Origin of the sequence: Rhizobium sullae, from assembly GCF_025200715.1 — a bacterium.
GTDB lineage: Bacteria > Pseudomonadota > Alphaproteobacteria > Rhizobiales > Rhizobiaceae > Rhizobium > Rhizobium sullae.
In genome coordinates this window covers 1,074,058-1,296,619 of sequence record NZ_CP104143.1, presented here as the reverse complement: position 1 = coordinate 1,296,619, position 222,562 = coordinate 1,074,058, and the positions used below count along the sequence as shown (strand labels likewise).

The 222,562-nt window shown below is 60.3% G+C and carries 227 protein-coding genes, 2 tRNA genes, 1 other RNA gene and 11 pseudogenes (2 of these 241 running past the window's edge); 116 read left to right on the top strand and 125 right to left on the bottom strand.

What is annotated here, in order from left to right:
• The 4 genes from N2599_RS06525 to N2599_RS06510 form a co-directional block, all read right to left on the bottom strand.
• Positions 1-601, bottom strand: partial view of a mechanosensitive ion channel family protein gene (locus N2599_RS06525; RefSeq protein WP_027508949.1) — the beginning only. The gene continues 1,919 nt to the left of window position 1, outside the view; 601 of the gene's 2,520 nt are visible here — the first part of the coding sequence; its start codon is at positions 599-601; its stop codon lies off the left edge, out of view.
• An 88-nt stretch (positions 602-689) separates the two neighbouring features.
• Complete coding sequence (locus N2599_RS06520; RefSeq protein ID WP_027508948.1) at positions 690-1,241, bottom strand: DUF924 family protein; 552 nt, start codon at positions 1,239-1,241, stop codon at positions 690-692.
• Positions 1,242-1,261: 20 nt separating this feature from the next.
• Entirely contained in the window at positions 1,262-2,317 is a 1,056-nt protein-coding gene (locus N2599_RS06515; RefSeq protein WP_027508947.1) for a sensor histidine kinase, read from the bottom strand.
• A 273-nt stretch (positions 2,318-2,590) separates the two neighbouring features.
• Positions 2,591-4,036, bottom strand: coding sequence for an MFS transporter (locus tag N2599_RS06510; RefSeq protein ID WP_027508946.1), 1,446 nt, complete (start codon positions 4,034-4,036; stop codon positions 2,591-2,593).
• A 239-nt stretch (positions 4,037-4,275) separates the two neighbouring features.
• Between N2599_RS06510 and N2599_RS06505 the strand changes: the two genes are divergently transcribed.
• The 4 genes from N2599_RS06505 to N2599_RS06490 all read left to right on the top strand — a co-directional run bounded on the left by N2599_RS06505 (position 4,276) and on the right by N2599_RS06490 (position 6,297).
• Positions 4,276-4,536, top strand: a complete 261-nt coding sequence (locus N2599_RS06505; RefSeq protein WP_027508945.1) for a hypothetical protein — start codon at positions 4,276-4,278, stop codon at positions 4,534-4,536.
• A 109-nt stretch (positions 4,537-4,645) separates the two neighbouring features.
• The gene (locus N2599_RS06500; RefSeq protein WP_027508944.1) at positions 4,646-5,620 is read left to right on the top strand and encodes a DMT family transporter; all 975 of its coding nucleotides are present in this window, start codon (positions 4,646-4,648) and stop codon (positions 5,618-5,620) included.
• Between the two features lie 123 nt (positions 5,621-5,743).
• Positions 5,744-5,977 (top strand): hypothetical protein, encoded by a 234-nt coding sequence (locus tag N2599_RS06495; RefSeq protein WP_037141266.1) that lies wholly within the window; start codon positions 5,744-5,746, stop codon positions 5,975-5,977.
• An 83-nt stretch (positions 5,978-6,060) separates the two neighbouring features.
• Positions 6,061-6,297 carry a hypothetical protein gene (locus tag N2599_RS06490; RefSeq protein ID WP_027508943.1) on the top strand — a complete coding sequence of 79 codons (237 nt, stop codon included), beginning with the start codon at positions 6,061-6,063 and terminating at the stop codon, positions 6,295-6,297.
• Positions 6,298-6,303: 6 nt separating this feature from the next.
• On the opposite strand, the gene N2599_RS06485 is transcribed toward N2599_RS06490, so the two are convergent.
• Entirely contained in the window at positions 6,304-6,492 is a 189-nt protein-coding gene (locus N2599_RS06485) for a hypothetical protein (protein WP_027508942.1), read from the bottom strand.
• Between the two features lie 259 nt (positions 6,493-6,751).
• Here N2599_RS06485 and N2599_RS06480 point away from each other — a divergent pair, with 259 nt between their 5' ends.
• Complete coding sequence (locus N2599_RS06480) at positions 6,752-7,156, top strand: hypothetical protein (protein ID WP_027508941.1); 405 nt, start codon at positions 6,752-6,754, stop codon at positions 7,154-7,156.
• Between the two features lie 50 nt (positions 7,157-7,206).
• On the opposite strand, the gene N2599_RS06475 is transcribed toward N2599_RS06480, so the two are convergent.
• Positions 7,207-7,365: a hypothetical protein gene (locus tag N2599_RS06475; RefSeq protein WP_027508940.1), complete on the bottom strand. Its 159-nt coding sequence runs from the start codon at positions 7,363-7,365 to the stop codon at positions 7,207-7,209.
• Between the two features lie 338 nt (positions 7,366-7,703).
• Here N2599_RS06475 and N2599_RS06470 point away from each other — a divergent pair, with 338 nt between their 5' ends.
• Entirely contained in the window at positions 7,704-7,946 is a 243-nt protein-coding gene (locus tag N2599_RS06470; RefSeq protein ID WP_027508939.1) for a hypothetical protein, read from the top strand.
• 38 nt (positions 7,947-7,984) lie between these two features.
• Here the strand turns inward: N2599_RS06470 and N2599_RS06465 are convergent, their stop codons facing one another.
• Positions 7,985-8,128 carry a DUF1515 family protein gene (locus N2599_RS06465; RefSeq protein ID WP_244564549.1) on the bottom strand — a complete coding sequence of 48 codons (144 nt, stop codon included), beginning with the start codon at positions 8,126-8,128 and terminating at the stop codon, positions 7,985-7,987.
• 150 nt (positions 8,129-8,278) lie between these two features.
• On the opposite strand from N2599_RS06465, the gene N2599_RS06460 reads away from it, so the two are divergent.
• On the top strand, positions 8,279-8,809 hold the full coding sequence (locus N2599_RS06460; RefSeq protein ID WP_027508938.1) for a c-type cytochrome: 531 nt from the start codon (positions 8,279-8,281) through the stop codon (positions 8,807-8,809).
• Between the two features lie 894 nt (positions 8,810-9,703).
• Here N2599_RS06460 and N2599_RS06455 read toward each other — a convergent pair.
• Positions 9,704-9,865: a hypothetical protein gene (locus tag N2599_RS06455; RefSeq protein ID WP_156915230.1), complete on the bottom strand. Its 162-nt coding sequence runs from the start codon at positions 9,863-9,865 to the stop codon at positions 9,704-9,706.
• A 93-nt stretch (positions 9,866-9,958) separates the two neighbouring features.
• Between N2599_RS06455 and N2599_RS06450 the strand changes: the two genes are divergently transcribed.
• Together N2599_RS06450 and N2599_RS06445 are read left to right on the top strand one after the other, a co-directional pair.
• Positions 9,959-10,114 (top strand): hypothetical protein, encoded by a 156-nt coding sequence (locus tag N2599_RS06450; protein ID WP_156915229.1) that lies wholly within the window; start codon positions 9,959-9,961, stop codon positions 10,112-10,114.
• A 442-nt stretch (positions 10,115-10,556) separates the two neighbouring features.
• The gene (locus tag N2599_RS06445; protein ID WP_027508935.1) at positions 10,557-10,868 is read left to right on the top strand and encodes a hypothetical protein; all 312 of its coding nucleotides are present in this window, start codon (positions 10,557-10,559) and stop codon (positions 10,866-10,868) included.
• A gap of 877 nt (positions 10,869-11,745) precedes the next feature.
• On the opposite strand, the gene N2599_RS06440 is transcribed toward N2599_RS06445, so the two are convergent.
• The 9 genes from N2599_RS06440 to N2599_RS06400 all read right to left on the bottom strand — a co-directional run bounded on the left by N2599_RS06440 (position 11,746) and on the right by N2599_RS06400 (position 19,550).
• Entirely contained in the window at positions 11,746-11,883 is a 138-nt protein-coding gene (locus N2599_RS06440; protein ID WP_156915228.1) for a hypothetical protein, read from the bottom strand.
• On the bottom strand, positions 11,880-12,440 hold the full coding sequence (locus tag N2599_RS06435; protein WP_027508934.1) for a DUF1643 domain-containing protein: 561 nt from the start codon (positions 12,438-12,440) through the stop codon (positions 11,880-11,882). The genes N2599_RS06440 and N2599_RS06435 overlap by 4 nt, the downstream gene beginning before the upstream one ends.
• Positions 12,441-12,735: 295 nt before the next feature.
• Positions 12,736-12,811: transfer RNA gene (locus tag N2599_RS06430), tRNA-Lys, on the bottom strand.
• Between the two features lie 126 nt (positions 12,812-12,937).
• Entirely contained in the window at positions 12,938-13,852 is a 915-nt protein-coding gene (locus tag N2599_RS06425; RefSeq protein WP_027508933.1) for a PhzF family protein, read from the bottom strand.
• Positions 13,853-13,916: 64 nt separating this feature from the next.
• Complete coding sequence (locus N2599_RS06420) at positions 13,917-14,663, bottom strand: DNA mismatch repair protein MutT (protein ID WP_027508932.1); 747 nt, start codon at positions 14,661-14,663, stop codon at positions 13,917-13,919.
• A complete protein-coding gene (locus tag N2599_RS06415; RefSeq protein ID WP_027508931.1) occupies positions 14,660-15,772 on the bottom strand; it encodes an endonuclease/exonuclease/phosphatase family protein in 1,113 nt (370 codons plus the stop codon). The genes N2599_RS06420 and N2599_RS06415 overlap by 4 nt, the downstream gene beginning before the upstream one ends.
• Positions 15,773-15,844: 72 nt before the next feature.
• A complete protein-coding gene (locus tag N2599_RS06410) occupies positions 15,845-16,873 on the bottom strand; it encodes an ABC transporter ATP-binding protein (RefSeq protein ID WP_027508930.1) in 1,029 nt (342 codons plus the stop codon).
• Entirely contained in the window at positions 16,861-18,555 is a 1,695-nt protein-coding gene (locus N2599_RS06405; RefSeq protein ID WP_027508929.1) for an ABC transporter permease, read from the bottom strand. The genes N2599_RS06410 and N2599_RS06405 overlap by 13 nt, the downstream gene beginning before the upstream one ends.
• Before the next feature lie 17 nt (positions 18,556-18,572).
• Positions 18,573-19,550 (bottom strand): ABC transporter substrate-binding protein, encoded by a 978-nt coding sequence (locus N2599_RS06400; RefSeq protein WP_027508928.1) that lies wholly within the window; start codon positions 19,548-19,550, stop codon positions 18,573-18,575.
• A 175-nt stretch (positions 19,551-19,725) separates the two neighbouring features.
• Between N2599_RS06400 and N2599_RS06395 the strand changes: the two genes are divergently transcribed.
• Positions 19,726-20,784, top strand: coding sequence for an aldo/keto reductase (locus tag N2599_RS06395; RefSeq protein ID WP_027508927.1), 1,059 nt, complete (start codon positions 19,726-19,728; stop codon positions 20,782-20,784).
• Positions 20,785-20,806: 22 nt separating this feature from the next.
• On the opposite strand, the gene N2599_RS06390 is transcribed toward N2599_RS06395, so the two are convergent.
• On the bottom strand, positions 20,807-22,027 hold the full coding sequence (locus N2599_RS06390) for an aminotransferase-like domain-containing protein (protein WP_027508926.1): 1,221 nt from the start codon (positions 22,025-22,027) through the stop codon (positions 20,807-20,809).
• Positions 22,028-22,241: 214 nt separating this feature from the next.
• Here N2599_RS06390 and N2599_RS06385 point away from each other — a divergent pair, with 214 nt between their 5' ends.
• The 3 genes from N2599_RS06385 to N2599_RS06375 are packed head-to-tail and all read left to right on the top strand — an operon-like array spanning position 22,242 to position 23,400.
• On the top strand, positions 22,242-22,451 hold the full coding sequence (locus tag N2599_RS06385) for an AbrB/MazE/SpoVT family DNA-binding domain-containing protein (RefSeq protein ID WP_027508925.1): 210 nt from the start codon (positions 22,242-22,244) through the stop codon (positions 22,449-22,451).
• Positions 22,451-22,828, top strand: coding sequence for a type II toxin-antitoxin system VapC family toxin (locus N2599_RS06380; protein WP_027508924.1), 378 nt, complete (start codon positions 22,451-22,453; stop codon positions 22,826-22,828). Before N2599_RS06385 ends, N2599_RS06380 begins: the two co-directional genes overlap by 1 nt.
• Complete coding sequence (locus N2599_RS06375; protein ID WP_027508923.1) at positions 22,825-23,400, top strand: class I SAM-dependent methyltransferase; 576 nt, start codon at positions 22,825-22,827, stop codon at positions 23,398-23,400. Before N2599_RS06380 ends, N2599_RS06375 begins: the two co-directional genes overlap by 4 nt.
• A 113-nt stretch (positions 23,401-23,513) precedes the next feature.
• On the opposite strand, the gene N2599_RS06370 is transcribed toward N2599_RS06375, so the two are convergent.
• From N2599_RS06370 to N2599_RS06345, 6 genes are all read right to left on the bottom strand, one after another.
• Positions 23,514-23,825: a hypothetical protein gene (locus tag N2599_RS06370; protein WP_051336482.1), complete on the bottom strand. Its 312-nt coding sequence runs from the start codon at positions 23,823-23,825 to the stop codon at positions 23,514-23,516.
• Between the two features lie 89 nt (positions 23,826-23,914).
• Complete coding sequence (locus N2599_RS06365; protein ID WP_027508921.1) at positions 23,915-24,610, bottom strand: L,D-transpeptidase; 696 nt, start codon at positions 24,608-24,610, stop codon at positions 23,915-23,917.
• Positions 24,607-25,530 carry an ABC transporter substrate-binding protein gene (locus N2599_RS06360; protein ID WP_037141247.1) on the bottom strand — a complete coding sequence of 308 codons (924 nt, stop codon included), beginning with the start codon at positions 25,528-25,530 and terminating at the stop codon, positions 24,607-24,609. Before N2599_RS06360 ends, N2599_RS06365 begins: the two co-directional genes overlap by 4 nt.
• Before the next feature lie 368 nt (positions 25,531-25,898).
• Complete coding sequence (gene ilvC / locus N2599_RS06355) at positions 25,899-26,918, bottom strand: ketol-acid reductoisomerase (protein WP_027508918.1); 1,020 nt, start codon at positions 26,916-26,918, stop codon at positions 25,899-25,901.
• 49 nt (positions 26,919-26,967) lie between these two features.
• Positions 26,968-27,633, bottom strand: coding sequence for a TetR/AcrR family transcriptional regulator (locus tag N2599_RS06350; protein ID WP_027508917.1), 666 nt, complete (start codon positions 27,631-27,633; stop codon positions 26,968-26,970).
• 105 nt (positions 27,634-27,738) lie between these two features.
• The gene (locus N2599_RS06345; protein WP_027508916.1) at positions 27,739-28,647 is read right to left on the bottom strand and encodes an AraC family transcriptional regulator; all 909 of its coding nucleotides are present in this window, start codon (positions 28,645-28,647) and stop codon (positions 27,739-27,741) included.
• A gap of 110 nt (positions 28,648-28,757) precedes the next feature.
• Between N2599_RS06345 and N2599_RS06340 the strand changes: the two genes are divergently transcribed.
• On the top strand, positions 28,758-29,129 hold the full coding sequence (locus tag N2599_RS06340) for a VOC family protein (protein ID WP_027508915.1): 372 nt from the start codon (positions 28,758-28,760) through the stop codon (positions 29,127-29,129).
• Positions 29,130-29,379: 250 nt separating this feature from the next.
• Complete coding sequence (locus N2599_RS06335) at positions 29,380-30,426, top strand: NAD(P)-dependent alcohol dehydrogenase (protein ID WP_027508914.1); 1,047 nt, start codon at positions 29,380-29,382, stop codon at positions 30,424-30,426.
• Between the two features lie 31 nt (positions 30,427-30,457).
• Here N2599_RS06335 and N2599_RS06330 read toward each other — a convergent pair whose 3' ends face one another.
• Both N2599_RS06330 and N2599_RS06325 read right to left on the bottom strand, forming a co-directional pair.
• The gene (locus N2599_RS06330) at positions 30,458-31,723 is read right to left on the bottom strand and encodes an NAD(P)/FAD-dependent oxidoreductase (protein WP_027508913.1); all 1,266 of its coding nucleotides are present in this window, start codon (positions 31,721-31,723) and stop codon (positions 30,458-30,460) included.
• Between the two features lie 90 nt (positions 31,724-31,813).
• Positions 31,814-32,278, bottom strand: coding sequence for an Lrp/AsnC family transcriptional regulator (locus N2599_RS06325; RefSeq protein ID WP_027508912.1), 465 nt, complete (start codon positions 32,276-32,278; stop codon positions 31,814-31,816).
• 159 nt (positions 32,279-32,437) lie between these two features.
• Between N2599_RS06325 and N2599_RS06320 the strand changes: the two genes are divergently transcribed.
• The 4 genes from N2599_RS06320 to N2599_RS06305 all read left to right on the top strand — a co-directional run bounded on the left by N2599_RS06320 (position 32,438) and on the right by N2599_RS06305 (position 36,108).
• Positions 32,438-33,157, top strand: coding sequence for an aspartate/glutamate racemase family protein (locus N2599_RS06320; protein ID WP_027508911.1), 720 nt, complete (start codon positions 32,438-32,440; stop codon positions 33,155-33,157).
• Positions 33,158-33,222: 65 nt separating this feature from the next.
• Positions 33,223-34,140: a bifunctional helix-turn-helix transcriptional regulator/GNAT family N-acetyltransferase gene (locus N2599_RS06315; protein WP_027508910.1), complete on the top strand. Its 918-nt coding sequence runs from the start codon at positions 33,223-33,225 to the stop codon at positions 34,138-34,140.
• A 61-nt stretch (positions 34,141-34,201) separates the two neighbouring features.
• Entirely contained in the window at positions 34,202-34,819 is a 618-nt protein-coding gene (locus N2599_RS06310; RefSeq protein WP_027508909.1) for a TetR/AcrR family transcriptional regulator, read from the top strand.
• 80 nt (positions 34,820-34,899) lie between these two features.
• Positions 34,900-36,108, top strand: a complete 1,209-nt coding sequence (locus tag N2599_RS06305; protein ID WP_027508908.1) for an MFS transporter — start codon at positions 34,900-34,902, stop codon at positions 36,106-36,108.
• Positions 36,109-36,116: 8 nt separating this feature from the next.
• Here N2599_RS06305 and N2599_RS06300 read toward each other — a convergent pair whose 3' ends face one another.
• Positions 36,117-36,536 (bottom strand): winged helix-turn-helix transcriptional regulator, encoded by a 420-nt coding sequence (locus N2599_RS06300; RefSeq protein WP_027508907.1) that lies wholly within the window; start codon positions 36,534-36,536, stop codon positions 36,117-36,119.
• Positions 36,537-36,648: 112 nt separating this feature from the next.
• Between N2599_RS06300 and N2599_RS06295 the strand changes: the two genes are divergently transcribed.
• A complete protein-coding gene (locus tag N2599_RS06295) occupies positions 36,649-37,536 on the top strand; it encodes an SDR family oxidoreductase (protein WP_027508906.1) in 888 nt (295 codons plus the stop codon).
• Positions 37,537-37,781: 245 nt separating this feature from the next.
• Here the strand turns inward: N2599_RS06295 and N2599_RS06290 are convergent, their stop codons facing one another.
• Complete coding sequence (locus N2599_RS06290; RefSeq protein WP_027508905.1) at positions 37,782-38,534, bottom strand: pyridoxine 5'-phosphate synthase; 753 nt, start codon at positions 38,532-38,534, stop codon at positions 37,782-37,784.
• 386 nt (positions 38,535-38,920) lie between these two features.
• Between N2599_RS06290 and N2599_RS06285 the strand changes: the two genes are divergently transcribed.
• Positions 38,921-39,610, top strand: coding sequence for a MerR family transcriptional regulator (locus N2599_RS06285; RefSeq protein ID WP_027508904.1), 690 nt, complete (start codon positions 38,921-38,923; stop codon positions 39,608-39,610).
• Positions 39,611-39,644: 34 nt separating this feature from the next.
• Here the strand turns inward: N2599_RS06285 and N2599_RS06280 are convergent, their stop codons facing one another.
• Positions 39,645-40,772 carry an ATP-dependent DNA helicase gene (locus N2599_RS06280; RefSeq protein ID WP_027508903.1) on the bottom strand — a complete coding sequence of 376 codons (1,128 nt, stop codon included), beginning with the start codon at positions 40,770-40,772 and terminating at the stop codon, positions 39,645-39,647.
• Between the two features lie 170 nt (positions 40,773-40,942).
• Between N2599_RS06280 and N2599_RS06275 the strand changes: the two genes are divergently transcribed.
• Positions 40,943-41,512, top strand: coding sequence for a DUF922 domain-containing Zn-dependent protease (locus N2599_RS06275; RefSeq protein ID WP_037141237.1), 570 nt, complete (start codon positions 40,943-40,945; stop codon positions 41,510-41,512).
• Here the strand turns inward: N2599_RS06275 and N2599_RS06270 are convergent.
• Positions 41,490-43,088 carry an ABC-F family ATP-binding cassette domain-containing protein gene (locus tag N2599_RS06270; protein ID WP_027508901.1) on the bottom strand — a complete coding sequence of 533 codons (1,599 nt, stop codon included), beginning with the start codon at positions 43,086-43,088 and terminating at the stop codon, positions 41,490-41,492. The two genes, N2599_RS06275 and N2599_RS06270, sit on opposite strands and share 23 nt — an antisense overlap.
• On the opposite strand from N2599_RS06270, the gene N2599_RS06265 reads away from it, so the two are divergent.
• The 4 genes from N2599_RS06265 to N2599_RS06250 all read left to right on the top strand — a co-directional run bounded on the left by N2599_RS06265 (position 43,075) and on the right by N2599_RS06250 (position 45,032).
• Positions 43,075-43,281: a hypothetical protein gene (locus N2599_RS06265; protein ID WP_084606397.1), complete on the top strand. Its 207-nt coding sequence runs from the start codon at positions 43,075-43,077 to the stop codon at positions 43,279-43,281. The two genes, N2599_RS06270 and N2599_RS06265, sit on opposite strands and share 14 nt — an antisense overlap.
• Before the next feature lie 65 nt (positions 43,282-43,346).
• Positions 43,347-43,727, top strand: a complete 381-nt coding sequence (locus N2599_RS06260) for a COG4315 family predicted lipoprotein (RefSeq protein WP_027508900.1) — start codon at positions 43,347-43,349, stop codon at positions 43,725-43,727.
• A gap of 10 nt (positions 43,728-43,737) precedes the next feature.
• On the top strand, positions 43,738-44,253 hold the full coding sequence (locus N2599_RS06255; RefSeq protein ID WP_027508899.1) for an RNA polymerase sigma factor: 516 nt from the start codon (positions 43,738-43,740) through the stop codon (positions 44,251-44,253).
• Positions 44,250-45,032 carry an anti-sigma factor family protein gene (locus N2599_RS06250; RefSeq protein WP_027508898.1) on the top strand — a complete coding sequence of 261 codons (783 nt, stop codon included), beginning with the start codon at positions 44,250-44,252 and terminating at the stop codon, positions 45,030-45,032. Before N2599_RS06255 ends, N2599_RS06250 begins: the two co-directional genes overlap by 4 nt.
• A 3-nt stretch (positions 45,033-45,035) precedes the next feature.
• On the opposite strand, the gene N2599_RS06245 is transcribed toward N2599_RS06250, so the two are convergent.
• The 3 genes from N2599_RS06245 to nthA are packed head-to-tail and all read right to left on the bottom strand — an operon-like array spanning position 45,036 to position 46,682.
• Positions 45,036-45,407: a nitrile hydratase accessory protein gene (locus tag N2599_RS06245; RefSeq protein ID WP_027508897.1), complete on the bottom strand. Its 372-nt coding sequence runs from the start codon at positions 45,405-45,407 to the stop codon at positions 45,036-45,038.
• A complete protein-coding gene (gene nthB / locus N2599_RS06240) occupies positions 45,394-46,053 on the bottom strand; it encodes a nitrile hydratase subunit beta (protein ID WP_027508896.1) in 660 nt (219 codons plus the stop codon). Before nthB ends, N2599_RS06245 begins: the two co-directional genes overlap by 14 nt.
• Positions 46,050-46,682, bottom strand: a complete 633-nt coding sequence (gene nthA, locus N2599_RS06235) for a nitrile hydratase subunit alpha (protein WP_027508895.1) — start codon at positions 46,680-46,682, stop codon at positions 46,050-46,052. Before nthA ends, nthB begins: the two co-directional genes overlap by 4 nt.
• A gap of 98 nt (positions 46,683-46,780) precedes the next feature.
• On the opposite strand from nthA, the gene N2599_RS06230 reads away from it, so the two are divergent.
• The 5 genes and pseudogenes from N2599_RS06230 (at position 46,781) to N2599_RS06210 (ending at position 48,876) form a co-directional block, all read left to right on the top strand.
• Positions 46,781-46,951: an NAD-dependent epimerase/dehydratase family protein gene (locus N2599_RS06230; RefSeq protein ID WP_245209215.1), complete on the top strand. Its 171-nt coding sequence runs from the start codon at positions 46,781-46,783 to the stop codon at positions 46,949-46,951.
• Positions 46,908-47,849 (top strand): annotated as a pseudogene (locus tag N2599_RS37590) (DoxX-like family protein); the annotation flags it as partial. The gene N2599_RS06230 and the pseudogene N2599_RS37590, both read left to right, overlap by 44 nt.
• Positions 47,840-47,989, top strand: coding sequence for a DoxX-like family protein (locus N2599_RS06220; RefSeq protein WP_245209214.1), 150 nt, complete (start codon positions 47,840-47,842; stop codon positions 47,987-47,989). The pseudogene N2599_RS37590 and the gene N2599_RS06220, both read left to right, overlap by 10 nt.
• Positions 47,989-48,480: a DUF2269 family protein gene (locus N2599_RS06215; RefSeq protein WP_027508894.1), complete on the top strand. Its 492-nt coding sequence runs from the start codon at positions 47,989-47,991 to the stop codon at positions 48,478-48,480. The genes N2599_RS06220 and N2599_RS06215 overlap by 1 nt, the downstream gene beginning before the upstream one ends.
• A gap of 153 nt (positions 48,481-48,633) precedes the next feature.
• On the top strand, positions 48,634-48,876 hold the full coding sequence (locus tag N2599_RS06210; RefSeq protein WP_037141234.1) for a hypothetical protein: 243 nt from the start codon (positions 48,634-48,636) through the stop codon (positions 48,874-48,876).
• Positions 48,877-48,934: 58 nt separating this feature from the next.
• Here N2599_RS06210 and N2599_RS06205 read toward each other — a convergent pair whose 3' ends face one another.
• Positions 48,935-49,528, bottom strand: coding sequence for a LysE family translocator (locus tag N2599_RS06205; RefSeq protein WP_027508893.1), 594 nt, complete (start codon positions 49,526-49,528; stop codon positions 48,935-48,937).
• 160 nt (positions 49,529-49,688) lie between these two features.
• Here N2599_RS06205 and N2599_RS06200 point away from each other — a divergent pair, with 160 nt between their 5' ends.
• The gene (locus N2599_RS06200; RefSeq protein ID WP_027508892.1) at positions 49,689-50,537 is read left to right on the top strand and encodes an aldo/keto reductase; all 849 of its coding nucleotides are present in this window, start codon (positions 49,689-49,691) and stop codon (positions 50,535-50,537) included.
• Between the two features lie 27 nt (positions 50,538-50,564).
• Here N2599_RS06200 and ilvN read toward each other — a convergent pair whose 3' ends face one another.
• Both ilvN and N2599_RS06190 read right to left on the bottom strand, forming a co-directional pair.
• Positions 50,565-51,137, bottom strand: a complete 573-nt coding sequence (gene ilvN, locus N2599_RS06195) for an acetolactate synthase small subunit (protein ID WP_027508891.1) — start codon at positions 51,135-51,137, stop codon at positions 50,565-50,567.
• A gap of 25 nt (positions 51,138-51,162) precedes the next feature.
• The gene (locus N2599_RS06190; protein ID WP_027508890.1) at positions 51,163-52,956 is read right to left on the bottom strand and encodes an acetolactate synthase 3 large subunit; all 1,794 of its coding nucleotides are present in this window, start codon (positions 52,954-52,956) and stop codon (positions 51,163-51,165) included.
• A 346-nt stretch (positions 52,957-53,302) separates the two neighbouring features.
• Here N2599_RS06190 and N2599_RS06185 point away from each other — a divergent pair, with 346 nt between their 5' ends.
• Positions 53,303-55,339, top strand: a complete 2,037-nt coding sequence (locus N2599_RS06185) for an ATP-binding protein (protein ID WP_027508889.1) — start codon at positions 53,303-53,305, stop codon at positions 55,337-55,339.
• Between the two features lie 4 nt (positions 55,340-55,343).
• Here N2599_RS06185 and N2599_RS06180 read toward each other — a convergent pair whose 3' ends face one another.
• Positions 55,344-55,604, bottom strand: coding sequence for a hypothetical protein (locus tag N2599_RS06180; RefSeq protein WP_027508888.1), 261 nt, complete (start codon positions 55,602-55,604; stop codon positions 55,344-55,346).
• Positions 55,605-55,676: 72 nt separating this feature from the next.
• The gene (gene miaA / locus N2599_RS06175; protein WP_027508887.1) at positions 55,677-56,579 is read right to left on the bottom strand and encodes a tRNA (adenosine(37)-N6)-dimethylallyltransferase MiaA; all 903 of its coding nucleotides are present in this window, start codon (positions 56,577-56,579) and stop codon (positions 55,677-55,679) included.
• Between miaA and serB the strand changes: the two genes are divergently transcribed.
• Genes serB through N2599_RS06160 form a run of 3 tightly spaced genes read left to right on the top strand, consistent with a single transcriptional unit; the run spans position 56,580 to position 58,645 of the window.
• A complete protein-coding gene (gene serB / locus N2599_RS06170) occupies positions 56,580-57,470 on the top strand; it encodes a phosphoserine phosphatase SerB (protein WP_027508886.1) in 891 nt (296 codons plus the stop codon).
• Positions 57,467-58,033 carry a GNAT family N-acetyltransferase gene (locus N2599_RS06165; protein ID WP_027508885.1) on the top strand — a complete coding sequence of 189 codons (567 nt, stop codon included), beginning with the start codon at positions 57,467-57,469 and terminating at the stop codon, positions 58,031-58,033. Before serB ends, N2599_RS06165 begins: the two co-directional genes overlap by 4 nt.
• A 6-nt stretch (positions 58,034-58,039) precedes the next feature.
• Positions 58,040-58,645, top strand: a complete 606-nt coding sequence (locus tag N2599_RS06160) for a hypothetical protein (RefSeq protein ID WP_027508884.1) — start codon at positions 58,040-58,042, stop codon at positions 58,643-58,645.
• A gap of 232 nt (positions 58,646-58,877) precedes the next feature.
• Here N2599_RS06160 and N2599_RS06155 read toward each other — a convergent pair whose 3' ends face one another.
• The 12 genes and pseudogenes from N2599_RS06155 to N2599_RS06095 all read right to left on the bottom strand — a co-directional run bounded on the left by N2599_RS06155 (position 58,878) and on the right by N2599_RS06095 (position 71,580).
• Complete coding sequence (locus tag N2599_RS06155) at positions 58,878-59,885, bottom strand: ScyD/ScyE family protein (RefSeq protein WP_027508883.1); 1,008 nt, start codon at positions 59,883-59,885, stop codon at positions 58,878-58,880.
• Positions 59,864-60,599 (bottom strand): annotated as a pseudogene (locus N2599_RS06145) (formylglycine-generating enzyme family protein). The gene N2599_RS06155 and the pseudogene N2599_RS06145 overlap by 22 nt, the downstream one beginning before the upstream one ends.
• Positions 60,600-60,615: 16 nt before the next feature.
• Complete coding sequence (locus N2599_RS06140) at positions 60,616-61,677, bottom strand: ABC transporter ATP-binding protein (protein ID WP_027508882.1); 1,062 nt, start codon at positions 61,675-61,677, stop codon at positions 60,616-60,618.
• A 5-nt stretch (positions 61,678-61,682) separates the two neighbouring features.
• Positions 61,683-62,495: a carbohydrate ABC transporter permease gene (locus N2599_RS06135; RefSeq protein WP_244914913.1), complete on the bottom strand. Its 813-nt coding sequence runs from the start codon at positions 62,493-62,495 to the stop codon at positions 61,683-61,685.
• A gap of 57 nt (positions 62,496-62,552) precedes the next feature.
• Positions 62,553-63,476 carry a carbohydrate ABC transporter permease gene (locus tag N2599_RS06130; RefSeq protein ID WP_027508880.1) on the bottom strand — a complete coding sequence of 308 codons (924 nt, stop codon included), beginning with the start codon at positions 63,474-63,476 and terminating at the stop codon, positions 62,553-62,555.
• Between the two features lie 189 nt (positions 63,477-63,665).
• Positions 63,666-64,928: an ABC transporter substrate-binding protein gene (locus N2599_RS06125; RefSeq protein ID WP_027508879.1), complete on the bottom strand. Its 1,263-nt coding sequence runs from the start codon at positions 64,926-64,928 to the stop codon at positions 63,666-63,668.
• 561 nt (positions 64,929-65,489) lie between these two features.
• On the bottom strand, positions 65,490-66,161 hold the full coding sequence (locus tag N2599_RS06120; protein ID WP_027508878.1) for a flavin reductase family protein: 672 nt from the start codon (positions 66,159-66,161) through the stop codon (positions 65,490-65,492).
• Positions 66,162-67,586, bottom strand: a complete 1,425-nt coding sequence (locus N2599_RS06115) for a M24 family metallopeptidase (RefSeq protein ID WP_027508877.1) — start codon at positions 67,584-67,586, stop codon at positions 66,162-66,164.
• 47 nt (positions 67,587-67,633) lie between these two features.
• Positions 67,634-68,455 (bottom strand): ABC transporter permease, encoded by an 822-nt coding sequence (locus N2599_RS06110; protein WP_027508876.1) that lies wholly within the window; start codon positions 68,453-68,455, stop codon positions 67,634-67,636.
• The gene (locus N2599_RS06105; protein WP_198521592.1) at positions 68,448-69,278 is read right to left on the bottom strand and encodes an ABC transporter permease; all 831 of its coding nucleotides are present in this window, start codon (positions 69,276-69,278) and stop codon (positions 68,448-68,450) included. Before N2599_RS06105 ends, N2599_RS06110 begins: the two co-directional genes overlap by 8 nt.
• 8 nt (positions 69,279-69,286) lie before the next feature.
• Complete coding sequence (locus N2599_RS06100) at positions 69,287-70,327, bottom strand: extracellular solute-binding protein (protein ID WP_037141230.1); 1,041 nt, start codon at positions 70,325-70,327, stop codon at positions 69,287-69,289.
• Between the two features lie 57 nt (positions 70,328-70,384).
• Positions 70,385-71,580 (bottom strand): annotated as a pseudogene (locus N2599_RS06095) (ABC transporter ATP-binding protein).
• A 517-nt stretch (positions 71,581-72,097) separates the two neighbouring features.
• Between N2599_RS06095 and N2599_RS06090 the strand changes: the two are divergent.
• The 4 genes from N2599_RS06090 (at position 72,098) to N2599_RS06075 (ending at position 76,048) form a co-directional block, all read left to right on the top strand.
• The gene (locus N2599_RS06090; RefSeq protein ID WP_027508872.1) at positions 72,098-73,030 is read left to right on the top strand and encodes an ABC transporter substrate-binding protein; all 933 of its coding nucleotides are present in this window, start codon (positions 72,098-72,100) and stop codon (positions 73,028-73,030) included.
• Between the two features lie 4 nt (positions 73,031-73,034).
• The gene (locus N2599_RS06085; RefSeq protein ID WP_027508871.1) at positions 73,035-73,913 is read left to right on the top strand and encodes an amino acid ABC transporter permease; all 879 of its coding nucleotides are present in this window, start codon (positions 73,035-73,037) and stop codon (positions 73,911-73,913) included.
• An 85-nt stretch (positions 73,914-73,998) separates the two neighbouring features.
• Entirely contained in the window at positions 73,999-75,129 is a 1,131-nt protein-coding gene (locus N2599_RS06080) for a sugar phosphate isomerase/epimerase family protein (RefSeq protein ID WP_027508870.1), read from the top strand.
• 172 nt (positions 75,130-75,301) lie between these two features.
• Complete coding sequence (locus N2599_RS06075) at positions 75,302-76,048, top strand: GntR family transcriptional regulator (RefSeq protein ID WP_027508869.1); 747 nt, start codon at positions 75,302-75,304, stop codon at positions 76,046-76,048.
• 842 nt (positions 76,049-76,890) lie between these two features.
• Here the strand turns inward: N2599_RS06075 and N2599_RS06070 are convergent.
• Positions 76,891-77,817, bottom strand: a complete 927-nt coding sequence (locus N2599_RS06070) for an AraC family transcriptional regulator (protein WP_027508868.1) — start codon at positions 77,815-77,817, stop codon at positions 76,891-76,893.
• A 162-nt stretch (positions 77,818-77,979) separates the two neighbouring features.
• Here N2599_RS06070 and N2599_RS06065 point away from each other — a divergent pair, with 162 nt between their 5' ends.
• From N2599_RS06065 to N2599_RS06025, 9 genes are all read left to right on the top strand, one after another.
• Positions 77,980-79,293 carry an MFS transporter gene (locus tag N2599_RS06065; protein ID WP_027508867.1) on the top strand — a complete coding sequence of 438 codons (1,314 nt, stop codon included), beginning with the start codon at positions 77,980-77,982 and terminating at the stop codon, positions 79,291-79,293.
• 61 nt (positions 79,294-79,354) lie between these two features.
• Positions 79,355-80,200 carry an SDR family oxidoreductase gene (locus tag N2599_RS06060; RefSeq protein ID WP_027508866.1) on the top strand — a complete coding sequence of 282 codons (846 nt, stop codon included), beginning with the start codon at positions 79,355-79,357 and terminating at the stop codon, positions 80,198-80,200.
• 95 nt (positions 80,201-80,295) lie between these two features.
• A complete protein-coding gene (locus tag N2599_RS06055; RefSeq protein WP_027508865.1) occupies positions 80,296-81,345 on the top strand; it encodes an aldo/keto reductase in 1,050 nt (349 codons plus the stop codon).
• Between the two features lie 134 nt (positions 81,346-81,479).
• On the top strand, positions 81,480-82,463 hold the full coding sequence (locus N2599_RS06050; protein WP_051336481.1) for an oxidoreductase: 984 nt from the start codon (positions 81,480-81,482) through the stop codon (positions 82,461-82,463).
• A gap of 2 nt (positions 82,464-82,465) precedes the next feature.
• Positions 82,466-83,224: a DedA family protein gene (locus N2599_RS06045; RefSeq protein WP_245209213.1), complete on the top strand. Its 759-nt coding sequence runs from the start codon at positions 82,466-82,468 to the stop codon at positions 83,222-83,224.
• Between the two features lie 7 nt (positions 83,225-83,231).
• Positions 83,232-83,816, top strand: a complete 585-nt coding sequence (locus tag N2599_RS06040) for a class I SAM-dependent methyltransferase (protein WP_375714117.1) — start codon at positions 83,232-83,234, stop codon at positions 83,814-83,816.
• Positions 83,817-83,941: 125 nt separating this feature from the next.
• A complete protein-coding gene (locus N2599_RS06035; RefSeq protein ID WP_027508864.1) occupies positions 83,942-84,565 on the top strand; it encodes a (2Fe-2S)-binding protein in 624 nt (207 codons plus the stop codon).
• 3 nt (positions 84,566-84,568) lie between these two features.
• Complete coding sequence (locus N2599_RS06030) at positions 84,569-85,570, top strand: FAD binding domain-containing protein (protein WP_027508863.1); 1,002 nt, start codon at positions 84,569-84,571, stop codon at positions 85,568-85,570.
• The gene (locus tag N2599_RS06025) at positions 85,567-87,747 is read left to right on the top strand and encodes a xanthine dehydrogenase family protein molybdopterin-binding subunit (protein WP_027508862.1); all 2,181 of its coding nucleotides are present in this window, start codon (positions 85,567-85,569) and stop codon (positions 87,745-87,747) included. The genes N2599_RS06030 and N2599_RS06025 overlap by 4 nt, the downstream gene beginning before the upstream one ends.
• A 134-nt stretch (positions 87,748-87,881) precedes the next feature.
• Here N2599_RS06025 and N2599_RS06020 read toward each other — a convergent pair whose 3' ends face one another.
• A complete protein-coding gene (locus tag N2599_RS06020) occupies positions 87,882-88,247 on the bottom strand; it encodes a DUF1330 domain-containing protein (protein ID WP_027508861.1) in 366 nt (121 codons plus the stop codon).
• A 114-nt stretch (positions 88,248-88,361) separates the two neighbouring features.
• Here N2599_RS06020 and N2599_RS06015 point away from each other — a divergent pair, with 114 nt between their 5' ends.
• Positions 88,362-89,300 carry an AraC family transcriptional regulator gene (locus tag N2599_RS06015; protein WP_027508860.1) on the top strand — a complete coding sequence of 313 codons (939 nt, stop codon included), beginning with the start codon at positions 88,362-88,364 and terminating at the stop codon, positions 89,298-89,300.
• Between the two features lie 64 nt (positions 89,301-89,364).
• Here the strand turns inward: N2599_RS06015 and N2599_RS06010 are convergent, their stop codons facing one another.
• Positions 89,365-90,030, bottom strand: a complete 666-nt coding sequence (locus N2599_RS06010) for a TetR/AcrR family transcriptional regulator (RefSeq protein ID WP_027508859.1) — start codon at positions 90,028-90,030, stop codon at positions 89,365-89,367.
• An 82-nt stretch (positions 90,031-90,112) separates the two neighbouring features.
• Here N2599_RS06010 and N2599_RS06005 point away from each other — a divergent pair, with 82 nt between their 5' ends.
• Positions 90,113-90,850, top strand: coding sequence for an SDR family NAD(P)-dependent oxidoreductase (locus tag N2599_RS06005; protein WP_027508858.1), 738 nt, complete (start codon positions 90,113-90,115; stop codon positions 90,848-90,850).
• A gap of 96 nt (positions 90,851-90,946) precedes the next feature.
• Here the strand turns inward: N2599_RS06005 and N2599_RS06000 are convergent, their stop codons facing one another.
• From N2599_RS06000 to N2599_RS05990, 3 genes are read right to left on the bottom strand one after another with little or no spacing between them, the layout of a single operon-like run.
• Complete coding sequence (locus N2599_RS06000; protein ID WP_027508857.1) at positions 90,947-91,531, bottom strand: dioxygenase family protein; 585 nt, start codon at positions 91,529-91,531, stop codon at positions 90,947-90,949.
• 41 nt (positions 91,532-91,572) lie between these two features.
• On the bottom strand, positions 91,573-92,658 hold the full coding sequence (locus N2599_RS05995; RefSeq protein ID WP_027508856.1) for an aldo/keto reductase: 1,086 nt from the start codon (positions 92,656-92,658) through the stop codon (positions 91,573-91,575).
• Between the two features lie 25 nt (positions 92,659-92,683).
• The gene (locus tag N2599_RS05990) at positions 92,684-93,676 is read right to left on the bottom strand and encodes an MBL fold metallo-hydrolase (RefSeq protein WP_027508855.1); all 993 of its coding nucleotides are present in this window, start codon (positions 93,674-93,676) and stop codon (positions 92,684-92,686) included.
• Between the two features lie 169 nt (positions 93,677-93,845).
• On the opposite strand from N2599_RS05990, the gene N2599_RS05985 reads away from it, so the two are divergent.
• Positions 93,846-94,751, top strand: a complete 906-nt coding sequence (locus N2599_RS05985) for a LysR family transcriptional regulator (RefSeq protein WP_027508854.1) — start codon at positions 93,846-93,848, stop codon at positions 94,749-94,751.
• 17 nt (positions 94,752-94,768) lie between these two features.
• Here the strand turns inward: N2599_RS05985 and N2599_RS05980 are convergent, their stop codons facing one another.
• The 3 genes from N2599_RS05980 to N2599_RS05970 all read right to left on the bottom strand — a co-directional run bounded on the left by N2599_RS05980 (position 94,769) and on the right by N2599_RS05970 (position 97,232).
• Positions 94,769-95,749, bottom strand: a complete 981-nt coding sequence (locus N2599_RS05980) for an MBL fold metallo-hydrolase (RefSeq protein ID WP_027508853.1) — start codon at positions 95,747-95,749, stop codon at positions 94,769-94,771.
• A gap of 102 nt (positions 95,750-95,851) precedes the next feature.
• Complete coding sequence (locus N2599_RS05975; protein WP_027508852.1) at positions 95,852-96,346, bottom strand: lipocalin-like domain-containing protein; 495 nt, start codon at positions 96,344-96,346, stop codon at positions 95,852-95,854.
• A gap of 52 nt (positions 96,347-96,398) precedes the next feature.
• On the bottom strand, positions 96,399-97,232 hold the full coding sequence (locus N2599_RS05970; protein ID WP_027508851.1) for an SDR family oxidoreductase: 834 nt from the start codon (positions 97,230-97,232) through the stop codon (positions 96,399-96,401).
• 95 nt (positions 97,233-97,327) lie between these two features.
• Between N2599_RS05970 and N2599_RS05965 the strand changes: the two are divergent.
• Positions 97,328-98,226 (top strand): annotated as a pseudogene (locus tag N2599_RS05965) (LysR family transcriptional regulator).
• A gap of 104 nt (positions 98,227-98,330) precedes the next feature.
• Here N2599_RS05965 and N2599_RS05960 read toward each other — a convergent pair.
• The 3 genes from N2599_RS05960 to N2599_RS05950 form a co-directional block, all read right to left on the bottom strand.
• Entirely contained in the window at positions 98,331-98,657 is a 327-nt protein-coding gene (locus tag N2599_RS05960; RefSeq protein WP_027508850.1) for an Atu4866 domain-containing protein, read from the bottom strand.
• Positions 98,658-98,761: 104 nt separating this feature from the next.
• Positions 98,762-99,316, bottom strand: coding sequence for a nuclear transport factor 2 family protein (locus tag N2599_RS05955; protein WP_027508849.1), 555 nt, complete (start codon positions 99,314-99,316; stop codon positions 98,762-98,764).
• A 96-nt stretch (positions 99,317-99,412) separates the two neighbouring features.
• Positions 99,413-100,471, bottom strand: coding sequence for an aldo/keto reductase (locus N2599_RS05950; RefSeq protein WP_027508848.1), 1,059 nt, complete (start codon positions 100,469-100,471; stop codon positions 99,413-99,415).
• Between the two features lie 95 nt (positions 100,472-100,566).
• Here N2599_RS05950 and N2599_RS05945 point away from each other — a divergent pair, with 95 nt between their 5' ends.
• Both N2599_RS05945 and N2599_RS05940 read left to right on the top strand, forming a co-directional pair.
• A complete protein-coding gene (locus N2599_RS05945) occupies positions 100,567-101,457 on the top strand; it encodes a LysR family transcriptional regulator (RefSeq protein ID WP_027508847.1) in 891 nt (296 codons plus the stop codon).
• An 856-nt stretch (positions 101,458-102,313) separates the two neighbouring features.
• A pseudogene (locus tag N2599_RS05940) lies at positions 102,314-102,478 on the top strand (GNAT family N-acetyltransferase); the annotation flags it as partial.
• A 167-nt stretch (positions 102,479-102,645) separates the two neighbouring features.
• On the opposite strand, the gene N2599_RS05935 reads toward N2599_RS05940, so the two are convergent.
• The gene (locus tag N2599_RS05935; protein WP_027508846.1) at positions 102,646-103,482 is read right to left on the bottom strand and encodes an SDR family NAD(P)-dependent oxidoreductase; all 837 of its coding nucleotides are present in this window, start codon (positions 103,480-103,482) and stop codon (positions 102,646-102,648) included.
• 332 nt (positions 103,483-103,814) lie between these two features.
• On the opposite strand from N2599_RS05935, the gene N2599_RS05930 reads away from it, so the two are divergent.
• From N2599_RS05930 to N2599_RS05900, 7 genes are all read left to right on the top strand, one after another.
• Positions 103,815-104,855, top strand: coding sequence for a cysteine synthase A (locus N2599_RS05930; RefSeq protein ID WP_027508844.1), 1,041 nt, complete (start codon positions 103,815-103,817; stop codon positions 104,853-104,855).
• A 5-nt stretch (positions 104,856-104,860) separates the two neighbouring features.
• A complete protein-coding gene (locus N2599_RS05925) occupies positions 104,861-105,598 on the top strand; it encodes an alanyl-tRNA editing protein (protein ID WP_027508843.1) in 738 nt (245 codons plus the stop codon).
• Positions 105,599-105,620: 22 nt separating this feature from the next.
• Positions 105,621-106,490 carry a 3-mercaptopyruvate sulfurtransferase gene (gene sseA, locus N2599_RS05920; protein WP_027508842.1) on the top strand — a complete coding sequence of 290 codons (870 nt, stop codon included), beginning with the start codon at positions 105,621-105,623 and terminating at the stop codon, positions 106,488-106,490.
• A gap of 8 nt (positions 106,491-106,498) precedes the next feature.
• Positions 106,499-107,059: a GNAT family N-acetyltransferase gene (locus N2599_RS05915; protein WP_027508841.1), complete on the top strand. Its 561-nt coding sequence runs from the start codon at positions 106,499-106,501 to the stop codon at positions 107,057-107,059.
• Positions 107,060-107,146: 87 nt separating this feature from the next.
• Positions 107,147-108,373, top strand: a complete 1,227-nt coding sequence (chrA, locus tag N2599_RS05910) for a chromate efflux transporter (protein ID WP_037141223.1) — start codon at positions 107,147-107,149, stop codon at positions 108,371-108,373.
• A 76-nt stretch (positions 108,374-108,449) separates the two neighbouring features.
• Positions 108,450-108,833: a VOC family protein gene (locus N2599_RS05905; protein ID WP_027508839.1), complete on the top strand. Its 384-nt coding sequence runs from the start codon at positions 108,450-108,452 to the stop codon at positions 108,831-108,833.
• Between the two features lie 104 nt (positions 108,834-108,937).
• The gene (locus N2599_RS05900) at positions 108,938-109,447 is read left to right on the top strand and encodes a DUF1203 domain-containing protein (RefSeq protein ID WP_027508838.1); all 510 of its coding nucleotides are present in this window, start codon (positions 108,938-108,940) and stop codon (positions 109,445-109,447) included.
• A gap of 16 nt (positions 109,448-109,463) precedes the next feature.
• Here N2599_RS05900 and ald read toward each other — a convergent pair whose 3' ends face one another.
• Positions 109,464-110,582: an alanine dehydrogenase gene (gene ald / locus N2599_RS05895; protein ID WP_027508837.1), complete on the bottom strand. Its 1,119-nt coding sequence runs from the start codon at positions 110,580-110,582 to the stop codon at positions 109,464-109,466.
• 158 nt (positions 110,583-110,740) lie between these two features.
• Here ald and N2599_RS05890 point away from each other — a divergent pair, with 158 nt between their 5' ends.
• From N2599_RS05890 to N2599_RS05875, 4 genes are all read left to right on the top strand, one after another.
• The gene (locus N2599_RS05890; RefSeq protein WP_027508836.1) at positions 110,741-111,202 is read left to right on the top strand and encodes an Lrp/AsnC family transcriptional regulator; all 462 of its coding nucleotides are present in this window, start codon (positions 110,741-110,743) and stop codon (positions 111,200-111,202) included.
• Positions 111,203-111,273: 71 nt separating this feature from the next.
• Positions 111,274-112,155, top strand: coding sequence for a DMT family transporter (locus N2599_RS05885; RefSeq protein ID WP_027508835.1), 882 nt, complete (start codon positions 111,274-111,276; stop codon positions 112,153-112,155).
• Between the two features lie 88 nt (positions 112,156-112,243).
• Positions 112,244-112,576 (top strand): PilZ domain-containing protein, encoded by a 333-nt coding sequence (locus tag N2599_RS05880; RefSeq protein WP_027508834.1) that lies wholly within the window; start codon positions 112,244-112,246, stop codon positions 112,574-112,576.
• A gap of 100 nt (positions 112,577-112,676) precedes the next feature.
• A complete protein-coding gene (locus tag N2599_RS05875; protein WP_027508833.1) occupies positions 112,677-114,665 on the top strand; it encodes a bifunctional 2',3'-cyclic-nucleotide 2'-phosphodiesterase/3'-nucleotidase in 1,989 nt (662 codons plus the stop codon).
• Between the two features lie 33 nt (positions 114,666-114,698).
• Here N2599_RS05875 and N2599_RS05870 read toward each other — a convergent pair whose 3' ends face one another.
• Positions 114,699-115,667 carry a LysR family transcriptional regulator gene (locus N2599_RS05870; RefSeq protein ID WP_027508832.1) on the bottom strand — a complete coding sequence of 323 codons (969 nt, stop codon included), beginning with the start codon at positions 115,665-115,667 and terminating at the stop codon, positions 114,699-114,701.
• A gap of 141 nt (positions 115,668-115,808) precedes the next feature.
• Here N2599_RS05870 and N2599_RS05865 point away from each other — a divergent pair, with 141 nt between their 5' ends.
• Positions 115,809-116,423, top strand: a complete 615-nt coding sequence (locus tag N2599_RS05865; protein WP_027508831.1) for an FMN-dependent NADH-azoreductase — start codon at positions 115,809-115,811, stop codon at positions 116,421-116,423.
• A 211-nt stretch (positions 116,424-116,634) separates the two neighbouring features.
• On the opposite strand, the gene N2599_RS05860 is transcribed toward N2599_RS05865, so the two are convergent.
• The 3 genes from N2599_RS05860 to ilvA form a co-directional block, all read right to left on the bottom strand.
• A complete protein-coding gene (locus N2599_RS05860) occupies positions 116,635-117,903 on the bottom strand; it encodes a GGDEF domain-containing protein (RefSeq protein ID WP_027508830.1) in 1,269 nt (422 codons plus the stop codon).
• A gap of 143 nt (positions 117,904-118,046) precedes the next feature.
• Complete coding sequence (locus tag N2599_RS05855) at positions 118,047-118,370, bottom strand: HlyU family transcriptional regulator (protein ID WP_027508829.1); 324 nt, start codon at positions 118,368-118,370, stop codon at positions 118,047-118,049.
• A 37-nt stretch (positions 118,371-118,407) separates the two neighbouring features.
• Positions 118,408-119,664, bottom strand: coding sequence for a threonine ammonia-lyase (gene ilvA, locus N2599_RS05850; protein WP_027508828.1), 1,257 nt, complete (start codon positions 119,662-119,664; stop codon positions 118,408-118,410).
• Between the two features lie 164 nt (positions 119,665-119,828).
• Between ilvA and N2599_RS05845 the strand changes: the two genes are divergently transcribed.
• Positions 119,829-120,227: a VanZ family protein gene (locus N2599_RS05845; protein WP_051336479.1), complete on the top strand. Its 399-nt coding sequence runs from the start codon at positions 119,829-119,831 to the stop codon at positions 120,225-120,227.
• Between the two features lie 196 nt (positions 120,228-120,423).
• On the opposite strand, the gene N2599_RS05840 is transcribed toward N2599_RS05845, so the two are convergent.
• On the bottom strand, positions 120,424-120,672 hold the full coding sequence (locus N2599_RS05840) for a hypothetical protein (protein WP_027508827.1): 249 nt from the start codon (positions 120,670-120,672) through the stop codon (positions 120,424-120,426).
• Between the two features lie 367 nt (positions 120,673-121,039).
• Here N2599_RS05840 and N2599_RS05835 point away from each other — a divergent pair, with 367 nt between their 5' ends.
• Together N2599_RS05835 and N2599_RS05830 are read left to right on the top strand one after the other, a co-directional pair.
• Positions 121,040-121,384, top strand: a complete 345-nt coding sequence (locus N2599_RS05835; protein WP_027508826.1) for a nuclear transport factor 2 family protein — start codon at positions 121,040-121,042, stop codon at positions 121,382-121,384.
• 221 nt (positions 121,385-121,605) lie between these two features.
• Positions 121,606-121,692, top strand: a tRNA-Leu gene (locus tag N2599_RS05830).
• Positions 121,693-121,713: 21 nt separating this feature from the next.
• Here the strand turns inward: N2599_RS05830 and N2599_RS05825 are convergent.
• From N2599_RS05825 to N2599_RS05815, 3 genes and pseudogenes are all read right to left on the bottom strand, one after another.
• A pseudogene (locus N2599_RS05825) lies at positions 121,714-122,168 on the bottom strand (transposase); the annotation flags it as partial.
• A gap of 214 nt (positions 122,169-122,382) precedes the next feature.
• Positions 122,383-122,583, bottom strand: a pseudogene (locus tag N2599_RS05820) (phage integrase N-terminal SAM-like domain-containing protein); the annotation flags it as partial.
• A gap of 289 nt (positions 122,584-122,872) precedes the next feature.
• Positions 122,873-123,136, bottom strand: coding sequence for a hypothetical protein (locus tag N2599_RS05815; protein ID WP_037141218.1), 264 nt, complete (start codon positions 123,134-123,136; stop codon positions 122,873-122,875).
• 430 nt (positions 123,137-123,566) lie between these two features.
• On the opposite strand from N2599_RS05815, the gene N2599_RS05810 reads away from it, so the two are divergent.
• A complete protein-coding gene (locus tag N2599_RS05810; protein WP_143534219.1) occupies positions 123,567-124,493 on the top strand; it encodes a hypothetical protein in 927 nt (308 codons plus the stop codon).
• A 194-nt stretch (positions 124,494-124,687) separates the two neighbouring features.
• Here N2599_RS05810 and N2599_RS05805 read toward each other — a convergent pair whose 3' ends face one another.
• Positions 124,688-124,954 (bottom strand): hypothetical protein, encoded by a 267-nt coding sequence (locus N2599_RS05805; RefSeq protein WP_027508825.1) that lies wholly within the window; start codon positions 124,952-124,954, stop codon positions 124,688-124,690.
• A gap of 428 nt (positions 124,955-125,382) precedes the next feature.
• Positions 125,383-125,979, bottom strand: a complete 597-nt coding sequence (gene wrbA / locus N2599_RS05800) for an NAD(P)H:quinone oxidoreductase type IV (protein ID WP_027508824.1) — start codon at positions 125,977-125,979, stop codon at positions 125,383-125,385.
• Positions 125,980-126,201: 222 nt separating this feature from the next.
• On the opposite strand from wrbA, the gene N2599_RS05795 reads away from it, so the two are divergent.
• From N2599_RS05795 to N2599_RS05770, 6 genes are all read left to right on the top strand, one after another.
• Complete coding sequence (locus tag N2599_RS05795; RefSeq protein ID WP_027508823.1) at positions 126,202-126,978, top strand: competence/damage-inducible protein A; 777 nt, start codon at positions 126,202-126,204, stop codon at positions 126,976-126,978.
• Positions 126,979-127,074: 96 nt separating this feature from the next.
• Positions 127,075-127,917 carry a putative universal stress family protein gene (locus tag N2599_RS05790; RefSeq protein WP_027508822.1) on the top strand — a complete coding sequence of 281 codons (843 nt, stop codon included), beginning with the start codon at positions 127,075-127,077 and terminating at the stop codon, positions 127,915-127,917.
• A 163-nt stretch (positions 127,918-128,080) separates the two neighbouring features.
• Complete coding sequence (gpt, locus tag N2599_RS05785; RefSeq protein ID WP_027508821.1) at positions 128,081-128,575, top strand: xanthine phosphoribosyltransferase; 495 nt, start codon at positions 128,081-128,083, stop codon at positions 128,573-128,575.
• 168 nt (positions 128,576-128,743) lie between these two features.
• Positions 128,744-129,334 (top strand): hypothetical protein, encoded by a 591-nt coding sequence (locus tag N2599_RS05780; protein ID WP_027508820.1) that lies wholly within the window; start codon positions 128,744-128,746, stop codon positions 129,332-129,334.
• Between the two features lie 583 nt (positions 129,335-129,917).
• A complete protein-coding gene (locus N2599_RS05775) occupies positions 129,918-133,715 on the top strand; it encodes a vitamin B12-dependent ribonucleotide reductase (protein ID WP_027508818.1) in 3,798 nt (1,265 codons plus the stop codon).
• A 403-nt stretch (positions 133,716-134,118) separates the two neighbouring features.
• On the top strand, positions 134,119-134,370 hold the full coding sequence (locus tag N2599_RS05770) for a hypothetical protein (RefSeq protein ID WP_027508817.1): 252 nt from the start codon (positions 134,119-134,121) through the stop codon (positions 134,368-134,370).
• A 464-nt stretch (positions 134,371-134,834) separates the two neighbouring features.
• Here the strand turns inward: N2599_RS05770 and N2599_RS05765 are convergent, their stop codons facing one another.
• Together N2599_RS05765 and N2599_RS05760 are read right to left on the bottom strand one after the other, a co-directional pair.
• Entirely contained in the window at positions 134,835-135,410 is a 576-nt protein-coding gene (locus tag N2599_RS05765; protein WP_027508816.1) for a peroxidase-related enzyme, read from the bottom strand.
• Complete coding sequence (locus tag N2599_RS05760; protein ID WP_027508815.1) at positions 135,407-135,889, bottom strand: CMD domain-containing protein; 483 nt, start codon at positions 135,887-135,889, stop codon at positions 135,407-135,409. The genes N2599_RS05765 and N2599_RS05760 overlap by 4 nt, the downstream gene beginning before the upstream one ends.
• A gap of 160 nt (positions 135,890-136,049) precedes the next feature.
• Between N2599_RS05760 and N2599_RS05755 the strand changes: the two genes are divergently transcribed.
• From N2599_RS05755 to N2599_RS05730, 6 genes are read left to right on the top strand one after another with little or no spacing between them, the layout of a single operon-like run.
• Positions 136,050-137,048, top strand: coding sequence for a LysR family transcriptional regulator (locus N2599_RS05755; RefSeq protein ID WP_027508814.1), 999 nt, complete (start codon positions 136,050-136,052; stop codon positions 137,046-137,048).
• Complete coding sequence (locus N2599_RS05750) at positions 137,045-138,517, top strand: NAD(P)-binding domain-containing protein (RefSeq protein WP_027508813.1); 1,473 nt, start codon at positions 137,045-137,047, stop codon at positions 138,515-138,517. The genes N2599_RS05755 and N2599_RS05750 overlap by 4 nt, the downstream gene beginning before the upstream one ends.
• Positions 138,510-139,250 (top strand): amino acid ABC transporter ATP-binding protein, encoded by a 741-nt coding sequence (locus tag N2599_RS05745; RefSeq protein WP_027508812.1) that lies wholly within the window; start codon positions 138,510-138,512, stop codon positions 139,248-139,250. Before N2599_RS05750 ends, N2599_RS05745 begins: the two co-directional genes overlap by 8 nt.
• A 16-nt stretch (positions 139,251-139,266) precedes the next feature.
• Positions 139,267-140,091: an amino acid ABC transporter substrate-binding protein gene (locus tag N2599_RS05740; protein WP_027508811.1), complete on the top strand. Its 825-nt coding sequence runs from the start codon at positions 139,267-139,269 to the stop codon at positions 140,089-140,091.
• Positions 140,092-140,147: 56 nt separating this feature from the next.
• A complete protein-coding gene (locus N2599_RS05735) occupies positions 140,148-140,855 on the top strand; it encodes an amino acid ABC transporter permease (protein ID WP_027508810.1) in 708 nt (235 codons plus the stop codon).
• Between the two features lie 19 nt (positions 140,856-140,874).
• The gene (locus N2599_RS05730) at positions 140,875-141,567 is read left to right on the top strand and encodes an amino acid ABC transporter permease (protein WP_027508809.1); all 693 of its coding nucleotides are present in this window, start codon (positions 140,875-140,877) and stop codon (positions 141,565-141,567) included.
• Between the two features lie 223 nt (positions 141,568-141,790).
• On the opposite strand, the gene N2599_RS05725 is transcribed toward N2599_RS05730, so the two are convergent.
• The 4 genes from N2599_RS05725 to N2599_RS05710 all read right to left on the bottom strand — a co-directional run bounded on the left by N2599_RS05725 (position 141,791) and on the right by N2599_RS05710 (position 144,425).
• Complete coding sequence (locus tag N2599_RS05725) at positions 141,791-142,327, bottom strand: hypothetical protein (RefSeq protein ID WP_027508808.1); 537 nt, start codon at positions 142,325-142,327, stop codon at positions 141,791-141,793.
• A 273-nt stretch (positions 142,328-142,600) separates the two neighbouring features.
• Positions 142,601-143,239: a hypothetical protein gene (locus N2599_RS05720; protein ID WP_027508807.1), complete on the bottom strand. Its 639-nt coding sequence runs from the start codon at positions 143,237-143,239 to the stop codon at positions 142,601-142,603.
• A 20-nt stretch (positions 143,240-143,259) separates the two neighbouring features.
• Positions 143,260-143,991, bottom strand: coding sequence for a HupE/UreJ family protein (locus N2599_RS05715; RefSeq protein ID WP_027508806.1), 732 nt, complete (start codon positions 143,989-143,991; stop codon positions 143,260-143,262).
• A gap of 59 nt (positions 143,992-144,050) precedes the next feature.
• Positions 144,051-144,425 (bottom strand): hypothetical protein, encoded by a 375-nt coding sequence (locus tag N2599_RS05710; RefSeq protein WP_051336478.1) that lies wholly within the window; start codon positions 144,423-144,425, stop codon positions 144,051-144,053.
• A gap of 212 nt (positions 144,426-144,637) precedes the next feature.
• Between N2599_RS05710 and N2599_RS05705 the strand changes: the two genes are divergently transcribed.
• The gene (locus N2599_RS05705; protein WP_027508805.1) at positions 144,638-144,913 is read left to right on the top strand and encodes a metal/formaldehyde-sensitive transcriptional repressor; all 276 of its coding nucleotides are present in this window, start codon (positions 144,638-144,640) and stop codon (positions 144,911-144,913) included.
• 8 nt (positions 144,914-144,921) lie between these two features.
• Complete coding sequence (locus N2599_RS05700) at positions 144,922-145,797, top strand: alpha/beta fold hydrolase (RefSeq protein WP_051336477.1); 876 nt, start codon at positions 144,922-144,924, stop codon at positions 145,795-145,797.
• Between the two features lie 260 nt (positions 145,798-146,057).
• On the opposite strand, the gene N2599_RS05695 is transcribed toward N2599_RS05700, so the two are convergent.
• The 5 genes from N2599_RS05695 to N2599_RS05675 all read right to left on the bottom strand — a co-directional run bounded on the left by N2599_RS05695 (position 146,058) and on the right by N2599_RS05675 (position 149,881).
• Positions 146,058-146,705 (bottom strand): hypothetical protein, encoded by a 648-nt coding sequence (locus tag N2599_RS05695; protein ID WP_027508804.1) that lies wholly within the window; start codon positions 146,703-146,705, stop codon positions 146,058-146,060.
• 110 nt (positions 146,706-146,815) lie between these two features.
• On the bottom strand, positions 146,816-147,514 hold the full coding sequence (locus N2599_RS05690; RefSeq protein ID WP_051336476.1) for a DedA family protein: 699 nt from the start codon (positions 147,512-147,514) through the stop codon (positions 146,816-146,818).
• A gap of 104 nt (positions 147,515-147,618) precedes the next feature.
• Positions 147,619-147,909, bottom strand: a complete 291-nt coding sequence (locus tag N2599_RS05685; RefSeq protein ID WP_027508803.1) for a metal-sensing transcriptional repressor — start codon at positions 147,907-147,909, stop codon at positions 147,619-147,621.
• Positions 147,910-148,049: 140 nt separating this feature from the next.
• Positions 148,050-149,246, bottom strand: coding sequence for a nickel/cobalt efflux transporter (locus tag N2599_RS05680; RefSeq protein ID WP_027508802.1), 1,197 nt, complete (start codon positions 149,244-149,246; stop codon positions 148,050-148,052).
• Between the two features lie 50 nt (positions 149,247-149,296).
• A complete protein-coding gene (locus N2599_RS05675; RefSeq protein ID WP_157814330.1) occupies positions 149,297-149,881 on the bottom strand; it encodes a GNAT family N-acetyltransferase in 585 nt (194 codons plus the stop codon).
• A gap of 342 nt (positions 149,882-150,223) precedes the next feature.
• On the opposite strand from N2599_RS05675, the gene N2599_RS05670 reads away from it, so the two are divergent.
• The 7 genes from N2599_RS05670 to N2599_RS05640 all read left to right on the top strand — a co-directional run bounded on the left by N2599_RS05670 (position 150,224) and on the right by N2599_RS05640 (position 157,099).
• Positions 150,224-151,168 carry an ABC transporter permease gene (locus N2599_RS05670; protein WP_027508801.1) on the top strand — a complete coding sequence of 315 codons (945 nt, stop codon included), beginning with the start codon at positions 150,224-150,226 and terminating at the stop codon, positions 151,166-151,168.
• A gap of 55 nt (positions 151,169-151,223) precedes the next feature.
• Positions 151,224-152,039 (top strand): ABC transporter permease, encoded by an 816-nt coding sequence (locus tag N2599_RS05665; RefSeq protein ID WP_037141209.1) that lies wholly within the window; start codon positions 151,224-151,226, stop codon positions 152,037-152,039.
• A 20-nt stretch (positions 152,040-152,059) separates the two neighbouring features.
• Positions 152,060-152,761, top strand: a complete 702-nt coding sequence (locus tag N2599_RS05660; RefSeq protein WP_037141206.1) for a GntR family transcriptional regulator — start codon at positions 152,060-152,062, stop codon at positions 152,759-152,761.
• A gap of 34 nt (positions 152,762-152,795) precedes the next feature.
• Complete coding sequence (locus N2599_RS05655) at positions 152,796-153,848, top strand: ABC transporter ATP-binding protein (protein WP_027508798.1); 1,053 nt, start codon at positions 152,796-152,798, stop codon at positions 153,846-153,848.
• Positions 153,845-154,873, top strand: coding sequence for an ABC transporter ATP-binding protein (locus N2599_RS05650; protein ID WP_027508797.1), 1,029 nt, complete (start codon positions 153,845-153,847; stop codon positions 154,871-154,873). Before N2599_RS05655 ends, N2599_RS05650 begins: the two co-directional genes overlap by 4 nt.
• A 48-nt stretch (positions 154,874-154,921) precedes the next feature.
• Positions 154,922-156,412 (top strand): ABC transporter substrate-binding protein, encoded by a 1,491-nt coding sequence (locus N2599_RS05645; RefSeq protein ID WP_027508796.1) that lies wholly within the window; start codon positions 154,922-154,924, stop codon positions 156,410-156,412.
• A 168-nt stretch (positions 156,413-156,580) separates the two neighbouring features.
• Positions 156,581-157,099 carry an Lrp/AsnC family transcriptional regulator gene (locus tag N2599_RS05640; RefSeq protein WP_051336474.1) on the top strand — a complete coding sequence of 173 codons (519 nt, stop codon included), beginning with the start codon at positions 156,581-156,583 and terminating at the stop codon, positions 157,097-157,099.
• A gap of 117 nt (positions 157,100-157,216) precedes the next feature.
• Here the strand turns inward: N2599_RS05640 and N2599_RS05635 are convergent, their stop codons facing one another.
• Positions 157,217-157,456: a 2Fe-2S iron-sulfur cluster-binding protein gene (locus N2599_RS05635; RefSeq protein WP_027508795.1), complete on the bottom strand. Its 240-nt coding sequence runs from the start codon at positions 157,454-157,456 to the stop codon at positions 157,217-157,219.
• A gap of 292 nt (positions 157,457-157,748) precedes the next feature.
• On the opposite strand from N2599_RS05635, the gene N2599_RS05630 reads away from it, so the two are divergent.
• The 4 genes from N2599_RS05630 to N2599_RS05615 all read left to right on the top strand — a co-directional run bounded on the left by N2599_RS05630 (position 157,749) and on the right by N2599_RS05615 (position 161,784).
• Positions 157,749-159,434, top strand: a complete 1,686-nt coding sequence (locus tag N2599_RS05630; RefSeq protein ID WP_245209212.1) for an adenylate/guanylate cyclase domain-containing protein — start codon at positions 157,749-157,751, stop codon at positions 159,432-159,434.
• Positions 159,435-159,885: 451 nt separating this feature from the next.
• Complete coding sequence (locus N2599_RS05625) at positions 159,886-160,065, top strand: hypothetical protein (RefSeq protein ID WP_027508792.1); 180 nt, start codon at positions 159,886-159,888, stop codon at positions 160,063-160,065.
• Positions 160,066-160,134: 69 nt separating this feature from the next.
• Positions 160,135-161,070 (top strand): HEPN domain-containing protein, encoded by a 936-nt coding sequence (locus N2599_RS05620; protein WP_027508791.1) that lies wholly within the window; start codon positions 160,135-160,137, stop codon positions 161,068-161,070.
• Between the two features lie 255 nt (positions 161,071-161,325).
• Positions 161,326-161,784: a cupin domain-containing protein gene (locus N2599_RS05615; RefSeq protein ID WP_027508790.1), complete on the top strand. Its 459-nt coding sequence runs from the start codon at positions 161,326-161,328 to the stop codon at positions 161,782-161,784.
• 95 nt (positions 161,785-161,879) lie between these two features.
• On the opposite strand, the gene N2599_RS05610 is transcribed toward N2599_RS05615, so the two are convergent.
• From N2599_RS05610 to N2599_RS05585, 6 genes are all read right to left on the bottom strand, one after another.
• Positions 161,880-162,128, bottom strand: a complete 249-nt coding sequence (locus N2599_RS05610) for a hypothetical protein (RefSeq protein WP_027508789.1) — start codon at positions 162,126-162,128, stop codon at positions 161,880-161,882.
• 178 nt (positions 162,129-162,306) lie between these two features.
• On the bottom strand, positions 162,307-163,902 hold the full coding sequence (locus tag N2599_RS05605) for a DegQ family serine endoprotease (RefSeq protein WP_027508788.1): 1,596 nt from the start codon (positions 163,900-163,902) through the stop codon (positions 162,307-162,309).
• Positions 163,903-164,003: 101 nt separating this feature from the next.
• Positions 164,004-164,189: a DUF2065 domain-containing protein gene (locus N2599_RS05600; protein ID WP_027508787.1), complete on the bottom strand. Its 186-nt coding sequence runs from the start codon at positions 164,187-164,189 to the stop codon at positions 164,004-164,006.
• A gap of 10 nt (positions 164,190-164,199) precedes the next feature.
• Complete coding sequence (gene hflC, locus N2599_RS05595; protein WP_027508786.1) at positions 164,200-165,132, bottom strand: protease modulator HflC; 933 nt, start codon at positions 165,130-165,132, stop codon at positions 164,200-164,202.
• A 3-nt stretch (positions 165,133-165,135) separates the two neighbouring features.
• Positions 165,136-166,212 carry an FtsH protease activity modulator HflK gene (gene hflK / locus N2599_RS05590; RefSeq protein WP_037141202.1) on the bottom strand — a complete coding sequence of 359 codons (1,077 nt, stop codon included), beginning with the start codon at positions 166,210-166,212 and terminating at the stop codon, positions 165,136-165,138.
• 149 nt (positions 166,213-166,361) lie between these two features.
• Positions 166,362-166,880 (bottom strand): dihydrofolate reductase, encoded by a 519-nt coding sequence (locus N2599_RS05585; protein ID WP_027508784.1) that lies wholly within the window; start codon positions 166,878-166,880, stop codon positions 166,362-166,364.
• A gap of 471 nt (positions 166,881-167,351) precedes the next feature.
• Here N2599_RS05585 and N2599_RS05580 point away from each other — a divergent pair, with 471 nt between their 5' ends.
• Positions 167,352-167,567, top strand: coding sequence for a hypothetical protein (locus tag N2599_RS05580; protein WP_027508783.1), 216 nt, complete (start codon positions 167,352-167,354; stop codon positions 167,565-167,567).
• Positions 167,568-167,579: 12 nt separating this feature from the next.
• On the opposite strand, the gene N2599_RS05575 is transcribed toward N2599_RS05580, so the two are convergent.
• A complete protein-coding gene (locus tag N2599_RS05575) occupies positions 167,580-168,497 on the bottom strand; it encodes a thymidylate synthase (RefSeq protein ID WP_027508782.1) in 918 nt (305 codons plus the stop codon).
• Positions 168,498-168,654: 157 nt separating this feature from the next.
• On the opposite strand from N2599_RS05575, the gene ssrA reads away from it, so the two are divergent.
• The 4 genes from ssrA (at position 168,655) to N2599_RS05555 (ending at position 170,228) form a co-directional block, all read left to right on the top strand.
• Positions 168,655-169,018: a transfer-messenger RNA gene (gene ssrA / locus N2599_RS05570) on the top strand.
• 128 nt (positions 169,019-169,146) lie between these two features.
• Positions 169,147-169,659, top strand: a complete 513-nt coding sequence (locus tag N2599_RS05565; RefSeq protein ID WP_027508781.1) for an SspB family protein — start codon at positions 169,147-169,149, stop codon at positions 169,657-169,659.
• A 64-nt stretch (positions 169,660-169,723) separates the two neighbouring features.
• Positions 169,724-169,918: a DUF4169 family protein gene (locus tag N2599_RS05560; RefSeq protein ID WP_027508780.1), complete on the top strand. Its 195-nt coding sequence runs from the start codon at positions 169,724-169,726 to the stop codon at positions 169,916-169,918.
• A gap of 97 nt (positions 169,919-170,015) precedes the next feature.
• Positions 170,016-170,228, top strand: a complete 213-nt coding sequence (locus tag N2599_RS05555; protein WP_027508779.1) for a ribbon-helix-helix domain-containing protein — start codon at positions 170,016-170,018, stop codon at positions 170,226-170,228.
• An 8-nt stretch (positions 170,229-170,236) separates the two neighbouring features.
• Here N2599_RS05555 and N2599_RS05550 read toward each other — a convergent pair whose 3' ends face one another.
• From N2599_RS05550 to N2599_RS05540, 3 genes are all read right to left on the bottom strand, one after another.
• Positions 170,237-173,962 (bottom strand): AsmA family protein, encoded by a 3,726-nt coding sequence (locus N2599_RS05550; RefSeq protein WP_027508778.1) that lies wholly within the window; start codon positions 173,960-173,962, stop codon positions 170,237-170,239.
• An 89-nt stretch (positions 173,963-174,051) separates the two neighbouring features.
• Positions 174,052-175,464 carry an FAD-binding oxidoreductase gene (locus tag N2599_RS05545; RefSeq protein ID WP_027508777.1) on the bottom strand — a complete coding sequence of 471 codons (1,413 nt, stop codon included), beginning with the start codon at positions 175,462-175,464 and terminating at the stop codon, positions 174,052-174,054.
• 91 nt (positions 175,465-175,555) lie between these two features.
• Positions 175,556-176,590, bottom strand: coding sequence for an aldo/keto reductase (locus tag N2599_RS05540; RefSeq protein WP_027508776.1), 1,035 nt, complete (start codon positions 176,588-176,590; stop codon positions 175,556-175,558).
• Between the two features lie 94 nt (positions 176,591-176,684).
• Here N2599_RS05540 and N2599_RS05535 point away from each other — a divergent pair, with 94 nt between their 5' ends.
• The gene (locus N2599_RS05535) at positions 176,685-177,587 is read left to right on the top strand and encodes a LysR family transcriptional regulator (RefSeq protein WP_027508775.1); all 903 of its coding nucleotides are present in this window, start codon (positions 176,685-176,687) and stop codon (positions 177,585-177,587) included.
• 164 nt (positions 177,588-177,751) lie between these two features.
• On the top strand, positions 177,752-178,846 hold the full coding sequence (locus tag N2599_RS05530; protein WP_027508774.1) for an AbrB family protein: 1,095 nt from the start codon (positions 177,752-177,754) through the stop codon (positions 178,844-178,846).
• Here N2599_RS05530 and N2599_RS05525 read toward each other — a convergent pair.
• The gene (locus N2599_RS05525; RefSeq protein ID WP_027508773.1) at positions 178,806-179,693 is read right to left on the bottom strand and encodes an AraC family transcriptional regulator; all 888 of its coding nucleotides are present in this window, start codon (positions 179,691-179,693) and stop codon (positions 178,806-178,808) included. The genes N2599_RS05530 and N2599_RS05525 overlap by 41 nt on opposite strands.
• A gap of 31 nt (positions 179,694-179,724) precedes the next feature.
• Between N2599_RS05525 and N2599_RS05520 the strand changes: the two genes are divergently transcribed.
• On the top strand, positions 179,725-180,132 hold the full coding sequence (locus tag N2599_RS05520) for a DUF2000 family protein (RefSeq protein WP_027508772.1): 408 nt from the start codon (positions 179,725-179,727) through the stop codon (positions 180,130-180,132).
• A gap of 51 nt (positions 180,133-180,183) precedes the next feature.
• On the opposite strand, the gene N2599_RS05515 is transcribed toward N2599_RS05520, so the two are convergent.
• From N2599_RS05515 to N2599_RS05500, 4 genes are all read right to left on the bottom strand, one after another.
• A complete protein-coding gene (locus N2599_RS05515; RefSeq protein ID WP_027508771.1) occupies positions 180,184-180,849 on the bottom strand; it encodes a YiaD family glycine zipper/OmpA-like lipoprotein in 666 nt (221 codons plus the stop codon).
• Between the two features lie 198 nt (positions 180,850-181,047).
• Positions 181,048-182,046: a flagellin N-terminal helical domain-containing protein gene (locus tag N2599_RS05510; protein WP_027508770.1), complete on the bottom strand. Its 999-nt coding sequence runs from the start codon at positions 182,044-182,046 to the stop codon at positions 181,048-181,050.
• Between the two features lie 532 nt (positions 182,047-182,578).
• Entirely contained in the window at positions 182,579-182,923 is a 345-nt protein-coding gene (locus tag N2599_RS05505) for a type II toxin-antitoxin system RelE/ParE family toxin (RefSeq protein WP_027508769.1), read from the bottom strand.
• A complete protein-coding gene (locus N2599_RS05500) occupies positions 182,910-183,185 on the bottom strand; it encodes a type II toxin-antitoxin system ParD family antitoxin (RefSeq protein ID WP_027508768.1) in 276 nt (91 codons plus the stop codon). Before N2599_RS05500 ends, N2599_RS05505 begins: the two co-directional genes overlap by 14 nt.
• An 83-nt stretch (positions 183,186-183,268) precedes the next feature.
• Here N2599_RS05500 and N2599_RS05495 point away from each other — a divergent pair.
• Positions 183,269-183,572: pseudogene (locus N2599_RS05495) on the top strand (tyrosine-type recombinase/integrase); the annotation flags it as partial.
• A 111-nt stretch (positions 183,573-183,683) separates the two neighbouring features.
• On the opposite strand, the gene N2599_RS05490 reads toward N2599_RS05495, so the two are convergent.
• Both N2599_RS05490 and N2599_RS05485 read right to left on the bottom strand, forming a co-directional pair.
• Positions 183,684-186,836: an efflux RND transporter permease subunit gene (locus N2599_RS05490; protein WP_027508766.1), complete on the bottom strand. Its 3,153-nt coding sequence runs from the start codon at positions 186,834-186,836 to the stop codon at positions 183,684-183,686.
• Positions 186,837-186,838: 2 nt separating this feature from the next.
• Positions 186,839-188,026, bottom strand: a complete 1,188-nt coding sequence (locus N2599_RS05485) for an efflux RND transporter periplasmic adaptor subunit (RefSeq protein WP_027508765.1) — start codon at positions 188,024-188,026, stop codon at positions 186,839-186,841.
• A gap of 385 nt (positions 188,027-188,411) precedes the next feature.
• On the opposite strand from N2599_RS05485, the pseudogene N2599_RS37585 reads away from it, so the two are divergent.
• A pseudogene (locus tag N2599_RS37585) lies at positions 188,412-189,281 on the top strand (ATP-dependent helicase); the annotation flags it as partial.
• Between the two features lie 132 nt (positions 189,282-189,413).
• Positions 189,414-191,003: pseudogene (locus tag N2599_RS37580) on the top strand (ATP-dependent helicase); the annotation flags it as partial.
• 383 nt (positions 191,004-191,386) lie between these two features.
• On the opposite strand, the gene N2599_RS05475 reads toward N2599_RS37580, so the two are convergent.
• The gene (locus N2599_RS05475; RefSeq protein WP_027508763.1) at positions 191,387-191,734 is read right to left on the bottom strand and encodes a hypothetical protein; all 348 of its coding nucleotides are present in this window, start codon (positions 191,732-191,734) and stop codon (positions 191,387-191,389) included.
• Between the two features lie 74 nt (positions 191,735-191,808).
• Complete coding sequence (locus N2599_RS05470) at positions 191,809-192,210, bottom strand: DUF488 domain-containing protein (RefSeq protein WP_027508762.1); 402 nt, start codon at positions 192,208-192,210, stop codon at positions 191,809-191,811.
• 338 nt (positions 192,211-192,548) lie between these two features.
• Here N2599_RS05470 and N2599_RS05465 point away from each other — a divergent pair, with 338 nt between their 5' ends.
• Both N2599_RS05465 and pncA read left to right on the top strand, forming a co-directional pair.
• Entirely contained in the window at positions 192,549-193,385 is an 837-nt protein-coding gene (locus tag N2599_RS05465) for a siderophore-interacting protein (RefSeq protein WP_063829585.1), read from the top strand.
• A 170-nt stretch (positions 193,386-193,555) separates the two neighbouring features.
• Positions 193,556-194,182, top strand: coding sequence for a bifunctional nicotinamidase/pyrazinamidase (gene pncA / locus N2599_RS05460; protein ID WP_027508760.1), 627 nt, complete (start codon positions 193,556-193,558; stop codon positions 194,180-194,182).
• Positions 194,183-194,185: 3 nt separating this feature from the next.
• On the opposite strand, the gene N2599_RS05455 is transcribed toward pncA, so the two are convergent.
• Entirely contained in the window at positions 194,186-194,434 is a 249-nt protein-coding gene (locus N2599_RS05455) for a DUF2164 domain-containing protein (protein WP_027508759.1), read from the bottom strand.
• 129 nt (positions 194,435-194,563) lie between these two features.
• Here N2599_RS05455 and N2599_RS05450 point away from each other — a divergent pair, with 129 nt between their 5' ends.
• Both N2599_RS05450 and N2599_RS05445 read left to right on the top strand, forming a co-directional pair.
• Complete coding sequence (locus N2599_RS05450; protein ID WP_027508758.1) at positions 194,564-195,283, top strand: AzlC family ABC transporter permease; 720 nt, start codon at positions 194,564-194,566, stop codon at positions 195,281-195,283.
• 1 nt (position 195,284) lies between these two features.
• A complete protein-coding gene (locus N2599_RS05445; protein ID WP_027508757.1) occupies positions 195,285-195,593 on the top strand; it encodes a branched-chain amino acid transport AzlD family protein in 309 nt (102 codons plus the stop codon).
• 19 nt (positions 195,594-195,612) lie between these two features.
• On the opposite strand, the gene N2599_RS05440 is transcribed toward N2599_RS05445, so the two are convergent.
• Entirely contained in the window at positions 195,613-197,448 is a 1,836-nt protein-coding gene (locus N2599_RS05440; protein ID WP_027508756.1) for an aminopeptidase P family protein, read from the bottom strand.
• Positions 197,449-197,724: 276 nt separating this feature from the next.
• Here N2599_RS05440 and N2599_RS05435 point away from each other — a divergent pair, with 276 nt between their 5' ends.
• Positions 197,725-197,898 (top strand): hypothetical protein, encoded by a 174-nt coding sequence (locus N2599_RS05435; RefSeq protein ID WP_165918524.1) that lies wholly within the window; start codon positions 197,725-197,727, stop codon positions 197,896-197,898.
• A 158-nt stretch (positions 197,899-198,056) separates the two neighbouring features.
• Here the strand turns inward: N2599_RS05435 and N2599_RS05430 are convergent, their stop codons facing one another.
• The 3 genes from N2599_RS05430 to N2599_RS05420 are packed head-to-tail and all read right to left on the bottom strand — an operon-like array spanning position 198,057 to position 200,690.
• On the bottom strand, positions 198,057-198,935 hold the full coding sequence (locus N2599_RS05430) for a 50S ribosomal protein L11 methyltransferase (protein WP_027508755.1): 879 nt from the start codon (positions 198,933-198,935) through the stop codon (positions 198,057-198,059).
• A gap of 17 nt (positions 198,936-198,952) precedes the next feature.
• Entirely contained in the window at positions 198,953-200,080 is a 1,128-nt protein-coding gene (locus N2599_RS05425) for an FAD-dependent oxidoreductase (RefSeq protein ID WP_027508754.1), read from the bottom strand.
• 4 nt (positions 200,081-200,084) lie between these two features.
• A complete protein-coding gene (locus tag N2599_RS05420; protein WP_027508753.1) occupies positions 200,085-200,690 on the bottom strand; it encodes an SCO family protein in 606 nt (201 codons plus the stop codon).
• Positions 200,691-201,072: 382 nt separating this feature from the next.
• Between N2599_RS05420 and N2599_RS05415 the strand changes: the two genes are divergently transcribed.
• Both N2599_RS05415 and N2599_RS05410 read left to right on the top strand, forming a co-directional pair.
• Complete coding sequence (locus N2599_RS05415) at positions 201,073-203,037, top strand: methyl-accepting chemotaxis protein (protein WP_027508752.1); 1,965 nt, start codon at positions 201,073-201,075, stop codon at positions 203,035-203,037.
• A 2-nt stretch (positions 203,038-203,039) separates the two neighbouring features.
• The gene (locus N2599_RS05410) at positions 203,040-203,510 is read left to right on the top strand and encodes a chemotaxis protein CheW (RefSeq protein ID WP_027508751.1); all 471 of its coding nucleotides are present in this window, start codon (positions 203,040-203,042) and stop codon (positions 203,508-203,510) included.
• Between the two features lie 51 nt (positions 203,511-203,561).
• Here the strand turns inward: N2599_RS05410 and N2599_RS05405 are convergent, their stop codons facing one another.
• Both N2599_RS05405 and N2599_RS05400 read right to left on the bottom strand, forming a co-directional pair.
• Positions 203,562-204,056, bottom strand: a complete 495-nt coding sequence (locus N2599_RS05405; protein WP_027508750.1) for a CreA family protein — start codon at positions 204,054-204,056, stop codon at positions 203,562-203,564.
• Positions 204,057-204,122: 66 nt separating this feature from the next.
• The gene (locus tag N2599_RS05400) at positions 204,123-204,713 is read right to left on the bottom strand and encodes a 3'-5' exonuclease (RefSeq protein ID WP_027508749.1); all 591 of its coding nucleotides are present in this window, start codon (positions 204,711-204,713) and stop codon (positions 204,123-204,125) included.
• A gap of 265 nt (positions 204,714-204,978) precedes the next feature.
• Between N2599_RS05400 and N2599_RS05395 the strand changes: the two genes are divergently transcribed.
• A complete protein-coding gene (locus tag N2599_RS05395; protein WP_027508748.1) occupies positions 204,979-205,515 on the top strand; it encodes a GNAT family N-acetyltransferase in 537 nt (178 codons plus the stop codon).
• Positions 205,516-205,532: 17 nt separating this feature from the next.
• Here N2599_RS05395 and ligA read toward each other — a convergent pair whose 3' ends face one another.
• From ligA to N2599_RS37785, 10 genes and pseudogenes are all read right to left on the bottom strand, one after another.
• Positions 205,533-207,689, bottom strand: a complete 2,157-nt coding sequence (gene ligA / locus N2599_RS05390; protein WP_027508747.1) for an NAD-dependent DNA ligase LigA — start codon at positions 207,687-207,689, stop codon at positions 205,533-205,535.
• Positions 207,690-207,925: 236 nt separating this feature from the next.
• Positions 207,926-209,599 carry a DNA repair protein RecN gene (recN, locus tag N2599_RS05385; protein ID WP_027508746.1) on the bottom strand — a complete coding sequence of 558 codons (1,674 nt, stop codon included), beginning with the start codon at positions 209,597-209,599 and terminating at the stop codon, positions 207,926-207,928.
• Positions 209,600-209,612: 13 nt separating this feature from the next.
• Positions 209,613-210,482: an outer membrane protein assembly factor BamD gene (locus N2599_RS05380; protein WP_027508745.1), complete on the bottom strand. Its 870-nt coding sequence runs from the start codon at positions 210,480-210,482 to the stop codon at positions 209,613-209,615.
• Between the two features lie 265 nt (positions 210,483-210,747).
• Positions 210,748-211,704 (bottom strand): UDP-3-O-acyl-N-acetylglucosamine deacetylase, encoded by a 957-nt coding sequence (gene lpxC, locus N2599_RS05375; protein WP_027508744.1) that lies wholly within the window; start codon positions 211,702-211,704, stop codon positions 210,748-210,750.
• Between the two features lie 289 nt (positions 211,705-211,993).
• Positions 211,994-213,694 carry a cell division protein FtsZ gene (ftsZ, locus tag N2599_RS05370; protein WP_027508743.1) on the bottom strand — a complete coding sequence of 567 codons (1,701 nt, stop codon included), beginning with the start codon at positions 213,692-213,694 and terminating at the stop codon, positions 211,994-211,996.
• 56 nt (positions 213,695-213,750) lie between these two features.
• The gene (ftsA, locus tag N2599_RS05365; RefSeq protein WP_027508742.1) at positions 213,751-215,082 is read right to left on the bottom strand and encodes a cell division protein FtsA; all 1,332 of its coding nucleotides are present in this window, start codon (positions 215,080-215,082) and stop codon (positions 213,751-213,753) included.
• Positions 215,079-216,011: a cell division protein FtsQ/DivIB gene (locus N2599_RS05360; RefSeq protein WP_027508741.1), complete on the bottom strand. Its 933-nt coding sequence runs from the start codon at positions 216,009-216,011 to the stop codon at positions 215,079-215,081. Before N2599_RS05360 ends, ftsA begins: the two co-directional genes overlap by 4 nt.
• Complete coding sequence (locus N2599_RS05355) at positions 215,999-216,925, bottom strand: D-alanine--D-alanine ligase (protein ID WP_027508740.1); 927 nt, start codon at positions 216,923-216,925, stop codon at positions 215,999-216,001. Before N2599_RS05355 ends, N2599_RS05360 begins: the two co-directional genes overlap by 13 nt.
• A gap of 296 nt (positions 216,926-217,221) precedes the next feature.
• Entirely contained in the window at positions 217,222-217,908 is a 687-nt protein-coding gene (aqpZ, locus tag N2599_RS05350; protein ID WP_027508739.1) for an aquaporin Z, read from the bottom strand.
• Between the two features lie 217 nt (positions 217,909-218,125).
• Positions 218,126-218,261 (bottom strand): annotated as a pseudogene (locus tag N2599_RS37785) (LysR family transcriptional regulator); the annotation flags it as partial.
• Positions 218,262-218,498: 237 nt separating this feature from the next.
• Between N2599_RS37785 and N2599_RS05345 the strand changes: the two are divergent.
• Complete coding sequence (locus N2599_RS05345; protein ID WP_027508737.1) at positions 218,499-219,803, top strand: MFS transporter; 1,305 nt, start codon at positions 218,499-218,501, stop codon at positions 219,801-219,803.
• A gap of 99 nt (positions 219,804-219,902) precedes the next feature.
• Here N2599_RS05345 and murB read toward each other — a convergent pair whose 3' ends face one another.
• The 3 genes in view from murB to murG are tightly spaced (each overlapping or abutting the next) and all read right to left on the bottom strand, a layout consistent with a single transcriptional unit that may run on beyond the window.
• On the bottom strand, positions 219,903-220,877 hold the full coding sequence (gene murB, locus N2599_RS05340; protein ID WP_027508736.1) for a UDP-N-acetylmuramate dehydrogenase: 975 nt from the start codon (positions 220,875-220,877) through the stop codon (positions 219,903-219,905).
• The gene (gene murC, locus N2599_RS05335) at positions 220,874-222,289 is read right to left on the bottom strand and encodes a UDP-N-acetylmuramate--L-alanine ligase (RefSeq protein WP_027508735.1); all 1,416 of its coding nucleotides are present in this window, start codon (positions 222,287-222,289) and stop codon (positions 220,874-220,876) included. Before murC ends, murB begins: the two co-directional genes overlap by 4 nt.
• Positions 222,286-222,562: the end of an undecaprenyldiphospho-muramoylpentapeptide beta-N-acetylglucosaminyltransferase gene (gene murG, locus N2599_RS05330; RefSeq protein WP_027508734.1), read on the bottom strand. Its footprint extends 848 nt past the window's final position; only the last 277 of its 1,125 coding nucleotides appear in the window; the start codon falls outside the window, past its right edge; the stop codon is at positions 222,286-222,288. The genes murC and murG overlap by 4 nt, the downstream gene beginning before the upstream one ends.

Genomic DNA, 222,562 nt, shown 5'->3' with positions numbered 1-222,562 from the left:
GGAACTCGCCAACCTCCGCGACAAAGGCGGTGGCCGCATCGTCGAACACGGATACCGAAACCTCGGTGCGCCTCAGCAAAGTTTCAGCAAAAAGCCGCCGGCGGGTCTCGGCAACTTCGTTCATCAGCTGGTTGACGGCCACCGAGAGGTTTTCCGCATCGCCGGTGACGGCATTGACCTGCGCACGTTCGGCCGTCAGCGCGTTTCGCTCGTCGGTGACGATCTGCGCTTCCGGCGGTTGCCCTTCCTTCGGCGGGTCGCCGAGCTCGGTGAGACGGTGCTTGATCTGGTCGAAACGGGGTCGGAGTTTGACGGAGGTCGCGAGTATGTGGCGTCCCAGTTCATCCACCTGCGTGGAAAGGCCAACGAGGGCGTCGTCGTTGTCGGCGCTCTGCTTTACGCTGTCTTGAAGCGATGTGAGTTTCGCCTTGGCCTTTTCGATATCCTTGACCGCTTGATCGAGCCCCGAATCCGCAAGGGGAGCCGGCGCCTGCGCCTGCGGTTGCTCCTGCGCAGCGGCAAAGCCGCCATGCAGGCTGGCAGCCGATACCGCAAGCATCAGGTAAAGAAACGTCCGGAGCAGAATGATTGTCAGCCGCAAAATGTCCCCGCAAGGATTCGCTTCATCAATGAGGCCTGCTTCTTATCGCAAAGAAAGGCGACAGAAAGGCGGAAGTTGCTTTCGCCGCTCAGAAACCGGCGTCGGGCCGGGCGAGATATTCCAGTTCATCGACGGTCGAGTCTCTTCCGATGATGGCGTTGCGGTGCGGAAACCGGCCATAGGCAGCGATCACGTCGCGATGGTGGATGGCATAATCGAGATACTCTGCATCGCCGAGCGCCTGAAATAGCATCACCGACCGCTCCTGCTCCGCCATATCCTCGGCATGCTCGAAAGGCAGGTAGAAGAACGTCCGGCATTCCTCGCCAACGAGCAAGTCGGCACCGGCATCGATCGCCAATTTCGCCTCGCGAAGCGCCAATCCGTCCGTCGCAAACGCAAGCGGCGTATTCCGGTAGATATTCCGCGGAAACTGATCGAGCACAACGACCGCGGCGAGCCGGTTCTCAGGGCTTGCATGCCAGGCGCCGATCACGCCGCCCGCCAGCGCCAGGTGCGTATCCCGGAAACGGTCCCGAATTTCCTCATCGAGTGACAGCGACGTCTCGAACCACTGCTCACGGCTGCATTCCTCAAACCAGAAGGAATACACCTCCTCAGGCGTGCATATCTTGGCCACCGCTTCCTCCCCTGCGCCGATCAGTCGACGGAAAAGACCAGTATGGCCCGCGTGCCGTGATGCGCCGGGTCATAGGTCAGCTCCGCTTTGAGGCTGGCCGCCATCGCGGTCAATATCTTCGTGCCGAGGCCGGTCCCCTTCGCGGGGCCGGAATGGTCGAAGCCGGCACCGTCGTCCTCCACGGCGAGACGAAACTGATCGCCCACCTGTTCGACGATGACCCTGACCTCGCCCTGCACGCCTTCGCTATAGGCGTATTTGAAGGCGTTGGTGACAAGTTCGCTGACGATGAGGCCGAGCGTGACCACCTTATCCGTCGGCAGATTGACGGGCTGTGCGGCCAGCACGACGCGGTGCGGCCGCTTGTCGTCGCGGATGGAAGCCTCGAGCTCGTTCAGAAGGTTCTCGAGATATTCGTCGACTTGAACCGTGCCGATCTGGCGGTTGGTGTAAAGGCGCCGGTGAACGCTCGCTATGGCATTGATGCGCATCTGCGTTTCATACAGCGCGTCGATCGCCACCCGGTCCGTTGTCATCGACGACTGCATGCGGATCAGCGCACCGACAAGGCCGAGACTGTTCGCGATACGGTGATTGACCTCGGCGAGCAACATCTCGGCGCGGTCCCGCTGCTGGCGGATCACCTCCTGCGCATCAGCCGTCTCGCGCCGGAAACGCGCGCGATCCAGCGCTTGCTCCAGCGTCGCCGCCAGCAGATCGAAAAAGTCGGGGGAGTTGCTTTTGAGAACATGGCCGCCTGCGCCGGCCTTCAACGCAGCGACGGCAATGCCGTTATCGCCGGAAACGGTCGCATAGATCACCGGGGGGTGATCCGGCAAGGCGATCAATTGCGGCAGAATATCGAGTCCGCTTTCCGCTCTCAGGACATGGTCTAGCACGACCGCATCGATATTGCCTTCAGCGATACGCCTCAACGCGGTGGCACCGTCTCGCGCCCATTCCACCTCGAAACCATGGCGGGCAAGATTCTCTTGCATCCGCATTGCAAACGTCTCGTCATTATCGATGGCGAGGATGCGGATTTCGGGCTCCGCACTGTTCGCATGTTCACGCATTTCGCCTCCGGACTCGGCCAAGTTGCCACGCAACTGTCCGGCGGCCGGATCGTCTGCATTCGAATGTCGTAGTGCATCGGCCATTGCGCGTAAACGGCGGCAAAGCCTCCGTCCCCCTGCAAGCCTTCAATCGAAGGAAGTTCGTATCTGAAATCATGCCGGCAATATGACCCTACCCGCTGAAGACATTGCGGGACGAAAATACGCTACGAACGCTGAAAGATGCGCAAACCCGAAACTCAACGCAGCCGGATCGAAATGGTTCCATCACATTCACTTTTTTTGGAAGCGCTTGTGCTTGGAGACTTCCGCGCCGGCGTCTGCGGGCAGACTGAAAAAGCGCAAGGACGATATGATGCCCATAAGGCCGACCGCCAGAAAGGCCCAGCGGAAATCGACGAGCGCAGGCTCCGGCGCTGAACGAAGCGCGGTTGAGACATTGAGCAGCGCCGCTGCAACAGCAACTCCGAGCAGCATGGCGGCCTGCTGGAGCATGCTGGACAATGTCGAGGCGGAGCTGCGCTGCGCCGGGCTGATATCGGCGAAGGCAAGCGTGTTCAGGGCGGTGAATTCCATCGAGCGCGAAAGACCGGCCGCAAGCAGGATCGCGTAGATTACCGCCAGGGGCGTAACCGGCGTGAAAAAGCCGCACGCCATGATGCACAATGCCGCGATCAGCCCGTTCACGCAAAGAACATTGCGGAATCCGAACCGGGCAAGCAGCGGCGTCGTCACCGCTTTCATGCCGAGGTTACCGAGAAAATAGACGAGCAGATATGTGCCGGCGGCAATCGAGCTCAAGCCGAAACCGAGCTGGAACAGCAGCGGCAGCAAAAAAGGCGTGGCGTTGATCGCGACCCGGCAGGCCGTGCCCGCCGAGAGCGTCGACATCGCGAAGGTCTGGACTTTGAAGGCCGAGAGATCGAGTAGCGGATTTTCCACCTTCAGGAAATGCCGGGCGGCCATGACGGAAAGCACGATGCCTGCGGCAAGAATTGCAAAGACGGGAAGCAGGCTGCCCTCCCACTTCACGGAGAGTTCGAGCGCGGCAAGCATGAATGTCATGCCGGCGCCGCTCAGAATAAAGCCCAGCATGTCGAGACGGCCCGGGTTCTCCTCGCGCTGCTCCGGTACGAAGCGCAGCACGAGCGCCATGCCGAGAAGGCCGATCGGAATATTGATCAAGAAATTCCAGTGCCAGCTTGCATAGGTCGTGATGAAGCCGCCGAGCACCGGCCCGATGACTGGTGCCGTCAGCGCTGGCCAGGTGATAAGCGCGATCGCATTCACCAGCTCGGATTTCGGCGCGCTCTTCAGGACGATGATGCGTCCGACCGGCGTCATCAGCGCGCTTCCCGCACCCTGGATCGCACGCGCGGCGATGAATTCCGCAAGGCTGCCGGAAAGTCCGCAGAAAAGCGAAGCGCCGGTAAAGACCCCAATCGACGCCAGAAACACCCGCCTTGCGCCAAAGCGGTCACCGAGCCAGCCGGAAAGCGGGATGAAAGCCGACATCGTCAGCATGTAGACGGTGATGCCGATGCTCATCGAGACCGGCTGCACGCCAAAGCTCGCCGCCATCTGCGGTAGCGATGTCGCGACGATCGTGCCGTCGAGAATCTGCATAAAGAACGATACGGCAACGACCAGCGCCACGATCTTCGCCTGACCTCCGCTTGGCGCTTCGCTCGTTTTTTCACTCGTCTGTACTGTCGTCATCGATATGCCGTTGCGCATTGCAGGAGGAGATTCATATCGCCGCTGGGAACCGGGCAGGCAGGAGTCGGTACCCTGAATACGCCCCTTGCGCCGCCGGGAAAAGTTAAAAGGTCCAAGCCGCTTGCAATTTCCGGTTTTCCACGATCCGGTGCGCATCAACGGCACAAATTGGCTTCACAAGCGTTTTACGGTGATAGGCGGCAGTTTTCGCCACCGGAATTTCGATCGAGGGCATTTCGATGACGCCGGAAGACCGACGCGCTGTTTTCAGCCACCGCAGGATTGCAGCCATAGTCAAGGGAATAACGCGGGAAGACGGAACCGACATACCAATCACCGGCAAGTCGCTTGGCGAGGCAATTCTCTTCGTCTCCGAGGAGGCGGCAACCGATGCGTCGAACGTGCATATCATCTACGGTGAACACGGTTCGCTAAGCTACACGGATTGCCTCAGCATCTACCGTGAATATGGCGCAGAGCTTCGTAGCGAACGGATGTAGACAGCCGGATGGGTTGCCCATTCGCATGGCAGCTATTCGCAACCGCATCTGCTCGCCGTAGGGATTTTTTCGTATTCGGGGATAACCTCCTCAAGTTCGATTCGAGAACATGTCCCCCATTCATTCGCCGGTCCGCGGTGTCCTCCTCGCTTTCGCGGCCTACGCCGTCTTCGCTTTCAGCGATGCCTCCATCAAGATCCTTCACGGCGCGATCCCTTCTTATCAGGTTGGCTTCATCGGCGCCGTCTTCGGGCTGGTTGTCCTGCCGGTCGTCAAAACGCGGGACGATTCCTGGCTCGATGTTGCCAGGACGTCGAACCGCACCCTTTGGGCGCTTCGCTTCGTCTGTGGAGCGATCGGCGCGATCGCCTCGATCATCACCTTCACGAAGCTGCCGATGGCGGAGGCTTTCTGTCTCCTCTTCCTGCTGCCCTCCTTCGTGACGATCCTCTCGGTCATCTTCCTCAAGGAGGATGTTCGCTGGCAGCGCTGGACGGCCGTAATCGTCGGCTTCATCGGCGTGCTGATCGTGTTGAGGCCGGGCTTTCGCGAACTGTCCATCGGCCATCTAGCCGCCGCCATCGGCGGCTTGAGCGCGGCCATCTCCATCGTCATCCTGCGGGCGATGGGACCGGCCGAAAAGCGTATTTCGCTTTATGGCGCGGGGCTCATCGGAACACTGACCGTCAGCGGCCTGTTGATGCTTTCCGACATTGCTACTCCCACGCCGCGCGAGTGGCTCTTCATGGCGACCTATGGCATTCTCGGGGCGATCGGCAATGTGCTTCTCATGACGGCGGCCCGATTCGCGCCCGCAAACCTTGTCGCACCGCCCCAGTACAGCCAGATGATCTGGGCAATCGCCTTCGGCTATCTCATCTTCGATGACACGATCGATCTCCCGATGGCCGCCGGCATCGTGCTGATCATCTGCTCGGGCCTGTTGACCCTTGCCCGCGAGCGCAAGCGCGGCACGCCGCTTCCGGCCGCTGTCGTCTCGGTGGACAATCAGGCTCCCGTTTCTGCAACGGCAGAGCTTGCGGAAGCCGGCTTCGAGGGCGTGGAACGTCGAATTGCGGAATAGGGCCCGCGATCGTCATAGTCCGGCCCTCGCTCGCTGCTATTCGAAAGCCGGAACAGTTTTTTCGCTCCGTCGGCACGGGAACAATCCGGAGAGGCGCTTGTTCCTGACAAAAGAGGGAGTTTCATGATTGATAAAAGCAACGGCCGTGGCGAGCCGTCCACCCCGCTATCACCTGTGGAAGAAGAAAAGCGCCTGCTGGCAGAGGAGCGCCGGAGCTGGCTGATTTGGACCTTCGGGATTGCCGGAGCGATCGCCGTTGTCATCGTCATCGGCAGCATAGCCATTTCACCCGGCCCTGATCAGGCTACGACCGGATCTACCAAACCCCCGCCGCAGGTTGAAGCGCCGGCACCCTGATCGAGTGAATGCCGGTCGACAGCATTCCGGCTTTCATGCGCGGTCTTTCGGCTGTATGACGCGACGACAACGAAAGGAAGCCGATGGCCGCGCGAGACCGTTTTTCGAAGAAGCTAACCTGCCCGCAATGCGGCAATACCGGTTTTGCCGAGGCCTCGGAGGACGATCACCATTCGCGCAAGCATCCCGCATTTCGTGTCGATCAGCTGCCAAAAGGCTTCTTCGAGCAAAAAAACTCGAACTTTCAGGAAACCTATATCATTCGCTGCGAATGCAGCCGCAAGTTTCCGTTCCGCGCACTGACAGAGAAGACCACCTGAAACGGATCAGGCGAGACCCAGCGGAACTTCTGCGACCTTGCGGCCCGGACCATAATCGCGCTCGTGCGAGGAACGATCGCGCTCATTACGGCGGGCGCTGAAATCGATGCGGTTCGATTCGAAAATGCCGTCGGGATAGGTTCCGGTGTCATCGGTTTCGACTTCGGATTTGGCGGTAACGATTTTAAAGATCATGGGCTCCTCCAGTTCGCCGCCTTAACGGCTGACGGCGCGCTTCCGTTCCTTCATACGCGCGAGATAGTTAAAAATTAACCATACTCGACAGGCGGAAGATTGAATCTGCGGACGCCCGGTAACCCGACGCAGAGCACGGCACCGCAAGAATCGATCGAAGTCATTTCTTGCGATTGCAACAGAGTTACTTTCGTTTCCGGCATTCTCGTCATTGCAAAGAAGTGGTATCCTCGCTTTGGCAAAAAAGAGGGGGAATCTCATGCCACGCTTAGCAGAACTCTACTTCAAGACCGCAGTCGTCTTCTTCATTGTCGGGATAGCCATCGGTTTGAACATGGCCATTTCCCATGATCATTCTGTTATCGGCGCCCACGCCCACTGTAATCTCTTGGGCTGGGTCAGCATGGCGATCTTTGGAGGGTATCACGCGCTGAACCCGAAAAAGGCCGAACGCCGTATCGCGCTGATCCAGTATTACATCTACACGGCGGGCCTGACGGTGTTGGTCCCTGCGCTCTACCTGATGCTGCGGGGGAACGCGGCCATGGAGCCGGTCGTGGCCGTTTCGTCGCTGATCATCTTCGCCGGCGCGTTGCTTTTCGCCTTCATTATCTTCTCACCCAAGGAACCGGCAATCACGCCTTCAGCCGCGCCGCTTCGGTAAGATCAATGCCGATAGGCAAGCGAGGGACGGCCACCGCCCCTCGCCCAGACCTATCTCTTTTTCGAGCCAGCAGACAGCATGCGATGCGACGCGTCGTCCATCGCGCGGCTCGCTTCCTGGCCGTCACGCTTCAGGCCCCAGGCCGTATTTCCGCAAGACGAAAGCAGCAGCGCCGAGAGGCAGGCAAAAACGAACGCGGATTTCGGCATCGATTTCCCCCAATAGGAATTGACAACGTCCTGAACATGTTACGCCGCGCAATAAAATCAATACCGTACTGGAAGCGCGTGACGGCTTCTGCCGGCTGCGCGGTCTCTGCCTTGGTCAATTACGAGCGTGAGAAGATCCGTATGACAAGTGGATGCCTGAAAAACGGGTCGCCGTAAAACTCTGGCGTGCGCGCCCGGGGTCTGTCATCGCTGACGAGAACGGCGTGATTGCCTTAAGGGGCGGCTAAGCGTACTGTTGTTTATCGGCCCGATAATTCAACCGGGTGCCCGGGCCGATTGAGAGACGATCTGCTCTTGCCTGAAACAGGAGAGCTGTCATGTCTCGTTTCGAATTGTGTTCCTTTACCGATGATGACATCGAACTCGTAACGTCTGCAGTCGGGCGTTGGTCAGACAGGAATCATGTCGATGTCAAAAGCGAACACGGCCAGGCCGCGCTAACGCAGGCCATCGCCCTCGTCAACTCCGGGATGAGGTTGCCAGAGGACATCGTGGCGCGGCTCGATGAGGTTTGCGCGCCGCCCGCCCCCGAGTACCCCAAGTCTCTTTTCGGCGAGTAGACGCTAGTGGCGACGAGGTAGCCCTTCGTTGAATGGCGCTAGCGTCCTAGAATGATTGCTTCAATCCGCCGAAGCGCATCGGCAAGGCTTACGCCCATCGCCATATCGCCGTTTCCGATGACGGCAAGCGCTCCAATCCCCATCAGCTTCCAACGCTGAACATCATCGGTGACCTTTCGCATTTCCGGAAGATCCTCCTGAATGGCCGTGACGCTGCCTAAAATAGCGGACCACTTCGGCGCAATCGATAATTCCAAATGGCTAATATATAGAGCAGGTTCGCCGTGATATTCACTTCGTTTCCAGTTGTGAATTAAGTCACGGAGGGGAAGATGTTTCGATGGAGCTCCCGGTTCGCATTTTTAGCCGTCTCTGCATTGGGTCTGCAGCCGTCCATGGTACCGGCTGCCGACGATACGAAGATTGCGCGCGGCGAATATCTCGTCACGATCGGCGGCTGCAACGACTGTCACACACCGGGATATTTCTTCGGAAAACCGGACAGCTCGCGATTTCTGGGCGGCTCGGATGTCGGTTTTGAAATCCCGGGGAAAGGCGTTTTCGTTGGCAGCAACATAACGCCTGATAAGGAGACCGGCATCGGCAGCTGGACCATGGAGCAGATCGTGACTGCGATTCAGACCGGGCAACGGCCCGACGGTCGCGCCCTGGCGCCGATCATGCCGTGGCATGCATTCGCGCGGCTCACCGAAGACGACGTGACATCGATTGCAGCATTCCTTCAAAACCTGAAACCGGTAAGCCACCAGGTACCTGGTCCTTTCAAGCCAGGTGAGAAGGTTTCAACCTTTATGTTCCGGATCTTGCCGCCGGGTGAAACCGCAGCCGCCGCGCCAAACTAGGAGGTAACGGATGCCGCGAGAAGGTGACGGTGGCGTTCCCAAGCCTTGAGTGCATTGGCGGAAGATAGACCGATTCAGACAGCCGCGCCGTACGTGCGCTACTGCTGCGTCGAAGGTTGCAACGAATGGGGTGGTCATGGCTTCTCGGCGACACCAGGCGTGGAGCCGCGGTGGTGGCCGCCGTGGAAGATATACTATTGCAGAGACTAAATCGATGCCTCCAGAACTGCCCCACACCACCGGTCACCACAAGAATTCCAATAAGTGCTTAGGTCACTGTTTTATTAAAAAGGGCCTGATGAGAAAGTCCCACACTAAAAATGAGATAATCGGAGAGAGAAAAGCGAAATAAATGAACTGATCGCCGATCGCCTGTAGCCCGAAAGGAAACAAAAAAATCAACAGAGGGTTTATGATGGCGAGCGGTATGAGGATGTCGGAATATTTCAATTGCCCTCTCCCTCATCAATCGAACGTAGACTCCGGCTGACGTCGAAATCTATGTTCATTACCATACGCTCCTTCGAGCTACCTGTGGTTTCCCCCGCTACTAATTCCCCTCCACTATCGGAAGAAGGAGCGCCGCCATAGTCACCCATTGCGGTATAGCCACTGCCGACAGCTGCACCGATCCGGCCACCCCAGCCACTGTTTTCAGAACCACTATTAGACGAACCATCAATAAAACTAAAGATTGAAATTTTATCATATTATAGATCATCGATAGTAGCATCTATGAAAATTGCCGGTGTAGTCAACGCTAAAAGCGCATCCATAAATGAAAAAACAACCCTCGGATGAAACATAGCATCGTTTTCCTGTTTCAATGGTGGGGCCATCGAGTGGCTCGACATCAGGGAAACTCCCGCTAAGGACGTCGCCTCCTTTGTTCGGTCAACCGACGAACATGCCCGCCGCGTCAGCACGTGCACGCCGTTTTCCGTCGAGATTGCCGGCCTTGGGCTGGCTGATGACGAGCGCAGGAGAAAGCTGGTGCTGAAGGCGATGCGAAGCCTCATGCTCAATCCAGTTATTGAGCGTCAGCCTAGCTGGCATCCATCCTCACATTCCATAACCAGAAGCTTCGTAATCTCCAAAGCGCAAAGTAGCACCTGCCGTCACGATCAATCGCATCTAAGGTATTTGCTGATGGACCGCTTGAATGGCCAAGCGTCCCAAATCTCGTTCCCCGACTCCGAGACGATCCGCCTCTTCGTGGCCGTCCTCGCCGTCTCCGCGATCCAGATCAGCCAGCGCTGCCACTCGATCCGATGCCTGATCGCATCGAGCGGACGGCAAGGCTGAGGCAGGCATGTCACACGAAACCTTTTGGGTTCCGTGCGCACGGGATCGAGGGCTTTACCCATGTGGAAGAGAACCACGATCCGCGTCACATTATGGTCAATCTAGCCCTTGTCTTTTCGGCATTGCGGCGATTTTGAAGGTGTTGCTCTGACGCAGGGCGTCGGCCTTTCGGTCGGCGCCTTTCATATTCCGCCAAATCCCACGCTGAACCGTATAGAAGGCAAAGAGCCGGCTTGCCCACTTCTCACCCTCGAATGAAGGCTGCCCCGAACGGGCGAGCGCAATCTATTCCCCATCTATTTTAGATCAAACCGCCCCACGGCTTGCGGAGAAGTCGAATAACCGGGGCGACAATGTGCAAAGCCAATCCTGTTGTTGAACTGCACTTGCGACTCATGGGCGTTCATTATCAATTGCTCATGCAACCAGCAAAGGAACGGCTATGGCACGCTACATTGCAGTTTACGATATCGCCGACCCCTATCGAGATCCGCACGCCGCGTTTATCGCTCAAGCGGAGAAACTTGGATGGTCGACTTGGGTATGGGCGCTTACCGCAAAGAAATGGTATAAGCTACCCAACACCACCCTGATCGGCGACTTCCAAGATCGCGACGCGGCACAAGCAGCATTCAACGCCGCAGCAAAGGCCGCCAGAGCTGAAAAGGGTGAGCTTACGGTTGAGAAGTATTTTATCGCCGACTGGGACTCAGCCACATTTGACTCTGATGTCAAAGCCGACCCCGCGAAATGATCGCTCGTTCGGTGCGCTTAGACATAGGTGACTTTTGTCATCACCCCGGAAGCCGTGCGTTGTAAGGCCTCCGAGGTGGTTTCCTTCACCGTTCGTCACCGGCCTTTTCAAAGGTAAGGCGATAGACGCCGCCGATCTCGAACTGCTCAATGGCAGCCGGATTCGTGGCGGTCATGGAAAGCTCGCCCTGCGGCGTATACTTCGACCAGTCGCCATTGCCTTCCGGCGGGCCCTGCAGATAGCCGGCGAAGTACGCTCATGCGTCTTCTCCTTATTTGCCGGAACCCGCCAGCGCGGATGGATGTTGATTTTTCCGCCCTCGAATGAGGAAGAAAAATAAACATCGGGAGCTGCGGAGCCTGAACAAATGGGGCTGCTTCGCGTTTAGCCGTGGCGCTGTTGCGTAAGGGCGCCATACCGTTGCCTGAGGCAGGGCATCATGTCTTCCGACATCTACATCCCATACGACCGCCGAGCAGAACTCGACGGCACATGGACGGTTTTCGATGTCGTCACCGGCTACCCCGCAATGCTCGGGTGCAAGCAGCTCACCGAGCTGACTGAGAAGAACGCGGCAGAACTAACAGACATGCTCAACCGGATCCCGGTGCGCGATAGATGGCGGCTCCCCAGACAGGCGACTCAGGGACTACCACCACGTACACACGGCGTTGATCTCGGTCCGAATAGCCCGGGGTCGGCTCCACAGCCGAAGCCAGGGCTATAATGTGTCAGGAAGTTCACCCGGGCAGAGCCTCAAACCTTCATCCCGCACCTGGGTTGGTTCACTCCGCTTGAACTTTAGCAAATCTCTTGCGTTTTACAGCGAACGCCGCGCCCGGATTTCCCGGTGGTTGATATTTTGTTTGACTCCCAATCACTTGCCGAAAGGATCATCTTCGATCTCGTGCATCATTCCTCGAGCATGGCTTTGCGCGGCCGCACGGCGTCGATAGACCGGCATCAACTTGATGCCGAGACCGTCGAGCGGTGTGTCGAGTTTCCCTTTGCTCATTTGCCGGCTGCCCTCCACATGATTGCTTTCTGATCTGCCGGGATACGATGCTTCCCCCGCGCCATCGGATGCTTAGGAGCTCCGCTCGACGTCACGCCCCAGCACCACAAGTCAGGATACGGCCCTTCCCCGGACTGGATTTCATCGGCAACATGATCCGCAAAGTCTATGTCCCAGGCTATCGCGCCCCAGCAGACAAACACTTTGGCTGCGGCTTTGGCCTTGGCAACAACATGAGGGAGATTGACGAAATAGAGATCGTCTCTGACGTCACATGCGCCATGCTCGATGGTTGCGACGATACGGCGGCACTCCGAAGGGTCTGAGGTGGAGAATGGATAGAGGTTGACGGCGTCATATCCGCCGAATCCGAACTCGCGGAACCATCTATTCCACCAGAGAGAGGTGTTGTCCTCTACGAGCTTTCCTGCCCTCGACGGATTGTGGCCGATGACACAAGCCTGCGGGCCTTCTCCCCAGCGCCTGGTCAGCGTCAGCCGGTTCGGGCCGTAGAACTCGGCATCGCGATGCATCGCGAAGCCGAAGAGGTCAGTCATTCGCTCTCCTTCGGCCGGTAGGCACGCTTCAAGTGATGCCAGCAGTAATTATCGTCGGCGGTGGCCTGAGCACAAAGGATGAAGGGACCGCCTTGGTTACGGGAGGGAGGTCACGCTGCGCAGTCTGACGCGTGATGCGATGAAGCTCATGGAGAGCCGCTGGAGCGAGATTGAACCCGCTGCTTTCCGGAACAGGAACGGAACGTGAATTGGAAACCGTTTCCAATTTGTTGGAAACCAGTGGTTCGTACTTTCCGGAGTACTTCAAGATTTCCCAATGACTTCAAGAGGTTTTTGGTGGGTGATGTAGGGCTCGAACCTACGACCCGCTGATTAAGAGTCAGCTGCTCTACCAACTGAGCTAATCACCCGTTCGCGCTTGGCTGCGCGGTGTGACGGGGCGTATAAACAGGATCGCTGGTCTTGTCCAGCGCCCTGCCGAAAATTCTTTGATTTAATTTCGAAGAATTTTTCGCACGGCTGAAATGGGAATGAAATCAAAGGTCGAGCGTACCCGTGGCGATGCGCACCGCCTGCCCGCCGATCCGGGCATTGGAGATGGTCCCGGCTTCGACATCGACATGCAGGTGAACGAAGGACGGCCGGCCCATCTCCACGCCCTGTTCGACCGTGATCGGATGATGGCCGTCCGGCAGCCGGTCGAAATGATGGATCGCGCCTGAAAGAGCTGCGACAGCCGCGCCGGTCGCCGGATCCTCGGTTATTCCCATGTCGCTTGCAAACATACGCGCGTGGAACTGCGCCGAATGGTTCATGCCGGCGCGGCAATAGACATAGGCCGAGGCCAGCGAACCGTCGACGAATGGCACGGTCTTCTCCCATAGCTGCGGATCGAACTCGAGCCGCGTTGCAGCCCCAACATCGTGGACCGGCACCAGCAGGAAAGGAACGCCGGCGCTCCAGATCGAGGGCACGTGATTTTCAAAACCGATCTCCGTCACCTTAAGCGACAGCGCATTGGCGATGCCCAGCTTATCCAGCGGCATGCTGATCTGCTGCGATTTCTTCGGTAGATCGAATTCGGCAAAACTCGCCTCGCCCCGCCGCAGCCGAACCGCGCAGCGCACCGGCCCGACATTTTCCTCCAGCACCGAGACGAGATCGAGCGTCATGTCTCGGCCATGCGCGTCTTCGGCAAGCGCAATCGCCGCGCCGACGGTCGGGTGGCCGGCGAAGGGCAGTTCGCGGCCCGGCGTGAAAATCCTGAGCTTGGCTGTGTAGGCCGGATTTGCGGAGGGACGTACGAAGACGGTCTCCGAGAGGTTCATCTCTCGGGCGATCGCCTGCATCGCATCGTCGCTCAGATCGTCGCCGTCGAAGATGATGGCCAGCGGATTTCCGGCGAGTTTGCGGTCGGTGAACACGTCATAGACGCTGTAGCTACGCGCCACGTCGGTCTCCTTAATCGGTCATCGAACCTGCAACCTGCCCGACCGGCGAAACGAGCGCAAGATATTAGCCCTCGTTTATATTGGCGAAATACCAATCGATGATCGGAAGCATGGCGACATTGTAAGGATAGGCCGAATGATCGGCCGAATGGATCGCGACCGCGCCGGCAATTTCCTTATCCTCGGCAACGAGCATATGGGCCGCGATCCGCTCGATCATTTCGTCCGCAGTTAGGTCGAACCGGAACAGCCGGAACACGGTCACCGTACGGCGGAAATGGCTGGCATAATAGGTGGCATCCGGCGTCGCGTCGCGAAGATCGAGACCCGTCTCCTCAAGCACCTCGCGCCGCATATTGCCCTCGACGTCGCAACAGCCGCCCGCGATATCGTCGAGGTCCAGTGAACCGGCGGCACAATAAACCTGGCCGGCATTCGCCGTGTGCGCACCCATGCGTACGGCGATGATCGCGCCATCCGACGACACCATGATGCCGAATGCGAAAAGATGGATGCCGCCTCGGCGCTCGGCCTGCTTGCGCCACCACATGAAGGTCGAGAAAGGAATGATATGGCCCGCGCCCGCTATACCGCCGTCGTTCAGGGCAAGCTCATGCTGAAACACCATTCGACCGTCGAAGAGCTCCGGTTTGTCCGATATCTCGCGCTTCCAGTTCTCGCCCGCAAGCGCTGCATTCTGCAGATGAAAAGGATGCTCGCCCGGCAGCACGCGAAGGTCGATCGAGGCGACAGGAAAAACAGTCCTCTCCGGTGGCCACCCGGCAAAATCATCTGAAAATTCAAGACTCATACTAAATCCAGTGTCATGACGACGGGGCAATGGTCGGAGGCTTTCGGTCGGTCCCAACCGGTGCGCGGATAGCGCTCGACTTCCTGGCCTGGCGGAAAGATCGTGCGGAAAGGCTGGCCGTTCCGAATGATCTCCGCCGCCCGGCCAACGTTCGCTTTCGCAAGCGCCGGTGAGAGCCAGAGATAATCGAGCTGGCAAAGCCACTGCTCTTCCGGTCCCCGCGCGTGATAGAGCGTCCAGCGGTCGAGCGGATCGCGGCGGCGAACGGCGTTCTCGGCAAAGTCGTCATGGCTGAACACGTCGAGCGCGCTTTCGGCCTCGTCGTTGTGTTCGAACCGGTACCCGCTCCTGCGCACGCCGATGACGTTCACCCGCTCCTGATAGTCGTTCATGTCGCCGCAGATCACGAAATTCTTGTTGGCTGTATGTCCGGCGCCGAACCTATCCTCGATGATCCGGCGCACGGCCAGCGCCTCGGCCCGGCGGACGGGCATCGTCGCCTGCCTGCTGCTGACGCCGTTGGTGCGTGGCCCATCCATCGACTTGAAATGCACGACATAAAGCGACAGCGGCACGCCGCCGATCACGAGATCGAGTTCCAGGCAATCGCGCTTGAAGATCTTGTCGTCAATACGGTTCGTGAGCGCCAATTGATCGTTGAACAAATCGAGATCGCGATAGGTGAGCATCGCGTGGCTCTTGATCTCCTTCAGTTCGATCTTCTGGCCGTCGTGCGTTTCCTCGCGCATGAGGACCGCGACATCGATACCGCGGCTGTCATTGCCCTTGACGAGATATTTCTGCCGGTAACCGGTTCCCACCATCCGGAAAAGATAGCCGTACTCGAAGGCCTGCAGCGCCTCAATATTGTCGATTTCCTGGAGGCAGAGAATGTCAGCAGCGGCATCGGCGATCGCAAGCGCCGTCATCTGTCGCGTATCGTCAGTCGAGGCGATGACCCGCGCCTGTTCGAGCTGCTGATAGACGCCTTCGCTCTGCACCTCGAAAAGCTTGATCACACGGTCCTGGCGCAACTGATTGCGAAAGCCGGTGAAATCGAAACGCGTCATCAGGTTTTCGACGTTGAATGTTGCAAGGCGAAGCGACATCGAACATTTCCGGTTGGCGTTACGTCATTTGTAGAGAGGAAAGAGGCATTCGGGAAGGCTGCTTGGACGAAATCAGAGCCGCCATGCGGCACGGATCGCGACCTTCAACACGTCGCCCGCCTGCACTGCCGTACGGCTGAAAGCGCGCAGCATCTGGCCATCCTCCAGAGCGAGTTTCAGTGCGTAACGCTCGCCTTCATAGAGAACCGATTCCACCGTGGCCGGAATGCCCTCGCCGCCGAGCAGGACGTCTTCGGGACGCACGAGCATATCGATCTTCGGTCCCTCGCCTGGCTTACCGGCAATAACAGCCTGGAGTGCTTTCCAGTCGAAATCGCGCCTATCACCGATCGGAGACCGCGCGGTCAGGATCGCCCCTCGCCCTATCAACCCGCCGACCATCCGCCCTTCGGGGCGCGCATAAATTTCGGCTGGTGGCGCGACTTGCAACAGGCGCCCTTCGGACATCACCGCAACGTCCGTGGCCAGCGCCATCGCCTCGCTCTGGTCGTGCGTCACATAGATCATCGTGGCGCCGGAACGCTGGTGAAACTCGCGAAAGGTCTCCTCCATCTCCTGCTTCAGATGCCGATCGAGATTGGCGAGCGGCTCGTCGAGCAGCACCACATCCGGCGATGTCACCAGGCAGCGTGCCAGCGCCACGCGCTGGCGCTGCCCGCCCGAGAGGTCGGCCGGACGCCGCTCGGCGTAGTCCGCAAGCCGCACGGTCGAAAGCGCATCCCGCACCTTCCGGTGATAGGTTTCCCCTGCAATGCCGCGCACCTTCAGCGGGTAGCCGACGTTGCCGGCGACGTTCATATGCGGCCAGAGCGCATAGGACTGGAAGACCATCGCCATGTTGCGCCGTTCGGGCGGCAGAGATTGCGACGCATCGGCAAGCAGCCGCTCGCCGAGATGGATCGAACCGTCGCTCGGTGTCTCGAAGCCTGCGATCATTCTGAGCACCGTCGTCTTGCCGCAGCCGGAAGGGCCGAGAAGCGCCAGGAACCCTCCCTCGCGCACGTCGAGTGAAAGCGCGGTCACTGCCGGTTTTCCGGTGGCGAAATCCTTGGCTACATGATTGAGGATCAGCTTCGCCACGGCACCACTCCCTTGGGAAGCCGCTTTGCCAGCAATTCCAGAAGCAGCATCATGACGACGACCATGACGACGACAAGCACGGAAAGCGCAGACGCCAGATCCGAGCTGCCGCTGTCATCGAGATTGTAGATTGCCACGCCGAGCGTCTGCGTACCTGCTGACCAGAGCAGCGCTGAAATCGTCAGCTCGTTACAGGCGATCAGGAAGACGAGAATGACGGAAGCACCGGCGGCCGGGGCAATCAGCGGCACGATGATGTCCCTCAGCCGCCGGAAAAAGCCTGCGCCGGAAAGCCGTGCTGCCTCCTCCAGCGCCGGATCGAGCTGGTGGAACGCGCTGACGACCGGCTTCAGGCTGACGGCAAAGAAGCTCGAGAGATAGGCGATCAGGATGATCCAGATGGTGCCGTAAAGCGTGACGTTGAGAACAGGCACCGGTGCGGCAAAGACGAGGATGAAGCACACCGCAATGATGATGCCCGGCAGCGAATAGGGTATCTCGATCAGACTTGAGACGATGCGCGCAATCGCATCCTTGCGCCGCGTCAGTGCATAGGCCGCCAGAAAAGTCACCAGCAGGAGACACACCGCCGTTCCGGCCGCAAGCGAGAGCGAATTGACAAAGGCCGTCCGCGTCACCGCCTGGCGGAAGAGAATTTCATGAAAGGCGCTGAGGGACATGGTTTTGAAGGTCAGCGGCACGCCATAGGCCGGCACCAATGCTCCGGCAAGCAGCGCGAAGAACGGGGCTGCCAGCATGAAGAACAAGATGATCCAAAGCAGCGGCACGAACAGATACTTCCAGCTGCCGAGACCGAAGGCCGCTGTCGCGCCCGAAAGGCCAAGCACACGATAGTCCCGGCCGCGCAAGGCCCGATCCTGGATCGCAAGCCCTGCCACCGAAATGATCGCGATGATTGCCGACAGCAGCGCCACATCACCGAACGTACGGCTGGTGAAGGCCGAGAATTTCGAGAAGATCAGCGTCGGCAAGGTATATATCGAGGCGGGAATGCCGAGGATCGCCGGAATGCCGAAATTGCCGGTGCAGGAGACGAATGAGATCGCCGCACCCGCGATGACACCGGGCAGCGACAGCGGCAGGATAATATCGCGAAAGACACGAAAGCTGGATGCGCCCGAAAGCCGTGCAGCCTCCACGCCGTCGCGCGGCAACGCCATCAGCCCGGCCCTCAAAGCCAGATAGACGAGCGGCGCATGCTGCACGCCGTAGAGCAGCGCAATACCGCCGACCGAATAAAGCGGCTGCGGGGAGCCTAGCGGTGGCGCGATGTGCAATGCTTTGAGAAGCGGGCTCGACGGGCCGGACATCTGCACCCAGGCCAGCGCCGTCACCTGCGGCGGGATCATCATCGGCAGCACGAAGAGGAAGCTCAAAAGCCCCTTGCCGCGAATATCCGTCAGCGTCAGCAGGAAGGCGAAGGCGCAGCCGATGACGAGCGAAAGCGCCGTGCCGAGAACGGCGGTGACGATCGTGTAATAAGTGGCCGACCAGAGGGCCGGATCGGCAAGTACGGCAGCCACGCCACCATTCGCCAACGCGGCAATGCCTGCAACGGCGAGCCGCGCCAGCGGCAGCACGCTGAGAACCACAACCATAAGAATGACAAAGGGAAACAGCCAGGCCGGCTGGCTGCTTCCCGCACGAACATATCCCTGCATCGGCTATCCGGTTGTGATCAGTTCGATCCGTAGATGCCCGAGAAGGTCTTCAGATCCTGATCGGTATTCTTCAGCGCTTCGCCAGCCTTGATCGGTAGCACCTTGATGCTGTCGCGTGCCGGAAAACCTTCCGGCAGCTTCATGCCGTTACGGGCCGGAATATAGCCGAGCTTCACGAAGGCTTCCTGGCCCTTTTCAGACAGCACGTAGTCGACGAATTTCTTCGCCGCGTCGGCGTTCTTTGTACTCGCCAGAATGCCGACGGGCTCGGTCACGGCCGAAACGCCCTCTTGTGGGAAGACGAACTCGACCGGTGCGCCCTTTGCCTTCTCGCGGATCGGCATATAATCGACGACCATGCCGTAAGCCTTCTCGCCGGAAGCGACCGATTTCAGGACCGCGCCGTTGCCGCCGGCAGCTATGGCGCCGTTTGCGGCAAGGGCCTTGTAGTAGTCCCAACCGAGGCCATCGACTGCAGCCAGCGTCTGGGCGTGGATGAGAGCCGCACCCGAGGTCAGCGGGCTCGCCATAGCAACGAGGCCCTTGGCGTCCGGCTTCGTCAGATCCTCCCAGCTCGCCGGCTTCATTGGAGCCGAGGTATTATACATGATGCCGGTAGTGATCAGCTTGGTGGAATAATAGTAGCCCTCGGCATCGTAGAGCGCGGCGTCGTAGTTTGCCGCTTCCGGCGACTTGTAGGCGAGCAGCTTACCGGCTTCCTTGAGGCGCTCCAGCGTCACCGTGTCGGCAATCAAGAGCACGTCGGCAACCGGATTGCCGGCTTCGATCTCGGCCTGGAGCTTCGCCATGATCTTCGGCGTGCCGTCGCGCACCCAATCGACCTTGACGTCCGGATTGGCGGCCATGAAGCCATCGACCGTCGCCTGCGCGTCTTCGTTCGGCTGGCTGGTGTAGAGCACGAGATCGGCGGCCTCGGCCGAAACGGAAATGAAACCGGCAGCCAGCAGTGCGGTAAAGATGGAGAGCTTCTTCATGGCAATTCCCTCATGATGAACATGAGCGTTCCATAGAGAGGCCGAATAACATGATTGTGACAGTCGGCTAAAGATCGCCGCGAATACCGGCGCGAGCCGCACTTGACCGTAACGGTACCCCGCTATCTTCTAACCCGCGTTTCGATTTTTGATTTTTGAAGTTGGGAGATGAGCAATGGAATATCGTCTGCTTGGCCGCTCGGGCCTCAAGATTTCGACCGTGACGATGGGCACGATGACTTTCGGCGGCAAGGGCTGGGCGAAGATGGTGGGCGATCTCGGCGTTGCCGAGGCCCGCCGCCTCGTCGACATATGCCTCGATGCAGGCGTCAATCTGATCGATACCGCCGATGTCTATTCGGCCGGTATTTCGGAGGAAATTCTTGGCGACGTCCTTGGCGGCAAGCGCAAGAACGGCGTGCTGATCGCCACGAAGGCGCGCTTCCCGATGGGCGACGGCCCGAACGACGCCGGCTCGTCGCGCCAGCACTTGATCGCAGCCTGCGAGGCAAGCCTCAGGCGCATGAAGACCGATGTCATCGATCTTTACCAGCTCCATGAATGGGACGGCCAGACGCCGCTCGAAGAAACGATGGAGGCCCTCGATACGCTCGTGCGCCAGGGCAAGGTCCGTTATGTTGGCTGCTCGAACTTTTCCGGCTGGCACATCATGAAAGCACTCGGCGTCAGCGAAAGGGAAAGGCGCCAACGCTTCGTCAGCCAGCAGATCCACTATACGCTCGAAGCCCGCGACGCCGAATACGAGCTGCTGCCGATCAGCGTCGATCAAGGTCTCGGGGTTCTCGTCTGGAGCCCGCTTGCGGGCGGCCTCCTCTCCGGCAAACATCGCCGGAACCAGCAAACGCCGGAGGGCACGCGCCAGTTCGCCGGATGGGACGAGCCGCCGATCCGCGACGAAAACCGTCTCTGGAATATCGTCGAAACGCTTGTCTCGATCGCCGAAAGCCGCGGTGTATCGGCCGCACAGGTGGCGCTTGCCTGGCTGATCGGCCACAGGGCCGTGACCTCCGTCATCGTTGGCGGGCGCACCGACGCGCAGTTCAAGGATAACCTCGCGGCCGCCGAACTGAAGCTAACGGAGGAGGAGCGCAAACGCCTCGACGACGTCAGCCTGCCGCCGCTGATCTATCCTTACTGGCACCAGCTCAATACGGCGAGCGATCGCCTCAGCGAGGCGGACATGGAACTGTTCGCCCCGCACCGCCAGAAATAGGCTTCGAAGGGATCGGCGGCGTTCAGCCGCCGATTTCCTTGGCGATCAGCTTGCCGAGACGACCGATGCCTTCCTCGATCATGACGTCGTTGGCGCAAGAGAAGCTGAGGCGGATCGTGTTCTCGCCCGAGCCGTCGGCAAAGAAGGCCTTGCCGGGAACGAAGGCGACCTTGGCGGTCTCGATCGATTTCGCAAGCAACGCCGCGCCATCCATGCCTTTCGGGAGCGTAATCCAGATGAACATGCCGCCCTCCGGTTTCGTCCAGGTGATACCGGCCGGCATATGCTTGGCAAGCGCTGCCAGCATCGCGTCGCGGCGATGGCTATAGGCGGCCTTGATCTTTGCAACCTGCGCATCGAAACCGCGCTCGGCGACCTGGGTAATCGCCATCTGGTTGATCGTCGAGGAATGCAGGTCGGCCGCCTGCTTCATCAGCACGAGCTTACGGATGACCGGCGCGTTGGCGACGACGAAGCCGACGCGAAGACCGGGCGCCAGCGTCTTCGAGAAGCTGCCGCAATAGATCGTGCGGGTGTTGTCGATATGCCCCTTCTTGGCGATCTCCAGCGCCAGGATCGGTGGGACCGGCTCGCCGTCATAACGCAGCGATTGGTAGGCGGCATCTTCGATAACCGCGATATCGAGTTCTTCCGCAAGTTCGAGTACCTTTTCACGGCCCACGCGATCGACGGTCTCGCCGGTGGGGTTCGAAAAGTCGGCGGAGAGATAGGCGAACTTCACCTTGCCGCCATTCCGGGCAGCCGCCGCGCGGTAAGAATCCGGCGTGCGGTTTCCATTGGGCGTCAGCTGGTCGTAGGACGGCTCGTACGCGTTGAAGGCCTGCAGCGCGCCGAGATAGGTAGGCCAGGTAACGAGCGCCGTATCCATCGGCGAGAGGAAAAGCTTGCCGAGATAATCGAGTCCCTGCTGCGAGCCGGAGACGATGAAGACGTTGTCGAGCTCGCAGGGGATATCGAGCGCCGCCATCTGCTTCACCAGCCATTCGCGCAGAGGCTTGTAACCTTCGCTCACCGAATACTGCAACGCCGAGCCGACAGCCACGCCATTGAAAATATCGGCATAAGCCGCCTGGAATTCCTTGCCGGGAAACAGCGCCGGATCCGGAATGCCGCCGGCAAACGAAATGATGTCCGGCTGGTCAAGAAGCTTCAGAAGCTCGCGGATTTCCGATGCACGCATGCGCGACGAACGCGTGGCAAACATATTCTCCCAATTCAACATGGGCGTTTCCTCATATTTTCTATAGCCGCCACCAGACCACGCAGCCGCATTTATGTCAACAATACTGACCTATTTTCTTGTCATGGTGACAAGTTTCAGGTCTTGTATTCGAAAGCGGCAGGGACAGGAATAGCGGGCCGATGGAAATCGAATGGCTCTTGACCGATCCGCGCAGTATTCTTACCTTGTTGAGATCGATACCACAGAGGTAAGAATGGCCACTGCAACGTTGTCCACGAAATTTCAGATTTCCATTCCCAAGGAAGTGCGCGACCAGCAGCACTGGACGGCGGGCCAGGAGTTCGTCTTTATCCCGAAAGGTAAAGGCGTATTGCTGATGCCCGTCCCGGGATTGAACGATCTGCGCGGGCTTGCAGAAGGCGCAAACGCCGAGAATTATCGCGACAGGAACGACCGCTTTTGATGCGGGTCGTCGATAGCTCCGCGTGGATCGAATGGCTGGTTCAGGGTCAGGCCGCCGATCGCATTCAAGGCGAAATACCCGAGCGAACTCAATGCATCGTTCCCACCATCGTACAGCTCGAGCTTGCAAAATGGCTGGAGCGGGAACGTGGCGAAGAGGCCGTCGACAGTTTCTTCGCTTACACGGCCACATGCGTCGTCGTACCGCTCGATACGGTACTTACCCGCCGGGCTGCAGAGATTTCGGCTGTTCACAAGCTGGCTATGGCCGACGCGATCATCTATGCGACTGCGGAACAGCATGATGCCGATATTTTGACGCTGGACGGTCACTTCAAAGATTTGGATCGCACCATTTATTTCGAGAGGAACGGATGACCTCTTCATTCTACGACGAAAATGCCGAGATCTACGCCTCGCGGAACCGCAAGCTGCCGGCGGCGCGGCTCGATGTGTTTCTCTCCGCCCTACCCTCCGGAGCTGCAATTCTCGAACTCGGTTGCGGCGGCGGACAGGACAGCGCCTACATGCTTTCGAAAGGCTTCGACGTGACGCCGACGGATGGCTCGGCTGAACTGGCCAAGCAAGCTGAAAACCTGATTGGCAGGCCCGTGCAGGTGATGCGTTTCGAAGAATTGCAGTCCGAGAACGAATTCGATGGCATCTGGGCCGAAGCCAGCCTGCTGCATGTGCCGCGCGCGGACTTGCCCGGCGTGCTCGCGTGTATCCGCCGGGCGCTGAAGGATGGCGGCGCACTCCACGCGAGCTTCAAGGCGGGAACGGCAGAGGGCCACGACGGCTTCGGCCGGTATTACAACTACCTTTCCGCGGCCTGGCTTTCGGAATTGCTGACGGCCGGCGGCTGGCGGCACATCACCATCGGTGAAACAGATGGTAGCGGCTACGACAACAAGCCAACGCGCTGGCTTCACCTCCAAGCACAAAAATGAAAGGCTGGAGCGTTCGCCCCGTGATTGACGCCGCTTGATTGGCTGCCTTTCGTCGGGCGTGATCCCGTCCGCCTCACCGGCGTAGCCCCGCGGGACGGCAGATCTGCCGACGCTCAGGCCGGCGTGACGGAGCGCACGGTGCCGTTATTGTCGACCACGCATGTAAATTTCCGGCCGCTTGCGTCGAGGTCGACGCCATATGTCGCCGCATCGATCTGACGCGAACCCATCGGCAGGATCTTTGTACTCTCTGTGCCGGCGCTCTTCGCCGCCGCGTTGGCGCAAATCAGTTGCAGATCGGCCGGCGCCGTCTGCAGGCTGGTTCGCGACATCTCGGTCGGTGGCGGCGCCGACGATTGGCAGGCGCCAAGAAGTGCGGCCGCAACCGAAATGAATGCCATCGTCCAGTTCAAACGCCCGTTCATAGGTATTCCCGACACGTCCGCCTCCGTTCCTTTTGTTGCCAGCGCACCCCCAAAGACAGCGCTCTCACCGGCCTTGCCACCGCAGTCCTTCAGATGCCCTTGTAAAGCGCCGCTCCTTGCATCAAGACGATGACCTTCGCACCAACCGAGACCCGGGAGTAAAGGTCGACAACGTCGTCGTTGTTCAGCCGGATGCAGCCGGACGAAACGTCGAGCCCGATCGTCCACGGTTCAACAGTTCCGTGAATGCGGTAGATCGTGTCGCTGTCGCCTTCGTAGAGATACATGGCTCGCGGGCCGAGCGGGTTGTCCGGGCGCCCTCCCGGCATTCCGGCGGCCCATTTTGCCGCGTTAGGGTCACGCGCCACCATCTCCGGCGGCGGCGTCCAGGTGGGGTTTTCTGCCTTCCGTCCAACGCGGACCATACCGGCCCAACCGAACCCCTCGCGCCCGACGCCGATGCCGTAGCGGATTGCCTGGCCTCCGGGCTGCACGAGATAGAGAAAATGCTGGTTTCCGTCGATGATGATCGTGCCCGGCTCCTCGGCCGTGCGGAACGTTACAAGCTGCCTGCGGAACGCCTCCGGAGGCTGCTTGTTGCGCGCATAGTATTGCCGCGCCTTCTTCTTATCGAAGTCGACCCATTTGTGCGTCTTCGAATCATAAATCTGCGTCTGTGCGAGAACAACGAGCGGTCCCAGGCACACGGCGGCAGCAAGAACGAATGCGCCGATTCTGCGAGGCCGCGCGACGACGGTTTGGCGGCGATCGAAGCCCTTCGTCATTGCTTAGCCCACCCGTCGATTCGTGTTGCATTGGCTTCGACCCATTTGGTCGCGTAGTCGATCGGCAACTGGCGCTCCACCTCGAGCGCGTAGCTCATCTTCGTCACCTCTTCCTGCGAGAAATCCACGTGATCGAGAAACCTGGCGATATCGGGGTGTTTCTTGCCGAAGGCGGTGGCGTAGGCGATCCGGAACTCGGTGGCGTCCCAGGCCGTGGTCGCGCTCGACTTGCTGATCCACAATGGATCGCGGGCCGGCACGATCTTCCACTTGGCATCGTCGTGCGGCGGCTCCTCGAGACGGACGAGTTTGTGGAGTTCGAATACGTGGTGCGGCGCATAGCAGTAAAATACCATCGGCCGACCTGTCGCCACTGCCGCATCCACCGCGGCCATGGCGACGTCCTCCTCCACTTCGACCAGCGTCAGGTTCGCCCCATAGCCATAGCTGTTGGCCCGCACGCGCTCGATGCCGGTCGACAGCCAGGTGGGCGCGCCGATCCACATCTCGCCAAGCCCATCGTCATCCGTATCGAGGATCTTCGTCTTGGCCGCATCGGCCAAGTCGCTGACCGACTTTATGGTCTTTGCCGCCTCGGGCGTCGCACAGAGGCCTTGCCATGCAGCCACGCCGCGCGGCGACAGGGTCACGGTGCTCTTTTCCGTCACGTATTTCTTGATGAGCTCGTCGAAATTCGGGCGCCACACCTCGGGCTGAATATCGACCTTGCCGCCATCGAGCCCGACGAAAGCATTGAGCGTGCCGAGCGGCTGAATTTCTGCTTCGAGACCGAACTTCTTGGCGATCCCGACCTTCAGGATATTGGCGGCCGCCTGCCCCGACGGCCAGTTCGGCATGGCGATCACCAGATCTGTCGCGCCGGCTGGCAGGACCGCCGCGAGCGCGAATACGAGCGCCATGGAGCAAATGCGCAGTTTTGTCTTCACAGTCCCCTCCGAGCAGATTGACCTGACCGATCCGAATGACATGCGAATGCGAGATGCCTGCGAGTGGATGGCCGAAAGCCGGCACCACCAACCAATTACGACGCGATATCAAGACCGCGTCTCAGCATTTTTCAATTGCTTCTGTTCTTTAAGCCCAATTCAGCGCGCTGTGCCCCGCTCAGTTTCCACCAGCGAGAGCAAGATGCCCAGCTTCTTGGCCCTCGTCAACTTGCCGTTGACGGTTTTTTATCTTGGGATGCCGGAGATTGCCGGCACCTTGCTCCAAAATAAAGGGCCGGAGCGTTGCGCCCGGCCCCTTCTAATCAGCAGTCAAGACGCGCTTAGTTGACGCTCTTGTCGACCAGCTTGTTCTTGCCGATCCACGGCATCATGCCGCGCAGCTTGGCGCCGACTTCTTCGATCTGGTGCGAGTCGTTGACGCGGCGGATACCCTTGAAGCGCGAGCCGCCGGCGCGGTATTCCTGCATCCACTCGGAGGTGAACTTTCCGGTCTGGATGTCCTTCAAGACGCGCTTCATCTCGGCCTTGGTTTCTTCGGTGATGATGCGCGGGCCGGTAACGTACTCGCCCCACTCGGCTGTGTTGGAGATCGAGTAGTTCATGTTCGCGATGCCGCCTTCATAGATCAGGTCGACGATCAGCTTCACTTCGTGCAGGCACTCGAAATAGGCCATTTCCGGCGCATAACCGGCTTCGACCAGCGTTTCGAAACCAGCGCGGATGAGCTCGACGAGACCGCCGCAGAGAACGACCTGCTCGCCGAAAAGGTCGGTTTCGCATTCTTCGCGGAAGTTGGTTTCGATGATGCCCGAACGGCCGCCACCGACGCCGCAGGCGTAAGAGAGAGCGAGTTCAAGTGCATTGCCGGACGCGTTCTGGTGAACGGCAACGAGGCAGGGAACACCGCCGCCCTTCTGGTATTCGCCGCGAACCGTGTGGCCCGGGCCCTTCGGCGCGATCATGACGACGTCGACCGAAGCCTTTGGCTCGATGAGGCCGAAGTGGACGTTGAGGCCGTGCGCGAAAGCGATCGCGGCGCCGTCGCGGATGTTGGCAGCAATTTCCGCCTTGTAGATGTCGGCCTGCAGTTCGTCAGGCGTCGCCATCATCATCAGGTCGGCCCACTTGGCGGCTTCGGCAACGGTCATGACCTTGAAGCCGTCGGCTTCAGCCTTCTTGACGGTCGGTGAACCGGCCTTGAGCGCGATGACGACGTTGCCGGCGCCGCTGTCCTTCAGGTTCAGCGCATGGGCGCGGCCCTGCGAGCCGTAGCCGATGACGGCGACTTTCTTGGACTTGATGAGGTTGAGATCGGCATCACGATCGTAATAGACGCGCATTTGAAGTTCCTTCCCTTTGCTTGTCGTGTTGATGGTAGAACAGCGGAAATCAGCTCAGCGCCGGCATTTCCGCCAGAACCTTCTCCGTGCCGTAAAGCCGGAGGAAGGCGGTGACCGCCCTCTCCGCCTGGCGTGCGGTATCCTTGAGGCCTGGCTCGCCGAGCAGCATGCGCACATGCAGATCGGAAACAATCAGGCCGTAAAGCGTGTGATAGGCTTCGTCGGCATCATAAAAGCGCAGCAGCCCGGCCCGCTTCCCCGCATCGATCAGCGCCATGGCGCGGCGGTCGATCTGGCGGCGGCCGCGCTCCAGAAGCAGCTTGCCGAGCTTCGAGCCGTCGCGATGCGACTGGCCGATCGCCAGCCTGTTCAACGCCAGCGAGACATCGCCGGCCAGAACCTCCAGCAGGTCGCGTGCGAAAAGGACGACATGGTCATGCAGGCTTGCCGCCGTCAGCCGCTCGCCATTGCGCTCGAAGGTGCGCACCTTGCTTGCCTGATAGGCGATCATCGCAGACAGCAGGCCATCGCGGTCGCCGAACCACTTGTAGAGGCTTTCCTTGGAGCAGTTGGCGGCGCGCGCGACGCCGGAGGTCGTCAGCGCCTTCTCCCCGCCATCGACAAGAAGCTGCAGCGCCTGCTCCAGAACGGCGTTCTGACGCGGCGAAAATTCGCTGGGCTCCAAGGTTTCGACAGACACGATATGCGCTCCCAAATACGTACCGTACGGTACGGTTCGTGGGTGCTTATCGCGCAGACGCCGTCCCCCGTCAAGAGGGGTCACGACAGGCGAAGCACAAATTTTCTGCAGCCGGCCGCTTTATTCGGCAGCGGTCGCCAAGAGTTCTGCATCGACGTCGCGCGCAGGCGAGATCCCGTAAAGACGGCTGTATTCCCGGCTGAATTGCGACGGGCTCTGATATCCGACGCGATGCCCGGCCATTCCGGCATCCAGCCGCTCGACCATCATCAGGCGACGCGCCTCGTGCAGGCGGAGCTGTTTTTGGAACTGCACCGGCGTCAGTGCTGTGACGGATTTGAAATGATGATGGAACGAAGAGACACTCATGCCGACATGATCGGCGAGCGTTTCGATCCTCAGGGGTCGCGCATAGTTTTCCCTGAGCCACGCAACCGCGCGGGCAATCCTGTTGCTCTGGCTTTCTGATAGCACAATGCTCAGGAGGCGCGGGCCGTCCGGCCCCGTCAGAACGCGATAGAGAATCTCCTGCTCGATCAGGGGCGCCATGGCGGCGATATCGTTTGGACGGTCAAGCAGGCGCACCAGCCGCACGGCGGCATCCAGCAATTCCGGCGGCGCAGCGTTGACGACCATGCCGCGCAGCCCGCCGGTATTCGCCTCCGGGCGCGGGATGTCGACACGGTGCAGAAGCGCAGCAACCCGCTCGGCATCGATCGCCATTGCAAAGCATAGATGGGGCGCCTCCGGGTGTGCTTCCGTCACACGCCACGACACCGGAAGGTCAAGTGACGTCAGGAGGTAGTCACCGGTGCCGTAGTTCAGCGTTTCCGTCCCAAGCCTGACGCTCTTTGCGCCCTGCAGCACCATAGCGACGCAGGGGCGGTAGGCCGAGTGGAAAGGCCCCGCGGGCTGGGAACGGCGGCTCAGGAACAGGTTGCCGATTGCCGTCGTGAACTCGCCCTCCCCGGACGTATGGCGCGCCGCGATGGAAGCGATTTCCTGATAAGGGTGGAAGGGCAGTGTCATTGAGTAACTCGTTCTGAGAGGCACAGTTCATTTTATCTAAGCTTCATGGCAGCATCCCACAAACCCGAAGTCGCATTATGCGGTCTCAGGAAGCAAAGGAGTAGAAAACGATGCGTTTCATCAATCCTATTCCTTTCGTTCGCGACATAAATCGCTCGAAGGAATTCTACAACAAGCTGCTCGGTCTAAAAATTATAGAGGACGCCGGGAATTTTGTCCTTTTCGAGTCCGGCTTTGCGATCCATGAGGGACGATCGCTTGAACAAACGGTCTGGCGCCAAACGCGTGACGCCGCCGAATCCTATGGGCGAAGAAACTGGATTTTGTATTTCGAACACGGCGATGTTGATGCCGCCTTTGAAAAGATCGCGCCGCATGTGGAACTGATCCACCCCGTAGAAAAACAAGCGTGGGGCCAGCGGGTCTTCCGTTTTTACGATCCGGATGGGCACGCAATAGAAATTGGCGAACCACAGAGCTGAAGGTCGACCCTTGACCGACAGTCTGCGTGGGAACGTTTTTCACGCGTGGATGTTCACAAATCATCACCCTGGAGCATGGCGCAGCACACCTGAACGACAGTGTGCGGCTGCAACGGCCGCCAATAGCCTTGCTACCAGACAGCGCGGATTTGCAGGATCGTGCAAAAAGCTCGCAGGATCTTTCTAGCACTTCTTTGCAGTTTCGATGCATAGTTCGGCCGTCCAATTCTCACATCAAAGGAAGTTTCAGATGGCTATTGCAAAAGGCTATGCCGCGACCGATGCGTCGAAACCGCTGACGCCCCTCACCTTCGAGCGCCGCGAGCCGAATGACGACGATGTCGTTATCTCGGTTCAGTATTGCGGCGTCTGCCATTCGGATATCCACCAAGCCCGCAACGAATGGGGCAATTCGCGTTACCCGATGGTCCCGGGCCATGAAGTTGCCGGCGTGGTGTCCGCTGTCGGCTCAAAGGTCACGAAGTTCAAGGTCGGCGATCGCGTCGGCGTTGGCTGCTTCGTCAATTCCTGCATCGGCTGCGCTACACGCGACCTCGACTACGAACATTTCCTGCCAGGTCTCACCCAGACCTACAACGACGTTGAAGCAGACGGCGAAACGCCAACCTATGGCGGTTATTCCGACTCGATCGTCGTCAAGGAAGGCTATGTCCTCTCCTTCCCGGACAACATCCCGCTCGACTCGGGCGCGCCGCTGCTTTGCGCCGGCATCACGCTCTATTCGCCGCTGCGTCACTGGAAGGCCGGTCCCGGCAAGAAGGTCGCAATCGTCGGCATGGGTGGGCTCGGCCACATGGGCGTCAAGCTCGGCGCCGCCATGGGTGCCGATATCACCGTGCTCAGCCAGACGTTGTCAAAGAAGGAAGACGGCCTGCGGCTCGGCGCCAAGGAATATTACGCCACGAGCGATGCCGAGACCTTCACCAAGCTCGCCGGCACCTTCGACCTGATCATCAACACGGTCGGCACGGCGATTGACTGGAACGCCTACCTCAACCTTCTGAAGTTCGATGGCTCCATGGTGCTTGTCGGCGTTCCGGAACATGCCGTTCCTGTCCATGCCTTCTCCATCATCGCCGGCCGCAAGAGCCTTTCCGGCTCGATGATCGGCTCGATCAAGGAAACGCAGGAAATGCTCGACTTCTGCGGTGAGCACAACATCGTCTCCGAAATCGAGAAGATCGCGATCCAGGACATCAACGAAGCTTACGAACGTGTCATCAAAAGCGATGTGCGCTATCGCTTCGTCATCGACATCGCCTCGCTGGCGGCCTGACAACAGGCAGGCGGCTCACCGAGCCGCCTGCCTATTTCTCTTCCCGCATGGTTTCCCTCTGAGTGATCAGCCGCGCGCTGTGCTGGCCGCTGAGATAGATCCAGAGCCAGCTCCAGGCGACGGCAAAGCGCGAGCGCGTGCCGATCAGGAAGTAGATGTGGGCGATGCCCCATATCCACCAAGCGATCCACCCTTTGAGCTTGATCCTGCCGAAATCGATAATCGCGGCACTTTGGCCGATCGTGGCAAGGCTACCCTGATGCCAGTAGCGAAAAGGCCCCGGCGTAGGCTTGTTCTGCAGCCGCGCGCGGATGACCTTCGCAACGTAAGCGCCCTGCTGCTTGGCGGCGGGCGCGATCCCGGGCACCGGCTTGCCGTTTTCCCGAACGACGGACGCCGTATCGCCGATGACGAAGACATCCGGCAATCCCGGCGCGCTCAGGTTCTTTTCGACGATAGCCCGGCCTGCCCGGTCGGCTGGTATATCCAGCCATTTCGCCGCCGGCGACGCCTCCACGCCCGCCGCCCAAACAATCGTCCGGCTCGGGATGAATTTCTCGCCGACCTTTACGCCCTCTGAGGTGCAGTCCGTCACGAATTCGCCGAGATGAACCTCGACGCCGAGTTTTTCGAGCGCCTGCTGTGCATAGGCCGAAAGCTCCTCGGCGAAGCTCGCAAGCACCCGCGGCCCCGCTTCGATCAGCACGATTTTCGCATTGCGCGTATCGATGTTGCGAAATTCCCGCGGCAGAGTCTTGCGCGCCAGCTCGGCGATGATGCCTGCAAGCTCGACGCCGGTCGGTCCCGCTCCGACGATCGCGAACGTCAGAAGCGCATCGCGCGCGACCGGGTCGGTTTCGGTCTCCGCGCGCTCGAAGGCCAGGAGCACGCGTCGGCGGATCGTCGTCGCGTCTTCCAATGTCTTCAGACCAGGAGCAACGGGCGCCCAGTCGTCGCGCCCGAAATAGGCATGCGTTGCGCCGGTGGCCAGAACGAGCGTGTCATAACCTAACGTCATTCCGCTGCGTAATGCCACTTGCTTTGTCGAGGTGTCGACGCCGGTGACTTCACCGAGCAGCGTCGTGACGTCGGGCCGATCGCTGTAGAGATGGCGGATAGGCCACGCAATCTCCGAGGTGGACAGGATCGTCGTCGCGACCTGATAGAGCAGCGGCTGGAAGAGATGGTGGTTGCGGCGATCGACCAGTGTGATCTTCGCCCCCGCGCCCTTGAGCCCGTTGACGAACTGCAGCCCGCCAAAACCGCCGCCGACAACGACGACACGATGATCGCTCATGACATAGCCCTCTTCGCCATTTCGCTGTCGCAAATGTCACGCTTTACGGGCAGGTTTCAACTGCCGGTTCGGCATGGCTGCCCTGCAGTCTCAGTCGGCATAGCTGACCGGGATCGCTGTGCCGCCTTTGAGCAGTTCCATGGAGATCGACGCCGCGACCTCGAACAGCTCGACCTTGCGGACGATCTGCTTGTAGATGACGTCGTAATGCTCGACGCGTGGCAGCACGATCTTCAGGATGTAATCCTGATTGCCCGTCAGCCGATGGGCTTCGACGATTTCCGGAATGCCGCTGATAGCCTTGCGGAACGTCTCGATCCATTCATCGGAATGATGCGCCGTCTTAATCAGCGCAAAGACCGTGGTCGGCACGCCCATCTTTTCGCGGTCGAGCACGACGACGCGCCGGGCGATGTGGCCGCTTTCCTCGAGGCGCTGGATACGACGCGAACAGGCCGATACCGAAAGCGCGACACGCTCGGCGAGATCGCTGACGGAAATGCCGGCCTCCGCCTGGAGAAGGTCGAGAATCTTTTTGTCACGATCATCAAGCATTGCCGTCTTTCATATTGGCGCCGATTTTTTGCACGATACAGAGAAAATGCGCAAATTTCTAGATCGAGGCTGCAAAGTCGGTCAAAGAATGCAAAGATTCGGCGCGAAGACTGATGCATGCTTTGCGCAGATAGAAATCTGAACAGCAGGAGCGCGAAAATGCAAACAATCGGCTTAATCGGCGGCATGAGCTTTGAAAGCTCTGTGGTCTATTATCGTCTGGCGAACGAGATGGTGCGCGAACGCCTGGGCGGCCTCGCATCGGCCGAACTCGTCATGCACTCCGTCAATTTCGAAGAGATCGTCGCCATGCAGAAGGCGGGCGACTGGAACGCCGCTGCCGCGCGCCTCGGCGATGTCGCGCTTCGCCTGCAGGCCGCCGGTGCCAGTTGCATCCTGATCTGCACCAACACCATGCACCTGATCGCCGATCAGGTCGCATCCCGGCTCTCTGTTCCGCTGATCCATATCATCGACGAGACGGCGAAGTCGCTGAAGGCTGCCGGGCGCAAACGTCCGCTGCTGCTCGCAACGCGCTACACGATGGAGCATGGCTTTTACGCGGATCGCATGAAAAGCCTGGGCGTCGACGTGAGGGTTCCGGATGCAGACGACCGCACCATTATTCATGACATTATCTTCAACGAGCTTTGCGCCGGAAAAGTGCTCGACAGTTCTCAGGCAAAGCTGATGGAGATCATCGAACGCGAACGCGCAAATGGCGCAGACAGCATCATCCTCGGCTGCACCGAGATCTGCCTCATTCTCGATCCAAACAGGCTGCCCCTGCCTGGCTTCGACACCACGGCGATCCACGCAAAGGCCGCTGTCGACTTTTCAATCGGTGAAGTGCCGAGCGAGAAAACAGAAGCTGCGTAACGTGCAGTTTACTTGACTCAGTCAACTAAATACAGGACAAAATCTCCTAATAGGAGGTTTTGTCCATGTATGATTCTGCTCTCATCGACGCTGCCCGCGACTTCAACCGCTTCTACACCAACTTCCTCGGCGTGCTGAACAAGGCCTACCTCGACACGCCCTTCACGCTGACGGATGCACGGGTGCTTTTCGAGATCGGCTCGCATGACGGCATCAGCGCCGTCACGCTGGTGCGCGATCTGCATCTGGACCCCGCTTACCTCAGCCGCATTCTGAAGCGCTTCCGCAGCGAAGGGCTGATCGAGACGAAGGCCGATCCTGCCGACCTGCGCAGCCAGACCATCAGTGTCACCGGCAAGGGATACGAGCAGTTCCGGGAACTCGGCCACCGCGCGAATGCGCAGATTGCCGAGCGTTTCGAGGCGCTTGCCCTTGGCGAGCGGCAAAGCGTCGTCAGCGCCATGCAGACTATCCGCTCGCTGCTCGACCCAAACATAAAGCCGAACCCACCGATCATCCGCGCACACCGGCCCGGCGACATCGGCTGGATCGTCCAGAGCCAGGGCAAGGCCTATGCCGAGGAATATGGCTGGGACATGCGCTTCGAGGGCCTCGTCGCCGAGGTCGCCGGCAAGTTTCTGGCGGACTTCGACCCGGCGATGGAATATTGCTGGATCGCCGAGCGCAATGGAATCAACGTCGGCTCGATCCTCGTCACGAACGGTGGCGACGGCATTGCCAAGCTCCGCCTCCTCTATGTCGACAAAGCCGCACGCGGCTCGGGGCTTGGCAGGATGCTGGTCGACGAGTGCATCCGCTTTGCAAAGGCAAAAGGTTACCGGCAGATATCGCTCTGGACGAACGACGTCCTGCACGCCGCACGCGGCATCTACGTGAAGGCCGGATTCCGACTTGTCTCCGAGGAGAGACACGGGATGTTTGGCCCGGAGGAAACCGGCCAGACCTGGGTTCTCGATCTCTGATTTCGCCGCTTCGCAAAGTTTCGCTTGATTTGGAAACGATCATTTCCTAATTAGGTGAGCCATGACGACAGCGATCCTCGACGACAAAAGCCGACCCCGCGGCAGGCCGCGTGAATTCGACATGGATGCAGCACTCGACGAGGCGCTCTGCGTCTTTTCCGAACGCGGCTATCATGCAGCTTCCATCAGCGAATTGACCGACGCGATGGAGTTGACCTCCGGCAGCGTCTACAAGGCCTTCAAGGACAAGCGCGGCATCTTTCTGGCTGCCTTTGACCGGTACCGCGCCGTGCGCCGCAGCTTGCTTGATGAGCGCCTGGACAAGGCGGAGAGCGGGCGCGACAAGATTTACGAGCTCCTGCGCTTTTACGCCGCGTCATCGCACGGCGACATCGGCCGCCGCGGCTGCCTCGTCGTCGGCAGCGCCAACGAGCTTGCGATCTTCGACGGGGAAGCGGCAGAGCGCGTCGCCGGTGCCTTCGCGGCCAACGAAGCGTTGCTGCTGGACCTCATCCGTCTCGGCCAGTCCGACGGCTCTATCCCGGAAACGCTCGATGCGGCGACAACGGCCCGCGCCCTGCTCTGCCTCACGCAAGGCATGCGCGTCGCCGGCAAGACCGGCCGCCGCGAGGAAGACATGACAGCCGTCGCGGACGCCGCGATGAAACTTCTCGCCTGAAACGCTTCGCCCGCAAGAAGCGGGTGGCGCAGAACGACTTCAAGACCGATCCTCCCCAATTCCGCATATCGGAGTTTTTCATGAGCATTTCAACCGCAACGAATGAGACCGCCGTGCCCCGGACGATCTCACCTTTGATGACGTTTCTTTTTGCGGCCGCCTGCGGCCTTGTCGCCGCCAATCTCTATTATGGGCAGCCGCTGGCCGGTCCGATCAGCGCCGATCTCGGTTTTACGCCGGCGGCCACCGGCCTGATCGTCACGCTGACGCAGATCGGCTACGGCATCGGCCTGCTTCTCATCGTGCCGCTCGGCGATCTGCTCGAAAACCGCCGCCTCGCGCTGATGCTGATCCTGGTATCGGCCGCCGCACTCATCGGTGCAGCACTTTCCTCAACGCCCGCCCTGTTCCTGCTGGCCTCGCTCTCCATCGGCCTCTCCTCGGTCGCGGTGCAAGTTCTGGTGCCTTTCGCCGCCCATATGGCGCCGGATGCGATGCGCGGTCGCGTCGTCGGCAACGTCATGAGCGGTCTTCTCTGCGGCATCATGCTGGCTCGCCCCTTTGCGAGCTTCGTCGCCGAAGCCTCGTCGTGGCACATGGTCTATTACATCACGGCGGCCGTCATGGTCGGGTTGGTCCTCATCCTGCGCGCAAATCTGCCAGTTCGCGTCCCGCATACGAAGCTCGGCTACGGCGCCCTGCTCGCCTCGATGCTCCACCTTGCAGTGACGTCGCGCATCCTGCAGCGCCGCGCGCTCTATCAGGCAGGCATGTTCGGTGCCTTCAGCCTGTTCTGGACGACGACGCCGCTGCTGCTTGCAAGCCCGGCTTTCGGCCTCTCCCAGAACGGCATCGCGCTCTTTGCGCTTGCCGGAGCTTCCGGCGCCATCGCCTCGCCGATCGCTGGACGCCTCGCCGACCGTGGCCTGACGCAGGTTGCCTCGGCCTTTGCGATGCTGATCGGCATGGGGGCCTTCGTCATCAGCCACTTCGCGGGCGACGGTTCGCTGACCGCGCTCGTCCTGCTGACGGCGGCGGCGATCCTTCTGGATTTCGGCGTGACAACCAATATGGTCTGCGGCCAGCGCTCGATCTACGCGATCAGTGCTGACCATCGCAGCCGCTTGAACGGTCTCTATATGGCGACGTTCTTTGCCGGCGGCGCTCTCGGCTCGGCGCTCGGCGGCTGGGCCTATGCGGCCGGGGGATGGACGATGACAGCCTGGATCGGCTTCTGCTTTCCGGCTTTTGCCTTCCTGCTCTTCCTTACCGAGGGGCGCGGCAAGTAAGCCGCATCTCAGCCTCCGGCGGCATCGAAGCGGGCGCGGGCGCCGCGAACGGCATCATGGTTCGCTTCCGCCCAGTTCAGAAGCAGCGCCAGCGTGGCGTAAAGCGAGCGCCCGAGCTCGGTGACCCGGTATTCGACGCTCGGCGGCTTCGTCGGAAATACCTCCCGCTCGATATAGCCCTCGCGCTGCAGGTCACGCAGCGTCTGCGTCAGCATCCTCTGCGAGATATCCGGTATCTTCCGCCGCAGCTCGCCGAAGCGGTAGGGCCGCGCGGCAAGCGCCTCCAAAAGCAGCGTCGACCACTTGCCGCCGATCTGCTGCATCATGTCCCTGACCGGGCAATTGTTAAAATCGAGACTGCCGAGATCGATCTCCCGGCGGATACCGGGGGCCGGCTTGCTCTTCAGATTGACGACAGCGCTCATAATGGGCTGGTTCCCTTTTGGTAACGTAGAGCGGAAAAACTGCCTTCTTTACAGCGCGAAGTCAATTCCTATTTTAGAGCTGCTCTCTTTTTGAGACTACCATAGAGGAAGACCTATGAGCGAAACGATTCTCGTCACCGGCGCCGCCGGCCAACTTGGCCAGCGCGTCATTCATCACCTGCTCGAAACGTACAAGGTTCCGGCCGGAAGCATCGTCGCCGCCACCCGCGATCCGGCGAAACTTGCTGCGCTCGCCACAAGGGGCGTCGCCACCCGCAAGGCCGACTTCGACGATGCGGCAAGCCTCGAAGCCGCCTTCAAGGGCGTCGATCGGCTGCTCATCATCAGCACCGACGCGCTCGCCGTTCCCGGCCAGCGCCTGACGCAGCACAAGGCCGCCGTGGAGGCTGCCGCCAAGGCCGGCGTGAAGCACATCGCCTATACCTCGATGCCCTCGCCGGACAAGTCGGTCGTCACTTTCGCACCGGATCACCTCGGCACCGAAAACGCCATCAAGGCAGCCGGCATTCCCTACACGATCATCCGCAACGCCTGGTATTTCGACAATTATCTACACGGCATGCCGCATAACCTGCAGTCCGGCAGCTGGTACACGGCAAGCGGCGACGGCAAGATTTCCAACATCTCCCGCGAAGACTGCGCATTGGCGATCGCCGCCGCCCTCGCCTCCGGCACGAGCGAAAGCGCGACCTACACGCTAACGGGCAGCGAATCGCTGACGGCCGACGAGATCGCCACCGGCATCGCTGCTGCTGTCGGAAAGCCCTTACAGGCCGTCAAAGTCAGCGACGAGCAGCTCGGCCAGGGTATGCGGGGCGCGGGGCTTCCCGATTTCGTCGCCGACATGCTGGTCTCCGCAGATGCCAACATCCGCGCCGGCAACTTCGATCTCGTCACGGACGACTTCAAGACGCTGACCGGCAAGCAGACGCAGAAGCTCAAGGACTTCTTCGTTGCAAACAAGGCGGCGCTGCTGGCGTAGGCCGCTTGCACTCAGGAGGCTGGCGCACCGGGACAAAGAGCACGTCGCCGCCTCTTGAGCCGCTGCGCCTTCAAACACTCCGTCATGCTTGGGCTTGACCCGAGCATCCACTCTTGCATCGGCGAGTAGCAACTTGGATCCTCGGCTCAAGACCGAGGATTCCGGCGGAGGGCTTAGGGACCGAAGAACCGGCCCTGCGGTGGCGGGTTTATCGCCGATCCGCATCTACCGAAAATCCGATAGCCTCAAGCCTTCTGCCCGCAGGCCCGGCAGAACCGCCGCACCGTTTCCGCCATGCCGTATTCCAGCGCATCGGCCGTCAGGCCGTGGCCGATCGAAACTTCTGCAAGTTTCGGGATGCGCGCCACGAGCGGCGGCAGGTTGGCGACAGTCAGGTCATGGCCGGCGTTGACGCCCAGGCCGATCGCAAGGGCTGCGTCCGCCGTCTTGCCGAGCGCTTCGAGAATGGGACCTGCCCGCTCCGGCGCGTCGTGACAGCCGCCATAGGGGCCAGTGTAAAGCTCGATCCGGTCCGCCCCCACCGCCTTGGCGATCTTAACCGCCTCGGCATCGCCGTCGCCATCGGCAAACAGCGAAACGCGGGCTCCCATCTTCTTCAGCCGTGCGACGACGTCCGTGAGGAAGGCCTGGTGTTTGCGGAAATCCCAGCCGTGATCGGATGTCGCCTGCGACGGATCATCGGGCACGAGGGTCACCTGCTCGGGTGCGGCATCCTTGCAGAGCTCGAGGAATTCCCCCGTCGGATAGCCCTCGATATTGAACTCTGCTTCCGGAAACTCGTCGTCGATCAGGTTGCGGATCACCGGCAGGTCAGAGAATCGGATATGCCGCTGGTCCGGCCGCGGATGGACGGTCAGCCCGCTGGCACCTGACTGCAAGGCGATGCGCCCCAGCCCTTCCACGCTCGGCCAAGGCAGATCGCGCCTGTTGCGCAGCATGGCGATGGCGTTGAGGTTCACGGAAAGCGTCGTCGGCATGTCGATGATCCATTCGATATGGGTAAAGCGTGAGCTGCTTTTATGCCAACGAACCCGCCGAGGCCAACGAGATTCGCATATGGCTGCATGCAAATCTGTGATGGACGCCTCACCAGCGATTCAGTGCGCCTGCTGCCAATCTGGCTAACGTCACGCCGGATATCAAGTTTTCGAATGCTGCGCGTTGCTATCCTATTTAAGAACGATTATTTTTAGCACTTACAAAAATGCCCATTCACGCATAACGTGAGAATAAGTATCGAGTAAGTACGCCGCGTACTGCTTCTTCCCGACGACAAGAACGCCTCGAGGAAACACCACTCCGCAGCGCCTTCGAAGCAACTGGCAAACCGCATGAGGTGCAACTATTTGCTCCAGGAGGGTTCATGCCAGACGGTGCCAAACGTGCCGCCGGTAAAGCTTCGGAAAGCCGGTCCAAGTCCAGATACCGGTTCCTACCATCTGCAGCACTACCGCCGGATTTGCCTGAGGGACCGGTGCCAATCGCCGAAATGGCGAACGCATTCGGGGTCACGCACAGGACACTACATTTCTACGAAGAGAAAGGACTGCTCTCGGCAAACCGCATCGGCCTGATGCGCGTTTACGGCGAAGACGACGTGATGCGCATGGCCGTCATCAACATCTGCCGCGAGGCAGGGATGCCGATCGCCGTCATTCAGGAACTGATGGGCGATTTGGGCCGCGCTGCCTCACAGGAGGAAGCCGAGGCAATATTCCAGGAGGCGCTCGCCGTCCGCAAGCGCGAGCTAACGGCGGAAATGTCGACACTGCACCGTCAGCTACAGCAGGTCAGCGACCTGCTCGACCCCGACGCCAGCAGCGAGATACCGTCGCTGAACGACAACGAGGATCAATCCACTCTTTCGGATAAGGAATTGCGCTGCCTCTCTTTGATGGCCGAGGGCTTCTCGACGCAGCGCATCGCCCGGTCGCTTGACCTGAAGCATGACGAAGCACAGGCGCTCGAAGCCGACATCATCTTGAAGTTCCGCGCAAACAACCGCTTCCAGGCGATCGCCAAGGCGGTGCTTCTCGGCATCGTCAAGATTTGACGCTCCGGCAACGGCCGCCACCGTTTCCGCAGCGTCACCGCACGATTGTCAACGTTTCCGCCGCGCGGGTAATCGCCGTGTAAAGCCAGCGTTCGCGGGTATCGCGAAAGGCCCAGCTTTCATCGAAGAGCACAACATTATTCCACTGCGAGCCCTGCGCCTTGTGCACGGTCAGAGCATAGCCGAAATCGAATTCGTCGTAGCGCTTGCGCGTGTTCCACGGGATTTCGCCTTCGACATCCTCGAAAGCCTGCTTCAGCAGCTTGATCTTGGCCGCGCCGCGATCCATGTCGTCGTCTTCCGGCCGCACGAGCAGGTTGATACCCGGCTTCGTCGTCTCCTTCGACGACGTCATCACCTGCCAGAGCGAGCCGTTGAGCAGCCCCTTGGCGGGGTCGTTGCGCAGGCAGACGAGCTTGTCGCCAGTCTGTGGATAATCCGCCGTGAAGCCCTTCAACTCGCGCAGCCGCTGGTTATAGCGCCGCCGCGTGCGGTTGGTGCCGACGAGCACCTGGTCGGCGTCGAGCACCAGCGCCTGGTTGACCTCGTTCTTCGAGATCACCTGGGCGGTGCCGTAGTCGCCATGCATGATTTCGTTGCCCTCGCGCACCTGCATGGCAAGCTTAATGATTGGATTGTCACGCGCCTGCCGGTGGATGTCCGTCAGCAGGTAATCCGGCTCCTGATTGGTGAAGAAGCCGCCGCCCGAAACCGGCGGCAGCTGGCCGGGGTCGCCGAGCACCAGGATCGGCGTGCCGAAACTCATGAGATCCTTGCCGAGCGCCTCGTCCACCATAGAGCATTCGTCGACGATGATCAGCGCAGCCTTGGCGACCGGGCTCTGCCGGTTGATGGAAAACATCGGCGCGATCGAGGTCTTGCCGGTCTGCTCGTCCTCGACCGCCTCTTCGCCGCGCGGACGGTAGATCAGCGAATGGATCGTCTTGGCGTTGCTCGCCCCGCGCGAACGCAACACCTGCGCTGCCTTGCCGGTGAAGGCGGCAAACAGCACGTCGCCGTCGACATTCTCCGCAAAATGCTTGGCGAGCGTCGTCTTGCCCGTTCCGGCATAGCCGAACAGACGGAAGAGCGGCGACCGGCCCTCCTTCAGCCATTTCGAAACGGCCTTCAGGGCTTCGTCCTGTTGCGGAGCAAATTGCATGCGAGCGACTTGGCAGGATTCGCGGCCGCGAAGCAAGGCGGAAAAGTGCGCCAGCAGGTAGCTGCCGCGCGATTGCCTGCTCTCAGCCGCTTGAACGCAGGTTTTGCGCCCTTTAGTGTCGCCGCGTTGCCTGAGGGATTCGCGTGAGAAGAAGCATTCAACTCTGCCTGATGATGTTGGCTGTGCCGGTGCCCGCTGCCGCCCAGGCGGAATGGCTGGCCGTCGAACAGGCCAGGCCCTACGCCATCACCGGCAAATCGGGCGCCGAGCTCTACGCATCGATCGGCGAACATGGCCCGAAGGCCGGCATCGGACGCGTGATCGCGCATACTACCTTCAAGCTCACCTGGACCAGGAAGTACGAGCCGCAGCCGGACAAATCCTGCAAGCTGACGGTGGCGCGGCCGAAACTGATCATCACGTACACGCTGCCGAAGCCTTCGACGCAGCTACCGCCTGCGACCAAGGTGAGTTGGGAGAGCTTCATTACAGGCGTCGAGACCCACGAGCGCTGGCACGGCGAAACCATCAAGCATATGGTCAAGGCGATCGAGGCCTACAGCCTTGGCCTCACCGCCGCCGACGATCCGGAGTGCAGCAAGATCCGCGTCGTGCTGACGAAACGCCTCGGCGAACTCTCCGGTTACCAGCGCCAGCAGGGCCGCGATTTCGACAAGGTCGAGATGGGCCAAGGCGGCAATATCCAGCAGCTCATCCTCAAGCTGGTGAATGGCCCGTAGGCAATTCCAGTCTGCGCGTAATCCCAATGCCGTCCAGAAAGACGTCATCGTGACTGACGACCAGTAGCGCGCCGTCATAGGCACGCAATCCGCTTTCGACCGCAGCGATCGAATCGATGTCGAGATGATTGGTCGGTTCGTCGAGGATCAGGAGCGAGGGTGGTTTCGGTCCGCCCAGAACGCACGCCAAGCCGGCCCGCAGCAGCTGGCCGCCGCTGAGCGTCGATACGATCTGGAGCGCCGCATCGGCCCTGAACATGAAGCGGGCGAGCGCCGACCGGCAGGCATTTTCCGCCGCGCGCGGGTTTATCCGCAGAAAATTGTCGCGAATCGAGATCGACGGATCGAGCAGGCTCACCTGCTGGTCGAGCATTGCGAACTTGGTCATGACTGAAACCGTCCCGGTCCATGGCTTCAACTCCCCGGTGGCAAGGGCCAGCAATGTCGTCTTGCCCGAACCGTTTGGGCCGGTAACGGCGATGCGCTCCGGTCCAACGATCTCGAAGGACAGATCGCTAAGGACCGCATCGGCAGGCCGATAGCCTGCCGTCGCGGAGTCCATCTTCAGGACAACCTTGTTGGCAGGCAGTCCAGCCGGCGGCAGCGTCACCGAAAAAGGCTGCAGGATTTCGATCTTCTCGTGCGCGGCGGCGGCGTCTTCAAGCGCCTGGGTACGCCTGCGTTCGGCAAGCCGGGCGTTGTCGCCGCGTGTTGCTTCGCTACGCCGTTTCAATGCGCCGGCGACGATGCGCGGCATGTCACCCTTGGCTGCCTTCTTCCGGCCGGCGCGATCCCTGCGCGCTTGCCGTTCGGCTGTCGCTTGCGCGCTTCGCTCAACCTCGGCCACACGCTTCTCAGCGTCGGCGAGATCATGCTGCGCTGCAGCCAGCTCGACAGCCTTGCGCTCCCGGTACTGGCTCCAGTTGCCGCCGTAACGGGTCGCACCGAGCGTCGTCAACTCGACGATCGCGTCCATGGTTTCGAGCAGTTCCCGGTCATGGCTAACGGCGATGGCTCCCGCCCGCCAGTTTGCGAGCAGGTCGATGACGGCTCGGCGTCCATCGCGGTCGAGATTATTGGTCGGCTCGTCGAGGATGAGAAAATCGGGCTCGATGAAGATCAGTGCGGCAAGTCTCGCCCGCGTGCGCTGTCCGCCCGATAGCGCGGCAAGACGTGTTCCGGCCTCAGCATCGATCCCGGTGCGATCGAGAGCGGAGGCCATGCGTGCTTCCAGCGTCCAGTCGGCAGACGCAAGCTCTTCGACCGTCGCTTCGCCCACCTCGGCCCGCCGAAGGACGGCGAGCGCCCCGGTCACGCCGAAGAGATCGCCAACCGTTTCGTCGGCCTCCACCTGGACGCTTTGGCGCAGCACGCCCAGGCTACCGCCCAAAGCTATCGTCCCGGACTGAAGCTGGAGTTCGCCGGAGATCAACTTGAGAAGCGTCGTCTTGCCAACGCCGTTGCGGCCGACAAGACCTGCGCGGTCCGTGCCGAAGTTCAGATCGAGATTTGAGAAAAGCGGCCGGCCGTCAGGCGTGGACCACGACAGATTGGAGACAGTGATGGATGCAGGCATGGATATGACGTTCCCCGGTGGCAAGGCGAATTGGCGTTGCGATCGGGTTGAAATCCATTGCTGCACACATCCTGTTGAAATGATCGATTGCCGGCAATTTAAGCGACGAATGTTTCTGGTTCAAGGCGGGCAAGTCGCCATCGGGCGCAAACGAGGCATTCATTTCAAAAATTTCACCCTCTGCATGGAATAAAATCACCGCTCCCCGTGTCTCATCTCCGGCAGCGAAAAGCCTGCCGAACGTGAGGAGAGACCCGCATGAAATCCGCAAAATTCTTGATCGCTTTCGCCGTCGCATCCGCTGCGGCAACGGCTGCATTCGCGGCAGAGCCGGTGATGACCGTCGAGACCGCCAAGGGCAAAGTGCTTGCCGGCGAAAACGGCATGACGCTCTACACCTTCAAGAAGGATACGAAGGGCGTTTCCAATTGCTACGACCAATGCGCCAAGAACTGGCCGCCGCTGAAGGCCGCTAGCGATGCGAAGGCCGATGGGGCATATTCGATCATCGATCGCAAGGATGGCACGAAGCAATGGGCCAAGGACGGCATGCCGCTCTATTTCTGGGTGAAGGATACCAAGAAGGGCGATATCACCGGCGATGGCGTGGGCGGCAATTGGGAGCTTGCCAAGCCCTGAGTGAACCGGCGTGAAGACACCCGCACCTGAAACATTCGAGGGCCAGATCCTGGCCCTCCTTCCCTCCCTCCGGCGCTATTCGCGAAGCCTCACCCGCTCCGACGCCGATGGCGAGGATCTGCTGCAGGACTGTGTCGAGAAAGTGCTTGCCCGCCGTTCGCAGTGGCGCGGCCTGAACCTGCGCGGCTGGGCACTGACCATCATGACCAATCTCTACCGCAACACGCGCCGCCAGACCCCGCCCGGCATGATGGTCGAGCTTGACAGTGCCGAGGTCCTGCCCTCGCCTGAGACGCCCGCCGACCCGCTGGAACGCTTGCGGCTGGAAGATGCGCTGAACAGCCTTTCGGAGGAGAACCGTGCCGTGCTGATGCTGGTGGTCATCGAAGGCTATACCTACAGCGAGGTGGCCGCCGCGCTCGACATACCCGTCGGCACCGTCATGTCACGCCTGTCGCGCGCCCGCCAGAGGCTTGGGGACCGAATGAAGGCTGACAATGTGATTACGCTTCGGAGACCGAAATGAACGAAACCAACCCGACCGTGCCCGAAGCGGATCTCCACGCCTATGCTGACGGGCAGTTGCCCGAAAGCGCCCGCGCCCGTGTCGAGACATGGCTGCAGGACAATCCCGAGGACGCCGCCAAGGTGACGGCATGGCAGGCACAGAATGCCGCGATCCGCGCGATGTTCGCGCCTTACGAAAAATCCAAGGAAAGCGACATCCTGCTAGTCACGCCGGAGAATGGCGCTTCCATTTGGGCAAGACGCTCGGCCATCGCCGCAGCCGCCGTTTTCCTCTTCGCGCTTGGCGCCCTTGCCGGTCATTACGGCCCTCCGCTCGTCCAGCAACCCGAGCTGAAGCTTGCCGCTTCCGAGACGCTGCCGGCAGAGGCACAGAACGCATTCCTGGTCTACGCAAGCGAGGTTCGCCACCCGGTCGAGGTCTTCGCCAACGAGGAGGCGCATCTGGCGACCTGGCTCGGCAAACGGCTGTCGATCCCGAACCTGAAGGTGCCGGACCTGCAGTCCCTCGGCTTCCGGCTCGTCGGCGGACGGCTGCTACCGGTGGATGGAAAGCCGGGCGCGATGTTCATGTACGAAAACCAGGCGGGCGAACGCCTGACCGCGCTGGTCGGCCGCAACAAGGCGAACCGGACGACGAGCTTCCGCTTCGCCTCCGCCGGCGGTGTCGAGACGTTCTACTGGATCGACGGCGAACTCGGTTATGCTGTCACCGGCGAGATTTCGCGCGACATGCTGCGGCAGGTGGCCGAGGAGTGCTACAAGCAGTTTCCGTCGTGACAATCAGCGCAGCGGATCGTTGGAAAGCTCGATCGGCTTTCCATGCGGCGTCGCTTCCGCGGCACGCTGCCAGCTCTCCTGCAGCAAATGGATGGCACCAGCATCGGCGATGCCCTTGCTAACAAGGAGCGAGGAAAGCGCTGCAACCCAGCAGTCGAAATAATCGCTGCCGTCGATTGCCCGGCCCGGCGTGCGCAGTTCGACCGAAAGCGTCTCCGCCCATTCGCTCCATGTGAAGAGACTGCGTTCGTGGAGGTGTACCGTCATTGCAAAAGCTGCAGCCGCCCAGGGCTCGGGAAAGACGGGCTCGCCATCGGCGGATTTTGGCAGTTCGGGCGATCGCGCCAGCGGCGAAGCCGTTTCACACAGGCTCAAGATAGCTCTCCCAGGCATCGATCGAAACCGTCAGCGAGGAATCGGCGCCCTCGCCCCAGATTTCCTTCCCGTCGAACACGACGGTATAGACCCATTGCGGAGTCTCGCCCTTGCCATGCGCATTGTCGTCCGGGAACACAAAGGAGCCCTGCACCGCCTCGATCACGCCGCTCCTGGCACGCGCATAGCGCGGCAACCGGGTATGCGTTTCCGGATTGAAATTCTTCGTCCGGACCTTGTCGCCGACGGCAAAGCGCGCAGCCGTTTCCACCGGACGGTCGCAAGCGCCTCCGCGCGCCAGAACGCTTGCAACCATATCCGCTTTCAGAACCCGTTTCGGCACCGCTCCGGCCGTCTGCTTGTGCCCGGCGTCGATCTCCGCAGCCGTTGCGAACCCGTGCCGCTCGAGCAGCACTTCCAGCGCCCGCATCCATATTTCATAATAGCTTGCAGAAAGATAATCAGGCGGCGGGATGTTCTCGCGCGCGTGCCGGCTCTCGTCGATCGTCCAGGCGCCGAAGGCACCGCAGGATAGCGTCAGGCCAAGCGCTCGTTTCTCCCATTCGGCATGGAAATACGGCTCGTCCTTTTCAGGCGCGACCGGCCCGAACCCCATCTGTCCGCCAAGATCGTGCGGCCCATTCATGCGACAACTCCCGGCGCGGAGGCAATTGCTGTTCCGATCATCGCATCGCGGCTGACGAGACCGGCAAGTTGCTGCTCGCTCAGACCTTCCGTTCCCTCGGGACGCTCGGGAATGACGAGATAGCGCAGCTCGGCCGTCGAATCCCAGACGCGGATTTTCTTCTCCGCCGGAAGCGTCAGGCCGAATTCGGCAAGCACGCCGCGCGGATCGATCACCACCCGCGCGCGATAGGCCGGCGCCTTGTACCAGACCGGCGGCAGGCCGAGCACCGACCATGGATAACAGGAGCAAAGCGTGCAGACGACGAGGTTATGGGTCTCCGGCGTATTGAAGACCGCGCGCATATGTTCGCCCTGCCGTCCGGCATAACCGAGGCTCGCGATCGCCGCCGTAGCATCGGTGTTCAGCCATTCGGCAAACGCGGCATCGCTCCAGGCCTTAGCAACGACATGGGCGCCGTTGCGCGGGCCGATCTTCGTCTCATAGGTCTCGACGATCGCATCGATCGCCGCCGGATCGATCAACCCCTTCTCCGTCAGCACCGTCTCCAGTGCTTTCACACGCGCCTGCATGTCGGAATAGCGGTTGTCGTGATGATGGTCGTGGTCGTGATCAGCATGATCGTGCAAGACGAGGCCCTCCGCGCATGAAACCTTATCTTAAGGCGCTTGGAGGCAACCCGCCAAGCCAATCTATGCGCCTTGCGGTTTTTCGATAATCTCGGCGCATGAACATTCTGATTCTCGGCGCAACAGGTTTCATCGGCTCCGCCGTCGCCGCCCGTCTGGTGGCAGATGGCCATGTCGTAAGCGGCCTTGCCCGCACTTCCGTCCAGGCCCGGACCAAATGGCCCGATGTCCGCTGGCTGCGCAGGCGCCTTGCAGGACGGCCTCTCTGACGATCTTGCCGCATCACAGGCAGATGCGATGCTCGCGCTCTATGCTGCGGCCAAGATATCGAACATCCGCCTCATCATCCAGATCTCAGCAAACACGAGTGGTCCAGTTGCCGATCTGCCGTTCCTCGCCACAAAACGCCGCGCCGATAATGCCCTTGCGTCAAGTGGTTTATCTTACGTCATTCTACGCCCGGCGCTCGTTCTCGGCCGCAATTCGCACGGCGGTTCAGCACTCTTACGAGCACTCGCGTCTCTGCCATTTGGGTTGCCGCTTATCCATTCCCAAAGCCCGGTCGAGACGATCGACATCAAGGATGTCGCTGCCGCCGTCAACGCAGCGGTCTCCGGCGAAATTGCCAGCGGAAGCGACGTCGCGCTCGCATCCGGAGAGACGTTAACGCTCTCCGACCTCGTGAAACTGCATCGGACGTGGCTGGGCCTTCCGCCCGCGCCCGTCATCCCCATCCCAACAGCGTTGGCAAAGCCCTTAACTTGGCTTGCCGATATCGCCGGACGCCTCGGCTGGCGCTCACCCTTGCGTTCGACCGCCATGGCCGTCATGTCCAAGGGCGTCACAAGCAGCGGAACGGTTCCGACCATCCCCAGCGGCTCGGCCGCGGCTACACTGGCAGCCAACCCGTCGGGCATTCAAGATCTGTGGTTCGCGCGCCTCTATCTGCTGAAGCCGCTGATGGTCGTATGCCTCGCACTGTTTTGGTTGCTATCCGGCATTATTCCGCTTCTGTCGCCAAAAGCGGCAAGTCAGCTTCTTCTACCCTTGATGCCGACCGCCGCGGCGATGGCACTCACCCTTTTCACCTGCGCCGTCGACATCGCGCTCGGTGCAGCACTCCTTTTCCGGCCATCGCCCGCAAAGCCCTCCTTGGCATGCTCGCTGTTGCTGTCGCTGTCGCCTATCTGGCCGGAGGTTCACTTCTGGAGCCCGAACTTTGGCTCGATCCGCTGGGACCGCTCGTCAAAGTCCTGCCGTCGTTGCTGCTGACGCTCGTCACCCTCGCCGTCCTGGATGAACGCTAATGCTTGCGCAATGTCTCCTGCTCGCCCACGTGATCGGCGCAACGGTCCTCTTCGGAACAGGTGCGAGCATCGCCTTCTTCATGGTCGCGGCGCACCGGACACGCGATCCAAAACTGATTGCGCATGTCGCGGGGACAGTAGTAGTTGCCGATACGCTCTTCACGGCCACGGCCGTCATTCTCCAGCCGGTGACAGGGTATCTGCTTGCCCGCATCGTCGGCTGGGATTTCAGTGAAGGCTGGATCGCGCTTTCCCTCCTGCTCTATGTCGTCACCGGCCGCTTCTGGCTGCCGGTCGTTTGGATACAGATCAGGCTTCGCGACCTGGCGCGGTGGGCAAGCACCAGCGGCGTTCCGCTTCCGGACGAATATTTCCGCCTCTACCGGATATGGTTCGCGTGCGGTTTCCCCGCATTCTTCGCCGTCGCCGGCATTCTCTGGCTGATGCTCAACAAGCCCTCGCTCGCATTAATCCAGCTGCCGCGGCGTTAGCTAAATTGCCGTACGTCATGTGGGATGCGATCAAGGTCAACCCTGCGATGGCGTAAACACCTGAAACAAAAGAGCTAATCCCTATGATCCCGAGGCCAAATCCGGTTTGCGTGATATCCTTCGCGGGCGTGCAAGCAGGGGAAAGGCATTGCGATGAACAGGATCATTCTTCCCGCATTCGCTGTCGCTACTGTTTTTGCTTCTTGGGCGACCGCCGGCGATTACCACAATCTAAAAGAGGGCGAGTACCAAATTCCCGGACATCCCTATAAGTCCGCGGAGAACTGTCCGCGCATCGCACCGGTCGGCGAGTTCGACCGCCGCTGCGACATCCCGCTCTTGGGCTACCGCAACTTTACCGACCCGACGATCATAGTGCAGTCCGGCGGGTTATGATCGAATCGGCGGACGACTGCTTTGGATCGTCCGCCTTCTCCGTCGAAGGATCTTCCCATTATTTCAACATCGGCCAGAGGCTAACCACCAAGAGCGCCGCCATGGTGACGTTGAACCATTTGAGCCGTACGGGGTCGGATAGCCATTCGCGCAATGCGGAGCCGAAACCGGCCCAAGTCGAAACACTCGGAACGTTGACCGCCGCAAAGGCCAAGCCAACGATCAGCACGCTTGCGACGTAAAGTTCTGGATTGGTGTAAGTCGCCATCGCCGTCACTGCCATAACCCAGGCCTTGGGATTGACCCATTGGAACGCGGCTGCCGCAACGAATGACATCGGCTTGACGCTTTCCATGCCCTCGCTCAGCGACCGTGACGTCGCGATCTTCCAGGCGATCCAGACAAGATAGATACCGCCCCCGAATTTCAACGCTGTATAAAGCGCGGGCACCGTATGCAGCAACGCGCCGAGCCCGAGGCCGACGCCGAGAAGCAGCGAGAAAAACCCAGCGCCAATGCCGAACATATGCGGGATCGTCCGGCGAAAGCCAAAATTCGCGCCCGATGCAAAAAGCATCATGTTGTTCGGCCCCGGCGTGATCGAGGTCGTGAAGGCAAAAAGAACGAGTGCCAGAAACGTATCCAGCGGCATGGAACCTCCCGCGGATCGTCATCAACCACGTCGATCCCTGTCAATCAGGCAGCTAACCGACCATTATTCCTTAAGCCAGATAATCATTGTCACAGTGACAGGATTGCTTGAAAGATGACGCGGCTGCGCAATCTTTGGAAGAAAAACGGAAGATTCGGCCATGCAAGACGACCCCATTCCCAAGATCACCTTTCCGAACGGCATCGAAGTCCCGTCCCTCGGCCAGGGCACCTGGAACATGGGAGAACGGGCGTCGGAAGCCGAGCGCGAAATCGCAAGCCTCAAGGCCGGCATCGAGCTCGGCATGACACTGATCGACACGGCCGAAATGTACGGCGAGGGCGACTCCGAACGCATCGTTGGCCGCGCCATCAAGGACCGGCGCGACGGGCTGTTCATCGTGACCAAGGTCTATCCGTGGAATGCCAGCCGCAGGGGGACGATCGAGGCCTGCGAGAGAAGCCTCTCCCGTCTGGGTGTCGACCAGATCGATCTCTACTTGCTGCATTGGCGCGGCGAACATCCGCTCGCCGACACGGTCGAGGCCTTCGAAGACCTGAAGGACGCCGGAAAGATCGGCGCCTGGGGCGTTTCGAATTTCGATATCGGCGACATGGAGGAACTGCTTACGGTCCCGGGCGGCAGGCTTGTCGCCGCCAACCAGGTTCTCTACAATCTCGCGCGCCGCGGCATCGAGTACGATCTACTGCCCTGGTGCCAGAAGCATGATATCCCGGTCATGGCTTATTCGCCGATCGAGCAGGGCCGCATCCTGCACAATCCCGAACTCATCCGCATCGCCAAGGCAAATCAGGCGACACCGGCGCAGGTTGCCCTCGCCTTTCTTCTCGAACGCGATGGCGTAATCGCCATCCCGAAGACATCGAATGCCGAACGCGCCGCCGAAAACCGCGATTGCGTATCGCTCGATATCAGCGACGAGGATTGGGCAGCCCTCGACGCCGCCTTCCCGCCGCCGACTCGCAAATCGGCGCTCGAAATGCTCTGAACAGGCGGCGGCGAGCCAGACGCCGGTTCACATTCCCTGCGGGCCGCGGTTCATGGCGGCGATGCCTGTGCGGCAGACTTCGATCAGGCCGAGCGGCTTCATGATCGCCACGAACTGATCGATGTTCGAGGACTTGCCGGTGATTTCCAGAATGAAATGCTCGACGGTCGCATCGACTACCTTGGCATGGAAGGCATCGGCAAGACGCAACGTCTCGGCGCGGGTTTCGCCGGTCCCGACCACCTTGACGAGCGCCACTTCCCGTTCAATCGGCCGCTCCTGCCCGAGTTCGCGGGCGCGCACCGTCAGATCCACGACGCGATGCACCGGCACGATGCGCTCGAGTTGCGCCTTGATCTGCTCCAGCACATGCGGCGTACCGCGCGTCACGATGGTGATGCGCGACAGATGCGCCTGATGCTCAGTTTCGGAGACCGTTAGACTTTCGATGTTGTAGCCCCGGCCGGAGAACAGGCCGATGACGCGGGCAAGGACGCCTGGCTCGTTATCGACGAGGATCGAAAGGGTATGGTTCTCGGCGGCTGCGGTTTCCTGCGAGATGAAGTAGGCGGAGCCTGTCGGCTGTAGATGTGCGTTCATTGTCTTGGCTTCCTCACCTTCGATATCAAACGAGCTGACGGCCCTTGGCGTCGATCGCATTGGCGACCGCTTCGTCCGTGGCTTCGTCCGGCAGCAGCATCTCGTTATGCGCTTTGCCCGACGGGATCATCGGGAAGCAGTTGGCGAGATTGGCGACGCGGCAATCCAAGATGACCGGCTTTTTCACGTCGATCATCTCCTGGATCGTACCGTCGAGATCATCCGGCTTTTCGCAGCGCAGGCCGACGGCGCCATAGGCCTCCGCCAGCTTCACGAAGTCCGGCATCGCCTCCGTATAGGAGTTGGACAGCCGGTTGCCGTGCAGCAGCTGCTGCCACTGGCGGACCATGCCCATGTATTGGTTGTTCATGATGAAGATCTTGATCGGCGCATTGTGCTGGATTGCCGCCGACATTTCCTGGATGCACATCTGGATCGAGGCATCGCCGGCAATATCGATGACGAGGCTTTCGGGATGGGCGATCTGCACGCCGAGCGCTGCGGGCAGTCCGTAACCCATCGTGCCGAGGCCGCCCGAGGTCATCCAGCGGTTCGGCTGTTCGAAGCCGAAGAACTGCGCTGCCCACATCTGATGCTGGCCGACTTCGGTGGTGATGTAGGTGTCGCGGTCCTTTGTCAGTTCATAAAGACGCTCGAGCGCGTATTGCGGCATGATGACGTCGTTGCTCTTCGTGTAGGCGAAGGAATTGCGCGCGCGCCAGCGTGCGATGCTCGTCCACCAGTCGGAAAGTTGGCCCTTCTCCGGCCTCTTCGGAAGGGCACGCCACAGGCGGACCATATCTTCCAGCACGTACGCGACGTCGCCGCGGATGGGGATGTCGACGCGAACGTTCTTGTTGATCGAGGACGGGTCGATGTCGATGTGGATCTTCTTGGAATTCGGTGAGAAGGCATTGATGCGGCCAGTAATGCGGTCGTCGAAGCGGGCGCCGATGCAGACCATGACGTCGCAATCGTGCATCGCCATGTTGGCCTCGTAGGAACCATGCATGCCGAGCATCTTCAGCCAGTTTTTGCCGGAGGCCGGATAGGCGCCAAGGCCCATCAGCGTCGAAGTGATCGGGAAGTCGGTGAGTTCCACCAGCTCGCGCAGTAGCCTGCAGGCTTCCGGACCGGAATTGATGACGCCGCCGCCGGAATAGATGACAGGACGGCGCGCATTGGCCATCAGCTCGATTGCCGCATGAATCTGGTTGAGATCGCCTTGGAGTTTCGGCTGATAGCTTCTCTGGATCGTATGATCGGACGGCGGCGTATAGGTGCCTGTCGCGAACTGAACGTCCTTCGGAATATCGACGACGACCGGGCCGGGCCGGCCGGACTGGGCGATGCGGAAGGCTTCATGGATAACGGCAGCGAGCTCGTTGACATCCTTGACCAACCAGTTGTGCTTGGTGCAAGGCCGCGTGATGCCGACGGTATCGCATTCCTGGAAGGCGTCTGAACCGATGAGCGAGGTCGGCACCTGGCCGGTGAGGCAGACGAGCGGGATCGAATCCATCAGAGCGTCCTGCAGCGGCGTGACGGCATTGGTTGCACCCGGACCGGAGGTGACCAGCATGACGCCGACCTTGCCGGTCGAGCGGGCATAGCCTTCGGCGGCATGGCCGGCGCCCTGCTCATGGCGGACGAGGATATGCTTGATCTCGTCCTGCTGGAAGATCTCGTCATAGATCGGCAGCACGGCGCCGCCCGGATAGCCGAAGAGATGCTCGACACCGTTGTCCTTCAGCGCCCGCAGAACGATTTCCGCTCCTGTCATCCGATTGTCTGCCGTCTGCTTGTCCGTGCCCGTCATGTTTTCTGTTCCGTTTTGACTGCTGGGATTGAGGTCTTTGGTGCGGATGCCTGGATTTCAGGCATAAAAAAAGGCCCCAGAGGGAGCCTGTCTAGCGCATGGGTGGCTGTCGCCGGATGGTTACACCATCCTGCCCATGCGCTTTCCCACCACAATAAGAACCGCTGCGATTTTCATGGGCGCAATTGATAGACAGAAAATTTCACAGCGTCAACGCTTGCCGAAATAAAAAATCGGCGCCCGGCGAACCATGCAGCGTCGGCTATCCCATTAAGAAACAAGGTCCCGGAAGGATTTTGTTAAAGGATAAATCATAGGATTGCCGGCTAACGTAGGGAGTGGGCCGTTGCTCAACAACGACTTGCAAACGTCAGGCACAGCCAGCGAGCAGGACCGCCGCGACAATCTGACCCCCGGGAATCGCTTCCTTGGCCGTGTCGTCGCGTGCAGCGGTTCCCGCGCGACCATCGCCGCCATCGCGGAGGCCGGAGGCACCGATCTTACCGAACTCTGGTCCGTGGGCCGCCTGATCTCGATCAGCGTCGGCCGAAACCGCGTCGTCGCTCTCGTCTATGCCATGAACACCGGCACGCATGCCTGGGGCGAAGAACAGGACAACTATTTCAGGATCGAGACCGAACTGCTCGGCGAGGTTCGCGTCGAGGAAGACGGCCGCGAGGAATTCTCGACCGGCATTTCGTGCTACCCCCATCTCGGGGCTATCGCCCACCGCATCCGCGCCGCCGATCTGATGCGCATCTACGACGCCGGCGCCGGAACGACGGCGGTCATCGGCAAGCTCACCCAGGACGAAAGCATCGACGCGGCGATCCACGTCCCCTCGATGCTCTCCAAGCATTTCGCGATCGTCGGCTCCACCGGCGTCGGCAAATCCACGGCCGTCTCCCTGCTTTTGCATAAGGCGATAGAAGCTGATCCGAAACTGCGTGTCCTGATCCTCGATCCGCACAACGAATTCGCCGCCGCCTTCCCGAAGCATTCGGTCGTGATCGACACCGACACGCTCGACCTGCCCTTCTGGCTGATGCGGCTTGAAGAATTCGCCGAAGTCGTCTTTCGCGGCCGCACGCCGGTGCCGGAAGAACTCGACATGCTTCGCGACATTATGCCGGACGCCAAGCGCGCCTTCCGCGGAAGCGACAATTCGCTCGTCCGGCGCACGACCGAGAAGAGCTCGATCACCGCCGATACGCCAGTCCCCTACCGCATGGCCGACCTGCTGGCGCTCATCGACGAGCGCATTGGCCGTCTCGAAGGCCGTGCCGAGAAGCCCTTCCTGCGCTCATTGAAGATGCGTATCATCGCGGCGATCAACGATCCGCGCTACCACTTCATGTTCTCCAACAACACGATCAGCGACACGATCATGGACACCGTGGCGCAGATCTTCCGCATTCCCGGCGACGGCCGGCCGATCTGCACGTTCCAGCTTTCCGGCATCCCGTCGGAAGTGGTGAATTCAGTCGCTTCTGTTCTTTGCCGCATGGCCTTCGAAATCGGCCTCTGGAGCGACGGCGCCGTTCATATGCTTGTCGTCTGCGAGGAAGCGCACCGCTATGTTCCGGCTGATCCGAATCTCGGCTTCATCCCGACCCGCCAGGCGATTGCCCGTATCGCCAAGGAAGGCCGCAAATACGGCGTCTCGCTTGGCATCATCACGCAGCGCCCTGGCGAACTCGACCAGACGATCCTCTCGCAGTGCTCGACGCTGTTTGCCATGCGCCTTGCCAACGACCGCGACCAGGACATCATCCGCTCGGCAATCCCGAACTCGTCGATCTCGACGACAAGCTTCATCTCCTCGATCGGCAACGGCGAAGCGATCGCCTTCGGCGAGGCGATCAGCGTGCCAATGCGCATGCGCTTTTCGCGTGTCGAGCAGCATTTGCTACCAAAGGCGAACGGGGCGACCGCCAAACATTCCGACGAAGATCCCGACACCGTCGATCTGCGCAAGATCGTGACGCGCATGCGCGCCGTCAGCGGCGGGCCGGATATTTCGTCCTTCCAGCAAAGCTACAGCACAGCGCAGAGCGACATGCTGTTCGACGACGAAGAGCCGCCGGAGGATGTCCCCTATCCGGCACCCGTCTCTGCCCCACCGCTGGCACCGACCGATTCCTATAGGCCGGACATGCTGCCACGCAGCGATGCACCGCGCGAACCGCAAACCGTACCGCCGCCGGCATCTCTGGACAGCCGCCTGGAAGCTCTTCGGCGCGAGATGCGCCTCGAGGAGACAGTTCCTCAGAAACCGGCATTCTCGCAGGATTCCACCGCTACCCCGCGCCGCGAGCCCGGCATGTCGCTCCGCGACAGCATTCTCAAGAAGCCGCTGAGCAGCCTCTACAACAAGGATTGAGCGCTTACTGCCCTTGAGGTTGCCTGGTAGCAGCGGCAATTACGCTCAGGTGGCGCTCTATCAGCGTCAGAAAGGCGATCGTTCCGCAGACCAGCGCGGCGACCGCGATGCCAGCGATCGCGCCGACGATCGCTCCGATCACGAACATTCCCGACCCGCCCTGAGCCGAGGCGGTGGTTGCGCCGGAGAGCGTGCAAAATGCCAGGATGACGACTGCGATCAAGGCATTGATGGATGCGAGCGTCTTTGCAAGAAAATTGTTCATGGCATCCTCGGTCCGATGGTTTCTGTTCCTAGTGATTATAACGAGCTGACAAACTTGGAGCTTACGCGCTGATCACGGCTGCGGCGATGTCAGGTGCTTCCAGCTCTCGTCCATCTGATTGCGAAACCAGGTCATCTGCCGCTTGGCATATTGCCGCGTCGCAGCGGCACCCTTTTCGATCACTTCGCTGCGCGTCATCTCGCCTTTCAGCATGGCTGCAATCTGCGAGACGCCGATTGCCTTCATCACCGGCATTTCCGGTGAAAGGCCGAGCGCCAAAAGCGTCTTGACCTCATCTTCAGCACCCTGCTCCAGCATTTTCTCGAAGCGCCCGTTGATGCGCTGGTGAAGCACAGCGCGCTCGGGCAAGACGACGATCTTTTCAGCGCTTGCCGGATCGACGATCACCGGCCCTGCTCGTTCTTGGTAACGCAGAATCGATTGCCCCGTTGCCTCCACGACCTCCAGGGCACGCACGATGCGCTGCCCGTCCTGGATGCTGAGAGTGCCTGCAGCCGCCGGATCGAGCCTGGCAAGCTCGGCATGCAGCGTCTCCGCTCCTTCATCCAGCAAGCGCGCCCGCAGGCGGGTGCGGATCTCCTCCGGTATCGCCGGCATATCCGATAGGCCCCCGGTCAGCGCCTTGAAGTAAAGCCCCGTCCCGCCTACGAAAACCGGCAATTGCCCCTTGGCGCGTAGCTCGGGCAGCAACACCGTGACGTCGCGCAGCCAGGCCCCCGTCGAATAGAGATCGCCGGCCGGCACATAACCGTAGAGATGATGCGGCACGCCCTGCATCTCCGCCTCGGACGGCCGCGCCGTCAGGATGCGAAGCGTATCGTAGACCTGCATGCTGTCGGCGTTGATGACAGCGCCGCCGTGGCGTTTCGCCAATTCCACAGCAAGCGCGGACTTGCCGCTGGCAGTCGGCCCGGTTATCAGGATCGCACTTGTTGCGCTCAGAAGGTTTTCCATATGGCTCTCGTTGCCACGCTTGTTGCCAATCCGTCAAATCCCGTCCTCACGCCGAGGTTCGCCGAACAGGCCGCCGAAACCGTGAAGGCATCCGGGCTCTACTGGCTGGCGGACGGTATCGCCTGCGATATCGCCCTTCGCGACGGCACCGATACGCAAGCGGCAGAGGCGAATATCCTCGCCATCATCGCCAGCGCGCCGATCGATCTGGTCGTCCAGGAGGCCGAAACGCGCCGCAAGAAACTGCTGATCGCCGACATGGATTCGACGATGATCGGACAGGAGTGCATCGATGAGCTCGCCGCCGAAGTCGGCCTCAAGGACGAGGTCGCAGCTATCACGGCGCGTGCCATGAACGGCGAGATCGCCTTTGAACCCTCCCTTCGCGAACGCGTGGCGCTTCTGAAGGGCCTGCCCGTCTCGGTCGTCGACGAGGTCATCGCTAAGCGCATCACGCTGACGCCAGGCGGTCCGGAACTGATCGCCACGATGAAATCGAAAGGCTGTTACACCGCCCTCGTCTCCGGCGGCTTCACTGTCTTCACCAACCGCATTGCCGCAATCCTCGGCTTCGACGAAAACCGCGCCAACATCCTTCTCGAAGAGGACGGCCAGCTCTCCGGCTTCGTCGCCGAGCCGATCCTCGGCAAGCAGGCCAAGGTGGATGCGCTCAGCGACATTTCCGCGAGGCTCGGCATCTCCACCGAAGAAGCGATTGCCGTCGGCGACGGCGCCAACGATCTCGGCATGATCCATCTTGCCGGTTCCGGCGTCGCCTTGCACGCCAAACCCACCGTCGCCGCCGAAGCGAAAATGCGCATCAACCACGGCGATCTGACCGCGCTGCTTTATATCCAGGGCTACCGCAAGACGAATTTTGTGACGCCATGACAGTGATCGCGACGACGGAGCGTCTACTTTTGCGCAATTGGACGGATGCGGACCGGCCACTTTTCCACGAGATCAATTCCGATCCCGAAGTGATGGAATTCTTCGCCTTCCGCCGCGGCCGCGCCGAAGCAGATTCGATGCTGGACAGCATCCGCGATGCCATTGCCACGACAGGGCTTGGCTTCTATGCCATGGCCCTGAAGGAATCCGACGAACCGATCGGCTTTTGCGGCCTCTGGAAGCCAGATCTCGAACCGTTCCTCCCGGCGGGCACAATCGAAATCGGCTGGCGCCTTGCGAAGCGGCATTGGGGCAAGGGATATGCGACAGAAGCGGGAGAGGCGGCACTCCGCCATGGCTTCGCCCAATTTGCTCCTCCTGAAATCGTCTCTTTCGCGGTAACGGACAATCATCGTTCCACCGCGGTCATGCGCCGGCTTGGCCTGCATCACGATCCGCACCGCGATTTCGACCATCCCCGAGTTCCCGACACGCATCCGCATCTAAAACGCCACGTGCTCTATGCGATCAGCCGTCAGCAATGGGAACGAGGGATCGGCTGACGCCGTATGCCCTTGCGGCTGTCGTCGCTGACCAGAGGAAGAGGATGTGCTGCATTCCGGCCCGAACTGGTTGCGGGATGCGTCTCGGTCTATCCTTCGTCAAAATCGGGAAAGCTGTACTCTATCCCCCTCGACGAGCTTGATGCATGGGACGAAAAGACCACGGTGCGGTGCCGTGCATCTAAAGAATCCCAGTCGCTGACTTGCACCACAGATCCGAAGCGACCGCTCCTCGATGCGGCAATCGAATGGAATCATGCGGTGCTTCATGCGGCGAGCGAGCGACTGTTCGAAGGGTCGGTAGAGGGCAACGTGTCGGTGAAGCTTGCCGCGATTGCGGACTGGATCGAGAACCGCGATCCACACACCGTCTTGCTTTCCGGCAATGTAAAGGTTGAGCAGGCTGACATCGCACTGAAACGCGCAGTGTCCGCGGCGGAGGTGTCCGAGCCGCTCGCATGTCTCTTTCGCCTGCTCACGCTCGACCCGATCGAGATCCGAGTTTTCCTTTCTCGCATTCGGACCGGAATTCGATCCGCGCTACCAGCGCTGGATTTCGCTGCTGCTGGACGATTCCAGCCAACGCGTGGGAGCCCTCGGCCTGTTCGCTGAACTGCTGGGGGACCTTCCGAAATTGTCGGGCATATCGCGTCGGCTGGCCGGCTGTCGTTCTGGCGGCTGTTCGACACGAAGGCAGGCGCGGCAGTTAGACGACTTGAATGGGAAGATCTTCGCTTGGGAAAGTTTGGTTGCAGGGGCGTGAAACCACAGAGACTTGTATGGCCTTCTTCGGATGTAAGCACTGATAAGCAGCCCATGCCTCGAAGCACATTCGCGCCGGTGGTCAACGAGCAGATTCGCGTGTCAGAAAATGGAGACTGCCGCCTAACTCGGAAACGACGAGCCTCCGGTCGTCCCAAACGAGGACGGACACTGGTCGCGTCAGGCCGTCGAGAATGATCTTTCGGTCGGGTGTCATTTTATTGAGCTCGAGCAACCGCCCGCTACCCTTTTGAAAACCTTCTTTTTGGTTATAGGTGCCGTGTTCGAGGACAAGCATCTCTCCATCATTGTCGAAAGCGATACTCACTGGCGCATTGAGTCCTTCGACGTCAAGCTGCGGCTTCAACGCATGGCCGGCTTCGGGAAGCGAAACGATCTTTCCAGCACCAGCAAGGAAAGGAAAGCCGCCGAACAACGCAATATAGAGGCGCCCGTCTCGAAGGGCGATGCCGGTCGGCACCGCGTCGACTTCGTAGCTGTTGCCTTCCGCGAACTCCGTCGGCGAAAGGTTGCGCAACCCCGTGGCCGCTTCCGCCATGCGGCGGAATGTCATGAGCGTGATTTTCCGGCCGTCCGCCTGCAGGCGTTCGATACTGTTTCGCGCGGAGTCGATCACATAGTAGGTTCCGCCCGCCACGATGAAATCGAACGGATTCCAGAAATCGCTGCTGATGATACGGGCCTGACCAGCAGCATCGACCGCAACGAGGGCGTGGTCGAACGGATCCTCGTCGGAATTGACCGGTTTCCATCCCTGGGCAACGACAAAGACATCGCCGGCCCGGACGACACGATAGGGACCGGTCGGGTCGCCGATCACGTCGAGGCCATGAGGAAATATCGGACCGAATGCGACAAGCTTGCCATCCATGCTACGCCGGTAAAGCCGGCCGCTGGCGAGATCACTGACGAGCAAGGTCCCGCCGTCGCGGGAGAGACCTGCGAAGGCCGCGTCCGGCATGTTGAAGGTCTCGAGCTTATAGCCGGGCGCAACCGCCGGCTCGGCGCCGGCACCGGCTGCCAGGAACAGAAGACCAGCCGCAATCATCAAGGCGCAGAACGGACGCATCGGAAGCCACCATTGGCTGAGAAACGGAATTCGGGATCATAGGCGAGGCGATAGGTCGTGGTAAGGTGATTGGGATCGCTGTTCCACGAGCCGCCGCGAAGCACGCGGTATAGCCCGGTGCTTCTTGCGAGGGTCCCGCCTTCATACGGCGCATAGTAATCGTTGGTCCATTCCCAGACATTGCCGATCAGATTGAGTACGCCCTCTTGGCTCGCGAGCAAAGGCATCCGCAGGCGCGGTCATTGCGTAGCCATCGCGCGCGTCGGCGGTGCAACAGGCATCCGCTCCGGAATTTGCCCGCATATTGTCCGGGGGCGCGGCGCCCCATGGAAACGCGCCGCCCTCCGTTCCTCGCGCTGCCCTCTCGTATTGCTGCTCCGACGGCAGAGCCAATCCGTAGTGGCGGCAAAAGGCATCGGCGTCTTCCCAGTTCACCCCGACGACCGGCCGGTCGTCCAATCCCAGGATCGGGTGATTTGCGTAGAAGGCCGGACGGTGACCGGTGGCAGCAACGAAGCGTCCGTATTGCCGGTTGGTGATCTCGGTACGATTGATCGCGAACTCCCGGCCTTCAAGCACGCGGCGCGGGCGTTCGTTTTCGGGACCGGCATCACGGCCGAAGACGAACACGCCCGCAGGAATTTCAATCAGCGGATTTCCAATGATCGGGCCGACATCGGCAGCGGCCGCGCGGAATGCAAGGGTGACCGCCATCGCCGCCGCGCAAAGGCTAGAAGTCAACACGATATTGCGTCTCTCCATCGAACAGAAACACCCGATCCGTGGCAACCTTGACGCCGATCTGCTGGTCGATCTGACCGGTGAAATTCTTGTCGGCGCGCAAGGTCATGAGCTGGCCACCCAACCGCAGGCTGACATGCGTGTTTTCACCGGTGAGTTCCACCGAATAGATCGGCGCAACCAGGTTGACGTCCGCATCCGCAGCTTCGGTCGGATGGACGTCTTCCGAGCGGACACCGAGGACGGCGCGAGAGAGGTTTGCCTGGCCGATACCCCCCACCTTGAGGCCGGCGCTAACGAATACACCGTTCCTCACTTCCCCCGGAATCAGGTTCATCGGCGGCGAGCCTATAAATCCGGCAACGAAGAGGGTGCGCGGATCGTTGTAGATTTCTCGCGGCGTCCCGAGCTGCTCGATCACGCCCTTGTTCATCACGGCCACGCGGTGGGCAAGCGTCATGGCTTCTATCTGGTCGTGGGTGACATAGATCGTTGTGACCTGCAGTTCATGTTGAAGGTGCTTCAGCTCGGCGCGCATCTGGGTGCGAAGCTTGGCGTCGAGATTGGACAGCGGCTCGTCCATGAGAAAGACCCGCGGCGTGCGCACGATGGCCCGCGCGAGCGCGACACGCTGGCGCTGGCCGCCGGAAAGTTCCTTCGGCAGCCGCGACAACAGCGTGTCGAGTTCCACACGTCGTGCGACCTCGACTATTTGCCGTTTGCGTTCGGCGGACGGAACTTTGCGGATCTTCAGCGGGTAGCCGATATTATCCTCCACCGTGAGGTGGGGATACAAAGCATACGACTGGAAGACCATTGCGACGTCGCGATACTTCGGCAGGACACCGTTAATGCGGTCCGCGTCAATGTAGATGTCGCCGGACGTCGCTTCCTCGAGACCCGCGACCATGCGCATGGTCGTCGTCTTGCCGCAGCCGGAGGGGCCGAGCAGAACGAGAAACTCCTTGTCTTTGACTTCGAGGTTGAAGTTGGCCACGGCGAGGAATTCGCCGAACTTCTTGTAGACGTTGTTGAACGTGACGGACGCCATAGGTTTCAGCCTTTGACGGCGCCCAGGGACAATCCCCGGACGAGGTGCTTCTGGACGATCAGCGCGAAGATGATGATCGGAATGCTGGCTAGGAAACCGGCGGCGCTGATCTCGCCCCAATGAGTGGTGTACTGAGTTACCCGGCCGGAAATGCCAACCGGCAGCGTCATCGACCGCTCCGTCTGGGTCAGGATCAGCGCGAGCAGAAACTCATTCCAGGCAAGAATCAGGCTGAAGATCGCCGTTGCGGCGATGCCGGGCCGTGCCAACGGAAGGGCTATCCGGAGAAAGGCCCCCCAGCGCGTGTCACCATCGACCATCGCGGCCTCCTCAAGTTCGGGTGGGAGATCCTGGAAGTAGCTCTTCATCATCCAGGTCACGAAGGGAAGGTTGAAGGCGGTGTAGGCCACGACGACAGCAAGCCTGGTGTTCAGCAGGTTGAAAAAGTTGAAGAAGATGAACAGCGGGATGATCGTCACAATCGGCGGCATCATACGCGTGGATAGGATCCAAAACGAGATCTGGTAGCGCCATTGGCCCGGATACTCGAAGCGGGCCAGGGCGTAGCCGGCCATGGTACCGAAGATCAGAGAGACGATCGTCGTCGCCATGGCGATGGCCAGACTGTTGAAGGCGTAGGTCAGGAACGGCTGCCCTATGAAGGCCGCTTCATAGTGCTTGAGGGTCGGCGAAAAATCGAACCACACCGGCGGCACAGCGAAGATGTCGATGTCGAGCTTGAATGAATTCTGGGCAAGCCAGTAGACAGGAAAGATGGTGATGAACAGCACAAATGCCATCCCCAGATAGGCCAGCATCCGGAGTATCCCTTCACTGGTTCGATGCCGTGCGCGGGTTGCCATACGGTGCCCTCCTCAATCCGCCAGCCGCAACCGCTTGATGAACCAGGTGCTGAAGCCGACCGTTACGAACAGCACCACCAGCGAGATCGCCGCGGCATAGCCAATGTCGACGAATGTGAACGCGACCTTGAAGATATAGAGGCTGAGCGTCTCGGTTGCCCCCGCTGGGCCGCCCACGGTGAGGATGAACACCAGATCGAACAGCCTGAGCGCATCCATGATTCGGAGGAGCAAGGCGATGGCGATCACCGGCTTGAGGAACGGAATGGTCAGGTCCCAGAACTGGCGCCAGGCGGAGGCGCCGTCAACCTGCGCGGCCTCATAAGGCTCGCTCGGCAGGCTTGCCAGCCCCGCCAACATCAGCAGAAAGATGAACGGCGTCCACTCCCAGACATCTGCCGCGATGATCGTTGCCATGGCGAGGTTGACATCGCCGGCCCACGCCTGGGCGGGCAACCCGAGGCGGTACATCAACTCGTTGAGGACACCGAATTGCGGCTGATAAATAAGCTTCCACGTCAGCGCCACGGCGATCGGCGGGATCATCATGGGGACCAACAGGATTGTTTTGAGGAAATTCAATCGGCGAATGTATTTGTCGAAAAGCAGGGCAAGGCCGAGGCCGAGGAGAAATTCAAGCGTCACCGCGACGCTGGTGAACACCACCGTGTTCCTGACGGCGAGGTGAAGTTCGGGATCGGTGAGCATCCGCGCGAAATTGCCGAGACCGACGAACTCGCGAGGCACACTCGGGTCGGGGCTGACCTTTTGTAGCGCCGCGGTGAGCATGTAGACGGTCGGAAATAGCGTCAACCCCGCGAGGATCAGGAGAGTCGGCGCCAGCATGAGGATGCGCAGGTGACGCTCTGCCCATCGCTCCAGACCGCCACCCGGCCGAAGCTGCGCCGTCAATGTGCCGCTTTCGGACCTCACCATCAGCCCCTCCTATGAGCTCCTCTCCCGGCGCAGTGCCGTCGCCGTTCGCAGGGCGAGGTCCCGAAACCCCGCCCACATCTGGCTGCTCCCTCCTGCATTTCCCCGGATCGGATTCGATTTGGGGATAAATCATGCATCAGATCAAAGTGTTCGAGCAGTCTTTGTGCGTCCGCATGGACTTACGGCGCGCTAGTACATGTTCGTAATCTTTGAGATTGCTTCCTGCGCGTTCTTCAAAGCCTCGTTCGGTGTGACAGTGCCCGCAACCGCTTTGGAGAGCTCGATGCCGAGTGCGTTCTCGATCTCGGGCCATTTGGGATGGCGCGGCCGCGGCGTCGAGAAATTGATCGCCTGCATCAGCGTCGGGTAATGCCGGAATTGCGGCTGCGACGTTAGTTCGGGATCCGTGAACACCGAGAAGCGGACCGGCGGATTGCCGCGCGTGGCGGAAATCTTGATCTGCTCGGGCGAGGTCGCCCAGCTCATGAAGTCGAAGGCTTCCTGCTTGTTCTTCGAAGCCGACGTTATGCCCATGGTCCAATGTCCAATCTCCGACGAGCCGGCGTGTGTGCCTGCCGGCATCGGCGCGTAGGAGATCTTGCCGACCACCTGGCTCTGGCTCGGGTCCTCGAAGGTGGCGACCCAGTTCGGCCAGTTGATCGATGAGGAGGCGATACCCGACGTCATTGCGCGACCGACGTCCTCGGGCCCGAAGCTCTCGACGCCCTTGGGCGAGATCTCCCTGAGCGTCATGAACATCGTCATCGCGTCCTTGGCTTCCTTAGTGTCAAGTGTCACTTTGGTGCGGTCGGCATTGAAGAGATTGGCACCGTACGACCACAGGAGCGGCATGAAATCGGCGACCACGTTATTGCCTTGTCCGCCGCGGAACACGTAGCCGTAGAACCGTCCTCCGCCGGCATCGGTGATCGCCTTGGCTGCCTTGTAGACATCGTCCCAAGTTGCAGGCGTGCCGGCGAGTCCCGCCTGAGCGAACTTGGCACCGTCATAAAAGAACATCTGTGCGTTGCCGACATAGGGAATGCACACGAACGGGCCAGTATTGTATGGGTTGCGGCAAACCGACAACGACTTTGCCAGGAAGTCATTGTCGGGGCCCGGAACCCCAAGCTTGGCGAAATAACTGCTGAGATCCTCGAGATGGCCATTCTCGGCGAAGAACGGGATCCATGGATCGTCCATCAGCACGATATCGAAAGCGCCCGATTTTGTCTGGCCAGCATTCGCTGCCTTCTCGAAAACGTTGGCGTAAGGGGCCTGGACGATTTCGACCTTTGTGCCCTTCATTTTCGCGTAGTCGTCGGCAGCGGCTCTAAGGCCGTCGCCCTCGCTGCCCGAAGGCACGAGGATCGTGATGTCGGCCCATGCGACTCCGTTGATCGCGAGTGCGGACGTCGCAATAGCCAAGGTGAGAAACAATTTGCGAAGCATTGCACACCTCCCATTTGAAGCTGTTATCCAGAGGCCATTCATAGGGGGCCTCGCCCTTTCCGGCATGGCGGAAAATGCTACTTCGACGCCCGTGCGAACCACTTTCCGACAAACCGAAACATCCCCCGCATCTCCTCCTGGAGCTGGGCGTATTCCCGACGTTAATTTTATCACATCGAGAGCTATATTTAGAGAGCTTATATTAGCATTCTGTGGACTTTCGCCCTAGCGAGTCAGAGAGGTTCGGGAACTAGGTTCTTGGTTTCCTAGTGCCTGGTTGTGCCATTGTTCCCGCGGCAACTCATCGCCTGCGATTATTTTTCTACACGCAAAAAGGCTCGCCTGTTTTGAACTGACGCCATAAAATTGGACAACAACCTTCGGGTTCAGTTCATTTGGGCGGGCTTTGTACTGGTTGCGGGGGAGCGCAACCAACGATTCCTGCGATTGATCGAGCGACACATATCAAGGCTCGCAGCATAAACGGCCAGCGGTGGCCTTGAATGGAGTCCTCCCAATACGCTTGGAACCTGAAGTCGCAGTGCGCGGAAATTGCTTTGGTCAGGCATCAGCAGATTTTAAGATTTCCTCGCGCGAAAACCACTCCTCCTTCGTCATGGTTTTGACATCGAACTGATCGCGCGTCCGGGCATAGGTGTTGCCGCCCATTCGTCCGACTGCATCCATCATCTGCTGATCGACATGGAAGTTCGAGGGGTTGACCGCATCGCTTCGGACAAAGACGCCGAGCACCTCTCCAAGAATGATCTCGCGGGCCGGGCCGACCTGCAGGGTCGTGTGGCGGCGGCATTCGAGCGCAGCCGGTGCCGACAGGATGCGGGGGCTTCGCACCATCTGTCCAGGCGCCGTCGCCAGGCCGGCCTCGGCAAGCTCGCTCACGTCGGGGCCGAACTTGATCGCACAGATTTCCATCTGGTCAACGAGTGCCTGATCGACGATGTGGATGGTGAACTCCCCTGTTTCGCGGATGTTGCGGGCGGTATCCTTGAAGCTCATATCGGAATAGTTCTCGACGCCGATGGCGACGACGGCTGGATCGTGCGTCAGCACATTGAAGAAGCTGAATGGACCGGCATTGGGTTCGCCATCCCTGCTCACCGTGGTGATCAGGGCGATCGGCCGGGGAATGACCGTTCCGATCAGGAGCTTGTACCGCTCCCGTTCTGTCAGGGCTGCGAAATCGAAATGGGTGTGTTCTTTTTTGTTGGTCATTTATGCCTCCGCAGCGACGCGAAATATTTCAAGCGGGGTGTGGCGGCTGAGATTTTCGAAGCCGTCCTTGGTCACGACATAGAGGTCGCCGATGTTGCAGCCTGCGGACAGAGGTTCGAGCCATTGGGTGTGAAGAACGAACACCATGCCCTCCTCCAGCCGGTCATAATTGTGAGACGAGATGTTGAAGCTGTTCTGGCCGCCAGCCATGCCGACGGAGTGTCCGAGGTTCGGGTTGTGGGGGCCTTCCGTCGCGGGATAGACGTGCATCAGCTTGCGTCCCTGCGCTTCCCAGTCCACGTCCTTGACATATTGTTGCGGGATCAGCCGCGCCTGACCGTCCGGCATCGAGGACCAGTTATAGGGCATGGTGCGCGCTTCCGGGGAGGTCAGCATGCCCCGCTCGATCATCGGCTCGAAGGCGGCATTGTTGATGTCGCGCATCAGGGCGCCGGGCCGGATTAGCTTTTCGGCGCGTTTGACGCCGTCGGTGCAGACGGCGAGCACCTCTTCCTGGCGTTTGGTGATATCGCCGACCGCGATCATCCGCGCCGTCTGCGCGGTATAGCCGCGATAGGTCACGTTGGAGATGTAGAGGTTGATCAGATCGCCAGGCCGGACAATGTGCCCATAGGGCTTGCCGCAATGCGTGCCGAACTCGTTGATGCCGATCTGGTAACCGTCGCCGGTTTCTCCACCGAGCGCAAGCTGGGCATAGCTAAAGGCCGAATAGATTTCATGGTCGGTCACGCCGGGCTTGGCGACATGATAGGCTGCCTGCGTGCCGATGCTGACCAACTGCGCGGCGGCGCGGAACAGTTCGATCTCGCGCGGCGATCGGACCTTTTGCATGCGGTCCAGGATGCCGTTATCGGCCACGAAGTTGGTCTTTGGAAGCTGCTCCTCCAGAGCAGCCCAGAAGGTTAGCGAGGTCTTGTCGCCGATCCGGCCGATCTGGGCCTTTGCAAGGCCGAGATTGCCGAGGACCTCGGCGCATTTTTCGGCGGTCTTGATGATGGAATCACCGGGACGATCCGAATATTCCCGGCCGATCGGGCCGATCTGCCAGATTTCATCGACCAGCACCGGTTCGCCGCCGGGTGGGAGCAGCACGGACTGCGTGAAGAAGGACAGCAGCACCATCGCCTTGTCCGAATCGGTCGGAATGATCAGCACGCCTTCGCGCATCCAGTCGCAGATATAGCGGAGATAGGCGTTGGACGTATGGAACCAGCCAACGCCGCCCGTATGAACGATGAGCGCATCGTGACCAGCCTCGACGGCCTGCCGCCGGATGCGGCGCAGGCGGTCTTCGAATTCCTCGACCGGTAGTGAAAGCGGTGCTGAGAATTCGAAATCCGGTTGGAAATTGGCCAACAGCGATCCCATCCGATAGGCGCCAGTCTTGGTTGCGCACATGTTCATTGAGCTATTCCTTCAAAATTCAGCAAAAGTTGGTTTGTTCGCATGGATCATGCCTGCTTCGGCGGTGCGAGAACCCGTCTAGCGACAAGCATCACCACGAGGGTCAGTCCGATCAGAATGCCGGAGATCGCGGCTACGCGGACGTCCAGCGATTCCTCGATCAGAGCGAACATCCGCAGGGGCAGCACGGTGGTCTGGGCGTCTGCGAGGAAGAGTGAAACCGAGACATTGTCCAGCGACTGGATGAACACCAGAAACGCCCCGGCCAGAATGCCGGGCATCAGCAGGGGCAGCGTCACCCGGCGCAGCGTCGTGAACCATGATGCGCCCATGACCGTCGAGGCCTCTGCCAGAGACGGATTGAGCCCCTGTGCGACCACGGATGCGGCGCGGTACATCAGCGGCCCGAACACCACGATATGGCCAGTGACCGTCAGCCAGAGCGAAGGCTGGAGCCCGACAAAATTCGCCACGATCAGGGCGGCAAGACCATAGACCAGACTCGGCAGAACCAGAGGGGCCAGCAGCAACGGCTCGATGGTGCCGACGGTGCTGCGCCGCATCCGCGTCATGCCGATGGTGGCCGGGATCGCGAAAAGCAATGCTCCCAGAACCGCAAGACCAGCGATCTTCAGCGAATTCCAAGCCGCTATGTGCTCGGTTGCAGACCGGACCGGATCGAGCAGCGCTTCATACCAGCGGAACGAAAACCCTTCCGGCGGATATTTCAGTGTCTGTCCCGACGTGAACGACATGGTCAGCGCAATGAAGATCGGAGCGACGAGATAGAGTACGCACAGGCCGCCGAAGCCGAAGACGAAGGCCTTGTAGAGAAACGAGGGAAGTGGATTTTCTCTGATATCACGCATGGCCGACCAGCCTCTTGTGGCGGGAAATCATTGTCATCGCGACCAGCAGGCAGCCGGTCGAGATCAACAGAACCACGGCGATTGCCGATGCCAGCGGCCAGTCGAACAGCGTTCCGACCTCGCGGTAGATGAGCTGCGGCACATAGACATTGCGCGCGCCGCCGATGACGGCCTGGGTGACGAACGAGCTGCTGGTGCTGGCGAAGACGAGAATCCATCCGGCGAGCATGCCGGGCAGCATCAAAGGCAAAAGCACCGTGACGAAGATCCGCCAGGGGCCGGCACCGGAGATCTGGGCAGCCTCGCTGAACTGCACCGGCGTGCGCGACAGGATGGCGATCAGCGGCAGGATGATCAAAGGCAGGTCGATCTGGCACATCGCCATCAGCAATCCGAATTCCGTGAACATCAGGCTGATCGGGCTTCCCGTCAGGCCGAGTGCCATCAGCGCCTCGCTGATCGGTCCCTGCCGGCCGAGGATGACGATCCAGGCGAAGGTGCGCACTACATTGCTGGTGAGCATCGGAATGAGGGTCAGGAAAATGATGACCTGGCGGGCGGTCCTGCCGCTATGCCAGTACAGGAGCGCGATGGGCACGCCGAGCAAGGTCGTGCCCACCACCGTTTCCAATCCGAGCCGTGCGGTGTTGACAAGAACCCGGAAATTGAACGCATCGCCGAAGAAGCGTCCGTAGTGCTCTAGGGTAAACCCTGCGGAGCCGGAAAAACTGAAGCCGACGAGAACAGCGAGCGGCGTCGCAAAGAATGCCACCGATAGCAGAAGCATCGGAACAACGTAGGGGAAACCGCTCGCCTTCATCATCTTGATCCTCAGCCAGCGACCAGAGCGTCGAACTTGCGGATCCAGTCCGCGCGGTTCTTATTGATGGCAGCCCAGTCCGGATAGACCATGTTGGCGAGCTGATCGCGGGTAACATAGGCTTCGATGCTCGGCGTCAGGGCGACGTCCTTGTTGGTCGGGAACATTTCCGTCGGCGGCATTTTCAGCATGTCCTGCGCGGCCTTGGAGATGGCGGCATCCATGTAGGCATAGGCCGCATCCAGGTTCTTGGCGCCCTTGGTCAGATGGATGTTGACCGGGGCAGCCGGCGAGCCGGTTTCGGGCTGAACGAACTCGGCCTTCATGCCCAGCGATTTCAGGCGGGCGACGTTGCCGGTCGAGCACATGAAGACGGCGATCTCGCCCTGCTGGAACAGCGTCATCTGGTGGTTGGTGCTGTCGACGACACCCTTCAAGTGTTCCGGATTGTCCCTGAACAGCTTGAAGACGGCATCCATGTCGGTCGGTCCCGAACCGAAGATCCTGGCGATCTGGCTATAGGCCATGACGGCGGTGTTCGAGGCAAAGCCGGTCCAGGACACCTTGCCCTTGTAGGCCGGATTTTCGAACAGGTCGCGATAGCCTTTCGGCTTCGGCACCATATCCGGGTTGTAGGCGATGCCGTTGACTTCGATGGTGACGGTTGGGCCATATTCGCCCTGGAAGGCCGGAGCGAGCATGCCCCAGTTCTTCAGCCGGCTCGGATCGATCTTCTGGATGAGATCGTTCTCGATGGCAGTGGCCATCTGGCCCGGCGACATCAGCAGCGTGTCGTAGGGAGGGTTGCCAGGGCTTGCCATCACCTTGGCCAGTTGGTCCTGCGCCATGGCGGGAGCGATCGTCAGACCGTAGCCTTCCTGCTGCAGGATTGGCGTGAGTGCCTTGCGATAGCCATCCTCCCAGTTGCCCGGGAAGGTCGCGGCGACGGCCGTGCCGCCGGCCGCGCGGGCGGAGAATGGAAGCGCGGCAACTGCGGCAGCGCCGGCAGCCAGCATGCCGAAGTGGCGGCGGGTAATGTTGAAGTTTTTCATCCTGTTCACCTCTGTTGGTTGTGTTGGTTGGTTCATTCTCTTGGGGGAAATTCCCGGTTACCCCGGAAAGGCATGACACCTGGAGGTGTCGATCTCCGCGAAAAGTGTCGTTCCCGGTTCGGGAATATGGGTGGAAGGTCCCCGGACCTCTGACGAGCGCAGGCCGGTGCCGTCATCCATGACGAGGTCGTGGACGAGCGATGGCCCCAACGGCACGGAGACCGTCAGCTTGGCGGCAAGCGAGTTTTGGCTTTGCACCGGCATCAGACGAACATTCTCGGGACGGAAGGTGATCGCCACGTTCGATCCCGGCGTAAAATTCAGGCGGCGCGGCAAAACGAGGGACTGTTCGCCGGGAAGACTGATCACCGTGGCCTCGGCATCCAGTCGATCGACCGTGCCATTGAGTATGTTAGCCTGACCAATGAACGCGTTGACAAACAGTGTCTTCGGCCGGTCGTAGACCGCCATCGGCGTGTCGATCTGTTCCACATTCCCCTTGTTCATCAGCACTAAGCGGCCTGCGAGGCTTTGTGCCTCCTCCTGATCGTGCGTCACGATGAGCGTGGTGATCCCAAGCGTTTTTTGCAGGTGAAGAAGCTCGACCTGCAGATCGAAGCGAAGGGCGCGATCCAGTGCGCCGAAGGGTTCGTCGAGCAGAAGCAGGGACGGACTCCCGGCAATGGCGCGGGCGACGGCCACGCGCTGCTGCTGCCCCCCGGACAGTTCGCGCGGCAGCCGGTTTCCATATCCGTGCAGTCTGACAAGCGACAGCATCTCGTCGACACGCGCCCTGCGCTCGGCCCGCGGGACCTTTTGGCAGGCGAGCGGATAGGCGATATTTTCCGCGACGGTCAGGTGCGGAAACAGCGCATAGTTCTGAAAGACCATGCCGATGCCCCGTGCTCGCGCCGAGACATTGGCGAGATCGTCGTCCCCCAGTATGATGTTGCCTGCCTTCGGATGGATCAGGCCTGCGATGGCGCGCAGGACCGTCGATTTGCCGCAGCCGCTCGGGCCGAGCAGCGCGACGATCTCGCCCGCCTCGACATCGAACGAGACGTCACTGACGGCGTTTTGCCCGCCGTAGCTGTGGGTCACACCCCGGACACTGAGCCGCTTTCGATCGGCCGTCTTTGCAATGTCTAGCATTTGGCTTCCCTGATCTTGCGTTGTGGTCACTGACGATTCAGCCCCTTCGTCGCGAGACGAAAATGCGGACTAGTCAGAAGTGTTGCGTCAAACGTGTTCATGCAAAGGGAATAGCAAGGGCCGTGCCAGTTTGAATTTCCGACGTTCCACGATTTTACAACCAACTGAAATGAAATAAATATTTTTGATTTATATACATTCGAAACTTTATAATTATATATATCTCTGCATTTGTGCGAATTTTATGTTTGCGTAAAGTTTCACCAAAGCATCGCATTTATAAGCACGCTTTTGACCATAAATTGAACGATCACTCCCCGACGCGGTGCAAAGACACACCCTCAAATCATCGTATGGCGCCACCTTAATGGCGCACCAATCGAAGCTGGAAGCCGGAAACTCTTCAAGTATGCCTGAAAAATGGCCGTCAGGCGAAAATTTACGCATACCTCTTTCGAAAAATTGTGCGAAATAATGTCCGAAAGTTTGTATTAAAATAATAAATTCACAAATACTGATTTAATTTCATTGCGTTATAATCACCTAGACGCAACTGGCACGACGATTGCGTTGCTGATCCCAGGAAATTCACACAAGCGAGAACGATAAGGGGATCCCATGAACAACGTGCAGAAAAACTTGAAGGCAGGTTTGGCAGGCGCAGTGATCACGTTGATGGCCGCCTCCTCATTTGCGGCGGAGAGTGCGGCAGTCAAAATGGTGCCCGATACCGACGTGGCAACACTGCCGGGCGTCGCCCTTACGCAGAAACTGGCAGACGCATTGCCATCGTCGATCAAGTCAGGCGGCGTGCTGAAGGTCGCCACCGACCTGACCCCGCCCATCAGCTTCCATGCCGACGATGGAAAGCTGATCGGGATCGATGCGGACATCGCCGCAGCGCTTGGCGTCATCCTTGGCGTCGATGTCCAGATGACAGATGTCGGCGCAGGTGCGGCGATCGTTCCCTCCATCCTGTCTAAGCGTTTCGACATCTCGATCTCCGGGATCAACGACGACCTCGAACTCGAAAAGCAGGTCGACGTCATCGCCTATATGTACGACGCGACTACGATCATGACGATCAAGGACAATCCCCTCGGCATCCAGGCAATGACCGACCTCTGCGGCAAGAAAGTCGCCGTCCCGGTCGGTACCTTCCAGGGAAAAATGGTCGAGGCGGCGTCTGCGAAATGCGCGACCCCGATCGACATCATGTCCATCCCGAAGATGCCGGATGTTCTTCAGGCCGTTCGCACCGGCCGCGCGGATGCGACCGTCAATGGCTACGCCACCAGCGTGTACACCACGGCCAACCAGACCGGCAACGGCAAGGGCCTGCAGGCGCTTCCTGATATCCGCCTTGCTGTCGGCTATCTCGGCATGCTGACCGCCAAGGACAATCCGGAACTGCGCGACACGGTGGTCGCCGCCCTGCAGCAAATGGTCGATAGCGGGGCCTACGAGACCATCATGAAGAAATGGGGCCTCGGCCCGCTCGCCGTGAAGACCGTCAAGGTCAACGACGCAGCCAACATGCCGGTGGATTGAGCCCATGTCCCTGTTTGCGGCTCAACCGGCGTCACTGACCCTTGCCCCGCCATCAGCTAAGCCGATCCGGTGGGGCCAGATCGCAATCGGTGCCATAGCGATCCTTGCGCTGGCATTCTTTGCCCAAATCGTGGCGCAAAGCCAGAGCGTCCAATGGGCCGAGATACCGCGCTATCTCGTCCATTCCTCCATCCTGAGCGGTGTTCTCCTGACGCTTGAGTTGACAGCCGGCGCCATGGTGTTCGGGATCGTCCTTGGATGCATTCTGGCGCTGATGGCAACGTCGGAGAACCTGGTTCTCAAGGCTCTGGCTGCCGCCTTCGTCTGGTGGTTTCGCGGCGTGCCGCTGATCGTCCAGATCTTCTTCTGGTTCAATATCGCGCTCTTCATCCCGCAGGTCGGGGCGGGAGACTACAGCATCTCGATCAACGACCTCGTGACGCCGGCACTGGCGGGTTTTCTGGCGCTCGGGCTGCATGAAGCCGCAAACATGGCGGAGATCATCCGAGGGGGGCTGATTGCAGTCGATCGAGGACAACGCGAAGCTGCAACCGCTCTTGGCCTGAAGAACCGGCAGATTTTTCTGACCGTTATCCTGCCACAGGCAACACGTCTCATCGTCCCGCCGACAGGAAACCAGGCCATCGGCATGCTCAAGGCCAGCGCCATCGTGTCGGTCATCGGCATGCAGGATCTGCTGACGCAGGCGCAGGCGATCTACGCCCGAAACTTTCTGGTCATCGAACTGCTGTTCGTCGCCTCGATCTGGTACCTCGCGATCACCACCGTGGCATCGATCGGCCAGCACTATCTCGAAAAGAGTTTTCTGCCCAAGAACCGCCACTCGGCAGAGAAGCCCCGCGCCTGGCGGCGCGCATCATGACCGCCGGGGAATTGAAAAAACGACTTCACACGACCAAGGACGCCATCGAAGTGCGTCCGATCAGGAAACATCAAGGAGTTTTGATATGAAACTGGGTATCGACAGCATTAAGCTGCCAGAGTCGAAAAAACGGGGTCCTTTGGCTAACCTCGATCACGTCAAGGAACTGGGGCTGGCAGGCATCTTCTTCAGTACGGCGCTCGACATGAGTCCCACTGTCGACCTCGGCGAACTGCGAGACATCCGATCGAAAGCCGACGAACTGGAGCTCTATCTCGAGAGTGGTATCGGCAAGATCAATCCCTATTGCAGCGCCGAGGAACCGGCGCTGCGGGCCATTGGTGACGGCGACATCATAGCCGGCTTCACGCGCATGATCGAGGCGAGCGCCGCCATCGGCTGCTTCGAGTTGTGGGTCGCACCAGGCAACTTCAAATCCGAATATCGCGGCCGGATGGCCAACGACCGTTTTCGCACGGACGTGACCTGGGAAGAGCAGTTGGCCGGCATCGAGAAGGTGCTGCAGAAGCTCGCTCCCGTGGCACGCGCGAACGGCGCACATATGAATATCGAAACTCACGACGAGATTACCTCCTTCGAGATTCTGAGATTGATCGAAAAGGTCGGCTCTGACTGCGTCGGCGTCGTCTTCGATACGGCGAACGGGTTGCAGCGGGCGGAACATCCGGTCTTCGCCGCCAAACGCCTGGCTCCCTATATCCGCCAGACGCATATCAAGGATGCCTATGTCGGGCGCGCGCCCGGCGGTCTCGATTTCCAGACCCGGCCCTGCGGCGGCGGGATCGTCGATTTCGCCACGATCCTACCCATTCTTGCGGAGGCAAACCCTGCGCTGAACCTGTCGCTCGAAGCTGCTCAGTCTGTGGACGACAAGCGTCGCAAGGCGAATCCGCGCCAGTGCATCGAGATCGACGATCCGATCTGGAGAGCCGACCACCCCGATCTGACGCCGGATGAACTCGCCGCGTATATGGCGACGGTCGATGCCTATGAAAAGCGGGTCGCCTCCGGTGAGGTTGCCGATTGGGAAGCGTATGAGGCGAGCCAGTACGGCTACCCGACCTACGAGCACCAGTCCTATGGCTTTGATGCGGCGATCTGCTTCATCAAGCAGTCGGCCCGCCATATCGAGGCAATCTGCCGGGATAAGGGCATCGCCCTATCCTCCCCGGCGCAGAAACAGAAGGCGGCCTAGTCGCCAGCCGGGTGTTGGCGGCATTGGCTGCCAACACCCGAAATCGTCGCGCACAACAGCAGGTCAGACTTGCGCACAAACATTCTTATAGAAATAATTATAGCATAACGATATCAGATGCGGTGACTAGTTCGGGTGGAGACTCGAACCCGAATCTGACCCGGAGACGGCAATGAAGAAAACGCGCCGCCAAAGCGCCAAGACCACGCCCGCCGCCAATGGCGGGGCAGAAACTGCCGACAACAATGACGATGTTTCGGAGCGCATTCGCACTACGCTGGCAGCTGCCATTGGCGAAGGCGCGCTGAAGCCGGGCACCAAGATTTTGGAGGAAGCAATCGCCGAGCATTTCAGCGTCAGCCGAACGGTAGTCCGCGGCGCGCTTGGTGTACTCGAAAGCGACCATCTTCTTGAGCGAAAGCGAAACCGCGGCACGTTCGTGGCCGAGCCAAGCATTGAACAGGCCAAGAGCCTTTTCGAAGCACGCCGAAAGCTAGAGCGGCTCCTCCTGGAGCTTGTCGTCACACGAGCGACATCGGAGCAACTGGATGCGCTTCAGAAGCTGACGGACGAGGAAGAACATATCCATCACCACGGAGACGAGAAATCCAAAACGGTTCTTTCCGGCAAATTCCACATCGTTCTGGCCGAGTTGACCGGTAACCCGGTGCTGACCGAAATGCTCGCGAAGATCGTCGCGCGTCTCTCCCTCGTCATGGCCCTGTATGAAGAGGAGCGCAAAGACGACTGCGGCGCTGACCACCATCGCATGATCGTTGCCGCCCTGAAGGCCAAGGACTTGGAGAAGGCGCAGCAACTGATGGATCACCATTTGGCCGACATCGAGGGCCGGGTTCGGCTGACCGAAGGACAAGGCGACCGGCATACCTTTCTGGCGGTGCTGGAGAACTTTTCCTGACACTGGCGATTGATCGTTTAGGGTCGACAGCGATCGCCTTGAATGGATTTGAACCCGCTTGCCCCGTAATCTAGTTGTGCGGATGAAGCGACCTCTTCACGGGCGGCTGAGCGCCGCTCGCGACATGACCGGGAGGGCTTTGGTGACCATAGCGGCGGAGACGCGCGGCTGGGAGATGATGAGATAGATCAGCGCCAGCAAGCAGTCTTGAAGAGACGCCGACCGACAATCCGTCGCTCTTATTTACGCTCAAACACGCTTTCAGCGCAGAGAACAGCCGATTTTCGCATCACCATTGGTTGCGAAGTGAGCCTGACCCGATTTGCCTGCGGAACCAAGTGATTGTTTTTGTTGAATAGAAGATCTGAATCGGGGAATTTCGGTCAAAGAAAAACCCCGGCAACTTGTGGAGTTACCGGGGTTTTCTGGATTTTGTATTGGTTGCGGGGGCTCGCAACCAACGATTCCTGCGATTGGTCGAGCGCGAAATTCCCAAATTGGCTGCGTAAGGAAGCAGTAGTTTGGTCTTGAAAGAATATGGACTTGCGACCTGCTCATCAGAATCTCTAAGTCACTGAATCTCCAATTACTTTCTTACGCGGATCGTTGGTGCAGCGTATGGCCCACTTATGGAACATTCTTTGAGGTGCGTTCCAGAACTTACCGCTCTTGCTCTTTATGCAACAATTCGAAAGACGCTACGGAGCACATGTCGAGGGACTTACAAGGCTGAACACAGGAGGACCCGGATTGTGGGCCCCCATGCTTACCTGGCGAGCCAGTTACTCTTGGCGCAACTGGCTTTATAGCAAGATCTCATGGAGACGCTCGTCGTCCGCAGTCTAGGGGGATGCGGAGACTGTCCGACTTGCATACGCGGTGTGGAGGCGCTGCTGGGTCAAAGCATCCTGCTTCGGAGCGACGCCGAAAGTTCTCGAATACTCGCGACTGAATTGCGACGCGCTTTCATAGCCAACCTTGTAGGCCGCTTCAGCGACATTGGCGGCTTCTGTCACCATGAGACGGCGCGCCTCGAGCAAGCGTAACTGCTTTTGAAACTGCAGCGGCGTCATGGAGGTCAAGGCCTTGAAATGCTGATGGAAGGACGACGGGCTCATTCGCGCGATTTCTGCCAGCTGTTCGACCCGGAGTGTCTCTGCGAAATTGGTGTGCAGCACTGATACGGCCCTGACGACGCGTTCGATATTCGATTCCGGCAGCGCAAGTTTGCAAATCTCACCGCCATGCGGCCCGCTCAACAGCCAGTAGCATATTTCACGCACGATCGAAGGCGCCAGAACTGGAATTGCTTTCGGCGTCGCCAACAATCTCACTAGGCGAAGAATGCAGTCGGCCAAGGGTTGATCGACTTTGGCAACAAATGCACAGGGGCCCGATTCCTCTGACTGCACCGGAAGGGCGTCCAGCTGTTCGACGACATTCCGCAAGGTTGCCACATCGAAATCGATCAAGACGCCCACATAGGGGACCTCTTCGCTTGCCTCGACAATGCGGCCGGTCGCCGGAAGCCCTACGCTGACGACAAGGCACTCCATCGTCCGGTAGCTCAGTCTCTCTTCTCCGAAATGAAGCTCCTTTGCCCCTTCCAGCACAACGCAGAGCGACGGCCGATAGATATTTCGCATCGGCATCATCGACTGGAATGAGCGAACGATATTGAAGCCATCGATGGCTGTAGGGAACAGGCCTTGGCCCCCGCCCTGTGACTCGATGTAGTCCGTCACGGCAGCCAGCAGCGGTGCATTCATGCGCGGCTCCGGCTGCTTGCGCGGCCAGGTTAACACTTGGCTCCGCCCCGGCATAAGCTCCTCTTCTGCAGGAATAGGCAAGTTTTTTGAGAGTTCGGGCATTCTGGTCATTGGACACTCCGTCTAGCTTAAGGGTGCAACCAAGCGAGGAGTAACCTCAAAATGGCAGAAATTGTCGCCGGGTCAAGAGATCCGTCAACGGCACGGGCCAAGCCTGTACCTGACAGCAGTGAATATGTCGGAAGTTGGCGGTTCGTCGCAATCTGCGCCACACTTCTCCTGATAAACGCTTTTTCACAGATTGACCGCATCCTCCCATTCATCCTGGCGGAAAAAATCAAGGCGGACCTGTCACTGACAGATACACAAATGGGGCTGCTAACTGGCCTTGCCTTTGCAGTCTGTTACGCCCTTCTTTCGCTACCGCTTGCCCGTGCGGCCGATCGCGGCTCGCCGCGGCTCGTGCTGGTATCATGCGTTTTGGTTTGGAGCGCGATGACAGCGCTGGGTGGCGTTGCTGCAAGTTTCATGTTCCTTGCGCTCACGCGCTTCGGCGTTGCCTTCGGTGAGGCGGGAGCCGTCCCGTCCGGTCACGCATTGATCGCCCGCAAGATCGAACCTGAAAGACGTGGCCTTGCGATCGGCCTATTCGCGATGGGAATCCCTCTCGGAACCATGGCAGGTTTTGCCGCTGGCGGTGCCATGGCAGATGCCTTCGGCTGGCGCATCGTGTTGATGGGTGCGGGTGCCATCGGCATCTTGATCGGCTTGTTGACGATACTGGTCGCAGGCCCGACGCCCCGTCTGCAAAACGCAAGGACGCGCAACGAACCCTTCCTCAAGACAAGCCTTGAACTCCTGGCATCCCCGGCCTTCCGCTGGCTGTTCCTCGGCACGATCCTTCTCGGCTTTGCCGGCGCGCCTTTCTATGCCTTTTCAGTCCCGTTCCTGATCCGGACCCACGGCTTTACAGCAACCGAAGTAGGGATCTTTTTCGGCCTGTTGCAGGGCCTGATGGGGATTGTCGGCACGCTGGGCGGCGGACGCTGGTTTGACCTTGCGGCACGCTCCGGTTCCGGCAAGGTTCTGGGTCCCCCCGCCATCCTCTTCCTGATGGCGAGCGTCACCACGACTGCGGCTTTGTTCGTCCCGGTAGGATGGATGGCAATCGCCCTGTTCGTGCCTTCGATGCTCTCATTCTCCTTCATGCTGCCCTGGGGTTTCGGTGCAGCGCATCTCGTCGCCGGACCGGGTCGTCAGGCACAGGCATCGAGCCTCGTGATGATCGGGAGCGGCCTGATCGGACCGGCCCTCGGCCCCTTGTTCGTGGGTATGGCCAGCGACGCTGCAAGCGCCGCAGACATTCCGAACGGTCTCGCACTCGGCCTGTTGATCGTGCCCTTGGCGAGCATCCTGTCAGGTCTTGCCCTTCTTGTCGCCAACCAACGGGTCAGCGCTTTCCTTCGGCAACGCTGAACACGTCCTCGTCCACGCAACATCAGAACCGTTCTGAACTTAGTCAAACGGAGACACCTCAATGTCTGATACCGACAATTCCCGCCGCACGTTCCTGGCTCTCGCAGCCGCTGTCCCGTCGGCTCTCGCCATGAGCGGCATCGCGTCCGCCCAAACCACGCAAACAGCCGCCCGAAACACAGAACAACGCGTGGCAATCGTCACGGGCTCTTCGCGCGGCATTGGCGCCGCCACGGCAAAGCGTCTGGCGAGCGACGGCTACGCTGTGACGGTGAACTATCTGACCAATCGTGATCTCGCGGCTCAGGTGGTCCGCGACATCGAAGCGGCCGGTGGTCGCGCGATCTTCCGTCAGGCCGACGTGGCGGATCCGGCAGCGGTGAACGCGCTGTTCAATGCCAATGATGAGGCATTCGGCGGCGTCGATGTCGTCGTCAACAATGCCGGCATCATGAATGTCGGGCCCTTTGCCCAGATGACCGACGAAGCCTTCGATCGGATGATCGCGACCAATGTGAAGGGCAGCTTCAACGTCCTGCGCGAAGCAGCGCGTCGCGTCCGGGATGGTGGCCGGATCATCAGCCTCAGTTCGAGCATCATCAAGACGCCACCGCCTGGGACCGGAGCTTACGCTGCGAGCAAGGCGGTCCAGGTTCTGTATTCGAGCGTGCTCGCAAAGGAACTGGCTGGTCGCGACATTTCGGTCAACGCCGTTGCGCCCGGCGCCGTCGATACAGAGCTTCTGCGTCAGCACGGAGAAGAGGCGCTCAGAGGGATCCCCGAGCAGACGCCGCTGGGCCGCCTGGGGCTGCCGGAAGATATCGCAGGCACCATTGCCCTTCTGTGCTCGAAGGAAGGCGCATGGGTGAATGGACAAAACGTCTTCGCAAACGGCGGCCTCGGTTGAGACGGCCAGCCCGACAGCACCCCTCGGCCGCCAGTAAGGCCAAGGGGGGTTCCACTCGACAACGATACCTCACCATCATCGTGAAGGAGAGCATCATGAAATACAACACGCTCGGAAATACTGGTCTTTTCGTCTCTGAGCTTTGCCTGGGAACCATGACCTTCGGCGGCCAGGGGATCTGGTCCAACATGGGCAATGTCCAGCAGGAAGACGCCCAAGGTCTGATTACCCGTGCGCTTGACCATGGCATCAACTTCATCGATACCGCCGACATCTATTCCGGCGGCGTCTCCGAAGAAATTGTCGGCCAGTCGCTCAAGAACCTGGGCGTCCGGCGCGAGGACGTGGTGATCGCCACCAAGGTCTGCGGTCCGATTGGCACAGGTCCGAACGAGGCCGGGAACTCGCGGACGCATATCATGAACAGCGTCAAGGCGAGCCTGAAACGGCTGCAGGTCGACTACATCGACCTCTATCAACTGCACAACGTCGATACCGTGACGCCGATCGAGGAAAGCCTGGCAGCCCTCGATATGCTCGTCCAGCAGGGTCTGGTGCGTTATGTCGGCGTGTCGAACTGGTCGGCCTGGCAGATGGCGAGAGCCATTGGCCACAGCGAACGACTCAATCTCGCGAGGATCGCGACGACGCAGAACTACTACACGCTCGCCGGCCGCGATATCGAGCGGGAGATCGTCCCACTGGTCAAGGCGGAGCGGCTTGGCCTTCTCGTCTGGAGCCCGCTCGCCGGTGGTCTCCTCAGCGGCAAATTCGGGCGCGACAAGCAGGGAGCCGAAGGCAGCCGACGCACGACCTTCGACTTTCCGCCTGTCGCGATGGATCATGCCTACGCCGTCATCGAGGTCATGGAGCGCATCGGCCAGCGGAAGGGCGTGAGCGTCGCTCGCATAGCACTCGCCTGGCTGCTGCACCAAACGCACGTCACGAGCGTGATCATCGGCGCAAAGACGGTCGGTCAACTCGACGACAGCATCCGTTCGAACGAAGTGTCGCTCGACATCAACGAATTGGCCGAACTCGATGCGGTGAGCAAACTCCGCCCCGAATATCCAGCCTGGATGCAGCGAACGCGCCATGCGCCGGAACGACCGCCACTTGCGATCATCCAAGCGGCAGCAGAGTAGCTTGGATCCTGAAGCCCCATTTTTGATCCCTGAAGGTCGCCTCCGCCCCCAGCGACCTTTGTCCGCCGGAGACGCCTGCCCCCCGTTGCAACTCCGGCGGGCGAACCTTTTACCAGTCAACGAAGGAAAGCATCATGTCTAAACCTTGGACGCTGGACGATATGCCGTCTCAGCAAGGCCGCACGATCCTTGTCACCGGAACCGGTGGCCTTGGTTTCGAGGACGCTCTCGCATTTGCCAGAGCCGGCGGCGAAGTGATCCTCGCAGGGCGCAATCCGGCCAAGGGCGCCGATGCAGTTCGGCAGATAAGCGAGATCGTGCAGTGCGCGGCCGTCACGTTCGAGCAAGTCGATCTCGGCAACCTCGATTCGATCGAGGCGCTGGCCGAGCGGCTGAAAGGCCGTCGCGATCATCTTGATGTGCTCATCAACAATGCGGGGGTCATGACGCCTCCGGTGCGCAAGACGACTGACGACGGCTTTGAATTGCAGTTCGGTACCAATTACCTCGGTCACTTTGTCCTGACCGCCCGCCTATTGCCGCTTCTGCTGCGGGCACAAGAGCCGAGGGTGGTGACGCTGTCCAGCATTGCGGCAAGACGCAGCAATGTGGCGATCGACTTTGACGATCTGCAGGCGGCGCGGAGCTACAAGCCCATGCCTGTCTACAGCCAGTCCAAACTTGCCTGCCTGATGTTCGCACTCGAACTTCAGCGGCGCAGCGAGAAGGCCGGTTGGGGAATAACCTCCATCGCAGCCCATCCTGGCATTTCGCGGACGGACCTGCTGCACAACGCACCGGGTCGCCACAGCGCGCAAGGCCTTCTTCGCTCGCTGCTGTGGTTCTTGTTTCAGCCCGCGTCCCAAGGGGCACTGCCGACCCTGTTTGCCGCCACATCTCCGGATGCCCGCGGTGGCAGGTATTATGGTCCTAATCGGCTGAGCGAAACCCGCGGCCATCCTACCGAGGCGCAAATCCCGCCACAGGCGATGGAGCTCCGTGTCGCCAAGAGACTTTGGGATATCTCGGAACAGATGGCTGGCATCGCGTATGAGGACCAAGCGGCAACGGTGGCTGATCAGGTTTCTGGCGCGCAGCTTCTCAGACAAGAGGGCTAAGAATGGACCCGCTCGCAGATCTCGTCGACTGGATAGCGCTCTATGGCATTCTTGGCCTTTTCTCTATCGGGCTTGCAGAGCGGTTTGTTCCGGTCCTTCCGTCGTACGGCGTTCTCGTTGCCATCGGTATTGCCGCCAACAACGATGTCTGGTCGATCCACACAGCCGTCCTCGCCACGACCATGGGGAGTTTCGTGGGCGCACTGACACTCTATGCCCTTGTTCGCGCCTTCGGGAAGCAGAGGTCTGCCTCGATGTTGTACGCAGCCGGCAAATGGGTCGGACTTTCGCGGCAGCGTATCGACCTCACAATCTCGTCCCTGCGTGGCCGGGAGCAATCAATCGCCGTTACGTCACAGCTCATCCCTACCGTCCGTCTTGTTTCACCTTTGGCTGCGGGGCTAATGGGAACAGGCATCATGAAGTTCGCTTCCGGCTTGGCCGTCGGCATCGTCTCGTGGAATGGACTGTTCATCGGTGCCGGTTACCTGGCTGTGACGTTACTTCCGGGGATCAATGCGTCGGTGCTTGCTCTGAAAACCCTACTGCTTCTAATCGCAGTGGAAGCGGTCAGCGCCTTGGTATTCCGGTTGCATCTCCGGTACGCCAAGCGCCTTGGTCGAGTGCGCGATGACAAGCAAAACGACCGACGCGCTCCTGTTCTTTCGCGCTTGGCTTTCTGCGCCTCTGCAGGTTGCCTCGGTCACGCCCTCAGGGCGGGCGCTCTCATCACTCATGACCGCTGGAATCTCTGCGGATAGCGGGCCCGTGATTGAACTTGGTCCCGGAACGGGGGTTTTCACCGAAGCTCTGCTTGATCGGGGTGTTCCCGAATCGGATCTCATTCTTGTCGAATACGGCGCGGATTTCGCCCGCCAACTCGCGATGCGCTTCCCGGCAGCGAGAACCCTTCAGATGGACGCCTCGCAACTCCGCAAGATCGAACTTCAGACCTCGGCCCCGATTGGCGCCGTCCTGAGCGGTCTGCCTCTTCTATCGATGCCAACTCGGAAAGTGATCGCCATTCTCGAAGGTGCCTTTTTGCATCTTCGTCATGACGGAGCATTTTATCAGTTCACCTACGGTCCGCGATGCCCGATCCCGAGACCCCTGCTTGATCGGCTTGGCTTGAAGGCGACATTTGTCGGCGGGACACTTGCGAACGTTCCGCCCGCAGCAGTCTATCGTGTGAGCCGGCGAAGACCGCGCGCGCCACTCGGTCGGACGTATGACGTGCCCTTGAGCTTGAGTCCGCATACCTTCCTTTCGTCAGACCTGGACCGATCAGCAGCCTCTGCCGAGACCAGAAATGTCGCTTCCTTCGCGTCGCATTCCATTGCGAAGGAGAGCTAACCAGATTGTGCAGCATCTATCGCCTAATCCTCCCGGTCGGATTGCCCTACCTTGAGAGAGGTTGTGCAGCTTCGGGAGAGTGATCCCGAACAAACGCGGTTGCAACACTCAGGAGGCCAGAACCGATGTCGGACCCGCAAGAAACGCAATTCTTAAACCTCACTCGGCGGCAAGTACTGGAAGCCGGAACGGTCGTCTCGATCTCCGGAGCAATATCGACTGCGACGGCGCAGGAGCAAATACAAGGGGCGCCTTCTGCTCTTTCAGAGAATGGGATCACGGCTCAAATAGCTTGCCGGATCAACGCGCAGCCAGTCGCACTTGAGATCGATGCGCGCGCATCCTTGCTGGACATGTTGCGCGAGCGATTGGGTCTGGTCGGTGCGAAGAAGGGGTGCGACCACGGTCAATGCGGAGCCTGCACAGTCCACGTGGATGGGCGCAGGGTCGCTTCCTGTCTTACCCTCGCCGCAAAAGTCGATGGCCGCGACGTCACGACGATCGAAGGTATCGCAGGTGCTGACGGTCTACACCCCATGCAACAAGCTTTCATCGACCACGACGCATTGCAATGTGGCTACTGTACGCCCGGTCAGATCATGGCGGCCATCGCCTGCGTGAAGGAAGGCCATGCGTCTACGCCTGAAGACATCAGGGAATACATGAGCGGTAATATCTGTCGATGCGGAGCCTACGTCGGCATTGTCGCTGCGATCGAGCAGGCAGCTCCCCAGATTGAGCGAGGCTGAGCCATGAGGTCATTATCATATGTCCGCCCCAGCAACATCGGGGAAGCAATCGAAGCATTCGCTGTGGCTGGTGAAGGAGCCCGTTATATCGCCGGTGGCACGACCCTATACGACCTGATGAAGCTTGGCGTCGAACGCCCCGCTCACCTGATCGACATCGCCTCCCTCGAAGGATCTGACCGTATCGATACAAGCGGTGAGGTCCTGTTCTTCGGCGCCGGAGCGCTTATGGCGGATGTCGCCGAAAATGAGGTTGTGCGTCGTGACTATCCGGTTTTGGCAGAGAGCCTTTCGAAAGCCGCTTCTCAACAGCTTCGCAACATGGCGACCGTCGGCGGCAATCTGCTGCAGCGAACACGGTGTCCATATTTCCGGAACGGGGCAATCGGCGCCTATCCCTGTAACAAGCGGGCGCCGGGTTCGGGATGCGCGGCGATCGGTGGGCTTGATCGCGGTCAGGCCGTGCTCGGCATCAGTGATGCTTGCACGGCCGTATCACCCGGTGACTGGCCGGTTGCGCTGACGGCGATGGACGCATGGATCGAGCTTCATGGGCCGGACGGAGCACGTTCGATCCCCATCGCGGAGTTCTACCTGTTGCCTGGCGAAACGCCCCATAGGGAGTTCTCGATTGTGGCCGGCGAGATCGTGACCGGGATCTCTGTTCCGAAAACAGAGGCCGGCCGGCGCTCGACCTACCTCAAAGTGCGCGACCGCGAATCCTATGCCTTTGCCCTGGCCTCGGCCGCGGTTGCACTTGCGATGGAAGGCGATCGGGTACGACAGGCGCATATCGCTATAGGCGGCGTCGCCACCCGGCCGTGGCGATCCCATGAGGCAGAGGCCGTTTTGAGCGGACGCGCGATCGACAGGCAGAGTGCATTGGCTGCCGGCAGGGCCGCGTTCGCCAATGCGCAAGCCGGCGCACACAACGCTTTCAAGATCGAAGTCGGCGCCCGCACCCTTGCCGACGCCATCATGACCGCCGGAGGAAAAACGCAATGACGCAGGAAAGAACCGCAGACCGTCCCCGGGTCGACGCCTACGAAAAAGTGTCGGGTCGGGCAATCTACGCGGCAGATCAGCCGATTCCCGGTCTGCTACATGCGATGATGGTACCAGCGACGATCGTCACGGGGCGTATCGAGGCAATCGACCTGACTGCCGCGATGACTGTGCAAGGCGTCGTTCGCGTCTTCACGCATGAAGATTTCTCGCAGATCAAGACCACGCTTGCCGCTCGCGGTGCCTATGGTCAGCCCGGCAAGGGCCATCAGCCGATGACGAGCCCGGTCGTGCGCCACCGAGGCGAACCGGTCGCCCTGGTGGTCGCCGAAACGTTGGAGGCCGCCGTCGAAGGCGCGGAAGCCATCAAGGTTCGCTACGCCGAGGACGCGTTCAGCGCCCGCATGGAGGATGACCTTGCCAGTCCGGAACCGGAGCCCGATCGCCAGTTGTCCTCCGGTGATGCGGAGGCAGCCTTTGCTGCTGCAGATCATCATATTGACGTCGAGTATCTACATCCCCAGCAGCATCACAATCCGATAGAGCTGATCTCCACGACGGCCGCATTCGAGGATGGTGAACTCAGAATCTATGAGGGCACTCAGGCGGCTTCGGCTTTTGCCGGCGGTCTTGCGGGCATGATGGGGATGGAGCCGACACGGCTGCGCGGCGTGAGCCCCTATACAGGCGGTGGCTTCGGCCAGAAGAACGGCATCCAGGAGCAGAGCGTGCTTGTCGCAAGCGCCGCGGCGATGCTGCGCCGTCCCGTCAAGCTCGTGATGCCCCGCAGCCAATTGTTCCATACGGCATCCTATCGCCCAAGAAGTCTTCACCGGGTCCGGCTTGGCGCAGATGGACAAGGCCGTCTGCTGGCCGGGCTCTATGAAACGGTCCAGCAGAACAGCCGGTATGATGGATTTGCTTGTGACCACGGGGCCAATCCTCCGCGCATGTATGGCTATGGCGCCTGGCGGGGAAGTGATCGTATCGTCCGGGTTGATACCCAGACCCCCGGCCATCAGCGTGCTCCGCACGAGCATCCCTCGAGCTTTGCCACCGAATGCGCGATGGATGAGCTTGCCGAGGCTGTCGGAATGGACCCCGTTGAACTCCGCCTTGCCAACGATGCTGAAAGTGATCCGATCACGGGCAAGCCCTTCTCATCCCGTTATCTCGCGGACTGTTTGAGACGTGGGGCGGAATTGTTCGACTGGAACCGGCGGATGCGTGAACCGGGCGCTTTGGTTTCGGACAATGGCGACCTCATCGGCCTGGGCGTTGCATGTGGGAGTTACAAGGCATCGATGACGGCCTCTGTGACAACGCTTCGTCTCTTCGCGAGCGGCAGATGCGAGATCGCAACCTCCGGCCACGAAATGGGACAAGGCATCCGCGGCGTCATAGCAGCAGAGCTCATGGATGTTCTCGGCATCGATCCAGAGAACCTCGACATCCGCATCGGCGACACCGGACATGCGCCCCAGCATATAACCGCCGGCTCGTGGGGAACAGGGAGCACTGCGCCAGCTGCGCGAGGCGCTGCTTTGCGACTGCGCGAAGAGCTAAGTCGGCTGATCGGCAACCCATTGTCGCAAGAACCGGTGCATGTCCAGCTCGCCCGAACCCGCCGCCCATTTCTGGAGGTCGCGGTCGATACGATCCCGCTGGGCAAGGACGGACAAGTGATCGAGCAGTTGCGCAGAGGCATTCCGTCCACAACCGGGCCGGAATATCCCGACTTCATGGCGTTCAGCTGGATAGCCCATTTTGCGGAAGTTCACGTGGAGACGTCGACCGGGCGTGCGCGCGTCAGACGCGTCGTCAGTGTTGCCGACTGTGGACGGGTCATGAACCGTCGCACGGCGGAAAGCCAGGTCAGGGGTGGTGTGATATGGGGCGTTGGCGCGGCACTTCGCGAGGTCGGTGAAACGGACCCTCGCTTCGGCGGCGTGCTCAACAACGACCTTGCCGAATACGTCGTGCCGGTCAATGCCGACATCGGTGCGATTGAGGTCGATTTCATCGACCAGCCAGATTTCAAGCTCAATATTTCTGGTGTCAAAGGTCTCGGCGAGGTGGCGATGGTCGGTGCAACAGCGGCTGTGGTCAATGCTGTCTATAACGCGACGGGCAGACGGATACGACATCTGCCAATCCGCATCGAAGATCTGCTGTAGGTCTCGGTGATTAAGTATCCGAAATAGGGAAAGGACATTTCAATGTCCTTTCCCTTACAAAATCCAGCGTTGGTTAAAGGCGACGACCGTGCGACTTTACGGAAAACCTTCCCATATGCGCCGTGCGTTCGCCTCTAGAGCTGAATAGTGCTGATAGGCTGCAGCACCGCTTCTTCCAGAGCAGACATCCGAATCGGATCGGCCACGGCGTAGGCAGGATCGGCAATCATGTTCGCGAAGGCTGACCGATTCGGATAGCGCACCAGCGCCACCGCATCCCAGGATTGACCGGGTTCGGCGCAAAGCGCAGTCGCGCCATCGCCGGCGAAAATGATTTCTGCTCCATACCGGCTTACGATCGGCCCTGCCATGGTGAGGTATTCCAGGTAGCGCTGCCTGCCGCCATCAACTTTGAACCGAAGCAGGTTCAGCATCACGACAGGCTGATCGTCATCGTCGGCAAGGAAACGCTCTATATCGGCGGGGGTGACTTTGATCATCGTTGCACTCCAGTTAAATAGGCTCAGGCCTCGTGAAATTCCCCCGCAAATTATGCTGAGTTTTTCGAACCCTCCATAACGCCGACCCCAGGATAGTTTATCGACCGTACAGAAATGGATCCTTTTCTTGATCTCATCCGGCTCCTCCACCCCAGAGCTGCTCTGTTGGGTCGCGGCATCGATGCCACTGGTGATTGGGGCATAACCTTTCCAGCGCTGGGAGACCTGTTGTTTCTCTGGTTAGAAGACGGCACTTGCCAGTTGATACGACCTGGTTGCGATCCGCTGCCGCTGAACAAGGGCGACTTCGTGCTGCTGCGGACAACGCTTTCCTTCACGCTGACCTCAAATAGGGACGTAGAGCCATTGGACAGCGTCGCGGCGGTGGCCGCCAAACAGCCGGGACGGTTGAGACTGGGCTTCGGTCAGGAAAGACCGATTTCTCTTCACATGGGCAAATTCCTGTTCTCGACCGCCAACGAGGATCTCTTGACGGGGCTTCTTCCGCCCCTCGTTCAGGTTCCCTCTCACTCGCCCAAACTCCACCGGCTTCACAACCTACTCACGCTGATGGAATCCGAAGGCCGCGACCCTGGACCGGCCGGCGAGTTCATCATCGCCCGTCTCGTTGAGTTGGCGCTGGTCGAAATTCTCAGGATGCCTGCTTCGCGCCTTCCGGGACAGACTACCGATCCCGCCAAGCGCGGCCTTCTCGCCGGCCTTCGAGACCCGGTTGCTGGCAAGGCAATTCGTGCCATGCACGCAGATGTTGGGCAAGAATGGACGGTCGATTCGCTGGCGAGGCTTTGCGGTGTCTCGCGCTCGACCTTCGCCACGCGCTTTCATGCCGTCGTCGGGGTCAGTCCGATCTCCTACCTCTTGCGGTGGCGGATAGCGCTTGCCAAGGAGGCGCTCGGGTCTGGAACGGCAAGGATAGAGGAAGTCGCCTTTTCCATTGGCTATAAGTCGGGGAGCGCTTTCAGCACCGCCTTTTCACGCGCTGTCGGCTGTTCGCCGAGGCAGTTCGCTGAAAACTCGGCCCGCTACGCATAACTGCAAAGGCACGTGAAGCCGAATCCGCTCCTATCCAACTACCGCACGGATCAAGCCAAGTCCTTCATGCATAATCGACAACGCTGGCGACATGGTCCCAGCCGGATATCGCAATCTCTGCCACGGCCTGAAGTTCGGCACGATCGGCTCCATCGCGAGCGCGGATCGCCATCCCGCTTTGGACGGTCTGTATGAACCTTGCCAGTTTGGTGGTGTCTGTCGTGGCCATGAGGTCGCCATCGCTGATCGCCCTATCGAAACGCGCCTTCAGAAGATCGAAACCGCCTGCACGTGTCGCACGCATGAGGTCGCCCAGTTCGGAATGCCCTTCGCTACCGACGGACGCAAGAGTCGCCATGCATCCGTGCGGCAGATCGCAATCTCCACCGGTCATGGCGACCGCCGAATCCTGAAGAAATACCAGCGCCGCCTCTCTCGCGGTCGAAGCCTTCCTGAAGCGTGTCCAGACCAAGCCTTCGTAGGTTGTGTAATAATATTTGAGCGCCTCCGCATAGAGCGCATCCTTCGAGCCAAAGGCCGCATAAAGGCTTTTGGTCCCGATCCCCATCGTCTCGGTCAGATCAGCGATCGAAGTCGCCTCGTAACCCTTGATCCAGAAGAGTCTGGTCGCGGCGGCGAGTGCGGCAACACGGTCGAATTCCCGCGGTCGCCCCCGCAAACGCGGGGTTGGCTCTGTATGGCCGGCATAGGTCGAAACATCATTTTGCATCGACCACTGCATAAATGCGTTGACGGCAATTTGCAATGCCGCTAGCTATTTATGCATCGATCACTGCATAAAGGAATTAAAGATGGAATTGCTTGGAAAGCGTGCCCTGGTGAATGGCGGCTCCCGGGGTATAGGAGCCGCGATCGCGATTGCGCTCGCCGAGAAGGGCGCGGATGTCGCGTTCACCTATCAGCGCTCAGCAGACAGGGCTGCATCGGTGGTTCAGACTATCGAGGAAAAAGGACGGCGCGGGCTTGCCATTCAGGCCGACAGCGCCGACCCGGACGCCATCCATCGCGCCGTCGGCCAGACGGTCGACACCCTTGGAGGACTTGATATCCTCGTCAACAGCGCGGCCATCGGAACCGCCGGCATGACTGCGGATCTGGCGCTCGCCGACCTGCAGGCCATGCTTGACGTCAACGTTCGCGCGCCCGTCCTTTTCGCACAGGCGGCGATCCCGCATCTGTCATCCGGAGGCAGGATCATCTCGATCGGCTCCGCGCTTGCGGAGCGTGTTCCATTCCCAGGGGTGACGGCCTACGCCATGTCGAAGTCGGCACTTCTGTCGTTCACACGAGGCCTTTCGCGTGAACTTGGCCCTCAAGGTATTACGGTGAACCTCGTTCTGCCGGGATCGACCGATACGGAGATGAACCCTGCCAATGGCGAGAACGCCGATCATCAGCGGAGCCTCACGTCGCTCGGCCGTTTTGGCGAGCCACGCGAAGTCGCTAGCGCCGTCGCATTTCTGGCAGGTCCAGGTGCGAATCTGATTACGGGTGCGGTTCTCAGTGTGGATGCAGGCTTCAACGCGTGATTTTGGCCTCGCATCGTCCGGACGCCGTGTTTTACGGCGTCCGGCTTCCAACTCGTAGCGTGACTGAATCCTGCCCTTTCCGGCAGCTTTCCTTCGTTACGTCACGAAATCAAACCGTCCGAACCTTCCGTCATCGGTTTGCCTGATGTCGAGGAGCAGCGCCTCGTCAAACAACCTGTCTCCGGCATTTCCGGGCTCTCCGGGGAAATAGAGCTGGGTGGTGAGAACGCGCCCACCCGGACGCTGGACCTTGAAATGAAAATGGCGCGTTCGGCCGGGATAAAGCGCGGGTACGATGGTGTTGAACCACCACCGCCCCTGCGTGTCGGTGAACTGGTGTCCGCGCAGGCGGAACCCCACGCTGTCATAGTCGCCTTTCTCATCGGCTTGCCAGACCTCGACGAGGCTGCCGGCTAAAGGCCGGCAGCGATTGTCGAAGACGAAGCCGGCGACGGTTATTCGCTCGCCTCCGGGTGCATCCGGATAGAGATCCCGGTTGAGCGGTGAGTTCGGCCTGAAGAAGGGACCGGCTTCCCGTTCCAGGGTCGGTTCGTCTCCATCGTCACATGCGGGGGTGAGCGGCAGCTCGGGAGCGGCCTGCGCAAACGCCCTCGTTCTTGCAGCCTCAATGAGAGGCAGCGTCAGAAAGACAGTCAGAAGCGAGCGTCTGGTGGAGGACAAGACCGGTCTCCCAGTGTAATGGCGGGTTAATCGGCGCGCCGTTAAGGCTGCAGGCGTTGCGCGGCGTTAGCCTGCGCCTCCCGGATAAGACCGGCATACATATTCTCCTTGCCGGGATACCACGGCATCGTGCCAATGGACCCAAAGCCGGGAATCGTTTCCATATGTGCGACCATGCGGGCACGCATCCGCTCATCGGGAAGCGGGCCCTTCATCGCCTGGACATTGTCGCTCATGTGGTCGGGGTTGGACGTGCCGCAGAGTACGCTCGTGACGGCAGGATGCGCCATGACCCATTTCAGGAAGAACTGCGCCCAACTCGTCGCTCCGAACTCGGCTGCAAAACCGGGAAGCTCATGGCCCTCGACCACCTTCATCAGGCGGGCCTTTTCGAGCGGCAGATTGATCAGCACGCCGACGCCCTTGTCGGCCGCAGCGGGAAGAAGACGGCGTTCGGCGTCGCGGTTGAAGATCGAGTAGTTCGTCTGGATGAAGTCGACATCATCGCGTTGGACGATCGCCAGGAGCTGGTCCTGCGCCGCCGACTCGTGGTGGGTCACGCCGACATGGCGTATGAGGCCTTCCTTCTTCCAGGCCTTCATGAGCGGGACGACGACCGGCGCATTGGTAATGCTGTGGCATTGCATGAGATTGATCGTGTCGCGCCATGTGCGCATGCGCGATTGGCAGAAGCTTTCCATCGCGTGGCTTTCGTCGCCGAGATACTCTCCCGTTGACCAGACCTTGTTGGCGAGGAATATCTCGTCCGAACCGTCGAACTCTCCCATGAATTGGCCGACGCTGACCTCGGCCGAGCCGTAAAGCGGCGACGTGTCGACCACACGGCCGCCTGCGGCGACGTACCGCTCGAAGACCTGACGCAAAGCGTCGCGTCGGTCACCGGGCTTCAGGTCGAAGGTGAGGAAGGTGCCGAGACCCAGCGCCGTGACCCTTTCGCCGGTCCGCGGCAAGGTGCGGGTAAGAACGTCCGGGTTTGATCCAGTTGTTGGCGACGCCACATTCGTTTCCTGGGTTTGCGCCGCAGCTTGGCTGGCAAATGCCAGCCCTGTCGCCGCCGCGCCCATCGTGCCGAGGAAATCGCGCCTGTTGATCTTTGACTGGTCCATGAGAGCTCTCCTGTTTCCTTAATCGTCAAAACTGCCAGTTGGCGGGGACCCAGGCGTAACCGCCGTCGGTTTTCAAGATCCGGCCGAGGCCGGGGAAGGGAAAATGGAAGCCGAGCACGGGGATACGATCGGCGGCCGCCCTGTCAAAGATGCGCCGACGGGAGGCAAGAGCGGTTTCCTTGTCGCGGTCCGGGCCTGGAAGCCACGGCCTGTCGACGTTGACGACGGGGTGATAGGCCAGGTCCGCCGTCAGCAGCAACTGATCGCTTCCGGAATGGACCAGGAAGGTAGCCATGCCCGGCGTGTGTCCGGATGCGACGATCGTCGTCAGGCCCGGCACGATCTCGGCGCCGGCTTCGTAAAGCTCCACATCGTTCATGAACGGCGTGAGGCTGTTCTTGATGTTTGCGGCGAAGCGCAGGCGGAACTCCTCCGGCACCGGCATGTAGGAGAGATCCGGATCGGTGCGGACGAAGAAGTCCCAGTCCGCCTTCGGGACAAAGACCGTGGCGCGGGGAAAGGCCTTGCCGCCATGTGCGGTTCTCAAGTTACCCACGTGATCAGGGTGAGTATGGGAGATAACGATCGCGTCGATGTCCGCTGGCGCGAGGCCCACAGCCGCGAGGTTATCAAAGATCTGGCCGCCGTTCGGGCCCATGGTCTTGCCGGCTCCGGCTTCGATCAGAATGCGCCGGCCGCCGGTTTCGATCAGCAGCGTGTTGAGGTTGAGTGTCATGTGATCGGCCGGAAGAAAAGCCTGCCGCAGGACCTCCTGAAGCTCGGCTTCCGGCGCATCGCTTGCATAGACGCGCGGCGGGCCACCGATCACGCCGTCGCTCAACACTGTCGCGCTGATGTCCCCGACGCGGAAGCGGTAATGCCCGGCATTGCCAGCGGGCGCGGGCGTGGCCTGGGCGTTGGCTGCGCCGGAACCGGCCAGGCCGGGTATGAGCATGCTTGATGCGCCTGCGACGGCGGACAGCATGACAGCGCGTCTGTTGAGGGTGAAGGCATTCATCGGTCTTCCCTTTCGCATTGGGCACGCTCGGCTTCGCTACGCAGGGGCCTAAATGACCCGCAAAGGAACCGGATGGAGCGCGGCGTTGAACTCTACGCCAACCATGACACCGGACGATTGATCTGATAAGCTGCGCTAAGTTTATCAGCTTGATTAGAAATGCTTCTCAATGAACCCTCTTCGTCTGGACAGCTTCGACGTTTTCGTGGCCATCGTGCGTTGCGGCGGTTTCCGCGCGGCAGCGCTTGAGCGAGGGGTCTCTTCATCGGCCTTGAGCCAAACGATGAACGCCCTGGAAGAGGCTCTAGGTATCCGGCTCCTCAATCGAACGACGAGGAGCGTGTTCCCCACGGAGGCAGGCCAGCGCCTTCTTGAACGCCTGGCACCTGCATTGGGCGACATCAGGCTCGCCATCGCCGAGGTCGATGAACTGCGGGACAGCCCATCCGGCACGCTCAGGATCAACGCGCCCGCGCCGGCCGTCGATCATTTTCTCTGTCCGCTGGTGTTCAATTTCTTGGATGCCTATCAAGAGGTGAAAATCGAGATCATCAGCGATGCGGCCGTCATCGATATCGTGGAGCAGGGTTTCGATGCCGGTGTCAGGTTCGGCAAGCAGCTGGCGCAGGACATGATCGCGCTGCCGCTTGGCCCTGCACTTCGCTACGCCATCGTCGCTTCACCGGATTATATCGGAAGGTGGGGACAGCCGCAGACACCGCACGAACTTGTCAATCACGACTGTGTAAGACGTCGGTTCCCAGGCGGCACGCTCGTCACCTGGCAGTTCGACGAGGCGGGCGAAGAGATTGAAGTCACGCCAACGGGCCGATTGACGGTCAGCTCCGCCCATAACGAACTGCAAGCTGCGCTGGCAGGCAGAGGGATTGCCCATGTCTTGGATGACTACGCCAAGCCACATATCCAAACCGGCCGGCTGGTGGAGCTTCTCACCGACTGGAGCCCCACCTTACCGCACTGGTTTTTATACTACCCCAGCCGCCGCCTCCCGAGCGCCGCCATGCGCGCCTTTCTCGACTACATGCGGAGCTACGACTGGCAGGCCAGGGGATAAATCCGTTTCCGCCGGCGTCAGATCAGGAATTGATAGCTCACCGGCACGAAGCGGAAACCCGTATCGAAGGGCTCTACGTAGCCGGCTGAAGGATGAGGCATGTGATAGCCGATAAACGGAATTCTTTCGGCAGCCAGCATGCCGAATATCCTTTTGCGGCTGTTGGCGGCAGCGCCCTTGTCCATGTCGAAAGAAACTTCCCAATCCGGCTTCTGCAGGGAAGCGACGAAATGGTTCGCCGTGTCGCCGGTCAAAAGCAGGCTGCGGCCTGCCGATTCCAGCAGGAACGCCATGTGACCGGGCGTGTGTCCGGCGGCCACCATGCTCGTCACACCCGGCGCAATCGACGCGCCGGCGCTGATGAAAGTCATTTTCCCCCCGAGGGGCAGGACCTTTCTCTGGATGGCCGTCGCATGCACGGCGGCGGGCGTTCCTGCAAAGTCGGTGAAAGCCCAGAAGTCCCATTCCGCTTGGCTGACGACATATCGCGCCTGGCTGAACGCCGGACGGTCGCCCTCCATGAGGCCGTTGATGTGGTCGGCATGCAGATGAGAAATCGCGACGATTGTCACATCGGCCGGCGTATAGCCAGATGCTGTGATACGGCTCGCCAGGTGTCCGGTTCCGAACTCCCTGCCTTCCTGCCCGTTGCCGGTGTCGAAGAGGATGAGTTCGGTGCCTGTGTTCACCAGGACCGGGTTGAATTGCCCGATCATCCGATCCGACGGCAAAAAGTTGGCGTTCATCAAGGATGCGACCTCGTCGGCACTTTGATCGGCACCGAAGGTCGGATGAGGTCCGTCGAATGTCCGCATGCCATCCAGGATGACGGTGATCTCGAACTTGCCCAGCATGAAGCGATGGAAACCGCTGTTGGTGACCTCTGGTCTTGGTGGAGCGGCTGCGAAGGCGGCGCGGGTCATGATTTGAGGCGTTGAAAGCGCCAACGCGGTTACGGCGGCTCCCGCCTTGAACATGGAACGACGATTGAAGAGCATGGCTTTCCTCCTCCGGATGGCTTCCGTCCTTGGTCTTGACCGAAGGACGGAAGCTCGTTAGCGACAGGTCAAGACCGTGTCCGAACCCCCGCCTGCCGGGCCTCATTTCACGCGCTGGAATTCGATCCTGATTCTGGTCCCGTCCGGTCGCCGGAAATTTTCGGTCATACGGTCGCCATCGACGACGAGCGTGAGATCATCACGTGTTCGCACGCTGCCGATCCAGTTCGGGAATGTCGATCCCTCGACACGGTTTCCGCTGAATTCGCCCTTCTCATCAACGGTGTAGGTTCCGAAAAACCCGATGCTGCGCGCCATGGCCGTGCGATTTTCATCGTCCGTTCCCTCACCACGAACATTGGAAGCAAACGGCGGGATCTCGGCGTCGGTCAGAACCTCCACGAAGTGCATGTCGGGCGTGAAGACGAGAAGACCGTTAGGCTTCTCTCCATAGGCGGCGATATTTTTCCCGCCGGGGTCGATCGTCGCCGACATCATGCGCCAGGTGCCTACGATCTGGTTTTCTGTGGCGGTCTGCGCGAAGGCAGACGACGAAATGCTGACGGCGAGCGCCAAAATGGCTGGTCGGATGGACATGGTGTTTCCTTTCCTGTTCATGAGGTCTGTGTTTCCAGGCGCTTGTCGCGGTTCACAGGTCCTGCCGATCGGCGGAATTCGCCACTTCCCGCTGCGCCTCGATAGCGGACAGGCGTGCCGAGAGCGCCTGTGAGATAGAGGAATAGGCCGTGCTGCCCAATGCCAGCCGCAATGGCGGCGTTGCGCTCTCGGCCGCCGATAGGATTGCGGCGGCGGTGCGCGCGGCATCTCCCTTGATTTCGAAGCTTCCATCGCCGATCGCGCGGCGAACAGCGCCGGCGGGGGTGTCCTCATAGGCGCCCATGGGTTCTGCACGGACGAGATTGGCTCCAAAATTCGTGCCGGTCGGCCCCGGTTCGGCGATGATGAAGTCGACACCGAAAGGCGCCACTTCGTGTGCGACGGATTCGACGAAGCCCTCGATGCCCCACTTGGTGGCATGATAGAGGCTGAAGCCCGGATAGGCGATCTGCCCCCCTTCGGACGAGACCTGGACGATCCGCCCCTCGCCTTGTTTTCGCAAAAGGGGCAATGCGGCACGGATCAGATGAATGGATCCCGTCAGGTTGGTGGCAATTTGCCGGTCGATCTCTTCATCAGTGAGCTCTTCCGCAGCACCGAACAGGCCGTAGCCTGCATTGCTGACGACGACGTCTATCCGACCGTGACGCTTGAAGGCGCCTTCGACAGCCGACCTAATGCTCTTGGGCTGGACCAGATCGAGCGCAACGATGTCCAAACGCTCGCCGTAAGTCTGCCGGACTCGCGTCAGTGACCCTGGCTGGCGAACGGTCGCGACGACCGTATGTCCCTGTGCAAGCAGTTGCTGCGTCATCTCCAAGCCGAGTCCCGAAGAAGCGCCGGTGATGAACCATGTCTTTGGCATGTGATCTCCTCATCTGTTCATCTCCGAATGTAGACCTGGAGGATTGGTGATATAAGATTGGCAATATGAGATGAGATGGTGAGGATAAATCACGAATGGTGCGCCCCAGCCTGAACGATCTTGCCGCCTTCGCGGCGGTGGCCAGCCACCGGAGCTTCCGCAGAGCGGCCGACGTCATGGGCGTTTCGCGCTCCGCACTCAGCCACTCGATCATCGGGCTCGAAGGAAAATTGGGCGTCCGGCTCTTCAACCGGACGACACGCAGCGTGTCGCTAACCCAGGCCGGTGCGCGCCTGGTCGCGCGGCTCGATCCGGTTCTTCAGGATCTCGACCAGGCGCTCGATACCCTCTCGGAAGAACGCGGCACCCCCAGCGGCACACTGCGGATAAATGCGAACAAAAGCGGCGCCCGTATCCTGCTCCAAACCGTAGTGCCGCGTTTTCTCGATCTTTATCCCGATGTCGAGCTTGATCTGGTTTCGGAAGGCCGGCTTGTCGATATCGTGGAAGAGGTTTCGATGCGGGCGTCCGACTGTTCGAGGCGGTGCCCCGAGACATGATCGCAGTGAAGTTCGGCGGCGACGTGCGTTTCCTTGCCGTGACAGCGCCGTCCTACCTCGACGGCAAAGCAAGACCGAACACACCAGACGACCTGAATGCGCATTGCTGCATCCGCCAACGTCTACCGAGCGGAAAGCGCTATCGCTGGGAATTTTCCAAACGCGGCGCCGAAGTCGTGATCGACGTGCCGGGCAATCTCACTCTCGATGACAATGATCTTCTCGTGCAGGCGGCGGCGGATGGGCGCGGTATCGCCTATGTGCCCGAATATTTCGCCCGGCCGTTTCTGGCGTCGGGCCAGTTGGTGACGGTACTTGATGAATGGTGTCCGCCGACACCGGGGCTGGCGCTCTACTACCCGCGCAGCCGGCACGTGCCGTCCCCGTTACGGGCCTTCATCGATCTCCTGCGAGAGGTGGACAAGGCACGATGACGGGCGGTGGGGGAATGGCCTCCGCCCTGTCAGATGGCTCGAGGAAGACCTGCGGCACCCATTGCTTCGAACAGTTTCCGCATCGCGGAGGTTTACCCAATGACTCAAGGCGTCGCTGGTTTGCGGCGCAAGATCATGCCCCCATGGTGCAATGTGTCGGCATCGACGAAATCGCCGTTGGCGGTGAAACCCGTGTCGTCCCAGTACTCGATATGCGTGCCCTCGACTTCGTATCGGCCTTCATAGGCTCGCTCGCGCTGGCCACGGGCTTCGACATAGCGTCCGTTCGGCAGAAGTTCGTGACGAACGCGGTTGTCGTCGGTGACCCACATGCCGACGTAGGGATGGTTCGGCTGCAAATTTGTCTCGCGTGCTTCTACGGATTGAATTGAAAGGGTGGCGGCCACGAGTGCTGCAAATGCCGGTCGCATGGTTTGGCTCCATTAAACGATGAAACTGTCGGTCTGGAGAGGTCGCGCATGGATGCGCGGTGGCGGCTCGGCAGACGTGCCTGCCTGCCGAAGCCGGGCGCCCGTCATTGGGTACGCGGGGCGTTGTTGTCGACCACCTGCTGATAGGCAACGAGGTCCAGGAAGGCTTCCGCATTGACGACGAGGCCATCCTTCATCTTCAATATCCAGACGAACTGGTTGCTATACGGCGCGCCCGACGTCGTGGTCGCCGTTCCGTCAAAGCGGATGATGATCGTGTCACCGTCGGCGAAGATGTTATGCACCTCCGGCACGATCGGCGTCGCGAGGCGGCTGGTCAAGGGGCGCGATGCCTGTTCGACAAAGTCCTGCTGGTTGCGATAGGTGCCGGCAACCGGCCCGGAGCCATGGATCATCCAGACGACATCGGGAGCGAGAAGTTCCGCGAAGACGTAGGTACCCCCACGCCATTTTTCGAAGGCGGCTTCGACGATTGCCTTGTTCCGTTGCTCGATCGCGGCGCTGTCCGTAGCCTGCACCTGCGTTGCCGCGGTGTTGGCGATGGCTGCGCCCGGCAGGGCGAGCGACAGCAATCCCAATGCGATCAGAGCTGTTCGGCTCGGGCGGGCGGTCCGGCGGTCTCTCAAAAGATTGGTCATGGTATCGGTCCTTTCCAGTTGCTGAGGGTTGATGAAACCTGTCGACCGACCGTGGAGCTGAGCGCATCGTCGACAGGCCTCACGTCGTCTCCGCGGTCAGTCGCGGCGTTCGACCGCGGCACCACCGAAGATCAGTTGTTGGACAAGGGGGCGCTGCGTGAAGCGGGCGGGAAAGACGGGACTCGGTGCGCTGATCCGGTCCAGTCGTTCCAGCTGTTCCGGTGCAAGGACCAGATCCAGAGCTCCGAGATTGTCCTCGGCCTGGGCGAGCGTGCGGGCGCCGATGATGGGGGAGACGACGGTCGGATTGGCCAGCGTCCAGGCAAGCGCTACCCGCGATGGTGTAGAGTCGACCTCTTCGGCGACGGCTCGAACCTCGTCCGCAATCTCGATCGCACGCTCGTTCAGATGTCCGGACGAAGCTATGACACCCTTTCGGCTGGCAGACACCGTCGCCTCCTGCGAATCCTCGACGTCGGCAAGGGAATATTTGCCCGTGAGGACGCCACCGCCGAGCGGCGACCACGGAAGCACGCCGAGGCCCAAAGCCTCAGCCGCCGGCAGAAGCTCGTGCTCGACGGTCCGCTCCACGAGGCTGTATTCGATCTGCAGCGCCACGAAAGGAGACCAGCCGCGCATGTCGGCGAGCGTCTGCATCTGTGCAACGCGCCATGCAGGCGTGTTGCAGATGCCGAGATAGAGGACTTTCCCGGTGCGAACGAGGTCGTCTAGTGCTCGCATGATCTCGTCCGGCCGGGTCGTCATGTCCCATGCATGCAGATAAAGGAGGTCGATGCGGTCCGTGCCGAGCTGCGTCAGGCTCTGCTCGACGGACCGCACCATGTTCAGGCGGTGGTTGCCTCCGGAGTTCGGGTCGCCCAGTTCGCGTGCCATCGTAAATTTCGTCGCAAGGACGATCCGCTCGCGCTTGTCGCCGATGAAGGTCCCAAGCAGGCGCTCGGCGCGGCCGTCGGTGTAATTGACCGACGTGTCCACGAAGTTGCCGCCACGGTCGACATAGAGATCGAAGATACGGCGGGCCTCGTCACCGTCCGCCCCCCATCCCCAGTCGGAACCGAAGGTCATCGTTCCGAGGCTCAACGGCGAAACTCGCAAGCTCGACCGTCCAAGAAGTTTGTAGTGATCAAGCGTCATTCGGCTGTCTCCTAGCTGTGAGATCCATGGTAGACGCGTCGATGGGAGCGAACAATTTGCCCAATGATGACTACTGTGGTAACTGCTTCTAACCAATGGAAATCGATCTGAATGGCCTTTCTGTTTTCCTGGCCGTCGCCGAAGCGCGGAGTTTTCGCGTGGCCGCGGAGAATTTGGGCGTTACGAGGCCAGCCGTTAGCCAGACCATCCGACGCCTCGAGGATAGGCTGGGTGTCGCGCTCGTCCAGCGCACGACGCGCAGTGTCAGTCTCACAGAGGCCGGCGAACAACTGTATAAGCGGGTGGCGCCGGCTATTTCCGAAGTCGGACTGGCGCTCGACGCGACGGCGGACCGCGACAACGCACCGAGCGGGTTTTTGAGGCTGGCGGTGTCATCCATCGCCGAGCAGTTCATCTCAGGGCCGCTTCTTGCGCGTTTCGCGGACGCATTTCCTGCCATTCAGATTGACGTGACCGTCACGGACGACGAGTTTGACATTGTCGCGCAAGGCTATGATGCGGGGGTACGACTGGGCGAAGTCATCGATCAGGACATGATCGCCGTTCCGGTGTCGGGCGAGCAGCGCCAGGGCGCCTTTGCTGCGCCGTCCTACATCGAACGTTTCGGCAAGCCTGGACATCCTTCGGAACTCTCAACGCATCGTTGTATCGGCTGGCGTCCAGCGCCACACAGCGCACCCTATCGTTGGGAATTCGGTCAGCATGGACGGGAGTTCGACGTGGCTGTCGACCCGCAGATTACCACCAACGACATGTGGCTGATGATCCGCACAGCCTGTGCCGGCGGCGGCATCACCTTCGGAATGGAGGACACCTTCAAACCTTATGTCGAATCCGGTCAACTGGTCCCTCTCCTTCAGGACTATTGCCCTCCGTTTGCCGGCTTCTTTCTTTACTATCCCAGCCGGCGCAATCTTCCTCCCAAGCTTCGGGCACTCATCGACCATATAAAGCGGTGGCGATAGCGACCACCCGCAACATCGCTGCCGTGACAGGTGCTACCGGGCGGCCACGTCAACGCTGACGCCCTGAGGACCACGATTATCCGTAAGGCCCTGAACCGATCGCGGCGAGCCTTGACATTCGTTCGTACGGCAGCGGACGAATTACCTGCAGCCCGGGTTTTCGCCTCAGCATAACGACCGTCTACCAGGCTTGGCAGGAGGGGCTTTCTTAGGAACTCGGGGCCCGATCTGGTTTTTTCGACCCATAAGCGTTTGTTGCTTACTCGGTGCGCATGACTACTTGGTTTTTTGAGTAGCGCTCTTGAAGAGAGCAGAACCTCAGACGAGGTCATTCACGTCCAGCATTGCAGTTGAAGGGAACCGAACCGACGGCTCGTTATTTGAAATTGCGCGTTTCAAATGACCTAACCTTTGCAGCAACCCAAACCGATAGCGCGGTCAGCAGGAACTAATGGTACGCCGCGCGAGTATTCCTCCATCCGCGGGCAAATGCCGCATACCATCGCGATCAAGCGCCCTTCTTACAATGGCCACTCGTAGAGGATCGTAGTTTTAGCGGTCCCGTCGGGGAAAAGCGTGGTTGCGGGGGCCGGATTTGAACCTGCGGCCGCAACGAAAGCTGTTGAGTTAAAAAGGTGGCGAAAGAGATAGCTAAAGGCTCAACCGTGGCCGCATTTTCGATCAAATCGGAGAAGGCATAGGAGGCGTGAACACCAGTGGTCTTCGATTTCCATCTCCTAATCCCCTGCCCCAGACTCGACCTTGAACCTCCAAGTATTGCCTTTTTACGACCTTTAAGCCCAGAGATGCTCCGGCGTGCACCATGATGATCCATCGTGTCCAAGAGTGACTGAACGTGATCCATAATCATCGTTCCACCGCGGTCATGCGCCGGGTTGGCCTGCATCACGATCCGCACCGCGATTTCGACCATCCCCGCGTTCCCGACACGCATCCGCATCTGAAACGCCACGTGCTCTATGCGATCAGCCGTCAGCAATGGGAACGAGGGATCGGCTGACGCCGTATGCTCATGCGCGGCAGAGATAGGAGAGTGTTGTGCTGTCTGGATGTGCGGCACTCCAGCCCGAACTGGTCGTGGGAAGCGCCATCGCGACGCAACTTCTTCAATTCGCTCCGTTTGCCTATTCCGGGTGATGAGCCACCGCTATATGCCGAAGCCGCTGATCACTCAGCAGGATGCGGTGTTTGCGGATGGTGGCCGGGCGAAGAGGGTGGACGCCTCCACCAGCCGGCCGAACGATTCACCAGCCGGAAATAGAGGCCGTAGGGCATCAGCCGGAGAAGTTTCAGCATATAGGTGAAGCGTTTCGGAAAGCTGACTTCGAAGCGGCTGGATTTGAGGCCTGCCGCGATTTGTCCGGCGGCTTCCTCTGGCGAAACGAGCGGCGGCATGGGGAGGCTGTTTTCGCGCGCCGCCGGCAGATCGGCGAAGCCGGGGCAAATGATCTGGATGCGGATGCCCATCTTGTCGAGATCGAATTTCAGGCTTTCGGCCATGTTGATCAGCGCCGCCTCGGTGGCGCCATAGGCTGCGCTCGTCGGAAGCCCGCCATAGCCGGCGGCGGAAGAGACGATGGCGATCTGCCCCTGCCCCTTGGCTTTCATGTGCCGGATGGCAGGCAGCAGGCAATTGACGACGCCGGAAAGATTGACGGCGAAGCTCTTCTCGAAATCCGCGCGGTTCAATTCCTCGGCATGCACAGGCTGGTAAATGCCGGTATTGAAGACGGCCAAGGCGAGCGCGCCGTGCTCGTATTCGATCGAGGCAAGCACATGCTCCATATCCTCCGGATCGGTGACGTCGCCGTCGAGAACGACGATGCTGCCGCAAAGACCGCGTGCTTCGGCCTGCAGTTCGGCCAGTTCTTCATGATTGCGCGCAGTGACGGCGACTTTATATCCCTCGCCTGCCAATTTCAGCGCCAACGCCCGCCCGATGCCTGAATTCGCGCCGGAAATCCAGGCGATGCCATGTTCGGGACGGGCGACGAATTCACGCATGATAGACTTCCTCCAGACTGCCGATTCAGCACGAAACCAAGTCCGGAAGTTCCTCGCTGCCTCCCGGATTCATGCCTCTATCATGCTATTGTGGCTCATTTCAGCCGATCCGGCCGTCGATGGTCCGGCAGAACGGGTTGATGTGCTTGATCAGCTTCTGGGACTGCCGAGGGGGCAGTCCGGAGGCAAATTGCAAGTCACGCGGGATTTTTGAAAGCAGAAGTCTAATTTTATCGTGGCAGGCGGGGTCCTGGAATAGCATTTCTTGCCAACCCAGCCTTGTGAAGGGAAAAGACCGTTCCTAAACTACCACTTCCACAGAGGCAGATTCCATGACCTTCCACCCATCCGTCATCGAGGCGATCGGCAACACTCCGCTCATCAAGCTCAAGGGCGCATCCGAAGCGACCGGCTGCACCATCCTCGGCAAGGCGGAGTTCCTGAACCCCGGCCAGTCGGTGAAGGACCGCGCCGCGCTCTACATCATCCGCGATGCTGAGAAAAAAGGGCTGCTGAAGCCCGGCGGCGTGATCGTCGAAGGCACCGCTGGCAATACCGGCATCGGGCTGGCGGTCGTCGCCAACGCGCTCGGCTACCGCACGGTGATCGTCATCCCGGAAACGCAGAGCCAGGAGAAGAAGGATGCGCTGAAGCTGCTCGGCGCCGAGCTCGTCGAAGTACCTGCCGTGCCTTACAAGAACCCCAACAACTACGTGAAGGTTTCCGGCCGCCTGGCTGAGCAACTGGCGAAAACCGATCCGAACGGCGCCATCTGGGCGAACCAGTTCGACAATGTCGCCAACCGCCAGGCACATATCGAAACCACCGCCGCCGAAATCTGGAGGGATACCAACGGCAAGGTCGACGGCTTCGTCAGCGCCGTCGGCTCGGGCGGTACGCTTGCGGGCGTCGCAGCCGGTCTCAAGGCGTTCCGCAAGGACGTCAAGATCGCCATCGCCGATCCTGAAGGGGCAGCGCTTTACGAGTTCTACAAGAACGGCGAATTGAAGTCCTCCGGTTCCTCGATCACCGAGGGTATCGGCCAGGGCCGTATCACCGCCAATCTCGAAGGCTTCACGCCGGATTTCGCTTATCAGATTCCCGACGCCGAAGCGCTGCCTTACGTCTTCGATCTCGTCGAACACGAGGGCCTCTGCCTCGGCGGCTCGACGGGAATCAATATTGCCGGTGCGGTACGCCTCGCCAAGGATCTCGGCCCGGGCCATACCATCGTGACGATCCTCTGCGATTATGGCAACCGCTACCAATCGAAACTTTTCAACCCCGATTTTCTGACGTCGAAGGGGCTGCCCGTTCCGGCATGGCTGACTGCGTCGCAGGACATAAAGATACCTTACGAACCAGCAGCGTGAGACCCATGCCAGTCAATCCCCTCTATCGTGACGATTTCTATCTTTCGACATGTGAGGCGGTGGTCACCGCCATTCACGAAGACGGGGGAATCGAGCTGGATCAGACCTGCTTTTATGCAGCCTCCGGCGGCCAGCCGGGCGATACCGGCTTTCTCGAACGCGCCGACGGCTCGAAGATCGAACTCGGCCCGACGAAACACGGGGCGACCAAGGATATCGTCATCCACACCCCGCCTGCGGGCCAGCCGCAGCCGGTCGTCGGCGAAAAGCTGGTGCTGCACGTCGACTGGCCGCGCCGCTACCGGCTGATGCGCATGCACACGGCCTGTCACCTGCTGTCCGTGGTCTGCTCCTATCCGATCACCGGCGCTGCGGTCGGCGAGGACGAGAGCCGCGTCGACTTCGACATGAGCGAAACGATCGACAAGGATGAGGTGACGGCGAAGATGATGGAGCTCGTCGCCCAAAACCACCCTGTCTATGTCCAGTGGATCACCGACGAGGAATTGGCTGCAAACCCCGGCATCGTGAAATCGAAGAACGTGCGCCCGCCGATCGGGCTTGGCCGGGTCAGCCTAGTCTGCATCGGCGAAAACTCGGCGATTGACAGCCAGCCCTGCGGCGGCACACATGTCTCCGAAACACAGGAAGTCGGCCAGATCCACATCGCCAAGATCGAGAAGAAGGGCAGGGAGAACCGGCGCTTCCGCATCCGCTTCGGCGTGCCTGGCAGCGAAGCCTAGAACCAGTCAGGGAGAGATCAGTATGAGCGAAGAGAAGAGCCGTTTCGTCGTCTCGGCCGATTGGCTGCAGGGTGAGCTCGGAAAGCCGGACCTGCGCGTGCTGGACGCCTCCTTCTACCTCCCAGCGCAGAACCGCGACGCGGACGCCGAATATTCAAGCGGTCATATTCCGAGCGCGATCCGCTTCGATCAGGACAAGATCGCGGACCATTCCACCGGTCTGCCGCATACCATCCCCTCGCCGGATTATTTCGCGGAAGAAGTAGGCAAACTCGGCATCAGCGAGACGGACCGCATCGTCGTCTACGACGGCATCGGCATGTTCGCCTCCCCGCGCGTCTGGTGGCTCTTCCGGGTGATGGGAGCGAAAAACGTCTTCGTTCTCGACGGCGGCCTCGATGGCTGGAAGGCGGAGGGTCGCCCGCTCGAAACGGATGTCCCGGCCTACAAACCGGCGACCTTCAAGACGAGCTATGACGCAAGCCGCGTCGTCACCCTGGAAACGATGCGCGACATCGTTTCCAGCAGCGCCCTGCAGATCGCCGATGCCCGCAGCGCCGGACGCTTCGCCGCCACCGAACCGGAACCGCGCGCCGGGATGCGCTCCGGGCATATGCCAGGCGCCCGCAACCTGCCGTCCGGCGTTTTTGCCAATCAGGGCCGTTTCAAATCACTGCCCGAATTGAAGCAAACGATCGAAGATGCTGGAATCGATCTTTCGAAACCGGTCGTCACCTCCTGCGGTTCGGGGATTACGGCCGCGATCATCACGCTGGCGCTCGAATCGATCGGCCATACCGACAACAAGCTCTATGACGGCTCGTGGAGCGAATGGGGCAGCCGCGACGACACGCCGGTGGTGACCGGTCCTCCCGACCCGATCAAGGCCTGAGACGCGCCATGGCGAAGTCCCCCTCCTCGCTCACGGCCCATATCACCCGACTGGAAATGACTTCGCCGCCGAAGGCAAGCCTACCGGTGCCGGTCAACATTCAGACGGCGATCATGCGCGCGCCCGGCATTCCGCTGCCCTTCTACCGCTACCTCTACCGGCAGGTCGGCGCCCGCTGGCAGTGGGTCGACCGGCTGCGGATGAGCGACGAGGCGCTGGCGGAAACCCTGCACGACAAGCGTAACAATATCAGCGTGCTCTACGTCAACGGCGCCCCTGCCGGCTTCTACGAGTATTTCTGCGAGGACGAGGACACGATCGAGCTCTGCCATTTCGGCCTGATCGAGCACGCGCTCGGCCTCGGCATCGGCAAGTGGTTCCTGCTGCAGGCGCTTTACGCGATCTGGACACTGAACCCGACACGCGTCACGACGACCACCAACAATCTCGACCATCCGCGCGCCCTGCAGCTCTACCAGATGTTCGGTTTCTCGCCGGTTTCGACCGGCACCGGTATCGTACGGCCGCTGAGCGATAAGGAACTACTGGAGATTGCCAGGAAGAGCTGACGGTGCACTCTACGATCACCGCGATATGCCCGTAATCTGGTGTCGCTGCCCTTCAAGTGGCCAAAGAAAATGCCAAGGAGCTGTTCCGTGAAGTCCTCCCCGACAGCTGTGTCTGCGATCGAACGCCCGCGTGGCAGTCCCGGTGAAGTCTTCTGGGTCTTCCTGAAACTCGGCTTGACCTCCTTTGGCGGCCCCATTGCTCATCTCGGCTACTTCCGCGACGAGCTGGTGGTGCGGCGCAGGTGGACCGACGAGGCCGGCTATGCCGATCTCGTTGCACTTTGCCAGTTCCTACCGGGACCGGCGTCAAGCCAAGTCGGCTTCTCGCTCGGCATCCTGCGCGGCAACAGTCTGCTTGGCGGGCTTGCGGCATGGTTCGCCTTCACCATGCCGTCGGCGATCATCCTCCTGGCTTTCGCGCTCGGTGCCGCCGTTTTCACCGGACCCGACGCGGAGGGATTCCTCCACGGCTTGAAGCTCGTGGCCGTTGCTGTGGTGGCCCAAGCGATCTGGGGCATGACGAAGAGCCTCACGCCAGACCGCGAACGTGGCGGCATTGCGCTGGCAGCCGTTGCCATCGTTGCCTTCATCGGGGGATCGTTCGGCCAGATTGGCGCAATCGCGCTGGGTGCCGTCGCCGGGCTTTGGTTCTGCCGCGCGGAAGTACCCGCGTTGACCGGTCATCTCGGCTTTCCCGTCTCGCGCCGGGGTGGAGCGATCGCACTCGTCTTGTTCGCAGCCTTCTTCCTGATCCCGCCGCTGGTTGCGGGCGCAACGGGCCATCAGGCGGTCGCGCTGTTCGATGCCTTCTACCGCTCGGGTGCGCTGGTCTTCGGCGGCGGGCATGTCGTGCTGCCGCTGCTGCAGACAGAAGTGGTGACACCCGGCTGGGTGACGAACGAAGCCTTCCTCGCCGGCTATGGTTTGGCGCAGGCGGTGCCCGGGCCGCTCTTTACCTTTGCGGCCTATCTCGGCGCGGTCATAGGACCAGCGCCCCATGGATTTGCCGGAGCGGCCATCGCGCTTGTCGCCGTGTTCCTGCCGGGACTGCTACTGGTCTATGGCATGCTGCCTTTCTGGGATGCACTGCGGCTGCGGCCGGCCGCACAGGCCGCCATGCGCGGTGCGAACGCCGCCGTCGTCGGGATCCTCGGTGCCGCACTCTATAGCCCGGTCTGGACGAGCGCCGTGCTCTCGACCGTGGATTTCGCGCTGGCGCTCACAGGATTCCTCCTGCTTACGGTCTGGAAGACGCCGCCCTGGATCGTGGTATTATTGTTGGCAGCGAGTGGTACGCTTCTCCATCTGATTTGAGATCTCCGGCCCAGACGAGAATTTTCGCGTTGACTCGGGATTGAAGCAATGAGGAGTACAACGGAGGAAAACGATCATGCCAGGCATCAGCGTGCGCTACATCGTCGATGACGTCGATGCGGCAGTGGAATTCTACACACAGCGTCTCGGCTTTTCCGTCGCGTTTCGTCCCGCGCCGGGCTTTGCCATCCTGACCAGGGACGGTTTCCGTCTTCTCGTCAGCGGAATGACGGGACCGGGCGGGGCGCCTCAGGCGATGCCGGACGGGCGCAAGCCGGAACCGGGCGGATGGAACCGCATTCAAATCGAAGTCGCGGATCTGGAGACGGAGGTCGCGGCGCTGCGCCAAGCCGGCGCGCGCTTCCGGAACGAAATCGTGCAGGGAATGGGTGGCAAGCAGATTCTTCTCGAGGATCCCGCAGGAAACCCGATCGAACTGTTCGAAGCGCCGAAAAAATGAGCTTCGTGAATTTGCGCAGCCGGCATTGAAACAATGGCGCAGGAATCGGGTGGTTAAAGCGGCTTTGAAGGCGCATTTCATGGCAATTGCGAAGGAGATTTGCCATGTCAGCCATCCGTTTTTCCGCCATGCCGTCCGCCGATGCCGAGCACCTCTGGAACGGCGGCCGTGATGCCTATGACAACCTGCCGGAGACCATGGTCTCCGATGGGCCGGGTCATCCCTGCCGCCATTGCCTGAAGAATATCGATGCCGGCGACGAGCTTCTCGTTTTCGCCTACCGCCCGTTTCCGGAATTGCAGCCCTATGCCGAGACCGGCCCGATCTTCCTGCACAAGAATCGCTGCGAACGTTATGCGGCGGCGGAAGTGCTGCCGCCCGTGCTGACGACGAGCCGCGATTTCATCGTGCGCGGCTATGGCGAGAACAACCGCATCGTCTACGGCACCGGCGCCGTCACCGCGATCGCCGACATTCCGGGCTATGCCGAAGAGCTGCTGAAGCGTCGGGAAATCGCCTATGTGCATGTCCGCTCGGCGCGCAACAATTGCTTCCAGTGCCGGATCGACAAGCAAAAGGCGCCGGCCTTCAGCGAGACCGGCGCCTTCATCTAACGCAACGTGATGGGATTTACGCTACGTTCAATACGCTTTCCGCCGCGTGGGCTTCGTAGCCAAGCGCATCGGCAACCGGTTTGTTGGTGATGCGGCCCCTGTGGACGTTCAGGCCGTTGCGTAGATGCTTGTCCTCTGCGATGGCGCGCAGGCCGCGGTCGGCGAGGGCCAGACCGTGGACGAGCGTCGCATTGTTCAGCGCATGTGCGGACGTGACGGGAACCGCGCCTGGCATATTGGCGACACAGTAGTGCACCACGCCGTCGACCTCGTATGTCGGCTCGGAATGCGTCGTCGCATGCGAGGTCTCGAAGCAGCCGCCCTGATCGATCGCGACATCAACGATCACCGAGCCCTTCTTCATGCCCGAAAGCATCTCGCGGGTAACGAGCTTCGGCGCGGCAGCGCCGGGGATCAGCACAGCGCCGATGACGAGGTCGGCGGAGAAGACCTCCTCCTCCAGCGCCTGGATGCTGGAATAGCGCGTGTGGATGCGGCCGCCGAAAATGTCGTCGAGCTGGCGAAGGCGCGGCAGCGACTTGTCAAGGATGCTGACGTCGGCGCCGAGGCCGGCTGCCATCTTGGCTGCATGCAGGCCGACGACGCCGCCGCCGATGATTGCGACCTTGGCCGGCAGCACGCCGGGCACGCCGCCAAGGAGAATGCCGAGACCGCCGTTGGCCTTCTGCAGCGCCGTGGCGCCTGCCTGGATCGACAGGCGTCCGGCGACTTCCGACATTGGCGCGAGCAGCGGCAGGCCACCACGCTCGTCGGTAACGGTTTCGTAGGCGATCGCGGTGACGCCGGACGCGAGCAGCCCCTTGGTCTGCTCCGGATCGGGTGCCAGGTGCAGGTAAGTATAGAGAAGCTGGCCGTCGCGAAGCTGCGCCCATTCGGAGGGCTGCGGCTCCTTGACCTTCACGACCATGTCGCACTTCTCAAAGATGTCTTTTGCCGAGGCCGCGATCTTCGCGCCGGCGGCGGCATAGGCGGCATCATCGGCACCAATGCCGGCGCCTGCCTTTGTCTCGACCCAGACGTCATGGCCATGGGCAACATATTCACGAACCGAGGCGGGCGTCAGGCCGACACGATACTCATGATTCTTGATTTCCTTCGGGCAACCGACACGCATTTAGCGTTCCTCTCATTTTATGTCCGCTTATGCGGCGCGCTATCGACGATCCAAATCCAAACACCGGGCGCGCGAAATGTCCTTGCAAAGACCATTTGCGCGAATGCTATTTTTCGAAGATTATTGCGCAAACCCCGCTGTTTTCGAAGGTTATTCGAATGTCGGAACTTGATACCATCGATCGTGCGATTCTGAGGGCGCTTCAAGCGAACGCCCGCATCACCAATGCCGACCTCGCCAACAAGGTCGGCCTTTCCGCCTCGGCCTGCTCGAGACGGCTCGACATTCTCGAGAAGAGCGGCGTCATCGGGGGCTACCACGCACGTCTTTCGCACAAGGCGCTGGACTACAAGATGATCGCCATCGTGCACATCTCGCTCTCCGGCCAGTTTGCGAAGACCCTTGCGGAATTCGAGGCCGCGGTGAAGCGCTGCCCGAACGTGCTCGTCTGCTACCTGATGTCAGGTGAATACGACTATATTCTGCGCGTCGCCGCCCGCGACCTGGAAGACTATGAGCGCATACACCGCGACTGGCTTTCCGCCCTGCCCCATGTCGTCAAGATCAACTCCAGCTTCGCGCTGCGGGAAATCATCGACAGGCCGAATGTCGGCCTTTGAGGCCTTGCAAAGCGGTAAGAATCCTGACCTGCTTCCGTCGTATGCGGGCCTCTCCCGCCTTATGGCAAGACATGAATTCCAAGACGCAAGGCTATATCTTCGTCCTCCTGGCGATCACCATCTTTTCCGTGCAAGATGGGATCTCGAAGCATCTGGCGAGCATCTACCCGCCGGTTTTTGTGACGATGATCCGCTACTGGGCCTTTGCGCTTTTCACGATCCTTCTCGCGTCGAGAATGCGCGGCGGCCTGAGGGAGACCGCGCACACGAAGCGGCCTCTGCTTCAGGTCCTGCGTGGCGTTCTACTTGCCGCGCAGGTCGTGTTGGCGATCACTTGTTTCGCGATCATCGGTCTTGCGCACACCCAGGCGATCTTTGCCGGCACGCCGATCCTGATCGCCCTGCTTTCGATGCCGCTGCTCGGCGAGCGCGTCGGATGGCGCCGCTGGACGGCAATCTGCGCGGGGCTCGCCGGCGTTCTTCTAATTCTGAAGCCCGAAAGCGGTTTCATTGATCCGAAGCTGCTGCTTGCGGTCTTGGGCTGCTTCCTTTTCGCCTTCTACGTCATCGCCACCCGCCTCGTCAGCCGCGATGATTCTTCGATGACGAGTTTCTTCTATACCGGGGTTGCGGGCGGCGTAACGATAACGCTCATCGGTCCTTTCTACTGGACCTCGATGTCGGCCGGCGACTGGGGCTGGATGGCGCTTCTCTGCCTGACCGGTATCTCCAGCCATTACTTCCTGATCCGCGCCTACGACATGCTCGATGCCGCAGCCGTTCAGCCGCTCACTTATCTGCAGCTTGTCTACGCCTCGATTATCGGCGTCGTCATCTTTGGCGAAGCCCTAAGCCTCAACACGATCGCCGGCTCGGTGATCGTTGTGGCTGCCGGCATTTTCACCATCTGGCGTGAGCATGTGGTGGCGCGCAGCAGCGCTGTCCGAAAATAGGGTCATACTCGTAATTTAGCATCTACTGTAAAAGGATTTTCAACCTTTTCGCGATAGTGAATGCTACGTATTCTTTTGAGGGCAGGAAATGCGCAATCTGAATATCATTACCCGCAAGGCCGAACGCAAGTATTGCCGCATTTTCGGCAAGGTCCGCTATCTCAATAACGAAGTAGACGTCCGCATCCTCGATCTCTCGATAACGGGCGTTGCGCTGGAAATTCGAACGCCGCTGCATGCGGCATCAGGCAGCCGCGTTCAGATCGTCGCCGAAGACCTTGGAACGCTCTATGGTATAATCCGGTGGAGCCATAACGGACGCCTTGGCATCGAGTTCGATCCGAACTCGAACTCCAGGGCACAGGTTGCCTCCTATTTCCGATTCTTCCACAAGGAAGTCCGGCCGGTGTTGAAGCGATAACATTCAACACCAGCCTGTCATTTTCCCGATGCACTCCCGTGCAAATCACTCTAGGCTCGCCGCTGCGTTGAGCCATGCGTGATTTGTGAAGGAATGTTCGATGTCTTCCATCCTTAATTTGCACCCGATTACCCGCCGGTCGCTGCTCGGCGGACTTGCCGCGACTTCGGCGCTCGTTCTGCTTCACCCGTTCGCGGCGCGGGCGGCCGCCAACCAGGCGCATCTGCGCCTCATGGAAACCACCGATATCCACGTCAACGTCTTCCCCTACGACTATTATGCCGACAAGCCGAACGATACGATGGGTCTGGCCCGTACCGCGACGATCATCGACAACATCCGCGCCGAAGCGGCAAACGCACTGCTGATCGACAACGGCGACCTGCTGCAGGGCAATCCGATGGGCGATTACATGGCCTATCAGCACGGCATGAAGGACGGCGACGTGCATCCGGTCATCAAGGCGATGAACACGCTTGGCTACACCGTCGGCACGCTCGGAAACCACGAGTTCAACTACGGCCTCGATTTCATGTTCAAGGTGCTCGGCGGCGCGAATTTCCCGTTCATCTGCGCCAACCTGACGAAGGGCCAGCTTGCCTCCGATCCGAAGAAGGACGATCTCTTCTTCAAGCCCTATGTGATCGTCGAAAAGCAGATCAAGGACGGCGCAGGCAACGAGAGCCCGGTCAAGATCGGCTTCATCGGATTCGTGCCGCCGCAGATCATGCTCTGGGACACCAAGAACCTCGAAGGCAAGGCGCAGACTCGCGATATCGTCGAGGCGGCCACGGCCTGGGTTCCGGCGATGAAGGAGGAAGGCGCGGATATCGTCATCGCGCTTTCCCACTCCGGCATCGATGGCGCGGCACCCTCCGAGAAGATGGAAAACGCTTCGCTGCATCTTGCCGCTGTCGACGGCATCGACGCGATCTTCACCGGCCACCAGCATCTCGTCTTCCCCGGTCCGAAGAGCTGGGACGGGATTGCCAATGCCGATCCGGTGAAAGGCACGCTGCACGGCAAGCCGGCTGTCATGGGCGGCTTCTGGGGCTCGCATCTCGGCCTCATCGACCTGCTTCTCGAAAAGGACGGCAAGAGCTGGAAGATCGTCGATTTCACCGCCGAGGCGCGGCCGATCTATCACCGCGACGACAAGAAGAAGGTGGTTGCCGATGTCGCCGACAAGAAGGACGTGATCGAGGCCGCAAAGGCCGAGCATGAGGCGACGCTTGCCTATGTCCGCACCCCGGTCGGCAAGACTTCGGCACCGCTCTATTCCTACTTCGCGCTCGTTGCCGACGACCCGTCGGTGCAGATCGTCAGCCAGGCGCAGACCTGGTACATCAAGCAGATGCTGGCCGATACCGAATTCAAGGATCTGCCCGTGCTTTCGGCCGCCGCGCCCTTCAAGGCGGGCGGCCGCGGCGGCGCGGATTATTATACCGATGTTCCGACGGGTGATGTCGCGATCAAGAACGTCGCCGACCTCTACCTCTACCCGAACACCGTGCAGGCCGTGGTCATTACCGGCGAGCAGGTGAAGAACTGGCTGGAAATGTCGGCGGGCATGTTCAACGAAGTGAAGCCGGGCACGAAGGATTCGGAACTGCTCAACGGCGATTTCCCCTCCTACAATTTCGACGTGATCGACGGTGTGACCTACCAGATCGACCTGTCCCAGCCGCGCAAGTTCGACAATGACGGCAAGGCGATCAATCCCGATTCGAACCGCATTCAAGATTTGAAGTTCGGGGGAAAGCCGATCGACCCAAAGCAGAAGTTCGTCGTGGTCACCAACAACTACCGCGCTGGCGGCGGCGGCAAGTTCCCGGAGATCGCCGCAGACAAGGTCGTCTTCCAAGCGCCGGACACCAACCGCGACGTGATCGTCCGCTTCATCCACGACCAGGGCACGATCAACCCATCCGCCGACAGCAACTGGACCTTCAAGCCGCTGACAGACACGAGCGCCGTCTTCCAGAGCGGGCCGAAGGCCAAGCAGTTTCTGGCCGATATGAAAAGCGTGAAGATCGAGGACGCAGGCGAAGGCGCCGAAGGCTTTGCCAAGTTCAGATTGATACTTTAGCGCAATGGGAGGGCGCGGGGAATCCGCGTCCTCTTATTCAGCAGCTATCGGCAAATCCGGCGGCGACAGCTCAGCCAGCTGCGCCGTAAAATCGGCGTGTTTGGGGCATTGTGCAAGCCTTGCCCGAAACGCATCGATCATCCAGCTGGCCGCCGGACCGGGCGGGCTGGCGATCCGTCTCATGGCATATATCGGATACTCGCCCTGCTCGAAGGCCGGCAGGTCGAGATGGACCAAAGCGCCGCTTATCAGATCGTTACGAATAAGCGAGGCCGGCAAGCCGCCCCAACCAAGCCCACCGAGGATGAGGGAGTGTTTCGTGGCAATGTCGCTCACGCGCCATGTCTTGTAGGAGAGCACATTGAAATCGCGGCCTTTTGTCAAACCCGACGCATCCGTCACGACCAACTGGGTTTCTTCGCGGACATCCGCCAGCGTCAGCGGCTTGCCGATCTTCGTCAGCGGATGATCATGCGCGGCAACGGGCATCATGAAGGAGTGTCCGATTTGCTCTGCGACAAGCGCGTCGTGTTGCTTCAGCAGAGCCCCGCCAATACCTATGGTTGCCTTGCCGCTCAAAACGAGATCCATCACGACACCGAGTTCGCCCACCGTCAAACTGAGCGCGACAGACGGGAACCTGTCACGGAATTCGCGTAGCACATCGACCACCGCATGCGACGGCACCATGACGCTGATGGCAACAGAAACCTCCGCTTCCAGCCCGTCCTTGAGACTCTTCACGCGGGCACGCATTACCTCCAGATCGGTCAGCAGGCGGCGTGCGTCTTCGAGCATGGCCTTGCCCGCATCGGTGAGCTTCGACTGGCGGGCGCCGGAACGTTCGAAAAGCGGCATCTCGAGCTGCGCCTCGAGGTTGGCGATTGTGTAGCTGATCACCGACTGCGCGCGGTTGAGTGCGCGCGAGGCGGCCGAGAAGCTGCCGGTCTCCGCCACCGTGAGGAACACCTGCAGCTGGTCCAATGTCGGGTTGGGAAGCATCTTCCATCCAATCTATCGATAGCTTTGATCGACATTATCACAGTTTTTTCGATGGCAGACCAGACCTATTTTCGCTCTGGAACGGCGGCTCGAATCTCCCAAGCGAGCTCGCAGAATCTTCATTCGAGAGGAAATACAACTATGTCGTCCATCCTGCTCCTGACATCCAGCCCGCGTGCTGAATCGCTTTCGACCACCATTGCCACCGACCTTGCCGGCAAGCTTCAGGCCCAGAAGCCGGGCAGCGTCGTCGTCCGCCGCGATCTTGCCGCCAATCCGCTGCCGCACATCGACGACCTGTTTACCGCCGCGATCCGCAAGCCTGCCGAAGAGCGCACGGCGCAGGAAGCTGAAGCCGTCAAGACCTCCGATGCCCTCGTCGACGAACTGCTCGCCGCCGACACCATCGTCATCGGCACGGGCCTCATCAACTTCAACATCTATTCGTCGCTGAAGACCTGGATCGACAACGTCGCGCGCGCCGGCCGCACCTTCAAGTACACCGAAAGCGGCCCGGTCGGGCTTGCAACCGGCAAGAAGGTCTACGTCGTTCTCGCCTCCGGCGGCGTCTACTCGCAGGGTCCTGCCGCCGGCTTGAATCATGCCGTTCCGTACCTGAAGTCGGTTCTCGGCTTCCTCGGCATCACCGACATCGAAACCATCTATGTCGAAGGCCTCGCCTTCGGTCCGGAAGCTGCGGAAAAGGCAATCGGCGCCGCTAAGGCCCGGGCCGAAGAAATCGCCCTCGCCGCCTAACCGTCCGACATCGCCCCCCAGAAGCGGCCGGCCCTGTCCGGCCGTTTTTGTTTCAGCGTGCCTAGCCTGGCGTCGGCAGCCCTCGTTGCCAACTCTTAAGCGGTGTAATCGAGCTTCCCCGTTCTTTCACCTTCCTGATGGTATGGCCGCGTAACGAGCCGACAGGCATTCCGCCCGAGCCAGCACTTGTCCCGCAGAACCAAGCGTCGGATTAACTGACGTTGACCGGGCCCGTCCGCCCGAAGACGCAGTTCCTGCCGTTCTTCTTCGCCTGATAGAGCCGGTGATCGGCGGTCGAGAGAACGGTGGTGAAGCTGACGCCGTCCGCGTCGGCGGTCGCAACGCCGATGCTGACGGTGACAGGTCTTCCGTCCGGCGTCCTGACGCTTGTCGCGATCGCCCATCTGAGGCGTTCTGCGACCAGCAAGCCTTCCTCGTGGTCCGTGCCCGGGCAGATAGCGACGAATTCTTCGCCGCCGAAGCGGAACACCCGGTCTGCGGAGCGCAGGATGGCCGCAAGCCGGGAAGCGATCCCCTTCAGCACTTCGTCGCCCTGCAGATGGCCAAAATTGTCGTTGACGTCCTTGAAGTGGTCGGCATCGATAATGACGACGGTCATGAACTGTCCCTGCCGCAGGGCTTCCCGCATCATGACCGGCGCTTCGAGTTCCATGCGCGAGCGGTCGTAGACGCCGGTCAGCATGTCCCTGCCTGTCCGTTCGAGAAGATCGTTGTATCGCTCGCGGAACGTCAGGTCGCCGAACAGGTCGCTGAGCGAGCGCGCGGCGGCCGGAACGCCGTTCCGGTGAATATAGAGCCGGTAGAAGGCAAAGAGCGCGGTATAGATGCAGACCGCGAACATCTTCGCCCTCCAGCCGTCCCAGAAGGCCGCCAGCGGCACGTCGAGAAAATAGTGCAAGGCGCCGAAGAAGCCGATCTGGTCGAAGGTCAGAAGTGCGAATCCGCACAGCATGAAACGGAAGATCACCTTGCGTTTCAACCAATGGCCGAGGCGCTCGTAAAGCAGGATGATGCCGAGCGAATCGACATAGAGCAGCGCCGTGCCCCAGACCATCAGCCAGCCCATCTCCTTCAGGAAGCTGAAATCGGCGGCGTTGCCGGGCGAAATCTCGACGGTCTCGTGCAGTTGCAGAATCCACGCGATCGCAACGGTCAGCAGATTGCCGAGGAACAGGCCGTAGATCGGCTGCCGAACCGTCGACGCATCCTCTTGAAGGTAGAGCATCAGGATCATCATCAGCTTGCCGGCGAAGAAGACCGACGAGCCGGGCGAGGCGACGCCGAAGGGCAGCGACACGTAGAATACGGCAGCGAGATAGGTTTCCAGGAAATGCATGACGCCAAGCGCAGTCATGAAGACGCCAAGGCCCAGCCGGTGGCGGAAATGCAGCAGGCTCACCATCAGCGCGAAGTAGCCGACAGCTTCCACCACAACGAGACCGAGATTGACAATTGCCATCGCGCTTTTCGCTCCCCAACCCGCCCTTTATAGCGCGATACGGTTAAGAAACGGTCCAGTTCACGCCCGCAAATGAACAGCTTCATGCCGGATGACTTGCACGGCACGGTACTGCCAGGCAGCGGCTCGCCGGCGAAGGGCCGTTAGACCTGCCGCTCCTTTTCGCCGTCGGCGAAGAGCGATGGCCCATGCTGATCGATGATCTGCTGCGCCTTGCGCACAGTGCATTCGATTGCATCGTCCGACGAGGAGAACATGTCGGCGCGGATGAAATTGCGCACCAGGACCTCGCCGCCGACCGTCTTTTCGATGCGGCCGGCCAGGCGGTACTGTCCGCCTTCCTTGCGCGGCTCGGCATAGATGGCGCACTCGCCGTAAAGCTGCGGCTCGCCCTTCGGGCTTGCACCGGGCTCGGCGGCTTTGCCGCCGGAAAACATCGAGAAAATGCTGGAAAAGATCGAAGTCATGTTTCGCCTTTAGCACGGGCCGCCCGCGCCCGCAAAGTCAAATGATGAGGTTGGCGAGGATGTCGTTCTCGGTGATGTCCTCGAAGCCCATGCCCGCCTTTTCGAAATTCGAAATCAAGGTGGCGAAGTTCTCCGGCGCCTTGGTTTCGATGCCGATCAGCACCGAGCCGAAGTTGCGCGCCGTCTTCTTCAGGTATTCGAAGCGGGCGATGTCGTCATCGGGCCCGAGCAGGTTGAGGAAATCGCGGAGCGCGCCCGGACGCTGTGGCAGCCGCAGGATGAAGTATTTCTTCAGCCCGGCGTGGCGCATCGCGCGTTCCTTGACGTCGGGCAGCCGCTCGAAGTCGAAATTGCCGCCGGAGACGACGGCAACGATCGTCTTGCCGCGGATGGCCTGCGGATCCATCGCCGCGATCGCCGTCAGGGACAAAGCCCCCGCCGGCTCCAGCACGACGCCCTCGACATTAAGCATTTCCGAAATCGTCACGCAGATGGCGTTCTCCGGCATCAGCATGACCTGCCCGGCTGAAAAACCCTTGAGCGCTGCGAAATTCAGGTCGCCGATGCGGGCAACGGCCGCGCCATCGACAAAATTGTCGACCCTGGAAAGCGTGACGACTTCACCAGCCTCGATGCTCCGCTTCAGGCTCGGCGCGCCCGCCGGCTCGGTGAAGACAAAGGCGGATTCCGGAACGGAACCCTTGAGATAGCCGGTGATGCCCGCAGCAAGCCCGCCGCCGCCGACCGGCAGGACCAGCATGTCCGGCACCCTGCCCTCCGGTAGCTGCTGCAGGATTTCGGCTGCGACCGTTGCCTGCCCCTCGATAATATCCGCATGGTCGAAGGGCGGCACCATGACGCCTCCGGCCGCCTCCGCGTGATCGCGTGCGGCCTGATAGCACTGATCGAAGAAATCGCCGTAAAGCTTGATGGTGATGAATTCGGCGCCGAATATGCGCGTCTTGTCGATCTTCTGCTGCGGCGTCGTCACCGGCATGAAGACCACGCCCTGGACACCGAAATGGCGGCAGACATAGGCAAAGCCTTGCGCATGGTTGCCAGCTGAAGCGCAGACGAAGAGGCGCTCGCCGCCGCCTTCAGTGATCGCCTTGCGGAGGAAATTGAAGGCGCCGCGGATCTTGTAGGAGCGGACGGGCGACAGATCCTCCCGTTTCAGCCAGATATCCGCGCCGTAGCGCGCCGAAAGATGGTCGTTGAGCTGCAGCGGCGTTGCCGGAAAGAGGGTGCGCAACGCTTCTTCCGCGCGGTCTACATCATGTCGTGTGACGGTCATCGGTCCATTCCTGTGTCAGGCCTTCGCTATGGCACAGGTCGGCCGGCAAAAGAAGTCGGTTCGGCCACCACGCGGTTCCGTGCGGAAAGGTTTTCTTCATCGCGTCCGGCGGATTGCTGCGGCTCCCCCGTGCGTTCGCTTTGCAATGCTGCTAACGTAACAGGATGATGACCTCCCGTTTTATGCGACCGCTCGCCTGGCTGCTGCTTGCCGCTATCATTTTCGTCACCATTTCGCCGATCGGCCTCCGACCGCACACGATGACCAGCGTCAACGCCGACCGCGCGCTCGCTTATGCCGTCACGGGCTTCGTTTTCGCGCTTGGCTATCCGAAACAGTGGAAGCTCGTGGCACTCCTGCTGATCTTCGGCACGCTTGCCATCGAGTTCCTGCAATACCTGTCGCCGACGCGGCACGCCCGCCTTCACGATGCCGTCATCAAGGCGGCCGGCGCCATGCTCGGCATCCTTGCGGGCAGCGCCGTCTACCGGCGCGCACAGACCAAGCAGCGGCTAAATGCCGTCTCTACTCAGGAACCACAAACAGCCGCCGCTCTTGACTGAATCGCTCCAGTCGTTGAATGAAGAGCCCCGCGCGCCCGCGCTAACCGGTGACGCAGCGGTACATGAAGTTGTCGCCCTCGACGCTCGCCGACGTGGCAGCGGCGCTGCAACCAATGGCCCCGAAGCTGCGGCTGGTAGCCGACGACTGAGCTGAGTGAACTCGGGTCACCGGCTAGTGATGTTCGGCGACAACTCGTTAATGGTTGGAGGACGATGTTGGCGCGTTGATCCTTGGGGAATTTGTTCCGCTGAATTTTGTTATCAACAGGGACGACAGCTCCTCCTGCGTCCGATGCCCTTGGTTGAATAAGTCAAGCGCAGTGCTGCATAGCAGTTGCGAAGCCTCTTCATTCAGGGTCAAGTGATAGTGACGGCCGCAAATCTTGACAGCTTTTAGAATGACCTTCAGGTCTTTTTCTTTCAACGATGCACCTAAATCGAACATCCCAGCCTCCCTTATTTAGCTCCCGCTTACGAAATGCTACTAAAGTATAAAGGTCGTCAACGTCATGTGCGTTTCCGCACAATCCCGCATCCCGTTCCGACAGATCATGGTTCCGAGGCCGGAGTTCTGCAGGTCGTTAAGTCATCTCCTGTGAGACGTCCTTGGTCCTGTGATCACCGGCTAAAGAGCGGTTGTATGTGGCTGCGGCGCTAGAACCAACGGCTCCGAAGCTGCGCCTTGTCGAGAACGGGTGACCACTGAGGCTGTGTGAAAACTTGGTAGTGTCTCAGTTTGTCACTCCGGTTTCGACCCAGACTGGCCAAGCCGCTCGACGAGCTTACTCTATATACCTCATCAGGAGCGCCCGATGACCAGCGACACAGAGCTTCTTGAGCACCTTTACGACCGTTTCAACGCCCGCGACATGGAAGCGGTGCTGGCGACCATGCACCAAGATGTCGTGTGGGCCAACGGCCTGGAGGGCGGGCATGTCTATGGACACGATGGCGTTCGCGAGTATTGGGCGCGACAATGGGCGACGATCGATTCTCATGCTGAGCCAATTGGCTTCTCGATCGGGGCAGATGGAACGACCAATGTCGAGGTCCACCTGACCGCGCGCGATCATGAGGGAAACGTGCTGTTCGACCAGATGGGCGGACATATTTTTCAGATAGAGGAAGGCTTGATCAGGCGCTTTGATATCCGCTAGTCCGGACATCCAACGCTCCAGGCGTCAGGAGACAAGCCGGAACTTGCGACAGATGTTCTCTGATAAAAGGGAGCAGCAGAAGGCCGCTAAAGGCTCGAAGAAGCTGCAAAAAGATGCCCTAGTGATACCCGAAGAAGATGCCGAAGTCGGAGTTCCATTGACAGATGCCTAACGCTTGATCTTGTGACAAATCCGTGTGACAAACCGCGCCGTGACAAAATGCGGACGTGGTGAAACTGGTAGACACAAGAGACTTAAAATCTCTCGCCTTCAAGGGCTTACGGGTTCGATCCCCGTCGTCCGCACCAACAAGCTAAAGCGTGTCGCACTTATTCCGCCTCATAACCTGCCGCTCTGAAGAAATTCAGGCACTCCTCGACGGAGAAGATGCCGACAATCTCACCCAGGGCTTTTGTTATTGCATCGAAGCTTCGTGCGGCGGGTTTTCGCAGCAAGGTCTTGAGCTTGGAGAATGCCATCTCGATGGGGTTAAGGTCGGGTGAATAAGCCGGCAGGAACAGCAGCCACGCGCCTCGCTCCTTGACCAGTTGCACAGCGCGCTCGCTCTTGTGAAAGCCGACATTGTCGAGAATGACGACATCTCCCTTCGACAATGTCGGGGCGAGTTGGGTTTCGATCCAGGCTTCGAAGATCCGCCGGCTCATCGGTGCATCGACGATAAACGGCGCGGTCAAGCCATGGCACGCAGTCCGGCGATGAAGGTCTGTGTTCTCCATTTGCGTCGCGCATCCGGTTCCGGCGCTGTGATGCGTTGGCCTTGAGGGTGCGCAATCCGGTGGCAGCCGAAGAGGTTTTACATGGCTATCGAAGCGGAATGCGGCGGATTGGTGTGCCGGTTCTTCCGATATGGATGCACTTGCTCCTCCGGATCGAGCATCCGGCTCGACCCCAGGCAGTGACGATTGTCCGCCGGAACGGCGTCCAAGCCCGCGGGTGAGACGGGTCGTTTGCCGATTGCCTGATGTCATGATGTGGATTTGGTTCAGCGATGCCCAGGATATTCCGGCCGACACGAGAAAAACCTGGAATGCGCGAACGTCTTCAATATACAGACGATCAGGCGAACGGCCGAAATGACGGCTGAACTTCGAGATCGCGGATCGCTGGGTGGCCGGAGACAGATTGCGGACCGTCATGTCCTCGATCATCCGGCGGCGAAGAGGGCTAATCTCAGCCATCTGGACCTCCTGTCTGAGAGTGGGTTTGCAACACCCACATCCTCTCAGCCAGGAGGCTCCACTCAAAGCCTGCCGCAATTGCCGCGGTGGCGGCTTAGTTCAATCACGTAAGCTGCGACACGTATTCGAATTCAGAACGTTCAGGTGCAGACGTCGCACAGGTGGAATGGTTCGGATGCTGCGTCCCGATCGATGACCCACGGAGTAACGCGTATCGACGCTACCTCCCTCATCATGTGAACACGGCAGCGGGACCCGGAGGCCAAGCACGGCGAACCGACAGCACCTGTCAATGCGTGGTGGCGCCGTGGAAGCCAACGGAGTCGAGCACCGTTATCTGCTCGCCGTTGATATAGAAGCGAATCTCGCGCGCTTGGTTGTCTATTTCGATGCGCGTCGGGGCGACGAGCTGCGGCGCGTCAGCGCGTAGCCCGTTTGCATTGGCGCGTGATACGCGAGGCTCGCTGCCCGAGGCCGCAGCCGATAAGAGGATGACAATCGCCCCCGCAAATGCGGCAGAGATCGAGAGGCGAGTGAACGTACTGCTGGTCATGATGTTCTCCTTGCTTGTTGAAGGGAAATTTTATTGCTGCGAAGATCACGCATGAATAGAGGCGCTGGTGCGGCAACACTGGCGTCGCCTCTGCATATTGATTGAAGTCGGTGATGTCTGGAAAGAAGCTCACTTCAGGTGAGGCATAGTAGTTTTTCGGAACTTATCTACATCCCGAAGTCGACATGTCCGACCTCATGATCAAAACTTCTTTTGGCTAGACATTTTATTTGACGCCAAGAATGCCATACGTTCGCATGGACTATATTCATAAGAAACCTTGCATATATAGGCGCGTTAAGGCAACTATTGACGTTTGGAATGTCGCGGAAATTTCTTTCTTTTCCTGGAAATGAAGTGGAATTGGCGCGGTCAGGGAGCTGTGCAGAAAGGAATTTGTATGGTCCGTGATTTCAGTCGGAAGTTGCGCTTGACCGGCGCCGTACTCGGCTGCGCCACCTGCAAGGAACTTGCAAGTGAGTTTCGACGGGTCAACTCTCGCACGACGTTCGACGTCGAACGTGCATACAAATGGCTACAAGGGCGTGCGCTGCCACGACAGCAGCAGGTCTATCTTGACTGGCTGGCGCTTCTGAATATCGACCGCCCATTTGCTTGGCTTATAGAATGCGATACCGAAGAACTACTCGACCTTCTTTGCAGAAGTCGAAATCTGCCACCTGATGATATACGTCGTCGCGCAGAAGCATTCGCGGCCGGATCGTCCTTGGCCGTTAACAGGCGGAGCGTCGGCGGTAATCATCATATATGTGGTTTGTATGTGGGCTACTCGTTTGCGTGGTCACCATATTATTCTGGGCGCGTAATTCGCGGTGCGCTGGCCGTCGAATCGCCACTGGCGCAGGGGCGGCTTACCGCAAGTTATACGGAGAACTTACCAACCTCCCATGTCGATGTGCGAGGATCGGTGACAGTCTCAGGGCGATCACTTTATATGCATCTGTGCGAACAGGGCAGCAAGCTCCCGTTGTTTCTTAGCTTGTACCGTCCGACGCCGCCTGCCAGCGTGCTCGCCGGGCTTATTTGCGGGGCGACTTTGGTTGGCCACGACCCGCGACCGTCTGTAAGCCGAATTGTTTTTCTTCGGGTTTCCGCTTCAGAGGGACGCGCGCTGCAGGCCAGCCGCTATCTCGAGGATGGCGAATCGCTATCCGCCGACCTCAGCGCCGCAGGTTTGGTCCTTTCGGCCCCCAAAGAAGTGGAGGAAAGCTTGAATGCCTTTCTTCGCGGCACCGACGGTGGAGGTCGTGATCAAGTGCTTGCGGATGAGTATGCCGGGCTGGTGGCATTGTTCGATCGTGCCCTGATTGATCAAAACTCGAGCTCCACACCCTAGTGTCGCCCAAAAGTGTGCAGCGGTTTTGGGACAACGACTGCATAAAAACACCTAGAGCGCGCCGCATGAATGCGACGCGCTTTAGCCATTTGCAGGATTTAAATCCCTCGGCGTTAGGCCTTACGGCTTCGATCCCCGCCGCCCGCACCAATGCGCAAGCCGTGACGCGAAGGTTGCGGTGTTGGTCAACTCACTCACCATTTCGTCCGCGGAAAGTGCCAGTAGTCGGAGCCGGTTCGGCGGGAGATGAGTTTCAGCGTACCATCCGGCTGGACCACGTATCTCTCGTACGTCCGGTATCCGAACCTGTCCGGAAACTCATGCTTGACGGTGTATCCCGGCGGTGCGGGATAGTGGATGATCCTGCCATAGGTGAGGCTGCCGCGGATGGGCTCCGGCGGAGCGGTGTTGCAGCCGGCAACGGCAAGAGCGATCAGCAGTGAAGCGATAACAGCGGGCATCAAGAATCTCCGGTCCCTGACATATAGGACCAATTGCAGGCCGCATAGCCGCGGCGGAAAGAACCATGCGCCCAGCCGCGTTGCCCACACTATCTTTATCAATCCTAATAAATATGATTTTATGCCGGCGTCTGAAGGCGGCAGGGCTGGAGGGCACCTTTGCGAATGAAGGAATTGCAGTGCCAAATATGTGAGTAAGCTTGTCTTTGGGAGTAAGACGATGGTTTACGATTGGAGTGGAGAAAGGGCGCGGCGTCTCAAGTTTTACAAGACAGCCGTTGCATGCCTATTCGGGAGCATGCTTGCGGGGACCATGTTGCTGGTCCTGATCGCCCAGTTTCACTGAAATGCGCAGGTAGCATCGGTGTTCAAACCAAAACGGCGCAGCGATGAGCCGCGCCGTCTTTATCTTTTGATTGGATAGCTTCTCAGCCGAGCTTCGCCGCAATCTTCGCAACGTGGGCGCCCTGATATTTTGCCGCTTCCAATTCGATTGCCGAAGGCTGGCGCGAGCCGTCGCCGCCGGTGATCGTGGAAGCACCGTAGGGCGAGCCGCCCTTGATCTCATCGACGCCCGTCTGGCCCTGGAAGGAATAGGGAAGACCGACAACGATCATGCCCTGATGCAGGAAGGTCGGGATGAAGCCGAGGATTGTCGATTCCTGGCCGCCGTGCTGTGTTGCGGAGGAGGTGAACGCCGAGCCGACCTTGCCGACCAGCTTGCCGCTCATCCAATGGCTGCCGGTCTGGTCCCAAAAATTGCGCATCTGCGATGCGACGGTGCCGAACCGCGTGCCCGCGCCGACGATGATCGCGTCGTAGTCGGCAAGTTCGTTGACGGTTGCGATCGGAGCTTTCTGGTCGAGTTTGAAGTGGGAGGACTTTGCGACTTCTTCCGGAACCAGTTCCGGAACGCGCTTTACGGTGACTTCGGCGCCCGCGGACTTGGCGCCTTCGGCGACTGCATATGCCATAGCTTCGATATGGCCATAGGCCGAATAGTAGAGAACGAGAACCTTTGCCATGGTGAAGTCCCTTGCGGCATGGGTTGAATTGGTAACCGGGGGAAGTTCTATCAGCGCGCTCCTGCACGCATAACCCGCGCGGGAAGAACTCAGTGTTCAACGTATGTAGACAAAATTCACTTGGCGTTTCTAATTCCCCTCTCCAGCGACCGGGTGCCGCCATTTGCAAGCCGGGAAAACGGCGCTACCTATAGCGAAGCCCCATCATCGGATATCCTTTTCATGAACACTGAAACCGTCGTCACCGCCGCCATGCTCGCCATCGGCGATGAGCTTCTGTCCGGCCGGACCAAGGACAAGAATATCGGCCATCTGGCGGATATGCTTCAGCTTTCCGGCATCGACCTCAAGGAAGTGCGGATCGTCGCAGACGACGAGGATGCGATCGTCGATGCCCTGAACGCCCTTCGCGGCAAATATGACTACGTCTTCACCTCCGGCGGCATCGGCCCGACGCATGACGACATCACCGCGGACGCTGTCGCGAAGGCTTTCGGCGTGCCCTGCGACTACGACGCAGCCGCCATGACACTGCTTGGTGACATGTACCAGCGCCGCGAGATGGAATTCACCGAAGCGCGAAAGCGCATGGCGCGCATGCCGCGCGGGGCGGCACACATCGCCAATCCTGTGTCGACTGCGCCCGGCTTCGTCATCGGCAATGTCTACGTGATGGCGGGTGTGCCGCAGGTATTCCAGGCCATGGTCGACAATGTGCTGCCGACGCTCCGCACGGGCCAGCGCGTGCTGTCGCTCGCGATCGCCTGCCCTTACGCCGAAGGCGATATCGGCATGCTGCTCGCCGCGATCCAGAAAGCGCATCCCGATACAAGCATCGGCTCCTATCCGCGCTATGTCGGCCAGAAATTCTCGACGGAGATCGTCGTGCGCGGCCGGTTGCAGCAAGCCGTCGACGCAGCGGGCGCTGAGGTTCACGCCATGATCGAGGATATCCGCAAGACGAGGGAGATTGACGAAAACCGGTCCGCTGAAGCCTAGAGCAGCAATACACCGCCCGCGAGCAACCAAGGAACCGTTCCATCGGCAACGCATTTCCTGCTTACAAAGTCCATTTCAGCCGCGAGGAGAATTGATATGCCTTACAAAACCATACTCGCCATTCTCGATACGGCCGATAACAGCCGTGCGGTCTCCGATTTTGCCTTTGCGCTTGCCGCCGAAAACGATGCCCATGTCATCGGGCTCCACGCCGAAAGCATCTCGGCCGTCCCGCTGGTCGCTCCGATGGAAATTCCCGATCCCATCGCCGTTCAGGCGCTGCAGGAGATGGCGCATTCTGAGACCGTGGAAGTGGAGCGCATCTTCCGCCAGAAAGGCGAAGCAGCGGCCGCATCGTTCGAATGGCGCAGCTTCGCAACCTCGGCGGGCTACGGCTCGGCGCCGCTGATCGAAAGCGCCCGCAGCGCGGACCTCTTGATCGCCGCTCAGACCGATCCTTCCAAGCCATCCGACAGCCAGGTCGATGTCGACAGTTTTCTTTTCGAAAGCGGCCGGCCGGTTCTGATGATCCCCTATATCCTGCGGCAGCCGAAACCGATCAAACGCGTGTTGATTGCCTGGAACGGCTCGAAGGAAGCCGCACGCGCGACATTCGATGCTATGCCGATTCTGAAGGCTGCCGACGAAGTCGAAGTCTTTTCCGTCGATCCGGTGGATTCGGCTATGCAGACGGCAGGTCTGGCGGGAGCGGAGATCGCCGCCACGCTTTCCCGCCACGGCGTGAAGGCGACGCTTGCGGTTGCAGAAGGCACCCATAAAAGCGCCTCGAACGTCATCGAAAACCGCCTCTCCGACAGCAGTATCGATCTTCTGGTCATGGGCGCCTACACCCATTCGCGCCTCTGGCAGATGATCTTTGGCGGCACGACGAGGTCGCTCTTGCAGTCGATGACGGCCCTCACCTTGCTCTCCCGTTGACGAAGTACCGGCGGGACTTGCGTTTTACCCGCAAATCCCGCTAATTGCGGCAACCGGTGACGGGCTCCGGCACTTTCTTTCGCGCGGGTTCGCCTGCGCGATTTGCGTTTGACGGATTGCGCTTGATCGCCGGCGATTCCTTTTCACGCCGCGGAGCAGTTCGATGTCCCTTCCCGATAAAGCCTTTCCCGTTTCCTGGGACCAGTTCCATCGCGACGCCCGCGCGCTTGCCTGGCGCATCGCCGGCCTCAACAAGGAATTCACGGGCATCGTCTGCATCACCCGCGGCGGGCTGGTTCCGGCAGCGATCATCTGCCGCGAGCTCAACATCCGTCTGATCGAAACGGTCTGCGTCGCCTCCTATCATGATTATGTGAACCAGGGGGATATGGTGGTGCTGAAGGGCATTGCGCCGGAACTTCAGGAAAACGGCGGCGAAGGCATCCTCGTCATCGACGACCTCACCGATACCGGCAAGACGGCGGTGCAGGTACGCGCCATGCTACCCAGGGCGCATTTTGCCTGCGTCTACGCAAAGCCGCTTGGCGTGCCGACGGTCGACACCTTCGTCACGGAGGTCAGCCAGGACACCTGGATCTACTTCCCCTGGGACATGGGCTTCACGTACCAGGAGCCGATCGCCAAGGCGCCGCGCTGACCGCGCGTGCCGCTCAGGTGCGAATAAACGCCACGCGGAATTGTCATCTTAGTAATACTGCAGATGTATGAAGTGAGCCCAGCCTGCACGTGCACATCGGTGCACCGTGCCACGGGCTGAGTCACGGATCGCGCGAGGGCGAAAACGCGCGAAGCAAGGAAGAGGGGAATGGCATACCGGGGTTGGGTTAGTGCGGTCGTCGCTTCAGGGCTGGCGATCCCCTCGCTGTTGCCCGTGCTGGCCTTTGCCGAACCCGCTTATGTCGCCGTCGTCCGCGAATATGTGGATACCGTCGTGCGGCCGATGGTCGGCACCCCGATGATTCTTGCGGCGATCAGGGAGCAGAACGCCAAGTTCAGCGACGTCAGCAGCACGGATATCCAGGTCCTTGATTCGACCTACCGGTCCGAAGTGGAAACCGGCGCCCTGCAGATGGTATCTGCCATTCTCTCCACGCCGGTTTCGCGCTACCTGAAGGAAAAGCAGGATGCCTCCCAAGGCGTTATCCTTGAGCTTTTCATTACGGACAGGAACGGGCTCAATGTCGGCGAAAGCCGGGTGACGGCGGATTTCTGGCAGGGTGACGAAAACAAATATCTGGAAACCTTCGCGCGCGATTCGGACGAGACTTTCGTCGACCGTGCCGAGCGCGACGAGGCCACGCAGATTCTCGAGGCGCAGGCCAGCTTCACCATCCGCGACGAGGCTGGAGCGGCGATCGGCGTTGCTACGGTGACCGTCGCGCTCGATGCAATGTGAGGCCCCCCGAATCGGCATGCCGATCCGGGTCGAAAATGCCATCCTTAGATTTGGATTCGACGAACTTTTTCTTTCTGTCGTCGCTTCTCAGATGCGCGAGGCCCGCAAAGCCTTGAAATTCAGAGCTTTCAGGCTTTTCCCCAGTCTTCACAGGGCCATCCACAATATGTTGTGGTGAACACTTCGTTAAAAACCACCCCTTGACGGAATCGCCCATTTCTCACTTAATGGTTTCCGATGTTGCGGCGGCAACTGGACCGGGTTTAACGAGGCCGGTTCTTTTCAAAATTCGAGCGTGGAATCAGGGTGTTGCATCCATGATGGATGGCAGCCGTGAGGGGACTTGCGCGCGATTTTTGACCTCCAAAAAAGTGACATCCGGGGCTGGCGATAATAAGCTGTTAATACTATATTTAGTGTTTGCAGCCACCATCACCACTAGATACAGGGAAAGACATCTCCGGATGACACTCCTGTGACGGTACGGAAGACGAGAACTGGCTGCGCACCTTCCGGTGCTGCCGGATGAGAAAACTTGCGCCTTGGTCGACGGGGATGGGGCGCGCTAACAGAGGTCAAGGACATGCGCATAGAACGCCGTTTCACAAAGGCAGGCCAGAGCGCTTATGCGGACATCGAATTCCGCAAGGCGACGAGCGAGATCAAGAACCCGGACGGTTCGATCGTCTTCCGCCTTGAGAACATCGACGTTCCGACGCAGTTCTCCCAGGTCGCGGCCGACATCCTGGCCCAGAAGTACTTCCGCAAGGCCGGCGTTCCGGCAAAGCTGAAGAAGGTCGAGGAAAACGACGTTCCTTCCTTCCTGTGGCGCTCGGTTGCCGATGAAGCCGCCCTTAAGGAACTGCCGAAGGATCAGCAGTACGGCTCCGAAATCGACGCGCGCCAGGTCTTCGACCGTCTGGCCGGCACCTGGACCTACTGGGGCTGGAAGGGCGGCTACTTCTCGTCCGAGGAAGATGCCTCAGCGTTCCGCGACGAACTTGCCTACATGCTCGCCACGCAGCGCGTCGCTCCCAACTCCCCGCAGTGGTTCAACACCGGCATGCATTGGGCCTACGGCATCGACGGCCCCGGCCAGGGCCATTTCTATGTCGATCCCTTCACCGGCAAGCTGACGAAGTCGAAGTCGGCCTATGAACATCCGCAGCCGCATGCCTGCTTCATCCAGTCGGTCGAGGATGACCTCGTCAACGAAGGCGGCATCATGGATCTCTGGGTCCGCGAGGCGCGTCTCTTCAAATACGGCTCCGGCACCGGGTCCAACTTCTCGTATCTGCGCGGCGAAGGCGAAAAGCTTTCAGGCGGCGGCCGCTCCTCCGGCCTGATGAGCTTCCTGAAGATCGGCGACCGTGCAGCCGGCGCCATCAAGTCCGGCGGTACGACGCGTCGTGCGGCCAAGATGGTGGTCGTCGATATCGACCATCCAGATATCGAGGAGTACATCAACTGGAAGGTCAAGGAAGAGCAGAAGGTCGCGGCCCTCGTCACCGGCTCCAAGATCGTCGCCAAGCACCTGAAGGCGATCATGAAGGCCTGCTTCAACTGTGAAGGCGGCGCCGATTCCGATTGCTTCGACCCGGCCAAGAACCCCGCCCTGAAGCGCGAAATCCGCGCCGCCAAGAAGGACCAGGTTCCGGAAAACTACGTCCAGCGCGTCATCCAGTTCGCCCGCCAGGGTTATAAGGATATGGAGTTCAAGACCTATGATACGGATTGGGATAGCGAAGCCTACCTCACCGTTTCTGGCCAGAACTCCAACAACTCCGTCTCGATCCGCGACGACTTCCTGCGTGCCGTCGAAGCAGATGGCGACTGGAACCTGACGGCCCGCAAGGACGGCAAGGTCATGAAGACGCTGAAGGCCCGCGACCTCTGGGAGACGATCTCCTACGCCGCCTGGGCATCGGCCGATCCGGGCCTGCACTTCAACACGACGATGAACGACTGGCACACGAGCCCGGCCGCCGGCCCGATCCGCGCCTCCAACCCGTGCTCCGAATACATGTTCCTCGACGACACGGCCTGCAACCTTGCCTCGCTGAACCTCATGCAGTTCAAGGATGCGGGCACCAAGCGCATCAACATCGCCGACTACGAGCATGCCGTGCGCCTCTGGAGCGTCGTGCTCGAAGTCTCCGTGATGATGGCACAGTTCCCGTCGCGTCGCATCGCCGAGCTCTCCTACGAATACCGTACGATTGGCCTCGGCTACGCCAACATCGGCGGCCTGCTGATGTCGTCGGGCATTCCCTATGACAGCGATGAAGCCCGCGCCATCGCCGGCTCGCTGACGGCGATCATGACCGGCATTTCCTACGCCACCTCGGCGGAAATGGCCGCCGAACTCGGACCGTTCCCGATGTTTGCGCCGAACCGCGAAAACATGCTGCGCGTCATCCGCAACCATCGCCGCGCCGCCTATGGCGAGACCTCCAGCTATGAGGGCCTTTCGATCAACCCGGTCGCCCTCATCCACTCCGAAAACCCGGATCAGGATCTCGCAGCGCATGCCAAGAGCGCCTGGGACAAGGCTCTCGAACTCGGCGAGAAGCACGGCTACCGCAATGCCCAGGCAACCGTTATCGCGCCGACCGGCACGATCGGCCTCGTCATGGATTGCGACACGACCGGCATCGAGCCCGACTTCGCGCTCGTCAAGTTCAAGAAGCTCGCCGGCGGCGGCTACTTCAAGATCATCAACCGCGCCGTTCCCGAAGCATTGCGCACGCTCGGCTACTCCGAAAGCCAGATCGCCGAGATCGAAGCCTATGCCGTCGGCCACGGCAACCTCAACCAGGCGCCCGCCATCAACCCCTCGACGCTGAAGACCAAGGGCTTCACCGACGAGAAGGTGGAGGCCGTCAATGCGGCTCTTAAGTCCGCCTTCGACATCAAGTTCGTCTTCAACCAGTGGACGCTTGGGCTCGACTTCTTGAAGGGCACGCTGAAGGTTTCCGACGAGCAGCTTGCCGACATGAGCTTCAACCTGCTCGACCATATGGGCTTCTCGAAGAAGGACATCGAGGCTGCGAACATCCATGTTTGCGGTGCGATGACGCTGGAAGGCGCGCCATTCCTGAAGAATGAGCACCTCGCCGTCTTCGATTGCGCCAATGCCTGCGGCAAGATCGGCAAGCGCTACCTCTCGGTCGAAAGCCATATCCGCATGATGGCGGCTGCCCAGCCCTTCATCTCAGGTGCGATCTCCAAGACGATCAATATGCCGAACGATGCAACGGTCGACGATTGCAAGAGCGCCTACATGCTCTCCTGGAAGCTCGGCCTGAAGGCCAACGCGCTTTATCGCGACGGCTCGAAGCTGTCGCAGCCGCTGAACTCTTCGCTGATCGAGGACGAAGGCGACGAGGACTCGCTGGAGGAACTGCTGGCCCAGCCGGCTGCCGCCCAGGCCGTCACCGTCACCGAAAAGATCATCGAACGCGTGATCGAAAAGGTCGTGCGCAGCCAGGAAAAGCTGCCGGGCCGCCGCAAGGGCTATACCCAGAAGGCAAAGATCGGCGGTCACACGATCTTCCTGCGCACCGGCGAATATGACGACGGCCGCCTCGGCGAAATCTTCCTCGACATGAACAAGGAAGGTTCGGCCCTTCGCGCCTTCATCAACAACTTCGCGATCTCGGTCTCGCTCGGCCTGCAATACGGCGTGCCGCTCGAAGAATATGTCGATGCCTTCACCTTCACGAAGTTCGAGCCGGCGGGCATCGTCACCGGCAATGACGCGATCAAGAACGCGACGTCGATCCTCGACTACGTGTTCCGCGAACTCGCCATCTCCTATCTCGGCCGCCACGATCTGGCGCATGTCGATACGTCCGACTTCAACAACACGGCGCTCGGCCGCGGCGTGTCGGAAGGGAAGGCGGACATCGTCTCCAAGGGCCTGACCCGCGGCTACAAGCCGACGCTGGTTTCCGGCACCGGGGCTGAGCGTTCGGCATCGGAGATCAAGGGTGCTGCAACCGCCGCCCCTGCCCGCGCCTCGTCCGGCGCGACGATTACCGCGATTGCCGGCAACACCGTGCGCAAGCTCGAAGCCGTCGCCGCCCCCTCCGAGGTCGTCGCCTTCAAGCGCGATTACGAGGAACGCGCTAAGGAGCTGGCGGAGGAAATCGCCGAAGAGCTCGTCGAGGAATCCAACACGCTCTTCACCGACGCCGCCGCAGCCGATGCAGCCTCTGCCAAGACCGAAGCCAAGAAGGTCGAAGCCGAACGCCGCGCCCGCTCCATCATGCAGGGCTACACGGGCAACATGTGCACCGAGTGCCAGAACTTCACGATGGTTCGGAATGGCACCTGCGAGAAGTGCGATACGTGCGGCGCGACCAGCGGGTGCAGCTGATTTATGTGAGTATCTTGTTCCTGTAGGCAGCCATTCATTTTGACCGGCAGCCCTTGAAATGACGCAAATTACGCCTCGCCCAACGCAGAGATTGCGGGCGGGGCGAAATAATTGAAGATCACCAGCAAATACTGGGAAAAAAATATAACGGAGCTAAACGCAGAAACTGCGATGCATCGGAAGTGGAAACAGCATGTTTCGGTCACGTAATGATAACTTCCGCGCGTTTCTATAGTCCTAGGTGGCAAAATCTACCTCGTCGATTTCCAACAGTTCAGCGAATGAATCAATCCTCCCGCGTATAGTTGAGGAATAGCATGGCAGATGATGAAGAGCTGCTTGATATTCATGCCGATGCCTCAGTCGCGGCATCGCCCCCTGAAGGTCCGCAATTCCCCCGAACGTGAAAGCAATCGTCTGGGCCCGCTCGGCGGGGCGCTGCGCCTTTTGCAACAAGCTCCTCATCGGCGACCTGCTTTCCAGCAAATCAGACCTTAACACAGCCTACATTGCGCACATCGTCGCTGACGCTCCGAAGGGAGCGCGCGGCGACAAGGTTCTGTCCGCCAAGCTATCAAAGGATCCGGCCAACCTGATGTTGCTCTGCGACGTCCATCACAGGCTGATCGAGGGTCCGGAAACCAGCGGTGAATAGTCGCGTAAGTATGAAACAGACTGATCGCAATGGCCGTGGGCTCAGATAGCGCTCGGTCGTATAGACTTGCAGCGGCCCCATTTCGTCGGCCCGGAGGCGGCCTGCAGTTCACCGTATTCGTGATATTCGACGGAGCTTGATCATCGCGAACAAAATATGAACAACTTTTTTGAGTCAAGACTACTCGCCCGATCTTCACCTGGTGGTCTGGTTGGATGTAGGCGCCCAGAAGCCACCGAACCGGGAGCTGATTTGCCGTGGTGGACTTTGCAAACCTCCGCAATGCACCTAATATTGATGCAATCAAACCAGTAATGGGTTGCACCCTGTGACGAGGAAGTCGGTCAAATAGGAGTCGTCGCCGAACCAGCAGTTCATGGCACGGCGTTACATGTAGACTCGATCAGGTTGCCGAACTTCTGCCCCTCGGCCTCCACCAGCCACCAGCCGACACCGCGATCATCTTAATCTTTCATCGGCTCGCCGAGCGTATGCATCAGGCGGTTAGCCCAGCCGAAGATGGCGGACGAGAGGACGAGATCGACAGCTTCGAGTTCATCGAGCCCGACGTCGGCCAGCGCCTGCGCGTCGGCCGCCGTCGCCTCGGCAGGCGTGGTCGACAGCCGTGCCGAGAAGTCGAAGATTGCCTGCAGATGCTCATCCAATTCTGCCTCGAGACCGTCGGCGAACACGGCATCGATGACATCTGTGCGTTTCGTCAGGTTGTTGAACCGCGATGCGTGGACGGCGGCGCAGTAGACGCAGCGGTTGACAACGGACGCGGCGACGGCGCCCAGCTCGCGTTCGCTCGATGCCAGTCCGTCCTTTCCGTACATGATCAGGTTGAACAGGGGCGAGCGGACCGCGAGCGTCTCGGGGTCGTGCGCCAGGGTGAGCACATAGGGCGAGATGCCCTTGTTGGACGGCGTCGTCTGCATCGCCGCGTGCTGCTCGTCGGTGGCGGTCGCGAAATCGACTGGAACGACATAGGGCTGCCAGCGCGGCACAGTCGTAGTGAAGGTGTGGACGACCTCGCTCATCGCATTTCTCCAAGCAGCTTCAGGCCGGCGAGAACGCGGACCTGGTAGTTGACGAAGGCCGCAAGCTCCGCGAGCCGGACGATGTCGGCATCGGTTACGCGGACCTGGCGCAAGGCCTCGATATGCGCTCGCGTCGCATCGCGTGGCGCGACCGTCAGCCGGTCGGCATGACGGACGATCTCCGCGGTACGCGGGTCCGCCACGTTCGTGTCGGGCTCGGCGAGCAAGGCCGTCCCCGGTTCGTCGGCACGGGCGACCAGGGTGTCATAGTGGCTTGCGAGAGCAATGTTGTGATTGTGGCGCGCCATTCGTGCAGCGAGCGCGGCCCTGAAGCCGTGGGACAGTCCGCCGGGATCGCGCGGCAGGAGCACGGCGTCATGGGCAGCCTCACTCAGACGCAAGATCTCGGTGCGTTTTTCCATGGCTTCGGCGAGCGCGGAGCCCGGCCTCGCGGAGACGAGGGTTTCGATGAGTGTCAAAACAGGTTCCTCAGTACATCAAAGGCATTCGGTCTAGGTAGGCGCGACACCCAATCATGTCAATTGGTAATGATATGTCGCGTATGATGCGAAATATTTATCTATTGACGATCGTCAAATGAGAACTCTCATGCTTTACTGACATAAAGGAGGATGTTTGATGTCCATTATGCATTCTAACTTTTTCGATATTCGGCAACTCGAAGCCTTTGCAGCGGTGATGTCCGCCGGCAGCGTGACCGGCGCGGCGCGGCTGCTTGGTCGATCGCAGCCGGCGGTGACCAGGCTCATCCAGGATCTGGAAGTCGACATCGGCTATGCCCTCTTGCACCGAAGCGGACCTCGCATCACCCCGACCTCGCGCGGCCTACTGTTTCACGCCGAGGTGGAGCGCCATCTCGCAAGCCTCACCCACATCCGCGAACGGGCGAATGCCATCGGTCTCGACGAGCCGGCGTCGCTAACGATCGCGGCCACGCCGTCGCTTGCGGCCGGCGTTCTGCCGCAGGCGATCGCGAACGTCGCGCCGGGTCTCATTCCACGCCACCTTCATGTGCAGGCGCTCGCGGCCGAGAATGTCGTTCAGGCCGTGCTCGCCCGCTCGGCGGACTTCGGGATCGCAAGCCTGCCGCTGGAGCATCCCGGCCTCGACGTGCACTGGGTCGCCGAAGCGCCGTGCGTCGTCGCTCTCTCCGCGGATGATCCGCTCGCCGGTGATGGCGTCGTGCGGCTCGGCGATCTCTCCGAGCGCCGGATCATCACCTTGGCGAACCCATATCGTCTGCGCCACCGCGTCGACGAGGCGCTTGAACGGGCTGGCATCGTGCCGGGGCGGATGATCGACGTCAACGCCTCGATGACGGCCCTGATGATGGTCCGCGCCGGCCTGGGAGTTGCCATCGTCGAACCGGCCACCGTCGTTGGCGTTCCGCTCGAGGGCATCGTGATGCGCGTTATCGACCAGACAATACCCTTCGTATTTGGCGCGATCTCGCCTGCAGCACTGCCGATGACCCCGACCGTCGCGGCACTGATTGACGCAGCCCGCGCCGTCGGTCTTGCGATGCCCGGTTGCCGACTGCATGACTCGGGCGGCGTCGAGGCCTTGGCCGACACCGTGTATGGACCGACTCCCCTGCCTGAGGGAGTTCCGTCATGAGCGACCTGTCCTCGTTGCCTCAAGGACTCGAGGCGCTCGAGACTCGCCTGAAACAGGATCTTGCCTGGCTGGAGTTGCCCGCGAAGTCCTGGATTCCTCCTCGCGAAGTCGACGGCAAGACGGTCGTCGACGTCGTCATCATTGGCGGCGGCATGGCCGGGCTTGTCGCATCGGGCATGCTGAAGCGGCTCGGAGTCGCGAACCACGTCGTGCTCGACAAGGCCTCCGCTGGCCAGGAGGGGCCATGGGTCACCTTCGCGCGGATGCGAACGCTTCGCTCCCCCAAGCAGTTGACCGGGCCTGCGATGGGGCTGCCGTCTCTTACGTTCCGCGCCTATTACGAGGCCCGCTACGGCAACGAAGCTTGGCTCGCTCTCGACCGCGCGCCGCGCGAGATCTGGATGGACTACCTGATCTGGTACCGCCGGGTACTCGAGCTCCCGGTGTGCAACGGGATATCGGTCGACGCGATTCTCCCTCGCGAGGACGGAATGCTCGACCTAGTTTGCCGTCAGGCTGACAGAACAGAAATCATGATCGCGCGCCACGTGGTACTGGCGACAGGCCGCGACGGCCTGGGTGGCCCGTATCTACCTCCCATCGCCGACGACATCGATCGAAATTTCTGGGCTCATACCGCCGACGAGATCGACTTCGCCGCACTCCGTGGAAAGCGGGTCGGCGTCGTCGGAGCCGGCGCGTCCGCGATGGACAATGCCGCTACGGCGCTTGAAGCCGGCGCCGCGCGCCTCGACATGTTCGTGCGTCGCAAGGAGCTGCCGCGGATCAACAAGTTCACCGGCATCGGCAGCCAGGGGGTGGTGCATGGATTTGCGGGCCTTCCCGACGAGTGGAAATGGCGGTTCCTGAACTACGCCATGGGCCAGCAGACACCGCCGCCACGGCCGAGCGTCCTGCGCGTCAGCGCCTTCCCGCAGGCCCGTCTCCACCTGGAAAGCCCCATAAGCGAGCTGAAGCAGATCGGCGACCATCTCGTCGTGGCGACGCCGAAAGGTCACTATCCGGTCGATTTCCTGATCTTCGGAACCGGCTTCAAGATCGACCTGACCAACCGGCCCGAACTTGCCGCCGTCGCACCGTATATCCGCCTATGGCGCGACCGTTTCCCGACGCCGGCCGGAATGCCTAACGCGGAACTCGAAGGCTCGCCCGATCTTGGAGATGCGTTCGAATTCCTCGAGACGGAACCTGGCGCCTGCCCGGCGTTGGCGAAGATCCACTGCTTCAATTTCCCGGCGACGCTGAGCCACGGCAAGCTCACCGGTGACATTCCAGCGATCAGCGAAGGTGCCGACCGGCTCGCGCGGGGCATCGTCAAGGCGTTGTTCGTCATCGACCGCGAGCGTCATTTCGCCGACCTCCAGGCGTTCGACACGCCCGAGCTGCTCGGAGACGAATGGGTCGATGCCGAGACCACAACCGAAAAGGACACCAAACTGAATGCTTGAGCTCAAGAACCTAAAGCTGTCCTACGGAACCACGCAGATTCTCAACGGCGTCGATCTCTCCGTGAAGCGCGGAGACGTGGTGTCGATCATCGGCCCCAGCGGTACCGGCAAGACGACGCTGCTGAAGTGCATCAACTACCTGGTAAAGCCGGCGTCCGGCACCATCGCGTTCGATAAGCTCAAGATGGACTACCAGCGCCCGGACAACACCGCGATACAGGCGATTCGGCTCCGGACGGCCATGGTCTTCCAGCAGTTTAACGTCTTCAAGAACATGACGGTCGTTCAGAACGTGATGGATCCGCTCGTGGTCGTGCAGCGCAAGTCAAAGGACGAGGCGCGGGCGATCGCCCTGCAGGAGCTCGATCGGGTAGGTCTCTCCGACAAGCTGGACAGCTACCCGTCCCAGCTCTCCGGTGGCCAGCTGCAGCGGACCGGCATCGCGCGGGCGCTCGCGGTCAAACCGGACGTGATGCTCTTCGACGAACCCACGTCGTCGCTCGATCCCGAACTCGTCGGCGAAGTTCTTAGGGTGATCAAGGACGTTACGTCGTCGGGGATCACCTCGCTGCTCGTCACCCACGAGATGCAGTTCGCAAAGAACATCTCGAACCGCATCGTCTTCATGGATCGGGGCGTCGTCGCCGCCGACGGCAGCCCGACCGAGATCTTCGACGCGCCTTCGAATCCACGCCTTGCCCAATTCCTCAATTCCGAGCTTGCAATCCAGTAGAGAAAGGATGCCTGACATGCCTTCTATTAAGTCAACTTCCCGCCGTACTTTCGGTCTCGCCATAGCCGGCGTCGCATTCGCTCTCGCAACGGCTGGCGTATCCCATGCCCAGGACGTGCGCACCATCAAGATCGCGACGGCAGCCGAATCCAAGCCGCTGTCCTGGGGTGCGATCGGCGTCGAGCCTCAGGGCTACGAGCCCGACGTCCTGAAAGCCATTAACGCGAAGCTGCCCCAGTACAAGTTCGAGATGGAAGGCGCCGCCGACATCGCTCAGGAGACGGGCCTCGTCACTGGCAAGTACGACATCGCGACCGGCGGCTACTACCGTGCGCCCGCTCGCGAAAAGCAGTTTCTTATTCCGGAGAGCCCGATTGGCGCCAGCCTGATCAAGATCTATAGCCGCAAAGACAGCGGCATCAACGAGATGAAGGATCTCGTCGGCAAGAAAATCGTGCCCGTCACTGCCGGCGGCGGCATCTACAAGTTCGCCACGGCGTGGCAGGAACAGAACCCCGACTATAAGATCGAGATCACCGCTTCCAGCGCCGGCATTCCATATCCGGATCGCCTGAAGGAGGTCCAGAACGGCAAGTACGACGCGCTGGTTCTGCCGTCCAACCTCGGCGAGCAGACGGTCATCGACCAGCAGAAGCTCGACATCAAGGCGAGCGAGCCCGTCGCTATCAACAACACCTTCGTCTTGATCCACCGCTCCGAGGAGAACAAGGCCCTCTCCGAAGGCATCGACCAGGCGCTGAAGGAACTCAAGGCCGACGGCACGCTCGCCAAGCTCTCGCAGAAATGGTTCGGCGAGGACATCACCACGTACATGAAGTAACGCTCGGTTGAGACACCGGCGATCAGGCCCAAGACTGAAAGAAGGAGTGTTCCGAAGTGGACTTATCCATAATGATCCCAGAGCTGCTATCGGCGCTGCCGCTGACGCTTGCGATCACGTTCACGGCCATGATCGCCGGCTTCGTGCTGGCCTTGATTGCAACGACGTTCCGGGTGCGCAGGACGCCCGTGGTCAGCCAATTTGCCGACCTTTACGTGTCCTATGCCCGCAGCGTCCCCGTCGTGCTCCAGTTGTTCGTCGCCTTTTACGGGCTTCCGTTGGTGGTTGACCTGTTCGATGTCGAGGACTTCGTGTCCCCTAACGTGGCGGCGATGGTCGGCCTCAGCCTCTACCATGGAGGATATCTCTCCGAGGTTCTACGGCCAGCCTATCTCGCCGTAGAACGAGGTCAGCACGACGCCGCGGACAGTCTCGGATACACGTTCCGTCAAAAGATCCTTCGCGTCGTCGGGCCGCAGGCCGTGCATATCGCCCTGCCCGGCTACGGCAACGCGATCATCTACCTGATCCACAACGTCGCGCTCGTCATGTACATCGGGGCCGCGGACGTGATGGCGACCGCTCATCTCGTCATGGAGCGGGACTACAACCAGTACCAGTTTGAGACCTATCTCGTACTGGCGGTGATCTATTCGCTGCTGTGCCTCGTGGCATGGCTCGTCGTCCGCTTCTTCGAAATGCGGAACTCGAAGTTCGCGCCAGCGGCCACGCCGGCCAAGGTTACCATGATGGCAAGCGTCTGATCAAAGAGGAGGTCATCACATGTTCGATTCCGAAGTTCTTCTACCCGATCTCTGGGACATCCTTGGCGCGGTTCCCGTGACGCTCGCCATGGCGCTTGCGATCTTCGTCCTCTCGACGATCGTAGGCAGCCTGTTTGCGATGGTCGAGTATCGGCGGGTATCAGTGCTGCGGGAGCTCGTCGTTGCCTACAAGGTCGCCTTCAAGGGCGTCCCGATGGTGATCGTGATCTTCCTCGCCTACTACGGTCTTCCACCGGCCCTCCAGTTCCTGGCCTCGTTGATCGGGATCGAGTTCAACGGTCACGCGACGCCGAACTGGGTCACGCTCATCGTCGCATTGACCACCTGCGTCGCGGCTTTCCAGGCGGAAGTCGTGAAAGGCGCTCTGAACTCCTTTGACACCGGTCAGGCGGACGCGGCCTACTCGTTGGGCTACAAACGCAGCCAATTGTTCCGCCGGGTCATGCTTCCCCAGGTGATCGTAGCGGCAATCCCGGACCTCGCCAACTCGTTCATGGTGATCATGAAGGCGCTCTCTCTTGGGTTTGCCATCGAGGTTGTCGATATCTTTGCGCAGTCGCAACTGACCGCCGCGCTGAATTTTTACTACCTCGAAGCCTTCTTGATCGCGGTCGTCGTCTACATGGTGATCGCCTATATCGTCACGCATGGCGCCGACCGGGTGGAAGCGGCCCTTAGGGCGCGGACCTAGGGAAGCCCGCGGCCGCATCGCGCACTGGGACGCCCATGCAAATTAGATAACCATCTGCTTGCCCAGTTCCAGAACTGGGTTACTCCGAAGCTGGAGTAGTCCGAAGGATCGATCGCGAAGCCGCCATGGCGATAAACTGCCAGTCCTGTCCGTTCGGGACGCCCGTCTCGCCTCTCCTCCATCCTTCTATCGGTGGCTGGGACGAACGCGGCCTCGCCTTCAGTTAATTTTCCTGTTGCGTTTCGGCTATGACGCTACCAACCACGTAGTTCCTTTCCGCCGGTTCGGCGGGGACAATCAGGGTGACCAGTTCCCTGCGCCCTCTGAAGATCAAGCTGTAGAGTTTGTGGACGTGGCGTGGACCACGTTCTTCCTGAACGACTTCCGCATCGGTCCGCTGGAAGAAGCTCCTCTCGAAGCCAACACTGTCGATGTCGGACATTGCGATGGTGCAGCCTTCCACCGCTTTGCCACCGACCGTCGCCCTGGTCACAGCGACAACAGTCCGCTGTCGCCGCTCGCCGACAAGCCAGCCCTCGATGGCCTCCGGGTTTTCCATGGGGGCCAGCGTCATGAGGATCTCGGTCGAGAGAGGAATCCAGCCTCGTGCCAGGGCGATCGTCCCCGTCCGCATGAAATTGGGTCCGTCCACCAGACAATGACGCCCGAAAAAATCGAACGCTGAAGCGGTGTCTTGAGCGTGGATCGGTGTAACCAGGCAGAAGATCGCCATAGTTAGAATGACGACGGCATATGCCATCCTTTTCGTCCACGATGAGTGTTGTCCAGCAATGCAACCCACTCGGCGAAAACCGGGTGCCATTGCCGCTCATGCAAGGAGTGCCGATTATACACCCTTACATCTCGTTGGATAAGGCTGCTCTCCTGCAACACGGGCCGCCTCGCGGAGAAGCCGCTCAGTCGAGGAATCACGTGTTTCTCCCGTCCTTCGAGCCGCTTCGCGGATTTGAGCTCCGCTTCTGGAACCAACTTCATGCCGCGGGGCCGCGCCCACCGACGCGGCCCCGACCCTTCACATCATCTTCTTGATATCGGCATAGGCGCCGTCGGTCTTCAGCGTGACCGTGACCGGACTGCTGGTACGGTTGCGCCAGAACCAGCCATGGTTTCCGTCGAAGGCGGCTACGATGACGCCGCTGTCTTCGGCGGCGCCTCGGCCCTTCTCGTAGCTGATGTTTTCGCCGCCGCCGTCGCCGTGCGTGTCGAAGTTGACCTTGCCCCCGTTCGCGGTCCAGGAGAAGTTTGCCTTCGCACCCTTGACCATCGCCAACTTGATTTCCGCGCCTTCGCCCGGCTGGAGTGTCACCGACATCTCGTCCTGCCGCATCTCCTGAGCCTGGGCCGAAGAGATTCCGAACTCATGGACGATGCGGTCGAGGAGTGTCGAACCTTCCTGGGCGGGGACCGGCTGCGACGGCGTCGTAGCCTTGACGCGATCCATCTCTGCTTCTTCGGCGAGCTGGGTTTTGATCTGCCCCATCTCCGTCAGGCCCATCGCGGAACCGACGCCTGTCGGATCGACGCCGTATTCGGATGGCAGGACGACAGTGACGAGGATCGCGGCGGCCGCGGCTGCGGCAATGACTGTCGACCTGAGCAACTGCTTCGAAGACGGCAGGTCGCCGGGTACTGGTGATTGGGTATTGAACATATGTGGGATTCCCTTGCAGTTTATGCGACGAAGTAGCCGGTGAGCTGATATCCGATCAGGACGAAGCCGGCGGTCATCATGAGGACGTTGACCGTGTAGGCGTGGCGCATGAAGCTGCTGGTCTTGCGCCAGTAGCTCATGACGATGAGAATGATCGTCAGCGCGACGAGCTGGCCGATCTCGACCCCGACGTTGAAGGCGAGGAGGTTCGGGAGAAGCCCGTCCTCGGCGATCTCGTATTCGAGGATCTTGGTCGCCAGCCCGAGACCGTGGAAGAAGCCGAAGATGAGGGTCGCGGCCTTGGTGTTCGGCTGGACGCCGAACCACCGCTGGAACGCCCCGAGATTGTCGAGCGCCTTGTAGACGACCGACAGGCCGATGATCGCGTCGATCAGATAGGAGCTGACGTTCCAGCCATAATAGACGCCGAGCAGCATCGTCGTCGAATGGCCGACGGCGAAGAGGCTGACATAGATGCCGATGTGCTTCAGCCTGTAGAGGAAGAAGATCACGCCGAACAGAAACAGCAGGTGATCGTATCCGGTCACCATGTGCTTTGCGCCCAGGTAGACGAACGGGATCAGATTGATGCCCGTGATCTCCTGGATGTAGCCCTTGTCGCCTTCCGCGACTGCGTGGGCTGCCGCAGTGCCCGCCAGCGCAAGGACTGACAGCAGGACGAGCAAGGATTGAACAACGGGGGAGCCGGGCACAAACGCGCGGCTTCGGCCTCCGGGAGAGGATTGCTTCATTTGCAAGTTCCGTCAATTCGTTGAAACGGCCGCCGGAGCGGCGTCGATCAAAAACGAGGTCACGGTCTTGGCGGGCGTTCTATGCCGTAGGGGGGACCTGCTGAGGCAGACGCCGGACGGGACGAATAGGACATCGTCACGGCCGAGCGGATGCTCGATCCGGTAAGGCTGAGGAGCCCGGCCTTCTCGTGAGTGTGATCCGCGTGATGATGGTCGGAGACATCCGCGTCGCCTTCTAGAACGTCGAAGTCGTCATGGGAATGGCCGCCATCTGCATGGGCATGGTTATCGGCCGCGAGCACGGTGGCCGCGCCGTGAAGTGCCAGAGCGTGCGATCCGATCGCAGAGAACGAATACAGAAGCACGGCGACGCATGCCATGAAGGCGCTGACAAGACCCGTCGATCTTTTGTCCCGGCGATGAATCATACCCATGGATAACCGTGTTCGCATCCACACACAAGAAACCAACTTGGCGCATCCCCTCCAGGGGATAGGAGGAAAACATGTCCTAACAGAGGTCTGCCCATTTGCCAGCATCAAAGGTGCGTCGTGACAGCCAGAAAAAATACTATACCCCTCTATTCTATTAGCGTTGGTCCGCCTATAAATAATTCCGGCCCAGCCACTTTCATGGGAGACGACGCATGTCGCACACCATCCGAGAGAAGACTAAGCTGATCAACAGAACCCGGCGCATCCGCGGCCAGATCGAAGCCGTGGAGAGGATGCTGGAGGACGAGAAGAGCTGTGCGGAACTGCTGCAGGTGATTGCCGGCGTCCGTGGGGCGATCAACGGCCTGATGTCCGAGATTATCGAAGACCACATCCTTTTACACGTCGCCGACGCCGATTTGGCCCAGAACGACCGCAACGAGGGGGCGGCCGAACTGATCGACGTCATGCGCGCCTATCTGAAATAGCGAATGACATGACCGAAGAAAAGACGTTCCGCTTCGTCCATGACGGTATTGCCATCGATGTGTCCGTGGATGAGGCAGGTGCCGGTACTTCGGTGCTGCTGCTTCCAGCATTGAGCTCGATCTCGACCAGCGGAGAGATGGCCGGACTTGCCCAGCATCTGTCGCAGGACTTCCATGTTCATTCGGTGGACTGGCCTGGCTTCGGAACGGAAGCTCGACCTCGCGTGGAATGGACGCCGGACACACTCTCCGCTTTCTTTGCCACGATCCTGGACGAGTTTCGTCCACAAGCGGTGGTCGCGGCCGGACATGCGGCGAGCTACGCGCTCTACCACCTGGCCCGTTGCAACGAGGCATTGCAGGAACTCGTTATTATCGCACCGACCTGGAGGGGGCCGCTGCCGACGATGATGAACGGGCAGAGAACCTGGTTCGCACGGATCAGGGCCGCCGTCGACAATCCCCTGATAGGCCCCATGCTCTATGCCGCGAATGTCAGCCAGTTCGTCGTCAGGAGGATGGCGCGGGAACATGTCTACAGCGATCCAGCGTGGCTCTCGAATGAGAGGCTTCAAGCTAAGATGGCCGTTACCCGTGGCCGGGGTGCGCGGCATAGCTCCGTGCGGTTTGTGACGGGCGCACTTGACCGTTTCACTGACCGCGCTTCCTTTCTGGACGCCGCCAGCAAGGTAGCCTCTCCGATCCTCATGATTTTCGGAGCGGAGACACCACGGAAATCCCGCTCGGAAATGGAAGTCTTGGCCGAGCTACCGAACGTTCGAGCGGAGCGGTTGCAATTCGGCAAGCTATCTGTTCATGAAGAATTTCCAGACAGCGTGGCATCTGTCATTGCACGGTTTCTCGCCCCCGCGCCATCGGTTTGATGCCACCACGCGACAGCGCCTACAATCTGACGACTAACCTGCTATTACCCTCCTCTTCAACAACCGCAGCATTGACAATCTCTTGTTTTGACGAAAGCCGAAGGCGTCCTGATTTGAGATCGTGACATCCGATGACGCCCCCATCATTGGTTGCCACCCGCCAACAGATGACCCGGAAGAGCCGGAATTGCGATCATCAGGGTCGCGATCCCGGCCTTCTCGCAGAACTTTGGACGACAAAGTGACGCCCTGTTGGCCTGTCAATTTGCCAAGAAGACCGGGATGCTGCGCACCGCCTCGCCACCGTTCTTCGTGATGGAAATACGAGCGTAGACGGCGTCCTTGATCTTTCCTTCGACGATCAGCGTTCTTCCATTGCCAGGATTTTCGGTCTTGAGGTTGCGGATCTGGTAATCTTCCGCTTTCGGGCCGATGGCCTGGACGACGACGGCGTCAGCAGCGAGCGGCCCGACCAGCGTCGTGTCCCTCAGGAAGAAGAGTTCCCATGTAGTGGCGTCGATCGGCTTGACCTCCAACTGCAGGTCTTCGTCGAAGGTTGCGAGAGATCCGCCATTTGGCCCCGTGACGGCTTCGATCGGTGCCGCGCCGGGCAAAAAGGCTTCTCGGGTATGGAAATGGGTCCCATGCCAGACCCGAACGCGCACACGGTGGGCCCCCTCGACCTGACCACTGGCGACGACCGTGGATTCGCTCGGACCGGCTGCGATAGCGAGGGGATAAATCTTGCCGGAAACATCGATTGCATCCGCCTCGATCTCTTTCAGCGGTGGCGCTTTATAGTCGGCGACACCCGCCTCGCTAAAGATGATCTCCCACTTGTCGGAGGTCTTGCCAACTATATCGACCATTTGGCCGTGGCCCATATGGATGGAAGGCTGTTCGGACATGTCATGCTCTCCTTTTTGTTATGCCGGCTGGGCGGCGGTTCAAACAATGCCGGCGACGTGCCGGAACTAACCCATCCCTATGGATAGGATAAAAATAGACACGGGAAAAATCAGGAATGACCGGCGCAGGTCCCTCTCCTGCCGCCGCAGCATTCATGGTGGGAGCCGATCGCCCGGCCACGACGTTTGCTGACTGCGGGAGAGATTTTCTTGATTATCCTTCCACTGGCAAAAACCGCGGCGAGAGAGATAGCCAGCGCCGCGATTCCTCTCTCCAGATAACCAGCGGCATCAAGTTCCGACGCACTACGGCCCGCAAGCCAGCCCGGCAGCAACATCGCGATGCTCCAGACAACGGCCGAGGAAACGTTGGCAAGCTGGAACCGGCGATGGTCCATCCCCATCATTCCCGCGACGAGCGGAATGGTCGAGCGTATAGGGCCGAGAAAGCGGCCGAAAAACACCGAGGCGAATCCATATTTCCGGAAGAAGAGACGGGTGCGGGCCAAGCCCGATCGATACCGATTGAGCGGCCATTTGTTGGCCGCGCCGGGCCCTATCCAACGCCCGATGCCATAAGAAACGGCGTCGCCCAGGATAGCGCCGATAATCGCTCCTGCGACAACCGGTCCTGCCTCCACTGTTCCAGCCCCTACCAGCGCTCCCAGGATCAACATCAAAGCAGTTGCCGGGATGGCGAAACCTATGAGGATCAAGGACTCGCCAAAGGCGATAAGGGTTGCCACCAGGCCCGCATAGGCTTGATGGTTATGAATGAAATCCCCGACACGTTCGACGAATTGCTCCATTGGAACTCTCCCGCGAATTAGCAAAGTTTACTGACCGACGGCCACGCAAAGTGCGACGGTGATAACTCACGCGTCCTCGCCCTGCAGGGAATGCAGACAGGAGACTAGAGGTATTTGGTGATCGTCTTGAACTCGTCGATCGACTTGCGTTCTTTCCGAGAAAGGGAACCGACGACATCCTCGAGGCAATGATCGAGATGGTCCTGGATGAGCGTCTTCTTGGCCTGCGTGATGGCTTTTTCGACCGCAGAGAGCTGCTGGGCGATATCGACGCAATCCCGACCGTTTTCAATCATCTGCACGACGCTGCGAAGGTGTCCTTCGGCGCGTTTTAACCGCTTGGCGATTGCTTCGTGGTGATGATGGATGGTGTGGCCATCGTTGGATTCGGTCATGCCTCTTGGTAGTCCATGCTCGGATATCTGGTCAAGCGACGAGTTGACGCCCTCTGTCGAGGCAAGCGCGGTGGGCATGGGTGTTTCTCCTATATCTTTTGTTTATCGTTGTCGCGGACCGCGCCGCATGGTTCTCTCCATTACCGCACAGCGGCGACGGTCGTGCTCCCGGTGTCCACAAGGCTGGCGGCATTGTCCGCAGGCTCATGATGTGGGTTCATGATGCCGTTGACACCGTGGTAACCCATGTAGAGACCCACAAGCACGATAACGGCGCTCGAAAAATACGGAGCTCGGGCGGCTGCGCTCGAAAGCCAGGAGAATTTCTGCGTTGCTTTGCGCACGCCAATTGCGGCGGCCGCGCCGACCATGACGAGCGTAAGGGCAAGACCGATCGAGAAGCAGAGGACGAGGACCGCCCCAAGCGGGATCTCCTTCAGTTGCAGGCACAGAAGAAGGACCGTAATGGCCGCCGGGCATGGAATGAGTCCGCCGGTCAATCCGAACAGGATAATCTGCCCAGTGGTCACCTGACGATTGGCAAAACGCTTGCGGATGTCATTGGCGTGAGAGAGTGCATGCGCGTCCTGATAACCCTCGGTCGCGAGATTGACGCCGTTACCTTGCGCCTTGGCAACCCCTTGCTTCAGGAAGGAAACGTCGTAATCGTGCTCGTGGTCACCATGGTCGAGGCTGAGTCGCGCCATAAAATCATAGGGTTCGGCGATGGTCTCGACGGATTCGATATAACCGTCGCGATCCACGAAGGTGAACTTCTGCTTCGTGCCATCCGGCCGTTCGGTCGAAAGAGTGACATATTCGGCGGTCCAGTTGTCGCCGCTCACAACCTTCAAGCGCCAGAAGGCAGGCTTGTCGGGCGTGATCTCCATCGACATGAAGCCATGGCCGGTGTCGACGCGCTGCGCCGGGATCGCCTTGTCGCGGGTCTTTTCCCATTCGGCGACGTCACGCTCGTATTGCTTGGCCGAACGCTGTTCCCGCCATGTCTGGCGGAACATCCAGGCTGCGACGCCGATAATGATCACAGCCGAAACGAGCTGGAAATATGGCTCCGCGATCTCAGCATCGAGACCGGAGAAAAGGTACATGCCACCGAGCGCGATCGCCCAGACGACCAGGGTATGGGAAAAGGTCGCAGCCAAGCCCAGCATGACCGACTGGACGACTGTGCCTCGCACGGCGACGATGAAGGCGGCCATCATCGTCTTGGAATGGCCAGGCTCAAGCCCATGAAGAGCACCGAGCAGGATGGCGCTTGGAATGAAGAGCCAGGCAGATCCGCCGCCCTGGGCGATCAATGAACTAAAGGATTCCATAATGTCTCCAGTCGTTGGTTCGAATGTCGTGGATGAAAGAATTTGAGGGACTAGGCGGTCGCCACTTGCGGCAAATGGTGGGTCAGGAGCTTGTCGAAATGGATGGTCTCGTCGTCGTCGGCGATGGCGACATATCCTCTGGATTTCCAGAAGCCGACGGTAGCCGAAGCATTGGAACTGGCATGCAGATACATGCGCTCATAGCCCCTCCTCAGCGCCTCTTTCTCGCCGAGAGCGGCGAGCTTCTTGCCCAGCCCACGGCCTCGCATGTCCTTTCGCACGTATTGCCGCCAGAGTGAGGCTATGCCTGTGCCGTCGCCGTAAAGATCGGAAAACAGCGCCGCGCAATTGGGCTTCCAGCCAAGATGCCGGATTCCTGTCGTTGCTATGATGTCTCCCCGTCGGTTCTCGACAATCCAGAAACCACCGCGATGGAGGCTGCTGAAATGGTTGCCGGCGGGCGGCATGAGAAGGGAGTCAAGATCGCCATGCCAGTCCGGACGATAGTCGAACCCATAGAATTCCTTGATCACGTCCAGGCAGAATTGACGTGTTCGCGCGCCCGCCCCTCCCTCATCGTGAAGAGGATAGAGATGAAAATCGGGTGAGAATTCAAGGTCGATCGCGTCAGTCATTTCAATATCCATTAGGGATGGAGTGGCGAACATGCTGTCGTTCCTGGCATCCTATATCCTCTCTAGGGGGATAGGATCAAGTCGTTTTTTGCTTTACGTCAACATTTCTATTGTTGACAATCCTACGACAGTGAACTCATGATGAATATGCCATCCAGGGGGATAGCATAGGAAGGCTGCTTAGATGAAAACCTCGGCAACAGGCCTCGCTCATTTCTCGCCTTATGCCGCCGCGCCACCGCTCGGCGATCCCAGGTCATGGCAACAAGCCTTGATCCGCTCCTGTTGTGCGGATCGTCCATTGCGCGACCTGTTTAGATAATCGGAGGCGAGACACGGAAGATGACGAAAACCCTGCTTCAGCGTCTGGCTTTCCTCTGCGCCACCTCCCTCTTCGTCTCCATTCTCGCTTTTCTCGTTCCGTATATGAGCGGCGGAGATCCCGTACGTACGATCCTGCAGTCGCGGGTCGGCGATCTCGCGGTCGATCAGGACGTCGTTGCGGCATTGCGTGTGACGCTCGGCCTCGACAGGCCCCTATACGAACAATACGGAATCTGGCTGGCCGATGCGCTCCGAGGCGACTTGGGCGTATCCTTCGCTAACAAAATGCCGGTCGCAAACGAAGTTGCCCGCGCACTTGGCGTCTCGGCGACGCTCGCGGCCGTTTCGCTCGCTTTCGCCCTCCTCGTCGCATTTCCTCTCGGCACGGTGAGCGCCATGCGGCCAGGCGGTCGTTTCGACACCGTCGCAACCTTCGTCACTCAGACCTTCGTCGCCGTTCCGGAATATTGGGTGGCACCGATGGCAATCCTGCTCTTTTCCCTCCATCTCGGCCTCCTTCCCTCCGCCGGTTGGCGCGGATGGCCTTCCGTGACCATGCCGGCGCTTGTGCTTTCCCTGCGTCCGACGGCCTATTTCACGCGGGTCACCCGCGGCGCCATGATCGACGTACTCGGCGCGCCCTACATCACGGCGGCCCTATCGCGCGGGCTCAACATGCGCCAGACCGTGGTGCATCACGGCGTACGAAACGGCATCATGCCAGTCCTCACTCTTTTCGCCATGTGGCTAGCCGGCCTGCTCGGCGGGTCGGTGGTGGTGGAGGTGATCTTCTCCATCCCCGGTATGGGCCGCCTGCTCTACGAAGCGGTAATCAACAAGGACATTCCGATGCTGCAAGGCGGCTTCGTCTGCATCGTCGTGCTTTCTATCGTCATCACCACGATCACCGACGTCATTCATATGTTCATCAACCCCGCCGTGAGGGTCGGTCATGCTCGCTAGCCTCAGCCCTGGTCTCCTATTATGGTGGTCTGAAAGCCGGGTCCGAACCAGGTTGATGGTCTTCCGCTTTCCACGAGGCCGCCATTGGACGCTGACCGCCGGCACCACCATGTTTGCAGTGATCGCGACGCTTCTTGTCCTTGGGCCATGGATCGCGCCCTACGATCCAGCGACGCAAAATCTACTCAAACGGCTGAAGCCTCCGAGCGCAGCTTATTGGCTCGGCACCGACGAACTCGGAAGAGATCTCCTGAGCCGTATCCTCACCGGCGGTCAGTTCGCCGTCACCATCTCGGCATTGACGCTCTTCCTCTGCGTGACGATCGGCATGACGGCCGGCATGATCAGCGCCAGGGTTGGTGGTTGGCTGGACGAGCTTCTCATGCGGATCGTCGACCTGCTTCTGTCGTTGCCGGACGTGATCATTGCGATGTTCATGGTGGCGATTTTCGGATCCGGTTACGCAACGCTGATCGTCTCGCTCACGGTCGTCGGATGGGCACCGTTTGCCCGCCTTGCGCGCAGCCTCTCCCTGGTCATCAATACCCGCGACTATATCGCCGCAGCAGAAGTGCTTGGCTGCCGCCCGAGTTTCATCCTGTTCCGGCATGTGCTGCCGAACGTCTTTAGGCCTGTCGCGGCGATCACCTTTCTGCGCTTCGGCCACAAGCTGATCACGGTCGGTGGATTGTCCTACCTGGGGCTCGGCGTCCAGCCGCCCCATGCCGACTGGGCATTGATGATGGCGTCCGCCCAGAACTACTTCGATCGCATGCCGCTTCTGGTCATCGCTCCGGGGCTTGCGATTTTCCTGACCGCCCTTTCCGTCACCTGGATCGGCCAAGGTTTGGAAGGGCAGAAGAAACAATGACAAAATCTAGGGAGTTTCCTATGGCGAAATCAAAAGGCAGTGATGTCAAGCTGCCCCGTTACAGCCTGGCGGCCCAGGTCGCGGAACAGGTCCGCAACGGCATCCTGGACGGGACGTTTCCACTGGGATCGCAGTTGAACGAGGCCGAACTGGCGGAGCGGTTCGGGGTCAGCCGCGGGCCGGTTCGCGAGGCACTTGCGCGCCTGGTGCAGGAGGGACTTGCAAACAGCCTACCGCATCGTGGCGTCTTCGTGCCGGAGCTGACGGAAAGCGATGTTATCGACATCTATCTGGTGCGCCAGCCACTGGAGCTCACGGCCATGGAAAAAGTCATGGCAAGGCAGGAGAAGCGCATACCCCTGCATAAGGAACTCAGCGCCATCGCCAACCGGATGGAGCGCGCCCGCCTAAACCGGAACTGGTCACTCATCGCGGAACTCGACATGCAGTTTCATCGCACCCTGGTCGACGCGGCCGAGAGCCCGCGGCTGTCGCGCGTTTATGCCACCGTGCAGGCGGAAACGAAGCTCTGCCTGCACAAGCTGATGGGCGGCTATAGCGGCAACGACGCGCTTGTTCGGGAGCATCAGTTGCTGGCCGATCTTATGCTGTCCGGCACGCTCGAGGCGGCACTCGCCGAACTGCGCCGGCATTTCGGCAATCCCGTCGAAACGATGCGCAAAGCCATTCAGGCAAGGAAGGGTGTCGCTTCGGCCGCATGAACCTGCAGTTCTCATAAAAAGAGGGGAAGACCGCATGACATGCCAGACCTGCGACAGCAATGCTCCTGCCTTGGGCGAGAGACAACCAATCCTGTCGGTGCGCGACCTGACGGTCCGGTTCGCCGGCGTAGAGCAGCCGGTACTGGATCGCGTCAGCTTCGACGTCGGCAAGGGAGAGGTTGTCGCCCTCGTCGGAGAATCGGGTTCCGGCAAGAGCGTAACGGCACTTTCCGTCATGCGGCTCCTGCCCCCAGGAGCAACGCTCAGTGCAACCGCAGTCCATTTCGGCGGACGGGATTTGCAGAACCTATCGGCCGGCGAGTTCGCTCACTTGAGAGGCGGGCGCCTGTCCATGCTGTTCCAGCAGCCTCAAGCCATGCTCGATCCTACATCGAGGGTGGGAGCGCAGGTAGGCGAGCCCCTCTATTATCACAACGGCATTCATGGACGGGAGAATCGCCGGCATGTCGTGGGAATGCTCGGTGAAGTTGGCATTCCGGATCCATCGGCACGCGCCGATTGCTATTCTTTCGAACTTTCCGGCGGCATGGCCCAAAGGGTGATGATGGCCGCAGCACTCAGCGCCAGCCCCGAACTCCTGATTGCTGATGAGCCAACGACCGCCCTTGATGTCACTGTTCAGGCGCAGATCTTGAGGCTTCTAAACGCCGAGCGCCATCGGCGACGCCTCGCCGTGCTATTGATCACCCACGATCTCTCCATCGTGTCCGCTGTCGCGGATCGCATCGTCGTCATGTATGCGGGCCGCGTCGTCGAGGAAGGACCCGCGGCCAGAGTCCTGAAGCAGCCGACCCATCCATACACGCAGGCCCTCATTCGCTGCTCTCTGTTCCAGACCGATGCGCAGGGAAAGCTATTCTCTCTCCCCCACGGTGCTGTCCATGCGCGAGACCTTACGGCTGGCTGCCGCTTCCATCCCCGTTGCCCGGTCGCGCAGGCGCACGGCTGTCTCGACCGTTGCGTCGTGGAGGAGCCGCATCTTTGCGACACCGTCTGCGGCTGCAAGGCCCGCTGTTGGGCTGCCAGCAGCGAACCCTATCGGGTCAGCGAAGGAGTTCCGGCATGAAGCCGCGCGTCGCCCACTCCGATTTCGTCATCGTCGAAGGACTGACGAAGCATTACGTCCTGTCCGGCGGGCGGCAAGTGCGTTCGGTCGACGGAGCCAGCTTTTCGATCCGTCACGGCGAGGCCTTGGGTCTTGTCGGCGAATCCGGTTGCGGGAAGAGTACGATCGCTCGCCTGCTCATGCGCCTGACGCCGCCGACATCCGGGCGGGTGAAGGTCGATGGGCGTGATGTCCTGGCGATGCAGGGTGAGGAGCTCCGCAAGATGCGCCGCACCATGCAGCTCGTCTTCCAGGATCCCTATTCGGCACTCGACCCCTCGATGACGATCGGCCAAAGCATGATCGCCCCGCTCACGCAACATGGGCTCTACATGCCCGGCGACTGTAAGGCCAAGGTGTTGGACATGCTGCGCGAAGTCGGCCTCACGGACGCATTTTACGACCGCTACCCTCACCAATGCTCCGGCGGACAATTGCAGCGCGTCGGGATCGGACGCGCGCTCCTTCTGCGTCCGGAATTTCTGGTATGCGACGAGCCGACATCGGCGCTCGACTCCTCCATGCGCACGCAGATCCTCAATCTTCTGTCGGAATTGAGAATTCGGCTGCGCCTCACCATACTGATGATCACGCACGATTTGAGGCTCGTATCGCGCTTCTGTGATCGCATCGCAGTGATGTATCTCGGCCAGATCGTCGAAATAGCGCCTGCGGCCGATCTCTTTGCCAATCCACAACATCCCTATACGCGGGCCTTGATCGCCTCCTCCCTCCTCGACGAGCACGGTTTGGAGGAAACGATCGATACCCTGCACGGCGAGCCGCCGAGCCCGCTCAATCCGCCGAGCGGATGCCGCCTTCGTACCCGGTGCGCCCATGCCGACAGTCGATGCGCTGAGACGGAGCCCATGTTGCGCAGCATCGTGGAAAACGAAGACACACGGCACTTCGTGCGCTGCCACTATTTCGAACGGATCGCGGCGATTCGCGAGATGCAAGACGCTCCAGCGATTGCGACCGGCTGAACCGCGTCGTCCAACTCTCTATTTTAAAACAAAAAAGGGAACGTAAGCATGAAGCTTTTCAATAGGATTACCGCATTGTCACTGGTCTTCGCGGCAACGGCGGCGCAGGCCGAACCGGTCGTCGTGGCGGACTTCTGGAGCATCAGGAACAACTGGGCCATGACCTCCGACGACGTCTACGTCGGCACGGTGGCAGGCTGCTACGAAGGCCTGGCCCGCGTGAACTACGACGGCAAGCTGGAGCCGTGGCTCGCCACTTCCTTCAACCACGTCGAACCGAACGTGTGGGAGGTCACGTTGAAGCAAGGTGTCGTCTTCCAGGACGGTACGCCGTTCGACGCGGATGCCGTCGCCTTTGCGTTCACCAGCCTTCTGCATGGAGAAGTATCGGCGCGCGCCTTTTCGCCGAAAATCTTCAAGTCCGTGGAAGCCATCGGGAAGGACAAGGTGCGCATAACGACTGCCCAGCCACTTGCCGTGCTGCCTGCACATATGGCCGCGCCGGCCACCAGTATTCTTTCCAAGGCGGCCTATAAGCCGAACGGCGCCATCGATCCGATCAACCATTGCACCGGCCCCTTCACGATCGTCTCGGTCGATCAGGCCCAAGGCCTGAAAGTGAAGGCGAACCCGACTTACTGGGGCAAAAAGCCTGCGGTCGAGGATGGTGAAGTACGCTTCATCCTCGACGCCAATACGCGCACGGTCCAGGCTCGTTCGGGCGAGGCGGACATTTCACGCCTCGTCCCGGCCACCAGCGTCAAGCAGGTCAACGACTCCGGTGTCGCCAAGATATCCGAGGCTGCAACACCGCGCACGACCATGCTCGTCATTAACAACAAGAAGAGGCCATTCGACGACGTACGTGTGCGAAAGGCAATTCAGGCGGCAATCGACAATCAGGCGATTTCCGATGCTCTGTTCGAGGGGCTGATGCCACCGGCTAACGATGTCTTCCGGCCGACGGACGCCTGGGCACCAAAGGACCAGAAGCCGAGCTACAATCCCGATCTTGCCAAATCGCTGCTCGCGGAAGCCGGCATTGCGCCTGGCAGTCTCAAGGTGGAGATCATCGCCTATGTCGAAAGAGCCGAATTCAAGGATATCGCCGCGGCCGTTCAGCAGATGCTGGCAGAGGTCGGCGTCCAAAGCACGATCAAGGCCGCGCAATACAACGCCGTCGAGCCGGACCTTCTCAACGGCAATTTCGAGCTCGCCTTCCTCTCGCGTAATTATCTGACCGACGTGCTTGACCCGGCGGGTTTCCTGTCTTCCGACTTCTCCTGCGATGGTGGATACAATCTGGCCCACTACTGCTCGCCTGAAGTTGATGCGCTGATCAAGGAAGCACGCGCCAACGACAATGACGAGCAGCGCTATGCGCTCTACGGCAAGATTGCCCGGAAGCTACAGGACGACGCGGCAGTCGTCGACATCGTTCATGTCAACACCTTCGATGCTGTCAGCAGCCGCATTCAGGGCTTCCGGCCACACCCGTTGAACAACTATTACCTCACGCCGGAACTATCGGTTAAGTGACGAAACCGGTGTCGCCGACCATTGGCGGCACCTCCCCGACAAGGACCGAAGCTTTGTTCGCCGTCTTTCCTGCCGCGGGCTTTGCATGGCACGATCCCGCTCGATGTCTTTGGATGCGGGATTAACCCGCGCTCACGGCGACTTCCGGCAACCCGATAGGGTAAGGAAATGAAACTCGATCGCATCGACATTGCAATCCTCTGCGAGCTCCAGAAGAACGGGCGTGTGACGAATACGGAGCTTGCGAAGCTCGTCGATCTCTCGCCAAGTCCGTGTCTGATGCGCGTGAGGAAATTGCAGGCAGAAGGCTACATCTGCGGCTATTCCGCTCAGATCAACCTGGCCAGGCTTGGCCAAGTAGTAACCGTCTTTACAGAGGTCACTCTCCGAAACCACCGGCAGATCGATTTGGCCCGCTTCATTGCGGCCATCGATAAATTGGAATCTGCAATTGAATGCCACGTGGTTTCCGGCGGCTACGACTACCTGGTGAAGTTTGTCACCAGTGGGCTCGCCGAGTATCAGACAATCATGGAATGCCTGATCGACAGAGATGTAGGCATCGACAGATATCTGAGCTTCGTTGTACTAAAATCGCCGATCGTCAAACCCTATCGGCCGCTCGATGCTGTCTTTCAAAGCGACCATGACACAGCCGAGCTGGATATGGAGGTGATCGGTTCGTAGATCCGCACTTCTTGGACGATACGCTTCAGAGCGATGCTCGGGCACAGGCCACCAATGCCTGCATCGATAACGATGACCTCATTCGCCGCAACCCACTTTAGAAACACTAAACGCCCGTCAAATACCCAGCACGATGAGCGGGCCGCGGCCACGTGAACAGCAAATAGTCATCTGATCGTTGGCGGCCTTTTCGGCATTGGAGAGGATAATATCCCGGTGGTCCAGCTCTCGGGAGAGGACTCGAGTGAGGCAAGAGCCGCACATGCCTTGTTCGCACGAAAGGTCAACTGGCTGCAGGATGAGTGCTCGCAGCATCGCCTGCTGGCGCTTGGATAGCATGAAGTCGATTGTTGACATGTCGAACCCATTTACGGACCCGATCAGACCAGTAATTGGATGATTTTCGACCGTCTACGGCAATCGAAGGCCAATCAACCGGCAGCAAAGGCGGTCGGACAGCAGGTCACCAGGATAGAGCGGCCTCAATAACTGGAAGCCGAGGTAACATTTCGGGCTCGGTGCTGTACTCTCCATTTGCTTCTGCGTCAGCATGACATTGACGCCACAAGACTGTACATTTGGTTCGCAGCACTCCTCGTTTCCACGGGAATTGGCGCAGATGCCCTCTTCGCCCACCACCAGACGCCTCATGGCCATTTTGACGGCGGATGTTGTCGGCTACTCGCGCATGATGGAAGCAGACGAAGAAGGAACGCTGGCAAGCGTTAATGTCTTGCAGGAGGAGATACTGAAACCTCGGATCGTCAAGGGTGGTGGCCGGACGATCAAGCTCATGGGTGATGGCCTCCTTTCGATATTCGACAGCCCCGCGGTCGCCGTCTCGACGGCGTTGCAGGTTCAACACCTGCTAGCAAGCGAGGCCGTCGCTACCGTTGGGACTAAACCAGTGAGAATTCGGATTGGTATAAACTTCGCCGAGGTGATGACGACGGATGACGATGTGTTCGGCGATGGCGTCAATGTCGCAGCGCGCCTGGAGCACCATGCGTTACCCGATGGGGTGTGCATCTCAGAAACAACTTACGCCGCCCTACCCGAAGAATTGCAGCGGCTGTTTGCCGACGGAGGACTGCTACGCCTCAAGAATATTTCGAAGCCGGTGCATGCCTGGCACTGGCCTCGAGCTCCTGCAAAAGAGCAGCTGGTCAGAACCGTCGTTGCCGTCCTTCCCTTTCAAAACGCGGCGACAGGCGCAGATGAATTTATGGTGGATGGCTTCACCGAAGACATCATCTCCGGTCTTGCGAGATTCAGGAGCCTGTCCGTCATTGCGGCGTCCTCAGCGTTTGCTTTCCGCGACCGTTCGGAGGATTTAAAGGAGGTTGGACGCAAGCTTGCTGCCACCTATCTCGTTACAGGCAACATGCGTCAGTCGCAAGACGAGGTCCGGATCGCGGTGCGGATGATCCAGGCCGACACGGAGCGATTGGTCTGGTCAGAAAAATATCAACGCCGAGCCTCGGATCTCTTCAGCATTCAGGACGACATCGTGAGAATGATCGTCGCCAATCTAGTGGGGCAGATCGAGAGCGCTGATTATCGAGAGTCCATCCGAAGGCCACCGGCCAGCCTCGCTGCATACGAATTTTATCTGCGAGGGCTAGTGCATCTCAGAGGCTATGAGCCGGACGACAACGTTAAAGCTGTGGAAATGTTCGAAGCTGCCGTTGCGGGCGACGGGGGCTTTGCGCTGGCACACGCTCATCTTGCATTGGCCCGGATCGCAGCCAGCGGCTATGCAAACGCACCGGAGGCCGTCCTTCGCGACGGCATCGCGCTCGCGCGACATGCCGTAAAGCTGGACGAGGGAGAATCTGGCGCCCATCGTGTGCTTGGGCTTGCGCATCTTTACCTAAAGGACTTTGAGAACTCCGAAAGAGAATTCCGTTTGGCGTATAAGCTTAATCCCAGTGACGCCAATGCTTTGGTACAGCTCGGCGGACTGCTGGCAAGGCGAAATCGTATAGACGAAGCGCTTCCGTGGGTCGAAGAAGGGATGCGGCTCAACCCTTTCCCACCCCACTGGTATCACGCGGTACTGGGAAATCTTCTCTATTTTAAGGGCGACTACGAGCAGGCTTTAGCGGCGCTACGCCGGTTACCGAATCCCGGAAAATACACCAACACTAGGATAGTCGCCTGCTTATCGATGGCGGGTCGCCTTCAAGAAGCTACCACGCTTGCCCAAAGCCTTCGCGAAAAGTATCCGGATCTAACTATCAGTGAATTTCTGGAGCGGGGGATCGTGGTCGAAACTGCCGAACAGACTGCTAAGTTCAGACGAGGCCTGGTGGGAACCGGATTGCCGGAATAGGTACCGTGACCCTTGAAAGGACGTTGAGCCACCTAGCACTTAGGCCCGTCCATGTATCAGGGACGGCAACCTCGATCAAAGAAGCGGTCGAACAAATGGGACTGCAGGAGAGGTTGGGCCGCGCCGTGTCCGCAACTTCCACTCCGGAAATAATCGAGAGTGAGTTCTTGCGATCGGTGCTAACGATCGAAGCTTTTAAGGATGAGTTCGGAATAAGCACCTACATGATGGGCTAGCGGGTCCGAAGTGGCTGATCAGTTTCAATCCGGCCCGTGGCTGGGGGTAGCGGATCCCTGGCGGTGGCTGACGACCGCCCTGCAGAAGATCTCGCCGCATCCCTATGCAGTCCCGCGTTCAGCCCCTAACCCCATTGCCCGAGCGGTTGAGGGCTATATCTCTTCAAAGGTTTCATGGCCGCCCGTCGCCGTTGGAACCGGCGGAGAACTATCTCGTGGCCGATCATGGTCTCGTCAAGGTCGCGGGCGATCATCCGGGGAAGGACCATTCAAGCGATCTCGGTCATCGGCTGGACCTTCCGAACGTGATGCACTACTTGCTCCAGTTCCTCATCATTCAACTCACCCATCAAACTGCGCGCTTTCGTCTTGGCGACTTCCTGTTCGACGAATAGCATCTGGTTGCATTCATCAATGCATTCGCGTAAAGAGTTTAGATGCACAACAACCGATGAGCCGTTACGATGGATACGATTCCCACCGAAGGCTTTGACGCGGCCGTGACCCTGACAGACCATCTCGACCATCTGCCCGACAAGAAGCGCCGCGAGCTTGCCCGGGTTCTGCAGATCCTGTTTTTCGAGGTCGAGCAGTTCCGCGCCACCAAGCTGTCCGGCAGGAAAGCGGCCGGCAAGGTGCTCAAGGTGGTGCTCTACGGCTCGTACGCCCGCGGCGACTGGGTTGAGGATCGCTCAAGCGGCTACCGCTCCGACTATGACCTTCTGATCGTCGTCAACACCAAGAGCTTTGCCGAGGAGTATGAGCTGTGGGAGGCGCTGGAGGAACGATTGCTGCAGGAGCAGATCAGCCACGGGATCGAAACGCCGGTGATCCCGATCGTGCACTGCCTGGCCGACGTCAACGACCAGTTGGCGCGCGGCCGGCCGTTCTTTACCGACATCGCCAGGGATGGCATCGTGCTCTACGAGGAGCCAGGCCATCCCCTCGCCCAGCCGAAGGCGCTGACACCAGAGGAGGCAAAGGCTGAGGCACAGCGGTATTTTGAACAGTGGTATGAACTATCGACTGACGCCCTAGCCTTCGCTGAATTTGGCATTTCCGCCGACAAATGGCGGGACGCCGCGTTTATGCTTCATCAAGCGACGGAGCGTGCTTATCATTGCGCTCTGTTGACGCTTACCCTCTACAGTCCGAAGTCTCACCGCCTCAGGGTGCTGCGCTCGCAAGCCGAAAGTGCCGATGCGCGGCTGGTCGCCGCCTGGCCGCGCGACACCCGCTTTGCCCGCCGTTGCTTTGAACTGTTGTCGCGGGCCTATGTCGAGGCGCGCTACTCGTCGAAATACGCAATCGGCAATGATGAGCTCCAATGGCTTGTCGCACATGTGAAGGAACTGCAGGCGCTCGTGGAGACGATTTGCAAGGAGCGTCTGAACGGGTGAAACTGCCGGATCGTCGATGCAACCGACCGATTACGCAATAACGCACGAACGCAAAGCAGCCTTGATGCGGAACCGATGAACCCAGAGCAGGTTCGATATACTCCGGGTCATAACCGGCGGCTTCCAAGTAGTGCCGGCACTTGTTCTGCTGAATGCGCGGAGGCAATCGGCGCGTCACTGCGCCGATCGTCTTTGGGCATGCCAAAACTCGCTGAATGGAGATCCCGCCCCACAATCCGTGGAAAGGAAACGACAATGAGCGACATTAAAGAGTTCGTTCTTGCAGGCGTCGTCATGAAGCGCCTGCTGTCCGGAGAACAGACCGCGGGGCAGTTCTGCCTCTTCGAAAACAACAGCGGCGGAAACACGCGGACGCCGATCCATGTCCACGCCAGGGACGACGAGACGGTTTACATCATCGAAGGCGAGCTGACCGCGGTGATCGGCGGCGAGCCTCGACGCCTAACCGCGGGCGAGAGCATCTTCCTGCCGCGCAGCATTCCGCACCAGCTTATGAACATGAGCGGCAATCCTTGCAGATACATCCTGATCGGGACACCCGCCCTGTTCGACCGGTTTCTCGAGGAAGCTGGACGCGAACGTCAACCCGACGAAGTCGCAGAACCGCCGACACCCGAGGAGATCGAGCGTCTCCGCGAAGCTTCGCCAAGGTTCGGCATCACTTTGCTCCCGGATCGGCCGCCGCCCAAGTGACGCACACCCGCCCTCGCCTTCGAGGTCGCTGCGCTTTCGCCTCAGGGTGAGGTTGACGGTTTGCGCGCTCCCAAGGGCGGTAGGGGCAATAGCTGTCAGTGGCTGTTGTAGAGCGGCGGCGACACGTCTTCGGCAGCCAGATCGGGATAGAGCCGTAGCCTGATGCGTTCCAGCTCCTCCACGTTCCGCCGCTCCCGCTCCATCACCTCAATCGTTACATTGCGCCATGAAGCGCCGGCCGGCTGGTCCCATACTGTTCCGCCGGATGCAATGAATTCGCAGAAGCTCCTGCCCGATCTGATGCGGCTGGTGATCTCTACGTAGTGGTTGAGACGGTGATCCATGGAAGCCTCTCAAGCTCGTCCATGCCGAACGGTCGCTCTTAAAAATGACGAGATAATGACGCCCGCGCGGGCACCACTATTCGCTAATCAGCAATAGCTGCGCTTTTTGTCGCCATCCATGGTGCTCATCGCGGAAAACGGATCATCTGCGTCTCTTGCCGCCTCTCGGCAATCCCGCCTATTCCATCGGCACGGCGATGAACCGCAGATCGCCGTTTGCCGAGGCGATCATCAGCTGCGCGTTGCGCCGGCCTTCCTGCTTCAGCGACTGCACCTTCGCCGCGACGGCATCCGGCGACTTCATGAATTCCTGAGCGACCTCGACGATGACATCGCCAGCCTTCAGGCCCTTTTCGGCAGCGGCCGAACCGGCCGCTACCTCCGTCACCACGACGCCGTCCACGCTTTCTGCGATGCCGAAGGTCTTGCGGATCTCGGGGCTGAGTTGCGACAGCGAGAGGCCGAGCACATCCTTCGGCGTCTTGGCATCGGGCGTCACCTGCCCCTGCTGACCGTTCTGGCCATTGCCGGACGGCGGCGGCGCCTGATCCTGATCCGGCTCGTCCATGTCATCATTCTCGTCGGGATCCGGGTTGATCACGCCATCCCCCCCTGAAGCATCGTCGGAAGCAGCCTGATCGCTGTCTTCCAGACGGCCGAGCGTCACCTTGACAGTCTGCTCCTTGCCGTCGCGCATCACCACGACATCCACTGCCTTGCCGACCGGGCTTTCGGCCACGACGCGTGGCAGGTCGCGCATCTCGTTAACCGGCTTGCCATCGAATTTCAGGATGACGTCACCGGCCTTGATCGAACCGTTATCGACCGGCCCGCCCTTGATGACCCCGGCGACGAGCGCGCCCTTGGCGGTATCGAGACCCAGGCTGTCGGCCACGTCGTCGGTGACCGGCTGGATACGCACGCCGAGCCAGCCGCGGCGCGTTTCCCCAAATTCACGAAGCTGGTTGACCACGCCCGCAGCAAGCTCCGAGGGCACCGAAAAGCCAATACCGATCGAGCCGCCGCTCGGCGAAATGATCGCCGTATTGATGCCGATTACCTCGCCCTTCATGTTGAAGAGCGGGCCGCCGGAATTGCCCTTGTTGATCGCCGCATCCGTCTGGATGAAGTTATCGTACGGGCCTGCGTTGATGTTGCGGCCGCGGCCCGAAATAATGCCGACGGTCACCGATCCGCCGAAGCCGAACGGATTGCCGATCGCCATGACCCAGTCGCCGATGCGCATGTCGGCGGAATCGCCGAATTTCACGGCCGTCAGCGGCGTCTTCGGCTCGACCTTCAGTACCGAAAGGTCGGTCTTCGTGTCCGTGCCGATGAGCTTCGCTTTCAGCTTGGTGCCATTGGCGAAATTCACCTCGATGTCGTCGGCGCCCTCGATCACGTGGTTGTTGGTGACGATGTAGCCCGATGGATCGATGACGAAACCGGAGCCGAGCGAGCTGACATTATGGTTGCCGCCCGGGCCGCCCTGCTGCTTGTTGAAGAAGTCGTTGAAGAATTCCTGGAACGGCGAGCCGTCCGGTGCGCGCGGTGCCGGGCCGGCGCCCTCATCGCCCTTGACGTTCTGCGAGGTGGAGATGTTCACGACCGCATCGAGAAGCCCTTGAGCAAGATCGGCGACAGAGGCCGGACCATTCAACGGAGGCGTGCTCTGCGCTTCAGCAGCGTCGGTAAGACTGATATTTGCCAGAAGTGCAACCCCGGCCAGGAGCGCGAGCGATCGTCTGAAGGTCGGGCGTGTCGTGGGGGCCATCAAGCTTCCTCTTATGCGGTCAAGCGGCAGTCTGACCATCAACATAGGGCGGAATGATGGAGCGTGAAATCACCTTTTCGAGAAATCCCGTGCAATCTGCGTCAGTGTCTGACGAGCCAGACGAGCGCGACACCAAGCACCACGGCGCCAAGTCCGAAGATGCGAAGCTGGCGCTCGGGAACCATTGGAAGCAGCCGCGCCATCTCGACAAGAAAACGAGGGGCCAGTGCGTAGACCAGCCCCTCGATGATAAGAAAGAATGCAATTCCGGTCAGGAAATCCTGCATCCTTAACGTGTCAGTTTGACGGGGCCAAAGGGGCCGTCGTTTGAGGCGGAGCCGGAGGCATCGTACCGGCAGGATTGTCGAAATAACGGAAGAATTCCGAATTCGGCGACAGCACCAGCGTTGTATCCTGGGACGACAGAGCTGTGGAATAAGCCGCCATCGAGCGGTAGAACTCGAAGAACGCCGGATTCTTGCCGAAAGAGTCAGCGAAGATGCGGTTGCGTTCCGCATCGCCTTGACCGCGGATGATTTCCGCATCGCGCTGGGCTTCCGCCGTGAATTCGACCACCTGGCGATCGGCGATGGCGCGGCGGCGCTGGCCCTCTTCGGTGCCTTGCGCGCGAAGCAGCTCGGCCTCTGCAAGACGCTCGGCACGCATGCGGCCGTAGGTCTGTGGCGCCACCTGCTGCGTCAGATCGGTCCGGCGGATACGCACGTCCTGAATATTGATGCCGAGATTTTCGGCGTCGCCATGCAGGTCGTCGCGCACTTCAAGCATCATGGCCACGCGCTCGTCCGAAAGGGCGGCATCAAAGTCACGCAGACCGTAGACACGGCGGAGAGACGAATCGAGCTGGGTGCGAAGACGCGCTTCGGCAGCCTCGCGGTCGCCCGACACCGTCTCGCGGAACTTGCGTACATCCTTGATGTCGTAGATCACGAAGGCATCGACGTCAAAGGTCGATCCACCGCGAACCTGGACGCGGATATTGTCGAGGTCGAAGCGCAGCGCCTGCTTCTCGACGATCTGAACGCGATCGGCATCCATGAAGGCTAAGGGCAGCTTGAAGTAGATGCCCGGCTCCGTCTTCACCGACTGGATCTGGCCGAAGCGCACGACGATTGCCTGCTCGCGCGCATTGACCACGAAGATCGAGGAATAAACGACGACAAGCACGACGGCGAGCAGAATGATGATAACGGGAAGTCTGTTCGAATTCATGGCTCAACCTCCCTGCCGTGCGGGTTTGCCGATCTCATTGAGCGGCAGATAGGGAACGACCCCCTGCTTCTCATCGATCACGACTTTCTTGGAATTCTTCAACACTTGTTCCATTGTTTCGAGGAACAGCCGCTTTCGGGTCACGTCGGGAGCCTTCGAATATTGTTCGTTGATGGCAGTGAAGCGCTGCGCCTCACCGTCCGCTTCCTTCACGACACGGTCCTTGTAGGCCGCTGCCGCTTCGCGAATCTGTGCCGCATCGCCTCGTGCCTGGCCAAGCTTCTGGTTGGCGTACTGGTTCGCCTCTTCGACGAGACGCTGCTTGTCCTGTTCGGCGCGCTGCACCTCTTCGAAGGCATCGGCGACATCGCGTGGTGGCGCTACGTCCTGAATTGTGACCGCAGTAACGGCAATGCCCGAATTGTAGCGATCCATCGTGCCCTGCACGATAGCGGCAACTTCCGTCTCGATCGGCTGGCGGTTGTTGCGGAACGCATCCTGGGCCGGTCGCCGTCCGATGATTTCGCGCATGGCGCTTTCGGCGACCTGCTGCAGCGTTTCGGCCGGGTTTTCGACGTTGAAGAGATAGGCCTTCGGGTCGATCACGGTGAAGAAGACCGAGAACTCGACGTTCAGGATGTTCTGGTCGCCGGACAGCATGAGACCCGTCGAAGCCGAGGCGGACGTCGAGCCGATATTCTGCTGCTGCACCGTCACCTTAACGATCTCGACGGTTTCCATCGGCCAGAAGTGGAAATGCAGACCGGGCGTCGAAATCTCTTCCTTCGGCTGGCCGAAGCGAAGCTCGACCCCGCGCTCGTCCGGCTGGACGATATAGATGCACTGGAAAAGCCAGAAGACAACGAGAACCGCGGCGATGATCACCGCAACGCCGCCGTTGAACCCGCCGGGGACGATGTTGCGCAGCTGATCCTGGCCGCGCCGGATGATGTCTTCGAGATCGGGAGGCCCGCCCCGGCCGCCGCGTGGACGCTTTGGTCCCTGCCCCCATGGTCCCTGATTATTACCGCCGCCGCCGCCCCATGGACCGCCGCCGCCATTCTGATTGCTCCAGGGCATCAAAACCTCGTTGTTTGTTAAACTCGCAATCGCATCGTGCCTGCGGGGGCGGCAGGCCTTAAGCGATTGTGACCGTTATAGGTATCACCGCTTCCGCTTTCAACGCGGCATGAAGAACTTGGCGATGTTTATTGATAAATATTTCGTTTTCAGGCGCTGCGACGCTCATAGATGACGAAGCGGGTCGGATAATTGTCCTTTTCCCCCGCAGGCACGTCGATTGCTTCAACCGCCATCCAGGCGGAGGGGTCGATTGCCGGGAAGGACGTGTCGCCCGCAACTTGGGTTTGCACGTGCGTGACGCACATACGGTCCGCAAGCGCCATTGCCTGTGCATAGATTTCTCCGCCGCCGGCTATGACGATCTCGCTCTGGCCGGCCTCGCGTGCCAGCCTTTCGGCAATGCCGATCGCCTCGGGAAGAGAATGCGCCATCGTCACGTCCGGATGTTCGATCGTCGTGTGCCGGGAAATCACAACATGCGGGCGTCCTGGCAGCGGTTTCCCGAAACTCTCATATGTCTTACGCCCGACCACGATCGGCTTGCCGAGCGTCAACGCCTTGAAGCGCTTGAGATCGGTCGAAAGCCGCCAGGGCATATCGCCGTCGCGTCCGATAACGCCGTTCTCGGCCATTGCAACGACAATGATCTTTCTGATGTCGGACATGGACTTCCTGAGGTTGAAATAACGGCTCTGTCCACCCGGGTCTACCGCCGGGCAGGCCAACAAGCAAGACAAGGCTCGACGAAATGCCGCCCACGCCTGCGGCACGTCTCAATGCGAGACATCGCATCGCAGCATACGCATTTCGTAAACCACGCCGCATGTTTGGATTTTACTCCAGAAAATGCTACGTTAAGTTGATATTTATGGGAGACGGATCAGCGCAAAACAATCGGCCGTGCCGCATCGACCTCGTTATCGTCGCGATGGCGGCGGGGCTTTTCGCGTGGGTTGTTACGGGCGGCAAGGCTGGTTCTCCGGTAACGACAGGCTTGGGTACGGCATTCGCCTGGCATTTTATGGGATTTCCGATCATTCCGGTGAAATTCAGGGAACGCATGCTCGGGCAGCCCGGAAAGCGTCTGTTAACGGCTGTCGGCCTAATCCGGAAAGGATAACGAAAGGCTGGTGCGAATGACGAATGTGACGCCTCGATATGATCTGATCTGCGACCCGCTGGACCGATGGATCGTCTGGGACCACGTGACAGAGTCACCGGCGTCGTTCGGCGGACGGATTCTCGACGGGCTGGACGAACAGGAGGCATCGAGGCTCGCGGACGTCATGAACGAGCTTCAACGACGTCAGCAGACACTTACCGATCGCGCCGGCAAGCGTTCGGCCCGCTAGGACAAGCGCCCGTTAAACGGCGACCGGGGCGTCGATCCGGTCATGCGACTGATATCCTACGACCTCGAAATCGTCGATCCGATAGCCGTCGATCCCGTCGGGCTCGCGCGTCAGCAGCAGCTTGGGGAAAGGCATCGGCTTGCGCGCAAGCTGCTCTTTGGCCTGGTCGAGGTGATTCAGGTAGAGATGCGTATCGCCTCCGACCCAGATCAGTTCACCCCGATCCATCTGCACCTGCTGCGCGACCATCGCAAGGAGCGCCGCCTGCTGGCATATGTTGAAGGGTGCGCCGAGGAAAATATCGCAAGAGCGCTGGTTCACAAGCATGGAAAGCCGGGGCCGGCCGCGGCCGCTTTGCAGTCCGGAAACGTGAAACTGATAGGTCATATGGCATGGCGGAAGTGCCATCTGATCTATCTCGCCGACATTCCAGGCGTGGAAGAGCATGCGCCGGCTCGTGGGATTGGTCTTGAGGCTATGGATGAGCGCGCCGATCTGATCGTGCTCCACCCCGTTCCGGTCAAGCCACCGCCTCCACTGCTTGCCGTAGACCGGCCCTAGATCGCCCCATTTCGCTGCAAAGGCGTCATCCTCGATAACGCGCTTCTCGAACGCGTCCTGGGATATCTCCTCGCCGGTTGCCTTGCGGTATGCGGCAAGCGGCCAGTCCGTCCATATCTTGACGTTTTCCTTCAGCAGCGACTGAATGTTCGTCTGTCCGGTCAAAAACCAGAGCATCTCCTTCACCGCCGTCTTCCAGAAGACCTTCTTGGTGGTGAAGGCGGGAAAGCTGCCGTCAGAAAGATCGAAGCGCATCATCGCGCCGAACGTCGAAAGTGTGCCCTCGCCGGTGCGGTCCATCCGCCGGTCGCCCCTTTCCAGCAGATGGGCCATGATATCGAGATATTGATATTCAGGATGGCGAAGCATCTGTGTCTCCAATGTGCGGCAGCCTGGGTGCAGAAAATCCACCCGGCCGCTGCCGATTCCGCTTGAACGAATTTAAGCGCTCCTGCCGCTCAAACCAACTGCGAAGAGGGCTTATCCCGATAATTCTGCTGCCACGTGCAACGCTTTTGTGACGTATCCCCTTTTCATGCGCTTCGGAAAACACTATATCACCCTTGCCGGTTTTCGGACCGGCTATGGCGATAAATGAGCGATGTAATAAACCTATTGGACCCGGGGGCGGTACCCGGCGCCTCCACCAAAAACAGCCGGTTCACGACTGCTTTTGATGGGGGCGAAACAGGATCGACAAGGGTGTAAAGATCGACTTTTTGCTCGGCATGATACCGCCGTTATCGGGTCACAAGTGTAGTTGCAAACGACAACAACGCTAAGGAATACGCTCTCGCTGCCTAACGGCGGTGCGGGAATTCCGCTCTAAGTCCTTTTGGTTAGCACCTTAAGGCGGGGTCCGAAGGCACCTGGCAACAGAAGCCTTCACCTTCTCCCTGCCGCCCAAATCATGTATTGTTTGTGAAGATGACTCGGACACTTTGCCTTTCCCAAGGCCGCCGGACATGGCATATACCCTTGTGAAAAGACTTCCGAACCAAAGAAAGACAGGAAAAGTATGGGGCAGGACCACATCCGCTACGACATTCTGGCACAGGACGCGCTGCGTGGCGTGATCCGCAAGGTCTTGTCCGAAGTCGCGACGACGGGCCGCTTGCCCGGCGACCATCATTTCTTCATCACGTTTCTGACCGGCGCACCCGGCGTCCGCATCTCGCAGCATCTGAAATCCAAGTATCCGGAACAGATGACCATCGTGGTCCAGCACCAGTTCTGGGATCTGAAGATCACCGAATCGCTGTTCGAGATCGGCCTTTCCTTCTCCGACGTGCCCGAAAAGCTGGTCATCCCCTTCAATGCCATCCGCGGCTTCTATGATCCTTCCGTCAATTTCGAGCTTGAATTCGATGTGCCGCTGACGGACGCTGAGGAAGTCCCCGCGGGCGAAATCACCGCCTATCCGGTCGCACCCGAAAAAAGCGAAGAAACGCCTGCGGCAAAACCCGCCGAGGGCGACGAGAAGAAGCCGGGATCCGTCGTCTCGCTCGACGCCTTCCGCAAGAAGCAGTAATTACCAAGGGAAGCATCTGCTTCCCTTTTCATGTGCCCTTTTCCAAGCCGGATGGAGGTAAGCCATGAGCGCCGAGATCATCAATCTCCGCCAGTTCAAGAAAAAGCAGGCCCGTTCCGAAAAGGAAAAACAGGCCGAGCAGAATCGTGTCAGTTTCGGCCGTACCAAGACCGAAAAACAGCTGACCAAAGCACTGAACGAGAAGGCCGAAAAAGCGCACCGCCAGGGCCGGATCGAAAAAGACGAAGGCGGCGAATGACGGCGCATCGAAGCCGAAAAGAACCCGCAATGAATCGCTTGGCGGCGTTTCCTCACTCAACTTGTCAACTCCGCAAAACAGGCCTGCGGAAAGCCTGATGATCCGCAAACATTCCGCCAGCCTGCACGGGCACCGCACCAGCTTCTCGCTGGAAGACGAATTTTGGGCCGAGCTGAAGGCCATCGCCACAGCCCGCGCCGTTCCGCTCGCGGCCCTCATATCCGAAATCGACGATAACCGTGCGCCGGAAAGCAACCTCTCCTCCGCGCTGCGCATCCATGTCTTGAGCTGGTTGAAAAACCGCAGCTAAGCGGGCCTTCACTGCGGCAACGGCACGCCCGGCAAGGCATCAAAATTCAATCGATTGCCCGTTATCGGTGGCGGCTGGTTGAGCTGCAGCGCGCGCCGCGCCGCCTCTTCCGCGGCTGCTTTCGCCTCGGCGTCTGCCCTTGCCTTGGCTTCAGCCTCCGCTTTGGCTTTCGCTTCCGCCTCGGCCTTTTGCCGCGCAGCTTCGGCAGCGAGCGTCCGCAGGCGCTGCTCTTCGCCCCTGCGCTGGGCCTCGATCGCTGCGGCTCTTGCGCGTTCCGCATCGTTGAACTTGTAAAGCGCCACCTCGCGACGCAGACGCTGCTTTTCCAGGACGTTCGACTGCAGACGCTCGACACGCCGGCGTTCGCGTTCGAATGCACGCAGCGACAGATATCCGGCAATATCGGTTACATCCATCGTCCGGCCGGGCGATGCAAGCAACCCGGAATAATTGAGCCGCAGCGCGGGCTCAGCGCCCGCAAGCGCTTCCTCGCCTGGATTGAGACCAATGTTCAGCGATGCGTTGATACGCTCTTGCGGGAGGCTCAGCTGCGCATTGCCGGTGACCTTGGCGAGTTCGGTGGCAACGGTGACATTCTGGACGCGAAGCACACCGTCGGTGATATTGAACGGAATGCCCGTAGGCGGAAGTTTCGCCTCGCCGTTGTTGAGCAGCGTCTCGACGATCGGATGTATCTTTCCCGCATTGAGCTGGTCCTGCATCGGATCCGTTGCCGCAAGCAGCGGTGGCAGCAGCGCGAGGTTCAGCCCGCGCACGCTGGTTTCGCCAAGCCGCATCTCGCCGGACCCGGTGAGCGAACTCAAGAGCTCCGTCATCGTCTTGCCGGAAGCTTCCATGCCTAGAGAAAGCCCGAACTTGCCGTTCGCAACCGGCGCACCGTCGCGTGGCCAGACGACGCCAGCAAGGTCGGAATCGGCCAGCGAAAGCTTGGTCTGAAAGAAGCCGGTGCCTTCGGCATTGGTGAAAAGCAGGTTACCGGAAAGCTGGCCGCCGTCCCAGCCGCCCTTCATGTCGTTGAGTTGCAGTTCGTCGCCCTTATAGACGACATTGGTGGTGAAGCCGGTCAGGGCCGCCGACCATCCCGGCCAGAGCTCCTTGGCCGAGAACTTCAGGTTGACATCCATATCTTTGAAAACCGGCTGCCCGAGTGCAGCGGTCGAGAAGTTGCCCGTCGCCGCGTCGGTCATCGGGCCATAGACGGCCTCACCCAGCCAGGTCGCATCGGCGCGGTCGAGCGCGAGCTCGCCGCTTGCCGTCGTCCTGTCCGTTTTGCGATCGACCGTCAGCGCGCCCGAAAACTGATTTTCTGCGGCATGACCCTTGAGGTCGGAAAAAACGATCTTGTCGCCATCGACGGTCGCCGTCGTCTGCAGCCCGAAGGGCAGCCCGGTGCCCATCTGCGGCAGCGCGATGCCGTTCATCACGAGATATGGATCGAGATCGGCGCTTTCGAGCGAGACGCCGATCTGGCCGTTCATGAAATTCCCAGGACGGACATCGACCTTCCCATTTGCGGTAAACGACGTCCGGTCCGTCGCAAACGTCAGCGATGCATCGGCCGGATCGGTGCCGGTTGCCTGGACCTTCAGGGCGAGCCGGCCGTTGGCGTCAGCCTCGATCGGAAGTGGATCGAGACCCGCCTGCCCGAACAGGATCGAGGTCGTGCTGTTTTCGAGTGTCGCCTCCAGGCTCGTCGTGCCCGCGCCGGTCAGTGCCAGCAGGTCCGACATGCGGTAGTCGAGGTTCACACGGCTGCCGTTGGAAACGCCGGCGAGCGTCAGCGCAAGCCCGTCGCCCTCGTCACCGCCGAGAGTCAGCGCGCCGCGCAGCGCCGTGTTGGTGTACCAGGCAGCATTGCGCACCAGCCTGTCCATCACCGGATGCTGCGGCAGATGCTCCTTCAGCATCGTGACGAAAGATCCCGGATCGGCGGACTTGAAGGTGATCTCGCCCGAACCTTTGTAATCGAGCAAGGAGCCTTCGGCCCGGCCGGTGGCGGTGAGTTCCGCACCCGCCAGATTCTTGGCGACCAGCTTGTCGATGGCAAGCGCCCCGTCGGCGATCGTAAAGCTGGTCTCGACATTCTCCGCCTCGACGCCGAAGGCGCTGAACTTGTCCGCCTTCAGCTGCGCCGTGATCTTGTGGTCGAGCACGTTTTCGCCTGCGTCCTGGCCCGTGAACAGGCCTGTCAGTGCCCTCAATGCATCGAGGTCGAGCGCATCGCCGGCAAGGTCGACGTTCAGGAGCGGCGACTGGTTCTCCAGCGCCTGCCGCTCAAGCTTGCCCTTCAGCGTAGCCGGACCGATGGCAATCTCCAAATTGTTGAAGCTCTGCCGCTGATGCGTCAAGCTGACGTCGGCGGAAAAGCCCGCCTGCTTCAATTGACGGATCGCAGGATCGACCGAGCCCGCAAGCCAGGAGGCAAGCCCTGAGGGCTGATTGGAGGCAACGGTAATCCGTCCATTGAACGAAGGTTCGCCCCTCAGCGTCAGCTGACCCTGACCCTCCACCTGCGTGCGCCCGGGCAGCGTTCCAACGGCATTGTCGATCGTCCAGCCGTTGCCCGCCGGCTGCAGATCGAGCTGCACGTCGCGGATCGTCGTGTCCCCGGCAACGATTGCCGGCAGCTTGACGCTTGCCTTGCCCGGCACCTGCGGCACGGGAATCTGTGCAATGATGCTAATCAGCGAATTGAGGCGCTGCCGGGCGGACTGGCCGGGATCACGCGCGGTCTTACCGCCGGCGCCTTGATTGCCTATCCTGTTCACGTCGATCTGCTGGCCATCGGCGATCAGCAGGAACTCGGGCGCGTTGCCAGTATCAAGCGTCGCCTCGCCGGTGATCACATACGGATCCTCCACCGAGCCGATCTCCATCCGGTATTCGGAAAGCCGGATGCGCTCGTTGGTCAGTTCGAAACGGCCCTTGAGGCGCGGCGGCAGCACGTTGTTTTCGACGGATTTGGCCGTGCCGCGGTTCTCGACCGCAGCCGATATGAGACCCTGATAATTCGGCTTTCTGTCGATCAGCTTCAACTGACCATCGAGATCGATTTTGACCGGACGCTGACCAGGTATCAATTGCGTCCTGACCTGCAGCGCACCGGTTTCATCGGGCTGTCCGCTGGAAATCGAAAAGCTGCCATGCTCGCCGTCGAGCGCGGCATCGCCTTCGATCCGCCAAGGGCCTGCCAGCGACCTCGCCGACATCTCCGCGTTCAACCCCGTAATGTGGCGGGCACGGCCAGACTGATCGTCGATGAACTGCACGTCGCCGCCGGTGACATGCACGCTTTCCAGAATGACTGTCTTTGCGGGAATTTCCGGCCGGCTGCCGCGCATCCAATCGAGTGTGCCGTCCTTGAGCAGCCGCAAGCGAAGCTTCGGGTTGACAACGCGCATATCGAAAATCAGCGCCTCGCCGGAAAGGAACGGCGCAAGTTCGGCATCCATGGCGAATTGTTCGATCTGCACGACCGGCTGACCGTCGGATTCCTGTCCGACACGAACGTCATGCAGCGTTACCGCAGGAAAAGGCAAAAGACGCGCATCGACTGTGCCATGCACCGTCACCTTCTTACCGATGATGCGGCTCGCCTGATCCTCGAAATTCATGCGGAAGTCTGTCCAGTCGATGAAAAGCGGCGCGAGCAGTGCCACGAAGAGCACTACGACGATCACTCCCCCCAGAAAGACGAGGAACCGGCCTATCAATTCAAGCATTCTCCATTCGGGATTCTGTTGCCGACACTACTGTCATTCATGCCGGGAGCAAAGCCGAAGATCATGAGATTGTTCCATTTTCAGACAAGATGGAAAATCTTGCCCGGATTGAAGATATTGTCCGGATCGAGCGCTTGCTTGACCTGCCGCATAAGTTCTACGGCGCCGCCGAGTTCCTGCTCGAGAAACGCCATCTTTCCCTGTCCGATCCCATGCTCTCCGGTGCACGTTCCATCCATCGCAAGAGCCCGCTGATTGAGCCGCGTCACGAAAGTCTCCGCAACGGCGACACCTTCCATCGTCTTGTCGTCGAACAGGAGAAGCACATGGAAATTGCCATCTCCTGCGTGACCGACGATCGGCGCCAGCAGCCCATGTTCTCGGATATCAGCCTGCGTCTCGGCAACGCAATCCGCAAGTCGTGATATCGGAACACAAACATCGGTCGAAAGTGCGGCAAGCCCGGGCGCCAGCGCGCGGCAGGCCCAATAAGCATCGTGCCGCGCCTTCCAGAGCTTGTTGCGCTCCTCGGCATTTGCCGTCCAAAGGAATTCGCTACCGTCGCATTCGGCCGCAATCTCGGCAAACTGCGCCGATTGAAGTTCGACGGTTTCGTCGGTTCCGTGGAATTCGAGGAAGAGCGTCGGGCTTTCGGCGTAAGCCAGACCCGAATAGGCGTTGCATGCCCGCATCTGCACGTCGTCCAGCAATTCGATGCGCGCGACCGGAATGCCCATCTGGATCGTCATGATGACCGCATCGCAGGCGGCTTTGATCGTCGGGAACGAGCAAGCCCCGCCCGCGATCTTCTGAGGAATTCCCTGCAGCCTGAGCGTCACCGAGGTCAGAACCCCGAGCGTGCCCTCGGCGCCGACGAAAAGCCGCGTCAGATCGTAGCCCGCCGAGGATTTGCGTGCCCGGCGCGCGGTGCGGATTTCCTCGCCATTGGCCGTCACGGCCGTGACCGAGAGCACATTGTCCTTCATCGTGCCGTAACGCACGGCGTTGGTTCCGGAGGCCCGCGTCGAAGCCATGCCGCCGATCGAGGCATTCGCACCAGGGTCGATCGGAAAGAAGAGCCCGGTGTCACGGAGATAGACATTCAGTTCCTCGCGCGTGATACCCGGCTCGACGGTGCAATCGAGGTCCTCGGCATTCACTTCGAGAACCCGGTTCATCCGGCTGAAATCGATCGAAATCCCGCCGTTCGGGGCATTCACCTGTCCCTCCAGCGAAGAGCCGGTGCCGAAGCCGATGACCGGCACCTTGTGCTCGGCACAGACCCTGACGGCCGCCTTGACGTCATCGGCCGTCTCGGCAAACAGCACGCCGTCCGGCAGCTGTGCAGGAATGTATGTGGTCGTATGCGCATGCTGGGCGCGGAAGGATTCGCCGGTCTGGAAGCGCTCGCCGAAGCTCTGTTTCAATATCCCAACCGCTGCGGAAATGCCCGCCTCGTTGCGTTTTCCAGCCTTCGCGTCCCTGAGCGCCATCCTGTTGATCTCCCATGCATTCCACCATTACAGGCAGGCTGGTATGAGACAACGGATGGCGCCTGTCCAGTCAAGAGTCTCGCCAGGCGGCTCAAACGAGAGGTGGATTGAGCCGCGCGAAGCCTTCCTGTCTCCTGTACGGGAAATAAGGATAAGGCGCCGGCACAGCGCTGACCTTATTGAGCCTCTCGACCTGCTCCTTCGTCAGCGACCAGCCGACGGCACCGAGGTTCTGGCGCAGCTGCTCCTCGTTGCGGGCCCCGATGATGACGCTCGACACAGTCGGCCGGGCAATCAGCCAATTGATGGCGATCTGCGGCACCGTTTTACCGGTCTCCGCGGCAATCTCATCAAGAACGTCGACGATGTTGAAAAGCGTCTCGTCATCGACCGGCGGGCCGTACTCCGCCGTCTGGTGCAGCCGGCTTCCTTCCGGCAGCGGCTGGCCGCGGCGGATCCTGCCGGTGAGCCTGCCCCAGGCGAGCGGGCTCCAGACCAGCGCGCCGACGCCCTGATCGGCAGCAAGCGGCATCAGCTCCCATTCGTAATCGCGGCCCGCCAGCGAATAATAGACCTGATGCGCCACGTGACGCGCGTAGCCGTGTCTCTCAGAGACAGCGAGCGACTTCATCAACTCCCAGCCGGCAAAATTCGACGCGCCGATATAGCGGAGCTTGCCGGCAGCAACGAGACGATCAAGCGTCGAAAGGACCTCCTCGACCGGCGTCGAGGCATCGAAGGCATGAAGCTGCAGCAGATCGATATAATCGGTGCCGAGACGGCGAAGCGCCTCGTCCACGGATTTAATCAGCCGCGAGCGCGAGCTTCCCCAATCCGCCGGCCGGTCGCCCATCGGCAATGCCGTCTTCGTGGAGATGAGCACGGCGTCCCGCTTTCCGCGGATCGCCCGCCCCAGAACCTCCTCCGACGCGCCCGCCGAATAGACGTCGGCTGTATCGAAGAGATTGACGCCCGCCTCGAGGCAGATGTCGACTAGGCGCCGGGCCTCCGCCGCATCCGTATTGCCCCATGCGCCGAACAGCGGGCCGCTGCCACCAAAGGTGCCTGCGCCGAAACTCAACACCGGTACCCTGAGGCCGGATGCGCCGAGATTTCTGTATTCCATGGTTAGTCTCTCCTGTTGTCTGTGGACAGATAGACACTCACCGAAGCGCGATATAGATTGCCTGAAAGACAATCATTTATGATTTGAATTCATCATGAGCCGTCAAGACATCAATCGCTCCGGCGAAATGGAAGTGTTCGTCCGCGCCGTCGAGCTCGGCGGCTTTACCGCCGCGGCATCCGCCTGCCGGATGACCCCATCGGCCGTGAGCAAGCTCATCGCCCGGCTCGAGGCCCGGCTTGGCACACGTCTCATCAACCGCTCGACGCGGCGCCTGCTGCTGACGCCGGAGGGCTGTGCATTCTACGACAGAAGCGTCTCCATACTTGCCGATATCGCCGAGGCCGAACGCTATGCGTCAGCAGGCGAGCAGGCGGCGGGGCCGATCCGCATCAATACCAGCGCGTCTTTTGGCAATCATGTGTTCGCGCCGCTTCTCCCCTCTTTCATGACGCTTCATCCGGCCGTGACGCTCGACATTTCCTACACGGACAGGATCGTCGATCTCATGGAGGAGCGCACCGACGTCGCAATCCGCGCCGGCCCGTTGAAAAACTCCAGCCTGATTGCCCGCAAACTCGGGTCGGCCCGCAAGTTGATCGTCGCTTCGCCGGACTACCTTCGCCGCCATGGCGAACCAAAGTCGATCGCCGATCTCGATAAACACTGCCGCATCGGCGTTTCCTACTCCCGCGCCATCCAGGGATGGCCGCTTCTCGATCAGGGTGAAAGCATACTTGTCCCGGTCACGCCGGGCGTCCAGGTCGGCGATGGCGAAGGGATGCGCCATATGGCACTTTCCGGCGCCGGCCTCGCGCGCCTTGCCGTCTTCACCGTCCGCGCCGACATCGCCGCAGGAAGGCTCGTGCCCGTCCTCGAAGACCTGAACCCCGGTGACATCGAGGAATTCTATGCCGTCTATATCGGCCAGGGCGGTCCATTGCCCGCCCGCGTCCGCGCACTGCTCGATTTTCTCGCGGCTAACGTTCGCCTCTAAAGTCCCCGCCAGGGCCAGATTTCGCAATTGACCCCAGCCGGTGCTGACAAATATACCGGCCATGCGTATTCGGCTGACTTGGCCGGTCCTTTCGTTTTCGAGAATACTTCCCCTCTTGCCGGATCGCGGCCTTCCTCCTGCACTGGTCAAAAAGATACCGTTCGATGCCGTTTAAAGCCGCAAGCCGAGCCTTGCAGAAAGCCAGCCTGCCGAGGTGGGTGCTGCTGCTTAGCCTCTCCACCGCCCTCGTTGTCGTGCTCGAACTTTTCGCCCTTCCGGCATCGCTGCTCGTGGGGCCGATGATTGCGGCAATCTTTCTCGCTTTGGTCGTCGGCAAGGGCCAGATGCGCGTGCCTTATTGGCCCGTGCAGTTCGGTCAGGCCTTGGTCGGGCTGATGATGGCGCGCGCCATCACGCCGGACATTCTCGCCACGATGGCCAAGGACGCGCCGCTCTTCATGCTGGTCATCGTCTCGGTGATCGCCGTCGCAGCCGTGCTCGGCTATCTCCTGACCCGGCTGCAGGTGCTGCCCGGCACCACCGCCGTTTGGGGCTCATCCCCTGGCGGCGCCTCGGCCATGGTCATCATGTCGGAGGCCTATGGCGCAGACGCCAGGCTCGTTGCCTTCATGCAATATCTGCGGGTCGTCTTCGTCTGCGTTGCCGCTTCCGGCGTCTCGCGCCTCTGGGTCGCCGCAGACGGCGGCGAGCCGCCACCGCTCATTCTCTTTCCGCCGATCGACTGGCCGGCCTTTTCCGCAACCGTGCTGCTTGCCTGCTGTTGCATCTACGCCACCTTCCGTTTCCGCGTGCAAGGCGGCACCATCATCCTCCCGCTTCTCGCAGGCTCCCTGCTGCAAGGTTTCGACCTCTTGACGATCGAGCTACCGATGTGGCTGCTTGCGATCAGCTACGCCCTGATCGGCTGGAGCATCGGACTGCGCTTCACACGCTCGATCCTGAAGCATGCCGCCCGCGCGCTGCCGCGCGTCTCCGCCTCCATCCTGCTTTTGATGTCGATCTGCGGGCTAATGGCCGTGGCGCTGCACAAATTCGCCGGCGTCGATCCCCTGACGGCCTATCTCGCCACCAGTCCCGGCGGCGCGGATTCAGTTGCCATCATTGCCGCCTCCAGCGATGTCGACCTGCCCTTCGTCATGGCGATGCAGGTGGGGCGATTCGTGATGATCCTGCTGACCGGACCGATGCTCGCGCGTTTCATCGCGCGAAAGAGCGGCCTGGCTGAGAACCCCGCCTGAGCGCGGCCCACTGGCCGGGCGTCAGGCCATAGGCTTTTTTGAAATGCCGGTTCAGATGGCTCTGATCGGCAAAGCCGGTGGCAAAGGCGACATCGGATAACTCCCCGCCCTCGCCGATCATCGCCCGCGCCTGCTGCAGCCGTCGCATCAGGAGATAACGATGCGGACTGGTCGCGAATGCGGCCCGGAAATGCCGCGACAATGTAAATCGATCGAGTCCCGTTATGGACTCGAGCTCGCCGGAACGCACCGTTCGCGTCGCGTGCGCTTCAAGGTAGTCGCGGGCGCTACGGGCCTGGTTCCAGGCAATGCTCGCCGGCAGCCTGCGCAACGCCCTCGCATGTCGTAGGAGCCCGTCCGCCACGCGCATCAGGAAATCGTCGACGAAGAGCTCGTCAAGCTCGTGATCAAGGTCGGTCAGCGCGCCGAGCAGGACATCGGCAAGAGCCGAATCGCTGATAACGGGCTGATCGACAAATGGGAGCCCGAGCTTCTCCGCATCGAGGCATTCGGCAAGCAGAGAGGGTTCCAGGTAAAGGATGCGGTATTGCAGCCCGTCATCAGTGCCCGCCCCGCCGTCATGCTCCTCGTCCGGATGCAGCACGATCACCTGACCGGGCATGCTGAAGCGCCTTTCGCCGCGATAGGAGAAAGTCTGCACGCCCTTCAGCGTCACACCAAGCGCGTAGGTGTCGTGCCGGTGCGGTTCGAAGGCGTTTCCGCTGAATTTCGCCTCGATGCGTTCGATCCCTGGAAAGGCAGGCGCTTCCACAATGCCGTCGCCGCCCTGCGGCACGCACAAACGTTCAAGACCTTCGAAAACCTGCGGCATTACATCCTGGCTCAACGCGACCTCGAAACGCATGAAAGAGACTGGAATGTTTGATACCAAAATCGCGATCGTCTTGCGAAACAATCTTGCGTCATGGCAAAAGCTGAATGTGACCGCCTTCCTGATGAGCGGCATCGCCGGCCGGAATCCGGAGATCATCGGCGAGCCCTACAGGGACCGCGCAGGCAACATCTACAATGCCATGTCCATCCAGCCGATCATCGTGCTTTCCGCCGATGAGGCGACGATTGGGGCGATCCATCGGCGAACTCTGGAGCGCGAGATCCCATCCTCGCTGTTCATCGAGGAGATGTTCGCGACCGGCCATGACGCAGCCAATCGCACCGTCTTCGCTGAATACGCGCCGGACGATGCCAAGGTCGTGGGCATCGCCTTGCGCGCCGACAAGAAGACTGTCGACAAGATCACCAAGGGCGCAACGATGCATGCCTGAGGCGAAAACAGCCGGGCGATTGCCCGGCTGTCGGATTTAACGCAGTTGAGATCAGCTCTCTGTGATCGGAGCGATCTGAATTTCGACGCGGCGGTTCTGTGAGCGTCCTGCTTCCGTCGCGTTCGACGCGACCGGCTGCGACGGGCCGAAGCCGACGGCGGAGACGCGGCGCTGGTCGATGCCCTGTCCGCCGAGGTAGCCGGCAACCGAAAGGGCGCGGCGCTGCGACAGATCCTGGTTATGCTGCAGGCTGCCGGTGGAATCCGTATGGCCGTTCACATCGATCAATGTGCGGTTGAATTTCCTGAGAACGACCGCCACTGAATTCAGCGTCTGGTAGAAGCCCGGCTTCACGGCATCCTGGTCGATGTCGAAAGTGATGTTCGACGGCATGTTCAGGATGATGTTGTCGCCGTTACGCGTCACCGAGATACCGGTTCCCTGCAGCTGGGCGCGGAGTTCCGCTTCCTGCTGATCCATATAGTTGCCAATCGCACCGCCTGCGAGCGCGCCGAGACCGGCGCCGATCAGCGCCGCGTTGCGGCGTCCGTGCGCGGAACCGCCGACGGCTAGACCGACAAGCGCGCCACCCACGGCGCCGAGTGCAGCACCGCCGGCCGTGTTGGAGACTTTCTGCTGACCCGTATAGGGGTCGGTCGTTGTGCAGGCGGTCAGGTAGCTGGCGGCGACCGCCAGAAGTATGAATTTCTTGATCATGGACAGAAAGCTCTCCGTTCGAAGCTGACCCGAGCAAATATTATGGAATGCGGCAACAAGATGAACGCGTACCCTCCGATAAAACAAAATCAGTGGATTGGACACGTCTCGCTTGCACAAATCCCGGGGATATCGCCAATTTGCCACAACAGTCTCAACAGCCACGGTCATATCGAGGCAGGAGGGATCGCAGACCGCTCAGAAGTTTTGGAAGAGCTGCCTTACGGTGTCGTAGCTGGCATTGGCGATCGAGAGCGCTTGCAGGCCCAGTTGCCGCTGCGTCTGCAACGCCGTGAGCTTGCTCGATTCCTCTTCCATATTGGCATCGACCAGACGTCCGATGCCTGAGCTGTACGCGTCGAAGAGCGTTTTGGCGAACTCGTTCTGCAACTCGATGCGCTTCTCCAGCGCACCAAAAGCCGAGCCCACAGTAGTCATCTGTCTCAGAATGCCATCAACAACGCTGATCATCTCATCGACCTGATCTTTTGTCGTTGAGGACGAAAGCCCGATCTCGACCTGTCCGGTGGTATTGCCCGCCTTGCTCAAAATCATGACGTAGTTCTGAGAAGCGCCCATTTCGCTCGCGAAATAGGATGATGTCAGAGCGCCGTATTCGCCGCTCCCGCCGGAACGGTCGTCGACGAGGTAGCGGGCATCCTTCGATGTGGTGACGCCCGTCGACGGCAGATCGATGTGATAGGTCAACGTTCCGATCGAAACGGTGCCGTCGGCATTGCGGATATAGGATGCCGGAATCTGCTTCGGCTGGGTGGGATTGTCTTCATCCGTCAGGACGACCCAGTTGTCGCTGTTGAAGGCTGCCGCTTCGGCGACGGAGCGCAACTGCGCCTTCAGTTGCGTCAGCTCGTCATTGATCTTTTCCTTGTCGACGCCCTGCTCTGTCGCCGCGACAAGTTTCGCCTTGATCTCGGAAACGACATCGACGGCGCTGGCAACACCCGTATATGCCGTGCCCATCGTGGCGGCCGCCATGCCGAGCGCATCCTGGATGGCCGCATGCGCCTTGTTGTCGGAGCGGGCCGTCGTCGCAACCGACCAGTAGGCGGCATTGTCGCGGGCCTGTTCGACGCGAAAACCGGACGAGACCCGGGTTTGCGTCCGCGTCAGGCTGCGATTGATATCGCGAAGCGTATGCAGCGCCGCATCGACAGATGTGCGTTGAAAAATACTCACGGGAACGGAACTCCGAACATAACTATACGCAAACTACAAACAGTGAACCGTGTCCGCGAAACGTCATGTTCGGGCGCTGAAATCAGCGGGTGACAAGCCTCCGAAACGCTGGAGGCCTTTGATCGGTTACGGGAAGATCATTGCGTTTTATGCTTAAGAAACATCTAACGTTCAGAAGAAATTTATCATGTTTTGCAACCGTTCATTGACTATGAAAACGCCTGTGGCTTCTACTTTGTCATTGCAAATGGGAAAATGTCATACGCCCGTTAGGTTTAGCCGATAAATGAAGGACGATTTTCCGCTAACGATTTTACTGAAACGCCCCTTTGCCAAAACGATTTCGAGATCGAACACCGCCGTCGTCGACTCGCACGATTTCGGGAGAGCAGCGGTCGACGGCACGTCACATTGCCCGCGAGTTGGACAAGATACTCGATGGCAGCGATCCGAAGCAGGTCTCCATCAAATACGAGCGTCGACGTGACCGATTTAGGGTCAATCTGACGAAGGCCTCGGGGCTATAGGGACCTTATCCCCCCAGCATACGTGCGAGCATATTTCTGATGTGGTCCTGCGCGCCGTAGAAAATAGCCGCGACAATGATTGTGCGGTTATGTTTTACCGGTAGAAACCAAATAGCCGCCTTGTCTCGCCGAAGAAACCGCATCCCGGGATGAATATCGGGCCTCAGAGTCCCGATATAGGGCGTATCGACGAGACGATCGATTTCGACACGCAATTTGCGGATCCGTTCAACGGTACGCTCCACAGCCTCGTCAGGCGAGTCCCCGAGTTCGACATAGGCGTCGAACAGATGATCGAAGATCAACTCGAAATCGCGTTCGGCATCCTCAGAATATTCAAGGGTCCACACGAACGACCCGTCGCTTCCGCTCAATCATTGCCGCGACGCGGCTTTCCATTTCCGTCGCAGAAATCATCGGTCCGTTCAATCGCCGCCGGACCAATTCACGAAGCGCTGCCGTTTCGACGGTCTCAGTTTCCGTCTTTTGGCGAAGCAGTTCTAGGCCCTGCTGAAGAACGGAACTCATGCTGGAATACCGGCCGCTCTCCACCAGCGAACGGGCAAACGCATCCTGCTGGTCGGTCAGCGAGATCGACGATTTGACACTCATCGGTTTAACTCCTTTGAGCCTAATTTGCTACTCAGTAGCACATTTGTCAATCTGATGAGATGATCCGGCAGGGCGACAAAGTCAAGGACGTCGGACCGGATCGTCTCAATGACCAGGAGGTGGCGCATTTAGTCGAGCGAACGGCGCTTGCCGCCGGCGCGGGTGGCGACCCCGCCGAGGTCGAGCGAGGACTCAAATTCTTTGGCCACTCGCTGCGCTCGGGTCTAGCGTCTTCGGCGGAGGTCGACGAGCGATCTGTGCAAAGCAGCTGGGGCACGCTTCGGCCGAAATGACGCGCAAATATCGCGCCGACGCGACCGCTTCCACACCAATCTCACAAAGGCGTCGGGGCTTCGAGAGCCCCCTGCTCCCGGCGTGAATCGTTAGGTCAAAATTTAGGGCTGGGTTTTCAGCTTAGCGCTTTAATTGAAATCGGGAAGTAAAAGCCACAACGCCGCCGCGACAGAGGCGGCGGCGTTGAAGCAGACGGAATCAAATCTATTCCGCGGCCTGCAGATGCTTCGGATCGGGTACCGGCTTCGGCCGCGCGGCAACCGCCATCTCCTCGTGCAGGCGGGCTTCCTCATGCGCATGCGGCTTGGCAAAGCGTGCGACCAGCAGATAGGCGACCGGCGTGATGAGCAGCGTCACCAGGGTTGCGAAACCCAGTCCGCCGACGATCACCCAGCCGAGCGCAATGCGCGCTTCTGCGCCTGCGCCATGCGCGAAGACGAGCGGAACGCCGCCGAGGATGGTAGCAATCATCGTCATCATGACTGGGCGAAGGCGCAGCGCGCAGGCGCGTTCGATCGCCTCGCGCACTTCTATCCCGCGGTCGCGGAGCTGGTTGGCGAACTCGACGATCAGGATGCCGTTCTTCGCCATGACGCCCACAAGCAATACTAGGCCGATCTGGCTGTAGATGTTGAGGCTCGATCCGGTGATGATGAGCGCGAAGACGGCGCAGGCAAGCCCGAGCGGCACGGTCGACATGATGATCAGCGACGACAGCACGCTTTCAAACTGGGCCGCCAACACCAGGAAGATGATCACGATCGCAAAGCCGAAGGTGAGCGCCATGCCGCTGGAATTCTCTTCGAGGGTCGCCGCTTCGGCAAGTGGAACAAGACGTGTGCCCGGCGGCAGGATCGGCTCGGCAAGCTCCGTCACCTGCTTGACAGCATCGCCGAGCGACATACCCTCCTTGAGGCCTGCCGTGATCGCCACGGAAGCGAGCTGCGATTCACGGTTCAGCTGCGGCGCGACCGCACCTTCCTTCAGCGAAGCGATAACCGACATCGGCACGATCTTGCCCTCGCCGGTCTTCAGGAAGACGTTTTCGAGATCGGTTGGATCGTCGATCGGTCGCATGGTCGAGGTAAGCAGAACCGGATAGGCATCGCCATTGACGAAAACATCGACGACGGAACGCCCCTCAAGCAGCGATTGCATCGCCGTCGAAAGCCCGGTGATATCGATGCCGAGATCAGAAGCCCGCTCGCGGTCGATCGTCACCGAGACCTGCGCCTGCGTCGGTTCGTTGGTGAGGCGCGGCGTATCATACTGCCCGGTCGCATCCAGCGCCTGCACCAGCTTGACGGCGGCAGCCGTCAGCTTCTCATAGTCGTTTCCGACGAGAGCCATCTGCAGGCCGCTGCCGGCGCCGCGAATACGCAGGCTGTTCGAGGATATCGCATTGCCGCGGAGCGCCGGCACGCGGGATGCCGCCCGGTTGATATCCTGGACGATCTCCGCTTGCGTGCGGTCACGCTCGCCCCAGGGCGCCAGCGTCAGCACCATGAAGCCGCTATTGGCCGAGCCGCCCTGCCCGGAGATCGAAAAGACGTTCCGGATGTCGCCGCTGTCGACCAGCGGCTGCAGGTATTCTTCGACGAGCTGCAGCTTGTCGCGCGTATATTCAAGGCTTGATCCCTGCGGCGCGGTGAGCCGCATCATCACCATCGCGCGGTCCTCGTTCGGCGTGAGCTCACTCTTGACGGTCGAGAAGGCGACGAGTGCTGCCCCCGCAAACAAAACCGATGCGACGATGACAACGAAGGGCGCGTTGAGGCAGCGCTGCAAGGCCCATTGGTAAACGTTCGCAAAAGCGCCGCCGAACCGGCCAAGCGCACCGTGATCCTCCAGCATCGGCTTCGTCAGCATGCGCGAGGCGAGCATTGGACAGAGCGTCAGCGCGACGATCGAGGAAAGCCCGACCGAGAAGGCCAGCACGAAGCCGAATTCGCGGAAGAGACCGCCTACTTGCCCCGGCAAGAACGACAGCGGAATGAAGACGGCGGCAAGCGTTGCCGTGGTCGCGATGACCGCAAAGAACACCTCGCGCGTGCCGAGGACGGCCGCCGCTCGCGGCCCCATGCCTTCGGCGCGCCGACGTACGATATTCTCGAGCACTACGATGGCGTCGTCGACGACGAGACCCGTCGCCAGGACGATCGCGAGCAGCGTCAGGATATTGATCGAAAAGCCCACCAGATAGATCGCCGCCAGCGTGCCGATCAATGCCACCGGCATGCTGACCGCCGGGATCAGGGTTGCCCGCCAGTCGCGCAGGAAGAGGTAGATGACGCCGGTGACGATGACGCCGGCAAGGATCAGCGCCAGCACGACCTCATGGATCGCTCCCTGGATGAACACGGCGTCATCGCTGGTGATGGCGATCTTTGTGCCTTCCGGCAGCGTCTTCGACAGTTGCTCGACAACCGCCTTGATGCCGCTCGAAATATTGAGCGTGTTGGATTGCGCCTGGCGGATGACGCCGAGGCCGATGCCGCGATTGCCGTTGGAGCGCAGCGCCGTATCGCCGTCGCGCGGCCCGAGCGTGACTGTTGCGACATCGCCGAGCCGCACGCGATCCTGCAGGATGACATTGGCGAAATCCTCCGGCTTCTGCAGGCTTGCCGTCGCACGCACGACGATGTCCTGCGTCGTGCTCTTCAGCGATCCGGCCGGTACGTCGAGGGCGGAATTGTCGAGCGCCTCCGTCAGATCGCCGACCGTCAGCCCGCGGCTTGCGAGAGCGCCCTGATCAACATCGACGCGGAAGATCTTTTCCTGGTCGCCATATTGCTCGACATCGGCAACACCGTCGACGGACGCGAGCCGGTCGACGATCTCGTTTTCGACGAGCAGCGTCAGGTCGTCCATGTTGAGGTTGGTCGAGGTGACCGCAAGACGCATGATCGGCTGCGAATCCGCATCCGCCTTGACGATCTGCGGCGCATCCGCATCGTCCGGAAGCTGCTCCATGATGCGGCCGATCGCGTCACGCACGTCGTTTGCGGCAACGGCCAGATCGACGGTATCGGAAAACTCCAGCGTCACGCGGCTTTGGCCGAACTGCGACTGCGAGGAGATCGACTTCAGGCCGCTGACGCGGGCAACTGCGCCTTCGATGACTTTCGTCAGCTCCTGATCGATCGTCTGCGGCGCAGCGCCGTCGAACATGGTGCGCACGGTCACGACCGGGCGGTCGACATCCGGCAGCTCGCGCACCTCCACCCCGGCATAGGCAGCAAGACCCGCCACCACCATCAGCGTATTGAACACCAGCGCCAGGATCGGGCGGCGCACGAAGAGCGCCGTAAAGGTCTGCTTGCCGGAGGCTCTGTCGGGAAGTTCGGTCACGCTTATGTTCATTGCGTCGCGACCCCGTTGTTCGAGGCCACTTCATTGGCTACCCGCACAGGCCCACCCTCGCGGACGCGCTGCAGGCCCTGCGTCACGATGACATCGCCATCCTTGATGCCGGCCTTCACCAGCACGAAATCCGGATTGCGCTGCACGATGGTGACGCGCACCTTGTGCGATTTGCCGTCGACTACCTGCCAGACGAAGGAGCCCTGCGAATCCCACTGGACGGAAACCGGATCGACCGCCGGATATTTGTCGCCTGCGAACTTCATGCTGACATTGAAGGACATGCCGGCGCGGAGTTCATCAGCGCTGTTGTCGATCCGGGCGCGGATGCGCAGCGTCCGGCTTGCCGCGTCGAGACGGTTGTCCACCGCGTGCACTTCGCCGGAAAAAACCTGTCCCGCCCGCGCGACCGACGTTGCCTCCACCGGCTGGCCGACGGAAACCGTGTTGGCGAAGCGCTCCGGCACCCAGTAGTCGACCAGGATTTCCGAGCGGTCGTCGAGCGTCACGATCGGCGTGCCGGTGGTGACGTTGTCGCCGATGTTGACGGGGACGATGCCGACGATGCCGTCGATCGGTGCGACGATATTGCGTCGGGCGAGATTGAGCTCGGCGGCCTGCAGCTGCAGCCGCGCGCCCTGCTCGGCGATCTCGGCATCGAACACATCCATGCGTGCGACGCTGGATTTGATGTTGTGATAGAGATTGGACTTTTCGATCGCGCTCTTCAGCGCCACGTCCGCCTGCCCCTTGGCGATCACTTGCTCTTCGCTATCGAGCTTGGCAAGCACCTGGCCCTGCTTGACCTTGTCGCCGGACTTGATGAGGATTTCGCGGATCGTGCCGGTTGCCTGCGGCGTCACCGCAACCGAGCGGATCGCATCGCCGGTGCCGATCGCGTTCAGCCGGTCGTTGACGATACCCTGCACGACGGCCTGCGTGACGACCAGAACGGCGCCGTTGCGCCCGCCGCCATTGCGTCCTCCGCCGCCCTGACCGCCCTCGCCTTGCGCGGACGCACCGCCACCGGCTGTCTCGACGGCAGGAGCCAGTTTGGCGACAATGCTTTCCGGAACACCGGCATTTTTCAAAGTATCAGCCGCACCCGGCACAAGGAAAATCCATCCGGCAAAGCCGGCAGCAATAACGATTATAGAAAGAACAAACTGCTTCCAAAAAGCCATTCACGTCTCCGAAAAGCCATTCACGTCTCCGAAGGGACTCAGGATCCGTCGAAAGAGGCGCACGCAGGACAGAATTCCCACCTGACTGCGGCAATATCGCCCCTTTACAATCCCTCATCAAGCGCAAGTGCCGGTCATTACAGAATTGTAATCTCCATCCGAACGGAAGCATGTCACTTTTGCTTGAGCGGAAGCGTATTTCTCACCGCCATATTACCAGTCACTTCTTCAGCGATCTAGGAGACTGCTGGCGTGTCATAACTGCGCCACAAGATCGACAATCCACTTTCATAAGAAGAGCCCATGCACCGGCCCCTGGAACCGTGGGAATGAAAGCAGAACATCTTTTCTGGCCTTTCCATCCCGAATCACTACATTACGCGCCATGAGCAATAGTTTCGACGATATCCCCTTCTTCGACGAAGAACCGGGCGAAGCGCCACGCAAGCCGCAGGCGCCAGCCCCTACAGCCGGAGGGATCGCCGCCCGCGCCATGGCCGCCCGCGACGGCGGCAAGCGGCCAGATTACCTCGCAGGCCTAAACCCCGAGCAGACCGAAGCCGTCGAAACGCTGGAGGGCCCAGTCCTCGTGCTGGCTGGCGCCGGCACCGGCAAGACCCGCGTGCTGACGACCCGCATCGCGCATATCCTGAGCACCGGCCGCGCCTTCCCCTCGCAAATCCTCGCCGTCACCTTCACCAACAAGGCGGCCCGCGAGATGAAGGAGCGCGTCGCGCTGCTCGTCGGCGGCGCCGTCGAGGGCATGCCCTGGCTCGGCACCTTCCACTCGATCGGCGTCAAGCTGCTGCGCCGCCATGCCGAGCTCGTTAACCTGCGTTCCGACTTCACCATCCTCGACACCGACGATGTCGTGCGCCTGATCAAGCAGCTGATCCAGGCCGAGGGGCTGGACGACAAGCGCTGGCCCGCCAAGCAGTTCGCCGGCATGATCGACACGTGGAAGAACAAGGGCCTCGGCCCGGCCGACATTCCCGAAGGTGACGCCCGCGCCTTTGCAAACGGCAAGGGCCGGGAACTTTATTTCGCCTATCAAGCGCGATTGATGACCTTGAACGCCTGCGATTTCGGCGACTTGCTGATGCATCCGATCGCCATCTTCCGCAAGAACCCGGACCTGCTCAAGGAATACCACCAGCGCTTCCGCTATATCCTCGTCGACGAGTATCAGGACACCAACACCGCGCAGTATATGTGGCTGCGGCTGTTGGCACAGCGGCCGAGCAGCAAGCCGAGCTCTCCCCATGTGGGGGAGATGCGGGCCAGGGCAGAGGGGGGTATCCCCTCTGACACCGGCGCTAGAACACCCCTTTCTGTCGGCTCCGCCGACATCTCCCCTGCAAAGGGGGAGATCAGGGGCACCACCATCAACATCTGCTGCGTCGGCGACGATGACCAGTCGATCTATGGCTGGCGCGGCGCGGAGGTGGACAACATCCTGCGCTTCGAGAAGGACTTCCCGGGTGCCAAAGTCATCAAGCTGGAGCGCAACTATCGCTCGACCGAGCATATCCTCGGCGCCGCCGCGCATCTGATCGCCCACAACGAAGGCCGCCTCGGCAAGACGCTCTTCACCGATCGCGCCGACCCGGAGGACGTGAAGGTCCAGGTGCACGCCTCCTGGGACAGCGAAGAGGAAGCCCGCGCCATCGGCGAGGAGATCGAGGCGCTTCAGCGCAAGCAGCATAACCTCAACGACATGGCGATCCTCGTGCGCGCGTCCTTTCAGATGCGCGAATTCGAAGACCGCTTCGTCACGCTTGGTCTCAACTACCGCGTCATCGGCGGCCCGCGCTTTTATGAGCGTCTCGAAATCCGCGATGCCATGGCCTATTTCCGCCTGGTCGCCCAGCCCGCCGACGATCTCGCCTTTGAGCGCATCATCAACACGCCGAAGCGCGGCCTCGGGGACACCACAGTCCGCGCGCTGCACGATTACGCCCGCGCCCGCGACATCCCGATGCTCGCCGCAGCGGCCGACATTATCGAAACCGACGAGTTGAAGCCGAAGGCCCGCAAGGCGCTCTTCGACGTGGTTCAATCTTTCCGCCGCTGGCAAGGGCTCCTCGAAAACACGCCGCACACCGAACTTGCCGAGCAGATTCTCGACGAGTCCGGCTATACGGACATGTGGAAGGCCGACAAGACCGCCGAAGCGCCCGGACGGCTGGAAAACCTCAAGGAACTCATCCGCTCGATGGAGAGCTTCGAGTCGTTGCGCGGTTTCCTGGAGCACGTCGCGCTGGTCATGGATGCCGAGCAGAACGAAAACCTCGACGCCGTCTCGATCATGACGCTGCATTCGGCCAAGGGGCTGGAATTCGACACCGTCTTTCTGCCCGGCTGGGAAGAAGGCCTCTTCCCGCACCAGCGCTCGCTGGACGAAAGCGGCCGCGCCGGCCTCGAGGAGGAACGCCGCCTCGCTTATGTCGGCATCACCCGCGCCAAGCACCGCTGCCACATCTGGTTCGTCTCCAACCGCCGCATCCACGGCCTCTGGCAATCGACGATCCCTTCGCGCTTCCTCGACGAACTGCCGGAAACCCATGTGGAAGTCGCCGAAGTCGAGCAGAGCTACGGCGGTTACGGCCGCGGCGGCTATGGCCAGTCGCGCTTCGACAAGGCCGAGCCCTTCGCCAATTCCTATTCGACGCCCGGCTGGAAGCGCGCCCAAGCCAACAAGACCGACGCCACCCGCGACAACTGGGGCACCCGCTCCGGCCATGCCGTCGAACGCATCGGCTACGGCGAAAGCGGCCCCAAGGGCCGAACCATCGAAGGCGAACTCGTCGCCAAATCCACCTCCGCCGAACCCTCCCGCTTCCAGATGGGCGAGCGCGTCTTCCACCTGAAATTCGGCAATGGGAATATTACGGGGATAGAGGGGAACAAGCTGACGATCGATTTCGATCGGGCGGGGCAGAAACGCGTGCTGGATGGGTTTGTGGAAAGGGTTTAGGTAGCGCCCGTCCATAAAGCGCAATCCATGCAAGCGCGGTGGAGCGACTGCGACCCACGCAAAAGCCGTGGATTCACTCGTATGTTACCTCACCCATTCGTGACTTCCCCCTCCACCCTCCTCTCTCCATACTTCCTCTCGGGCTGGAATAGGAGGATGCAGATGAAACGCTACTCGCTATCGGTGATTGGTCTGTCTCTGGTGATTGCCGTTCTCAGCAATCCCGGCATTGCACTGGCAGCTTGCAACAAGCTTATTGGGACCTGACCTCTTCACACATCCGTGCCGACGGCAGCGTGACAGCGCCGCGGCCAAGGCAAAGCCTGACGGCCCGGTAGAAGCGCGCCGAATGCCTTGTGGAGCGGGCTTGAATGAATGCCCGCTCACCCCAGCATCGGCATCTTGCCCATCCCCAGAATGTCGTTGACGAGCGCGATCGCGATGCCGATGGCGACGATGCTCAATCCGATCAGGAAGAGCCGCCGCGACCGGTCATATTTAGCGGCGATCAGCGAGTCCCGCGCCAAAAGATCGGCGAAGACCTTCACCTGCAACGCGATGCCGACGGTCAAAAGCAGCATCGGCAGGATGTCGATGCGGCTCCAGTCATTCGGGTTGGAGACCCAGCGGCTGATGAAGCTCAGCGAAAAGCCGAGAATGATGCCCGCCGCCGTCAGTGAGCCGTTGCGGAAAGTGGCGTCGATTTTCTCTTCTGGCCCTGGCTCGGTCATGGCTTGCTCCCGCCTGCTCTTCTGCCCAAGGAAGGCAGAAATAACCGGGATCGGCAAGAGTGCGCATCCGCCCCCTAGGAGCAGGCCTTCGCCCTAAGCCGCGCACCGCGCTCCGCAAGAAGCCCGCGCAGCAGGCTACGGTGGCAGCGGCTTTCGTTTTCGCAGTAGCACCCGACGGCAAAGTCGGCGGTCTGGGAAAGCGCTGCCAGCGTGTCGAGGACCCGGCTGGTGTCGGGTGCCGCCATTTCCTTGAGATAAGCGCGAGAAAAGGCCTTCCACTCGGCTTCGGTCTGCGCTGCCTTCGCATCGGCCACCAGCTCCTGGCTCGGCGCCAGCATCGGCAGCCAGACGTCGTAATAGTCGCGCCTCGCAAACTCCTCCTTCGGCACGCCGCGCGGCGGGCGGCGCACTGTGCCGATGCGCAGGCCCTCGTCCTTGCCCCGTGGCGAGCCCAACTGCACGATGCTGATTGCCATTGTGGTCTCCTCGCCTGACCGAACGAAATATCTAGCGCGGCGGCTGCGCTTTCGCCAGCAGACAAGGCACACCCGTGGGCGCATGAGCCTGCCGCAGGCGTCCAATCTGCTTGCGGACCGCGGCGTGCAGACAACGATTACAAAACCTTCATTTTAAAATCATGTTTTATCCTTGCCAAGCCGCCGGGTGGCGGTTAGACACAAGACATATGCCGCATCACCGACGCGGCACGTAGGCGTTAACGTCAACCAACGCGCTGATCGAACCCGAGCCGGGTTGCGAGCGGCGCGGCATGTCTGCGTCCCATGCGCCCCGGTTCCGAACAAAGGAACCATCGATGACGGCAGATACCGCCTCCAAGATCACCGAAAACGGCCACCGGATCGAACGCGTCCGCCACGACATCAAGCGGCGCGTGCTGACCGTCCGCCGCGTTGCAAGACTGACGCCGCAAATGCTGCGCATCACGCTGACCGGATCGGATCTTCACGATTTCGTCAGCCTCGGCCATGACGATCACGTGAAGATTCTCGTTCCGCGCCCTGGCGAAGAGCCGGTCTTTCCGGACATGAGTCCCGAAGGCAGGCTTCTCATCGATCCGGCCAACAGGCCCGTGCTGCGCGATTACACGCCCCGGCGCTTCGACCCGGTGACGGGCGAACTCGATCTCGACTTCGCGCTCCACGAGGCAGGCCCTGCAACCGAGTGGGCCTTGCGCGCGCAGCCCGGCGACAAGCTCGGCGTCGGCGGCCCGCGCGGCTCCTTCGTGGTTGCGACCGACTTCGAGTGGTATCTGCTTGCCGGCGACGAAACCGCCCTTCCCGCGATCGGCCGCCGCCTCGAAGAACTGCCGGCCTCCGCCCGGGCGCTTGTCGTCGCCGAGGTTGCAGGACCCGAAGAGGAGCAGGCGCTGGAAAGCAAGGCCGAGCTGACGACGCTTTGGCTTCATCGGGGTTCGGCACCGGCCGGCACCACGGATCAGCTCGACCAGGTATTGCGAGGCCTCACGCTTCCCACCGGCGACGGCTATATCTGGATCGCCTGCGAAACTCTCGTCGCCAAGCGCCTGCGCGCCGTCATGGTCGATGAGCGCCAGCATCCGAAAGCCTGGATCAAGGCGGCCGGCTACTGGAAGCGCGGCCAGGCCGACTTCCACGAAACCCACGGCGACTGAGTCGCCGCCCCGTGCCGCTGGGATAGACAGGTCGCGGGGAGCCCGCCGCGCGGCCGCGGCACATTCGTGCTTCCTCCAAAAAAAGCTTGCGCTTAACCACCTGCGAATCCACTAGTTGATAGCGGCATATCCGCTTGGCATGCTGCACCGCAAACGTATGGAGTCGCCTGATGAAAGCGTTATTGCTGGTCGATATTCAGAATGGCTTTTGCCCCGGCGGCAATCTCCCGGTGCCGGAGGGTGATCAGGTGGTGCCGGTCGCAAACCGTCTGATCGACAGCGGCAAATACGATCTGATCGTCGCCTCCCAGGACTGGCATCCACCTGGCCATGGAAGCTTCGCCTCCTCCCATCCCGGCAAGAAGCCTTTCGAGATGGGCGAGCTTTCCGGCAAGCCGCAGATGATGTGGCCGGATCACTGCGTGAAAAACACCCTCGATGCCGAGCTTCATCCGGCGCTCAAATCCGAAGAGATCGACCTTATTCAGCAGAAGGGCGAGAATCCGCTGGTGGACAGCTATTCAGCATTCCGCGACAACGATCAGGATGCCTCGACAGGTCTTTCCGACTTCCTTCTGGACCAGGGCGTGACCGAGATCGACATCTGCGGCCTAGCGACGGATTATTGCGTCAAGTTCTCGGCGCTCGATGCGCTGGCGATGATGCCCGGAATCAAGGTCCGCTTCATCGAGGATGCAAGCCGCGGCATCACACCGGAAGGGGTGGCTGCTGCCATCGATGAGATGCGCGCACGCGGCATCGAGATCATCGACAGCCAAAAGGTTCTCGCCGGCTGAGGCTCAGTCCCGCGCCGCCTGCTCCAGCCCGTAGATATCGTCCGCAAGGTCGTCGGCGCGCTTAAGAAATGCAGCATGCGCATCCTGCAGGCCCTGTTTGTAATAGGCGGCGCCGATCTCCTTGGCGAAGAAATCGAGGACCAGTTCCGCCTTGAGCAGCCCGATGGGCTGATCCAGTTCCTTGTCGAAGAAGTGCTGGATGCGCGCAATCAGCGCCGCCTTGTCTTCCTTGGAAAAGTCTATCGGCTTCATCGCTCGTCTCCCGCCATTGTCTGAGGTTCCCACGGTTCAGCGAAATCGATCGGTCGATCAAGGAAATTCGATTGCGGCCAAGGCGCTGGGCACATAGAGCAGGGTCGTTTTGAAGAAGGACACGTGCCGATGAGTCGGGCGGATTTTGCCGAGGGTTTGCGGGGCGGCTTTGCCGTCGCTGTGGCGGCCGCGCCTTTCGGCGCCCTATTCGGCGCGCTTGCCGTGGATAACGGCATGTCGCTCGGCGAACTGACGCTGATGAGCGCCACGGTCTACGCGGGTGCGAGCCAGATGGTCGGCATCGAGCTTTTCGGCCACAACGTCCAGGCCTGGCTGATCGTCGCCTCCATCCTCGCCGTCAACTTCCGCCATGTCCTCTATTCGGCGGCGATTGCGCGCTACGTCCGCGAGTTCACGCCGCTGCAGAAGTTCTTCACCTTCTTCCTGCTCGTCGATCCGCAGTTCGCTGCAATGGCGAAACGCGGCGAGGAGGGAAAGCCGGTCACCTTCATCTGGTATCTCGGCTTCGGAATCATCATCTACGTGCCCTGGGTGCTGATCAGCCTCCTCGGCGGGCTGCTCGGCAGCTTCATCGGCGACCCGAAGGCGCTCGGCCTCGATATCCTGCTGCCCGCCTATTTCCTCGGCATCGTGCTCGGGTTCCGCAACCGCGACAACTTCCTGCCCGTCGCCCTTGTCAGCGCCGTCGCCTCGGCGATCGCCTATCACTATGTCGGCTCGCCCTGGCATGTCAGCCTGGGGGCTGCGGCCGGCATCATCCTGGCTGCGCTGATGCCGCTGCCTGCCGTCCACAAGCCCGAACCCGAAAACGAACCGCACGAGGTCTGACATGGAATTCGATCTCCAGATGGTCCTCGTGATCCTCGCATCGGCTGTTGCGACTTATGTGACGCGCATTGGCGGCTATGTGCTCATCACCACGATGAAACGCATCCCTCCGCGCATGGAGGCAGCCCTCAACGCCGTCCCTGCCGCCGTGCTGACGACCATCGTCGCGCCGGCCTTCTTCGACGGCGGCTGGGATGCCAAGCTGGCGCTTGTCGTCGCTCTCATCGTCGGCCTCAAGGTATCACATACCTGGATGCTGGTCGCGGCCTGGCTCATCGTCATGGCTTGGCGCCGCACGATCGGATTCTAGGCCGCGCGGCACTTGAACCTCAATATTTCAGCGGCAGCGTCGCATTCTCCAGCCACGCCTTGACGTCCTTGTCGTGGATCAGCGGCATCAACGCCTCGCGGGTGCGGGCGTGGTAGTCGTTGAACCAGTGCAGCTCGTCATGCGTCAGCAATTCGGGGATGACGATGGTGCGGTCGATCGGGCAGAAGGTCAGCGTCTCGAAGCCGAGCATCGGCATGTCGCCGCCTTCGATGTCCTCCGCCTCCCGCACATAGATCAGGTTCTCGATGCGGATGCCGAAGCTGCCCGGCCGGTAATAGCCCGGTTCGTTGGAAAGGATCATGCCGGGCAGCAGTTCCTGCGTCGAAATCCTCGAAATGCGTTGCGGCCCCTCGTGCACCGAAAGATAGGAGCCGACGCCGTGGCCGGTCCCATGCCCGAAGTCGACGCCTGCCCGCCAGAGCGCGATGCGCGCCAGCGGATCGAGATCGCAGCCGCGCGTGCCCTTCGGAAAGCGCACCGTGCTGATCTGGATCACGCCCTTCAACACCAGCGTGAAGAAGCGCTTCTGCTCCTCCGAAACCGCCCCGATGCCAACGGTGCGGGTGATATCCGTGGTACCATTGATGTATTGCGCGCCGGAATCGATGAGGAAAAGCTCCCCGGCATTGATCGTCCGGTTGGTATCGACTGTCACGCGGTAATGCATGATCGCGGCATGCTCGCCGGCCCCGGAAATCGTGTCGAAGGAGATATCCTTGAGGGGGTTCTGCATGTTCTGGCCGACGCCGGCACGCACGGCCTCCAGCTTCTCGGCCGCGGCAATTTCCGTCACCGTGCCCGGCTTTTCCTGCGATAGCCAGTAAAGGAACTCGACCATGGCCGCACCGTCTTGCAGGTGCGCCGCTGCCGAGCCGTTGAGCTCGACGCTGTTCTTCACCGCCCGCGGCAGCTTGGCGGGATCGGCGCCCTCCACCACCTCGCCGCCCGCCTTGCGGATGATGTCGGCAAGCGCATAGGAAGCGATATCCGGATCGATCATCACCCTGCCGCCATCCTTTGACACGGCAGCGAGCCGCTCGTCGAGCGAAGATGGCGGCAGCTGCACGCATATCTGCGCAAGATAGGCCTCCGGCTCGATGCCGGTCTTGCGCTTGTCGAGGAACAGTTCCGCCTTGCCGTCGGCGTGGATGATGGCGCGAGCCAGCGGATGCGGCGTATGCGGAACGTCAGCACCGCGAATGTTGAAGATCCATGCGATCGACGACGGGTCGGCAATCAGCACGGCTGCGGCATTCTTCTTGGCGAGATCGGCGGCAACCGTCGCGATCTTGTCCTTCGCCAGCATGCCGGCCTGAGCGACATTCTGGATGACCACAGCGCCGAGCGGTTCGGCCGGGCGATCCGTCCAGAGCCTGTCGAGCGGATTGTGCGGCAGCATCACCAATGTGCCGCCGATCTCGGCAAGCGCCTTTTCAAGACGGCGCACGTCGGCACCGGAATGCAGCCACGGATCGATGCCGAGCCGCATGCCCTGCTTGCCGTTCTTGGGTATCCAGACATGCGGTGGCTCGTTGACGAGATCGCCGCCGGTAAAGACCGAGCCGTCGACCTGCTCGGCGAGCTGCGTCACATAGCGGCCATCGACGAAAATGATCGCCTGGCTATGGGCGATGAGCGCAATGCCCGCCGATCCGGTGAAGCCGGTGAGCCAAGACAGGCGCTCCGCGCATGCCGGCACATATTCGCCGTTGTACTCATCGGCACGCGGCACGAGGAAGGCATCAATGCCAAGCCCATCGAAACTTGCGCGCAGTTGCCCAACCCGATCGCGGCCGAATTGTGGCGTGGAGGTGACTTCAAAAGACTGGAACATGCTGAAAACCCAATGGCTATATCCGAATCCGCCGACAAGCGTGCGGCCCATGTTATCGAAAAATCAGGGCAAGTGGAGAAAAACCAGCCACTTTGCCCCAGGTCAGGCCGCTCAATATTTTGGCAGAAATGTGACAGTAGAATCGAAACTGGCACGCTTTATGCGTTCAACGCATGGCTCCCATGAGCGAAACCCTCTGCCTAAGGATTTGGGAATAGCTATATACGGCGCATCAAACGGGTTCGGAAACGAGCCTGCAACGAAAAGGAAATGAAAATGACTGCCTCTCTGTCGCGCTTCGCTTACAGCAGCCCGGTGCAGGCTGGCGAACGCCAGACTGTGCATCATGTCATCGGTGCCCGCCGTCCGCTCAATGGGGATAGCCTCAAGATGCTCGGCACGGGCCACAAGGTTACGCACCACAAGGGTGTACCCAGCTACGCGTTCTGAGCTATTTGCCGCTTCGTTTCTCCTCCTCCCTCAACGGACCGGCAATCAGAACTGTAGAGCCCGCTCGAGCGCTCCTCCTCCTTCGAGCTCGCGGGCATGGCCGTTTTAACGGTCGAAGGCGGTGCCGTTTGGCACCGCCTTCTTTTTTTGCCGATAGCTTACGGACGATCGAGATGGATCGTCACCCAGCCGTTTCGCCAGATGGTGCGGACGTGGCGGAGCTTTGCGCCATTATAGGCCGAAAGCACCTTCCAGCGCTGTTCTGCGAGGATACCTGACAGGATCACCGAGCCGGATGGCGCCAGATGCTCGGCCAGCTTCGGCGCCATCTTGATCAGCGGCCGCGCCAGAATATTGGCGATGATGAGGTCGAACGGCCCGTATTCCGCAAAGGCCGTCGAATGAAAGCCTGGCGCAGTCTTCGCAATGATCCCGGAGGCAATGCCGTTCCGCCGCACGTTCTCGGCTGCGACACGCGTCGCGATCGGATCGATATCGGTCGCGAGAACCGGGATATTCTTGAGCTTGCGCACCGCAATCGCCAATACGCCGCTGCCCGTCCCGAGGTCCAACGCATTACCGACCGGCCGCGAACGCAACACGCTGTCGATCACCTCCAGGCAGCCGGCCGTCGTGCCGTGATGGCCGGTGCCGAAGGCTTGCCCCGCATCGATCTCGATTCCGATATCGCCGGGGCGGACCTTGGCGCGGTCATGCGAACCATGCACGAGAAAGCGCCCCGCCCGCACCGGCTTCAGACCTTCAAGGGATTTCGCCACCCAATCGATATCGGGAATGACTTCGCGCGCGACCTTCAGGTCCGGAAACGGCACCTTCAGCGCCTCCTCGACGCGAAGGCGAACCGCGTTTTCGTCCTCCCGCATCATGTAGATGGAGGCTTCCCAGATGTCCTTCTTCTCATCGATCTCGGTCGTCGCGATCGCGATATCCTCTTCACCGAAGACCTCGGTCAGAAGATCAAGGACTTGCCCGGCCTTCTTTTCGGTCGTCGTCACATACAGGCGAATTTCACTCACTCGAACTTTTCCTATTCTTATTGCGCGTCGTCGATCCAGACTGGCGGCGGCGTATCATAACCGGCAACGCTGCGCAGTATCCGCCGGGTAATTCCCGGGATGCGGATCAGCAGCGGTGCGAAAAAATTGCGAAGGCCGGTCGCAACCGGATGATGCATGGTCACCAGCCTCGTCAGCCCATAGGTCTGCTTCAGCACCATTTTGACCGCCGGCATCCGAAGGCCCGAATAATCCTGTTCCCGGCCTTCCGAAATCAGATAGGCGAGCCAGCAGGCATCCTCGATGCCGAGATTCATGCCGCGGGCACCAGCCGGCGAATGGATATGCGCCGCATCGCCGGCGAGAAAGACGTTACCCTTTGACATGCGCTCGACATGCCGGAAATGGATGCGGAAATTCGCAGCCCACACCAATTCGCCGCCGGGCACCGGATGCTCGATATGGCTCTCGAAATCCGGAAGCGTCGAGATGTATCGCACCGTATCGCGGGAAACCGGAATCCTGCCGACCATGCCGGGATTGAACAGGCTGATCTCGACGTAATGTGCGTCGATCGGCTGCGGATAGCGATAGTCCGCAAGATGGAAGGACTCTTCGAGAGCGTCGCCCGGAAAGTCGAAACCTGCAGCCTTGCGCACGGCCGAGTGCGCACCATCCGCGCCGATCAGGATGTCGGGGTCGAGTTCCTCGCGGGAGCCGTCCGCGCGGCGCAGCGTCACATGCGGCTTGTCCATCGTGCCGCTGACGCTTTCAAGCACGGTCTGCCACTCCGGCTCGACTTCATAGTCGGAAAGCTTGCCGAGCAGCAGCCGTTCCGTATGGCCCTGCGCAAGCGCCTGGATGGCCGGAAAGCGGCCGCCGATTTTGGAAGGATCGATCTCGAAAAGCCCTTTCCCGCCTGACCGCACCCGAAAGCGGTCGATCCTATGGCCTTCCTGCAGGATCGTGTCTGCGACACGGGAGGGCGAAAGCAAGGTGAGCGTGCGGGCATTGATGCCGAGCGCCCGGCTCTCGGTCAGCGGCACCGGGCCTGCATCGCTGTCTATGATACGTGGACGAAAGCCTCGCCGGGCAAGTTCCACCGCTGCCGCAAGACCCGTCGCGCCGGCACCGGCGATCAGGATGCTGCGATGCCCGGCCCCCATGGTTTCATCCCTTGCTGATCAAATTCTCCAGCTTCTTTACTGCCGTGTCCGGGTTTTCGCCATAGGCGATCGTGCCGGCAAAACGGCCCTCGGAATCAAAGAGGAAGACCGATGCGGTGTGGTCCATCGTGTAATCGCCATTCGGATCCTTCTCGTCGACCGGCACCTTCTTGGCGTAGACGCGAAAGCCCTTGACGACGTCGGCGACCTTCTCCGGCGGACCGGAGATGCCGGTGATGCGCTTCGAAACGTTCGAGACGTACTGGTTCATGATTTCCGGCGTATCGCGCTCCGGATCGACGGTGACGAAATAGGCCTGCAGCTTGTCGCCCGCCGGATCGACTTTCTCCATCCAGCCATTGAGTTCGAAGAGTGTCGTGGGGCAAACCTCGGGGCAATGCGTGAAGCCGAAGAAGACGGCGCTCGGCTTGCCGCGAAGCGCCTGCTCGGTGATCGGCTGGCCGTTTTGCGCAACGAGCGTGAACGGAACGCCGAACGGCCCCTCGGCGAGCGGAATATCCCTCGTCTTCGTGATGTTCAGCGTCAGGAAGCCGAGCACGGCCGCGACAATGATGACGGCAACCCAAACGGCGACACGGAAATTCTTCATGTCTACGACCCCTGAAAGCAAGCGGACGGCGCAGCCCGCGACTGCGCGCCTGATACCTCTTCTGCGGAGCGCACGCAATTCAACATCCCGTTTTCTCTCCCGTGATTAATTGCCTCACCCGGCATGCGCAGAAATGATAGCGCCGGTGATCGATCTTAAGAGAAAAGCTTGTTACTTCAAATACTTGACCGGCCAGCAGGAAGATGCAGGCAAGAAACATATCGTTAGCAAAGACTTAAGCGGTCAACCCTATATTTTATAGGGCGTCCGGCGCCCTCCGCGCCGCTCCGACATGATGTCTATGGCGTGTCGTCAGACACGGGTGTTTGCATGCAACTGCACGAATACTTCAATCCGGCATCTGAGGCAGGACGATTTTTTTATGACGAATGCGACAATACGCAAGACCCTTTCGGTGAACCAGAGACTGTGGACGCTCGCAGGCGCCGCCCTCCTCGGTTTCAGCTCGATGCTCGCTGTCAGCTGGTTTGAAGGCGCCCGTGTCGAGAGTGCGCTGGATCGAGCAACCAGCATCCAGCAGAGCGTCGACTGCATCAACCAGATGCGCATTGCAAATCTGACGCTCGTTCTCGCGGCCATGGATACGATCGTCGACCGCGGCGATAAAAATATCCAACCTGAACGCGTGATGTTGATGTCGAAATCACTGGAACAGCTTGCCAGCGGCTCGAAGGAAATGGACCTGCTTGCGCAGGAACTGCAGGCAGGTGATCTCCTGGCAAGTTACGATTCGGACGTATCGGCCTTGCAGCAGGCAGTCACCGTCGATCTGAAGGCCGCCGTGGAAGGCGCCGCGGACGACGAGACATTCGGCAAGTTGGACGACGCCATCGACGGCGGCGGCGAGAAGCTCGCGGCAACGCTCGACAAGCTGGCGCAGAACGGCACCGCTGTGGCGCAGCGCCGCGTCGACGAAGCCAACGCGATTTCGCGGGATTCGCTCCTCATCGAGGTCGGTCTTTGTGTTTTCGCGATCATCACGATGACGATCCTGCAATATATCCATGGAGGCTCGATCCGCCGGGGCATCGAAGCCGTGCGCCAGAGCATGCAGCGCATCATGAGCGGCAATCTGCACGAGGCCGTGCCTGCGACCGAACGCGGTGACGAGATCGGCGAGATGGCGCGGGCAACCGAAAGCTTCCGTCTCGCAGCCATCGACAAGATGAACCTTGAGACGCAGACCGAAAGCGAACGGCGCCAGAGCGATGCGGAACGGAGCAAGCAGGAGGCGGCAAAGCTTGCCGATGTCGAGGCTCTGAACGCTGCGGTCGACGCCCTTGGCCAGGGTTTGAACCGGCTCGCCGCCGGCGATGTGACGATCGCCATCGACCAGCCGTTCAAACCGGAGCTGGAGCGCTTGCGCAGCGACTTCAACCAGACGACGGCGATCCTTCGCAAGGCGATGGCCGACATCGCGCAGAACACCACTTCGATCCAGGCCAACAGCAAGCAGATGCGCGCGGCCGCCGCCGATCTCGCCAAACGCACCGAGCAGCAGGCGGCATCTTTGGAAGAGACTTCGGCAGCCCTCGATCAGATCACAGCGACCGTGCGCAGCGCCACGAACCGCGCCGAGGAAGTCGGCCAGATGGTCACTCATACCCGCCAAAACACGGCCAAGTCCGATATCGTCGTCACCGACGCGATGACGGCGATGGAGCGAATCGAAGGCGCCTCACGCGAAATCGGCACTATCATCAACGTGATCGACGAGATCGCATTCCAGACCAACCTCCTGGCGCTGAACGCCGGTGTCGAAGCAGCCCGCGCCGGCGAAGCCGGAAAGGGCTTTGCGGTCGTCGCACAGGAAGTGCGCGAACTTGCCGGGCGCGCAGCGGGCGCGGCCAAGGATATCAAGGCCTTGATCTCCAAATCGGGCGCCGAAGTAAAGACAGGCGGAGAACTCGTGACCAAAGCCGGCGAAGCGCTGCGCGAGATCGGCGAAGATGTTTTGCGCATCGACGAGCACGTTAAGTCAATCGTAACCTCTGCGCGCGAACAATCCGTTGGACTGAACGAAATCAATGCGGCCATCAGCCAGATGGACCAGGCCACGCAGAAGAATGCGGCCATGGTCGAAGAGACGAACGCCGCGAGCCACACGCTTGCCGCCGACGCCGAAAATCTGATCCGGCTCGTTGGACAGTTCAAGACCGGCGAGGGCATGAATGCCCGTCACGCGCCGCGAGAAGCAACCGCCGCCTCGCATCCGAAACCCTCACCCGCACGGAGCCTGATCGGCAAGGTCGCGGGCGCATTCAGTGGCGGCGCCGCCGCCAAAGCCGTGGCCGCTTCGGCCAGAGACAACTGGGAAGAATTCTGATCATGACAAGCGCCGTTATCACACAGGCCGGTTCCCACCTCGAAATCGTTTCCTTTCATCTCGCGGAACAGGAATTCTGCATCGACATCATGGCGATCCGCGAAATCCGCGGATGGGCGCCGGTCACCCCGATGCCGCATACGCCGCCCTACGTACTCGGCCTCATCAACCTTCGCGGCGCGGTGATCCCGGTCATCGACATGGCCTGCCGCCTCGGCATGAAGATGACGGAGCCGTCGGAACGCTCCGCGATCATCGTCACCGACATCGCCGGCAAGCTGGTTGGTCTCCTGGTCGAACAGGTTTCGGACATGATGACCATCAAAAGCGAAGACCTGCAGCCGCCGCCGGAAATCATTCCGGAAGCCCAGCGCGCCTTCTGCCGCGGCATCGTGGCACGGGAAAAGACCATGGTCTGTTTCCTCAACCTCGACACGGTCATCGCCGACGAACTGGCACGCGAAGCCGCCTGAACTCCGGCACTATCGGAATCGAAAGGGCCCGGCGAAAACCAGGCCTCTTTTTCATTGCGGCTTGCCGTTCTTCCAGGTGACGTTCTGGCCATAAAGCGGGATCGTCGAGATCGACATCTTCGCCGAGCCATCGGTCAGTTCGCGGGAATGGGCGAGATAGATCAGCGTGTCATTGGTCTTGTCGTAGATGCGATTGACGACCAGCTTCTTCCAGATGAGCGACATGCCCGCTTTGAACACCTCGTCGCCGTCTTTCGAGAGATTGATGTCGCCGATTTCGATCGGTCCCGTCTGACGGCACGCGATCGAATTGTTCGAGGGGTCCTCGAACCAATTGCCGTTCTTCACCCGGTCGATGATGCTGCGGTCGAAATAGGTGACATGGCACGTCACGCCCTTCACCTCCGGATCAGGGATCGCATCGACGATGACATCGTTGCCGATCCAGTCGACCCCGACCTTGCCGACGACTTCGGCAGACGCGACACCGGCGCCAAGCGCGGCAACCGAAGCGGCGGAAAGAACAAACTTATGCAACGAGGACATCGCGGCTCCCTGAATAATCCGCTTCACTAGATAAGTATGGCCGCCGTCAAAACAAGAAAGCGCGAACTATGCCTTTCGGCAAGTGCAGGGCTCGTAGCCGCTTGCGGTGAGCCTGCCGGGCTTCATGCCAATCGCCGCGGGAATGGCATGCACGGCGGCCGCCTTGACCGCCCTCGCCATCTCGATCGCCGCACGCGCGCAGACGGCAGCGTCCTCCGCGGCATTGTGGTGGGAAAAACGCAGGCCGAGATGCTCAGCAATCACGTTCAATCTGTGCGACAGGAACTGTGGCCAGATGCGCTGTGCCATCTTGAGGCTGCAGAGATAGGTGAGTTCCGGATAGGACTGGCGATAAAGATCGAGCGAAGCGCGCCAGACGCTGAAATCGAAGGCGGCATTGTGCGCGATCATCGTCGCGCCCTGAAAATCATCGTGGAACTCGTCCATGACTTCCGGAAATTCCGGCGCATCTTCCACATGCTCAGGCCGGATGCCGTGGATTGCGATATTCATGCCGGAAAAACGCATATCCTTCGGTCGGATCAGCCGCTCCTCGACACGAGTGACCCTGCCCTCCTCGATCCAGGCAAGGCCGACCGAACAGGCGCTGCCGCGCTGCTCATTGGCCGTTTCGAAATCGATGGCGATGGTCTTCAAGGCTGCTCCGCGATTCTGCTGTCCACGACAGGCTTAACCCGCCGGTGCAGCCACGCAAATGCCGCAGGTTGACTTTCCGGAAAGGATCAACGACTTTTTGCGGATGATCGGAACGAGCGTCATTCTTACGACCATGCATATGACCACGACCCATGCAGGGTGCGGGGCAGCATTGGCACGTTAGCCGTCCGATCACTCCCGAAAACCCTGCCGAGGTGAGCAAGGTTTTCGAAGTCTGCTCTCCTCCTTCAAATTCAAGGAGAGCATTTTGAAAGCGCCAGAAAACAATCCATTCGAACGCCCGCCGGCGATGGCAGGCTTGACCATTCGCGCACTGCGCGCCTCCGATATCGAGGCGGTGACGGCGCTCATCAACCTACCCGGCTTCCGCTTCGGCACGCTGCGCCTGCCCTATCAAACCGTCGAGGAAACGCGCAAACGCTTCGAAAACGCCGGCCCCGGCCATGTCAGCCTCGTCGCCGAGTTGAATGGCCAAGTTGTCGGCGACGCAGGCATGACGCGCTATCACGGACGGCGCAGCCATGTGGCAAGCCTCGGCATGGGCGTGCATGACGATTTCGCCGGCAAAGGCATCGGCGGCGCCCTGCTCGCTGAGCTCATCGATACGGCCGACAACTGGCTGAACCTGAAGCGCCTGGAATTGACGGTCTATACCGACAACGCCGCCGCTATCGCGCTCTACCGGAAATTCGGCTTCGAAGAGGAAGGCCTGCTGAAAGCCTTCGCTTTTCGTGCCGGGGATTATGTCGACGCTTACGCGATGGCGCGGGTTCGCCTTTAGCGAATGAGGCTAGCGCTTCAACGACCGATGAGCGCCAGCCACCCGTCCTCGTCCATGGTCTGGACGCCGAGTTCGCGTGCCTTGTCGAGCTTCGAGCCCGCGCCTGGTCCGGCTACGACGATATCGGTGTTCTTGGAGACCGAGCCTGCCACCTTTGCGCCGAGGCTCTCCGCTTTGGCTTTGGCCTCGTCGCGGGTGAACTTCTCCAGCGAGCCGGTGAAGACAACCGTCTTGCCGGCAACCGGACTCCCGGAGGTGACCGGCTGCTCCGCCTCCTGCGGCGTCACTTCCGAAAGCAGAGCCGAGATCACCTCAACGTTGCGCGGCTCCTTGTAGAACTCCACGATGGCGCGAGCGACGATCTCGCCGATTCCTTCGATGGAGTTCAGGTCGTTCCAGGCGTCGCCGGAAAGTGGCGCGGCCTCCTTCATCGCCGAGGCAAAAGCCTCATAAGTGCCGTAGGAGCGCGCCAGCAGCTTTGCCGTTGTCTCGCCGACATGGCGGATGCCGAGCGCGTAGATGAAGCGGTGAAGCGCGATGCTGCGCCGTTCGTTGATCGCCGCATAGAGCTTACCGACGCTGACCTTGCCGAAACCTTCGATATTTTCGAGTTTCGTCAACGAATTCTGCTGTCGCCGCTCCAGCGTGAAGATTTCCGGCGCCGTGCGGATCTTCAGCGCGTCATCCTCGCTTTCGAAGAAGAAGTCGATCTGCTTCGAACCCAGGCCCTCGATGTCAAAGGCGTTGCGCGAGACGAAGTGCTTGAGATGCTCTGTTGCCTGCGCGCGGCACACGAAGCCGCCGGTGCAGCGCGTAACGGAATCGAGCTTTCCCGTCTTCTCGTTTCTTTCGCGCACAGCATGCGAATCGCAGACCGGGCAGCGCTTCGGAAACGCGTAAGGCACCGCGTCCGTCGACCGCTTTTCCAGCACCACATCGAGTACCTGCGGAATGACGTCGCCGGCCCGCTGCACGATCACCGTATCGCCGATCCGGATATCGTGCTCCTCGTCGCGGATGGGCTCGCCGGAATTGCCTAGGCCCTTGATGTAGTCTTCGTTGTGGAGGGTCGCGTTGGTCACCATCACGCCGCCGACAGTGACGGGCGTAAGCCGCGCGACCGGCGTCAACGCGCCGGTGCGGCCGACCTGAATGTCGATGTTTTCGACCGTCGTGAATGCCTGTTCTGCCGGAAACTTGTGAGCGGTCGCCCAGCGCGGGCTGCGCGAGCGGAAGCCGAGGCGCTGCTGGAGTTCAAGGCTGTCAACTTTGTAGACGACACCGTCGATGTCGTAGTCGAGGTCCGGGCGCTTCAGGCCGATCTCGTCGTAGTGGGTGAGAATATCGGCGACGGAATTCAGCCGCTTCATCAGCGGATTGACCGGGAAGCCCCAATCCCTGAAGAGCTGAACCATGTCGAACTGTGTATTGGCCGGCACCTCCGACATCTCGCCCCAGGCATAGGCGAAGAATTTCAGCTTGCGGCTCGCGGTCACCTTCGCATCGAGCTGGCGCAGCGATCCGGCTGCCGTGTTGCGCGGGTTGACGTAGGTCTGCTTTCCCTCGGCCTCCATCTGCTTGTTGAGCGCCATAAAATCGCTCTTCGCCATGTAGACCTCACCGCGTATTTCCACGACGGCGGGAACGCCCTTGGGCAGTTCATTCGGAATTTCCTTGATGGTGCGGATATTGGCCGTGACATTCTCACCCGTCGTGCCGTCGCCGCGCGTTGCGGCCGTGACCAGCCTGCCGTTCTCGTAACGGATCGACATGGAGAGCCCATCGATCTTCGGTTCGGCGGTAAAGGCGATCGACTGGTCCGGCAGGCGCCCCAGGAAGCGATAAACACCGGCGACGAAATCCTGCACATCCTCCTGCGAAAACGTGTTGTCGAGCGACAGCATCGGGCGGGCGTGGACGACCGGCGCAAAGGTGACGGAGGGTGCAGCACCCACCCGGCGCGACGGGCTGTCTTCGCGGATCAGTTCCGGAAACCGCGCCTCGATCGCATCGTTGCGCCGCTTCAGCGCGTCATAGTCCGCGTCCGAAATCTCCGGCTGATCCTTGCCATGATAAAGCGCGTCGTGATGGGCGACCTCTTTCGCCAGCCGCGCAAGCTCGGTGGCGGCATCATCGATCGTCAGGTCTTCAACGGCAACGGACTCGGTCGGCATGTGGGATCACTCCAGAGAATCTGGAGTCGTTTTAGAGCAAAAATCGGCGTTGGGAAGAAGCAGGAAAACCGGAACTCCCTTCTCCCCAGCGGGAGAAGGAGCCCGAAGGGCGGATAAGGGGCGACGAGCGATGCGTTGCAAGATGTCCTGCGCTCCCGCTTCGGCCATTCGCGTCTGGCGACGCGGACCCCCTCATCGCCTCGCTATGCTCGGCTCCCAGTTGGGGAGAAGAGAGGTCAAGCATTCCCTGCCAACAGCCGAGCCGCAGCCGCCCTTGCCTCTTCCGTCACGGAAGCTCCGGCAAGCATGCGGGCGATTTCTTCGGTGCGATCCTTGTGTGCCATTGTCGCGACACGCGTGGCGATCTTCTCGGAGCCGTCGGAGACCGGACCCTTGGAAATGAGCAGATGCGTTGCCGCCCGTGCGGCCACTTGAGGGGCGTGGGTGACGGAGAGCACCTGCACGCGATCGGAAAGCCGTTTCAGGCGCTGACCGATCGCATCGGCAACGGCACCGCCGACGCCGGTATCGATTTCGTCAAAGACGAGCGTCGGCGCCGAGCCGCGATCGGCAAGCGCCACTTTCAAAGCGAGCAGGAAGCGCGAGAGCTCGCCACCCGATGCCACCTTCATGATTGAACCTGGACGCGTGCCGGGGTTGGTCTGAACGTGAAACTCGACGACATCGATGCCTTCGGCCGTTGCGTCTGCCGCATCGGTCGCGATCTCGACCATGAAGCGCGCGCGCTCCAGCTTCAGCGCCGGAAGTTCCGCCATAACCGCGGCAGCCAGCGCTTCGCCTGCATGGTGACGCTTGTCTGAAAGCGAGCGGGCAGCGGCATCGTAATTCGCCTTGGCCGCGCCGACTTCTGCTTCGAGCTTCACCAGTCGCTCCTCGCCGGCATCGAGATCGGCAAGGTCGGTGATCATCCGCACGGCAAGCGCCGGAAGCTCGGTCACAGGCACGGAGTATTTGCGGGACGCGGCGCGGAGTGCGAAGAGACGCTCCTCGACGCGCTCCAATTCCTTCGGATCGTATTCCGTCTTTCGAAGCGCCGCCTCCACTTCCATCTGCGCGTTGGAAAGCTGGTCCAGAGCCGCATCAAGCAGCGCCACGGTGTCTTCCAGCAGTCCGGGCGCCTCGTGGCTCTTTCGCTCCAGGCGGCGCACGAGCGAGGCAATATGCGGCACCGGAGAGGCATTGCCGTTCAGAAACTCGGAGGCTTCGGCGATGTCGCCGGCAATACGCTCCGCCTTCATCATCTTCTGGCGGCGATCAGCAAGCTCCTCCTCTTCGCCGTCCTGCGGCGAGAGCTTTTCCAACTCGTCAACGGAGGACCGGAGATAGTCGGCTTCGCGGGCTGCGTTCTCCACCTTTTCGCGATGCTTTTTCAGCGTCCGCTCTGCGTCGCGCCAGATGCGGTAAAGCTCCGAGACAGAGGTCGCGTCCTCGTTGATGCCGGCGAAGGCATCGAGCAGAAGCCGGTGTGCATGCGTGTCGACGAGCGCGCGGTCATCGTGCTGACCGTGGATTTCGACCAGCATCTGTCCGGCCTGGCGCATGAGTTGCACGCTCACCGGCTGATCGTTGACATAGGCCTTGGTGCGTCCGTCGGCCGATTGCTGCCGCCGGAAGATAAGGTCGCCTTCGTCGTCGATGCTATTCTCGCGCAGAAGTTGGCGGACACCGTGGTCCATCGGCACGTCGAAGACGGCCGTCACTTGCCCCTTGTCCTCGCCGTGACGCACAAGGTCGCCGTCGCCGCGCCCACCGAGCGCCAGCGACAGACTGTCGAGGAGAATGGATTTGCCGGCACCGGTTTCGCCTGTCAGAACCGAGAGCCCGGTTTCGAAGGCAAGATCCAGCCGCTCGATCAGAACGATATCGCGGATCGAAAGCTGGATCAGCATTGCGTGTCAGGCCTCACGAGCCGAGCAGCAGCTTCCTGCCGGCTGCGGAAATCCAGGAGCCCTTGTTCTCCCGGGGTTCTGCACCGCCCGACTGCAGCAGCTTGAAGGAATCGGCGTACCACTGGCTATCCGGATAGTTGTGACCGAGAACAGCGGCTGCTGTCTGCGCCTCTTCCACGATACCCATCGCGTAATAGGCCTCGACGAGGCGCGCCAGCGCTTCTTCGATCTGATTCGTGTTCGGATACTTCTCGACCACGATACGGAAGCGGGAGATGGCTGCAAGATATTCCTTGCGCTCGAGATAGTAACGGCCGACCTGCATTTCCTTGCCGGCGAGCTGGTCACGGGCGTAGCGGATCTTCGCCTGCGCGTCGTCGACATATTCAGAGTCGGGATAGTTGTCGATGACGGCCTGCATGGCTTCGATGGTCTTGGAGGAAGCCCGCTGATCCTGCGTCACGTCGGAAATCTGCTTCGAATAGCTGAGACCGATCAGGTACTGAACGTATGCCGCGTCTTCGGACTTCGGATACTGCGCCATATAGCGGTTGCCTGAAGCGAGAGCATCGTCGATCTTGCCCTGGCGGTACTTCACGAAGGTGCTCATGACGAGAGCCTTGCGCGCCCATTCGGAGAACGGGTTTTCGCGGTCGATCGCGTCGAACTTGCGCGCGGCTTCGACCATGTTGCCTGCCTTCATGTTGGCAAGCGCCTGACTGTAGAGGACGTCCGGCGGATCGTTGTTGACGCCGAGCTTGGTGATGTCGATATCAGGGTCCGATTGGCAACCGGAAACCAAGGCGCCTGCACTCAAAATCACGAGCGATGCGAGCAAAGCGCGCGCTGTCTTCATCATACCTTCAGACCTTGCATAACCCATAAAAGAATCCCAACTGCCGCTACCCCAACCCTGCGGCAGCCACACCTCGCCGGCGTTTCTAGCCACAAATATGTGGCGAGAGCAACGCAATGATGAGCCATTAACGCATTTTTGTGGCAGCAAGCGTCAGAATATCCCGGTTTTTAACTTTAATCGGACCTGTTGCTCCTAAGCATATGTTGGAGAACAGTTATCGGCTTACGGAAGTACTAAAAAAAACCGCCTCCCGAAGGAGGCGGCCCTGGCCTGAAATTTGGTGTGGAGGTCATGCCGACCAGGGGGCGAATCCGGGAGCGTTAACAGCGACGAAATCGCGGGGTGTAACGCGCGGGCGCGCAGCAGAAGTCTCGACAACTTCGTAGGCAGTTGTGTCGCTGAGCAGCGCCTTCAAAGCATTGGCATTCATCTTGTGGCCACCGCGGTAGGAGCGATAGCAGCCGATGAAGGGAGCGCCGGCAAGCGCCAGGTCGCCGACCGCATCGAGCGCCTTGTGACGCACGAACTCGTCCTTTGCGTAGCGCAAGCCTTCGATGTTGATGACGGTATTATCGTCGGAGATGACGACAGAATTTTCAAGCGACGAACCCAGCGCATGACCCGAGGCCCAGAGGCGTTCCACGTCGCGCATGAAGCCGAAGGTGCGTGCGCGCGACAGTTCGGACTTGAAGTTCGCGGCCGTCAGGTTGCCTTCCCATTTCTGGCGTCCGATCAGCGGGCATTCGAAATCAATCTCGACTTCGAAGCGCGTGCCGTCATACGGACGGAATTCGCTCCACGAGCCGCCATGTTCGATGCGAACCGGCTTGGTGATGCGGATATAGCGGCGCTTGATGCCAAGCGAGACGAGGCCAACCTGCTCGATCGCCTCGATAAAGGGCGCAGAACTGCCATCCATGATCGGCATTTCGGCGCCGTGAACCTCGATCACGACGTTGTCGAGGCCGAGTGCATAGAGCGCTGCCATGACATGTTCGATCGTCGCAACCGAATGAACGGAAGAAAAACCGAGGACAGTGCAGAGATCGGTGTTGCCGACCTGGGCGGAGACGGCACGCAGTTCGGTGACGGTGCCGTCTTCATGCATACGATGGAAAACGACGCCGGTATCGACTTCAGCCGGATTGAAAGTGATAGTGACTTCCGCGCCGGAATGGACGCCGGTGCCCGAAAGCGTCACCGGGCGCGAAACCGTCGTCTGGAAGCCAAGCATGCCAATAACCATAAAAATCTGCCTTCATTACCTTTTACGGTCCGTAGCGCCAAAAGCACCGAAATCAAACCGCCAACTTATCTTGCCCACCGCCGAATTGTCGCCATGAAGGCGGCAAGGCACGGTCCCATGACGTCATACATACGTGCGGCAGGGCTCCAATCCAAATCACTGTTCGTTTCGTTTTGTTACGAAACCATCCGCTTGAAATGATTTAGGAATCATCAACTTATATGACGCTTTGAAACAGCAGCGCCCGGGACTGTGATCCCGGGCACATGCGTGGCGATTCTGTGTCCGCTCAATTCGACTGGCGGCGCAGGAACGCAGGAATCTCGAGCTGATCGTCTTCCTGCATCATGCGGGCCTGCGGCACACTGCGGCCCTGGTCGTCGAGATTGCCGCGGCGAGGCGCATAAAGGCTCGCCTCAGGCGAAAGCGGGCGGCGCTGCTGCGAAGCGGCGGCAGGCGCTGCCGTCATCTCGGGAGCAACTTCCTCTTCGCGGCGGCCGAGCGAATTGGTGATTCGCTTCAGCAGACCCATCGGGCCGCGCTCCTCTTGCGCCTGTGCCGCAGCCGGCTGGGCGCGGTGGTCCATCTCGGCCTGAACGACCGGCGGGAAGTCCTCGACCTTCGGCATGCGGACCGGCTGCTGCATGGCAGGTTCTTGGCGAACCGGCTGCTGCTGCATGACCGGCTGAGGCGCCGGCTGGCTCATGACAGGTGCCGGAGCAGGCTGCATCGGGCGAGCAGCCGGAGCCTCTTGAGCGGCTGCGAAGATGCGGCTCTGCGGACGGAACGTGTCTTGAGCAACAGGCTGCTGAAGCGGAGCTGCAGGGCGCGGAGCCGGGATTTCGAGCTCGCGTTCCATTTCGGCTTCCGCCATGCGGATGGTCTGCGCGACCGGATCGGCTGGCTTCGGTGCCTGCATGACTGGCGCAGGCTGAACTGCGGCCGGTGCCGGAGCAACGGCCGCTGAAGGACGGATCATCGGCTTGGCGGCAGGCTGGAAGTTCTTGGCAGCAGCCTCGTTCATCGCACGGTCGATGCCGGTCGCAACGACGGAAACGCGGATGATGCCTTCGAGCGATTCGTCGAAGGTCGCACCGAGGATGATGTTGGCATCCGGATCGACTTCCTCGCGGATGCGGGTCGCAGCCTCGTCGACTTCAAAGAGCGTCAGGTCGCGGCCGCCGGTGATGGAGATCAGCAGGCCCTGAGCGCCCTTCATCGAGGTTTCATCAAGCAGCGGGTTGGCGATTGCAGCTTCGGCAGCCTGCATCGCGCGGCCCTGACCGGATGCTTCGCCGGTGCCCATCATCGCGCGGCCCATTTCGCGCATAACCGAGCGGACGTCGGCGAAGTCGAGGTTGATGAGACCTTCCTTCACCATGAGGTCGGTGATGCAGGCAACGCCCGAATAGAGAACCTGGTCGGCCATCGCGAAAGCGTCGGCGAAGGTCGTCTTGTCGTTTGCGATGCGGAAGAGGTTCTGGTTCGGAATGACGATCAGCGTGTCGACCGACTTCTGCAGTTCCTCGATGCCGGATTCGGCAAGACGCATCCGTCGGCCGCCTTCGAAGTGAAACGGCTTGGTGACGACGCCGACAGTCAGGATGCCCTTGTTGCGGGCGGCCTGTGCCACGACCGGCGCGGCCCCCGTGCCCGTGCCGCCGCCCATGCCGGCGGTGACAAAGCACATATGCGTGCCGTTGAGGTGATCGATGATCTCATCGATGCACTCTTCGGCAGCTGCACGGCCGACTTCCGGCTGCGAACCGGCACCGAGACCCTCGGTGACATTGGCGCCGAGCTGGATGATGCGTTCGGCCTTCGTCATGGTCAGCGCCTGCGCGTCCGTATTGGCAACGACGAAGTCGACGCCCTGGAGACCGGCAGAAATCATGTTGTTGACAGCATTGCCGCCGCCGCCGCCGACACCGAACACGGTGATACGCGGCTTCAGCTCAGTGATATCCGGCTTTTGCAGCTTGATAGTCATGTTACCCGTTCCTTCTCTCTATGGCCGCATCGCCACGCCGGCCAATTCACTCAATTTCAGAAGCTTTCCTTCAGCCACTGGCCCATGCGGGCGATGCGGCTGTTATTACCCCCAAGCGACATGAGCAGGCCGCTCTGTGACGCATGTGTTTCCATGTCCGCGACCTGCGGATAGATCATCAGGCCGACCGCCGTCGAAAAGGCCGGACCCTTGGCTGCCGTCGGCAGGCCCGAGACACCCATCGGACGGCCGATGCGGACGTTGCGCGCAAGAATGCGCCGCGCCACTTCCGCAAGGCCGGTGAGCTGGCTTGCGCCGCCTGTCAGCACGACGCGCTTGCCGACGATCGGGCTGAAGCCTGAACGCTGGATCCGGTCGCGGATCAATTCCATCGTTTCCTCGATGCGTGCACCAACGATGCGCGAAACGAGCGCGCGCGGCACCTGCGTCGGCTGATCGCGCTCGTCTTCGCCGATCGGTGGGATCGAGATGAGCTCGCGTTCGTCGGAGGAGTTCGAGAACGCCGAAGCGTGAACCACCTTCAGGCGCTCTGCGTCTTCGATACGGGTCGAAAGGCCGCGCGCCAGATCGGTCGTGACATGAAGGCCCCCAAGACCGACGGCATCCGTGTGAACGAGCTTGCCTTCGGCAAAGACCGAGATCGTCGTCGCCCCGCCGCCCATATCGATCGCACAGCAGCCGAGTTCGACCTCGTCGTCGACGAGTGCTGCAAGACCGGAAGCATAAGGCGTAGCAACAATGCCCTCGACGGAGAGATGCGCGCGATTGACGCTGAGCTCGAGGTTCTTTAACGCGGCGCGTTCGGCAGTCACGACATGCATGTCGACGCCAAGCTCATCGCCGTACATCGCCAGCGGGTCGCGGATGCCGCGTTCGCCGTCGAGCGAGAAGCCGGTTGCGAGAGAATGCAGCACAGCGCGATCCTGGCGCAGCGACTGCTGGCAGGCTGCGGCAAGCACTTTCTTGAGATCGTTCAGCTCGACTTCCTGGCCGCCGAGATCGATCGTCGCCGTATAGATGTCGCTGCCGAGACGGCCGGCCGTCAGATTGACGATCAGGCTTTCGACGGTCAGGCCCGCCATACGCTCGGCCGCATCGACGGCGAGCCGGATAACGCCTTCGAGCGCATCGAGATCAGCGATGACACCGGTCTTGATGCCGCGGGAGCGCTGGTGGCCGATGCCGATGATTTCGATATCGTGCGTGCGGCCCGGAAGGATTGCGCTCTCTTCGCGAGGCGTCAGGCGGCCGATCATGCAAACGACCTTAGTCGAGCCGATATCGAGCACCGAAACGATGTGCGACCGCTTCGACGAAAGCGGCTTCAGGCGCGGCAATCCGAAATGGGACGAACCGAACAAGCTCATATATTCTGCCCCGCCTTCTTCAAATCCTTGGTCCGCTGATCGAGAACGACCTGCCGGCGCGCAATGGCATCCGGGGTCAGTTGGATCGCAGTCCTGTCCACCAGCCTGAGATCGACGGCTGCGATGTCGCGCGCCAGAAGATCCTGTTCCTTGTTGAATTTCGAGAGCCTGGCGAGCGCCTGATCGACATCCTCGGACGGCAGCTTCACGACCACGCCGTTATCCATATGCAGGTCCCAGCGGCGGCCGGAGACCCAGACGTAAGCTTTGACGCGCGACGTAATGTCGGGCCATTTCGAGAACTCGCCCTCGAGCGAAGCCGCAGCACTTTCTGCATCGCGGCCGACAACGAGCGGCAGCGTCGAAAACTTGTTGTCGCGAAGCGGCGCAATGACGCTGCCATTCCGTTCGATCAGCGAAAGCTCCTGTCCGTGCTGCCAGATCGCATAGGCCTGGCGCTCCTTGAGCTTAACCTCGATCGTCTTCGGATAAATCTTCCGGACCTCGACGCTTTCGACCCAGGGAAGCTTGACGATCTTCCGGCGCGCAGCATCGACATCGAGCGCCACCAGCGACGTCGTTCCGTCTAGGCCAAGGAGTTCAAAGATCTCGATCTCGGAGGTTTCCGAATTGCCGGAAACCTTCACATCCTCGATCGCGAAACCGGCAGCCGTGGTCGCCGCCTGCGCGACCGTTTCCGTATGGCCGCCGAGCGACATGCCGTAGAGACCGGTCGCCGCAAGGAATGCGAGCGCAGAAATCGTCCCGGTATGCGCGGGAATGTGGATACGGCCAGTTCCGAGACTGACGAGGAAGCGCACGACGCGGCGCAGCGGACGCGGGAGAATCATCCGCCCATCGCCCTCAGCAAGAGCGATGCTCGGTTGACGGCTCGGGCGCCCCATCCTTTTAACCGTCAACGAGAACAAGAAGCGTCCTCCACCATCCAACGCAAGAATTCACCAAAGGAATAACCGGCATGGCCGGCCATTTCAGGCACAAGTGAGGTTGGCGTCATGCCCGGCTGAGTATTCACTTCCAGCCAGATAACTTCACCATCTTCGGAGAACCGGTCGTCATAACGGAAGTCGGACCGACTAACCCCGCGACAACCAATTGCTTGATGCGCCCTTAGTGCCAATGTTTGTATTTTTTGGTAAATATTCGGTGAAATTTTCGCCGGGATGACATGTTTTGAGCCGCCGGCAGCGTACTTCGCATCATAGTCATAGAAGTTGTGGCCCTGCGGCACCACTTCGGTCACGCCGAGAGCTTTGTCGCCCATGACGCCGCATGTGAGCTCCCGCCCATAGACATACCGCTCGACGATGACCTCCTCGCCATAGCGCCACTCCGGTGAGCTGATGATCTGCGGCGGATGCGCCTGATCCTCCTGAACGATCACGACACCGAAGCTGGAGCCTTCCCGGACAGGCTTCACGACATAAGGCGGCTTCATCGGGTGCTCGGCCGGAAAGGCGAAACGATTGATGACTTCCGATTGCGCCACAGGAATACCGGCCGCTGCGGCAACCCCCTTGGCCTTGCCCTTGTCCATCGCAAGCGCCGAGGCAAGAACGCCGGAATGCGTATAGGGAATTTCGAGATATTCGAGGATGCCCTGAATGGTGCCATCCTCGCCGAAGGGGCCATGCAACGCATTGAAGGCGGCATCGGGACGAAGCGCCGCGAGCTTCGCGGAAATATCGCGATCGACATCGATCCGCGTAACCTGGAAGCCCTCACCTTCGAGAGCGTCCGCGCAAGCCGTTCCCGAAGACAGGCTCACCGGCCGCTCCGAGGAAAATCCGCCCATCAGGACAGCAACATGCTTGCGACTCATACATACCCCCAAAATAAATCTCAGCCTGATTTTCGAGGCTTGCACCAAGCTTGCCCGCGAATCCGCTTCGCTTCAGACATGGGAGCGATATGACAACATTATGGTTAATGAAGTGTTTACTTTTATTAACCGAAGCCTTTTGGAGAGTTCTCGACCTCTTCCTGGAGTCAGCGGCGCGGAGGAGCTTGCGACTCCAATCAGCACGTTGCGGCAACATGCTGAAGTTCGTTCACAACGTGAAAAAACCCGCACAGATGGTCCGTGCGGGTTTGCTGGATAGACCGTGAAGGCCGCCCTCAGTCGTCCTTGTCGAGCAGTTTCCAGACAAGCCCTCCAAGCGCGCCGCCGACAATCGGCGCCAGCCAGAAAAGCCAAAGCTGCTGCAGAGCCCAACCGCCGACAAAAAGAGCCTGACCAGTCGAACGCGCAGGATTGACGGAGGTGTTCGTCACCGGGATCGAGATCAGGTGGATCAACGTCAGCGCCAGGCCGATCGCAAGCGGTGCGAAGCCCGCAGGTGCCCTGCCATGCGTCGAACCCAGGATGACGATCAGGAAGAACAGCGTCAGCACGACTTCGATGACCAATGCCGAGATCAGTGAATAGCCGCCCGGAGAATGCTCGCCATAACCGTTCGAGGCAAAGCCTCCCAATTCAAAACCGGCCTTGCCGCTCGCAACGAGATAGAGGAGCGCGGCCGCCGCAATGGCGCCGATCACCTGCACGACGATGTAAGGAATGAGGCGTCCCACCGGGAATCGGCCAGCAACAGCAAGGCCTATGGAAACAGCCGGATTGAAATGTCCGCCGGAAATGCCGCCCACGGCGTAAGCCATCGTCAGAACGGTCAGACCGAACGCCAATGAGACACCAGTAAAACCGATACCAAGTTCCGGAAAGGCCGCGGCAAGAACGGCGCTGCCGCATCCGCCGAAGACCAGCCAGAACGTTCCCAAAAACTCTGCAATAAGACTTTTCTGCATATTTTCCTCCTTCGCTCTCAACCAGAGAGAGAACGAAGACGCCGCTTGAAAGCGATTCGCGTCAATGCCTTCAATTTTGGGTAGCGGCCCACACGGCTGGACCATGATGCGCGAGAAGAAATCATTGGGTGCCGGCGTATCGGATTTCATCACTTTCCTGCTCATTCGGCGTTTGCGGAATTGAAATTGCGTATTGAAGGAGTCTGGAACATCTGAGGCTGGCGGCACTGATCAGGTGCTCTCGACGGTCCAAGGGTCACCTTGGCTTCAAGCAGGAGCCGTTCACCGGTTGAAGTGAGTGCTGGATTGCGTCCTGATCGGTCGAACAGCTTGAGACCAAGATCCTCCTCGAGTTTCTTGCAGCCTGAGTGCTGACGGCGCCTTTTGTAAAGCCCGGCCCATAGCAGAGAGCGACCATGTTCGGCGGCAACGAAGGTCTCCAACTGACCCATGAAAGCGGAGATCTATCTATATTCCAGATAGTATCTCACTTGATGCGCACGCAGATAGAATTTACATGTTCAACGCAATAGTGTTCTAAGACCCCTTCGACCCAAGGGTGCTCCTGATAAATCCCGAATGGAATAAAAATGTCTGACGCGATATCTCCCGTATCGCCGACCTCCGCTTCATCGAACATTGCGCAAGTCAATTCCCCGGCGCGCGTTCTGATCGCGAGCCTCGTCGGCACCACGATCGAATTCTTTGATTTCTATGTCTATGCGACGGCAGCCGTCCTGGTCTTCCCGACGCTGTTCTTCCCGAACAACGATCCGACCACCGCCCTTCTCGCTTCCTTTGCCACCTTCTCGATCGCCTTCTTCGCCCGTCCGCTGGGTGCTGTGGTCTTCGGTCATTTCGGCGACAGGATCGGCCGCAAGACGACGCTGGTCGCCGCTCTCCTGACCATGGGTATCTCCACGGTCATCATCGGTCTCCTGCCCTCCTACGAATCGATCGGCGTCGTCGCGCCGCTTCTGCTCGCTCTATGCCGGTTCGGTCAGGGCTTCGGCCTTGGCGGCGAATGGGGTGGTGCCGTTCTGCTTGCAACCGAGAATGCGCCGGAAGGCAAGCGCAGCTGGTACGGCATGTTCCCGCAGCTCGGTGCACCCGTCGGCCTTTTCCTGTCGTCCAGCGTCTTCTGGCTGCTGCTGCATGTCATCTCGCAGGAGGCGCTTCTGAGCTGGGGCTGGCGCGTTCCGTTCATCGCCTCGATCGTACTGATCGTCATTGGCCTCTGGGTTCGCTTGTCGATCACCGAAACGCCTGCCTTTCAGAGGGCGATCGACAAGCATGAGCGCGTTGCCGTGCCGGTCGCGGAGCTCTTCCGCAAGCACAAGCGCAGCCTGTTCCTCGGCACCTTCGTGGCGCTTGCCACTTTCGTGCTCTTCTACATCGGCTCGGCCTATCTGCTATCCTACAACGTCAAGGTCCTGAAGATCCCGTTCCTGGACGCGCTGGAAATCCAGATCGTCGGCTCAGTGGCCTTCGGCATCTTCATCCCGATCGCCGGCAAGCTCGCTGAGCGATTCGGACGCCGCGAAGTGCTGATCCTCACCACGGTCCTGATCGGTATCTTCTCATTCTTCCTGCCTGGCCTGATGGCCGGCGGCGAAGGCAGCATCGTCATTTTTGCCATTGTCGCAATGGCACTCATGGGCATGACATACGGCCTGATCGGCACGGCGCTCGCGGCCCCCTTCCCGACCCCAGTGCGCTACACCGGCTCGTCAATCACCTTCAACCTTGCCGGCATCTTCGGCGCCTCGCTGGCGCCCTACATCGCCACCTGGCTGCAGGCGAACTACGGCATGCTCTATGTCGGCTACTATCTCGGCCTCGCTGCCGTGATCACGCTGATCTGCATCCTGGCATCCGGCCGCGACGACGTCTGATCCGGATTGCTTGTGAAATTCAAAAAAAGCCGCGACGGTTTCCCGTCGCGGCTTTTTGATTTCTATCACGCAGCGTGGCAATTTTCCTGCGAATAGCAGCTACTCGCTTGTCACGCCCTGGAACGGGCGCACCTCGCGCCCTGGCATGAAGACGCCGAGGCGCTTGATTTCCCATTCGAGCTTGATGCCGGAATTTTCGAAGACCTCGCGGCGGACCTGCTCGCCGAGATATTCGAGATCGTAGCCCGTCGCCTGCCCCATGTTGATCATGAAATTGCAGTGAAGCGACGACATCTGCGCGCCGCCGATGACGAGACCGCGGCAGCCCGCTTCGTCGATCAGCTTCCAGGCCGAGTGGCCCTCCGGGTTCTTGAAGGTTGAACCGCCGGTCCTTTCGCGGATCGGCTGCACCGTCTCGCGATGATTGCGCACGGCATCCATCTCGGCGCGGATCTTCGCGCGATCCTCCGGATAGCCCTCGAAAAGCACGGAGGTGAAGATGAGATCGGGCGAAGCCTTGGAATGGCGGTAGGAATATCCCATCTGCGCATTCGACAGCACGACCTTGTTGCCCTTGCGATCGATGGCATTGACCTCGACGAGGCGATCGCGGGTCTCGCTGCCGTTGGCGCCGGCGTTCATGCGCGCCGCACCGCCGATGCTGCCCGGGATGCCGTAGAAGAAATGCAGGCCGCCGATGCCGTTGTCCATCGCCATCGCAGCCACATGCTTGTCCGGGCAGATGGCGCCGGCGAGAATGCGATTCTCACCCGCGAGTTCAACCGAACCGAATCCCTTAGCCGACAGGCGCAGCACAACGCCGGGAATGCCGCCATCGCGTACGAGAATATTCGAACCGACGCCGACGACCGTCAACGGCACGCTCTTCGGAAGAATTTTCAGGAAGGCAATCAGGTCCGCCTCGTCATGCGGCTGGAACATCAGCTCGGCAAGGCCGCCTGCATGGAACCAGGTGACACGGTCCATGGGGGCATCCGGCGTGATGCGGCCGCGGATGTCCTTAACGCCTTCTCCGAGAGTCTCGAGAAGCTTTTCCCCATTCACCTGTTTCATGCAGACTTTCCCGAAAGACCTTCCAGTTGCTTTGGCAGCGCTGCTGCCCAGTAAGTTATATTCCCAGCACCTAACAGAACCACAAAATCGCCGGGCTTTGCAATCTCCGCGACCATTTCCGGCAAAAGCTCCTGGTTGGCAAGGAAACGCGCATCGCGATGACCGCCCGCCTTGATACGCGAAATGAGCGCCTCAGAATCCACGCCTTCGATCGGATCTTCACCCGCGGCATAGACCGGAGCAAGGAAAATGCTGTCTGCATCGTTGAAGCAGGCGGCGAACTCTTCGAACAAGCTGGAAAGGCGTGTGTAGCGATGCGGCTGATGAACGGCGATAACCCTGCCCTTGCAGGCCTCGCGCGCGGCCCGCAGCACGGCCTTGATCTCGACCGGATGATGGCCGTAATCATCAAAGATCTGCACGCTGTTCCATTCGCCGGTCAGCGTGAAGCGCCGCTTGACGCCGCCAAAGGAGGCGAGCCCCTTTGCGATATCTACGCTCGAAATGCCGAGACGATTGGCGACCGCAATCGCCGCCGTCGCATTCGAAATGTTGTGCCGACCAGGCATCGGCATTACGAGATTGTCGAGCCTGATGACTTGCCCCGTGCGCCGGCGGCGGATTTCAACGTCGAAGATCGACCGTGCGCCGTCGATGCGCACATTCATGAAGCGCACGTCGGCCTGCGGATTTTCACCATAGGTAATGACCTTGCGATCCTCAATGCGGCCGACGAGAGCCTGCACCTCCGGATGATCGAGGCACATGACGCCGAAGCCGTAGAAGGGTACGTTCTCGACGAACTGCCGGAAGGCGGTGCGCACGGCGTCGAAATTGCCGTAGTGGTCGAGATGTTCCGGATCGATATTCGTCACGACCGCCACATCGGCGGGAAGCTTCAGGAATGTGCCGTCCGACTCGTCGGCCTCGACGACCATCCACTCGCCCTCGCCCATACGGGCATTCGTGCCGTAGGCATTGATGATGCCACCATTGATGACAGTCGGATCGAGCCCGCCCGCATCGAGCAGCGTGGCGACCAGCGATGTCGTCGTCGTCTTACCATGCGTGCCACCGATGGCGATCGCATTGCGGAATCGCATCAGTTCTGCAAGCATTTCGGCGCGGCGCACCACCGGCAGCAGCTTCTCTCGCGAGGCGACAAGCTCCGGGTTGTTCTTCTTGATTGCGGTCGAGACGACAACGACTTCGGCGTCACCCAGGTTTTCCGCCCTGTGCCCGACGAAGACTTCGATGCCCTTATCGCGCAGGCGCTGCACGTTTGCGCTGTCGGCCTGGTCCGATCCCTGCACGCGGTGGCCGAGATTGTGTAGCACCTCGGCGATGCCGCTCATGCCGATGCCGCCGATGCCGATGAAATGGACAAGGCCTATCGCCTTCGGCATTTTCATGACTGTGTCCCCTTGAACTCTGCAACTGTACGTCCGGCGGCAATAGCCTCAACCATGCCCGCAAGCAAGTTCGCAGCGTCCGGTTTCCCGGCCTGCTTTGCGGCGGCCGCCATGCGGGCGAGCTTTTCCGGGTCGTTCATCACGTGCGCCAGGATCGAAGCGATCTTCTCCGCGGAGAGCTCCGATTGCGGAATGACCTTCGCACCCCCGGTCGCGGCAAGCGCTGCGGCATTCGCTGCCTGATCGTGATCAAGTGCATGCGGATAAGGCACC

Bases quoted from the DNA above. Each gene is read 5' to 3' on its own strand.
- N2599_RS06475 (WP_027508940.1), bottom strand. From the start codon at position 7,365: ATGCCGAAATCCGCGTTCGTTTTTGCCTGCCTCTCGGCGCTGCTGCTT.
- N2599_RS05580 (WP_027508783.1), top strand. From the start codon at position 167,352: ATGACGAATGTGACGCCTCGATATGATCTGATCTGCGACCCGCTGGAC.
- N2599_RS05880 (WP_027508834.1), top strand. From the start codon at position 112,244: ATGCGCAATCTGAATATCATTACCCGCAAGGCCGAACGCAAGTATTGC.
- N2599_RS06075 (WP_027508869.1), top strand. From the start codon at position 75,302: ATGAAGAAAACGCGCCGCCAAAGCGCCAAGACCACGCCCGCCGCCAAT.
- N2599_RS05660 (WP_037141206.1), top strand. From the start codon at position 152,060: ATGGCGAAATCAAAAGGCAGTGATGTCAAGCTGCCCCGTTACAGCCTG.
- ilvN (WP_027508891.1), bottom strand. From the start codon at position 51,137: ATGAACGCACATCTACAGCCGACAGGCTCCGCCTACTTCATCTCGCAG.
- N2599_RS06105 (WP_198521592.1), bottom strand. From the start codon at position 69,278: ATGATGAAGGCGAGCGGTTTCCCCTACGTTGTTCCGATGCTTCTGCTA.
- N2599_RS05845 (WP_051336479.1), top strand. From the start codon at position 119,829: ATGATGACCTCCCGTTTTATGCGACCGCTCGCCTGGCTGCTGCTTGCC.
- N2599_RS05620 (WP_027508791.1), top strand. From the start codon at position 160,135: ATGGATACGATTCCCACCGAAGGCTTTGACGCGGCCGTGACCCTGACA.
- N2599_RS06490 (WP_027508943.1), top strand. From the start codon at position 6,061: ATGGCCGCGCGAGACCGTTTTTCGAAGAAGCTAACCTGCCCGCAATGC.
- N2599_RS06230 (WP_245209215.1), top strand. From the start codon at position 46,781: ATGAACATTCTGATTCTCGGCGCAACAGGTTTCATCGGCTCCGCCGTC.
- N2599_RS05635 (WP_027508795.1), bottom strand. From the start codon at position 157,456: ATGTCAACAATCGACTTCATGCTATCCAAGCGCCAGCAGGCGATGCTG.
- N2599_RS05900 (WP_027508838.1), top strand. From the start codon at position 108,938: ATGTCAGCCATCCGTTTTTCCGCCATGCCGTCCGCCGATGCCGAGCAC.
- N2599_RS05755 (WP_027508814.1), top strand. From the start codon at position 136,050: ATGTCCATTATGCATTCTAACTTTTTCGATATTCGGCAACTCGAAGCC.
- N2599_RS06470 (WP_027508939.1), top strand. From the start codon at position 7,704: ATGTCTCGTTTCGAATTGTGTTCCTTTACCGATGATGACATCGAACTC.
- N2599_RS06210 (WP_037141234.1), top strand. From the start codon at position 48,634: ATGAACAGGATCATTCTTCCCGCATTCGCTGTCGCTACTGTTTTTGCT.
- hflK (WP_037141202.1), bottom strand. From the start codon at position 166,212: ATGCCCTGGAGCAATCAGAATGGCGGCGGCGGTCCATGGGGCGGCGGC.
- N2599_RS05990 (WP_027508855.1), bottom strand. From the start codon at position 93,676: ATGAATGCCTTCACCCTCAACAGACGCGCTGTCATGCTGTCCGCCGTC.
- N2599_RS06510 (WP_027508946.1), bottom strand. From the start codon at position 4,036: ATGACGACAGTACAGACGAGTGAAAAAACGAGCGAAGCGCCAAGCGGA.
- N2599_RS06505 (WP_027508945.1), top strand. From the start codon at position 4,276: ATGACGCCGGAAGACCGACGCGCTGTTTTCAGCCACCGCAGGATTGCA.
- N2599_RS05960 (WP_027508850.1), bottom strand. From the start codon at position 98,657: ATGCGACCGGCATTTGCAGCACTCGTGGCCGCCACCCTTTCAATTCAA.
- N2599_RS06495 (WP_037141266.1), top strand. From the start codon at position 5,744: ATGATTGATAAAAGCAACGGCCGTGGCGAGCCGTCCACCCCGCTATCA.
- N2599_RS06500 (WP_027508944.1), top strand. From the start codon at position 4,646: ATGTCCCCCATTCATTCGCCGGTCCGCGGTGTCCTCCTCGCTTTCGCG.
- N2599_RS06285 (WP_027508904.1), top strand. From the start codon at position 38,921: ATGCCAGACGGTGCCAAACGTGCCGCCGGTAAAGCTTCGGAAAGCCGG.
- ilvC (WP_027508918.1), bottom strand. From the start codon at position 26,918: ATGCGCGTCTATTACGATCGTGATGCCGATCTCAACCTCATCAAGTCC.
- N2599_RS05435 (WP_165918524.1), top strand. From the start codon at position 197,725: ATGACTGCCTCTCTGTCGCGCTTCGCTTACAGCAGCCCGGTGCAGGCT.
- N2599_RS06205 (WP_027508893.1), bottom strand. From the start codon at position 49,528: ATGCCGCTGGATACGTTTCTGGCACTCGTTCTTTTTGCCTTCACGACC.
- N2599_RS06435 (WP_027508934.1), bottom strand. From the start codon at position 12,440: ATGACTGACCTCTTCGGCTTCGCGATGCATCGCGATGCCGAGTTCTAC.
- ald (WP_027508837.1), bottom strand. From the start codon at position 110,582: ATGCGTGTCGGTTGCCCGAAGGAAATCAAGAATCATGAGTATCGTGTC.
- N2599_RS06390 (WP_027508926.1), bottom strand. From the start codon at position 22,027: ATGTTGAATTGGGAGAATATGTTTGCCACGCGTTCGTCGCGCATGCGT.
- N2599_RS05605 (WP_027508788.1), bottom strand. From the start codon at position 163,902: ATGGCCCCCACGACACGCCCGACCTTCAGACGATCGCTCGCGCTCCTG.
- N2599_RS06135 (WP_244914913.1), bottom strand. From the start codon at position 62,495: ATGCTGGCCTATCTGGGGATGGCATTTGTGCTGTTCATCACCATCTTT.
- N2599_RS06010 (WP_027508859.1), bottom strand. From the start codon at position 90,030: ATGCAAAATGATGTTTCGACCTATGCCGGCCATACAGAGCCAACCCCG.
- N2599_RS05685 (WP_027508803.1), bottom strand. From the start codon at position 147,909: ATGACCGAATCCAACGATGGCCACACCATCCATCATCACCACGAAGCA.
- N2599_RS05655 (WP_027508798.1), top strand. From the start codon at position 152,796: ATGACATGCCAGACCTGCGACAGCAATGCTCCTGCCTTGGGCGAGAGA.
- N2599_RS06115 (WP_027508877.1), bottom strand. From the start codon at position 67,586: ATGAACATGTGCGCAACCAAGACTGGCGCCTATCGGATGGGATCGCTG.
- N2599_RS05515 (WP_027508771.1), bottom strand. From the start codon at position 180,849: ATGATCAAGAAATTCATACTTCTGGCGGTCGCCGCCAGCTACCTGACC.
- N2599_RS05955 (WP_027508849.1), bottom strand. From the start codon at position 99,316: ATGACCAATCTTTTGAGAGACCGCCGGACCGCCCGCCCGAGCCGAACA.
- N2599_RS06275 (WP_037141237.1), top strand. From the start codon at position 40,943: ATGATGTTGGCTGTGCCGGTGCCCGCTGCCGCCCAGGCGGAATGGCTG.
- ligA (WP_027508747.1), bottom strand. From the start codon at position 207,689: ATGCCGACCGAGTCCGTTGCCGTTGAAGACCTGACGATCGATGATGCC.
- N2599_RS05765 (WP_027508816.1), bottom strand. From the start codon at position 135,410: ATGAGCGAGGTCGTCCACACCTTCACTACGACTGTGCCGCGCTGGCAG.
- gpt (WP_027508821.1), top strand. From the start codon at position 128,081: ATGTCCCTTCCCGATAAAGCCTTTCCCGTTTCCTGGGACCAGTTCCAT.
- N2599_RS06015 (WP_027508860.1), top strand. From the start codon at position 88,362: ATGGATCCTTTTCTTGATCTCATCCGGCTCCTCCACCCCAGAGCTGCT.
- N2599_RS05465 (WP_063829585.1), top strand. From the start codon at position 192,549: ATGACGGCAGATACCGCCTCCAAGATCACCGAAAACGGCCACCGGATC.
- N2599_RS06385 (WP_027508925.1), top strand. From the start codon at position 22,242: ATGGCCACTGCAACGTTGTCCACGAAATTTCAGATTTCCATTCCCAAG.
- N2599_RS05975 (WP_027508852.1), bottom strand. From the start codon at position 96,346: ATGTCCATCCGACCAGCCATTTTGGCGCTCGCCGTCAGCATTTCGTCG.
- N2599_RS06320 (WP_027508911.1), top strand. From the start codon at position 32,438: ATGCAAACAATCGGCTTAATCGGCGGCATGAGCTTTGAAAGCTCTGTG.
- N2599_RS05535 (WP_027508775.1), top strand. From the start codon at position 176,685: ATGAGCCGTCAAGACATCAATCGCTCCGGCGAAATGGAAGTGTTCGTC.
- N2599_RS05950 (WP_027508848.1), bottom strand. From the start codon at position 100,471: ATGACGCTTGATCACTACAAACTTCTTGGACGGTCGAGCTTGCGAGTT.
- N2599_RS06290 (WP_027508905.1), bottom strand. From the start codon at position 38,534: ATGCCGACGACGCTTTCCGTGAACCTCAACGCCATCGCCATGCTGCGC.
- N2599_RS05650 (WP_027508797.1), top strand. From the start codon at position 153,845: ATGAAGCCGCGCGTCGCCCACTCCGATTTCGTCATCGTCGAAGGACTG.
- N2599_RS06415 (WP_027508931.1), bottom strand. From the start codon at position 15,772: ATGTCGCTTCGCCTTGCAACATTCAACGTCGAAAACCTGATGACGCGT.
- N2599_RS06360 (WP_037141247.1), bottom strand. From the start codon at position 25,530: ATGGCGCTCGTATTCGCGCTCGCGGCGGTCCTGCCAGCCGGCGCGACA.
- N2599_RS06295 (WP_027508906.1), top strand. From the start codon at position 36,649: ATGAGCGAAACGATTCTCGTCACCGGCGCCGCCGGCCAACTTGGCCAG.
- N2599_RS06345 (WP_027508916.1), bottom strand. From the start codon at position 28,647: ATGACACTGCCCTTCCACCCTTATCAGGAAATCGCTTCCATCGCGGCG.
- N2599_RS05670 (WP_027508801.1), top strand. From the start codon at position 150,224: ATGACGAAAACCCTGCTTCAGCGTCTGGCTTTCCTCTGCGCCACCTCC.
- N2599_RS05675 (WP_157814330.1), bottom strand. From the start codon at position 149,881: ATGACTGACGCGATCGACCTTGAATTCTCACCCGATTTTCATCTCTAT.
- N2599_RS05410 (WP_027508751.1), top strand. From the start codon at position 203,040: ATGACAAGCGCCGTTATCACACAGGCCGGTTCCCACCTCGAAATCGTT.
- N2599_RS06050 (WP_051336481.1), top strand. From the start codon at position 81,480: ATGTCTAAACCTTGGACGCTGGACGATATGCCGTCTCAGCAAGGCCGC.
- N2599_RS06335 (WP_027508914.1), top strand. From the start codon at position 29,380: ATGGCTATTGCAAAAGGCTATGCCGCGACCGATGCGTCGAAACCGCTG.
- N2599_RS06310 (WP_027508909.1), top strand. From the start codon at position 34,202: ATGACGACAGCGATCCTCGACGACAAAAGCCGACCCCGCGGCAGGCCG.
- N2599_RS05610 (WP_027508789.1), bottom strand. From the start codon at position 162,128: ATGGATCACCGTCTCAACCACTACGTAGAGATCACCAGCCGCATCAGA.
- N2599_RS05470 (WP_027508762.1), bottom strand. From the start codon at position 192,210: ATGGCAATCAGCATCGTGCAGTTGGGCTCGCCACGGGGCAAGGACGAG.
- N2599_RS05615 (WP_027508790.1), top strand. From the start codon at position 161,326: ATGAGCGACATTAAAGAGTTCGTTCTTGCAGGCGTCGTCATGAAGCGC.
- N2599_RS05545 (WP_027508777.1), bottom strand. From the start codon at position 175,464: ATGGCGCTCAGGGACGCGAAGGCTGGAAAACGCAACGAGGCGGGCATT.
- N2599_RS05690 (WP_051336476.1), bottom strand. From the start codon at position 147,514: ATGGAGCAATTCGTCGAACGTGTCGGGGATTTCATTCATAACCATCAA.
- N2599_RS06120 (WP_027508878.1), bottom strand. From the start codon at position 66,161: ATGACCAACAAAAAAGAACACACCCATTTCGATTTCGCAGCCCTGACA.
- N2599_RS06055 (WP_027508865.1), top strand. From the start codon at position 80,296: ATGAAATACAACACGCTCGGAAATACTGGTCTTTTCGTCTCTGAGCTT.
- N2599_RS06365 (WP_027508921.1), bottom strand. From the start codon at position 24,610: ATGACGAAGGGCTTCGATCGCCGCCAAACCGTCGTCGCGCGGCCTCGC.
- ftsA (WP_027508742.1), bottom strand. From the start codon at position 215,082: ATGAGCTTGTTCGGTTCGTCCCATTTCGGATTGCCGCGCCTGAAGCCG.
- N2599_RS06200 (WP_027508892.1), top strand. From the start codon at position 49,689: ATGCAAGACGACCCCATTCCCAAGATCACCTTTCCGAACGGCATCGAA.
- N2599_RS05750 (WP_027508813.1), top strand. From the start codon at position 137,045: ATGAGCGACCTGTCCTCGTTGCCTCAAGGACTCGAGGCGCTCGAGACT.
- N2599_RS05560 (WP_027508780.1), top strand. From the start codon at position 169,724: ATGAGCGCCGAGATCATCAATCTCCGCCAGTTCAAGAAAAAGCAGGCC.
- N2599_RS05555 (WP_027508779.1), top strand. From the start codon at position 170,016: ATGATCCGCAAACATTCCGCCAGCCTGCACGGGCACCGCACCAGCTTC.
- N2599_RS06280 (WP_027508903.1), bottom strand. From the start codon at position 40,772: ATGCAATTTGCTCCGCAACAGGACGAAGCCCTGAAGGCCGTTTCGAAA.
- pncA (WP_027508760.1), top strand. From the start codon at position 193,556: ATGAAAGCGTTATTGCTGGTCGATATTCAGAATGGCTTTTGCCCCGGC.
- N2599_RS06080 (WP_027508870.1), top strand. From the start codon at position 73,999: ATGAAACTGGGTATCGACAGCATTAAGCTGCCAGAGTCGAAAAAACGG.
- N2599_RS06305 (WP_027508908.1), top strand. From the start codon at position 34,900: ATGAGCATTTCAACCGCAACGAATGAGACCGCCGTGCCCCGGACGATC.
- N2599_RS06480 (WP_027508941.1), top strand. From the start codon at position 6,752: ATGCCACGCTTAGCAGAACTCTACTTCAAGACCGCAGTCGTCTTCTTC.
- recN (WP_027508746.1), bottom strand. From the start codon at position 209,599: ATGCTGATCCAGCTTTCGATCCGCGATATCGTTCTGATCGAGCGGCTG.
- sseA (WP_027508842.1), top strand. From the start codon at position 105,621: ATGAGCGAAGAGAAGAGCCGTTTCGTCGTCTCGGCCGATTGGCTGCAG.
- N2599_RS05915 (WP_027508841.1), top strand. From the start codon at position 106,499: ATGGCGAAGTCCCCCTCCTCGCTCACGGCCCATATCACCCGACTGGAA.
- N2599_RS05705 (WP_027508805.1), top strand. From the start codon at position 144,638: ATGTCGCACACCATCCGAGAGAAGACTAAGCTGATCAACAGAACCCGG.
- N2599_RS05860 (WP_027508830.1), bottom strand. From the start codon at position 117,903: ATGGCAATTGTCAATCTCGGTCTCGTTGTGGTGGAAGCTGTCGGCTAC.
- N2599_RS06035 (WP_027508864.1), top strand. From the start codon at position 83,942: ATGTCGGACCCGCAAGAAACGCAATTCTTAAACCTCACTCGGCGGCAA.
- N2599_RS05865 (WP_027508831.1), top strand. From the start codon at position 115,809: ATGTCGTCCATCCTGCTCCTGACATCCAGCCCGCGTGCTGAATCGCTT.
- N2599_RS06045 (WP_245209213.1), top strand. From the start codon at position 82,466: ATGGACCCGCTCGCAGATCTCGTCGACTGGATAGCGCTCTATGGCATT.
- N2599_RS06160 (WP_027508884.1), top strand. From the start codon at position 58,040: ATGCCCTTGCGGCTGTCGTCGCTGACCAGAGGAAGAGGATGTGCTGCA.
- murB (WP_027508736.1), bottom strand. From the start codon at position 220,877: ATGAAACAGGTGAATGGGGAAAAGCTTCTCGAGACTCTCGGAGAAGGC.
- N2599_RS05405 (WP_027508750.1), bottom strand. From the start codon at position 204,056: ATGTCCTCGTTGCATAAGTTTGTTCTTTCCGCCGCTTCGGTTGCCGCG.
- N2599_RS05790 (WP_027508822.1), top strand. From the start codon at position 127,075: ATGCCTTACAAAACCATACTCGCCATTCTCGATACGGCCGATAACAGC.
- N2599_RS05380 (WP_027508745.1), bottom strand. From the start codon at position 210,482: ATGGGTTATGCAAGGTCTGAAGGTATGATGAAGACAGCGCGCGCTTTG.
- ilvA (WP_027508828.1), bottom strand. From the start codon at position 119,664: ATGACCGTCACACGACATGATGTAGACCGCGCGGAAGAAGCGTTGCGC.
- N2599_RS05985 (WP_027508854.1), top strand. From the start codon at position 93,846: ATGAACCCTCTTCGTCTGGACAGCTTCGACGTTTTCGTGGCCATCGTG.
- N2599_RS05585 (WP_027508784.1), bottom strand. From the start codon at position 166,880: ATGTCCGACATCAGAAAGATCATTGTCGTTGCAATGGCCGAGAACGGC.
- N2599_RS05740 (WP_027508811.1), top strand. From the start codon at position 139,267: ATGCCTTCTATTAAGTCAACTTCCCGCCGTACTTTCGGTCTCGCCATA.
- N2599_RS05540 (WP_027508776.1), bottom strand. From the start codon at position 176,590: ATGGAATACAGAAATCTCGGCGCATCCGGCCTCAGGGTACCGGTGTTG.
- N2599_RS06260 (WP_027508900.1), top strand. From the start codon at position 43,347: ATGAAATCCGCAAAATTCTTGATCGCTTTCGCCGTCGCATCCGCTGCG.
- N2599_RS05775 (WP_027508818.1), top strand. From the start codon at position 129,918: ATGCGCATAGAACGCCGTTTCACAAAGGCAGGCCAGAGCGCTTATGCG.
- N2599_RS05875 (WP_027508833.1), top strand. From the start codon at position 112,677: ATGTCTTCCATCCTTAATTTGCACCCGATTACCCGCCGGTCGCTGCTC.
- N2599_RS05935 (WP_027508846.1), bottom strand. From the start codon at position 103,482: ATGCGTGAATTCGTCGCCCGTCCCGAACATGGCATCGCCTGGATTTCC.
- N2599_RS05645 (WP_027508796.1), top strand. From the start codon at position 154,922: ATGAAGCTTTTCAATAGGATTACCGCATTGTCACTGGTCTTCGCGGCA.
- N2599_RS06005 (WP_027508858.1), top strand. From the start codon at position 90,113: ATGGAATTGCTTGGAAAGCGTGCCCTGGTGAATGGCGGCTCCCGGGGT.
- N2599_RS06265 (WP_084606397.1), top strand. From the start codon at position 43,075: ATGGATGCAGGCATGGATATGACGTTCCCCGGTGGCAAGGCGAATTGG.
- N2599_RS06220 (WP_245209214.1), top strand. From the start codon at position 47,840: ATGCTCGCTGTTGCTGTCGCTGTCGCCTATCTGGCCGGAGGTTCACTT.
- N2599_RS05455 (WP_027508759.1), bottom strand. From the start codon at position 194,434: ATGAAGCCGATAGACTTTTCCAAGGAAGACAAGGCGGCGCTGATTGCG.
- N2599_RS06450 (WP_156915229.1), top strand. From the start codon at position 9,959: ATGGACCGCTTGAATGGCCAAGCGTCCCAAATCTCGTTCCCCGACTCC.
- N2599_RS06110 (WP_027508876.1), bottom strand. From the start codon at position 68,455: ATGCGTGATATCAGAGAAAATCCACTTCCCTCGTTTCTCTACAAGGCC.
- N2599_RS05855 (WP_027508829.1), bottom strand. From the start codon at position 118,370: ATGACTTCGATCTTTTCCAGCATTTTCTCGATGTTTTCCGGCGGCAAA.
- N2599_RS06100 (WP_037141230.1), bottom strand. From the start codon at position 70,327: ATGAAAAACTTCAACATTACCCGCCGCCACTTCGGCATGCTGGCTGCC.
- N2599_RS05565 (WP_027508781.1), top strand. From the start codon at position 169,147: ATGGGGCAGGACCACATCCGCTACGACATTCTGGCACAGGACGCGCTG.
- N2599_RS05815 (WP_037141218.1), bottom strand. From the start codon at position 123,136: ATGACCAGCAGTACGTTCACTCGCCTCTCGATCTCTGCCGCATTTGCG.
- N2599_RS05840 (WP_027508827.1), bottom strand. From the start codon at position 120,672: ATGTTCGATTTAGGTGCATCGTTGAAAGAAAAAGACCTGAAGGTCATT.
- N2599_RS05485 (WP_027508765.1), bottom strand. From the start codon at position 188,026: ATGGCTTTTTGGAAGCAGTTTGTTCTTTCTATAATCGTTATTGCTGCC.
- N2599_RS05530 (WP_027508774.1), top strand. From the start codon at position 177,752: ATGCCGTTTAAAGCCGCAAGCCGAGCCTTGCAGAAAGCCAGCCTGCCG.
- N2599_RS06405 (WP_027508929.1), bottom strand. From the start codon at position 18,555: ATGCAGGGATATGTTCGTGCGGGAAGCAGCCAGCCGGCCTGGCTGTTT.
- lpxC (WP_027508744.1), bottom strand. From the start codon at position 211,704: ATGGTTATTGGCATGCTTGGCTTCCAGACGACGGTTTCGCGCCCGGTG.
- N2599_RS05445 (WP_027508757.1), top strand. From the start codon at position 195,285: ATGGAATTCGATCTCCAGATGGTCCTCGTGATCCTCGCATCGGCTGTT.
- N2599_RS06025 (WP_027508862.1), top strand. From the start codon at position 85,567: ATGACGCAGGAAAGAACCGCAGACCGTCCCCGGGTCGACGCCTACGAA.
- N2599_RS05980 (WP_027508853.1), bottom strand. From the start codon at position 95,749: ATGCTCTTCAATCGTCGTTCCATGTTCAAGGCGGGAGCCGCCGTAACC.
- N2599_RS06090 (WP_027508872.1), top strand. From the start codon at position 72,098: ATGAACAACGTGCAGAAAAACTTGAAGGCAGGTTTGGCAGGCGCAGTG.
- N2599_RS06190 (WP_027508890.1), bottom strand. From the start codon at position 52,956: ATGACGGGCACGGACAAGCAGACGGCAGACAATCGGATGACAGGAGCG.
- N2599_RS06370 (WP_051336482.1), bottom strand. From the start codon at position 23,825: ATGAACGGGCGTTTGAACTGGACGATGGCATTCATTTCGGTTGCGGCC.
- N2599_RS06270 (WP_027508901.1), bottom strand. From the start codon at position 43,088: ATGCCTGCATCCATCACTGTCTCCAATCTGTCGTGGTCCACGCCTGAC.
- N2599_RS06065 (WP_027508867.1), top strand. From the start codon at position 77,980: ATGGCAGAAATTGTCGCCGGGTCAAGAGATCCGTCAACGGCACGGGCC.
- N2599_RS06085 (WP_027508871.1), top strand. From the start codon at position 73,035: ATGTCCCTGTTTGCGGCTCAACCGGCGTCACTGACCCTTGCCCCGCCA.
- N2599_RS05695 (WP_027508804.1), bottom strand. From the start codon at position 146,705: ATGTCCGAACAGCCTTCCATCCATATGGGCCACGGCCAAATGGTCGAT.
- N2599_RS05780 (WP_027508820.1), top strand. From the start codon at position 128,744: ATGGCATACCGGGGTTGGGTTAGTGCGGTCGTCGCTTCAGGGCTGGCG.
- N2599_RS06395 (WP_027508927.1), top strand. From the start codon at position 19,726: ATGGAATATCGTCTGCTTGGCCGCTCGGGCCTCAAGATTTCGACCGTG.
- N2599_RS05995 (WP_027508856.1), bottom strand. From the start codon at position 92,658: ATGGACCAGTCAAAGATCAACAGGCGCGATTTCCTCGGCACGATGGGC.
- N2599_RS06125 (WP_027508879.1), bottom strand. From the start codon at position 64,928: ATGCTTCGCAAATTGTTTCTCACCTTGGCTATTGCGACGTCCGCACTC.
- N2599_RS06180 (WP_027508888.1), bottom strand. From the start codon at position 55,604: ATGAACAATTTTCTTGCAAAGACGCTCGCATCCATCAATGCCTTGATC.
- N2599_RS05905 (WP_027508839.1), top strand. From the start codon at position 108,450: ATGCCAGGCATCAGCGTGCGCTACATCGTCGATGACGTCGATGCGGCA.
- N2599_RS06165 (WP_027508885.1), top strand. From the start codon at position 57,467: ATGACAGTGATCGCGACGACGGAGCGTCTACTTTTGCGCAATTGGACG.
- N2599_RS06070 (WP_027508868.1), bottom strand. From the start codon at position 77,817: ATGAATGCACCGCTGCTGGCTGCCGTGACGGACTACATCGAGTCACAG.
- N2599_RS06460 (WP_027508938.1), top strand. From the start codon at position 8,279: ATGTTTCGATGGAGCTCCCGGTTCGCATTTTTAGCCGTCTCTGCATTG.
- N2599_RS05700 (WP_051336477.1), top strand. From the start codon at position 144,922: ATGACCGAAGAAAAGACGTTCCGCTTCGTCCATGACGGTATTGCCATC.
- N2599_RS06020 (WP_027508861.1), bottom strand. From the start codon at position 88,247: ATGATCAAAGTCACCCCCGCCGATATAGAGCGTTTCCTTGCCGACGAT.
- N2599_RS06340 (WP_027508915.1), top strand. From the start codon at position 28,758: ATGCGTTTCATCAATCCTATTCCTTTCGTTCGCGACATAAATCGCTCG.
- N2599_RS06455 (WP_156915230.1), bottom strand. From the start codon at position 9,865: ATGCCAGCTAGGCTGACGCTCAATAACTGGATTGAGCATGAGGCTTCG.
- N2599_RS06440 (WP_156915228.1), bottom strand. From the start codon at position 11,883: ATGAGCAAAGGGAAACTCGACACACCGCTCGACGGTCTCGGCATCAAG.
- N2599_RS05805 (WP_027508825.1), bottom strand. From the start codon at position 124,954: ATGCCCGCTGTTATCGCTTCACTGCTGATCGCTCTTGCCGTTGCCGGC.
- N2599_RS05925 (WP_027508843.1), top strand. From the start codon at position 104,861: ATGCCAGTCAATCCCCTCTATCGTGACGATTTCTATCTTTCGACATGT.
- ftsZ (WP_027508743.1), bottom strand. From the start codon at position 213,694: ATGACTATCAAGCTGCAAAAGCCGGATATCACTGAGCTGAAGCCGCGT.
- N2599_RS05890 (WP_027508836.1), top strand. From the start codon at position 110,741: ATGTCGGAACTTGATACCATCGATCGTGCGATTCTGAGGGCGCTTCAA.
- N2599_RS05680 (WP_027508802.1), bottom strand. From the start codon at position 149,246: ATGGAATCCTTTAGTTCATTGATCGCCCAGGGCGGCGGATCTGCCTGG.
- aqpZ (WP_027508739.1), bottom strand. From the start codon at position 217,908: ATGCAGAAAAGTCTTATTGCAGAGTTTTTGGGAACGTTCTGGCTGGTC.
- nthB (WP_027508896.1), bottom strand. From the start codon at position 46,053: ATGAATGGGCCGCACGATCTTGGCGGACAGATGGGGTTCGGGCCGGTC.
- N2599_RS05500 (WP_027508768.1), bottom strand. From the start codon at position 183,185: ATGAGTGTCAAATCGTCGATCTCGCTGACCGACCAGCAGGATGCGTTT.
- N2599_RS05450 (WP_027508758.1), top strand. From the start codon at position 194,564: ATGAGTCGGGCGGATTTTGCCGAGGGTTTGCGGGGCGGCTTTGCCGTC.
- N2599_RS05630 (WP_245209212.1), top strand. From the start codon at position 157,749: ATGGCCATTTTGACGGCGGATGTTGTCGGCTACTCGCGCATGATGGAA.
- N2599_RS06330 (WP_027508913.1), bottom strand. From the start codon at position 31,723: ATGAGCGATCATCGTGTCGTCGTTGTCGGCGGCGGTTTTGGCGGGCTG.
- N2599_RS06325 (WP_027508912.1), bottom strand. From the start codon at position 32,278: ATGCTTGATGATCGTGACAAAAAGATTCTCGACCTTCTCCAGGCGGAG.
- N2599_RS06030 (WP_027508863.1), top strand. From the start codon at position 84,569: ATGAGGTCATTATCATATGTCCGCCCCAGCAACATCGGGGAAGCAATC.
- N2599_RS05930 (WP_027508844.1), top strand. From the start codon at position 103,815: ATGACCTTCCACCCATCCGTCATCGAGGCGATCGGCAACACTCCGCTC.
- N2599_RS05885 (WP_027508835.1), top strand. From the start codon at position 111,274: ATGAATTCCAAGACGCAAGGCTATATCTTCGTCCTCCTGGCGATCACC.
- N2599_RS05870 (WP_027508832.1), bottom strand. From the start codon at position 115,667: ATGCTTCCCAACCCGACATTGGACCAGCTGCAGGTGTTCCTCACGGTG.
- N2599_RS05425 (WP_027508754.1), bottom strand. From the start codon at position 200,080: ATGGGGGCCGGGCATCGCAGCATCCTGATCGCCGGTGCCGGCGCGACG.
- miaA (WP_027508887.1), bottom strand. From the start codon at position 56,579: ATGGAAAACCTTCTGAGCGCAACAAGTGCGATCCTGATAACCGGGCCG.
- N2599_RS05835 (WP_027508826.1), top strand. From the start codon at position 121,040: ATGACCAGCGACACAGAGCTTCTTGAGCACCTTTACGACCGTTTCAAC.
- N2599_RS05440 (WP_027508756.1), bottom strand. From the start codon at position 197,448: ATGTTCCAGTCTTTTGAAGTCACCTCCACGCCACAATTCGGCCGCGAT.
- murC (WP_027508735.1), bottom strand. From the start codon at position 222,289: ATGAAAATGCCGAAGGCGATAGGCCTTGTCCATTTCATCGGCATCGGC.
- N2599_RS05600 (WP_027508787.1), bottom strand. From the start codon at position 164,189: ATGCAGGATTTCCTGACCGGAATTGCATTCTTTCTTATCATCGAGGGG.
- N2599_RS06215 (WP_027508894.1), top strand. From the start codon at position 47,989: ATGCTTGCGCAATGTCTCCTGCTCGCCCACGTGATCGGCGCAACGGTC.
- N2599_RS06155 (WP_027508883.1), bottom strand. From the start codon at position 59,885: ATGCGTCCGTTCTGCGCCTTGATGATTGCGGCTGGTCTTCTGTTCCTG.
- N2599_RS05575 (WP_027508782.1), bottom strand. From the start codon at position 168,497: ATGCTTCGCCATCCTGAATATCAATATCTCGATATCATGGCCCATCTG.
- N2599_RS06420 (WP_027508932.1), bottom strand. From the start codon at position 14,663: ATGAGTCTTGAATTTTCAGATGATTTTGCCGGGTGGCCACCGGAGAGG.
- N2599_RS05795 (WP_027508823.1), top strand. From the start codon at position 126,202: ATGAACACTGAAACCGTCGTCACCGCCGCCATGCTCGCCATCGGCGAT.
- N2599_RS06445 (WP_027508935.1), top strand. From the start codon at position 10,557: ATGGCACGCTACATTGCAGTTTACGATATCGCCGACCCCTATCGAGAT.
- N2599_RS05520 (WP_027508772.1), top strand. From the start codon at position 179,725: ATGTTTGATACCAAAATCGCGATCGTCTTGCGAAACAATCTTGCGTCA.
- wrbA (WP_027508824.1), bottom strand. From the start codon at position 125,979: ATGGCAAAGGTTCTCGTTCTCTACTATTCGGCCTATGGCCATATCGAA.
- N2599_RS05945 (WP_027508847.1), top strand. From the start codon at position 100,567: ATGGAAATCGATCTGAATGGCCTTTCTGTTTTCCTGGCCGTCGCCGAA.
- N2599_RS05345 (WP_027508737.1), top strand. From the start codon at position 218,499: ATGTCTGACGCGATATCTCCCGTATCGCCGACCTCCGCTTCATCGAAC.
- hflC (WP_027508786.1), bottom strand. From the start codon at position 165,132: ATGAATTCGAACAGACTTCCCGTTATCATCATTCTGCTCGCCGTCGTG.
- N2599_RS05420 (WP_027508753.1), bottom strand. From the start codon at position 200,690: ATGAAGAATTTCCGTGTCGCCGTTTGGGTTGCCGTCATCATTGTCGCG.
- N2599_RS06465 (WP_244564549.1), bottom strand. From the start codon at position 8,128: ATGCGAAAGGTCACCGATGATGTTCAGCGTTGGAAGCTGATGGGGATT.
- N2599_RS05720 (WP_027508807.1), bottom strand. From the start codon at position 143,239: ATGTTCAATACCCAATCACCAGTACCCGGCGACCTGCCGTCTTCGAAG.
- N2599_RS06515 (WP_027508947.1), bottom strand. From the start codon at position 2,317: ATGCGTGAACATGCGAACAGTGCGGAGCCCGAAATCCGCATCCTCGCC.
- N2599_RS06380 (WP_027508924.1), top strand. From the start codon at position 22,451: ATGCGGGTCGTCGATAGCTCCGCGTGGATCGAATGGCTGGTTCAGGGT.
- N2599_RS06400 (WP_027508928.1), bottom strand. From the start codon at position 19,550: ATGAAGAAGCTCTCCATCTTTACCGCACTGCTGGCTGCCGGTTTCATT.
- N2599_RS05745 (WP_027508812.1), top strand. From the start codon at position 138,510: ATGCTTGAGCTCAAGAACCTAAAGCTGTCCTACGGAACCACGCAGATT.
- N2599_RS05475 (WP_027508763.1), bottom strand. From the start codon at position 191,734: ATGACCGAGCCAGGGCCAGAAGAGAAAATCGACGCCACTTTCCGCAAC.
- N2599_RS05970 (WP_027508851.1), bottom strand. From the start codon at position 97,232: ATGCCAAAGACATGGTTCATCACCGGCGCTTCTTCGGGACTCGGCTTG.
- N2599_RS05710 (WP_051336478.1), bottom strand. From the start codon at position 144,425: ATGGGTATGATTCATCGCCGGGACAAAAGATCGACGGGTCTTGTCAGC.
- N2599_RS06130 (WP_027508880.1), bottom strand. From the start codon at position 63,476: ATGGTGAGGTCCGAAAGCGGCACATTGACGGCGCAGCTTCGGCCGGGT.
- N2599_RS05730 (WP_027508809.1), top strand. From the start codon at position 140,875: ATGTTCGATTCCGAAGTTCTTCTACCCGATCTCTGGGACATCCTTGGC.
- serB (WP_027508886.1), top strand. From the start codon at position 56,580: ATGGCTCTCGTTGCCACGCTTGTTGCCAATCCGTCAAATCCCGTCCTC.
- N2599_RS06250 (WP_027508898.1), top strand. From the start codon at position 44,250: ATGAACGAAACCAACCCGACCGTGCCCGAAGCGGATCTCCACGCCTAT.
- N2599_RS05355 (WP_027508740.1), bottom strand. From the start codon at position 216,925: ATGAGTCGCAAGCATGTTGCTGTCCTGATGGGCGGATTTTCCTCGGAG.
- N2599_RS05665 (WP_037141209.1), top strand. From the start codon at position 151,224: ATGGTCTTCCGCTTTCCACGAGGCCGCCATTGGACGCTGACCGCCGGC.
- N2599_RS06375 (WP_027508923.1), top strand. From the start codon at position 22,825: ATGACCTCTTCATTCTACGACGAAAATGCCGAGATCTACGCCTCGCGG.
- N2599_RS06060 (WP_027508866.1), top strand. From the start codon at position 79,355: ATGTCTGATACCGACAATTCCCGCCGCACGTTCCTGGCTCTCGCAGCC.
- N2599_RS06140 (WP_027508882.1), bottom strand. From the start codon at position 61,677: ATGGCGTCCGTCACGTTCAACAACGTCTACAAGAAGTTCGGCGAATTC.
- N2599_RS06485 (WP_027508942.1), bottom strand. From the start codon at position 6,492: ATGATCTTTAAAATCGTTACCGCCAAATCCGAAGTCGAAACCGATGAC.
- N2599_RS05640 (WP_051336474.1), top strand. From the start codon at position 156,581: ATGAAACTCGATCGCATCGACATTGCAATCCTCTGCGAGCTCCAGAAG.
- N2599_RS05715 (WP_027508806.1), bottom strand. From the start codon at position 143,991: ATGAAGCAATCCTCTCCCGGAGGCCGAAGCCGCGCGTTTGTGCCCGGC.
- N2599_RS05415 (WP_027508752.1), top strand. From the start codon at position 201,073: ATGACGAATGCGACAATACGCAAGACCCTTTCGGTGAACCAGAGACTG.
- N2599_RS05725 (WP_027508808.1), bottom strand. From the start codon at position 142,327: ATGGCATATGCCGTCGTCATTCTAACTATGGCGATCTTCTGCCTGGTT.
- N2599_RS06315 (WP_027508910.1), top strand. From the start codon at position 33,223: ATGTATGATTCTGCTCTCATCGACGCTGCCCGCGACTTCAACCGCTTC.